Below are 224,751 nucleotides of genomic sequence, written 5' to 3' on the forward strand. Positions count from 1 at the left end.
TCGCGAATCTCGCCGACGTGCTCGAGCGCGGTCACAATGAGATTTTCGTCGATGCGTCGTTAGGCGAGCGCGCGCGCTTGCCGATCGACCGCATGCTCGCGTTCGCGGCCGAGCATAAGCGCCGCGTGCAGGCGAGCGGCGACCTCGCGCGCGATACCGCGCTGTTCTCGCAGGTAGGGGCCGCGTAATGACCAATTTGAAGGAAGGCGCGCGCGAATTGCGCGCAGCGGACGCCGTCGCGCCCGTGCTCGACGAAGTCCGTGCGCAGTACGGCGCGGTGTTCGACGCCGCGATCGCGCGCAATGTGGCGGATGCGCTCGAAGAAGACGTCGGACCGGGCGACCAGACGGGCCGTCTCGTGCCCGCGGACGAAGTGCGCGATGCGCGCATCATCGTGCGCGAGGACGCGGTGCTGTGCGGCGTGCTGTGGTTCGACGGCGTGGTGAAGCGCGTCGATCCGCGCATCGAGGTGCGCTGGCACTATCGCGAGGGCGAGCGCATGACGGCGGACAGCATCGTCTGCTCGTTGCGCGGCCCGGCGCGCTCGCTGCTCACGGCGGAGCGCAACGCGATGAACTTCCTGCAACTGCTCTCGGGCGTGGCGAGCGTGACGCGCCGCTACGTCGACATGATCGCGCACACGCAAACGCGCATTCTCGATACGCGCAAGACGCTGCCTGGCCTGCGCCTCGCGCAGAAGTACGCGGTGCGCGTGGGCGGTGGCGCGAACCAGCGCCTCGCGCTTTACGACGGCATCCTGATCAAGGAAAACCATATCGCGGCGGCCGGTGGTGTCGGCGCCGCGATGGACGCGGCGATCGCCCTCAATGCCGGCGTGCCGATCCAGATCGAAGTCGAGACGCTCGAACAGCTCGATGCGGCGCTCGCGCATGGCGCGAAGTCGGTGCTGCTCGACAACTTCTCGTTCGAAATGATGCGCGAGGCGGTCAAGCGCACGGCGGGGCGCGCGGTGCTCGAAGTCTCGGGCGGCGTGAACTTCGATACCGTGCGCACGATCGCGGAAACGGGCGTGGATCGCGTCTCGATTGGCGCACTGACCAAAGACGTGCGGGCCACGGACTATTCGATGCGGATTGTCTGAGCGCGCTGCGTTTCACAGGAGCCGAACGAAAAAGGCCGCCTCGCGAGAGGCGGCCTTTTTGCTGGACCGAAGGCTCGGCCGAGCCTTCGCTGCTTTACGACACCGTGCGATTGCGCACGCGCTCAGGCGAGAGCACGGTCGGCAGCGCCTTGGGCAGCGTGCCCGGCCAGTCGCGGCTGTAGTGCAGGCCGCGGCTCTCGCGGCGAGAGCGCGCGCTTTCGACGATCAGCGACGCCACGTCGACCAGGTTGCGCAGCTCCAGCAGATCGCGCGTCACGCGGAAGTTCGCGTAGTACTCGAGAATCTCGTCGCGCAGCAGCGCGATGCGGTGCTGCGCGCGCTCGAGGCGCTTGTCGGTGCGCACGATACCCACATAGTTCCACATGAGGCGGCGCAGCTCGTCCCAGTTGTGGGCGACTACGACTTCCTCGTCGGAATCGGAGACCCGGCTTTCGTCCCAGTCGGGCAGCGGGGCGTGCGCGCCCGCGCTGAAGCCTTCGGCCTCGATCGCCTCGGCAGCCGAGCGGCCGATCACCAGGCATTCGAGCAGCGAGTTGCTGGCGAGCCGGTTGGCGCCGTGCAGACCCGTGTACGACGTCTCTCCTACCGCGTAGAGTCCCGCGAGATCGGTGCGGCCGGCCAGGTCGGTCACGACGCCGCCGCAGGTGTAGTGCGCCGCGGGCACGACGGGGATGGGCTCTTTCGCAATGTCGATGCCGAACTCGCGGCAGCGCGCGAGGATTGTCGGAAAATGCTCTTCGAGGAAGGCCAGCGGCTGATGGCTGATATCCAGGTGCACACAGTCGATGCCGTGCTTCTTGATCTCGAAGTCGATCGCGCGCGCGACGATGTCGCGCGGCGCGAGTTCCGCGCGCGCGTCGTGCGCGGGCATGAAGCGCGTACCGTCGGGCAGGCGCAGCACGCCGCCTTCGCCGCGCACGGCCTCGGAAATCAGGAAGGACTTGGCGTGCGGGTGGAACAGGCAAGTGGGGTGGAACTGGATGAACTCCATGTTCGCGACCCTGCAACCCGCGCGCCAGGCCATGGCGATGCCGTCTCCGGTGGCCGTATCGGGGTTGGTGGTGTAGAGGTAGACCTTGCCCGCGCCGCCCGTGGCCAGCACCGTGTGCGGCGCCTGGATCGTCACCGTGCGGTCGTTCTTCAGATCGAGCGCGTAGAGTCCGTGGCAGCGGCGGCCCGGCAGGCCGAGGCGGTCGGACGTGATGACGTCGATCGCCTGGTGATCTTCGAGGATCGTGATGTTCGGGTGCTGGCGGGCGCGCTCGAGCAGCGTTTGCACGACGGCATGGCCGGTGGCGTCGGCGGCATGGATGATGCGCCGGTGGCTATGGCCGCCTTCGCGCGTGAGATGGAAGCCGAGTTCGGCGGCGGCGTCCTTCGTGAACGGCACTTCCTGGCCGATCAGCCACTCGATGGCCTCGCGGCCATGCTCGACGATATAGCGCGTGGCGGCTTCCTCGCACAGGCCGCCTCCGGCGACGAGCGTGTCGTCCACGTGGTTTTCCACACTGTCGGCCGAATCGAGCACCGCGGCGATGCCGCCCTGCGCGCGGTCGCTTGCGCCCTCGGTCATGGCGCGCTTGGCGATCAGCACCACGCGGCGCGAATCCGCGAGGTTCAGCGCAACGCTAAGTCCCGCCAGTCCGCTGCCGACGATCGCTACATCGAAATTCATGGTCCTGCCTCTCCGTCTCTCTTGTCCTGCTCTGTCTGGTGCCGCCTGAAGCTGCGCGGGAGCCGACTTTTGAAGATGGCGCGCCCGCGGGCGGCCGGTAAAGCGGGAAGCATACTCCGAGAGGGGAGCGGACGAAAAGCCGCACTTGTGGCGCAAAAAGAAAAACCCCGCAGATGAGCGGGGTTTTTCTGTCTTCGTCAGGCTCGAAACCCGATCAATTACTTGATCTTGGTTTCCTTGTACTCGACGTGCTTGCGAACAACCGGGTCGAACTTCTTGATCGACATTTTTTCCGGCATGTTGCGCTTGTTCTTCGTGGTCGTGTAGAAGTGACCCGTACCTGCGGTCGATTCGAGCTTGATCTTGTCGCGGATGCCCTTGGCCATGATTTACTCCTTACAGTTCGCCGCGTGCGCGCAGGTCTGCGAGCACGGAGTCGATGCCGTTCTTGTCGATCAGGCGCAGGCCTGCGTTAGAGATGCGCAGACGCACCCAACGGTTTTCGCTTTCAACCCAGAAACGGCGGTTTTGCAGGTTCGGGAGGAAACGGCGCTTGGTTTTGTTGTTTGCGTGGGAAACGTTGTTGCCGCTCATCGGCGCTTTCCCAGTGACTTGGCATACACGTGCCATGAGTGCACTCCTACGGAAATTCTGAGTTCGAGAGCCGCTTAAGTTTCCCAGGCGAGAAATGGCCGGAATAAGAGCGCGCTCACGTATGGATGAGAGACAACCTCGAACCCAGGCCGTATTTCCCCTGGAATGCCGCGACGGGCTTCGGAACAGGGTTGGAAATAGGCAAACCAGAATTCTAGCAGGAAAACGCCTGGAAAATCAAACATGATTTGCGAATGGGGCGGTGCCGCCGCGCAACACCCGGCAGCGGAAAGCTGCCTGGGATGTCGCCGGGGCGTCGCGGGGTAGTCGCGGGGTCAATCGAGGCCGTGCTGGGCAAACGAAAACGTCTCCTGCGTGCCGATAATCAGATGGTCCACGAGCTGCACTTCCACGAGCGCGAGGGTTTCGCGCAGCACCCGCGTGAGGCGCCGGTCGCTCGCGCTCGGCTGCACCGCGCCCGACGGGTGATTATGCGCGACGATCAGGCTCGCCGCATTGAGCATCAAGGCGCGCCGCACGATTTCGCGCGGGTACACCGCCATGCGCGTGAGCGAGCCGCGCGTGCTTTCTTCGGTGCGGATCAGCCGGTGCCGCACGTCGAGAAACAGGCACACGAACACTTCGTAGCCGCGTCCGCCGATCAGCAGGCGCAAATAGTCTTCGACCGCACCAGGTGAATCGATCAACGGCTTGTCTTCCAGTTGCTCGGCGAGCGCGCGGCGGGCGAGTTCGAGCACCGCCACGAGCTTGGAGGCCTTGGCCGGCCCGATGCCGCGCAAACCTTCGAATTCCTCGCGCTGCGCGTCGAGCATGGCGCGCAGCGATCCGAAATGAGCGAGCAGCGATCCGGCCACGTCGAACACGTTGTGGCCTTGCAGCCCCGAGCCCAGCACGAGCACGACCAGTTCGAGGTCCGAAAGCGCGGCCGGGCCTGATTCGCGCAGGCGCTCGCGCGGCATTGCGCGGCGCTGCGCTGCAGTGTGCTCGCTGCCCGTGATCAAAGCGGCCGGCGGCGTTCGCACCGCGTCGCGCACAAGCGCGGGCGGCGCGCCGCCCGCGCCGGAAGCGGTGCTATCGCGCCAAAGCGGCTTGTTGCAGGCGATTTCGAACATAGGATCTCCTCGCGCCGGGTGGGGTTTGCGGCCGCCGTCCGGCAACCATGTGGCTTACAATACGAGTTTTCCGACCGCAGGAAGGCGGCCGGACCGGCCCTTCGAGGGCGCCTTCCGCGCGCACGCGTTGCGCTCGCGACCAGACGAAAATGAGTACCGCATGAGCATCATCGACATCTCCGAGGTGAAACCCGGTTCCCACGTCACGCTGAACTACCGGCTTTCGCTTGCCGATGGCACCGAGATCGTCAATACGTTTGCCGACCGCCCCGCCACGCTGCTGCTGGGCGTCGGGCAGCTTTCGCCGCCGCTGGAGAACATTCTGATCGGTCTGAAAGTGGGGCACCACTCCACCTTTCAGCTAGAACCCGGCGTCGCTTTCGGCCAGCGCAACCCCGATCTGATCCAGCGAATCTCGCTCAAGACGCTGCGCGACAACGCGATGATCGGCGAGTCGTTCAACCCCGGCGACCTCATCGAGTTCAATGCCCCCGACGGCGGCCGCTACGCTGGCGTGCTCAAGGAGGTGAACGACAGCTCCGCGCTGTTCGATTTCAACCATCCGCTCGCTGGCCAGGCGGTTGCGTTCGAAGTGCAAATCATCGGAATCCTGTAAAGCCCATGACCACGGACACGTCCCAACTCGCCGACGCAGAAATCCTGCTCGCCCAGCCGCGCGGGTTTTGCGCCGGTGTCGACCGCGCCATCGAGATCGTCGAGCGGGCCATTCAACTGCACGGCGCGCCCATCTATGTGCGCCACGAGATCGTTCATAACGCTTACGTGGTGGAAGACCTGCGCAAGAAGGGGGCGATCTTCATCGAGCAGCTCGACGAAGTGCCGCCGGGCAACACGGTCATCTTCAGCGCTCACGGCGTGTCCAAGGCCGTGCGCGCCGACGCCGAGGCGCGCGGCCTGCGCGTCTACGACGCCACTTGCCCGCTCGTGACCAAGGTGCACGTCGAAGTGGCGAAGATGCGCGACGAAGGCCTCGACATCGTGATGATCGGCCACAAGGGGCATCCGGAAGTCGAAGGCACCATGGGGCAGGCGCACGAGGGCATGTATCTGGTCGAGGATATCGCCGACGTGGACGCGCTCACGCTGCGCGATCCGCAGCGCGTGGCGTTCGTCACGCAGACCACGCTCTCCGTGGACGATGCTGCCGATATCATCGCCGCGCTCAAGCGGCGCTTTCCCGATATTCGCGAGCCCAAGAAGCAGGACATCTGCTACGCAACCCAGAACCGCCAGGATGCGGTCAAGTTCATGGCGCCGCAGTGCGATGTGGTGATCGTGGTGGGTAGCCCGAACAGCTCCAATTCGAACCGTCTGCGCGAAGTAGCGGAAAAGCGCGGCATCCCCGCCTATATGGTGGATGCGCCGGACCAGATCGATCCGCGCTGGCTCGAGGGCAAGCGTCGCATCGGCTTGACCGCGGGCGCGTCGGCGCCCGAGGCGCTCGCGCAGCAGATCATCGAGCGGTTGCGCGAACTGGGCGTGCGCAATGTGCGCGCGCTCGAGGGTATTGAAGAAAGCATTGCATTTCCGCTGCCGCGCGGTCTTGGGCAGTCGACCTGATATCCGAGCCTCGCCCCCGGCTTCAGAAAAAGCGCACCGACGGTGCGCTTTTTTTTTGTGGTCGCTTAAAGTATTAAATAGGGATCTATCAAAAAAAATGTGAGGTAAACCTCGTTGTTTCGGCTTGGTCGTATTAGTGTTTTCGCTAGAGGACAGGCCGAAATCCATGGTATGACCCCGATTTATGGGCGATTGGGACGGTCTGAACCCTCTATGCACCAATCCGATGCCAATTATCAATATCCACTTAAATCCAGTCGGCCATTCAGGCAATGCCCACCTGGTAAGGCCTCGCGCGAGGTCACAACAACACTTGATGCATACGGGGCAGGTTTTTGGTGCAACTGATGCACTGGAATATGGCGCAACCATAGGTGCAACCATAAACGCCTTCTTCTTTCAAAAAGAGGTTGCAATGCAGGAAAACCCTGTCGGTTCAACAATATTGCCCGTCGCATAATTGGCGTTACAATGCGCGCGTTCTGGGGGACGAATGTCCTTGTGATGCCCTCCAGACAAGCATTTCGGAAGGCGCAGGAGACCTGATTAATGCAAGTCGAGTTTGCTTTTGCCGCGCCTTCGGCGGCTGCGGTTGCAACGCACCAGACGTGGTTCGTCCGCAGTGTCGAAGCGGGCACGAGCGCAATTTCGATCATTGCGGCGAAGCAGGGAGTCATGACGTACGACGCACGCAAGGCTGACCGCAAGGTCCGCGGCGCGAGCGTTGCTGCGAATGTGACAGGCAGTTGTTGAACCCGACGGCACCGAAACATCCGACGGTGCCGTTTTTGCATCCGCTTCCGGCGAGCCTGCCGCTGCAACACAGCAGCAAAGCGAACCGGGCGTGGCCAACCTTTACCGGTCTTTTACTTCAGTACCCGAGAGTGTCGTTGCGGTTCCGTAAAACATCGCCCACCGGCCGATGACGAGCGCGAATCCGGTCGCACAGGCAAAGGAGCATTAAATGGATATTTTCATCCAGCAGATCCTGAACGGGCTGGTGCTTGGCAGCATCTACGCCATCATCGCGCTGGGCTATACGATGGTGTACGGGATTCTGGGCATCATCAACTTCGCGCACGGCGACGTGCTCATGGTCGGCGCCATGGTCGCGCTTTCCGCGATCAACGTGCTGCAGAACCACTTCCCGGGCCTCGGGCACATTCCCACGCTGATCATCGCGCTCGCAGTTGCCGCGGTGGTCTGCTCGTTCGTCGGGTACACCATCGAAAAAGTCGCGTACCGGCCGCTGCGCCGCGCGCCACGTCTCGCCCCGCTGATCACCGCGATCGGCGTGTCGATTCTGCTGCAGACGCTCGCAATGATCATCTGGGGCCGCAATCCGCTCGCGTTCCCCCAGCTCATCTCGACCGATCCCATCAATGTCATCAAGCCGACTGAAACCGGTGTCGGCGCCGTGATCTCGCCCACCGAGATCGTGATCATCGTGGTGGCGTTCCTCGTGATGGCGGGCCTCCTGCTGCTCGTGCACAAGACCAAGCTCGGCCGCGCAATGCGCGCCATCGCCGAGAACCCCGGCGTCGCGAGCCTGATGGGCGTGAATCCGAACTTCGTGATTTCGGCCACCTTCATGATCGGCTCGGCGCTTGCCGCGCTGGCCGGCGTGATGATCGCGTCCGAATACGGCAACGCCCACTTCTACATGGGCTTCATCCCGGGCATGAAGGCGTTCACGGCGGCGGTGCTGGGCGGCATCGGCAACCTGGGCGGCGCGATGGTGGGCGGCGTGCTGCTCGGCCTCATCGAGCAGCTTGGCGCCGGCTACATCGGCAGCCTCACGGGCGGCGTGTTCGGCAGTAACTATCAGGACGTGTTCGCGTTCGTCGTGCTGATCGTCGTGCTCGTGTTCCGTCCGTCGGGGCTGTTGGGCGAACGGGTCGCGGACCGCGCATAAAGAGGGGGAACACAACATGACATCCATTCAACCGATCGAGCCGTCGACGACGCTCATCCCTGAAAAGAACACCGCGAAAACGCTCACGGTGGGCATCGTGACCGCCATCGTCGTGGCCTCGCTGCCCTTCGTGGTCGGCGCCACGGGCGGTAACTACTGGGTCCGCGTGCTCGACTTCGCGATGCTCTATGTGATGCTCGCGCTGGGCCTGAACGTGGTGGTCGGCTTCGCCGGCCTGCTGGACTTGGGCTATATCGCGTTCTATGCGGTGGGCGCCTACACCGCCGCGTTGCTGACTTCACCGCACCTCGCCACGCAATTCGCCTGGATCGCCAACATGTTCCCGGGCGGGATGCACACGCCGTACTGGATCGTGGTGCCGGCGGCGATGGGGCTCGCCGCGCTCGCGGGCGTCCTGCTCGGCGCGCCGACACTGCGTCTGCGCGGCGATTACCTCGCGATCGTGACCCTCGGCTTCGGGGAAATCGTCCGCATCTTCATGAACAACCTCGACCGTCCGGTGAACATCACCAACGGGCCGCAGGGCATTACCGGGGTCGCGCCGCTGCACGTTGCGGGCATGGATCTCTCGCAGCCGCACACGCTGTTCGGTTTCACGTTTACGGCGGTGTACTGCTACTACTACGTGTTCGTGCTCTGCGCATTGATCGTGATCTGGGTGTGTACGCGTTTGCAGCACTCGCGTATCGGCCGCGCATGGGCCGCGATCCGCGAAGACGAAATCGCCGCGAAGGCCATGGGCATCAACACCCGTAACGTGAAGCTGCTCGCGTTCGCGATGGGCGCGTCGTTCGGCGGCCTCTCGGGCGCGATGTTCGGCGCGTTCCAGGGCTTCGTCTCGCCGGAATCGTTCACGTTCTGGGAGTCGGTCGTGGTGCTCGCATGCGTGGTGCTGGGCGGCATGGGCCATATTCCTGGCGTGATTCTCGGCGCGGTGCTGCTCGCCATCTTCCCCGAGTTCCTGCGCTCGACCATGGGCCCGCTGCAGCACATGCTGTTCGGCCATGAAATCGTCGATACCGAAGTCATTCGCCAGCTGCTCTACGGCCTCGCGATGGTCATCATCATGCTCTACCGCTCGGAAGGCTTGTGGCCTGCCGCGAAGCACGAAGACAAGATCGCGAAGATCGCGAAGCGCACGAGCAAGAAGCCGGTGCGCGCATAAACGACCGGACGGAGAACAGACTATGAGCGACAAACCAATCCGCCTGTCGGTGAAGGGCGTGAACAAACGCTTCGGCGGCCTGCAGGCACTCTCCGATGTGGGCCTGCAGATCGAGGCAGGCACCATCTACGGCCTGATCGGCCCGAACGGCGCTGGCAAGACCACGTTCTTCAACGTGATCACGGGCCTCTATACGCCGGACTCGGGCGAGTTCCGGCTCGACGGCGACACCTATACGCCGACCGCCGTGTATCAGGTGGCGAAGGCGGGCATCGCGCGCACCTTCCAGAACATTCGCCTGTTCGGCGGCATGACCGCGCTGGAAAACGTGATGGTGGGCCGCCACGTGCGCACGAAGCATGGCCTGCTGGGCGCGGTGTTCCAGACGCCGGCCGAGCGCAAGGAAGAGCGCGAGATCAAGGAGCGTGCGCTGGAACTGCTCGAATACGTGGGCATTGCGCAGTACGCCGACTACACCTCGCGCAATCTCTCGTACGGTCACCAGCGGCGTCTGGAAATCGCGCGCGCGCTCGCGACCGATCCGAAGCTGCTTGCGCTCGACGAGCCGGCGGCCGGCATGAACGCGACCGAGAAGGTCGAACTCACGCGCCTGCTCGACAAGATCCGCGCCGATGGCAAGACCATCCTGCTGATCGAGCACGACGTGAAACTGGTGATGGGCCTGTGCAACCGCATGACAGTGCTCGACTATGGGAAGGTGATTGCCGAGGGTCTGCCGCAGGACGTGCAGAAGAACCCGAAGGTGATCGAGGCATATCTGGGCGCGGGAGTTCACTGATGGCTACACCGGTTCTGAAAATCAAGGGCCTGCAGGTCAATTACGGCGGCATTCAGGCTGTGAAGGGCGTGGACATGGAGGTCCAGCAGGGCGAACTCGTCACGCTGATCGGCGCGAACGGCGCCGGCAAGACCACCACCATGAAGGCGATCACGGGCCTCAAGCCCTATTCGGCGGGCGACATCGAGTACATGGGCCAGTCGATCAAGGGCGTGCCGGCGCACGAGCTGCTCAAGCGCGGCCTCGCGATGGTGCCCGAAGGGCGCGGCATCTTCGCGCGCATGTCGATCGTCGAGAACATGCAGATGGGCGCGTACCTGCGCAACGACAAGGACGGCATCCAGAAGGACGTCGACCGCATGTTCGGCTTCTTCCCGCGCCTGAAGGAGCGCGCGTCGCAGCTCGCAGGCACGCTCTCGGGCGGGGAGCAGCAGATGCTGGCGATGGCGCGCGCGATCATCAGCAAGCCGAAGCTTTTGTTGCTCGACGAGCCATCGATGGGTCTCTCGCCGATCATGGTCGAGAAGATCTTCGAAGTGGTGCGCACGATCTCGGGCGAGGGCATCACGGTGCTGCTGGTGGAGCAGAACGCGCGTCTCGCGCTGCAGGCGGCGAATCGCGGCTACGTGATGGACTCGGGCCTCGTGACGATGGAAGGCGAGGCGAAGCAGATGCTCGACGATCCGAAGGTGCGCGCGGCTTACCTCGGCGAATGAGTGAAGCATGGCGGTCGACGTGACCGCCAAACGCACAAAAGCCGCATGGACGCGAAGTCCATGCGGCTTTTTTCATGATGCGGCGAATCGAGCGCCGCGGCGTTACGCGCTTACAGCGAATCGAGCACCGTGCGCAGCATCGCCATCATCTGGTCGATCTCTTCGTTCGTCACGTTGAGTGCAGGCATGAAGCGCAGCAGGTTCGGGCGCGCCGCGTTGAGCAGCAGGCCGTCGGGCTGCATGAGGCGAGCCTTCTCGACGATTTCCGGACCGATGTCCTTGCCGAGCAGCAGCGAGCGCAGCAGACCTTCGCCGCGCTCGCCCTGGAAGCCGCGCTCCGCCGACAGTTCGAGCAGTTTCTCGCGCAGATACTGGCCGCGCGCACGCACGCCTTCGAGAAAGCCCGGCGCAACCAGTTGCGAGATCACCGAATAGCCCACGGCCGTCATCAGCGGATTGCCGTTGTACGTGCCGCCCTGGTCGCCGGCTTCGAACACGGTGACTTCCTTCTTCGCAAGCAGCGCCGCGAGCGGCACGCCGCCGCCGATGCCCTTGCCGAGCGTCATGATGTCCGGCTCGATGCCCGAAAGCTCGTAGGCGAACAGGGTGCCCGCGCGGCCGCAGCCGCTCTGCACTTCGTCGACGATCAGCAGAATGCCGTGCTTCTTCGTGAGCGCGCGCAGTTCCTGCATGAATTCGCGTGTGGCCGGAATCACGCCGCCTTCGCCCTGGATCGGCTCGAGCATCACGGCGACGGTCTTGCCCGTGATGAGCTTTTCGACCGAGGCGATGTCGTTGAGATCGGCCTTCGGGAAGCCAGGTACCTGCGGTGCGTAGATCGTGTCCCAGCCCGGCTTGCCGCTTGCCGACATCGTCGCGAGCGTGCGGCCGTGGAAGCTATGGTCGAAGGTGATGATCTCGTAGGCGCCGTCGCGATGCTTCCTGCCCCACTTGCGCGCGAGCTTGATCGCGCCTTCGTTGGCTTCCGCGCCGCTGTTGGCGAAGAACACCTTGTCGAAGCAGCTGTGCTCGGTGAGGAGGCCCGCGAGCTTCGCCATCGGCTCGTTGTAGAACGCCGGCGAAGGGTTGATGAGCAGGCGAGCCTGCTTCTCCATGGCCTCGATCATGCCCTCGTTGCAGTGCCCGAGGCTGTTCACGGCCCAGCCCTGGATGAAGTCCAGATATCGCTTGCCTTCGTTGTCGTACAGCCACGACCCCTTGCCATGCGTGAAAACGATTTCGGGCCGGTTGGTGATGTACATCAGCGACTCGATCGGGTACTCGGAAAAATTCATGGCAACGGGCTCCGCGCTGGGACTGCATTGAGGGTTGGAAAGAAGCCGTCAAAACCGGCAGGCAAACAAAAAGCCACGGACTGGCCGTGGCTTTCGTGATTCGAACTACCTGTGCGTTGGGGTTCAACCCGGGGGTAACCCATGTACAACGCGCGTCCTCGAACTAAGCCAGGCCCTGGGAGAGGGGCGAGCGGCGACGTCGAAGGGCGGACAGGATGCAGTTCATGGGCGCAAGAATACGACAAGGGCGGCGGCGCTGTAAACCGTCAATGTGGCGAATGGCCTTGAATAGTTTCCGCCGGCCGAAGAAATTCTTGTGACGGCCGGCCAGCCCATTCGCCAGGGGCGCTGCTCAGACGGGGTTCGCCAGGTCCGCGGCGCTCGTGAACGAGTCCGCATAGAACTCGTCTTCGGGCAGACCGTGGTGTTGCGAGAAGTCGCGCTGCGCGGACTCCACCATCACCGGCGCGCCGCATGCGTAGACCTGGTAGCCGGAGAGATCGGGCAGGTCCTCGATCACGGCGCGGTGCACGAAGCCCGTGCGGCCGGTCCAGTTGTCGTCGGCGGCGGGCTCGGAGAGCACCGGCACGAAGCGGAAGTTCGGGATGTCCTTCGCCCACTGCTCGGCGAGGTCCATCAGGTACAGGTCCTTCTTCTGGCGCGCGCCCCAATAGAGCGTCATCGGGCGGTCCAGGTTCTGGTGAACCGCATGCTCGACGATCGCCTTGAGCGGCGCGAAGCCGGTGCCCGAAGCGAGCAGCACGATGGGCTTGTCCGAATCCTCGCGCAGGAAGAAAGTGCCGAGCGGCGCCTCGAAGCGCAGGATATCGCGCTCCTTCATCTGCGTGAAGACGTGGTCGGTGAACTTGCCGCCCGGCATGTGGCGGATGTGCAGCTCGAGCGGGCCTTCCTCGTGCGGCGCGGTGGCCATCGAGTAGCTGCGGCGCGTGCCGTCCTTGAGGATGAACTCCAGGTACTGGCCCGCGAGGTACTGCAGGCGCTCGTTGGCGGGCAGTTGCAGCTTCAGGACGATGACGTCGTCGGCCTTGCGCTCGATTCCGGCAATGCGCGTGGGCAGCTTGCGCACCTGCATGTCGCCCACGCCCGCCACCTCGCGGACGTCGATTTCGAGGTCGGTCTGCGCCGTCGCGCAGCAGAAGAGGGCCATGCCGCGCGTCTTCTCGTCGTTCGAGAGCGCCGAAGCAGCATGGGCGCGCTGCTCGACTTCGCCGCTGCAGACGGTGCCCTTGCACGAGCCGCACGCACCGTTCTTGCAGCCGTACGGCAGGCCGATGCCCTGGCGCAGGGCCGCATTGAGGATGGGTTCGTCGGGTTCGACCTGGAACTGCCGGCCACTTTGCTTGAGCGTTACGTTGAAGACCATATTCGAAAAAGCGTGAGTCTGAAATCCGAGGGATCGAGCCGGGTTGTGTCTCGTCTGGCCGATGGTTTGTCCGATACAGGGCCCTGCCTGGGCCGTCGCGGGCGGCTAAAATGGGTCCACCATGCTTGCTACACGAACCTTGCGCCGCGCGCGCATCCTTATTGTCGGCTGCGGCGACGTCGGCCTGCGTTGTGTCGCCCAGTTGCAGGCGCGGCGCGGCCGACCGCGCATCTTTGCACTCACGCGCCGCCCGGAGCAGGCCGGGACGCTGCGCGCCGCGGGCGCGGTGCCGGTCGCAGGCGACCTCGACGTGCGTGCGTGTCTCGCACGCCTCGCCGGGCTCGCGAGCATCGTGCTGCACCTCGCGCCGCCCTCGAGAGACTGCGACGACGACTTGCGCACACGCAGGCTGATTGCGGCGCTCAAGGCGCGTCGGCGTTCCGTGGCGCGATCGGCCCAAAGCGGGGCGTCGGGCCGCGTGGCCGCAAGCGCGCGCGCCTGTGCGCCAAGACCCGCGTTTCAGCCGGCATCGACGCATACCGCGCGTGCGAAAGCACCCTCCATTGTACCCGAGCGTACCCGCCTCGCCGCTCGCGTCCACCCGGCTGATCCGGCGCGTCCGACGCTTGTCTACGCGAGCACCACGGGTGTCTATGGGGACTGCGGCGGTGCGCGCATCGACGAAACCCGCCCCGTGCGGCCCGCCAACGCGCGCGCGATACGGCGCGTGGCGGCAGAGCGGCAACTGCGGCGCGCGACGGCGCGCGGCGCGCTCAAGGCGAGCATCGCGCGGATTCCCGGCATCTACGCTGCGAACCGCTTGCCGCTCGCGCGGCTGGAAAAGGGCACGCCGGCGCTGGCCGAGCCGAACGACGTGTACACGAGCCACATCCACGCCGACGACCTCGCCGCCATTTTGCTGCGGCTGACCACGCACGGGCGCCCGGCGCGCGTCATTCACGCCAGCGACGACAGCGAGTTGAAGATGGGAGCCTGGTTCGATCGCGTGGCGGATGCGTTCGGTCTCGCGCGCCCACCGCGCATCGAGCGCGCGCAGGCCGAGCGGGAACTCGATCCGACGTTGCTTTCGTTCATGCGGGAATCGCGCCGGCTCGCAAATGCGCGGCTCAAGCGCGAACTACGCGTGCGCCTGCGCTATCCCGACGTGGATGCCTTTTTGCGCACGCTGCCGCCGCACCCGTGAGCCCGGGCCGGCGGCACGGCGCAAGCGTGCCGTTCACGTGATTGCCGGCAGCGCTTCGAGCAAGAGGAAGCAGAACAGGGCTCCGATGAGCGCCCCGATCAGATTGGGGTGGTATTGATGCCGGAAATGCATCGACGCCAGCAAGCCGCCGATCAGAATCGCCCCCAGCGCCATGAAAGCCATCAACACGAATGAGATTTCGAATGTCCCGTTGATGATCATGATGCCCCTCCTTGCAACTTGTAATCGTTGTCAAGTCGAGTATAGGGCGGAACATCGGGAACGGCATGCTGCGACGCGGCATAAACAGGGTCAATTGGGCGCGTCCTGGGTGGGCGAGCGCACACAGAGCTGGCCATGTGTGCGCTCGCAGTGGACTACCCCGTGTTACGCAGCGCGTCGAGCGCGGCGTCGTCGAGCCATTTCCATGCGCCCGGGGCGAGATCCGCGGGCAACGTCAAGCCGCCGATGCGCTCGCGATGCAGCGCCTCCACGCGGTTGCCCGCGGCGGCAACCATGCGCTTGACCTGGTGGTATTTGCCTTCGAGCACGCTCAGTTCGAGCTCGTGCTCGCCGCGCGCGTGCGCGGCCACGGCGGCGCTGGGCTCGCGCTCGCCGTGCAGCAGAACGCCTTCGCGCAGCGAGTGCAACTGTGCTTCGTCGAGCGCATGGCGCGTGGTGGCCAGGTAGACCTTGGGGACCTTGCGCTTGGGCGAAGTGAAGGCGTGCACGAACTGGCCGTCGTCGGAGAGCAGCAGCAGGCCGGTCGTGTCCTGATCGAGACGGCCCACGCATTGCACGTTGCGCGCGGCGAACTGCGGCGGCAGCAGATGAAACACGCTCAGATGGTGCTGCGGATCGCGCGAGCACTCATAGCCCGCGGGTTTGTTCAGCGCGAGGTAGGCGCGGGCGTGAAACGGCCATGGCGTCCCGTCGACGCTGAACACAAGGCCTTCCGTATCGAAGGTTGCGTGCGGATCCGTGCAGGGCGCACCCGCGACGGCCACCCGCGCTTCGAGGATCAAGCCGCGGCACTGGCGGCGCGTGCCGAAGCCTTGGGAGAAGAGAATGCTTTCGAGATTCATGGCGGAACGCCGACGGCTATACATCGCAACATTTTAGCGAACGCTGGCGTGCCGCCTGTGTGTACGCCCGGCGTCAACGCGTCGTTCGCGGTTGGTCGCTGCGATGCCGGATGACTGATCGTGCCCCTGAATGCGTCCGTGTTGCGGTACTTCACGGCGCGTCTGGTGGGGATGGCGTAACGTAATGCGATTCACCGGCGCGCTGCGTGCATCGCGCGCAGTGCCTGGCCACTATCCAAGGCAAGGAGAACAGCATGGCGAAGACGATCGCGGACTTTCTGGCCAAGACGCTCGAAGCGGTGGGCGTCGAGCGTATCTGGGGCGTGACCGGCGACAGTCTGAACGGACTCTCCGCGAGCTTGCGCAAGCTCGGCACGATCCGCTGGATGCATACGCGGCACGAGGAAGTTGCTGCGTTCGCGGCGGGCGCCGAAGCCGCTGCAACGGGCCGGCTCGCCGTATGCGCGGGCAGTTGCGGCCCCGGCAATTTGCATCTCATCAACGGCCTGTACGACTGCCATCGAAATCACGCGCCGGTGCTGGCCATCGCCGCGCACATTCCATCGACGGAGATCGGCCTCGGCTACTTTCAGGAAACTCACCCAACCGAGATCTTTCGCGAGTGCGCCCATTACGTTGAGCTCGTGACCAATGCCGCTCAGTTTCCGCGCGTTCTCGCTACGGCGCTGCGCACCGCCATCGACCAGAAGGGCGTGGCCGTGATCGTCCTGCCAGGCGACGTGGCGCTGCTCGACGGACCGGAGGAAGAGCCCGTCTGGGCGCAGCACGCGCGGCCCGCGACGTTGCCGGCTTCGGCCGACATCGACCGGCTGGCGGACCTGCTCAACCGCTCGGAGGCCGTCACGCTGCTGTGCGGCAGCGGCTGCAAGGGCGCGCACGACGAAGTAGTGGCGCTTGCCGACGCCCTTGGTGCACCGACCGTGCATGCGCTGCGGGGCAAGCAATATGTCGAATGGGATAACCCGTACGACGTGGGCATGACGGGGCTGATCGGCTTTAGCTCGGGCTATCACGCCATGATGTCGTGCGACACGCTCGTGATGCTCGGCACCGATTTTCCGTATCGCAACTTCTACCCCGAGCGCGCGAACATCGTTCAGATCGACCGCAACGCGGCGGCGCTGGGCAAGCGCGCGCCACTCACGCTCGGGCTGATCGGCGACGTGCGCGAGACCTTGCGCGCGCTTACGCCGCGGCTCACGCGCAAGACCGAACGCCAGTTCATCAAACGCGCGCGCGAGCACTACGCGGATGCGCGCAAGGGGCTGGACGACCTTGCGCGCCCGGCGGCCGCAGGCAAGCCGCTGCATCCGCAATACGTGACCTCGCGCATCGACGCGCTGGCGGCCGACGACGCCATTTTCGCGGTCGACGTAGGCACGCCCACGCTCTGGGCCGCGCGCTATCTGACGATGAATGGGCGCCGCCGCCTGCACGGCTCATTCAACCACGGCTCGATGGCGAACGCGATGCCGCAGGCACTTGGCGCTCAGGCCGCGCATGTTGGGCGTCAGGTGATTTCGCTATCCGGCGATGGCGGTCTTTCGATGCTGCTCGGCGACATACTCACGGCGCGCCAGCTCGATCTGCCGATCAAGATCGTCGTCCTGAATAATGGGTCGCTGGGTTTTGTCGCGATGGAGATGAAGGCGGGTGGCTATGTCGAAACAGGCACCGATCTCGTGGCGACCAATTTCGCCGATATTGCGAAAGGCGCCGGCCTCTTCAGCGTGCGCGTGGAGACGTCGGAAGCGCTCGACGATGCGTTGCGCGAAGCGTTCGCTCATGACGGCCCGGCGCTCGTCGATGTGGTGACGACCAAGCATGAGTTGGCCATGCCGCCGAGACTCCAGTGGGCGCAGGCGAAGGGGTTCAGCCTTTATATGCTGCGCGCGGTGTTGAGCGGGCGAGGCGACGAAGTGGTGGAACTCGCGCAGACGAATTTGCGCTGATGGTGCGCGCTGATTGTATGGATTGGCGGATCCAGGGCGCTTGAAGCAAAAAACCCCGCAGGACACGGTCCTTTGCGGGGTTTCTCTGGGCGTCGCCTGGCGACACCTGGAATGGGGGTGGTGCCTCGGGCCGGAATCGAACCGGCACTCCTTTCGGAACCGGATTTTGAGTCCGGCGCGTCTACCAATTTCACCACCGAGGCAGTTTCGCGGTCTGCTTTTGTAGCAAACACTCGAAGTAGCCGGAGATTATGGCGTAAATTCCGGGCTGCGGCAACTATTGGTGCCAATGGGCCGTGCGGGCCACCTGCGAGCAGCGGCAGTTGCATTCAGACCGTACGAGAAAAGCGCTCGATCTTTTGGGCCCCGAGGTACCTGTCGAACACCATCGCAATATTGCGCACGAACATGCGCCCAGCGGGCAGCACTTCGATCCGGTCGGAACGGCACGTCACGAGCCCGTCGGCTTCGAAGGCGCGCAGGCGCTCCAGCTCGGGCGCGAATTCTGCCGGCAAGCGCACGCCATAGGCAGCTTCGAATTCATCGAAGCGCAGCTCCAGATTGCACATCAGCTCTGTGATGATGTCGCGGCGCAGGCGGTCGTCGGCGGTGAGACGCACGCCGCGCGTCACGGCGAGTTGCCCGGAGTCGATGGCCGCGCCGTAGCTTGCAAGGTCCTTGGCGTTCTGCGCGTAGACATCGCCGACCTTGCCGATCGACGAGGCGCCGAAGCCGATCAGATCGCACTCGGCGCGCGTGCTGTACCCCTGGAAGTTGCGATGCAGCGTGCGCTGCGCCTGGGCGCGCGCAAGCTCGTCGGTGGGCAGCGCGAAGTGATCCATGCCGATATACACGTAGCCGGCCTCGGTGAGCTGCTCGACCACGAGTTGCAACAGCGCGAGCCGCGTGGCCGGCGAGGGCAGCGTGGCTGGGTCCATCTGCCGCTGCATTTTGAAGAGTTGCGGCATGTGCGCGTAGCCGAACACCGAAATGCGCTCGGGGGCGAGCAGCAGAATCGTGTAGAGCGTGCGCTGAAAGCTGCTGACGCTCTGGTGCGGCAAACCGTAGATCAGATCGACGCTGATCGACTCGAAGCCGTTCGCACGCGCCGTATTCATGACGTCGACCGTGAGTTCGAGCGGCTGGATGCGGTTGATCGCGCGCTGCACGACGGGGTCGAAGTCCTGCACGCCGAGGCTCAGCCGGTTGAAGCCGAGAGTGCGCAGGTGTGCGATGGTTTCCGCCGACGCCTCGCGCGGGTCGATCTCGATCGAGTATTCGCCTTCGCTGTCGGGACGCAGCGCGAAGTGCTCGCGCGTGGCGGCCATCAGCGTGGTCATTTCCTCCAGCGAGAGAAAGGTGGGTGTGCCGCCGCCCCAATGCAACTGCGAGACTGGCCGCGTCGTATCGAAAAGCGCCGCCTGCAGTTCGATTTCGCGCACGAGTTGTTGCACATACGGCTTCGAGCGCTTGCGGTTTTTTGTCGCGACCTTGTTGCAGCCGCAATAAAAGCAGACGGTGTCGCAGAAGGGAATGTGGAAGTACAGCGAAAGGTCGGTTTCCGCCGCGCCGGGGTCGGATGCGGCTCGCCGATAGTGATCGAGATCGAAATCTTCGCGGAACTGCAGCGCGGTGGGATAAGACGTATAGCGTGGGCCGTTCGTGCCGTATTTGGCAAGCAGATCGGGGCGAAAGAGTAAGTCGGTGTCGCTCATGCGGGCTCTCAGGTGGGCGGCGCGGCACCCGCGATGCGTACGTGGCATTCAGAGCGGGGCGTCTCGGGGCGCCAGACCAACTGAGTGTAAGAGTCGATTAACCGAGGCGTTTGTGTAAAAAGGTCGCAGCGTGCGATGGCACAATGCGAACAGTCTTTTGCCGAGACCGCATTTGGGCCGGTTTGGCGACGTGTTTTTCGAATCCGTAACAGTCTTGTTTCAGGAAGTCGTTGTGAGTGCAGGTTTCCTTCTTTCCGCGTCTGGCCACGCATGCCGCCCCGGCTGCGGTGCGTGCTGTATTGCGCCGTCCATTTCGAGTCCGATTCCTGGCATGCCGAACGGCAAACCCGCCGGCGTGCGCTGCGTGCAGCTCGACGAGGACTTGCAGTGCAAAATATTCGGCTCGCCGTTGCGCCCAGCATGTTGCTCGGGTCTCCAGCCGCAGGTCGAAATGTGCGGCGACTCGCGCGAGCAGGCGCTCGTCTGGATCGAGCGCCTCGAAGCCGCCACCAGGCCGTAGGCGCTCGTTGGAACCCGTGGTATTTCGCAAACGCTGTTGTCCCGCCGTTGTTCATTAAGGAGATTTCGCATGATCCGACGCGCGCCGCGCGCCTTTTCCCCTTCGCGCAACCCGGGCACGCCTCGCGTCACCCGAAGGGCTTTCGTGCTCTCCGCCTGTGCGGCGGCCTGCGCGGCCATGTCGCTTGGCGCATGTGCGTCCGGCATCTTTCCTTTTATCCCCGATCACTACACGTTTTCGCAGCAGCAGGTGCAGGACGCGGTGCAGCGCAAGTTCCCGTACCACCGCTCGGTGCAGCAGCTTTTCGACGTCGCGCTCACAAACCCGGTCGTTACCTTGCTCCCGGACCGCAATCGCGTGGCGGTGCGCGTCGACGCGCATCTCGAAAGTCCACTGATGCAGGAACCGGTGAGCGGCGCGTTTACGCTCTCGAGCGAGCTTGCCTACGATGCTCCGAGCCGCTCGGTCATTCTGAAGTCGCCCACGGTGGACCGCGTCGATATGGCGGGCAACGCAGCCGTCTACGCACAGCAGGTGAACGCCGTTGCCGCGATGGCAGCTACCCAGTTGCTGGCCAACTATCCCATTTACACGTTCAAGCCGGATCAGCTCCAATTTGCCGGGGTGAATTACGAACCCGGTACAATCAGCATCCTTACAAACGGCATACGCGTGCAGATCGTCGAGAAATAAGCGACGGGAAGCTCGCCGCGTGCAGCCGTCGGCGGGCGTGCATGCGAGCGGCGCACGGGCCCTCCGGCGCATATTTTCCGCAAGGGAGTGGGGATGGACTGGATTGTGGCGTGCAAGGCCCTGGTTCTGGGCATTGTCGAGGGGTTGACGGAATTTCTGCCGATTTCGAGCACTGGGCACTTGATCGTGGCGGGTAGCCTGCTCGGTTTCGACGGCGAGTTCGAAAAAACCTTTGACGTGGTGATCCAGCTGGGCGCCATCCTTGCCGTGTGCTGGGAGTTCCGCCGCAAGATTGGCACGGTGGTGATGGGGCTACCCACGCGGCCCGAGGCGCGGCGCTTCGCGCTCAATATCGTCATTGCGACGATTCCTGCCGTGGTGCTGGGGCTGCTGTTCGAGAAGGCGATCAAGTCAGTGTTGTTCTCGCCGGTTCCGGTTGCGTTCGCGCTTGTTGCCGGCGGCCTGATCATCTTGTGGGTGGAAGGACGCCGGCGCGCCGGCCGGGGGCCGGGGGCCGACAAGGCGCCGCCGCCTGCGCGCGTGAATTCGCTCGACGACATCTCGCTGCTCGACGCCTTCAAGGTGGGCCTCGCGCAGTGCTGCGCGCTGATTCCCGGCATGTCGCGTTCGGGTTCGACCATCATCGGCGCGATGCTGTTCGGCGTCGAACGGCGCGTCGCCACCGAGTTTTCGTTCTTCCTCGCGATTCCGATCATCTTCGGCGCGACGGTCTATGAAATGCACAAAGCCTGGCAGACGCTCTCGGTCGATTGGCTCGGGCTGTTCGGCGTGGGCTTCGTTGCTGCGTTCGTCAGCGCATTTGCCTGCGTGCGCTGGCTGTTGCGCTATATCGCCTCGCACGATTTCACGGCATTTGCGTGGTATCGCATCGCGTTCGGCCTCGTGATCCTGCTGTTCGGCTATGGCGACTGGCTCGACTGGCAGTGAAGCCGTGAAGTGGCTCGCATCGCCGCCGGAGCCGGCGGCGTCGGAATGCAAAACGGGCGCTGCAGTTCACAGCGCCCGTTCGTCTTTGCTGGTGACGCGTTAGCCCGCGCGGCGTTTGAACACCAGATCCCACACGCCGTGACCGAGCCGCAGACCGCGGCGCTCGAATTTGGTCACCGGGCGATAGGCGGGACGCGGCGCGTAGTCGGCGGCCGTGTTCTCGAGCGCGGGCTCGGCGCCCAGCACCTCGAGCATTTGTTCCGCGTAGTTCTGCCAGTCGGTTGCACAGTGCAGGTAGGCGCCCGGCTTCATGCGCGAGACGAGCAACTGCACGAACTTCGGCTGGATCAGCCGGCGCTTGTGGTGACGCGCCTTGTGCCACGGATCGGGAAAGAAGATGTGCACGCCGTCCAGGCTCGCGGGCGCGATCATCTGCTCTAGCACTTCGACTGCGTCGTGCTGAATGATGCGGATGTTCGTGAGGTTCTGCTCGCTGATCAGCTTGAGTAGCGCGCCCACGCCAGGCTCATGGACCTCGACGCCGAGAAAGTCGTCGTCGGAGCGCAGTGCGGCGATCTCCGCGGTGCTCGCGCCCATGCCGAAGCCGATCTCCAGCACGCGCGGCGCATGCCGGCCGAACACGGCATCCCAGTTGGCGTCCTCGGGTGCATAAGGCACCACGAAGCGCGGGCCGAGTTCGTCGAGCGCGCGGCGCTGGCCGGTCGAGACGCGCCCGGCGCGCGTCACGAAGCTGCGGATGCGGCGGTGGTGCAGGGCTTCATCGGTGTTTGCCTGCGCGGCTTCGGCCGAGGGTGCTGCCGTTTCCTGCGATGGGTTCGCGGCGGGATTGTCCGTTGCGGCGGACGGCGTGCAGTCGGTACGGGCTGCGTCGTTCGGATCGTGGTTCATCTTCGATGATGGGAAGTGAGGGCAGCGGGCTTCGCGGCACTATCTACAGGGCGTAGCCGTGTCGCCGGCGTTCGGGGCTTCCGTGTTGCGTCGGGGGAAGGTCCGCGCATGAACGCTGCCAGGTGCATTACCGCAGATCGCAGCCGCTCGAAGCGGGCCGGCTGGAGAGATGTCGCTGCGCCTTGCATGAATGCGCGAGACAGTGAGGCGAATTCGTGGAGCGGGCGATGGGAATCGAACCCACGTCTCCAGCTTGGGAAGCTGGGGTAATGGCCATTATACGACGCCCGCAGAACGCGCTATTTTACGCGAATTTCACCGGCTTGCGCAATCGCGCCGCGCCCCTCAGGACGCGGACACGCGCAGAATCAAATTCCAAACAGCGTCAGTGAGACCGCGGCGCGCGTGACCACCATCAGCAGTACCTGAACCACCACGAACAGCAAAATGGGCGAGAGGTCGAGCCCGCCGAAGTTCGGCAGAATGCGCCGGATGGGATTCAGAAACGGCGCCGTAAGCTGAAGCAGCACGGGCATCGCCGCCGAGTGCGGGTTCAGCCAGGAGAGCAGCGCCATCAGGATCGTCAGCCAGAGGAGCAGATTGAGCGCCCATTTCACGACCGTCAGTACCGCGACGATCAAAAGGGTGGGCAGGAAACCGAGCGGGTCGACGCCTGCGAGCCATACCATCAGCAGCACGTAAGCGACGGCGGCGATTACCGCCGCCACGACGCTCGCAAGGTCGATGCCGCGCAGGCCCGGAATCACGCGGCGCAGCGGCAGCACGAGCCAGTTGGTCGCCTGCTGGATGGCATGCGTCACCGGGTTGTACGGCGGAACGCGGACGAACTGCAGCCAGACGCGCAGCAGCAGGGCGGCGCCGAACAACGTGAAGAGCGTGTTGAGCAGAAAGCGGGCGATATCGCCGAACATCGGAGTTGTTTCCTTCTTGTAGTGAGTGACGGTGCGTGGCGGCGGGTTTCGGGCGTGCGTCCTGTTATCGGATCAACGGCGGATCAAACGGTGCATCAAACCGACACCTTGATCTCGCTGACCAGGATCGTGCCATTACCGCCGTCGGTGTAGTTGGGAATATCGTCGACGAGTGTCTTCTGATGCGGCTTGAACACAGTGTAAAAGTCATCCAGCGTGTCGAACAGGAAATGCCCCGCCGCGACGTACGGCGGCGGCGTGCCCGGCGGCCCCGCGTTGATGCCGATATCGATCGACCAGCCCTTGAGCTTGTCGCCGAAAAGCTTCGCGGCGAGCGGCATATGCCGCGTGGCGTAGTACTCGGTGTCGAATCGACCGTTTTCGCGGTAAGGATAAAGGATGCTGATCTTGATCATTGGCCGTTCCTGTTGACGAATCCCGATGCGCGAGCGCACTGCCGGCGTGCGCCGATGCCACATTACCACGGCTTACGCCTCGCCAGTGATGGCGCGAAACGTCGGATGCCGAGCGCGCGCGTAGGGTATTTCTGTCGCTTTTCGGGCAAACGGCTAAAGTGAGTCAAAGCGCTCGTGCAAGCTCCCACGCCGCGAAATGTTCGCTGTCGTACCGATGCGATCGGCAAGCTCAAATTAAAAAGGACGCAAGGAGCGGCGACGATGATGCGTGTGCGCCCGTTCGCCTTCGCGCAGCACGGGGGGCGCGTGACTAACAGGTCCCGGGTGATCTGTCACGCATCTGCGGCTATCTAGCAACACTGCGTTTGTCCGTTCGCAAACTTGCGCACAATGATTCCATGGCTCCGGTTTCGTTGTTGCTGTGTGCAATTGGGCTGTTTCCTGTCGGTGGTCCGATTTGGGAGGTCACGATGAGCATCTTCGCTTACCGAAAGCATCTGCGGTTTCTCACGCCTCATCAGCGTCGCCGCTGGTGGGATCAGAAGAAGCGTCTCACGCCGCGCGTGCGGATTAGCGTCGCTTATGTTCCACCCAGCGTGACGCGCGAGTTCACCTACGTGAAGGTCGGATAGCGCCACCGCTCAGGCTGCGCCATTCAATTTCGACGATGCCCGGTCCGTGAACCGGGCATCGTCGTTTCAGGCCGGCCAAAGCGTCTCGCGTGGGTCAATTTGTAATGAAACATTACCTGCTCGTTTGGCGGTGGCCTTAAAATTTCCGGCAAAAATGACCGAGCGGGCGGCGAAGGGCGTTTGCAAGGCGCGATACGTCGAGGTTTGGGCCTCGCGTCGTCAGATGTTTGTGACATCGGCTTGATTCAACGTCAGGAAGCCCGCACCTGCGATTGCAATTTGCAACAAATGGCTACCTTTGACGGCCTGCGTTTTCGATAGAGTGCATGTGTGGGCTTTGCCCGTCATGTGGAGCGACGCTGTCGTCGGCCGCCAGGAGAAGAGAAGTGAAAAAGACCGTTTCGTTTATCGTTGCCGCTGCGCTGGGTGTGGGGCTCGTTAGCGCAGCCGAGGCGCACGTTTCGGTGGGTATCGGTATTGGCATTCCTGTTGCACCGGCGTATCCGGTCTACGCTGCGCCGGTCTACGCGCCGCCGCCTGTCGTCTATGCCCCGCCGCCGCCGGTGGTCTATGCACCGCCGCCCGCAGTCGTCGTGGGTGGTTATGGCGGCTATGGCTACTATGGCCGTCCGTACTGGCATCATGGCTACTATCGCGGCTACCGTGGTTACCATGGTGGCTGGGACCGCCACTAAGCTCGACCGATGATGCCGGGTGGCATGGCGCCACTCGCCTGAAGTTTTCCGCAACGGCGCAACGCCGGCTCATGCCGCGTTGCGCCGTTTGCTTTTCAGACTCCCATACAGAGGTACTTCAGCTCGACATATTCGTCGATGCCGTATTTCGAGCCTTCGCGCCCGAGCCCAGACTGCTTGACGCCGCCAAACGGCGCAACCTCGTTCGAAATGAGCCCGGTGTTGATGCCGACCATACCGTACTCGAGCGCCTCGGCCACGCGCCAAACGCGGCCGATGTCGCGGCTATAGAAATAGGAGGCGAGGCCAAACTCGGTGTCGTTCGCGAGGCCGATGGCCTCGGCTTCGTCGCGGAAGCGGAACACGGCGGCAACCGGCCCGAAGGTCTCCTCGCGCGCGATCAGCATCTCGCGCGTGACTTCGGCGAGCACGGTGGGCTCGACATAGCGGCCTTCCAGCACCTGGCCGCCGGTGACGAGCTTCGCGCCCTTCGACGTCGCGTCGCCGATGTGCTGCGTCACCTTGGCAACCGCCGCGTCGTCGATCAGCGGTCCCTGGTTGATGCCGGCCTCGAAGCCGTTGCCGACCTTGATCTTGCGCGAGGCGGCGGTGAGCTTTTCGACGAACGCGTCGTAGACCTTGTCATGCACGTAGAAGCGGTTGGTGCACACACAAGTTTGGCCCGCGTTGCGGTATTTCGAGATCACGGCGCCTTCCACGGCGGCATCGATATCGGCATCGTCGAACACGATGAAGGGCGCGTGGCCGCCCAGTTCCAGCGCGATTTTCTTGACCGTCGGCGCGCATTGCTGCATGAGAATGCGGCCCACCGGCGTCGATCCCGTGAACGAAAGGTGGCGCACGATATCGCTTTCGCAGAGGGCCTTGCCCACTTCGATCGAATTGGCCGAGTCGGCGGTGATGACGTTGAATACGCCCTTGGGCACGCCAGCGCGCTGTGCGAGTTCGGCGAGCGCGAGTGCGCACAGCGGCGTCTGTTCGGCGGGCTTCACGACGATCGTGCAACCCGCTGCGATGGCGGGCGCGACCTTGCGGGTGATCATCGCGATCGGGAAGTTCCAGGGCGTGATCGATGCGCAGACACCAATCGGCTGCTTGATCACGACGAGCTTGCGGTCGCTCGCGGGGCTCGCGAGCACGTCGCCGTTCACGCGCTTCGCCTCTTCGGCAAACCATTCCAGGAACGAGGCGCCATAGACCACTTCGCCGCGCGCCTCGGCGAGCGGTTTGCCTTGCTCGGCGGTCATGATTGCCGCGAGGTCGTCGGCGTGTTCGATCACGAGGTCGTACCAGCGGCGCAGTATGACCGCGCGCTCCTTGCCGGTCTTCGCGCGCCAGGCGGGCAGCGCCGCATGCGCGGCGGCAATGGCGCGGTGCGCCTCGGCGGCGCCGAAATCGGGCACGCGGGCGATTTCTGTATTGTCGGCGGGGTCGAGCACGGCGAAGGTCGCGGCGCCGCCGCTCCACTCGCCGTCGATCCAGGCGCGCGTCTTGAAGAGGGCGGGGTCCTGCAACTGCGTCAGGCGTTCCGATGTGGACAAGCTCATCTTCGTGTCTCCTCGATGCGTGTGCGGCGCGGCCCGAAGCGGGCCGTATCGCGGTGAGCGAACGCGGCGTCGCGAAGGCGTCGCGGGTGTGCAACGAATATGCAGCGAATATGCAGCGTCCGGGCTATGGCTCGGCGTTCAGGCTGCAGGCCAGCACCCACAGCCCTCAGGCGCGCCCGAGCCCGAGTTCCTCGTAAAGGCGGTCGACGCGCGCCTTCACGTCCTGCGTCATCTCGATGGCGCGACCCCATTCGCGGTCCGTTTCGCCGGGCCACTTGTTGGTGGCGTCAAGGCCCATCTTCGAGCCGAGGCCCGCAACCGGAGACGCAAAATCGAGATAGTCGATCGGCGTATGTTCGACGAGCACGGTATCGCGTGCGGGATCGATACGCGTGGTGATCGCCCAGATCACTTCTTTCCAGTCGCGAATATTCACATCATCGTCGACCACGACGATGAACTTCGTATACATGAACTGCCGCAGGAAGCTCCAGACGCCAAACATGACGCGTTTTGCGTGCCCGGGGTAGCTCTTCTTCATCTGCACGATGGCCATGCGGTAGCTGCAGCCTTCGGGCGGCAGATAGAAGTCGGTGATTTCCGGGAATTGCTTCTGCAGGAGCGGCACGAACACTTCGTTCAGCGCGACGCCGAGCACGGCCGGCTCATCGGGCGGCTTGCCTGTATACGTAGAGTGATAGATCGCATCGCGCCGCATGGTAATGCGCTCGACCGTGAAGACGGGGAACCACTCCTGCTCGTTGTAATAGCCGGTGTGGTCGCCATAGGGCCCCTCGAGCGCGTGCTCGTATGCGGCGCTCGCGCCTTTCGAGGGGCGAGGCGGTGCGCCGGCCGGCGCGGGAGGCTGGCCGCCGCCGTTTGCATGGTCATTGGGATAGATGAATCCTTCAAGCACGATTTCCGCGCGTGCGGGTACCTGAAGTGTGTCGACGCCGGGCGTGAGGCACTTCGCTAGTTCGGTGCGACCGCCGCGCAGGAGGCCAGCGAACTGGTATTCGGACAGCGTGTCGGGCACCGGCGTGACGGCGCCGAGGATGGTGGCCGGGTCGGCGCCGAGCACGACCGCCACCGGGTAAGGTTTGCCAGGGTTCTGCAACGCGAATTCGCGGAAATCGAGCGCGCCGCCGCGGTGCGCGAGCCAGCGCATGATGAGTTTGTTGCGTCCGATGAGCTGCTGGCGGTAGATGCCAAGATTCTGGCGCGTCTTGTTGGGCCCTCGCGTAACCGTGAGGCCCCAGGTGATGAGCGGACCGGCGTCGCCGGGCCAGCAGGTTTGGATGGGCAGTTTCGCGAGATCGACGTCGTTGCCTTCCCAGACGATCTCCTGGCAGGGTGGCGCGCTCACGGTCTTTGGCGCCATGTCCCAGACGGCCTTGGCGAGCGTGAGCAGCTTGCCGGCGTCCTTCAGACCGCGCGGCGGCTCGGGCTCCTTCAGCGCAGAGAGTAGTCGCCCCACGTCGCGCAGCGACTCGAGCGCGGCACCGTCGCCGGCGCTTTCTGGCGCATCGATGCCCATGCCGAGCGCGACGCGCCGCGGCGTGCCGAAGAGGTTGCCCAGCACCGGGAACGCATGAGTCGCGCGGCTCTCGAATAGCAGGGCGGGACCGGCGGCGCGCAATACGCGGTCGCAGAGTTCGGTCATTTCCAGCACCGGAGAGACGGCTTGTGGAACGCGGCGCAATTCGCCGAGCGTCTCCAGGCGACCGACGAAGTCGCGCAAGTCTTTGTATTTCATCAGGATAGGAGCGGAGCCGCAGCGCGCGGCGAGGGCAGAGGCGAAACGATTGTCGATTTTACCTGTGTTACTTGACGCACGCTGTCATCCATATTGGGTAATCGGCCGCAGACGCTCGCAGTACGGGGGCTTGCCCGGATTGAACACTGTTCATAATTACAAATAGTTATAAATTTGACATTCTATAGTGTTGACCATCTATTAGAGCCTGCTAGAATCCGTCCACACTGGTTGCAGGGCTTGCAATTTCTAACCACCATCCCGGTCCTTCTGACGCAACGCGTCACCGTTTAGCCGACTCCCTGCACGGCTCTTCACGGTCTAGATTGGTTGTCTTCGCCGGCGCCTCTTTGCGCCGGCTATTTGCGTGAGAACCCCTCGTGCGCGCCCAAGGCGTGCCTGGTAGTCAGGAAGGGGTTCCACTTACGGCGTTCCTGCCGTTTTCCCGACACCGTTGCTGCACCAGCCAGGGCGCACGATGTCTTGATCCAGCGATTGGCATTTGGCCTCGTGTCAGCTTCGGTCGCCGGATCATGCAACATGGGAGATCCGTTAGATGAATACCTGGTTATCGTGGTGGCGCGCCGATGAGCGTTTCGCTTCGGGGCTGCGTGCGCTACTGCGACGTGGCACACGTTTGAGCCACCATCTGTTCAGCATTGTGGGCGGCTGCGCTGTCCTGGTTGCGCTCGCTATCTGGTTGCTGCCCTCGTGGCGCGGCACGGTTGCCGCGCGCATGATGCCCTTTGTTTCCGCTGCCGTGCAGGCGGGTCCTGCGCGTCTGCTGCAAGGCAATCCGCTGCCTGCGGTTCTCCCGCCGCCCAGCGTGATGGCGAACGAAGACAGCAAGGCCGGCGCTGTGGCATTTCTTCCCGATGCAGCTGCGGCGAAGGTGACGCCCGCCGGTTCCAACGGCGTGGTGGATCGCGTCGCGACCAGCGTCTCCAAAGGCGGCATGGCTACGCTCGACGCGGTCACGCTCAATGGTCTCGATCCGCGTTCGCTGCCGAGCGTCGGCACGCTGGCGCGCATGATTCCGGCACAGCGCATCACGCCCGATGCCCGCGACGACCGCGTGCTGGTTTCGGCGCGCGAACAGGCGCTCGTTGCGACCTACATCGCGCGCCGCTATCGCGTGGCGCAGGAGCCCGTCGGCGAACTCGTGAGGGCCGCCTTCGACACCGGCCGTGAAGTGGGGCTCGATCCGTTGCTGCTGCTCGCGGTCATGGCGATCGAATCGGGCTTCAACCCGTACGCGGAGAGTGGCGTGGGCGCGCAAGGTCTCATGCAGGTCATGTCGAAGGTCCACTCGGACAAGTTCCAGTACTTCGGCGGCCAGAGGGCGGCGCTAGATCCGCTCGCGAACATCAAGGTCGGTGCGCTGGTCCTGAAGGACTGTATCGCGCGCGGCGGCTCGCTGCCGGGCGGTCTGCGCCTGTACGTGGGCTCGACCTCGCCTGACGACGGCGGCTACGGCGCCAAGGTCATGGCCGAGCGCGGGCGTCTGCGCGATGTGGCCCGCGGCCGCAACGTGCCGGTCAACGCGCCTCAGGCGCCTGTGACGACCACGGCCAGCACGTCGCCGGTGCAGAAAGTGGCGAGCATCAGCGGCGAGAAGCGTGTGCACGTAACGCTCGACAACGCACATGCGCTGGTGGAGAAGCCCTCGGCCGAGAAGGCCGCGCCCGAACAGGACGACGCCAACAATGGCGCCAGCACGGCGGCCCAGAAGCACAGCCAGTCTGAGTTCGGCGCGTAATGATGTAATGACCACGATCCGATCGCGATCGCTCCGGCCAGCAGGACATGCCGGAGAATACGAAAAAGGCACCCGAGGGTGCCTTTTTTCATGTCCGCCGGTTTGGCGGCAGCAACGGGATCGCTGGGGTCAACGATTGAACAAGGTCCGCAGCCGCCCGACCGCCTCTTCGAGCCGCTCGTAGGCCGTGGCATACGAGAGCCGCACATATTGGCGCGGCGCGGCCGTGCCGAAGTCCATGCCCGGAACCATCACTGTGCCCGCATCGTGCAGCATGGCGCGCGTGAGTGCGTCGCTGTCGCCAGCCGCCGGGTGATTGACGTTCGTGCAGTCCGCGTAGACGTAGAACGCGCCGTCCGGCATCACCGGCACGGTGAAGCCGAGTGACTCGAGCGCGGGCGCGATGAAGTCGCGGCGGCGCTTGAACTCCAGCCGGCGTGCTTCGTAGATGTCCAGCGTCTGCGGCTCGAAACAGGCGAGCGCGGCATGTTGCGCGAGCGCCGACGCGCAGATGAACAGGTTCTGCGCGAGCTTTTCGAACGCGCCGACCAGCGCGGGCGGCACCACGAGCCAGCCCAGCCGCCAACCGGTCATGTTGAAGTACTTCGAGAAGCTGTTGACGGTCACCACGTCGTCGCCGAAGGAGAGGGCGGAGACGGGGCGCGCGTCGTAGCTCAAGCCCTGATAGATCTCGTCGACGATCGTGAAGCCGCCGCGTGTGCGCACGGCCTTCACGATGCGTGCGAGCTCGTCGGGCTCGATCGACGTGCCGGTCGGGTTCGACGGCGAGGCGAGCAGCACGCCGCGCGTGCGCTCGGTCCACAGGCGCTCGACGTCGCTGGCGGTGAGCTGAAAGCGCGCTTCGGGGCCGCTCGGCACGAGCACCGGCTTGCCTTCCGCGGCGGCCACGAAGTGCCGGTTGCACGGATAGCACGGGTCGGGCATGAGCACTTCGTCGTCGCGGTCGACGAGCGCCGTGCAGGCGAGCAGCAGCGCCGCCGAGGCGCCGGCCGTCACGACGATGCGCGCCGGATCGACTTTCAGGCCGTAGGCGTGCTCGTAGTGCGCCGCGATCGCCTCGCGCAGCGTGTGGAGGCCGAGCGCATTCGTGTATTGGGTGACGCCACGGCGCAGCGCTGCGGCGGCGGCCTCGACGACGGGCTCGGGCGCCGTGAAGTCCGGCTCGCCGATGCCCATATGGATGATGTCGCGACCGGCGCGTTCGAGCTTCGCGGCCTCCTTCGCCAGTTCCATGACGTAGAAAGGCTGGATCTCGTCGACGCGCGCGGCAAGCCGCAGCAGCGGTTCGGCAACGGTGTTCATGCGGGTGTTTCCAGTGCTTGCGGGCGATGCGGCGCGTGGGACGCCGGGGCCTGACGGCCTGGCTCCACGCGCCGTATTGCGGTTACGACCTGCGGGCGGCTTGGGCTTCGGTGGCGCGCAGTTGCGCCGCGAGCTTGTCGAGCACGCCGTTCACGTACTTGTAGCCGTCCGAGCCGCCGAAGGTTTTCGTGAGCTCGACCGCCTCGTTGATGACGACGCGATACGGAATGTCGACGTGGTGCTTGAACTCGTAGGTCGCCACGAGCAGCACTGCGCGCTCGACAGGCGAGAGCTGCTCGATCGGACGGTCGAGGCACGGCACGATGGCGGCGGAGAGTTCCTCCGATTCGCGGATCACGCCGTGCAGGAGGGCGTCCAGGTGCTCGTGGTCGGCTTTGTCGTAGCCTTGCGAACCGCGCAGCTGCGCGTCGATCTCGCCGGCGGGCACACCCGACAGCAGCCACTGATACAAGCCCTGCGTGGCCAGTTCGCGGGAGCGGCGGCGCGCACTCTTCATTGCTGTTCCTCTTCGTCTTCCTCGTCTTCGTCGTCGCCACCGTCGAGCTGCTCCAGCGCGACCGTGAGATTCGCCATTTCGACGGCGACGCGCGCGGCGTCACGACCCTTTTCGGTCATGCGCGCGACGGCCTGCTCGTCGTTCTCGGTCGTGAGGACCGCGTTCGCGACCGGCACGCCGAAGTCGAGGGCGATGCGCGAGATGCCCGCGCCGCTTTCGTTCGAGACGAGCTCGAAGTGGTACGTTTCGCCGCGCACGACCGCGCCGAGCGCGATCAGGGCGTCGAACTGGCCGCTTTCGGCGAGCTTTTGCAGTGCGAGCGGAATTTCCAGCGCGCCCGGCACGGTGACGAGCAGCACGTCTTCGCCGGTCACGCCGAGGCGTTCGAGCTCTTCGATGCAGGCATCGACGAGGCCGTTGCAGACGGGTTCATTAAAGCGCGACTGGACGATGCCGATGCGCAGTCCGTCGCCGTCGAGATTCGGTTGGTATTGTCCGATTTCCATTTGATATCCGTAGGTTCGGTTGAGCGTGGTGACGCGTGAAGGGGGCCTGCGGTTTAATGTGCCGGGCGGTCGGCGGCTTCCGGCGGGCAGGGCGCTTCGGCGTCGCTGCCCGGCATCGGCACGAAGCCGGTGACTTCGAGACCGTAGCCCGACATGCTGCCGAGGCGGCGCGGCTTGGAGAGCACCTGCATGCGGCCCACGCCGAGTTCGCGCAGGATCTGCGCGCCGATGCCGTAGGTCTTGAAGTCCACGGGGCGGCGCGCGAGCGCCTCTGCGCGCTCCTTCTGGTCGAACGCCTGGAAGACGTCGATCAGATGTTCCTTGGTGTCGCCGCAGTTGAGCATAACGATCACGCCGAGATCGCGCTCGGCGATTTCGCGCATGGCGGCGTCGAGCGTCCACGAGTGCGTGGAGGAGCCGGTTTCCAGCAGATCCAGCACCGAAAGCGGCTCATGCACGCGCACCGGCGTGTCCTCGCCGGGCTTGGGCGTGCCGCGCACGAGCGCGATGTGCGGCGTGCGGGTGGGCTGGTCGACGTACATGACCGCGCGGAACGTGCCGTGGGCGGTGTGCATGGTGCGCTCGGCCACGCGCTCGACGATCGACTCGGTGCGGCTGCGGTAGTGGATCAGGTCGGCGATGGTGCCGATCTTGATGTTGTGCTCCTTGGCGAACTCGATCAGATCGGGCAGGCGCGCCATCGTGCCATCGTCCTTGATGATCTCGCAGATCACCGCCGCCGGCGTAAGGCCCGCGAGCGCCGTGAAGTCGCAACCGGCCTCGGTGTGGCCTGCGCGTACGAGCACGCCGCCGGGCTGCGCCATGATCGGGAACACGTGGCCCGGCTGCACGATGTGCTCGGGGCGCGCGTCATGCGCCACGGCGGTCTGGATCGTGCGCGCGCGGTCGGCGGCGGAGATGCCGGTGGTGACGCCTTCGGCCGCCTCGATGCTGACCGTGAACGCCGTGCCGTACTGCGTGCCGTTGCGGTAAGTCATGAGCGGCAGGTTGAGCAGCTTGCAGCGCTCCTGCGTGAGCGTGAGGCAGACCAGGCCGCGGCCGTACTTCGCCATGAAGTTGATGGCTTCGGGGGTGACGAACTCCGCTGCGATGACGAGGTCGCCCTCGTTTTCCCGGTCTTCTTCGTCGACGAGGATCACCATCTTGCCGGCTTTGAGCTCGGCGATGATTTCAAGGGTGGAGGCGAGCGTCATGGTGGAATTTTGGCTGGAAAGCGCACATTTTACGCCACGCGGGCGGGCGCGTCGCCCAGAACGGAGCTTCGGCGGAGAGTTTTGGGGCTGGCGCGCGCCCAGCCGGGCTCGCGGGCGCCGGTCGTTTGCCTGGCCGGGCGAGCATCGGGCGCGCACGAGGGTTGGCCGAACGGCGAGCAGGCTCCCGAGTGGCGCTTTCGCCACAATGCTGCTTTTCACACCCTGTTCAGTCGCTGCTCAGCGCAGCACGACGTCGTCGGCGAGTCCCTTCGTGAGCTCCAGCGCCTGGCGCTCGAACAGGCGCCGGTACAACCCGTTCTCGCGGCGCACGAGTTCGTCGTGCGTGCCTTCCTCCGCGACGCGCCCGCGCTCGAGCACCAGCAGGCGGTCGAGCGCGCGCACGGTCGAAAGCCGGTGCGCGACCACGACCGTCGTGCGACCCTCCATCAGCCGCTCCATCGCCTGCTGGATCAGCACCTCGCTTTCGCTGTCGAGGCTGGAGGTCGCTTCGTCGAAGATCAGGATCGGCGCGTTTGCAAGGAACGCGCGTGCGATCGCCACGCGCTGGCGCTCGCCGCCCGAGAGCTTCACGCCGCGCTCGCCCACGAGCGTGTCATAGCCTTTGGGCAGCGCCATGATGAAGTCGTGCGCGCTCGCGAGCTTCGCGGCGCGCACGATCTCGTCGTGGGTTGCGCCGGGCCGCGCATAGGCAATGTTCTCGGCAAGCGAGCGGTGAAACAGCACCGGCTCCTGCTGCACGATGGCGATCTGCGAGCGCAGCGACGCCTGCTGCACCCGCGCGATGTCCTGGTCGTCGATCGTGATGCGGCCGTCGGTGACGTCGTAGAGGCGCTGGATCAGCTTGATGAGCGTGGTCTTGCCGGAACCCGAATGGCCGACCAGACCCACGCGCTCGCCCGGCGCGATGCGCAGCGAAAGATTCGCGTAGAGCGGCCGCTCGTGCGCACCGTAACGGAACGTCATGTTCTCGAAGCGGATGTCGCCACGGTCGATCACGATGGGCGGCGCACCCGCCTTATCTTCGATGCCGAGCGGCTGGGCTTCGAGCATCACGAGCTCTTCCATGTCGTTGACCGAGCGTTGCAGGTTGCGCACGTGCATGCCCACGTCGCGCAGATAACCCTTGAGCAGGAAAAACAGCGTGAGCGCGAAGGTGATGTCGCCCACGCTCGCGAGCCCGCGCGCCCACAGCAGGAGCGCCGCGCCGAGTATGGCGGCCTGCATCGCAACCAGCAGCGCGCCCTGCACGCCGCCGTTGACGGTGCCGCGCCGCCAGGTGCGGCGCGTGCGGCTGTCCCATTTGTCGATCACGCGCGCGAGCCGCGCCTCTTCGCGCGTTTCCGCGCCGAAGGCCTTGACGACGGCGTTGCACGAAATGGCGTCGGCGAGCGCGCCGCCCATCTTCGTGTCCCACTGGTTCGCGAGACGCGCCGATGGCGCAACGTAGAGCAGCGACAGCGACACGGTGACGGCGAGATAAAACAGCGAGCCGATCCCGACCACGAGGCCCATGACATGCCACTGCAGCGCGAGCAGGGCGGTCGAGCCGACCAGCATCACGAGCGATGGAAAGAGCGCGACGAGCAGCGTGTCGTTGAGCAGATCGAGCGCCCACATTCCGCGCGTGATCTTGCGCACGGTCGAGCCGGCGAAGCTGTTCGCGTGCCAGTCGGTGGACAAGCGCTGCACGCGGTGAAACGCGTGCGTGGCAATTTCGCTCATCATCCTGAGCGTGAGCACGATGATGTTCTGGAACGCAGCCTGGCGCATCAGCGTGCCGGCGAGCCCGAGCGCCGTCAGCGCCCAGAACGCCGTGACGGCGGCGTGCCAGGCGGCGGCATTGCCGCTCGCGGCGTCGTGCGCGAGCGCGTCGACGAGCTGGCCCGCGTAGTGCGGCGTTAGCACGTCGGCGAGCGCGCCCAGTAGCGCGGCGAGGGCCACCGCGCCAGTGCGGCGCGGCTGGCGCGACCACTGCCGGAACGTGAAGCCGAGAACATTGCGGAACGTTTGTCCGCCGGAAGCGGGTTGTTTGTCTTGGTCTGCCATGGACAGATGCTTCAAGCCAAAGGCCTGAAGACTCTTCAGGAATGCGATGAGCGGAAAATGGGGCTCGCGCGTTCAGGCACCTGATGCCGAACGTCAATCCTCGAAATCGCTGGAAAGCGGCGCGGCGGCCAGATCGCCGCCAGAGACGCGCCGCGCGGTGCGGTGGACGCAGTCAGCGTGCCGGAAGCAGGGCGTGCGTGAAGTGTGGCATCACCCGAACCGGCGGCATGACGGCGGCCTTCTTGACTACTGTCATCTTTGCCTCCTTCATGGTGTTCGGGTGGGGGCGCGCCGCGCGTCAAAAGACGGGCGCGAGGGAATTCGGACGGATTTTATCAGTGATGCTGAAGTTGCGCTTGCACGGTGTTCGGAGGCACGGGGGCAAATCCAGGCCGGCGACCGAACACCGACGTTATCCAACGCCTGACTTTCTCGTCATAAACGTGCAATGCCAGCGTCGCCAGTGCGCAGGACGGTGGATTTTCGAAAACCGGATTATTTCAACGGTTGATGGTTTTCCTGAGACGCGCTGAGCATCCGCTCCACATAGCGCGCAATCAAATCGATCTCCAGATTCACCTTCGCGCCGGCCACGAGGTGCTTGAGCGTGGTCACTTCAACGGTGTGCGGAATCAGGTTGATCGAGAATTCGCAGCCGTCCGCGCGGTCGTCCACCGAGTTCACGGTCAGGCTCACGCCGTTGACCGTGACCGAGCCCTTGTAGGCGAGATAGCGGCCAATCTCCGCCGGCGCGAGCACGCGCAACTCGTGCGACTCGCCCACGGGCGCAAAGCGCGTGACCGTGCCAAGGCCGTCTACGTGGCCCGAGACGATATGACCGCCCAGGCGATCGTGCGCGCGCAGTGCTTTTTCCAGGTTCACTTCGCCGGTGTCGGCGAGGCCCACGGTGCGATTCAGGCTTTCGCGCGAGACGTCCACGTCGAAGCGGGTCGCAGTTTTTTCGATGACGGTCATGCACGCGCCCTGAATGGCGATGCTGTCGCCGAGCTGCACGTCCCCGAGGTCGAGGCCGCCCGCGTCGACGGTAAGGCGCACGCCCGCGTCGGCGTCGCTGCCGAGCGGCTTGATCGATTCGATGCGGCCTACCGCCGCGACGATTCCGGTAAACATCTGGCTGTCCTTTGTGTTCAGTGCGTTCAGTTCGTCAGAAACAATCATGTTGCGTCTCCTTGCGCGGGCGCGTCCGCGTCCGCATTGAGATTCGCATTCGAGTCATCAGGCACGAGGCGCGCGAGGACGCGCAGATCCTCCGCGACGCGCTCGACCGAGTGGAACACGAGGCGCGTGCGCGCATCGAGCTTCGCGGGCGCGGCAAGATTGAACATGCCGAGCGCGTCCGTGCCGAGCAGCGAGGGCGCGAGATAGACGAGCAACTCGTCCACGCAGCCTTCGCGCAGCAGCGATCCATTGAGCTTGTAGCCGGCTTCCACGTGCAGCTCGTTCACGCCGCGCGCGGCCAGTTCCGTGAGCACGGCGGGCAGGTCCACCTTGCCGCTCGCGTTGCCGAGCGCGACGATTTCCGCGCCGCGCGCGCGCAACGCATCGGCGCGCTCGGCGTTGCTGGCGTCGAGCGCGGCGCAAAACACCAGCGTGGGCGCGCCCACGAAGATCTGCGCGAGCGGCGAGGCGTCGAGGCGGCTGTCGATGAGAATGCGCTTGGGCTGGCGCGGCGTGTCGATTGCGCGCACGGTCATGCGCGGGTCGTCTTCCTTCACGGTGCCGATGCCCGTGAGGATGGCCGAGGCGCGTGCGCGCCAGGCATGGCCGTCGGCGCGCGCGGCTTCGCCCGTGATCCACTGGCTTTCGCCCGAAGGCAGGCCGGTGCGGCCGTCGAGCGAGGCCGCCACCTTCATGCGCACCCACGGGCGCTTTCTGGTCATGCGCGAGACGAAGCCGATATTGAGTTCGCGCGCTTCGCTGGCGAGCAGGCCGCAGCGCACTTCGATGCCCGCGTCGCGCAGGATCGCGAGGCCGCGCCCCGAAACGAGCGGGTTCGGATCTTCCATTGCCGCGATCACGCGTGCGACCTTCGCTTCGATCAGCGCATTCGCGCAGGGCGGCGTGCGGCCGAAATGGCTGCACGGTTCGAGCGTCACATAGGCGGTGGCGCCGCGCACTTCGTGGCCGCGTGCGCGCGCGTCCTTCATTGCCTGGATTTCGGCGTGATCGTGGCCGGCGGGCTGCGTGAAACCCTCGCCGATCACCACGCCGTCCTTCACCAGCACGCAGCCGACGCGCGGGTTCGGATCGGTCGTGTACAGACCGCGTACCGCAAGGGCGAGCGCGCGCTCCATGTAGGTGAAATCGGCTTGCGAAAACATGTCGTGCGGGCTCCGGGGCGTTTCGGGTGAGGGGGCGGGACGTGGGCCCCGCGTTCGGCCGGCGGTCGGCACGGCTTGTTGCGCGCCTTACTGTGTGCCTTGCGGTGTGTCTTACTGCGCGGCGGGTTCGGCGAACGCGCGGCGCGCGGCGGCGATCGTTTCGTCGATGAGCGCGTCGTCGTGCGCGCTCGACACGAAGCCCGCCTCGTAGGCCGACGGCGCGAAGTACACGCCGGCGTCCAGCATCTGATGGAAGAAGCGGTTAAAGCGCGTCACGTCGCTCTTCGTGACTTCCGCGAAGCTGCCCGGCACCTTGTCGGCGAAATAGAGGCCGAACATGCCACCCACCGAATCCGCGACGAACGGCACGCTCGCTTCGCGCGCGGCCTGCGAGAGGCCTTGCGCGAGACGCGCGGTCTGCGCCGTGAGCCTCTCGTAGAAGCCCGGCGCCTGGATGAGCTGCAGCGTCTTCAGGCCCGCGGCCACGGCGATCGGGTTGCCAGAGAGCGTGCCTGCCTGATACACGCCGCCGTTGGGGGCGAGATGATCCATGATCTCCCGGCGGCCGCCGAACGCCGCCGCCGGCATGCCGCCGCCGATCACCTTGCCCAGACACACGAGATCGGCCTGCACGCCGTACAGCGCCTGCGCGCCGCGCAGGCCGACGCGGAAGCCGCACATCACTTCGTCGAAGATCAGCACGCTGCCGTGCTTTGCGGTGAGGCTGCGCAGCGCGCCGATGAACTCGGGCGTGGCCTTCACGAGATTCATGTTGCCGGCGACCGGCTCGACGATCACGGCGGCGATTTCGTCGCCGAACGCCTTGAACGCTTCTTCGAGCGCCGCGACGTTGTTGTACTCGAGCACCGTGGTGTGCTTCGCGATGTCCACCGGCACACCCGCCGAAGTGGGGTTGCCGAACGTGAGCAGGCCCGAGCCGGCCTTCACGAGCAGGCTGTCGGCGTGGCCGTGGTAGCAGCCTTCGAACTTCACGATGCGGTCGCGCTTCGTGTAGCCGCGTGCGAGCCGCAGCGCGCTCATGGTGGCTTCGGTGCCGCTCGACACCATGCGCACCTGCTCCATCGACGGCACGATCTTGCAGATTTCCTCGGCGATTTCGATTTCGGCTTCGGTGGGTGCGCCGAACGAGAAGCCGTTGACGAGCACGCGCTGCACGGCTTCGAGCACTTCGGGGTGGACGTGGCCGACGATCATCGGGCCCCACGAGCCGATGTAGTCGATATAGCGCTTGCCTTCGGCGTCCCAGAAGTACGCACCTTGCGCGCGCTCGATGAAGCGCGGCGTGCCGCCGACCGAACGAAACGCGCGCACGGGCGAATTGACGCCGCCCGGAATGGTGCGCTGGGCGCGTTCGAAAAGGGCCTGGTTCGTGGACGAGGTGTTGGACATGGATGCTGGACCTGCGAGAGTGGTTGGTGCGATGGCTGCAGTGGCTTGATCAAGCGCGGCAGGCGGGGCTCTGGCGCGCCGGCGCTCGGGACCCATGCGGCTCGGGGCCGGCCAGGTAAGCTGCCGGGCCGGGCGCCAGCGATGGGGCGGCAATGCCGAAATTGTACCGGACTCGCGCCGGATAGGCCGGGGGCCACTACGGACGGCGCGTGGCCCGCTATGGACGGCGCGCAGCCCGCTCAGCCGCGTCGAGCGCTGCAACCGCCGCCACTGCGGCGGCCGGCATGGGCCGCCTGCCGGTCAGCTCGGCCCAGCGCTTCTCCAGCGCGCCCTCGGCGATCGGCTTGATGATCGTGCCCGAGCTTTGCGCATCCCATGTCTGCACGGAAAATGGATGGACGCGCAGCGCGTCGCGCGCGATGACGACGTTGTCGCTGGCATCGACGAGCCAGTCGTAGACGAAGTCGATGCACAGCCGGTAGCCGCGCTTGTAGTCGGGATCGGGCACCTCGTAGGGCGCGCGCGTCACGTAGCCGGAGCCGAACAGGCCGCGCGGTTCGGTCGCCACGCGATGCAGGAACACGCGGTCGCCGGGCAGGATGCCGCGCGCGAAGCCGCAGCCCCAGGTATCGGCGACAGCCGCGCCTTCCTGCACGCGGCGCGCGCAGTCGGACAGTTCAGGCCAGGGCCATTTCCTGGGGCTCCAGATCAGCAGGTAGGCGCTCATGAACGAAGCTCGCGCCATGCGGCGCATTGAAGAACGGGGAAGGGCGCAGCTTAACGCAAAGCGCGGGCGCAGCCTGGCTTGGCCTCGCTTCGTGTCGCTTGGTGTGGCTTGATCATGCGTGATGCCGAAAGCGGAATTTAAGCGTCGGGTACAATGCTTCCGCTATGTAGCCGCTTTTCGCGTCACTCGCGTCGCACTTGCATCGCAAATGCGACGCGGCTGAGACCCCACCGGTTCATGCCGAAGCGGCCCAGAACACCGGGACCGCGCCCTCGGCGACGGTCCGCTCCTGGTCGATCCCATGCCCCATTCCCCGCGACGCCGGCCAGATGGCCGGCTGATCCTGTTGCTAGGCGCGCTCGCCGCCTGCGGCCCGCTCGCCACCGACATGTACCTGCCGAGCCTGCCTGCCATTGCCCAGTCGTTCGGCGTGAGCGCGGCTGCGGCCGCGAGGACGCTCACGAGTTTCATGGCGGGCTTCTCGATCGGCATGCTGCTCTACGGCCCGCTCTCCGATGCCTACGGCCGCCGCCCCGTGCTGCTCGGCGGCATCGCGCTCTTCACGCTCGCGAGCATCGCCTGCTGGTTCTCGTACTCGGTGGGCGAGCTTACCGTCGTGCGCTTTTTGCAGGCGCTTGGCGCGGGCGCGGCCTCGGTGCTCGCGCGGGCGATCGCGCGCGACGCGCACGAGCCGTCCGACGCCGCCAAGGTGCTGTCGATGGTCGCCATCGTCACCTCGATCGGCCCGCTGCTCGCACCGCTCATCGGCGGGCAGTTGCTGCTGCTCGGCGGCTGGCGCGTGGTGTTTGTCGCGCTCACGCTGTTCGGTCTCGCGTGCGCCGCGGCCGCCTGGCTGCGCGTTCCCGAAACCTGGCCCGCCGAGAAGCGTGAGAGCGGCGCCGTGCTGCGCTCGTTCATGGCGTACGAGCGGCTGCTGCGCGACCCGCTCGTCTGGGGCCATATGCTGTGCGGCGGCATGGCGTTCGCGGCCATGTTCACCTATATCTCAGCCACCCCGTTCGTCTATATCGAGTACTTCCACGTCTCGCCCCAGCACTATGGGCTGTTCTTCGGCGCGAACGTGTTCGGCATCATGCTCGGCAATTTTCTCAACACGCGCTTCATCGGCCGCATGGGCACGCTGCGCATGGTGTCGATGGCCTCCACGGTGAGCATCGCCGCGTCGTTCTTCGTTGCGCTCGTGTGCGTGACGGGGTGGGGCGGCCTGTGGTCGATCGTGGCGGGGCTGTTCTTCGTGGTGGGCGTGGTGGGGCTGCTGAGCGCGAACTGCGCGACCGATCTGATGTACCGCTACCCGAAGAACGCCGGCGCGGCGGCGGCTGTGTTCGGCGCGACGCAGCTCGCGCTGGGCGCGTTCGCGAGCGTCGTGGTCGGCTGGTTCCCGGGCGTCTCGCCGGTCGGCATGGGCTGCACGATCGGCGCATGCGGCGCGCTCACCTGGGTCGGCCGCCGCATCGTCGTGAAGTGGCATGGCCGGCCCGCGCCGGGCGTGAGCCAGACGGTGCCGGACGCGTAAGCGCAGCGCTCGCGCACCATGAACAACGGGACGCCTCGGCGTCCCGTTGTTCATTTCATCGCACGTTCGTGGCGCATGTGTGCGTCACGCGTTTGCATCGCGCATAGGCATCAATCACTCGCGCGCGCCGACGATGACGCGCCGTGGCTCAACCAGTCGAGCACGGCGGAGGCGTCGTCGTCGGCCTGCTCGCGGGCCTTTTCGACGGCGTTGCTCATGTCGCCTTCGGGCGACGCGCGGCGAATCGCGACGCCCACCGCGAGGATGTCGATCATCAGCAAATGCAGGATGCGTGAGATCATCGAAAGCTGCGATTCGCGCATCTCGATGTGATCGGTTTCGAGCGCCACGGTCGCGCGCTTGGCGAGCGGCGTGTTGCTGGACGTGATCGCGATCACCTTCGCGCCGGCCTGCATCGCCACGTCGAGCACGCGCAAGAGTTCGGGCGCGCGGCCCGACTTCGACACCGCCACAATCACATCGCCCTTGCCGAGCAGCGCCGCGGACGCCGCCTGCATGTACAGGTCGCCGTAAGCGATAGTCGGGATGCCGAAGCGAAAGAACTTGTAGTGCGCGTCCTGCGCGACGATATGCGAGTTGCCGAGCCCGTAGAACTCGATGCGCCGCGCGCCGTTGAGCAGCGTGATGGCCTGTTCGACCTGCTCGAAGTTCAGGTGATCGCGCAGTTGCAGGATGGCCGAAACCGTGTTGTCGAGCACCTTCGCGCCGAAGTCGGTCGCGGCGTCGCCCAGATGCACCTGGCTGTGGCTCACGGGAATCGTGCCGGTCAAGCCCGTGGCGAGCTTGAGCTTGAAGTCGGAAAGCCCCTGGCAGCCGAGCGAGCGGCAAAAGCGGATCACCGTGGGCTGGCTCACGTCGGCCTTGCGCGCGATATCGACGATGGGGTCGTTGATGATCGAGCGCGGATGGTTGAGCGCGAGATCGGCCACGCGGCGCTCGGCGGGCGTGAGCGCATCGCGCATCTGGCGGATGCGCTCGAACACCGCCGACGATCCGCCGCCCGCGCGGTTCGAGAGCTGCTCCGCGAGGATGGCCGAGACGCCGAGAAACGCCGGATATTCGGCGGTAATGACGTAGGTGGGCACATTCGCGAGATAGGCGTCGAAACGGCCCTTGGCCTCGAAGCGCTGGCGAAACGAAGAGCGCATGAACAGCTCGCCCAGACGCGGCACCACGCCGCCGCCGATATAGATGCCGCCGAGCGAGCCGAGCGTCATCGCGATGTTGCCCGCGAAGCTGCCGAGAATGCCGCAGAAGCATTCGATGGTTTCCGCCGCGAGCGCGTCGCCGTCGTGCGCGCGCTTGACGATCTCGGCCGTGTTGATGTCCGCGCCCACCTTCTTCTTGTCGCGCGCGGCCAGCGCGCCGTAGATCAGCTCGATGCCGGGGCCTGCGCAGACGCGCTCGAACGACACGTGCGGCCACTTCTTGCGCACGTGCTGCAGCACGAGATCTTCGCGCTCGTCCTGAGGCGCGAAGCTGGCGTGCCCGCCTTCGCTGCCGAGCGCGATCCAGCGGTCGTCGGCGGGAATCAGGCCCGAGACGCCGAGGCCCGTGCCCGGCCCAAGCAGGCCGATCACGCTGTTCTGGCGGCGCTGGCCGCCGCCCACCTGGGTGCGCTGTGCGTCGGTCAAGCCCGGCAAGGCCATGGCGAGCGCGGTGAAGTCGTTCACGACCAGCAGCGTGTCGAAGCCGAGCGCGCGGCGCGTGGCTTCGATCGAGAAGGTCCAGTCGTGATTGGTCATGCGCACCTGGTCGCCGTCGACCGGGTTCGCAATGGCGATGGCGGCGTGGTTCACGCGACCGATCTTCGTGTCCTTCAGATACTGCTGGATGACATCGGCGACGCCCGGATAGTCGGCGCACGGATAGACGCGCACCTGGCCGATCTCGCCCGGGCCCGTCTCCAGCGCGAAGCGCGCGTTGGTGCCGCCGATGTCGGCGAGCAGCCTCGGTCCGTCGGCGTGCTGGGCCGCGCCAGGGGCGGATTTGTTAGGCGCACCAGTAGACATCGAGTCTCACTCCCTTGTCGTTCGCCAGCTTCGAGATGGCGTTGTTCTGTTCCGCGGCAGCGGCTTGTTGCAGCACGTCGAGCTTGCGCTGGCCCGCGATCAGCAGGAACAGGCGATCGACCTGGCGCAGCGCCTGCATTGACCACGAGATACGCGCGTGCGGCGCGGCCTGCGGATGCACGGCCACGAACGGGCGCGCCGTGGTGATGGCCTCGTGCCATTCGGGGGCGTCGGCGAAGATCGACGCCGTATGGCCGTCTTCTCCCATGCCGAGCACTGCGACGTTGGGCAAGCGGCGCTGCGGGTCGGCGTTGAGCGCGGCCACATGCGCATCCAGTTCCTGCGTGACGTCGACGAGCGGCAGAAAGCGCGCCTGCGCCGCCTCGTTCTTCAGCAGGGTCTCGTGCGCGAGGCGTGCGTTGCTGGCCGGATCCGTCTCGGGCACCCAGCGGTCGTCCACCAGCGTGATGTCGGTGTGCGCCCAGTCGAAGCGGTGCGTCGACAGGGTTTCGAGAAACGGACGCGGGCTCGCGCCGCCGGAAACCGCGAGCGTTGCACGGCGCGCGCCGGTGCCAGGCGCGGCAGCAAGAGCGGCGAGCGACGCATGTAGCGCGTCGCCCACGGCTCGCGCCAGCGCGTCGGATTGGACGCGCGGGTCGTCGAATACGTGAAGCTCGATCACTTCTCCTCCAGGCTGCTTTTTTGTCGGTCCCCGGGGATGTTCGCGGGGGTATTCATCGGTCCGTTCAATTCTCTTCTTCGAGCCAGCAGGTGCCGTGCTGCGCCAGCATCGCGCTCGACGCTGCCGGTCCCCACGTGCCCGCCGCGTAAGGCTTGGGCGGACGGGGCGAAACGGCCCATTCGTTGAGGATGGGCTCGACCCACTTCCATGCGGCTTCCTGCTCGTCGCGGCGCACGAAGAGCGCCAGACGCCCGTGAATCACGTCGAGCAACAGACGCTGATACGCCTCCATCTGGCCTTCGCGGAAGAACTGGTCGAACGCGAGGTCGAGGTGAACGCTCGACAGATTCATGCCTTCGCCGGGCTGCTTGGCGAGGCAGTACAAGCGGATATTTTCGTTCGGCTGCAGGCGGATGACCAGACGGTTGGAGCCCGCGCGCAGCGCCGTGGGCCCCAGCGCCGAATGCGGCACGGGGCGGAAGTTCACCACGATTTCCGCGACGCGGTCGGCCAGACGCTTGCCGGTGCGCAGGAAGAAAGGCACGCCGGCCCAGCGCCAGTTCTCGATCTCGACGTTTAGCGCGACGAAGGTTTCGGTGCGGCTATCGGGCTTCACGCCGTGCTCGGTCGCGTAGCCCGGCACCTGCTGCCCGCGGATCACGCCCGCATGGTATTGGCCGCGCACGGCGACCTTGCTGATATCGGCGGGATTGATGGGCTTGAGCGCGCGCAGCACGCGCAGCTTCTCGTCGCGCACCGAGTCCGAATCCATCGAATGCGGCGGCTCCATGGCGACGATCGAGAGCAACTGGAGCAAGTGGTTCTGCACCATGTCGCGCAGCGCGCCGGTGTTGTCGTAGAAGTCGCCGCGCGCTTCCACGCCGAGTTCTTCCGCAATCGTGATCTGGATGCTTTCGACCCATTCACGGCGCCACAGCGGCTCGAATAGCGCATTGCCGAAACGCAGCGCGAGCAGGTTCTGCACCGGCTCTTTGCCGAGATAGTGGTCGATCCGGTAGATCTGCTCTTCGGCGAAGATCTCGCCGACGGCGTCGTTGATCGCATTGGACGACTTGAGGTCATAGCCGAGCGGCTTTTCCAGCACGATGCGCGCGTTCTGATTCAGGCCAACCGAGGCGAGCGCGCGGCAGATCGGCACGAACAGCGACGGGCCCGTAGCCAGGTAGAACACGCGGATACCGGGCAGCGCCTCGATGCCGTCGCGCAGCGTGGTGAAGTCCTCGGCGCGCGAGAGGTCGAGCTTCACATAGACGATGCGCTCGAGAAAGCTCGCCCAGGCCGTTTCGTCGAGACCGTTCTTCGAGACGTGCGGTTTGACGTGCTCGTTGACCCACTCGAGATATTGGTCGCGGGTGTCCTCGTGGCGCGCGACGCCCACGATTTTCCCCGACGCCGCGAGCATGCCCGAGCGGTGCGCCTCGAACAGGGCAGGCAGGATCTTGCGCATCGACAGGTCGCCGGTGGCGCCGAAGAGCACGAACGTGAAACCTGATTCGTTAGGGCTTTGCATAGTCTCCGTCACAGTCCAGAAATGCCGCGGGAACAAGTTCCGGCGGGGCTCCGGCGGTATGCCGATCGCGCTCCGCCTGGGCGGCCGTAGTCCGATAAAATTTTTTTTGACACTGAATTGTAGTTTAACTACAATCCAAATCAAGAGGTAACGTTCATTCGATGAAAAAAGCGTGGGCAAGCGCGGCGCAGTGTGGGTTTGCGGCAATCGCGCACGGTTTTTTGCGCGCTTTTTTGCGCAGTTTTTCGGGTGGACGGAACGTCCCACATGTTAACGGACAATGGATCCGTTCATGTGCCAGCCGGACGCCGGAAGTGAGGATGTTCGGCCGCTGCGCTGCTTGAGCGTGCATGAGCACGGCGCGCGGCGCCTCGACTGGCCACGCATCGCAACTGCGAGCGCGGCCGGCGAAAATCAAAAGAGGAGACAGTCTTTGTATTCCGAACCACTCATCTCTTGAGCGTCCAGCGGCCGGACCCCGGCACGCGGCCCGCGCACATCGAATCGCCCTGCGCGCGCGGCATTCCGGCGCCCGACCGTCCATTGTTTTGCCTGTTTTGTGCCTGTATTAACCACACCGCACCCTGCGTACATCAGGGGACAACTCGTTTTTACTGATCAGGTGTCTGGAGGAGATAAGCAATGAAATTCCGAGCGATCATGGGCGCCCTGTGCGCCGCAGGTCTCATGGCCGGCGTCGCGACTGCGCAAGCAGCCGAGTCCCTCGAAGTGCTGCACTGGTGGACTTCGGGCGGCGAATCCAAGGCGGTCGGCGTGCTCAAGGACGACATGCAGAAGCAGGGCTATGTGTGGAAGGACTTCGCGGTCGCCGGTGGCGCGGGCGCGGCGGCCATGACCGCACTGAAGACCCAGGTGATCTCGGGTAACGCACCCACGGCAGCGCAGATCAAGGGTCCGCTGATCCAGGAATGGGCGCAGCAGGGCGTGCTGGTGCCGATCGATTCGGCCGCCGGCGACTGGAAGGCGAACTTGCCGCCGCAAATCGACAAGATCATGCGCGCGGACGGTCATTACGTCGGCGCGCCGTTCTCGGTGCACCGCGTGAACTGGCTGTGGATCAACAAGGCAGCGCTCGACAAGGTGGGCGGCAAGGCGCCGACCACGTGGCCGGAGTTCTTCGCGCTCGCCGACAAGCTCAAGGCTGCGGGCTACCAGCCGGTTGCCGCGGGCGGCCAGCCGTGGCAGGACCTGACGTTGTGGGAAGACGTGGTGCTCTCGCAGGGCGCGGACTTCTACAAGAAGGCGATTGTCGATCTCGACCAGAAGACCCTGACTTCGCAGCAGATGGTCGGCGTGTTCGACACAGTTCGCAAGATTCAGTCGTATATGGATAACGCCCGCACGGGCCGAGACTGGAACCTCGCCACGGCCATGGTCATCAACGGCAAGGCCGGCATGCAGTTCATGGGCGACTGGGCCAAGGGCGAGTTCGAGAACGCCAAGAAGGAGCCGGGCAAGGACTACGTCTGCGCGCCGGTGCCGGGCACCTCGAAGGCCTACACGTTCAACGTCGACTCGTTCGTGTTCTTCGAGCAGAAGGGCCAGAAGACGGCCACGCCGGGTCAGATCGCGCTGGCGAAGACGATCATGAGCCCGGCTTTCCAGGAGCAGTTCAGCCTGTACAAGGGCTCGATCCCGGTGCGTCTCGGCGTGGACATGAGCAAGTTCGATGCGTGCGGCAAGCAGTCGTACGCGGATGAGCAAGCCGCGATCAAGGCGGGCGGCTATGTGCCGTCGCTCGCGCACGGCATGGCTCAGGCGGACGCCACGGCCGGTGCGATCACCGACGTCGTCACGAAGTTCATGAATTCGAACCAGGATTCGAAGAGCGCGGTGGAAGCGCTCGCGAAGGCCGCCAAGACCAAGTAAGCGAAGCGGTCTTTTGAAGTCGTTGCAATGAAACAAGCGGAGTGCGCCGTGCGCGGCGCACTCCGGGCATGACGGGTCAAACCTAACCCCATTATCGTGCGGAGTCCGTAATGTTCCGCAACGTACCAGGAGTTGCGCAGTGACTGCTTCTCTTAGCGGCAACGGCAAGGCGGCCACGCCAGCCACAGGCCGCGCGTCGCCCATGGCGGCGCTCGCAGACCGCTGGATTCCGAAGCTGGTGCTTTCGCCCAGCATTCTGATCAGCCTCGTGTTTGTCTACGGCTTCATCATCATCACCGGCTACCTGTCGCTGTCGAATTCGCGACTGATGCCGCGCTACGAGTTCGCGGGCTTCGACCGCTATAGCGAGCTCTTCAGCAACGATGTCTGGTGGACCTCGGCGCAGAATCTCGCGTGGTTCGGCATTCCGTTCATCGCCGTCTGCGTGGCGCTCGGGCTGTTCCTCGCGATCCTGCTCGACCAGCAGATTCGCCAGGAAGGCGCGTTGCGCGCGGTGTTTCTCTATCCGATGGCGCTCTCGTACATCGTCACGGGCACGGCGTGGCAGTGGATCTTCAACCCCAATCTCGGCATTCAGCAGGTGCTGCACGACTGGGGCTGGACGAGCTTCCAGCTTGACTGGCTCAACGACCCGGACAAGGCGATTTTCTGTATCGTGGTCGCCGCCGTCTGGCAGTCCACGGGCTTTTGCATGGCGCTGTTCCTCGCGGGCCTGCGCGGCGTCGACAGCGAAATCTTCAAGGCCGCCCAGGTGGACGGCGCGACGCTGCCCACGATCTACCGCAAGATCGTGATTCCGAGTATGCGTCCGGTGTTTTTCTCCGTGCTGCTGATCCTGTGCCACATCACGATCAAGACCTTCGACCTCGTCGTCGCGCTCACCGCAGGTGGCCCCGGCACGTCGTCGTCGCTGCCGGCCATCTTCATGTACACGTTTTCGTTCAACCGCGGGCAGCTTGGTGTCGGCGCAGCTTCGTCGATGATGATGCTTGCGACGGTGGTGGCCGTGCTCGTGCCGCTCATGTACCTGGAATCGAGGAGCACGCGCAATGCAGCCTAAGATGAAGGTGAGCCGCGTGTTCGTCTATGCGGCGCTGATCCTGTTTGCCCTGTACTTCCTGTTCCCGCTCTACGTGATGCTGTCGACGTCGTTCAAGACGCTCGACGAGCTTCACACGGGCAACATGCTCACGCTGCCCGCGAGCCCGAGCTTCGAGCCCTGGGTGAAAGCGTGGGCGCATGCCTGCACCGGCGTGCGCTGCGACGGCATGCAGCCGTTCTTCATGAATTCGGTGAAGATGGTGATCCCGGCCGTGCTGATCTCGTCGATCATCGGCGCGTTCAATGGCTACGTGCTCACGCACTGGCGCTTTCGCGGCGCCGATGCGCTGTTCACGATGCTGCTGGTGGGCTGCTTCATCCCGTTCCAGGCGATCCTCTTGCCGATGGCGCGTCTCGAAGGCTTCTTCGGCCTCTCGAACACGATCGGCGGGCTGGTGCTGGTGCACGTGGTGTACGGCATCGCGTTCACGACGATGTTCTTCCGCAACTTCTACGTGAGCGTGCCGGCGGAACTCGTGAAGGCCGCGCGCATCGACGGCGCCGGTTTCTTCATGATCTTCACGCGCATCATGCTGCCGATCTCGCTGCCGATTTTCATGGTGTGCCTGATCTGGCAATTCACGCAGATCTGGAATGACTTCCTGTTCGGTATCGTGTTCTCGGGCGTCGATTCGATGCCGATCACGGTGGCGCTGAACAATCTCGTGAACACCTCCACGGGCGTGAAGGAATACAACGTCGACATGGCCGGCGCGATCATCGCCGCGCTGCCCACGCTGCTCGTCTACGTGATCGCCGGCCGCTACTTCGTGCGCGGTCTCACGGCGGGCGCGGTGAAGGGCTAACAAGCTCTATTCGATTAAAGGAATTCATAGCATGGCAAGCCTTTCCATTCGCGACGTATACAAGACCTACCCGAACGGGGTGCCGGTCCTCAAGGGCGTGAACATCGACATCGAAGACGGCCAGTTCCTGATTCTGGTCGGCGGCTCGGGCTGCGGGAAGTCGACGCTGCTCAACATGATCGCGGGTCTCGAAACCGTGACCAAGGGCGAGATCATGATGGACGGCAAGGTGGTGAACAACCTCTCGCCGAAGGATCGCGACATCGCGATGGTGTTCCAGTCGTACGCGCTCTATCCGTCGATGACGGTGCGCGAGAACATCTCGTTCGGCCTGAACATCCGCAAGGTTCCGAAGGCCGAGCAGACGCAGATCGTCGACCGCGTGTCGAGCATGCTGCAGATCCAGCATCTGCTCGACCGCAAGCCCGGCCAGCTTTCGGGCGGCCAGCGCCAGCGCGTCGCGATGGGCCGCGCGCTCGCACGCGACCCGATCATGTTCCTGTTCGACGAACCGCTCTCGAACCTCGACGCGAAGCTGCGCATCGAGATGCGTTCGGAAATCAAGCTGCTGCACCAGCGCGTGGGCAAGACGATTGTCTACGTGACGCACGACCAGATCGAGGCGATGACGCTCGGCGACCGCATCGCCGTGATGAAGGACGGCATCGTGCAGCAGTTCGGCGCGCCGCAGGAGATTTACGATTCGCCGTCGAATCTCTTCGTGGCGGGCTTCATTGGCGCGCCGCCGATGAACTTCATCAATGGCAAGCTGGTGGAGCAGGGCTCGGGCATCGGTATCGAGCTCGACACGGGCGTCGCGCGCAACGTGCTGAACCTGCCGTTCGAGGCCAACAAGCTGCGCGGCCGCGTCGGCCAGGAAGTGGTACTGGGCCTGCGCCCGGAGCGCATCACCGACGCGCGCAGCTCGCACGACGGCCACGGCCACGAACTGCAACGCCACACGGTGAAGGTCGACGTGATCGAGCCGACCGGCCCGGACACGCTCGTGTTCGCGCAGGTCAACGGCAAGCGTATCGTGAGCCGCGTGCACCCGGGCGCGAACCCGCAGCCGCTCAATAACATGGAGCTGCTGTTCGACGTATCGAAGGCGGTGCTGTTCGATCCGAAGACGGAAGAGCGCATCGCTTGAGTGTGGCGTGCCAGGCTTTCCTGGTGCGTCAAGCGATAAAAACCCCGCCGCTGCGTGAAGCAGCGACGGGGTTTTTTACTGAAGGCCTCGCTCAGCGTGCGTGGTGCGAGTAATGCTGTCCATGCCCGTGCGCATGCGGCTGCAACAGCACGAGCACCGCGCCCGCGCCGCCGTCATGCGGGCGCGCCTGGCAAAATGCGATCACTTCTTCCTTCTGCACGAGCCACGCGCGCACTTTGCCCTTGAGCACGGGCTCCTTGCCCACGGAGCCGAGCCCCTTGCCGTGAATCACGCGTACGCAGCGCAGCCCGCGCTTGCCGGCCTCGCGGATGAAGGTTTGCAGCGCCTCGCGCGCTTCCTCGCGGCGCATGCCGTGCAAGTCGAGCTGCGCCTGCACGATCCACGCGCCGCGCCGCAGCTTCTTGACGACTTCCTCGCTCACGCCGGGGCGGTGGTAATAGAGCGAGTCGTCGGTGTCGAGCAGGGCTTCGGGGTCGAAGTCGTCGGAGATCGCTTCGTGCAGGACCGCCTGCTCGTCGAGCCGGGTTTGCAGCGGCAGCGGCACGGGGGCTTCACGGCGCGGCTGGGCGCGCGGCAGTTGCTTGAGCGGCGCGACCTGGCCGATTTCGCGGCGGAACAGGTCGCTGTCGGCAGCGGCTTCCACGCGCGCCGCTTTGGCGGCCGCGCGTTCGCTCTCACGCTGGCGCGTTTGCGTCTTGAGCGCTTCGCGCAGGCTGCCGAGGCCGGCGAAGCCCGTGACGGTCTTGCCGGGTTCGGGGGCGGGCCCGGGCGCGACGCTCGGCGCGGCAGGGCGCGCGGGGGCAGGGCGTTTGGGCTCGCCCGGATGGGGCACGTTCTTGGGCATGGCTAAAGACGCTGGATAAATCTCGGTGGTGTGCGGTCAGCGCGGCACGCGAAAAACGCTGCAAAAAGAAAGCAAAAAAACGCTGTGAAAGCAAAAGGGCCGCCGGCTGGCTGGCCGCGGCCCTCTTTCAGTGCGCCGTCTGGTTCGCAGGCGCTATCTTAACGGCTCGCGCGGGTCGATCAGCGCTCGGCTTCGGCGCTCATCACGTGCGCCCCGATCTCGCTGACAGTTTCCAGATAGCGCTGCGCGTCGAGCGCGGCCATGCAGCCCGTGCCGGCGCTCGTGATGGCCTGACGATAGACGTGATCCTGCACGTCGCCGGCCGCGAACACGCCTGGCACGCTCGTGCCCGTGGCGTTGCCGTTCAGGCCGCCGTTCGTGATGATGTAGCCGTTCTTCATCTCCAGCTGGCCTTCGAAGATGTCGGTGTTCGGCTTGTGGCCGATCGCCACGAACACGCCCTGGAGGTCGAGGTCGGTGGTAACGCCCGTCTTCGTGTTCTTGATGCGCAGGCCGTTCACGCCGCCCTCGTTGCCCTTGACTTCGTCGAGCACGTGATCCCACTTGATCTCGACCACGCCTTCCTTCTCCTTCTCCAGCAGGCGGTCGATCAGGATCGGCTCGGCGCGGAATTTGTCGCGGCGGTGGATGACCGTGACCTTCTTCGCGATGCCGGCGAGATAGAGCGCTTCCTCGACCGCCGTGTTGCCGCCGCCGATCACGGCGACGTGCTGGTTGCGGTAGAAGAAGCCGTCGCAGGTCGCGCAGGCGGAGACGCCGCGGCCCATGAAGAGCTCTTCGCTCGGCAGGCCGAGGTATTGCGCCGACGCGCCGGTCGCGATGATCAGCGAATCGCAGGTGTACTCGCCCGAGTCGCCGATCAGGCGGATGGGCTTTTCATCGAGCTTGGCCGTGTGAATGTGATCGAACACGATTTCCGTGTTGAAGCGCTCGGCATGCTCGAGAAAACGCTGCATCAGTTCCGGGCCTTGCACGCCGTTCGGATCGGCTGGCCAGTTTTCCACGTCGGTCGTGGTCATGAGCTGGCCGCCCTGGGCAAGGCCGGTGACGAGCAGCGGCGAAAGGTTCGCGCGCGCCGCATAGACGGCTGCCGTGTAGCCGGCGGGGCCGGAACCGAGAATCAGGACTTTGGCGTGTTTGGTTGCGGACATGATCGAATTCCGTAGAAGGCGCTGCGTGGCGCGGGTTCCTGAGCCGGTGGTCTGGCTCAGTCATCTGAATCCCAGGCGGCCGCCGGCAAGTGCGGCGGGGCACACGCAGGTAGTTGGGCATCAGCCCGCAATTATAAAGGCCGGGGGCGTTCGCCGCTCCATCGGGGTTTTTCATCGGCGCTATAGCCTGCGTGCGGCCCCGGCGGCGCCGTTGCCAGTTACCCTCATTTACAGCGTTGAGGCAGCCGGGGTCTAAACAACGCGTTTACAATAGGCCCGATCAGACGTCGGCGGCCGCGCCGGTCTGCCGGAGCCCCCGGCAGTGCGCCCGGACCGCGCAAGCATCAAGAATCACCAGGATTCAATGGCCAAAGCTCCCTTTTCCGCGCAGGCGCAGGCATTGCCTAACCGCATGTCGCGTCTTTTCACCGAAATCCGCTGGATCCTGCAGGTCGCGCTCGGCGTATTCCTGCTGATGGCGCTCATCAGCTACAGCCGCCGCGACCCGAGCTGGACCCACGCCGCCCAAGTCGACCACATTTCGAACTGGGCGGGGCGCGTCGGCGCATGGACCTCGGACATCCTGCTGCTGCTGTTCGGCCTGTCCGCCTATTGGTGGGTCGTGCTGCTCGCGCGCCACATCTCGAAGAATTACCAGCGCATCACGCGCCATGAAGCGCTCCCCGAAGACGACGAAGAAAAGCCGCGCGACCATGGCTGGATCGCTGAAGGCTTCGCGTTTGTGCTCGTGGTGCTCGCTTGCGATGGCATCGAGGCGCTGCGCATGTGGTCGCTCAAGGTGCAGTTGCCGCGCGCGCCGGGCGGCGTGGTGGGCGAGGCCGTGGCGCGCGGCGTGTCGAGCGCGCTGGGCTTCACGGGCGGCACGCTCGCGCTGCTGTTGGCGCTCGCGATTGGTTTGTCGCTGTATTTCCGTTTTTCGTGGCTAAGCGTGTCCGAGCGGGTGGGCGAGTCGATCATCAACGCGGTGACCATGGCGCGACTGCGCCGCGAAGCGGGCCGCGACCGCAAGCTAGGCGAGGCCGCCGCGGTCAAGCGCGAAGGCAAGGTCGAGCGCGGCCGCGTGAAGATCGAGGAGCACGAGCCGGTGACGATCGTGCCGCCGGTGGTCACGCCGCAGCGCTCCGAGCGCGTGGAGAAGGAGCGTCAGGTGCCGCTCTTCACCGATCTGCCGGGCGACTCCACCTTGCCGCCGATCTCGCTGCTCGACCCCGCGCCCAAGACCCAGGAAACGATTTCCGACGATACGCTCGAGTTCACCTCGCGCCTGATCGAGAAGAAGCTCAAGGACTTCGGCGTGGACGTGGCCGTGGTGGCCGCGTATCCGGGGCCGGTTGTCACGCGCTACGAGATCGAGCCCGCCACCGGCGTGAAGGGCAGCCAGATCGTGGGCCTCGCGAAGGACCTCGCGCGCTCGCTCTCGCTGGTTTCGATCCGCGTGGTGGAGACGATTCCGGGCAAGAACTACATGGCGCTCGAGTTGCCGAACCAGCGCCGCCAGACCGTGCGTCTGTCCGAAATTCTCGGCTCTGCCGTTTATGCGGACGCGCCTTCGGCGCTCACGATGGGCCTCGGCAAGGACATCAGCGGCAAGCCGGTTTGCGCCGACCTCGCGAAGATGCCGCACCTGCTCGTGGCCGGCACGACCGGCTCGGGCAAGTCGGTGGGCATCAATGCGATGATCCTCTCGCTGCTCTACAAGGCGAGCGCCGAGCAGGTGCGCATGATCCTGATCGACCCGAAGATGCTCGAAATGAGCGTCTACGAGGGCATTCCGCATCTGCTGTGTCCAGTCGTGACCGACATGCGCCAGGCCGGCAACGCGCTGAACTGGACCGTCGCCGAAATGGAGCGCCGCTACAAGCTCATGAGCAAGCTCGGCGTGCGCAATCTGGCGGGCTACAACAACAAGATCGAAGAGGCGAACAAGCGCGAGGAAAAGATTCCGAATCCGTTCAGCCTCACGCCCGATGATCCGGAGCCGCTGCAAAAGCTGCCGCACATCGTCGTGGTGATCGACGAACTGGCCGACCTCATGATGGTGGTCGGCAAGAAGGTCGAAGAGCTGATCGCGCGTATCGCGCAAAAGGCGCGCGCCGCCGGCATCCACCTGATTCTCGCGACGCAGCGGCCTTCGGTGGACGTGATCACCGGCCTCATCAAGGCCAACGTGCCCACGCGCATCGCGTTCCAGGTGTCGTCGAAGATCGACTCGCGCACGATTCTCGACCAGATGGGCGCCGAGTCGCTGCTCGGCATGGGCGACATGCTCTATCTGCCGCCCGGCACGGGGCTGCCCGTGCGCGTGCACGGCGCGTTCGTGGCCGACGACGAAGTGCACCGCGTCGTCGACAAGCTCAAGGAGCAGGGCGAGCCGAACTATATCGAAGGCATTCTCGAAGGCGGCACGGCGGGCGACGGCGACGAAGGCTCGGCTAGCGCTTCCGGCACCGGCGACGAATCCGATCCGCTCTACGACCAGGCCGTCGAAGTGGTCATCAAGAACCGGCGCGCGTCGATCTCGCTCGTGCAGCGGCATCTGCGCATCGGCTATAACCGCGCGGCGCGCCTGCTCGAACAGATGGAGCAATCGGGGCTCGTTTCGGCGATGTCTTCGAGCGGCAACCGCGAGATTCTCGCGCCCACGCGCGAGGTCGATTGAGTCTGCGCCGGACTCCGGCGCGGGCACACATGGTGTTTTTGGAGAACGACAGATGCAGTTTCCGGTTGGACAACAGACCCGTTTGACGCTGGGCCGCGCGGGCCGCGCAATCCTTGTCGCGCTTGGCGCGTCGCTCGTGATGGCGTCGCACGCCTGGGCGAGCGGCACCGATCAACTGAAGCAGTTCGTCTCGCAGGTGCACGCCGCGCGCGGCAACTTCGTGCAGCGCGAACTCAAGACGCCCACCAACGCCAAGAACGCGAGCGACGCCATCGCCACGGCCACGGCGAACGCCAAGACGTCGAGCGGCACGTTCGTGTTCTCGCGTCCCGGCAAGTTCATCTGGACCTACGAGAAGCCGTATCAGCAACTGCTGCAATCCGATGGCGACAATCTCTATGTCTACGACAAGGACCTGAACCAGGTCACCGAGCGCAAGCTCGGCGGCGCGCTCGGCGCGAGCCCGGCGGCCATCCTTTTCGGCAGCAACGATCTGGAGAAGAACTTCACGCTCTCCGACGCGGGCGTGAAGAACGGCATCGATTGGCTGCAACTGGTACCGAAATCAAAGGACACGCAGTTCAAGAGCGTGGGCATTGGCTTTCGCGACGGCAACCTCGAAGCAATGGAGCTGCACGATGTGTTCGGCAACGTGACACTGCTCACGTTCTCCAACATCGAGAAGAATCCGTCGCTGCCGGCATCGGCTTTCAAGTTCGTGCGGCCCAAGGGCGCAGACTTGATCACGGGCGGCGGGAACTGATGCTAGCGGCGCGATATGACGTGATCTGATGTGGCAAAGAAGAGGGGGCGGCTCGATTGAGCCGCCCCCTTTTGTTATCGGCTGGACGCAATCAGGCCGATGCGATCAAACCGAGAAGCGCACCACGCCTTTCTCGTCGATCGTGCGCTTGAGCTTGCCCGCGAACCACAGCAGATGCAGATGCGCGAGCGCTTCGCCCATCGCGAACGTCAGCTGATGCATGTCGAGCGCGCGCTTGAACATGAGCGGCACGATGTCGGCGGCGCTTTGCGGCGTGTGCGCGCAGGCTTCCATGACTTCGGCGAGCCGCGCGTCGTGGTGCGCGCGCAATTGGCCGATGCGCGTGCGCACGCCGCGAAACGGCTTGCCGTGCGAGGGCAGCACGAGCGTGTCCTCGGCCATGGCTTCGTAGCGCCCGAGCGATTCGAGGTAGAGGCCAAGCGGGTCGCCTTCCGGCTCCATGTCGAACACCGATACGTTGGTCGAGATGCGCGGCAGCACCATGTCGCCCGAGATCAGTACGCCGAGCGATTCACACAGCAGCGCGCAATGTTCGGGCGAGTGGCCGTAACCCGTGACGACGCGCCAGTCGCGGCCGCCGATCGCGACCGTGTCGGCCTCGCGCAGGCGGCGGTATTGCCCCGGTAGCGCGGGCACGAGGTTGGAGTAGTAATTGCGGCGGTTGCGCAGTTGCTCGAGCGAGGCTTCGTCGCTGACGCCGTGACGCGCGAAGTGGCGCGCCGCGCCTTCGCCGCCCGCGTTCGAGCCGTTGCCCGAGGCCAGCACGCACGCGCTCATGTATTCGCCGAGCGTCGTCCACAGGCGCACGTCCCAGCGCTTCTTCTCGCCGCCCGCGCAGATCCAGTGCGCAAGGCCGATATGGTCCGGATGGCAGTGCGTGACGAGCACGCGCAGCACCGGCAGGCCTTCTAGCTGGGTTTCGAACACCTGCTCCCAGCGCGCCTTGATCGTATCGTCGGTGATGCCGCAGTCCACCACGGTCCAGCCTTGCTGGCCGTCGATCTCGTCGCGCAGCAGCCAGAGGTTGATGTGATCGAGCACGAAGGGCAGCGGCATGCGCAGCCATTTCACGCCGGGCGCGACTTCGAAGGCGAGGCCGGGCTCGGGCAAGGTGTCGGCGAAAGGATAGTCGAGCTGGTGTTCGAGGGCGTTCATTGGGGGAGTCGTCTCGCGTCGTTATGTGGGCTGTGGGCGGCTGGCGCCGCCGCTTGGCCTCATTGTCGCTGCATTGCGCTATTCCTGCAGGGGAGCCGGGAGAGTGTTCCGATATGCGGAACAAGCCGACGGTTGCGCAACCCTTGAGTTGACGATAACGTAAACGTCGATTCCAACGATAGCCCCTTCGGCTGGCCGAACCCGGCCCGCGCGACGCAAGCTTTTCCCACATGACCCAGTACACGATTACCGAGCTCGCCCGCGAATTCGACGTGACGCCACGAGCGATCCGTTTCTACGAGGATCAGGGCCTGCTCGCGCCGAGCCGCGAAGGCGCGAGCGGACTCAAGCGCGTGTTTTCGGGGCGCGACCGTACGCGGCTGAAGCTCACGCTGCGCGGCAAGCGCCTTGGCTTCACGCTCAACGAGATCCGCGCGCTGCTCGATCTTTACGACTCGCCCACCGATACGCAGCCGCAGCTCCAGGCGTTCCTCGACACCGTCGTGCGCCACCGCGAGATCCTGGAGCGCCAGCGCGCCGACCTCGACGCCACGCTCGAAGACCTCGCGCAGTACGAGTCGCAGGCGCGCGCGCTGCTCGCGAAGAACGGGGCCGGCGAGCGGGTCGCGCCGCTCACGTTCGACGACGATCAGTAGCCGGCGCCGGCTCTTCTTCCTCCGTCCCTGCATTGCGCCGCCGAGCCGAGGTGACTGCGTCATGAGACATTTCCCGAAACTGCTTTCGTCGCAGATCGGCTTCGACGTTGCGCAGACGATGCTCGAAGGCTTCGACCATCATTACCGCAACTTCTGCGCGGTGGCCGCGCGGGCGCGCGAATGCTTCGAGGCGCGCGACTGGCGCGGCCTGCAGCAACTCGCGCGCGAGCGCATTGCCTCTTATGACGAGCGCGTGCGCGAGTGCGTGCTGGCGCTCGAAGACGAATACGACGCCGAAAGCATCGACGACGAGGTCTGGGAGCAGATCAAGCTCCACTACATCGGCCTGCTGACGACGCACCGACAGCCCGAGTGCGCCGAGACCTTCTTCAACTCGGTGTGTTGCAAGATCCTGCATCGCTCGTACTTCAACAACGATTTTATTTTTGTGCGGCCCGCGATCTCGACCGAATACATCGAGAACGACGAGCCCGCGGCCAAGCCCACTTATCGCGCGTATTACCCGGCCAAGGACGGGCTGGCGGCCACGCTCGCGCGCATCGTCACGAATTTTCAGCTCGAAACGCCGTTCGAAGATCTCGCGCGCGACGTGGACTGCGTGATGCGCGCGATGCTCGACACCTTCGGTGTGGTCGAGCCCAAGCCCAACTTCCAGATTCATACGCTCGCTTCGCTGTTCTTTCGCAACAAGTCGGCGTATATCGTCGGGCGCATCATCAACGGCGATCTGTTGGCGCCGTTCGTGGTGCCGATCCGTCACACGCCAGGCGGCGAGCTCGTGCTCGACACCGTGCTGCTGCGCACCGATCAGCTGTTGATCATGTTCAGCTTCTCGCACTCGTATTTCCTCGTGGACATGGAAGTGCCGTCCGCCTACGTGGAGTTCCTGCGCACGATCATGCCGCGCAAGGCGAAGGGCGAGATCTACACGTCGCTCGGGCTGCAGAAGCAGGGCAAGAATTTGTTCTATCGCGATCTGCTGCATCACCTCAAGCATTCGAGCGATCAGTTCGTGGCCGCGCCGGGCATTCGCGGCATGGTGATGATCGTGTTCACGCTGCCGTCGTTTCCGTACGTGTTCAAGGTGATCAAGGACAGTTTTCCCGCACCGAAGGAGACCACGCGCGAGCAAGTGGAGGCGAAGTATCAGCTCGTGAAGCGCCACGACCGCCTCGGGCGTCTGGCCGATACGCTCGAATATTCGAGCGTCGCGCTGCCCGTTGCGCGCCTTTCCGAGGCGCTGGTACGCGAACTCGAAACGCTTGCGCCTTCGATGATCGAGTACGAGGGCGACAATCTCGTGATTCGCCACCTCTACATCGAGCGCCGCATGGTGCCGCTCAACATCTGGCTGCAAAACGGCAGCGACGAAGAGGTCGAGCACGGTATCCGCGAATACGGCAACGCGGTGAAGGACCTGATGCGCGCGAATATCTTTCCGGGCGACATGCTCTACAAGAATTTCGGCGTGACGCGCCACGGCCGCGTGGTGTTCTACGACTACGATGAAATCGAATATCTGACCGAGTGCAACGTGCGCGCGGTGCCCGCGCCAGTTCATGAGGAAGACGAACTATCGAGCGAGCCGTGGTACGGAGTCGGTCCGCGCGATATTTTTCCAGAGACGTACCGCACCTTCCTGCTTGGCGATACGCGCGTGCGGCGCTATTTTCTCGAGCATCACGCGGACTTCTTCGACCCCGCGCTATGGCAGCAGAGCCAGGCGCGCCTGCTGGCGGGCGAGGTGCCCGACTGCCTGCCGTATGACGCGGCGGTGCGCTTTCGTGCGCGCTACCCCGAGCGCTTCGCGCCGCGTGAACAACGCACAGACTCGAATTTCGCATCGTCGATTGATTGAAAAAGGAGAGAGAACATGAGTGAGACGCAGATGGATCCGGTGGTGATCGTGGCAGCGGCGCGCACGCCGATGGCGGGCTTTCAGGGCGACTTCGCCGCATTGACCGCGCCGCAACTGGGCGCGGCGGCGATCGCGGCCGCGCTCGAACGCTCGGGCCTGAAGCCCGAGCAGATCGACGAGGTGGTGATGGGCTGCGTGCTGCCCGCGGGCCAGGGCCAGGCGCCCGCGCGCCAGGCGGCGCTTGGTGCGGGCCTGCCGCTCGCGGCCGGCGCGACCACGGTGAACAAGATGTGCGGCTCGGGCATGCGCGCGGCGATGTTCGCGCATGACATGCTGCTGGCGGGTTCGGCGGAGGTGATCGTCGCGGGCGGTATGGAGAGCATGTCGAACGCGCCGTATCTGCTGCCCAAGGCGCGCGCGGGCATGCGCATGGGGCATGGCCAGGTGCTCGACCACATGTTCCTCGACGGACTCGAAGACGCCTACGACAAGGGCCGCCTCATGGGCACCTTCGCGGAGGAGTGCGCGGGCGAATTCGCCTTCTCGCGCGAGAGCCAGGACGCCTTTGCAATCGAGTCGCTCAAGCGCGCGAAGCGCGCCAACGAGGACGGCTCGTTCGCCTGGGAGATCGCGCCGGTCAAGGTGGCCACGCGTGCGGGCGAGGCCACGATCGAGCGCGACGAGCAGCCGTTCAAGGCCAACCTCGACAAGATCCCGACGCTCAAGCCCGCCTTCAGCAAGACCGGCACGGTGACGGCGGCGAATTCCTCGTCGATCTCGGACGGCGCGGCGGCGCTCGTGATGATGCGCGAGTCCACGGCGAAGCGCCTCGGCGCCCAGCCGCTCGCGCGCGTGACGGGCCATTCGACGTTCGCGCAGCAGCCCGCGAAGTTCACGACCGCGCCGGTGGGGGCAATCGCGAAGCTCTTTGAGAAGACCGGCTGGAAGGCGGCCGACGTCGATCTCTACGAGATCAACGAGGCGTTCGCCGTGGTCACCATGGCCGCGATGAAGGAGCACGATCTGCCGCACGAGAAGGTCAACGTGAACGGTGGCGCTTGCGCGCTGGGCCATCCGATCGGCGCATCGGGCGCGCGCATTCTCGTCACCTTGATCGGCGCGCTGCGCGCACGCGGTCTGAAGCGCGGCGTGGCGACCCTGTGCATAGGCGGTGGCGAGGCGACCGCAATGGGCGTCGAACTCATGTAGGCTTGTGAGTGACAGGCGCCGCACGGGAGCGGCGCTTCCCATCACTGGCACGCGGCGCTGCAGGGCCGCGGCACCCAGAAAAGGTGGCGACATGAAAACAGCGTTGATTGTGGGCGCGTCGCGAGGCCTCGGCCTCGAGTTCGCGCGCCAGTACGCGAAGGCCGGCTGGCGCGTGCTGGCCACGGCGCGCTCCGAGGAAGCGCGCGCGGCGCTCAACGCGCTGGGCGCGCAGGCGTTCGCGCTCGACATCGCGCGGCCCGAGGACATTGCCGCGCTTGGCGCGAAGCTCGAGGGCGAGCGGCTTAATGTGGCGCTCATCGTTTCCGGTGTCTACGGCCCGCGCACCGAGGGCGTCGAAGCCATCAGCGCAGAAGACTTCGAGTACGTGATGAACACCAACGTGCGCGGCCCGATGCAGCTTATTCCGATTCTGCTGCCGCTTGTCGACGCGGCGTTCGGCGTGCTCGGCGTGCTGTCGAGCCGCATGGGCAGCATCACGCAGACAACCGGCACGACAGGCTGGCTCTATCGCGCAAGCAAGGCCGCGTTGAACGACGTCATCAAGATCGCCTCGCTCGAGACGCGCCGCGCGACCTGCATCGCGCTGCATCCGGGCTGGGTGCGTACCGAGATGGGCGGTGCGCACGCGGCCATCGACGTGGCAGCGAGCGTTGCCGGCATGCGCGAAGTGGTGGCCGAAGCCGCTGCGGCTCGCGAGGTCTTCAACGGGCGCTTTTTCCAGTACGACGGGACCGAGCTCGACTGGTGAGCGTCCGATTCACGCAGCATTCGCGCAATAATCGCGCAGCCATTGCATGCAGGGGCCGCAACGCTGGCGCGAGCGGCCCTTGTTAATTTGTTCTGCTGAAAGCGCACGAAGTGCGCGAGAGGAATCGATACTTGATGTCTGCTGAATCCACACGCGCGAAGCGCCCGCTCGAATGTCCCTGCGGCGGCGCTGCGCCCAATCTGAAATCGGGCGCCAAACCGCCGCGCTTCGCCGATTGCTGCGGCCGCTTTATCGACGGCGGCGCGCTGCCCGCCACGGCGCTCGAACTGATGCGCTCACGCTACACGGCTTATGTGCTCGGCGAAGCCGGCTACCTGCGCGCGACCTGGGCCGCCGAGACCTGTCCTGCCGATCTCGACGTCGATCCCGACACACCCGGCGCGCCGCGCTGGCTCGGACTTGCCGTCAAGCGCCACGAGCCCATTGACGAAACGCATGCGCGGGTCGAGTTCGTCGCGCGCCACAAGAGCGGCGGGCGCGCCTTTCGTCTGCACGAACTGAGCCGCTTCACGCGCGGCGACGACGGCCGCTGGCGCTACGTCGACGGCGACATCCTCGAAGGCTGAGGGCGGGTCCCTGCGCCGCTGCTGCGACGGCTAAAACAACGCCTTTGCAAACAAGCACTTAATACAGAAAAACGGGGCCGTTAGCGTCATGCGACATATCGCACCGCGAATAATCATTATCTCGCCACGACCCACGACCGCCCCGAAATCCCGCTATGCGCCGTGCGTCAAGGTATACGCGGAACGGGTCCTTCGTTGGCACGCCTTATGCCGGGTTACCCCTGAATTGCGCAACAAATAATTGTCGTGCGACGATGCAATCACGGTGCTCGTCACGCCACGTAAGCAGGTGTTGAAAAGACATTGCTCGCGGCGATCACAAGACGGGTGCTGGCGGCGGATCTGAAAGTTTGCAGATCGGCGCCGCACAGGTGTTCCGATCCGTGTTCTCCCCCGCAGCATTGGTTGCGACCACGCCAGGCCCCCGGCCAGGCGCGCCGTGTGCTGTTGTGCCCGCTGAGGGCTGGGGACGTCCGCGCAGTGGTTCGCGCAGTAGTTCGGTACGCAGATTGACAGCGGTTTTTTCGCAGGCGAGTGTTGCGCATGGCGTTCAGGAAGCTTCTTACCGGATGGGCGATGGTCGGCACGGCGTGCGTGCTGTCGGTTGCTCATGCTGCGTCGCTTTCCGACCCGGCTGTAACGGCTGGCGTCCAGGCCGCATCCATCTCGACTTCATCCGCCGCGCATTCGAACGCCCATCGCGATGCCTCGCAAAATGCGGCCGCGCCGTTCGCCAACGGCCCGCTCGGCAGCGCGAACGTGCCGCGCATCGCGTTCGGTGACACGTATCTGCCCGTCGTGCGCGCCGACATGAATCAGCAGATCATTCGCATTCCCGTGGCCGGCGACCCGAGCGTTACGCTCGAAACCACGGTCTACCGTCCCGATGGTCCTGGCCCGTTTCCGATGGTTGTGTTCAACCACGGCAAGATTCAGGGCGACCCGCGCATGCAGCCGCGCAGCGACCCGATGTCGTTCGCGCGCGAATTCGTGCGCCGCGGCTACGTGGTCGTCGCGCCGAATCGCCGGGGCTTCGCCGGCTCGGGCGGCGACTATCAGCAAGACGGCTGCGACGTCGCGAGCAACGGCATGGGCCAGGCTGCCGACGTGGCCACCACGGTCGACTACATGACGAAGCAGCCTTACGTGGACGCGAGCCATATCGTCGTCGCCGGCACTTCGCATGGTGGCCTCGCGACCATGGCCTACGGCACCGAAGCCGCGCACGGCGTGCGCGCGCTCATCAACTTCTCGGGCGGCCTGCGCCAGGATGCCTGCACGGGCTGGCAGAACAACCTGACCGAAGCCTTCGGCGATTACGGCGCGAAGGCCCGCGTGGCCTCGCTCTGGCTCTACGGCGACAACGATTCGGTATGGACGTCCGATCTCGTCACGCGGATGTTCGCGGCGTTTCGCACCGCGCAACTGGGTGAGGCGCATCCGGGTGCTGGCGCGCAGCTCGTCGATTTCGGTTCGTACAAGAATGATGCACATCGTCTCGTGGGCGACCGCGACGGCGTGCAGGTCTGGTGGCCCAAGGTCGAGGCGTTCCTGGCGAACCAGGGCATGCCCACGGCTGTGGAATATCGCGTAGCGACGCAAACCGCGCCGCGCGCCACGGGCTACGCATCGATCGATTCAGTGAGCGCCGTGCCGTTCCTCGATCAGGCGGGCCGTGACGGCTATCGCAACTTCCTCAAGCAGTACCCGAGCCGTGCCTTTGCGGTGTCCGATTCGGGTGCCTGGTCGTGGGCCGAGGGCGGCGACAATCCGATGGCGGTCGCCATTGCGAACTGCCAGAAGCACAGCTCGGATCCGTGCCGCCTCTACGCGGTCAACAGCAATGTCGTGTGGTCTAACGCTACGGCCACGGCAGAAAACGACAATACCGACGACGGCAATGCCGTTGCCGCCGACGCGGATACCGCACACGCGCTCGCGAGCCGTTAAGCGCGCCTGATTCACTGCTGGCGCGCGCATTCGCGCTGTCACTTTTCCATCTTTTCCCTTCGTTTCTCCGCCGCTGCTGCGCTCCTGCCTTCGTGTTCGAGCTTGGCGGTAGCGCACGCGCTCGTCTTTTCGTCGGGCAGCCCAGATTTTTTTGCACAAGCGCGCTTCACTTTGACGTCGTCATCTACGGGCATTTCGGGTCTTCGCAAAAGAACTGTGCGCAGCTGCGCCGAACCGCGCCGAACCTCACGCGGGCCGGCCTTTCAGGGCCATTTCGGGGGTAGTGCATTGCGCAATTGAACGCGTTAATCTCGGGCCCGTTGCCTGGCAGGACACAAACAGGACACACCAGCAGGAGCCGATTTGAACTCGCATTCCTACCCCGCCAATGACGCCTGGATCGCGCGCAGTCTGCGCGCCGTCTGGCATCCTTGCACCCAGATGAAGCACCACGAGCGCTTGCCGCTCGTCGCCGTCGCACGTGGCGAAGGGCCCTGGCTTTACGATCATGAAGGCCGGCGCTATCTCGACGCCATCAGCTCGTGGTGGGTCAATCTGTTTGGCCACGCCAATCCTGTGATCAATGCTGCGCTCAAGGCGCAGCTCGACACGCTCGAGCACGTGATGCTCGCGGGCTGCACGCACGAGCCCGCTGTCGAGCTCGCCGAGCGCTTGAGCGCGCTCACCGGCGGCACGCTCGGCCATGCATTTTTTGCCTCCGATGGTGCCTCGGCGGTCGAGATCGCGCTGAAGATGAGTTTTCACGCGTGGCGCAATCAGGGTGCGAGCGACAAACGCGAGTTCGTGTGCCTGGCCAACAGCTATCACGGCGAGACCATCGGTGCGCTCGGCGTGACGGATGTGAAGCTCTTCAGGGATGCTTACGATCCGCTTTTGACTCACGCGCACGTGGTCGCGTCGCCTGACGCGCGCGCGGCGCGCGCAGGCGAGGGCGCCGCCGACGTGGCGCGCCGCGCGCTTGCCGACGTCGAGCGCGTGTTCGCTGAGCGCGAAGGGCGCATCGCGGCGCTGATCGTCGAGCCGCTCGTGCAGTGCGCGGCGGGCATGGCGATGCACGATCCCGCGTATCTCCAGGGCTTGCGCGCGCTGTGCGACCGCTATCAGGTGCATCTGATAGCCGACGAAATCGCCGTGGGCTGCGGGCGCACGGGCACCTTTTTCGCATGCGAGCAGGCCGGCATCTGGCCTGATCTGCTCACGCTCTCGAAGGGCATCAGCGGCGGCTATCTGCCGCTTTCGATCGTGCTTTCGCGCGACGAAATCTACGCGGCCTTCTACGACGACGACACCGCGCGCGGCTTCCTCCATTCGCATTCGTACACGGGCAATCCGCTCGCCTGCCGCGCGGCGCTCGCAACGCTCGATCTCTTCGAGCGCGACGGCGTGCTGGCCGCGAACGCCCAAAAATCGAAACAACTGCGCGAGGCATTCGCACCGCTCGAACAGCATCCGCTCGTGCGCGATCTGCGCCAGTGCGGCACGATCCTCGCGTTCGACGTGGCGATCGAAGACGCAGGGCGTGCGCGCACATTCGCGCGCCGGTTCTTCGAAAACGCGCTGCAGCGCGAACTGCTGCTGCGCCCGATCGGCACGACGGTCTACGTGATGCCGCCATACATTCTCGACGCCGGAACGCAAGCGCACCTCGCCGCGCGCACGCGCGAGACATTCGACGCGACCGTCGCGGAGGACCTCTGATGCACTTGCTGCACACACTCGAACACAACCTGCGCGAACTCGACGCGCAAGGCTTGCGCCGCCGCCGCCGCACCATCGATTCGCCGTGCAGCGCGCATATGGTCGTCGATGGCTGCGAGAGCATCGGCTTCGCGAGCAACGATTACCTCGGGCTGGCCGCACATCCGCAACTCGTCGCGGCGTTGGCCGAGGGCGCGCAGCGCTACGGCGCGGGCAGCGGCGGCTCGCATCTGCTGGGCGGCCATTCGCGCGCCCACGCGCAACTCGAGGACGATCTCGCGGCGTTCGCGGGCACCTTCGTGGATGCGCCGCGCGCGCTGTACTTCAGCACCGGCTACATGGCGAATCTGGCCGTGCTCACCGCGCTTGCGGGCCGTGGCGCGACGATCTTTTCGGATGCGCTCAACCATGCCTCACTGATCGACGGCGCGCGGCTCTCGCGTGCCGATATCCAGATCTATCCGCACGCGGACATGGACGCCTTGAGCACGATGCTCGAAGCGTCGGACGCGCACACGAAGGTGATCGTGAGCGACACGGTGTTCAGCATGGACGGCGACGTCGCGCCGCTCGCGCGTCTGGTCGAACTTGCGGAAAAGCACGGCGCCTGGCTCGTGGTCGACGACGCACACGGGCTTGGCGTGCTCGGCCCGCAAGGGCGCGGCGCGCTGGCCGCAGCCGCGCTGCGCTCGCCCAACCTCGTGATGGTAGGCACGCTCGGCAAGGCGGCGGGCGTTTCGGGCGCGTTCATCTGCGCTCACGAAACTGTGATCGAGTGGCACGTGCAGCGCGCCCGTCCGTACATCTTCACGACGGCTTCTTCGCCAGCGGTTGCGCACGCGGTATCCGCGAGCCTGAAGCTGATCGCGGGCGAGGAGGGTGACGCGCGGCGCGTTCATCTGAATCATCTGATCGGGCGCACGCGCTCGATGCTCAAGGAAACCTGCTGGCAGCCCGTCGATTCGCACACTGCCGTGCAGCCGCTCGTGATCGGCGCCAACGAGGCCACGCTCGCGCTGCAAGCCGCGCTCGAACGCGATGGCTTGTGGGTGCCGGCGATTCGTCCGCCGACTGTGCCCGCTGGCACTTCGCGGCTGCGCATTTCGCTCTCGGCCGCGCACTCGGACGCCGACCTCGACCGTCTGAACGCGGCGCTGCAACGCGCGAGCCTGGAAGCGCAACAGCAGACGCAACAACAGGCGCAAGAGGGTGTGCGATGAGCACTGCAACGTATTCGCTTTTCGTCACCGGGACCGATACCGAAATCGGCAAGACCTTCGTGAGCGCCGCGCTCTTGCGCGGCCTTGCGCGAGCGGGTCTGCGCGCGGCGGCGATGAAGCCTGTCGCTGCGGGGGCATACGAGCGCGACGGCGTGTGGCACAACGAAGATGCCGATCAGCTCGACGCTGCCGCGAGCGTGCTGCTTCCTTCGGCAATGCGCACGCCGTTTCTGCTCAAGGAGCCGGCCGCGCCGCACATTGCCGCTACGCTAGAAGGTGTGACGCTCGACATGGCGCGCATCGTGCAATGCCACGGCGAGGCCTGCGAGCGCGCGGACGCCGTGGTGGTGGAGGGCGTGGGCGGCTTTCGCGTGCCGCTCACGGCGACGCAGGACACTGCGGATCTCGCGGTTGCGCTGAATCTGCCGGTGGTGCTCGTCGTGGGCATGCGGCTGGGCTGCATCAGCCATGCGCTTCTCACTGCCGAGGCGATCGCCGCGCGCGGCCTCACGATCGCGGGCTGGGTCGCGAACCGCATCGACCCGGCCATGACCTTCGCGCAAGAAAACATCGACACGCTGCGGGAGCACCTGGCCGCGCAGTTCGGCGCGCCGCTCATCGGCGTCGTGCCGCATATGTCGGGAGCGCAAGCGGCCGCTTTGGCCGAACTCGCGGCAGAACACCTGAATATCGACGCGTTGCTCGCGCGGCTTGATGCCCTCGCGCCTGCATTCGAACCCCTATCGTCTCTGTAAAGAAGAAGGACCCTCACGCCATGACCGAAGCCCACATCGACATCACCGCGCTCAAGAAAAGCACGCCGCAGGCACAAGCACAGGACGAAGCCGCCGCGCGCTGGCGCGTGGCCGATGTCGCCGCGCTCTACGAACTGCCGTTCAACGACCTGATGTTTCGCGCGCAGCAGGTGCATCGCGAGCATTTCGACGCGAACGCGGTGCAGCTTTCGACGCTCCTGTCGATCAAGACCGGCGGCTGCGAGGAGGATTGCGCGTACTGCCCGCAGTCGTCGCATCACGATACGGGGCTCGACGCGAGCAAGCTCATGGACGTGGACGCGGTGCTCGACGCCGCGCGCGTCGCGAAGGCCAACGGCGCCACGCGCTTTTGCATGGGCGCGGCGTGGCGCAATCCGAAGGACCGTCACCTCGAGCCGATCAAGGACATGATTCGCGGCGTGAAGTCGATGGGCCTCGAAACCTGCGTCACGCTCGGCATGCTCGAAGCGCACCAGGCGAAGGCGCTCGCCGACGCGGGCCTCGACTACTACAACCACAACCTCGACACCTCGCCCGAGTTCTACGGCCAGATCATCTCGACGCGCACTTACGAGGACCGCCTCGAAACGCTCGAGCGCGTGCGGGACGCGGGCATCAACGTGTGCTGCGGCGGCATCGTGGGCATGGGCGAGTCGCGCCGCGAGCGCGCGGGCCTGATCGCGCAGCTCGCGAACATGGAGCCGTATCCGGAATCGGTGCCCATCAACAATCTCGTGCAGGTGAGCGGCACGCCGCTCGAAGGCACGGAGCCGCTCGATCCGTTCGAGTTCGTGCGCACGATCGCGGTGGCGCGCATCACAATGCCCAAGGCGATGGTGCGTCTCTCGGCGGGCCGCGAGCAGATGGACGACGCGCTTCAGGCGCTGTGCTTCATGGCGGGCGCGAATTCGATTTTCTATGGCGACCAGTTGCTCACGACGGGCAACCCGCAAGCCGAAGCCGACCGCAAGCTGTTGCAGCGTCTGGGCATCGGCGCGCAGACGGCGCAGGCGTTGCCTGCTGAAGACCACGCACACCATGCGCATCACGCACACAGCGGCTGCGGACACTGCGAGTAAGCACGTCGCGGCTCGCGGCAAGTTGTAGCGCGCCGCTGAATAGACCAACGCCACGCTATGAAGCGTGGCGTTGTCGTTTGCAGCGAGTGCTACCGATGCAGGTGCGGTTTAAGCGTAAGCCGCGCGCCTGCGCCCCGCGAGCACGACATAGCACAGCGCGCCGGTCACGAGCGCGGGCAGCGTCGCGCCGAGATTCGGCAGCCACTGGTTGAGCGCCTGATACGCGCCGAAACCGATGCCCCACGCGATAAACGCGGTCACGTGCCAGCCGCCCGAGTAACCGTAGATGCCGCTCAGATCGGCCAGCGCGTGCGCATCGATGCGCCGGCGGCGCACGATGAAGTGATCGGCGAGCACGACGCCGAAAAGCGGCGCAAACACCGAGCCGATGAAGAGCAGGAAGTTCTCGTAGCGCGCCATCGGCACGACGAGGCCGATCAGCGTGCACAGCGCGCCGAACGCCGCCGAGAGCCACGGCACGCTGCCGCGCGTCCAGAACGTGCCGGTAGAAACCGCGGCCGAGTGGATATCGGCGAAGGCGTTGTCGATTTCGTCGATCAGGACCAGCAACAGCGCGAGGCCGCCACCGGCCTTTGCGAGCGCCGTGGTGAGGAGCGCGTCGCCGCCGCCCGCCGAGAGTCCGTAGATCGCGCCGAGCGCATAGAACCACAAGTTCGCGATGCCATAGCCGAACAGCGTGCCGCGAAACGTCTCGCCCGCGCGGCGGCCAAAGCGCGTGTAGTCGGCGATCAGCGGCAGCCACGACAGCGGCATCGCCACCACGAGGTCGATCGCGCTGCCGAACGGCATTTCGCCGGTGCCGGGGCGGCGCATGAGCGCGCCGATGTCGTGCTGTGCGATCAGGCTCCACGTGAGCCATGCGGCGCCCGCGAGCAGGAGCCAGATGCCCCAGGTGCGCAGGAAGCGGCGCACGAACGAGAGCGGGCCGCTCACGGCGAGCAGCGTGGCCAGCAGGCCGAAGATCACGGTCCACACGAGCGGCATCGAGAGGCCGAAGGCTTGTTTGGCGAGCGCATCGGCGGAATCGCGCATCACGATGATCTCGAACGAGCCCCAGCCCGCGAGCTGCACCATGTTGATGACAGCCGGCACCGATGCGCCGCGAATGCCGAGCGTCGGGCGCAGCGACGACATGGCGGCAAGCCCGGTGTCGGTGCCGATCACGCCCGCGAGCGCGAGCAGCACGACGCCGATCGCGCTGCCGATGCCGATCGCGGCCAGCGCGTGGGGCAGCGAAAGTCCCGGCACCAGCAGGGCGCCTGCCTGGGCGACCAGCAGGCCGATGCCGAGCGAGAACCAGAGCGCGAAGGCGTCGCCGGTGCGGAACTGGCGGCGCGCGTCGGGCACGGGGACGTTGGGCGCGTAGGTCGAGCCAGCGTCGCCGGCCGCGCCTGATGACGGGTCTTGAGTCATAGGTAAAACGGTCCTCTGCGTCGTTGTTTTATCTGATGTTTGGTGGCGCCGGCCATGCGGGGCCGGCCATCCGGGAGGGCAACCGGCGGCGGGCATCAAACGCACATCGGCAGCAGCCGGGCGCCGCGTCTCGCGCAAGCGCCCAGGCTGTCATAATGCACGACTGCATCCGGCATGGCAGGCCGTTTTCGGGGGCGCGAACAGCGCCTCGGCAACGTCCCGGCCCCGGCAAAGCCGACATTATCGCGAAAACGTCATGTTTGAAGAAACCCGTGCCAACGTTCCGCTCGCCGAGCGGCTGCGCCCGCGCTCGATCGACGAAGTCATCGGCCAGAAGCATCTGCTCGGGGCCAACAAGCCGCTGCGCGTCGCCTTCGAGTCGGGCGAAGCGCATTCGATGATTCTCTGGGGACCGCCCGGCGTCGGCAAGACCACGCTCGCGCGCCTCATGGCCGACGCGTTCCACGCGCAGTTCATCGCGCTCTCCGCGGTGCTCTCGGGCGTGAAGGATATCCGCGAAGCCGTCGAGACGGCGCAGATGCATCGCGCGCACGGCCATCAGACGCTCGTGTTCGTCGACGAAGTCCATCGCTTCAACAAGAGCCAGCAAGACGCCTTCCTGCCTCACGTGGAGTCGGGCCTGTTCGTGTTCATCGGCGCGACGACCGAGAATCCGTCGTTCGAGGTGAACAGCGCGCTGCTGTCGCGTGCGGCGGTCTACGTGCTCAAGAGCCTGGACGAAGAGGAGCAGGGCGAGCTGCTGGCGCGCGCGAGCGCGGAGCTGGGCGGCCTCAGCTTCACGGAGGAAGCGCAAAAGGCGCTGATCGGCTCGGCCGACGGCGATGGGCGCAAGCTGCTGAACAACCTCGAAATCGTCGCGCGCGCGGCCGCGCAGCAGAAGAAGCGCGAGATCGACGGCGAGCTGCTCGGCAGCGCGCTCGCCGAAAACCTGCGCCGCTTCGACAAGGGCGGCGACGCGTTCTACGACCAGATCAGCGCGCTGCACAAGTCGGTGCGCGGCAGCAACCCGGACGGCGCGCTCTACTGGTTCTGCCGCATGCTCGACGGCGGCGCCGACCCGCGCTATCTCGCGCGGCGCATCGTGCGCATGGCGTGGGAGGACATCGGCCTCGCCGACCCGCGCGCGGCGCGCATCACGCTCGACGCCTCGGAGACCTACGAGCGCCTCGGCTCGCCCGAAGGCGAACTGGCGCTCGCGCAAGCCGTCATCTACCTCGCGGTCGCGCCGAAATCGAACGCGGGCTACATGGCGTACAACGAGGCGCGGCGCTTCGTGGGCAAGGACCAGTCGCGCGCGGTGCCGGTCCACTTGCGCAACGCGCCCACCAAGCTCATGAAGGAGCTGGGCTACGGCCACGAGTACCGCTACGCGCACGACGAACCCGACGCCTACGCGGCCGGCGAGACCTATCTGCCCGACGGCATGCGCGAGCCGCGCTGGTATCAGCCCACGCCGCGCGGGCTCGAAGGCAAGATCGGCGAGAAGCTCGCGCGCCTCGCAGACCTCGACGCGCAATGGCGCGACGCGAATCGGGAAAACTCGCGGGATGAAATCCGCGAGCGCAAGCGTAAGGGCTAGCCCTCGCCGGTGCGTTAAAATCGACGCTTCACACAACGACACTGCGTCTCACAATCCCATGCTCGACATCCAGCTGCTGCGCAAAGACCTCGACGGCGTCGCGAAGCGCCTCGCCGACCGCGGCTATACCCTCGACGTCGCGGCGTTTTCCGCGCTCGAAGCGGAACGCCGCGCCATCCAGACCCGCACCGAAGAACTGCAGGCGCGCCGCAACAGCCTGTCGAAGCAGATTGGCGCGATGAAGGGCCGTGGCGAGGACACCTCGGCAGTGATGGCCGAAGTGGGCGGCATCGGCGACGAAATGAAGGCCTCGGCTGCGAAGCTCGACGAAATCCAGACGAAGCTCTCCGACCTGCTGCTCGGCGTGCCGAACCTGCCGCACGAGAGCGTGCCCGCGGGCAAGGACGAGAGCGACAACGTGGAAGTGCGCCGCTGGGGCACGCCGCGCCAGTTCAGCTTCGAAGTGAAGGATCACGTCGACGTGGGCGGGCCGCTGGGTCTCGACTTCGAGACCGGCGCGAAGCTCTCGGGCGCGCGCTTCACGCTGCTGCGCGGCCAGATCGCGCGCCTGCATCGCGCGCTCGCGCAGTTCATGGTCGACACGCACACGATGCAGCACGGCTATACGGAAACGTACACGCCCTACATCGTGAACCCGGAAATCCTGTATGGCACTGGCCAGCTGCCCAAGTTCGCCGAGGACATGTTCCGCGTCGAGAAGGGCGGTGCCGAGAACACGGTCACGCAGTACCTGATTTCCACCTCGGAAATCTCGCTCACGAACACGGTGCGCGAGAGCATCATCGAAGGCAATGCGCTGCCCATCAAGCTCACCGCGCATTCGCCGTGCTTCCGTTCGGAGGCCGGTTCGTATGGCCGCGACACGCGCGGCATGATTCGCCAGCATCAGTTCGACAAGGTCGAGATGGTGCAGATCGTGGCGCCGGAAACGTCGTACGACGCGCTGGAGCAAATGGTTGTGCATGCGGAGACCATTCTGCAAAAGCTCGGCCTGCCGTACCGCGTGATCACGCTATGCACGGGCGACATGGGTTTCTCGGCCACCAAGACTTACGACCTCGAAGTCTGGCTGCCCGCGCAGAACACGTATCGCGAAATTTCGAGCTGCTCGAACACCGAAGCGTTCCAGGCTCGCCGCATGCAGGCGCGCTACCGCAATGCCCAAGGCAAGCCGGAACTCGTGCATACGCTCAATGGCTCGGGTCTTGCGGTGGGCCGCACGCTCGTCGCCGTGCTCGAGAATTATCAGGAAGCGGACGGTTCGGTCACCGTGCCGGAGGTGCTGCGCCCGTACATGGGCGGCGTTGCCCGGCTTGAAGTGCAGGCCTGAGTATCGCCTTCGAGATTTTTCTCAAAGAGCGCTTGCAAAAGCCAAAATTTGTTCTATAATCTTCGCTTCTCTGGTCGCCGACCAAGGCCGGAGAAGCAGTAAAGCAATACTGGCAGTACCCCGGAGAGGTGGCAGAGTGGTCGAATGTACCTGACTCGAAATCAGGCGTACGGTTTCCCCGTACCGTGGGTTCGAATCCCACCCTCTCCGCCAAATTCAAAAAACCCCCGCATGCTTAACGGCTGCGGGGGTTTTTGCTTTGCGTCCGTTTTTGCGTCCTCTTATTTCGTTGTATGCCCGCGCTGCTCCAGCGAGCGCAGGAAGGTGCCCGAGATCGCCGAGCCGCCGTGGTGCACGATCTTCTCGTCGATGAGCGCCCAAACCGACATCCCGGCGGTGCGAACGCGCTGGCAGAACGACAGGTCTTCCGAGAGATAGACGTCCTTTTCGCCGACCGTGTCGAAGAACGCGTAGAAGCGACCATCGGGCAGGTAGGGCGCGTATTGCGCGGGCGGACGGTAAAGCTGAGTGAGCGGCGCGAGCGCAACGAGCGCATCGCGGCGGATGAGGAAGATGCCCGTTCCGATGTGGTTGACCTCGACCCAGCCGTTGCTGACTGTGCTGCTGCCGTGTGCGTCGGTGCGAATCGCCGTGTTGTATTCCACGGTCTTTTCCTGCCATTCGCGCAGCGAGAGACCCACGTCGTCGCTCGTGATCTTCTTTTCCACGTCGAAAAACCGGTACGGGCACGCGATGCCCGCTACCGGCTTGTTGCCGGCGAGGAGGCGCGGAACCGCTTCGCGCGAGAAGTCCATGTCTGTGTCGAGGAACAGGACGTGCGTGAATTCGGGGTGGTTCAGGAAATAGCTCGCGAAGAAATTGCGCGCGCGGATGATGTGCGACGAAGCCGTGTGGATGTACTCGAAGCGCACGCCGCGCTCCTTGAAGGTTTCCATCAGGCGGGCCAGCGCGATCGCAAAGTCGAAATGCACCGAATTGTCGTAGGTGGGCAGTGCGATCAGCACGTTGAGCGCGGCGGCCGATTGTGCGCCGGGCGTGGCGCTTGTGGCGGCGCTTGTTGTGGGAGCGGAGTCAGGCTGGGTCATGGTCGGGCATTCGGCTCATGTCGTTGTAAGATATTTCTTATTTTTAAGGGCGGTTTGTGCGCGGACAATCGGACGTCTCCGAATCGGCGCCAGCCAGAGAGGACTGACGCCCAGGTACAATGGAGCTTTCCGCGCGGCTGCCCCGAATTGGCTGCGAGGCGCTTTGCGCTGCCGCGCTCACTCCCCGTTCATAGCGTTCACAGATGGCCATCACTTACAAATCTGCCGACGACGTCGCGCGTCTGCGCATTGCCGGCCGGCTCGCCGCCGACGTGCTCGCCATGATTGGCGAACACGTCAAGCCCGGCGTCTCCACCGACGACCTCGACGCGATCTGCAACGACTATATCGTCAACACGCTCAAGGCGGTGCCGGCCAACGTCGGCTATCTCGGCTTTCCGAAGACGATCTGCACCTCGGTCAACGCGGTGGTCTGCCACGGCATTCCGAACCGCAACGAGGTTCTCAAGGACGGCGACATCATCAATATCGACGTGGCCGTGATCAAGGACGGCTATTTCGGCGACACGAGCCGCATGTACACCGTGGGCACGCCGAGCACGGTCGGGCGTCAGCTCATCGACACGACTTATGAGGCGATGCTCGCGGGCATCCGCCAGGTCAAGCCCGGCGCGACGCTCGGCGATGTGGGCCACGCGATTCAGCGCCGCGCCCAGGCCGACGGCTTTTCGATCGTGCGCGAATACTGCGGCCACGGCATCGGCAAGGTGTATCACGAAGAGCCGCAAGTGCTGCACTACGGCCAGCCGGGCCAGGGCGTGCGCCTGAAGCCGGGCATGGTCTTCACGATCGAGCCGATGGTCAACGCGGGCCGCGCGGGCACGGCTGTCCAGCGCGACGGCTGGACGGTGGTGACGAAGGACCGCTCGCTCTCCGCGCAATGGGAGCACATGGTGGCGGTGACCGAAGAGGGCTACGAACTCCTCACGCCCTGGCCGGACGGCACGGGCGCGTACGAAGCCCCCTGAGGGCCGCGATGCGCGTGCCTGTGGGGCCCCTGGGCCGGTCTGTCAAGTTCTGCGTGGGCAGTGTGCGCGGGGCAAATTTGTTAAATAAGGATTTGACTCGCCGCCCAGTTCGGTTAAAGCTACGCGTTAGTGCTTTATTGGGGTTTACGACTGCATGAGTCCGTCACTGACCGTTCGCCGTATTGCTGCCGATCAGGGTGCCGTGCTCCGCGAGCTTCGAACTGCTTCGCTGCGCGACGCGCCTTATGCGTTCGGCGACTCGCTTGAAGACGCGCTATCCGCCGATGTCGCCGTTTTCGACGCCGCGGCTGCCCGTCATGCGGACTCGCATACCGCCACATCGTTCATCCTCTATACCGAGGGGCATCCGGCCGGCCTGATCGGCGCGAATTTCGAAAGTGCGCCGGCTCGGCGCGCGTTCGTGTTCGCGTTGTGGGTGGCGCCGGCCGTGCGGCATTTGCGCGGCGGCGAGCTGCTCGTCAACGCCGCCATCGATTGGCTCTTGAGCGAAGGCGCCACGCAAGTGTTTGCCTGGGTAACCGATAACAACATTACCGCCATGCGCTTCTACGAGCGGCTCGGCTTCGTCGCCACGGGCGACCACGCTCGCAGCACGCAAACACCCGAGCAGTGGGAGACGCTTCTCGTGCGCGACGTCGCGCTCGCGCAGAAGAGCATGTCGGCCCAGTAACGGAGTGTCTGCCCAGCAGCTGTTCCCTTGTTTTTAGCCATGGCGTGCGTCCGGCACGTCATGCGCCGATTTCTCCCGCCGTTGTGCATTGTTCCCTGTGTCGCAGCATTTTGAGCCATTAAAAATAATGGCCGTGCGCGTCGACGCCTGTAAAATACGCAAAAATTTTCGCCGAACGCTATGTCGTCCAGGAAATCGCCCTATTTTGAACTGAAGAGCGGCTCAGTCGATACGCTTCTATTTGTCGTCAAAACGACTGAACTCGATGCGATGCGCGCCGAACTGACCCGGCGCTTCGAGGCGACGCCGGAATTCTTCGCCAACGATACGGTCGCCATCGACTTGCGGCGCCTCGCCCAGGGCGAGCAAGTCGCGCTTTCCGACATCGCGAGCCTGCTCGAAAGTGTGCGCATGCGCCCCGTGGGCGTGGTCGCTTCGCCCGCGCAGCATGGCTGGGCCGCACAGGCTGGCCTGCCGTTCCTCGAAGCGCGCGACAAGCGCGTCGCCGGCAGCGCAGCCGGCCTGGCCGCAGACGTGCCCGCCCATCAGGGCACGGCCGTTGTGCAGGCCGCCGGCGCTGAAGTTGGCGCAGCAGTCGCAACCGGTGCTGCGAACGGCGCGCCGGCACAGTCCGCCGATGCTGGCGCCGGCGCTCCAGCCGTGTCCGCCGTGCAACCGGAACTCTTCTCTCCGGAGGCTTCCGAGGCGGGTGCAGGACCCGAAGCAGGCGTTGCCGTGGCGCGCTCGACGAGCGCGGAGCCGACGCTCGTGATCGACCGTCCGCTGCGCTCGGGCCAGCGCATTTACGCGAAGGGCGACCTGGTCGTGCTCGGCATGGTGTCGAACGGGGCGGAAGTGATCGCCGAAGGCAACATCCACATTTACGCGCCGTTGCGCGGCCGGGCACTCGCGGGCGTGCACGGCAACCACGACGCACGTATTTTCTGCACGAGCCTCGAGGCGGAACTCATTTCGATCGCGGGTATCTACCGTACCGCTGAAGTTCCGCTTGCCGCCGAGGTGAAGGGCAAGCCCGCGCAAATCCGGCTCGACGAAGAACGGCTCTTGATCGAGCCGTTGCGGCTCTCCTGAGTCGCCGATCGGGCGCGGGCGCGAGCGGCGCGAAACCGCGACGAGACCAAATTGGGAAACTGACGAACGCAAGGTAAGGGAATGGCAAAAATCATTGTGGTGACTTCGGGCAAGGGTGGCGTTGGCAAAACGACCACGAGCGCGAGTTTCGCATCGGGCCTCGCGTTGCGTGGCCACAAAACCGCGGTCATCGATTTCGACGTCGGCCTGCGTAATCTCGACCTCATCATGGGGTGCGAGCGCCGCGTCGTGTACGACCTGATCAACGTGATCCAGGGTGAGGCGAACCTCAATCAGGCGCTCATCAAGGACAAGAAGTGCGAGAACCTCTTCATCCTGCCGGCCTCGCAAACGCGTGACAAGGACGCGCTCACGAAGGAAGGCGTGGAGAAGGTGATCGAAGATCTGCGCAAGATGGACTTCGAGTACATCATCTGCGATTCGCCGGCCGGCATTGAATCGGGCGCGTTGCTCGCGATGCACTTCGCCGACGAAGCGCTCATCGTGACGAACCCGGAAGTGTCGTCCGTGCGCGACTCGGACCGCATCCTCGGTATGCTGTCGTCGAAGACCAAGCGCGCGATCGAAGGCAAGGATCCGATCAAGGAGCACTTGCTGATCACGCGCTACAACCCCAAGCGCGTGAGCGAAGGCGAAATGCTCTCGCTTTCGGATATTTCGGAGATCCTGCGCATCGAGCTGATCGGCGTGATTCCGGAATCGGAAGCGGTGCTGCACGCATCGAACCAGGGCCTGCCCGCAGTCCATCTCGACGGCACCGATGTCGCGGAGTCGTACAAGGACGTGGTATCGCGCTTTCTCGGCGAAGACAAGACGCTTCGTTTCACCGATTACCAGAAGCCGGGGCTCTTGCAGCGCCTCTTCGGCAGCAAGTAAGGGAGGCGCACGTCATGTCGTTTCTTTCGTTTTTTCTCGGCGAGAAGAAGAAGTCCGCCTCGGTAGCGAAGGAACGCCTGCAGCTCATCATCGCTCACGAGCGTGCAGGCGGTCATCCGCCCGCCGATTATCTGCCGGCCCTGCAACGCGAGCTGGTCGCGGTGATCTCGAAGTACGTGAAGATCTCCAACGACGACATTCGCGTGAGCCTCGAACGTCAGGACGATCTCGAAGTGCTCGAGGTCAAGATCGAGATTCCGCAGGCCTGATGCACCCGATGCGCGCGGAGCGGCTGTGCGCCGCGCGCATTTCAACGCTTTCAATATTGCCGCCGCCGTAAGGCCGGCACTTTTCGCGCATGCGCGTGGGCTTGCGTTTGCGCCTTCCTTGCGTGCCTTCCGCGTGCGCATTTCATCGCTGCCTTTCTTGCCGAAATATTCGGTTTCACTTCACCCCTCGCGGTAACACCGCCGTTGTCAGCGCAGCCGCGTGCTCGCGCATTGATCGGGTAACGCCACTTTCGGCGTACACCTCGTAGGGGAGTTTTACATGAACCACTCCATCCGCTTGCTCGTTGCCAAGGCTGCAATTGTTGTCGCGGGCGCTTGCGCCGTTGCGGCTCCTGCGCTCGCCGAAGAAATTGTCGTCATCGCGCCGAGCGCGCCGCCGCCCACGCGCGTCGAAGTCGTGCCCGCGCCGCGTGTCGGCTATGTGTGGGACAAGGGTCACTGGCGCTGGGATCGCGGCCACTACGTGTGGATCGCGGGCCACTGGCAGGCCGAGCGTATCGGCTATCACTGGGTGCCGGGCCACTGGGTCGCGCACGGCCCGAACTGGCGCTGGATCGAAGGTCGCTGGGTCGCTTGAGAGGCATCAATAAAGCGCTAACCCTGATCGACAGATAAAGCACATGAGAAAAAGACTGCTTGCCGCTGCGGCGCTTACGATCATGCTGGCCGGTTGCATCGTCGTTCCGGCCCGGCCCATGTACGTGCGGCCCGCGCCCGTCGTGATCTACTGACGCCACGTGCCATGCAATGGCAAGGCAAGCACGGCGCACCTCAGCGGGTGGTGGTTTCGTCCGCTGCGGTGTGGCCGGGTTTGTCGCCGGGTTTGTCGCTTTCTGGCACGGCTTTCAGTACAGGCAACCCCATCGCCGGCCGCGTGTAGCGCAGCGAGAGCGTTTCGTAGAGCGGCGGCGCAAAGATGCGCGAGACGCGGCTCGCGATCAGCGCGGTGGCCATCAGCGAGATCACGAGCGCGTGGCCGTCGATCATCTCCATGACGATCACGAACGAAGTGATGGGCGACTGCGTGACCGCCGCGAGATAGCCGACCATGGCGAGTGCGATGAGCATCGGCAACTGCATGTCGTTGAAGATCATGTGCAGCACGTTGCCGAAGCCCGCGCCGATCGACAGCGAAGGGGCGAAGATGCCGCCCGGAATCCCCGGCAGGTAGGAGCCGACCATCGAGGCCATTTTGAGGAACGGATAGGCGATCGAAAGATGCTCGCGGCCGTCGAGCAGGCCGCGCGCTTCGGCGTAGCCGCTGCCGAACGTCGTGCCGCCCGAGACGAGCCCGATCACCGCGATGACGAACCCGCAGAGCGCCGCGAATGCGATGGGGCGTTCGGCATGCAGCTTGCGCAGCGGCGCGGGAATCCAGCGCTGCGTGTTGAGCAGCAGCCAGCAGAAGATGCCGCCCGCGATGCCGGTGACGAGCGCGGTGATGAGCACGGCCACGGCGAGCAGGCTGGGAAAGTGCGCGCCAATCTGGATCCTGCCGAAATACGTGTAGTTGCCGTTCAGGCCGAGCGCGATCACGCCGGCGATGATGATCGACGTGATGACCACGCCGCTTGCGCGCGCCTCGAAGCTGCGCGTGAGCTCTTCGATGGCGAACACGATGCCCGCAAGCGGCGTGTTGAACGCCGCGGATAAACCCGCAGCCGCGCCCGCGAGCACGAGCTTGCGCTCGATGACCGCGTTCGAGCGCGGGTAGAAGCGGCGCATGTTGAACATCAGCGCCGCGCCCACCTGCACCGTGGGCCCTTCGCGGCCAATCGTGAAGCCGCCGAGAATCGCGAGGAACGAGATCAGAATCTTGCCCGCGAGAATGCGCAGCGTGAGCAGGCGGGTCCCCGTTTCGCCCGTCTTCGTGTGCAGCGTGGCGATCACCTGTGGAATTCCGCTGCCTTCGGCGCCGCGAAAGAACATGCGGGTGAGCCATACGGCGACAGCCGCCACGGAGGGCGTGACGACGAGCGGCAGCCAGACGTGGTCATGCTGCACGCGCAGGAAGGCGTTGTAGCCCCAATCGATCAGGCGCGCGTAGAACACCGCGACGAGACCGACCGCGATCGCGCCGAGCCAGAGCACGCCGTACTGCCGCCACAGACGCCGCGCGCGTCGCACGAGCTGCGCAAGAAGGTTCGGGTTCAGGGGGCGCATGGTTTTTATTCGAGACGCAAAGCACTGATTGTAACGGCGTGAAGTCGGGCGCTGGGTTCGTTTGCGCGTCTGCGCAACGGGGCGGGCTTCGTTGGCTTGGTCCAGGGCGCCGGAATGCATGAAAGAAGGGTCCGATGAATTTCAGGCGCACTCGCAGATTTGTCCGCTGGGCGCGGTCCCGCTCCGTTAAAATCTCGGGAAAAATTCAGGCAAATCATGGAAATCGGACCTCGCAGGTTCGCAGCACAATGAAACGAGTCTTGATTGTCAAAGTGACTTCACTCGGCGATATCGTCGAGGCGCTTCCGGTCGTGGCCGATGTGCAACGCGCATTCCCCGGCGTGAAGGTCGACTGGGCCTCCGACGAGGCATTCGCCGATATCGTGCGCTGGAACGCCGGCGTCGACCGCGTGTTCTGCGCCCCGCTGCGCCGCTTCAAGAAATCGCGCCGATGGAGCGATTTGAAGGCGATCTGGGAATCGATCGCCGAGTTGCGTGCCGAGCGCTACGACGCAATCATCGATATTCACGGTGTCTACAAGAGCGCGATCATTTCGTTTATTGCGCGCGGTCGGCGTCGCTTCGGCTATCTCGCCCAGGATCTCGGCGAGCGCGGCGCGGCCTTCGCCTATAACGGCCGCTTCGGTCCGCGCCCGAAGTGCGACGCGTGGCTGGGCATGCGCATCAGTACGGGCGAGGCGCTGGGCTACAAAATCGATACGCCGCCCGATTTCCAGATGCGGATCCCACGCGACGGCACGGCGCTTCCCGCACCCGATGCACCCACAGCGCTGATCTTCCACGCCACTTCGAAGGAAGAGAAGAAGTGGCCCGTCGAGCATTGGGGTGAGCTGTGCCGCGCACTGATTGCGCGTGGTCTGCGCATCGAATTGCCATGGGGTTCGGATGCCGAGCATGCCACCGCGCGCGAGATCGCGGCGCTCGTGCCGGGCGCCACGGTGCTGCCGCGCCTCACGGTTTCGCAGGTCGCGCAGCGCATCGAAGACTGCTCGCTCGTGGTCGGCACCGACACGGGTTTCGTGCATCTCGGTCACGCGCTGCTCAAGCCAACCGTCATGATCTTCGTTGCGACTGACGCCGAGCATCTTGGCGTGCGTGCGCCCAACCGTTCGATCTCGGTCGGCGACGGACATCACGTGCCGCCTGTCGCGGTTGCGCTCGATGCTGTCGATCGCGTTTATCCTGCGCGCAATGGCGGCGATGCATCGAAAGGGCCGCTCGCAACCGCGGCCTGAATAGCATGCGCGGCACCGCGTTCTGCGGTGCCGCTTCTCCGCTGTTTTCTCATTACATAGTTGTTAAAAGTGTCGCCGTTGCCTGCCGTGCGCGGCGCTGACGGCGCGTGCGTCCGCGAGACATTGCACGGGCTGTAACACAGGCCACACCGGTTCTTACAAATTGCAACGCCTCAGGCGTTCGCCGTCGTGTTCAATCGAAAACGTCCGCAGCCCACAAGGGCCGGCCATGCAGGACAACAGACATTGACTCGATGGGAGAACGAAGTGAAACGATTGACGCGTACCCTGATTGCAGGTGCATTGCTCGCGGCGGCGCTGGGCGGGTGCGTCGTGGTGCCGGCGGGTGGCTATTACGGCGGCGGCTACCACCACGGCTATTACTATCGATGAGACTCGCGTCGAGCGTGGCGGTGCGTTCAGGCAAGCAGCAACTCGACTGCAACCACTGCCGCGATCGCCGCGGCGTTGGCAACCAGCGCTTCCAGCACGACTGAACGCCAGGTCGCCGTGCGCAGCCGGAAGGCCAGGACGAGTGAGATACCTAGCGCGAGAGCGATCATCAGCACGATATCGGCGTTGCTCAGATGCAGGTTCATGGTTGAACTCCCCCCCGCAGACGGACGCGGACCTCGTTTAATCGAGTATAGGCACGCAGTGTCGCTGGCGAATAAAAAAAGCGGAATCCGCGTTTGCGCGGACTCCGCTTTTTTTGTTGCCGGTGCGCTGTGATTCGGAGCAGTGGATCAGGGCTGCGAATCAGCACCGTGAATCAAGTCAGCGACGTATGACGCGTTTCGCGCATGCACAACACGCCGAAGAGGCTCACGCATGCCGCGATCGAGACATACGCGCCAACCCATGAGAGGCCGCCGCGCGCGGCGAGCACCTGCGCGATATACGGCGCCACCGACGCGCCCAGGATGCCGCCCAGGTTGTACGCGACGCCCGCGCCCGTGTAGCGCACGCTGGTAGGGAAGAGTTCCGGCAGGAGAGCGCCCATCGGTGCGAAGGTGGCGCCCATCAGGAACAGCTCGATCACGAGGAAGAGCAGCACGAGCGGCAGCGAGCCGCTGCCGAGCAGCGGCTGCATCGTGAAGCCCGAAAGGATCGCGGCGATGCAGCCGACGATCAGCACCGGCTTGCGGCCAAAGCGGTCGGACAGCCAGGCCGAGATCGGCGTGGCGATGCCCATGAACACCACCGCGATGCACAGCATGCCGAGGAAAGTTGGGCGCGGGATATGCAGGGCGCTCACGCCATGCGAGAGCGAGAACACCGTGGCGTTGTAGAACAGCGTGTAGCAGACCACCATCGCGAGCGCGCCGAGCAGCGTCGGCCACCAGTGCTTCGAAAGCAGCGTGGCGACCGGCACGCGCACGCGCTCCTCGCGCTCGATGGCGGCCTTGAATGCCGGCGTTTCGGCAATCTTGAGGCGCACATAGAGCCCCAGCGCAACGAGCACCGCCGAGACGATGAACGGCACGCGCCAGCCCCAGTCGCGGAATTGCTGGTCGGAGAGCGTGGAGGCGAGACCGAAGAACAAACCGTTCGATGCCAGAAAGCCCACCGAGGGCCCGAGCTGCGGAAACATGCCGAACCAGCCGCGCTTGCCCTCCGGTGCGTATTCGGTCGCGAGCAGCGCCGCGCCGCCCCATTCGCCGCCGAGGCCGATGCCCTGGCCGAAGCGCAGCACGCACAGCAGGATCGGCGCAAGGCTGCCGATCGAGTCGTAGCCGGGCACGAAGCCGATCAGCGTGGTGGACAGGCCCATCACGAGCAGCGAAGCGACGAGCGTCGATTTGCGGCCGATACGGTCGCCGAAGTGGCCGAAGATGAACGAGCCGATCGGCCGCGCGATGAACGCGATGCCGAATGTCACGAACGCGGAAAGCGCCTGGGCCGTGGCCGAGCCATGCGGGAAGAACACCGGGCCGATCACTAGTGCGGCGGCCGTTGCGTACACATAGAAATCGTAGAACTCGATCGCGGTGCCGATGAAGCTCGCGAAGATCACTCGCGCGGCGCTTTGCTGCTTCGCTGCGTCTGCCTGATCGGCGCGCGCGGGCGAAATGGGAGAAGTGGACATCGATGGGTCTCCGGTCGTTGTACTGTCTGTGTGAAGCGCGCCTTGCGCGTTCCGGCGCGCGACGGGCCAGGCGCGGCGCAGGCGTCTTTTGTTCAGGGTTCGAAGCTGGCAGGCTGGCGGCGTGGCTGAGTGGTCTCAAGACAGCGGCGTCGCGCTCCATTGGCGGAGGCGTTGGCGCCATCCTTGCGCAGGCAACGATCTAGCAGTATGCCTCGTGCGAGAGCGGGTGTGTACACGAAGCGGGAACCGGCCGGGCGCGCTCGGATAAGCGCAAGGCGGACATCAGACGTAGCCGCGCGACGGTCGGGACGCGCATTGGGGCGTGGCGGGGGTGGCGCCGCGCCAATGCGCATGGCCGGGCAAATGCCGGCAGGGGATAACGAAAAATTATAACGACCGTTCGCAACGCGCAGCAAGGTGCCCGCAAGGTGTAGCGACACCTGCGGGATTCAGTTGAAGTTCTGTGCCTGCGGTGAAGCGAGCGAGCGCAACTGGAATTTGCCGTCGTCGTTGAAGAGCCAGTCTTCGAACAATTCGATCTGGCCGATAGAGTTGAGCAGGTGCGGCGGCGGCGGCGGCAGCGGTGCCGAGTGGCGCAGCGTGACGAGCGCGGTGGCTTCTGAATCGTAGTCGCCGTTGGTGCGGTAGACCGACGACTTCACGATCTGTCCGTCGCGATTGACCGTGAACGACACGACCACGAGCGAGCGCAGCATCGCCTGAGGCGTGCCGTGCAGCACATGGGACGGGTTGCGTTCGACGATGCGTTTCGCCACGGCGGCGCGATACTCGTCGAGCGCCACGCTGTTGATCGCCTGGGGCGGAATTACCAGTGCCGGGCGAGTCGCGGGTGTGATCGTGCAGGCGCTCGCGAGCGCGAGCAGCAAGGACGAGCCGAGATAACGCAGCAGGCAGTTGCAGGTGGGCCTGTGGCTAATGGCGCTCACGGCTGCAAGGCCGCTGCGCGGGCGAACGCGGATGAGCATGGCGAGCAGGCTCGGATGCGAAACCAGATTCGAGCTTAGTCGAAACGAGCGGGGTTTCAATCCGCAGTCACCCGCGTGGCTTATCCGGGTGTGCGTTCGAGGCCGCCTGGGCCGCCTTGAGCAAGGCGGCGAGAGTCAAACTGCGGGAAAGACGTGTCGAACGCTTATTCGATGGGGAACTGTGCGCACGGATCGCCGGAAACGGTGGCGCAGGCGTACGAGTACTCGCCGCTCTTCAGGAAGAGCTCCTTGCCGACTTCGAGGTTGGCGCGCAGATCCGGCGAGCTTTCCCAAGCGATGTAGCTCGAGCAGATCACGGCAAACAGGACAACGATCGAAAATGCGAATTTTTCAAGCAGTTGGAAACGGTGCGGCATGGTTGATCCTCTTAATGAGCAGGATTGTACAGCACCATAGGGTTTTCACCTAGATATCTGCCGTATAGGTGGCATGGTATATGGCGGCGATATACGCATGCGACCCTTAAGTTTAATCACATCGCTCCCGGCTGCAGGCGTGAAGTATCGCCAAGACGTGCTTGTGGCATGGGCCGAGGGGCCATGGGGGCAATTGAGGGGGGGGACAGACGAGTAGGGGAGCAGCTGGCGGAGGCGGTGTCTTTCTTTGATCCTTACTGGATAAGGCTTTAAGGCCGATGCGGGAAGAAAGTACCCGAAGAAGTACCCGGATTTGGTCGGCGCTACGGCGAGCGCTGGCGGGCCGTGTGCTGCCTCCCGGCGAGCAAAAACGCTTGGAGACGTGGAGACAATATGTGTCTAGCCTATAGAGCCCATATTCTATAAGGCTTTTGCCCGTCTCCAGGTTGTCTCCAAAGTGTCTCCAATGATATGGCACTTTGGAGGCAAGGGCAGCGGCCAATCACGGCGGCCGGTGGCAAAGTACCCGCCTCTGGAACGCTCCGCGCAAAGGAGTCTCCGCACCGCCGCCTACCACGGCGCGCGGGGAGTCGGAAACTGAGTTTTCCTGTGATGAGGTCCGGGTTAGGAAAAGAGCAAGCGAGGTAGGTCGTCGGCGGGGCTTAGGCTGTTCGTTCCATAAACGCAGATTCAATTTGGAGAATTCAATGGATCGAGATCAGCCTAAATTCGACGAGCCGACGCATGAGCACCTGAAGCGCGTCCGGGCGAGTTTGACTGGAAGGGTCGAGGCAGTGCGCATATGCGGCCCGTTGGGGATGCAGTACTGGCAGCCGCATATGAGGCAACATCCGCACGCGGGCTTGTCAGACGCGGAACTGCTGATGTTGTATCCGAAACCGAGGTAAAGCGTGTGGGCTGGCGGCGCAATTGCCGCCAGTTTGCCCGCCGCGAAGAAAAGGGCTCCGAGCCTGCTTGTACGGGCATTATCGGTTGATGGCCGGGGTCCATACTGATGCGCGAGCGCAACCACGTTTCTATGGCCTGTCAGATCGATCCATATTGCCGCCCGCCATGCGGCTCTGGGAGGTCTGAGCATTCGGGTGTCTGATGGTGTATCTTTTTCCGCGAGTGGAGCAACCATGCCGCCCCGGCGAAATGGCGAACCCTCTTACCTCGTTGTGGTGCCTATCCTGAGAGAAAAATCAATGACAAAACCGTTTCGAGACCGGCCCCCATCTGTTGATGGAAATCAAAATATCCGAGCGCCGCAGCGAGAGGCGTATGACGCTTTATCCCATTATGCAATCGGAACGATGATACGCGCCTAGCGAGGCCATACGGCGCGCCAAAGTACGCGGCGGCGCGGTGCGAGACGTATGGAACGTTGCGGGATAAAATAAGCAGCGCTAAATGCGCCGATGAGGGTTCCCGCGATGACTGAAAATTCCGGCCTTACAGAGCTTTGCCAGCGAGCGTTGGACGTCGCTGACGTAGCAGGCGTGCGGGCTTCTGCTGAGTCGTTCAGGCGCGCGGTGGTCGGAGATTGCCTGTCGGCGCAGGGCCGTTGGCAGCTCGAAGCCCACCGACAAACACAGGAAATAATCAAGTCGCTGACGGCTAATTCGGCGGCCGAGTCACTGGCGGGCAAGGTGGACTTTACGCACCTATTCCCTTCGTGGAGGGCGCAGGACTGGATCGGTAGCGCAGGCGATCTTTCTGCGCGCCTCGTGGGCCGGGAAAGCGACCGCGTAGTGCGCGATGCGTTGGCGCGCAGTGATGCGAAACACTGGCTGGATTGGTTCTCGCGCTGGCGCAAGCGGCCGGAGATTCAGCGAGTGTTGGCGGCTATGGACCGGCTCGGCTTCACGGTGCTTGCAACCACACAATATGTCGAACAGGTGGCGTCCCTCTCTGACTTGTCCCGCTTGCCTGCTACGGATGGCGTGGCCCTTTCGCTGTTTAAGGCGCAGTGGAGTGACGAAGCGCCAGCGTGGGTGACAACCCGCCTTTTGTGTGAGCTGGTCAACGACCGCCCGTCGTGCCGCGTTGTCGCGCCGAAAAAGCAAACGGAGGCGGCGCGTCAGGTACGGGAAGATGCGAGAGACGCCAAGCTCGCGCGCATCCGGTCCGATCATGAACGCGGGATTCAGATCACCGCCCGCAGCTACGCGGCCGATCTTGCCAAGGAATTCGAGGTGACGCCCGCGTATATCCGCGCACTTCGCAATGAATATCTCCGCTCGAAGTAACGCAACTACTGAGAACAGTACTTGCGTTGTGAGCGCTTGAAGCGCAACTACTGTTTTCGGCCTTTGCAGTCGTTTCGTTTCGGTATCTAGCATTCGCTCCAGCGTCCCGCTTAGTCCATGCGGGCGCATCTGATACAGGAGCGAACATGCCGACACCCAACAAAGCTACACCTGCCGCCCCGCGCCGCATCATCCGTATGCGTGCGCTCTCCCAACGCATCGGTCTGAGCAAGACCGAGATTTACCGGCGCATTCAATCCGGCACGTTCGTCACGCCGCTCAAGCTCGGTGAGCGGTCGATCGGATTCGATGAAGCCGAGGTAGAGGCATGGCTCGCGGCGCTGCCGCGCGTGGAGGGCAAGGAATGACCGCCGCGACGTTTAACGCGCTGGCGGAAGCCAAGGCCCGAATCGCATCGGAGAAGCAAGCGACACGCGCCGCCCAGGCGGCGCTACATGCCGCGAGACTGGACGCGCTCCGCGACCGCTACCGCGATGCCTTCGGGCAGTGTACGGACGGCGAGCGGACAGCCGCCGCGCGTAACCTGTTCGCAGCGGCGGCGATCTTCGAGCGCGACGCACGGCATTTCCCGTCACGCATCAAGAAAGCCATCGCACAAATGGATCTGGCGGTGTTCATGCTGGCGGGAAAGGCGCGGCCGTGAAACCGAGAGCGGCGGCGGCCAATCGGGCGCGGGCGTTGCGGCCCTTCGCTGGAGCAATTCGACGGGCGGTGGCCGAAACCCGGTTTCAGTGCGCGCTGCCGTCGCTTGGGCCGCGTGGCGGGCCGGGGTATACTGGGGACTCGCTGAGACAACAGCGAGCCGGTTTGGCGACCGGAACCCCCAAGGCGGACGAGCCGCCAGCAACGCGGCTATTTTTTCGTCCGTGCGCCTTCGCACGCCTTCAATGGTCGGGCCTTGGTGGGGAGACCTTCGGGTCTGCCGGTTTCCTTGGGGCCGGTTCGCCAACCCTGTCTTGTGCCCGGCCACCCCGTTTGGCGACGGCGGCCGGGTCTCCCACACCTAAGGAGGCCGCGCCATGCGTCCAGTGTTTCCGCACGCCCATATCGGGCAATCGCAATCTCCCCTCGAAATCATCCGTGCTGCGCTCCGCGCCGCCGCACTTGCGCCCAGCGATTCCGCTGCGCTCGATGCGACTGGCGATGCCTTGCGCCGTCTTGCCGAACTGGCCCGCGTGGAGGTGTGCAATGGATAACCGCCAGCACGCCACGCCCGCCGCCGATATCGACACGGCGGTTATACGCCTTGCCGAGCTGGCCGCGCTCACGAACCTGTTTTCCACGGACGAAGTGGCCGCCGCGTTCGGACGCCTCGATGTGCTGGAACGCGTGTCAATCTTCGGCGCGCTCGAAGGCATGGCGAAAGCGGCCCGCGCCGCGCTCGTTCAAGGGCTGGAGGTGTCGCATGGGTAAGCGCGAAGCGTGGGACGAAGCCCCAAGCGTGCGAGAGGCCGCGCTGTACTTCGATGATTGCGCGCGCAAGCTGTACCAGCTCGGCGCACTGTTCGAGGCCGTGTCGTACATGAGCGCCGAATTCACGACCGTTCGAGGGCTGGCGGATGTTGGCGTGCGCCTCTCCGAGGAATGGGCGGCTTCGATGGAAGGCCAGCGCGAGCGGTATAGGTCGGAGGTGCCACATGCGTGAGCTGAACACTCTCAAAAGCGTACTTGATGCAGCCAACAGTACGGCCGGCCGAGCGCTCGAAGGCATGGAGCGAGCCAATACCCTGTTTCTCGCTATCGAGCGGATCGCATCGGCCGACAACGATAGCTTGCTGGCGGAGCTTGCGCGCGAAGGAACCGCAACGCTTGGCGATTACATCGACTCCACCTCATGCGATGCGGGCGATTTTGACGCGGCATGGCGGCGGGCAGTAGCGGAGGAGCTGGCGTGATGAACAACACCACGAACAAGGCCGCCAGCCCCAAGGAAGCCGCTTTCCAAGTTGAACAGACCGCGTATGCCTTGCGGGCGCTGGCGGAGCTTACCGGCGTGCAGCTCGGCGGCGCGGGCGTTGCGGAGTACGGCACGCGGTAGCCGGGGGGGAGCCAAAAGGTTGGCTTGCACCCGGTCAGGACCGCCAGTTCAGTCAGATTTTTATGCGCGCAAGTTTTGGAGGGGGGGAGGGGTCAGAGCTATGGCCGTCTGGCGCCGTTGCCTCTCGCCGTCTGGCGCTTGCTCCTACCTTGTAGCCCGCCAGAGCGATGGCAGCGCGCAAAGACGCCCCGCCGCGCCTCCATTCCGGCGCAGCAGGAAAGCGCCCGCGTGAGGCGCTGGAAATGGGCTTTTAGCGGGGCTTGGCGGCCTTCCTCACTTCGGCCTTGATGTGCTTGGCCCACGCTTCCATCAGCTCGCGCCGCTTGTCGAACAGATCGCCACGGCGGTACGCGCTCTCGGTCTTGTCGCGGATCGCGTGTGCGAGCGCCATCTCCACCACCTCATTGGGAAACGGTGTGCATTCGGCGGCCCAGTCGCGGAACGTCGAGCGGAAGCCGTGAACGGTCAGCTCGCCCCGGCCCATGCGCTCCAGTAGTTGCAGCATCGCCATGTTCGAGAGCGGCCGGCCTTCGCGCCGCCCCTCGAAAATCGGCCCGTCAACGGACGTGGACGGAAGCGCACGCAGCAAGGCGAGCGCCTCAGACGATAGCGGTACGCGGTGCGGCCGCTTCGCCTTCATCCTCTCCGCTGGAACGGTCCAGAGTTGTGCCGACAGGTCGAACTCTCCCGGCCGTGCGCCGATCACTTCGCCTGTCCGCATGGCCGTGAGAATCGCGAACTCCAGCGCCCGCGCCGCCGTCCCCACCATGCGGCGCAGCTCGATTACGAACGCCCCGATATCGGCAAAGGGCAGCGCCGCGTGGTGGTTGGGCTTCTGCACCTTCGACGGGGCCGCCAGCAATTGATCGAGGTGGCCGTTCCAGCGGGCGGGATTCTCGCCTTCGCGCAGGCCGCGCACCTTTGCCCAGTCAAGGATGTTTTCGAGCCGTCCACGCAGGCGCGAGGCGGTCTCATTTTTGGCGAGCCAGATCGGCTCCAGCACGCGCCGTATCAGGTCCGTGTCGATATCGGCGGGCCGCAATGCGCCGATGATCGGGTAAGCGTAGGTGGTCAGCGTGTTCGTCCACTGCTGGGTGTGTTTCGGGTTCACCCATTCGGCGCTGCGCGCGTCAATGTAGGCCGTCGCGCATTGTTTGAACGTCAGCGAGCGGGCCGCGTCGATCTTGCGACGGGCCTTGTCCTGCTTACGCAACACGGACGGATCGTCGCCGCGCGATACCGACGCGCGGTGTTCGTTGCGCGCAGCTCGCGCCGCGTCGAGTGTGAGGCGAGGATACGGGCCGATCTGTATCAGCCCTTCGCGGCCGTCCGGTTTCATGTACCGGAACTGCCAGTACTTCAGACCGTTGGCTTTGATCTGGAGGAACAGGCCGCCGCCATCGCGCAGCCGGTAGGCGCTCGCGCGTGGCTTCGCGTTACGGCATTGCAGGTCGCGTAGAAGGCTTTCGGGCATGGCTGGAAACCCTGAAAAAGTACCCGGAAAAGTACCCGCCAAAAACGGGGATTTTGCGGTATTTTACGGTACTTCTCGGAACTGGGGTTTCGCCGGAAAGCCTTGTGTGTCAAGGGTTGGCGGGGTTTTGTGGGGCTGTCTGAAACGTCGTTCTGGCGGAGGCGGTGAGATTCGAACTCACGGAAGGGTTACCCCTTCGCCGGTTTTCAAGACCGGTGCATTCAACCACTCTGCCACACCTCCGGAGCCGCGCATTGTAACCCGAAATCCGTGCGCGCCGGCAGTCCCCCATTCATCTTGATTTGAGCCTCAGACAGGCTCTTTGAGAAACAGCTCCTGCAGGTCGTTGAGAAACCGCTGACCCAGCTCCGTGGGCACGATCTTCTCGTAGTCGCGCAGGATCAGCCCGCGCTTCTCCGCTTCCTGCAGCGCGGGCTCGATCGTCGTGATCGGCAGGCCGGTGCGTTCCAGGAAGCGATGCACGGGGAAGCCCTCTACGAGCCGCAGCGCATTGAGCATGAACTCGAACGGCAGATCGCGCGCGCTGACTTCGTGCTCTTCCTGGATCGGCTTGCCCGCGCGCGCTTCTTCGATGAACGTAGCCGGGTGCTTGTAGCGCACCTGCCGCACGATGCGGTTCGGGAACGACAGCTTCGAGTGCGCGCCCGCGCCAATGCCCAGGTAATCGCCGAAACGCCAGTAGTTGAGGTTGTGGCGGCTCTGCCGGTTCGGCTGCGCATAGGCCGACACTTCGTACCGGCCATAACCGGCTTCGGCCGTGCGCGCGTGAATCCACTCCTGCATGTCGGCCGACAGATCGTCGTCGGGCACTTCGGGCGGGAACTTCGCGAACAGCGTGTTCGGTTCGAGCGTGAGGTGATAGAGCGACAAATGCGGTGGCGCGAACGAAAGCGCCATATCGATATCGGCCTGGCATTCGGCCAGCGTCTGCTGCGGCAGCGCGAACATCAGGTCCAGATTGAAATTGTCGAACGTGTTTGCCGCAACCTCCACGGCATGCCGCGCCTGCGCGGCGTCGTGAATGCGCCCGAGCGCTTTCAGGTGCGCTTCGTTGAAGCTCTGGATACCCACCGAAAGGCGGTTCACGCCGCTCGCGCGAAATTGCGCGAACTTCGCGGCTTCGAAGGTGCCGGGGTTCGCTTCGAGCGTGATTTCGGCATCGGCGTCGAGCGGCAGCAGCGCGCGCACGTCGGAGAGCAGGCGATCGAGCCCCGCCGCCGAGAGCAAACTGGGCGTGCCCCCGCCGATGAACACCGTGTGCACCTGGCGGCCCCACACGAGCGGCAGCGCGTGTTCGAGGTCGGCGCGCAGCGCGTCGAGGTAGTCGTCTTCGGGAAAGCGCTCGCCTTTCCATTCGTGCGAGTTGAAATCGCAATACGGGCATTTGCGCACGCACCACGGGAAATGCACGTAAAGCGATAGCGGCGGCAGCGAAGTCAGGCGGATGCTGCCAGGCATCGTGAACGACTGGATCACGTCGATGCCGGTGCGATGCTGCTGGCTCACGCTAGCTCCTCCAGCCGCGCGAGCAGTTGCCGCAAGGCGATGGCGCGATGGCTCGATGCGTTCTTCAGCGCGGGATCGAGTTCGGCGGCCGTGGCTTCGAGTCCCGGAAGGTAGAAGTACGGGTCGTAGCCGAAGCCGTTCTCGCCACGCGGCGCGTCGATCACGACGCCGTGCCAGCGGCCTTCGGCGATCAGCGGTTCTGGGTCGTCGGCATGGCGCACGAGCGCAAGCACGCAGTAGTAGTAGGCGCGGTGATCGGCATGCGCCTTGAGGTTTTCGACGAGCAGCGCGTTGTTTGCCGCGTCGCTCTTCTCGCCGCCCGCAAGCTGCGCATAGCGCGCCGAATAGACGCCCGGCGCGCCGCGCAATGCGGGCACGCACAGGCCGGAGTCGTCGGCGAGGGCGGGCAGGCCCGTGAGCTTCGCCGCATGGCGCGCTTTGGCGAGCGCGTTCTCGACGAACGTGATGTGCGGCTCCTCGGCTTCCGGAACATTCAATGCGCCTTGCGGCACGAGTTCGATGCCCGCTGCGCCCAGCAGCGCCGCGAACTCGCGCAGCTTGCCCGCGTTGTTCGAGGCGAGCACGACGCGCGAAAGCGTGGCTACGCCCGGCGTGGCGACGCCCGGCGTAGCCGTATCCGGCGAATTAGCCATGCGCGATCTCCAGCGCGGCCTTCTGCTTTTCGATCAGAGAGACAATGCCGCTTTGCGCGAGATCCAGCAGCGCGTTCAATTCGGTGCGCGAGAATGCTGCGCCCTCGGCGGTGCCTTGTACTTCGACCATTCCGCCGGAGCCGGTCATCACGACGTTCATGTCGGTGTCGCACTGCGAGTCTTCGTCATAGTCGAGGTCGAGCACCGGCACGCCTTCGTACATGCCTACCGAGATCGCCGCCACGTAGTCGGTGATCGGCGAACGCTCGACGCGGCCCGTCGCGAGCAGTTTCGTGACGGCGTCGTGCGCCGCCACGAACGCGCCCGTGATGCTGGCCGTGCGCGTGCCGCCATCGGCTTGCAGCACGTCGCAGTCGAGATTGATGGTGCGCGCGCCGAGCAATTCGAGGTCGAACACGGCGCGCATCGCACGGCCGATCAGGCGCTGGATTTCCTGGGTGCGGCCAGTCTGCTTGCCGCGCGCGGCTTCGCGGTCGCTGCGCGTATGGGTGGCGCGCGGCAGCATGCCGTATTCGGCGGTGAGCCAGCCCTGGCCCTTGTCGCGCAGGAACGGCGGCACGCTTTCGGAGACGCTCGCGGTGCACAGCACCTTGGTGTCGCCGAATTCGACCAGGACCGAACCTTCGGCGTGCTTCGTGTAATGGCGGGTGATGCGGACGTCGCGAAGCTGGTCGGCGGTGCGGCCGGAGGGGCGCTGGATGGATTGGGTCATCGTCGGGCGTGCACGAGGGCACGAAACAGGAAGGGGAAACCGTAATTTTACCGTCTTCGCACGGCAGGCGATGGGCGCGCACCAGGGGCCGGGCGTGGGGCCCGCTGCGCGCGGCGGTGGCGTTGCCAAAAATGGGATAATAGGGGTTCTCCGCCCCGCGCGTTATTGCCAGCACGACAGCCAGCACGAAACCACGCCGGGCGCCTCGATTCCTCTTGTCGTGGCCCGCGCTTTTCACGAAGCGCTCGGCCATGGCTTTATCGCGAGACGAACCATGATTTACAGCATGACCGGCTATGCCAGCGCCACGCGCGAACTCGTCGCGGCATCGGGCACGGGCGGCGCCAGTGTTTCCGTCGAACTGCGCACCGTGAATTCGCGTTTTCTCGACCTGAACTTCCGCATGCCCGAAGACGTGCGCGTGTGCGAGCCCACGCTGCGCGAAATGCTGATGACAAAGCTCTCGCGCGGCAAGGTCGATATCCGCATCAACATCCAGCGCAGCGAACAGGCTGCCAGCGCGGGCGCGCTCAACCGCGATGCGCTCGAACAGCTCGCGACGCTCGAGCGCGCCGTGCTCGAAGCGTTTCCCGAGTCGGGCCGTCTGCGCACCGGCGAGATTTTGCGCTGGCCGGGCGTGCTTGCGGAAAGCGGCGTGGCGCCCGAAGTGCTGCGCGACGCGGTGCTCGGCTGCGGCAAGCAGGCCATCGCCGACCTGATCGACGTGCGTGCGCGCGAAGGCGCGCAACTCGCGAACATGCTGCTCGCGAACGTCACGGAAATGGAGTCGATCGTCGCGAAGATCACGCCGCTCGTGCCGGACTTGATCGTCAAGCATCAGCAGAAGATCGTCGAGCGCTTGCAGGAAGCGCTCGGCATTGCCGCGCCGGAAAGCGCGAACGGCAACGGCACGATCGGCAATGTTACGCGCGAGGAAATTTCCGAGCGCATCCGCCAGGAAGTGACGATGTACGGCATCCGCATCGACATCGCTGAAGAACTCTCGCGCCTCACCGCGCATCTGGGCGAAACGCGTCATGTGATCGAGAAGGGCGGCCGCGTGGGCAAGCGTCTGGACTTCATGATGCAAGAGCTCAATCGCGAAGCGAATACGCTCGGCTCGAAGGCGGCCGCGAAGGAACTCGCCGATGCCTCGATGACGCTCAAGCTCCTCATCGAGCAGATGCGCGAGCAGGTGCAGAACCTCGAATAAACATGGCGTGCCGCGCGTTTATGGAAACTCAGGGCAACGCGGCAAAGGTAGCAACTCAACAGCCATTCAGGAAGCAACGAATATGATCGACCAATCCAGCAGCCAGAGCAGCCATAGCGGCGGCAAGGCAGAAACGAAACCGCGCAATCCGTACGCGGGCGTCTATCCGGGCAATCTTTTCATGGTGGTGGCACCGTCGGGCGCGGGCAAGTCCACGCTCGTGAACGCGCTGCTCGCCGAAGACAGCGCGATCCGTTTGTCGATTTCGTACACCACGCGCGCACCGCGCTCGAAGGAGCGTGACGGCGAGCACTATCACTTCACGAGCGTCGACGATTTTCTCTCGCGTCATGCCGACGACGAGTTTCTCGAAAGCGCGGAAGTGCATGGCAACTACTACGCCACGTCGCGCGTGTGGATCGAAGAGCAGATGAAAATCGGCCATGACGTGCTGCTCGAAATCGACTGGCAGGGTGCGCAACAGGTGAAGAAGCGGTTTCGCAATGCCGTGGAAATTTTCATCCTGCCGCCGTCGCTCGATGCGCTTGCCGAGCGCCTGAAAAAGCGCGGCGAAGACGAGCCCAATGTCATCACGCGACGCCTGCTTGCAGCGGGTAGCGAGATGGCGCACGCGAGCGAAGCGGAGTATGTCGTGATCAACGAGAACTTCGATCGTGCGCTGCAGGAATTGCGCAATATCGTGAGCGCAACGCGTCTGCGCTTTGCGTCGCAATACGCGCGGCACACCGAGCTATTCGTGCAGCTCGGTATCCACCAGCCGCAGCCCGGCGCATCGGGCACATAAGGTAGAATAAGAACCTGCTGAAATGGGAAGGAACCCGACATGGCCCGCATCACCGTCGAAGACTGTCTGAAACAAATTCCGAATCGCTTCGAACTGGCGCTCGCTGCAACGTATCGCGCACGCCAGCTCGCCCAAGGCCACACGCCGAAGATCGAAAGCCGCGACAAGCCTACTGTCGTCGCGCTGCGCGAGATCGCGGCTGGCCAGGTCGGTCTGGAAATGCTGAAAAAGGTGCCCGTCTAACGGTGCGCCGCACAGTTGCACGTGGGACAACGCAGTACACTGTAGTACCCATTCGTCATGTAATTCGCGCCGGGCATCGCGCACCGCGCGCAAACCGTCAACGCCAGACCTGATACGGAGGGGAACATGAGCACCACGCCCTCGCCGGCCACCGAGGTGGACCAGGAAGCCGAGACTGCCAGCCCTGCGCGCAATTACATCGACGCGGTCCTCGAACAGTCGTTTCGTCATCTGTTCGGGCCGACCGCCACACCGGAGCAGCCTCGCAAGCACGGTGTCGTTTCCATCGCCAATCTGACCGCAGCGCTTTCCGGCTACCTCACGCCCGAGGAAATCAAGGAAGTCAAAGCGGCGTTTCACTTCAGCGATGAAGCCCACCTCGGGCAATATCGTCAGAGTGGCGAACCCTATATCACCCATCCCGTTGCCGTCGCGGAAATCTGCGCCGGCTGGAAGCTCGACGCCCAGTCGATCCAGGCAGCGCTGCTGCACGACGTGATGGAAGACCAGGGCGTGACCAAGACCGAGCTCGCCGAGCGTTTCGGTCCGAAGGTCGCGGAACTGGTCGACGGCCTGTCGAAACTCGACAAGATGGAGTTTCGCAATCGCGAAGAAGCGCAGGCGGAAAACTTCCGCAAGATGCTGCTCGCGATGGCGCGCGACGTGCGCGTGATTCTCGTGAAGCTCGCCGACCGCCTGCACAATATGCGCACGCTTGGCGCGGTTCCGCCCGAGAAGCGCCGCCGCGTGGCGCGCGAGACCATCGACATCTACGCGCCCATCGCGCATCGCCTTGGCCTGAACAATACCTATCGCGAGCTGCAGGACCTGAGCTTCGCGAACTTCAATCCGAATCGCTACGCCACGCTCGAAAAAGCGGTGAAGGCCGCGCGCGGCAATCGCCGCGAGGTGGTGAGCAAGATTCTGGAATCAGTGCAGCGCGCGATCGCCGACGCGAAGATCGACGCGGAGGTCACCGGCCGCGAGAAAACCATCTTCAGCATCTACAAGAAGATGCGCGACAAGCAATTGTCGTTCTCGCAGGTGCTCGACGTGTACGGTTTTCGCGTGGTGGTGGACTCGCCGCTCGAGTGCTACACCTGCATCGGCGCGCTGCATGCGCTCTACAAGCCCGTGCCGGGCAAGTTCAAGGACTACATCGCCATTCCGAAAGTGAACGGCTATCAGTCCCTGCACACCACGCTGGTGGGTCCGTTCGGCGCGCCCATCGAGTTCCAGGTGCGCACGCGCAAGATGCACGAAGTCGCCGAAGCAGGCGTGGCGGCGCACTGGCTCTACAAGAACGGCAGCGCCGATCTCAACGACGTCCAGAAGCGCGCGCACCAGTGGCTCAAGTCGCTGCTCGATATCCAGAGCGAGGTGGGCGACTCCAGCGAGTTCCTCGAACACGTCAAGATCGACCTGTTCCCTGATGCCGTCTATGTGTTCACGCCGAAGTCGAAGATCATGGCGCTGCCGCGCGGCGCCACGGCGCTCGACTTCGCGTATTCGATCCACAGCGACTTGGGCAACCAGTGCGTCGCCGTGAAGATCAACAACGAACTGCTGCCGCTGCGCACGGAATTGAAGAGCGGCGACATCGTCGAGGTGATCACCGCGCCGTATTCGAAGCCGAATCCCGCATGGCTCGGTTTCGTGCGCACCGGCAAGGCGCGCTCGGCCATTCGTCACTATCTGAAGACGATGCGGCTCACGGAGTCGGTGCAGCTTGGCGAGCGTCTCGTCGACCAGGCGCTCAAGGGCTATGGCTACCAGCTTGCGGATGTCACGCCGGAAGTGTGGGAAAAGCTGGTCCTGTGGACCGGCAACAAGAATCGCCAGGAGATCTTCGCGGACATCGGCCTCGGCCGGCGCGTGGCGGCGGTCATGGCCAAGCGCATCGAAGTGCTGATCAGCGGCCAGGACGCCGACGATGACGATCACCAGCATCCGCAGCGCGACGCGAGCGCGCCGCATGCGCCGCCCGTGGTCATCACCGGCACCGAGGGCATGTCGGTGCAGCTTTCGGCCTGCTGCCGCCCGATTCCGGGCGACGACATCATGGGCTATATCGGCATCGGCCTCGGCATGGCGATTCACACCACCGACTGCCGTGTCGCTCAGCGTATTCACCGGCGCGATCCGGGCCGCTGGATCGACGTGGCGTGGGCGCCGCAACCGGGGCGTCTTTTCGACGTTGCCGTTAAGGTGCTCGTGAAGAACACGAAGGGCGTATTCGCCCGCGTGGCCGCCGACATTACGTCCGCAGACGCCAACATCGTGCATATCGCCATGGACGACGACCTCGCGCAGGAATCCAACTTCCTGCGCTTCGTAATCCAGGTGAGCGACCGTGTGCACCTCGCGAACGTCATGCGTCGCGTGCGCACGAATCCGGACGTCATGCGTATCACGCGCGAGCGTCCCAGCGACGAAGGGCACCATCGCCACGAGGGTGGCATGCGCATCGAGCGCGAGCGCGCCGATTATTGACGGCGCTGGCAGCCTCTGAGTGGGCGCTGCCTGCACACACCTCGTGCCTGACGCGGCCCGCGCCGTGCTCTGTTTCAACCGGAAACGAGGCAAAGCAATGAACGTAGCTGACTTGACCGGCCTCGCGCTCGATTACTGGGTGGCGCGCAGCCTGCCGGACTTCGTGCGGGAGATCTATTTCACGGATAGCGGCGAGACCGTCGCGGTGCGCGGCAGCGACCGCGGCCGGCCGTGGGACGGGCGCTTCGAGCCATCCACGTCGTGGGAGGCCGCTGGCGTGGTGCTCGATCGCGCCCGGTGTTTCGAGCTAAGCGATTCGCACGAACCGCAGACCGATGAACCGGCGCGCTGCGTGGCACAGTTCGAGGGCAGTCCCCGCAAAGGCAAAGTCGAAGCGCGCGGTGCCACGACGCGTGAGGCCCTGCTGCGCGCGTTCGTTAAGAGCCGTTTTGGCGACACGGTGGAGGAGGTGCTGCGACGGCCACAGGCCGTGCTGGGCACGACTATGGCGCCAGTGGGAGCGCCGAGTGCGATTGGCGACGTGGATGACCTGCCGCGCCCGGATGCACAGATCGGCGATATTGGCGCGGCCCCGCGCTGAACGAACGCCCGTAAAAGCAATGAGCAAGGCACAAAAACAAAGGGCCTTCCTGATTCAGGAAGGCCCTTCGAGAGGTGGCGCGGCTGGCAGGATTCGAACCCACGACCCCTTGGTTCGTAGCCAAGTACTCTATCCAACTGAGCTACAGCCGCACGCTAAAAACGATACTACTTACTGCAGTGTACTGCTTGAGGTTTGCACCGGTCAGGCTTGGGCAAAACTCGCAAAAAGGTGGCGCGGCTGGCAGGATTCGAACCCACGACCCCTTGGTTCGTAGCCAAGTACTCTATCCAACTGAGCTACAGCCGCACGCAGAAGTGAGATTATAGCAACCTTTTTAAAAAAGGGAAGACCCTTATCGCGATTTGTTGGCGGGCGCGCTTCGTGTAACCTGAGAGGAAGGGCGCAGGTCCGAAGTGGGGCCCCTCGTTAGAGTCCGCAGTTGGGCCCGAAGCTGCTGCAAGCAACGTGTAGTGAACCGAACCATCATGAACAAGGCATTTGTCAAAGAATCGACTGACAACGACGACGACGATCTCGAAGCCGGTCATCCCGAAATTCCTGCGGGTACCAAGAACTACATCACGCCCGCCGGCTATGAACGCATGCGCAGCGAACTGCTGCATCTGATCGACGAGGCGCGGCCCGAGGTGGTCAAGCTCGTGTCGTGGGCCGCTTCGAACGGCGACCGCTCGGAGAACGGCGATTACATCTACGGCAAGCGCAGACTGCGCGAAATCGACCGGCGCATTCGCTTTTTGACCAAGCGGCTCGATCTGGCCGAGGTGGTGGACAGCAGCCGCCAGGAAAGCGTGGATCAGGTGTTCTTCGGCGCGACCGTCGATTACGGCACCGAGGATGGCGAATCTCATACGGTCACGATAGTGGGTATCGACGAGGTTGATCTCGACCAGGGCCACGTGAGCTGGGTATCGCCGATTGCGCGCGCGCTCCTGAAGGCACGAATCGGCGACCAGGTAACGCTGCACACGCCTGCCGGGCCTGAGCCGGTCGACGTGCTGGACGTGCGATATCCCGCGCCGGGAGCGTAAAGCCTCGCGCAGAAATGAAAAAAGGCGCCGCAAGCGGCGCCTTTTAGCTGCACAGCAGGCCCGTGAGGCCTGCGCGGTGCTGCTTAGAAGCGGTGACGCATACCAACCGTCACAGCGACCTGGTCTTGACGGGTCGAAGCCGAGCCCAGACCGTTCAGGTAAGCGCCGATACCTTCCTGGTTCGACGACACGTGTTGCCAGTCGCCTTGCAGGTAGATGTCCGTGCGCTTCGACAGTGCGTAGTCCGACTGCAGTGCGACCGTGTTGTAGTTCGGGTTCACGCCGCCGCCGAAGTTCGCACGGGTGTACGTGTACGCGCCAGCCAGGCTCAGTGCCGGGGTCAGAGCGTAACGGACGTTGCCTTCGAAGTTCTGGAAGCGTGCGCTGTTGCCGCCCATCCCGATGCCGTTCTTCGTACCCGACTGCGTGGGCGAAATGCCAATCGCGTTGCCCAGTTGCGTCTGCGTGTAGACGAAGCCAGCCGTTGCCGGGCCGAACGTGTAGTTCACGCCGCCACCGAACGTGCTTTGACGGCCTGCTGCGAACGTGTATTCACCCGTTTGCGCGCCCGAGTTGCCAACGCCCAGTGCCAGGTTGTTGATGTCGTTGTTCATGTGCAGGTAGCCGGCTGCAACGTTCAGGCCACCCCAGTTGTACGACGCACCAACGCTGTATGCGCGGTTGTTTGCGAATTCGCTGCTGTTCGAGAACGAGTACGTGCCGCCGAACTTGAAGCCAGCGTAGTTCACGCTCGAGTACTTGATCGTGTTGTTCAGACGAACCGAGTTGTTCAGGTTGTCGTTGTCATACGGGTGCGCTGCGATCGTGCCGCCGTATTGCGTGCCGGTGTTCGACAGCGGAGCAAGGTAGTCGACCACGGAGTCGTACTGACGACCGAGGGTGACCGCGCCGAACTGGTCGCTTGCCAGACCGACGAACGCTTGACGACCGAACATGCGGCCCGACTGACTAGCCGTGCCGTTCATGATGTTGAAGCCGTTTTCCAACGTGAAGATTGCCTTCAGGCCGCCGCCGAGGTCTTCAGCACCGCGCAGGCCCCAACGGCTGCCGTTGACCGTGCCGCTCGATGCCTTAAACAGGCTGTGGCCACCGGAGTTGTTTGCGTAGGTGATGCCGGCGTCGATCAGGCCGTACAGCGTCACGCTGCTTTGCGCATGCGCAGCCGTTGCAAAAACGCCCGTGAGGGCAGCGACCATGAGAGTCTTTTTCATCTTTGTAAACTCCGAGAACAGAGATGGGTTTCGTTGAACCCTGTTTGGGAAACCGTCCACGCGATGAGCAGCGAGAGGCAATACTCGCGTGGCGCGTTAATCCGTCGATGTCGGTTTCCAGACAGGCAGAGTGTAGAGAGGCTGTTCGGAAAGATGGCGTTCCGATTCACGCAATAAAGTATTGCGAAATCTGAAATGATGCGGAGATTCGCGTTAAGCCTTGCCGGTTGGGGCTTTCAGCGGGGATTGAGATTGGCGGGGGTGGAGTGTCAACCGAACGGCGTTGTGCGATCGCTACACCAATTGCTGGTGAAAAACAACGCAAATTCGGTCGGTCGCGATTATTGCCGCCCGCGTAACAGATGATTGTGTGCGGCAGCGTTAATGGATCCGCAGCGGAGTGGCTATACTTCAATAGCTGCTTTTCGAAGTGGCCTTTTTCGTTGACGAAAAAGATCTCCAAACCTTTGTCGGCGCGGCTACTTGCCGCGCTCTTTTTTTGCGCCAGTCTCCCGGCGTCATTCTCCATGTGGCCCCGCTGAACCCCTATCTGCTGGGCTCTTCGGGCGGCTCCGACTGCAAGCTCCAGTCTTCCATTACATAGTGCCGGGCGTCCATAGGGGAACACAGCAGGTTGTGCCAATGGTCGCCGTGCCACGAACCGTACGCCTCGAACTCGCCAGCCGCTCCGCTTTCCGGACCGGCGCCGTCGATCTGTACGAGCCAATGAAACCACCGTCGCAATACCGTCAGCATGGTCGCCTCCCATTGCACGCTAACGACACACATCATGAATTGAATGTATTACTCGAACAACCGGTAAAAACACTTACGTTTGAGACGAATTGTTACATCTGAGGTAGCTTTTCCCGATTCGGCGCCGGCCTTCCATAAGAAGTAAAAAAAGTCATGTTCAAGGTAATTCATTTCTTATGCATATATATTTGCATGCTTTTTGATGCCCGCTGGTTTATCACTGAAATGGGATTGCTGTTATAAAAAATTCGCTTGACGGTCGATTGACGTTCCCCGTATAACGACCATTCTGAATTTCCTTTCAGCTTCAAATCCATTGTGGAGTGCAGAGAGGCGAGTCAGTTGGCGTTCGGCGCGTGGATATTGTCCGCGTCATTTTATTTTTAGGGAAACTGAAAGATGGAAACCGGTATTGTCAAATGGTTCAATGATGCGAAGGGCTTTGGCTTCATCACGTCCGACGCCGGCGGCGACGACCTGTTCGCACACTTCTCGGAGATCCGTGCGGACGGCTTCAAGTCGCTGAAGGAGAACCAGCGCGTCTCGTTCGAAGTCAAGGTCGGCCCGAAGGGCAAGCAGGCGGCAAACATTCAGCCCCTGTAAGCACGGCACGCGAGCGGGACTGCGCGCCTGCTCCCCGCGACAGACAGCCCTGGTGCCCCCAGGGCTTTTTTGTTTCGGCGTGCAAAGAGCGCGTAATAATATTGCGCGCCTTTATGAAGTCCATGCATTTGGCGGGAAAACCCCAATTCAAAAGATTCGCCAAAAATGCAATTAAATCGCACCGCCATGAAAGCCGCCGCGGCGTAAACACCCTGCGCGCCTCGCCCAAACGGTGCATACTTAGCCGATTTTCCCACTTCGTCTTACTGCTTCACCATGTCCGACACCATTTTGAGCGCCGAATTGCCGTCCGGCGACGTTCCGCTGGTTTTCGTGGATCTTGAAACGACAGGTGGTTCGGTGGGCGAACACCGCATCACCGAAGTCGGGGTCGTCGAGGTGAAGGATGGGCAGGCCACGCGGTGGAGTTCGCTGGTCGATCCCCAGCAAGCAATCCCCCCCTTTATTCAGCAGCTCACTGGCATCACAGACGCTATGGTCCGCGGAGCGCCGACGTTTGCCGAAATTGCGCCCGCGCTGTTCGAGCGGCTCTCGGGCCGGCTTTTCGTCGCGCACAACGCGAGTTTCGATCGTGGTTTTCTGCGTGCGGAGTTCGAGCGCGCGGGCTTTACGTTCAATCCCGATGTACTGTGCACGGTACGCCTGTCGCGTGCGCTATTTCCGGCCGAGAAGCGTCACGGTCTCGATGCGCTGGTGGAGCGTCACGCGCTCGTGCCGGCCGACCGCCATCGCGCGCTCGCCGACGCCGATCTGCTCTGGCAATTCTGGCAGCGCCTGCCGGGGCTCGTGCCCGAGGAGATGCTCGCTGCACAGGTGGAGCGGCTGACGCGCCGGCATCGTCTCGCGGGCGATATCACCGACGATCTCATCGATACTGCCCCGGCGGGTCATGGCGTCTACGCATTTTTCGGCGAAAGCGACGTGCCGCTTTATGTCGGCCGCAGTGTTCGCGTGCGGCAGCGCGTACGTTCGCATTTGTCGGGCGAACGGCGATCGTCACGCGAGCAGCGCATGGCGCAGCAGATCCGGCGCGTGGAATGGCAGGCGACCGGCGGGGAACTCGGTGCGCTCTTCGTCGAAGCGCGATGGATCGCGCAATTGCGGCCGTCGTTCAACCGCATGCCGCGTGTCTCGAAGCAAGATCCAGCGGGAGCGCCCTGGCCGTTCGACGGCGCCGTGCTGGTAGAGGAGCACGATGCCACGCAGGGCCAGCCCGTCTTGCACGTTATTGATCGCTGGTGCTATCTCGGCGCGGTGGCGAGCGCGGCGCAGGCGGCGGGTCTCGTGGCGGCGTCGGCCGCTGCCGATGCGCCGTTCGAACTTTCGACGTGGCGCATTTTGCAGAGCCGCCTCGAAAAGGGCTTGCGCGTGTTGCCTTTGCAGGACCGGGTTGCCGACGGGCTGACGAACGCAGTCTGAGTGGCTTGAGCTTTGAGCGCGGACGTCGGAGCGCTTAAGCCATGCCGCCTACGCCGCCGCCCTCGCAGACATGGCCGAGCGCCCGTATCATCGCCTCGGCGCGCGTCGAGTCGTAACGCGTCAATTCCTTCCAGTTTGCGACTGCGCGCGCCACGCGCGCAGGGCAGTCGTCTGCGGCGCGCGTGGGCTGTACGCGCGCGAGTGCGCCGATGAGCCGCGCCGTAAGGCGATCGAGTTGCGGACGTGTGACCGTCGCGAGATCCGGCGCCGGACCGGCGGGCGCTTGCGACGATTGCCAGCTTTTGAAAAGCGCTTGCTGCACTTGCGTGCTTGCATCGATCTGGTCGCGGAAGAAGGTGCGGGCGAACGCCGGATCGACGCCGGCGGCCGCAGCGCGTTTCTGCACGTCGGCGAGCAGTGCGTTTTCACGCGGCGTATCCGTAATCGGCTTATGGTTGAGCCATTTCCAGTGTGCAACGGGCTCGGCCAGCGAGAGGCGCTGCGAGACGAGCGCAACGAGGTTGGTGAGCGCCGTATCGTCGCCGTCGGCGCGTGCCGAGGCAGCCGGCAACATGACGAGAAGTGCGGCGGCGCAGGACGCGAATGCACGAAAAGCGGATTTCATTGCGAAAGGGTGGCCGGCTGGCCGAAGAGGAAAAAGCGAAGGATAGCCGGTTATGAGGCGCTTGCTGGCCGCAGTTGCCGCAAACGTTTTCAATGCCGCAGAAAATAATCCGGGTTGTCGGTGCGATAGCGCACAAACGGCGCACAAGATGAACCGCGCACGTGCGTTGCGTCCAACGCGCGTGCGTCAGGCGAGTCGAGACTCTCCGTTTCGCGCACAACCAAATACGTGCATCATCATTTCGATAGTGCGTTCGAAAGCGCGCAGGGACCCCCGGCAATGCCTGCACGGGGTCGCCGTCTGCCTTGCACGTCTAGCGCGAGTGCGAGTGCGCTGCTCCGTCACTTCTGTTCGTGTGCCTTGCGTTGCTCGTCGAGAAATGCGCGCACGTGTGCGGGCAATTCATCGCCGAGAAACTCGACGGCCACCGGTTCCGGATCCGGGCTGAATACTTGGTCCGGGGTCGGAATCCTTGGCGGTTTGGCGTCCATGATCTTTCTCCTATGTAAGGCAATTATCTGGCTCCGCCCTTCAATCGCGCTAGTGCCGGCCAACGCAAAGGAGCTTTTCCGGCGTGCCTGTTGCTTTATTTGCACATCGGGACAACTTATTAACTGCTCGGGAATATAATTATTCGGCTGCACTCCATCGACGTTCGAGTGCCGCCTGAATTCGCGGCTCACGACCGTGCCGGTCCAGTCGTTGCGCTCGCGGCGCGCGGCTTCGTCCCTGACTATCCCTGATTGCCCTGGCCCCCGGCCGCACTGGCGCGGCGGCGTTCTGGGAGCGCGGCAAGCATCGGTGTGCGTTGCTTGCCGCCTTACGTCCGCGTCTCCGGTCAAGTCCGCTACCTGTCTATATCGGCCGATTATCGGGCGACCTTGATCGCCGAAACTTAAGCAGAATTAAAACGGTGTAAGCGTTCGTTTCTGGCGAATGCATCCGCTCCCATGTGTATTTTTGCGGCGGATTATTGTCAAAACTCGCCCTCATCATGATCGACGGTGTGCGGTCAGGATTGCACCGGCGCCGGAACCTGCTGCACATGAGCATGGTTCGCCGGTAAGGCGCGCACATTCACCTGGCCGTGAATGCGAGCCTGATGACCGTCGGCGAACATGTAATAAGGGAACGGGCGTGCCGGCTCGGACGCCGCATCGAGGCGCGCGACGAGTTCGGGTGCGAGCGTGAAGCCGAGCGCGCCAAGCGATTCCTCGAGCTGCGCGGTCTTCGTCGCCCCGACGATGATGCTGGTCACGCCTCGCTTCTGATAAAGCCAGTTCAAGGCCACCTGGGCCATCGGCCGGCCGGCTTCAAGTGCAACACGCTCCAGTTCGCCGACTATGGCGAAGTTGCGTGGGGAAAGCTTGTCGAAGCCGGGCGGCGGTTTCGGGCCCACGGTCTGCAGTCGGCCCGCGCCCGCTGCGGCGACGAGGCCCGACGTGGCGTCCGTGCCCGATTGCGAAGGCCGGTATTTACCTGATAGCACGCCCATGCCGAGCGGACTCCAGGGCACGAGCCCCATGCCAAGCTGCGTTGCCAGATCGGCGAACTCGTTCTCTGCATTGCGTTCGATTAGCGAGTATTCGAGCTGCATCGCCGCGACCGGCTCGAAGCCGCGCCAGTCTGCGAGCGTCTGCGTGCGGCCCGCGTACCAGGCCGGCACGTCGGAGAGCCCCACGTAGCGGATCTTGCCGGCGCGCACGGCGTCGTCCATGGCGCGCATGACTTCGTCGGCGGGCGTCATGCGGTCCCACGTGTGCAGGTAATAGAGATCGATATAGTCGGTGCCGAGGCGTTTGAGCGAGCCATCGAGCGCGCGCAGCAGGTTCTTGCGATGATTGCCGCCCGCATTGGGATTTCCCGTTTGCGCGTTGTACGAATACTTGGTGGCGATCACGAGCTGGTCGCGCAGACCGCGTGCGGCGGTGAAGCGTCCGACCCAGGTTTCGCTCGTGCCCTCGGTATAGAGGTCGGCGGTATCGATGAAGTTGCCGCCGACGTCGACATAGAGGTCGAAGAGGCGGCGCGCGGTGGCTTCGTCCGCGCCCCAGCCCCATTCGGTACCGAAGGTCATCGTGCCGAGAGCGATCGGGCTGACGCGCAGGCCCGAGCGGCCGAGCAGGGTGTAGGTGTCGAGTTTCATGGCGAGTGTCCAGTTTCGCGGGTTTCGCGCAAAAGCGCGCGGGTGAGGGAAGTACAGAGTCATCTTGCGCCCGATGATTTTGTGGAAAAATCGGGTTCATCTGAAATGACTGTGAAGCCACGCTTCACAATATTCGTCATGGAGGCGAGATGGATCCGATGATTCCCGTCACGCCAGGCACATCCGCTCTCGCCGCGCGCCTGCCTGCGTTGCTGGCGGTCGCGGCTGTTGCGCGTCACGGCAGCTTCACGCGTGCGGCCCTCGCTTGCGGGTTGTCGACATCGGCGCTTTCGCAAAGCGTGCGCGCGCTCGAGGCGCAACTCGGCGTGCGGCTCTTCAACCGCACGACGCGTCGCGTGGCGCTGACCGAAGCGGGGGCGCAGTTTGTTGCGCGCGTGCAGCCCGCACTCACGCAGATCGAGTCGGCATTCGATGCGCTCGACGCTTCGCGCGATCAACCCGCCGGCACGTTGCGCATCAATCTACCGCGGGTCGCGAACGAGTTGCTCGTGCTCCCGCATCTCGCGGAATTCATGGAGCGGCATCCGCAGATCCGGCTCGAACTCGCGCTCGACGACGCTTTTGCGGATCTGGTGGGCGAGGGTTTCGATGCGGGCATCCGGCTCGGTGAATCGCTCGCGCCGGGCATGGTGGCGGTGCCGATCGGCGGGCCGATTCGCATCGTCGTGGTCGGTGCGCCAGCCTATTTCAGGCGCCACGCGCCTCCAGCCACCCCTGACGATCTCGCCGCTCACGACTGCCTGCACTATCGTTTCGCGACGGGTGGCGTCTACCGGTGGGAGTTCGCTCGGCCCGATGAGCCGCAGCGCGTGTTCGACACACTCACACAAGGGCGTTTCGTGACCAACGATCTACGGACAATGGTTCGTGCCGCTGAGGAGGGTGTGGGCTTGCTGCATGTGATCGAGGACTACGTGCGTGCGCCATTGGACAGCGGACGCCTCGTGCCCGTGCTTCGGGAGTCCTTGTCTAGTATGGCGTGGATGGTGGTTCATAGTTGTGTATGCCCCCAAACGTGCCCCCAATTTTCATTGATGCCCCCCGATCTATTAGTGGCTTATGGCCATGTTGCGAAATGGCAACAATGACGGAGTTCCGCTCTATGTCTTTTGACGCGCTTACTGTGTGATCGCGAGGCTGTGTTTTTATACAGTATAATTGTCGCGTTTCTGATAGCAGCGGGGATGCTTGATGATGACCACGTCGTTGATCGAAATCCGCACGTTTGACAGCCCCGAAGAGATTCGGGAGCTTCCGAACTTTCTCGAAGATAACCCCATCACCGTAGCCAGCTACAAGCGGCTGATCGGTGACTACAACTTCGGAGAGGAAGTAAGTTGCTGCTTCGAAAAGGACAACGGAAACCTTTGTCGAGAGGGGCATAAGCGAGGATGGGTCGCCGAATTGCTCGATGGATCAGTGACCATTATTGGCAACCACTGCGCAGAGACAAGATTTGGCGCTGACTCGCGTCTAATCGCAGATGGTAATCGATACCTCACTGAAAAGCGCCGCCGCGCTCGGCTGGCAGGAATACTTAGCCAGATTGCGGAAAAGGTGCAGCGTCTTGGCCGATTGGGTCGATTGCGCGCAGACTTGAAGAGTCTCGAAGAGCGCATTCAGACTTTTACCGGGGAGTTGAGCCCAACGATCTTGCGACGCATGACGGATATGGCTCGGACAGGACAAACCGTGGTGACCTTTACGGCAGTGAAGGTCCGAGAATACCGCGACGAGGACGGTAAGCTAAAACATGAGCGGAGCCCCTTTCAGCAGTCATTGGGTGCACTTAATGCACTAGAGCTTATCCGGCGGCCATCGTTCTTCACAATCTACGATGCAATCAAGGACGTTGAGCGGGCTCATGAAGAGGCTGAGCAGCTTGGCCCCAAGCCTAAGATTTCGGAAGTCGACACACTGGCCAACCGCTTGAACGATTACGACCGCATCCTCAAGGATGGGAGCCGTTTGCTTGATCTTGAGCAGGTCTTCTTTTCAAACAATTTCTTGCTGCTTTGTTTTCTTGAAGCCGACAAAACTGAGCGGTTTAAGGCCGCAAGAATCGCCATGCGTCGCTCCGGGATTGCGGGCGGCAAGGACGAGGCCAAAGCATGGCTCGCAGACCAGGAAAAAGAGATCAAGCGGCAACTCGGTATTGATGCGATTGAAATACGATAAAAGCATGTGAGCGGAGACGTGCGCGGTCTTGTCGAATGATGTTTATTGCCGACCGCGCATCGCGCCGGTAGTCGTTTTGATGGGCCTTTTGCCCGCGCCAGGTATCGCTTTCTGCACGTTCGCGATGAACGTTTTCACGTCTGTCACCGCGTAGATTGGGCGATAGTCGCCGAACGTAAGACGGTTCTCTTTTCCGTTGAACCGATATTTGAGCCGCCACTTCTTCGAGCCGCTCGGCATCAATTCCAGATAGAGACCCCCGCCGTCGAACAGCTTGTTGTTGCCGTCCGGATTGTGTTTGGTCTGCTTGCACTTCGCGTCAGTCAGCGCGGTCGTCTTCGCCATGCCTGCTCCCCGTTCGTTCCTAGCGCCGTGCCCCCATGATTTTTGGGTGTGCCCCCGGCATTGCCCCCAATTCTATGAGATGGGGTGAGGAAGAAAGGGATCGAATGAAACAAAAAACCCGCGCAATCCGAAGACTGGCGCGGGTTTTTAGACTGCGTGATACTGCTTGAGAATTCTTTTGGTGCCGGAAAGAGGAATCGAACCCCCGACCTTCGCATTACGAATGCGCTGCTCTACCGTCTGAGCTATTCCGGCCGCACATCAGAGAAGGAAAATTATAGGAAATATTGCTGGGCTATGCAAGCCCTTTTTTCCAATCTTTTTATTTCTTCGCTTCCTGATGGTATCGGGTCACACGCTCGACCTCGTTTTTCGAGCCGAGGAACACGGCCACGCGCTCGTGCAGGCTCTTCGGCTGGATGTCGAGGATGCGCTGCTCGCCGTTGGTCGCCATGCCGCCCGCCTGCTCGACGATGAACGACATCGGGTTCGCTTCGTACATCAGACGCAGCTTGCCGGGCTTCGACGGATCGCGGCGGTCGGCCGGGTACATGAAGATGCCGCCGCGGCTCAGGATACGGTGCACGTCGGCGACCATCGAGGCAATCCAGCGCATGTTGAAGTTCTCGCCGCGCGGGCCGTCCTTGCCCGCGTTCAGCTCGCCAACATACTGCTGCACCGGCTCGTACCAGTGGCGCGCGTTCGATGCGTTGATCGCGTATTCGCGCGTGTCCTCCGGAATGCGCATGTTGCTCTGCGTGAGCACCCACGAGCCGAGCTCGCGGTCGAGCGTGAAGCAGTTCACGCCGTTGCCGGTCGTGAGCACGAGCACGGTTTGCGGGCCGTAGACCGCGTAGCCCGCCGCGACTTGCTGCACCCCGGGCTGCAGGAACGAGGCTTCGGTGGCCTGCTGGCCGTCCGGGCAGCGCAGTACCGAGAAGATCGTGCCGATCGAGACGTTCACGTCGATGTTCGACGAGCCGTCGAGCGGGTCGAACACGAGCAGATATTCGCCCTTCGGATAATTGGCCGGGATCGGGAAAAAGGTTTCCATTTCCTCGGACGCCATGGCCGCGAGGTTGCCGCCCCATTCGTTGGCGTCGAGCAGGATTTCGTTCGACAGAATGTCGAGGTTCTTCTGCACTTCGCCCTGGACGTTTTCGCTGCCGGCGGTGCCGAGCGCGTCACCGAGGGCGCCCTTGCTGACGTTGTAGCTGATCGCCTTGCACGCGCGCGCGACAACTTCGATCAGCAGACGCAGATCGGCGGGCAGGTTGCGGTGCTCGCGCTGCTGCTCGATCAGGTATTTCGTGAGTGTGGTACGACGGTGCAAAGCCATTTCAGTACTCCAGATGCGCTTGGGAATAGCGCAATTCTACCTGTTGGACGGGGCGCGGCCCGCCTGGTCAATCCGGAAAATAAGCGAGATCGGCTCGGGACATGCGTCGGGCGGAAATTCGGCCGGGGAATCGACGGGGGAATCGTGCGGAAAAATAATGCAGAAAAAATGCGCACAAAAATGCCGGCCGCGAGGGCCGGCAGCGTGCATGAAGCGTGTTCGAATGAGGCAGGGCGCGGCGCTGTGCAACGGCGCCGCGAGCGAGGCTTAGGCCAGCGCTTTTTCCACGATCTCGCGGACGTCGCGCGATTTCGCCTGCGCGGCGACCTGTTCGAGCGCGGCGCGCATCGCGTCGCGCAGCGCCGGGGTGAAGCGGCGCCACAGTTCGAGATTGCGCGCGAGGCGCGCGGCAACCTGCGGGTTGATGGCGTCGAGCGCGAGGACCTGTTCGGCCCAGAATGCGTAGCCCGAGCCGTCCGCGGCGTGGAACTGCGCGGGATTCGCCGCGCAGAAGCTGAAGATCAGCGAGCGTGCGCGGTTCGGATTCTTCAGATTAAAGGCCGGGTGGCGCATCAGCGTGCGCACGGTCTCGATCGTCGGTCGCTGGGCCGTGCCGCGCTGCGTGGCCTGCAAGGAGAACCACTTGTCGATGACGAGCGGCTCCTTCTCGAAGCGCACATAGAAGTCCTCGAGCGCTTGCTTCGCCTGCTCGCCGCCCGTGCCTGCCGCCGCGTTCATTAGCGCGGAAAGCGCGGCTGCGCGGTCGGTCATGTTGTTCGCGGCGTTGTATTGCGCGGTGGCGAGTCGTACGGCCTCGGCGGGGTCGTCGAGTTCCGAGAGGTAGGAGAGCGCGAGATTCTTCAGGCCCCGGTGGCCGGCGGCTTCCGGCGTGGGCTCGTAGGCGCCCGGCGTGAGGTTGGCGTCGTAGGCCGCGAGCCATTCGTTCTTGAGCGCCGCGGCCAGGCCCTTGCGCACGAACTGGCGCGCGGCGTGCACGGCGGCGGGATTCGACTCCGCCATTTGCTCCGCGAGATAGGTTTCCGAGGGCAGCATCAGCGCGAGTTCGCGGAACGACGGCGACAGCGAAGCGTCGTTGAGCACGCGGCCAAACGCTTCTGTGAGCGCATCATTCATCGCGAGCGGCTGGCGCGTGGCAGCGCGTGCTGCCAGCGCGAGCAGTTCGCGTGTGGCAAGGCGCTGGCCCGCTTCCCAGCGGTTGAACGGATCGCTGTCGTGCGCGAGCAGGAACGCGAGTTCGTCGTTGCCGTAGTCGTATTCCACGATCACCGGCGCAGAGAAGTTGCGCAGCAGCGAGGGCAGGGGCTTGTGGGCGACGTCGACGAAGGTGAAGGTCTGCTGCGCGTCGGTCAGCTCGAGCACGCGCGTCGTGCTTGCAGTCGCGTTGGAACTGGATTCGCCTTCGAGCTTGAGCGGCAGATCCGCGCCATCGGGGCCGATCAGGCCGATCGCGAACGGGATCAGGAGCGGTCCCTTCTGCGTGTCGCGCGCAGCCGGCGAACCGTTCGCATAGCCCTGCGCGAGCGTCACGCTATAGCGCTTCGCGGCTGCGTCGTATTGGGTGGTGACCGTGACGCGCGGCGTGCCCGCCTGGCTATACCAGCGCTCGAATTGCGCGAGGTCGCGGCCATTGGCGTCGGCCATGGCGCGGCGGAAGTCGTCGCAAGTCACCGCCTGGCCGTCGTGGCGCTGGAAGTAGAGGTCCATGCCCTTGCGAAAGCCGTCGCGGCCGAACAGCGTCTGATACATCCGCACGACTTCCGCGCCTTTTTCGTAGACGGTCATCGTGTAGAAGTTGTTGATCTCGACGTAGCTTTCGGGGCGCACCGGATGCGCCATCGGGCCAGCGTCCTCTGCGAACTGCATCTGGCGCAGCACGCGCACGTCCTCGATGCGCTTGGTCGCGCGCGCGGCCTCGTTCTCGTCGCCGCCCGACATCGCCGCCGAGAACTCCTGGTCGCGGAACACCGTGAGACCTTCCTTGAGGCTCAGCTGGAACCAGTCGCGGCAGGTCACGCGGTTGCCGGTCCAGTTATGGAAGTATTCGTGGCCGACCACGGCCTCGATGTTGGCGAAGTCGACGTCGGTGGCCGTTTCCGGATTCGCCAGCACGTACTTCGTATTGAAAATGTTGAGCCCCTTGTTCTCCATCGCGCCCATGTTGAAGTCGCTCACGGCGACGATCATGAAGCGGTCGAGATCGAGTTCGAGGCCGAAGCGCCGCTCGTCCCAGCGGATCGAGTGGATCAGCGAGTCCATGGCGTGGCGCGTCTTGTCGAGGTCGTGCGGCTCGACCCACACCTGCAGCAGCTTTTCCTTGCCCGAACTGGTGGTGATGCGTTCTTCGAGCGCCACGAGCTTGCCCGCCACCAGCGCGAACAGATAGCTCGGCTTGCGGAACGGGTCTTCCCACTTCGCATAATGGCGGCCGTCGGGCAGATCGCCGGCTTCGATGAGGTTGCCGTTCGAGAGCAGCACCGGGCACGCGGTCTTGTCGGCGCGCAGCGTGACGGTGTAGGTCGACATGACGTCGGGACGGTCGAGGAACCAGGTGATGCGGCGAAAGCCTTCGGCTTCGCACTGCGTGAAGAAGTTGCCGCTCGATACGTAGAGCCCCGAGAGCGTCGTATTGGCTTCCGGATTGCAGGCGCCCGTGAGCGTGAGCGTGAACGCGTCGGCCACGTTCTCGATCGTCAGGCCGTGTTCGTGCGCACGCACATTTTCGCAGGCGTTGCCGTCGATTTGCGCGCCGATGAATTCGAGCTGTTCGCCCATCAATTCGAGGTGCGGTGCCGGCCCGGCGGCGGGATTGCGGCGCACGCGCAGCGTGCTCTTGACGACGGTGCGCTCGGGCGCGAGGTCGAATTCAAGGTCGACGGTGTCGATCAGGAAAGCGGGCGGCGCGTAGTCTTCGCGGCGGATCACGGTGGGCGTGGCGGTATCGGACATGGTCTTGTGCGGGGAAGCTTCGGGGCGGATAGCGGTATGGGGAGGCCGCGCCTTGTGTACGTTTTGTACGATAGCGCGGCCGCTCGCCCCATTGTACAAAGGCTCGCCCTGCTTGTCCGATGTGTCCCGCAGGCGTTGCGCCGCGCCGCTGGCCCGAACTTTCACGCCGGGGCGCGAGTCAGTATGATCGGGGCCTGCGGTGCCGATCACTGCGAGCTTGCCGCGCGGCGACGACCTGTCGCCACTGCCACACTGCAACGAGAAGACCATGATGCCCGACCGATGGACCCGCCGCGCCCTGCTGTTGCTGGCGGCGCTTGCCGTGACGCTGTCCGGCTGCACGACCTATGTGACGAGCCAGGTGACCGCGTTCTCCGCTTGGGGAGGCGGCAGCGACGCCACGCGCACTTACGCTTTCGCGCGCAATCCCGACCAGCAGCACAGCATCGAGCAATCGACCTACGAGAGCCTCGTCGCAGACGGGCTTTCCTCGTACGCCTTCCGCCAGGTGCCAGAGCGGCAGGCGCGCTATTTCGTGGCCCTCGCGTACGGCAGCCGCATGGACACGGTCACGGTCGCGCAACCCGTGTTCTATAACCCGTGGCCTGGCCCGTACTGGGGGCCGTACAATCCGTGGGGGCCTTGGGGTCCTTGGGGCCCGGCCTACGTGAACCAGAGCTACCCGGTGTACTCGCATGCGCTCGGCATCCGCATCACGGAGCAGGAGGGCGGGAAGGAAGTCTATAACGTCACCGCGCGCACCTCGGGCGACGATCCCTCGCTCGTGCACGTTATGCCGTTTCTCGTGCGCAGCGCACTGTCGAACTTCCCGCTGCAGAACGGCTCGGTGCAGCAGGTGAGACTGCCTGTTGACAAGAACACGGGGGCGCCGGCCGAGGTCCCGGCGGCGGCGTCAGGAGCCGCGCCGGCCGCGGCCGCTCCAGCAAAGTAGATGGTGCAAGCGTCAGTGGCGGCTCAATCGCCACTGGCGTTCAAACGCCCACACCCATGATGGCGAGCACGCCAAGCACCACGAACAGCACGGCGGCGATGCCGTGCACGAGGCCCGTCGGCAACTTATGGGCGAAGCGGTCGCCCAGCAAGATCGCGGGCACATTGGCAATCATCATGCCGAGCGTCGTGCCGGCCACCACCCCGAAGAAGTCGTGAAAGCGCGCGGCGAGCGCGACCGTTGCAATCTGTGTCTTGTCGCCCATTTCGGCAAGGAAAAAAGTGACGACGGTGGCGCCGAACACGCCGAGGCGCGTGCGATTGACGTTGGCTTCGCCTTCGTCGAGCTTGTCGGGCACGAGTATCCACAAACCCATGGCGACGAAGGAAGCGGCGAGCGCCCAGCGCATCACCGAAGGCGTGACAAGCGAGCCGAGCCACGCGCCGAGCGCGCCCGCGCCCGAGTGATTGACGAGCGTGGCAACCAGCACGCCGAGAATGATCGGCATGGGCCTTCGATAGCGCGCTGCGAGCACGAGCGAAAGCAGTTGCGTCTTGTCGCCGATTTCGGCGAGCGCGACCGCGCCGGTCGAGACGAGAAAGGCGTGATTCACGTTTTGGCGATCCTCGGGCCGGGATGAGTGCGAACGACGACTCATGGCCCGCTGGGCCCTGTTGCAGCGGGCATGAGTCATCGGTCTCGCCAGGCCTGAGCGACAAAGGCAGGTAAAGCAGATAAAGGCTGCGTCCGCCATGGCCGCACGGGCCAAGTCTGTTGACGGATGCCCCCGCTGCGCGTGCGCGGCGCGCAGCAAACCCGAAGGCTGGCCGGGCGGCACGGCGCGGGGCGGCTACTCCCCAATGAACGGCGAATTATAGCATCGGGGTTTTCCGACGCCCGGCTTCGCCAGGGCTGTCGGCCCCGGGGTTGGCGGCGAGTTTTAGCGCTTTGCCGTGTCGCGGCTGTGCACGCGCGCACCGGCTGCGTAGGTCTCGAACACGGCGCGGTCGTCCCCGAGCAGCGCGAACGCGAACAACAGTTCTTCGAGCGATTCGGCGCGCGCGGTGCGGCGCTTGAGCAGCGGCGTGGCCTGCGGGTCGAGCACGACGAAGTCGGCTTCGCTTTGCGGCGCGAGCGTACCGATCTTGTCGGCGAGATCGAGCGCGGCGGCCGCGCCCGCCGTGGCGAGCCAGAACATGCGCGTGGCCGTCAGGTGATGGCCGCCCATGCGCGCGACCTTGTGCGCTTCGTTCATGGTTTGCAGCATCGAGAACGAGGTGCCGCCGCCCACGTCGGTCGCGAGCGTGACGGGCATCTCCGTAGCCTGGGCCTTGTCAAAGTCGAACAGGCCGCTGCCGAGGAACAGGTTCGAGGTCGGGCAGTGCGCCGCGACCGTGCCGGTTTGCGCCATGCGGCGACGGTCTTCGTCGTCGAGCCAGATGCAGTGGCCATACACGGCGCGGCGGCGCAGGAGCCCGTAATGATCGTAGATGTCGAGATAGCTGCGTTGGCGCGGGAACAGTTCCTTCACCCACTTCACTTCGTCGAGATTCTCGGCAACGTGGCTCTGGATGAAGATGTCGCCATGCGCCTTCGCGAGCGCTTCGCACGCTTCGAGCTGCGCTTCGGTCGAGGTGGGCGCGAAGCGCGGCGTGAGCGCGTACATCTGGCGGCCATTGTTGTGCCAGCGCGAGATGAGTTCGGCGCTATCGTCGTAGCCGGTCTGGGGCGTGTCGCGCAGGAACTCGGGGCAATTGCGGTCCATCAGCACCTTGCCCGCGATCATGCGCATGTTCTTCGACTCGCTCGCCGTGAAAAGCGCATCGGCGGATTGCTTGTGCACCGAGCAGTAGACGAGCGCCGTGGTCGTGCCGCACGAGAGCAGTTCGTCGACGAAAAAGCGCGCGGTCTCGAACGCCACGTTTTCATTGGCGAAGCCGCGCTCGGTCGGGAACGTGTACGTTTCGAGCCACGGCAGCAGGCCCGGCGCCGGCGAGGCGATCATGTCGGTCTGCGGGTAGTGGATGTGCGTGTCGATGAAGCCCGGCACGATCAGCTTGTCGCGCAGGTTGTGCACCGTCGCGCCTTCGGCCACGCGAGCGCTGAGCTCGGACCATGCGCCCGATGCGACCACGCGGCCGTTCTCGACGATCACCACGCCGTCTTCGTGGAAGACGGCAGCGTCGGGCGACTGCGCGGGGTCGCCGGTGAACGTCAACAGTTTTGCGCGATAAGCCGATTGAGTCATGGGAACTTCGTCTCCGAAAAATTCAGGTGTTCATAGGCCGTATGGATGCGCACCGCTCCTGAAAACGCGGCGCGCAAAAGCCCTGGGGCCGGCGCTGGCGCGCCGGTCCTCATCAAGGGTGAAGCCTTAAGCTGGGGGAGACGGCGCGGGATCAGGCCACGGCGCCGCTCCAGTACCGGTCGAGCTGCGCGATCAGCGCGGCGCGTTCCTCGGGCGTCACGAAGGACGCCTCGAAGCTGTTGCGCAGGATCGTGTACACCTCTTGGTCGTCGAGCTGCAGCGCCGCGATGATGGCGCTGAAGTTCTCGTTCACGTAGCCGCCGAAGTAGGCGGGATCGTCGGAATTGACGGTCACCGCGACGCCTTCGTCGAGCAGTTTCTTGAGCGTGTGCTTCGTCATGTCGTCGAACACGCAGAGCTTCAGGTTCGAGAGCGGACAGACGGTGAGCGCGACGCGCGTGTCGGCGAGGCGCGTGACGAGCGCCTTGTCTTCGATGCTGCGCACGCCGTGATCGACGCGGTCGACCTTGAGCAGATCGAGCGCCTCGTAGATATAGGCGGGCGGGCCTTCCTCGCCCGCGTGCGCGACGAGCTTCAGCCCTTGCGCGCGAGCCTTCGCGAACACGCGCTCGAATTTCGAGGGCGGATGGCCGCGCTCCGACGAATCGAGGCCCACGCCGATCATGCGCGGATAGCGCGCGAACAGCGGCAGCGCGGCGTCGAAGGTGGCGAGCGCGTCGGCTTCGCTCAGATGGCGCAGGAAGCAGAGGATCAGCTTGCTCGTGAGGCCGCGTTTTTCAGCGTCGGCGAGTGCGCGGTCGATGCCCGCCACCACCGTTTCGATCGGCACGCCGCGTTCGGTGTGCGTTTGCGGATCGAAGAATATTTCGGTGTGCACGACGTTGTCCGCGAGCGCGCGCTCGCAGTAGGCCATCGTCATGTCGTAGAAGTCCTGCTCGGTGAGCAGCACGCTCGCGCCCGCGTAATAGATGTCGAGGAACGACTGCAGGTCGGTGAACGCGTACGCCGCGCGCAGCGCTTCGATCGACTCGTAGGCGAGCGCGACGTGGTTGCGCTGCGCGAGCGCGAAGATCAGCTCGGGTTCGAGCGAGCCTTCGATATGGATGTGCAGTTCGGCCTTCGGCGCGCGCGCGGCTTTTTGCACGAGCGAGTTGACAGTGGGCGTGATGGTCATGGTTGGTTCGATCGGTTGCGTTCAGTGGTTGACATCACGCGGAATGGACCGTTCCGGTAGCCGACGTGCCGGTATTGGACGTGCCGGGAGCGTTGGTGCCAACAGCAGCATGCCCAGGCGCGCCGATGCCCGCCGCCGCCGCTTCGATCGCCTGCAGCAATTGCGCGGCGGCCGAGATCGCGATGACTTCGGGCGACTTGTCGACGATGCCGTCCACGCCGAGCGGGCAGCGCATGCGCGCGATCTGCAGCGGGTCGATGCCGCGCGCGGCGAGCCGGTGCTCGAACTGCTTGCGCTTCGTGTGCGAGCCGATCATGCCGAAGAACAGGAAATCGCCACGGCGCAGAATGCGCTCGGCAAGATCGAGGTCGCGCGAATGATCGTGCGTCATCACGATGAAGCTCGTGCCGGGCGGGGCGGCGTCGATGGCTTCGTCGGGTGCGTCGTTGGCGTCGATCGTGACGTTGGGCGCATTGAGCGCCGCGAACGCTTCCGGCGAGGGAAAGGCGGCGTCGCGCTCGTCCACCCAGCGCACCCGGCAGGGCAGCGTGCCGAGTACGCGCACGAGCGCCGCGCCCACATGGCCCGCGCCGAACAGCACGACGGGCCGCTCGTTGGGCGCGATCGTCTCGGTGAGCAGCATCGTGCCATCGTCATGATCTGGCGTGCCCGTGTCCCACAGCAGGCAATCGGGCGATTCCACGCCGGGTTCGGGCTCCGAAAGCAAAACCGTGTCGGCCGCCGCAGCATCGGTCACGCCGGCTTCGGCACCGGAGGGCGCTCCATTCCGCGAGGAGCGGAATGATACGCTACGAACGGTCGAGGCGCCCGCCGCGAGCCGGCGCGCGAGCGTGGCGAGCCAGCCGAGGTCGGAAACGTCGAGCCGCTCGAACGCAAGTACGACTGCGCCGCCGCAGCACTGGCCGAGGCTCGGCCCGAGCGCGAATCGCTCGAGGCGGCGCGCATGCGGCGTGCGCATGCCGTCGCGCAACACCTGGCGCGCGGTCTCAATGGCCTTCCATTCGAGATGGCCGCCGCCAATCGTATGGCGGGCCGCTTCGCGTGTAACGATCATCTTCGTGCCGGCTTCGCGCGGCACCGAGCCTTCGGCGCGCGCGACGGTCACGAGCACGGCGGCATCGCCGTGCGCGAGCAGGTGTTGAAGATCGGTAACCCAGGCTTGCATCGGGCGGTTCTCCTACTTGACTACATCTTCTGTTGGGGCGGCGGCCGGCGCGCTTGCCGCACGTGCGCGCAGGGCGTCGAGCGCGTCGAGGATCGCCTCGGGCGTGGCGGGCGCGTTGAGCGGCGCGGCTTCGCGGGCCTCGGGCACGGCCGCGCCGATCGCCTCGCGGATCGCGAGCAGCACCGAGAACGGCAGCAGCAAGGGCGGTTCGCCCACGGCCTTCGAACGGAACACGGTGGGCTCGGCGTTCTCGTTGCGGTAGAGCTGGACGTGAAATGCCGCGGGCGTATCGCTGATCGCCGGAATCTTGTAGGTGGAGGGCGCGTGCGTCATGAGCTTGCCATCGCGGTTCCACCAGAGCTCTTCGCTCGTGAGCCAGCCCATGCCCTGGATGAAGCCGCCTTCCACCTGGCCGATGTCGATGGCCGGGTTGATCGACTGGCCCGCGTCGTGCAACACATCGGCGCGCACGAGCTTCCATTCGCCCGTGAGCGTGTCGACGACCACCTCCGACACCGCCGCGCCATAGGCGAAGTAATAGAACGGATGGCCGGTGAGCGTGCGCGCGTCCCAATGCACCTTGGGCGTTGCGTAAAAGCCGTCGGACCACAGTTGCACGCGCTTCAGATAGGCGCTTTCGACGAAGTCGGCGAAGGCGATCGCGTTGCCTTTCACCCGCACCATGCCACCTTCGAATGCGACGTCTGCGGGCGCACAGCCATACTCCGCGGCGGCCAGCGCGGCGAGGCGCGCGCGGATTGCGAGCGCCGCGTCTTCGGCGGCCTTGCCGTTGAGATCGCTGCCGGTCGAGGCGGCGGTGGCGGACGTGTTCGCCACTTTCGACGTGTCGGTAGCGCTCACGCGCACGTGCGCGAGCGGCAATCCGAATACGCCCGCGACCACCTGCGCGACCTTCGTGTTGAGCCCCTGGCCCATTTCGGTGCCGCCGTGGTTCACGAGCACGGAGCCATCGCGATAGACGTGCACGAGCGCGCCCGCCTGGTTCAGGTGCGGAACGTTGAACGAGATGCCGAACTTCACGGGCGTGAGGGCGATGCCGCGCTTGAGCACGGGGCTCGTACGGTTGAATGCGGCGAGCGCGGCGCGGCGCGCGGCGTACTGGCTCGACGCGAGCAACTGCCCGGTGAGCGGCGCGAGCACGTTGTCTTCGACGCGCTGCCCATAAGGCGTGACGTCCCGCTCGCCGATGCCGTAGTAGTTAGCGCGGCGCACATCGAGCGGATCGCGCCCGAGCGCTTTCGCAATGCTATCGAGCATCACCTCCATCACGAGCGCGCCCTGCGGTCCGCCGAAACCGCGGAACGCTGTGTTCGACTGCGTGTTGGTCTTGCAGCAGAGCGCGACGATTTCGACGTCCGAAAGATAGTAGGCGTTGTCGAAATGGCAGACCGCGCGCGTGGCGACCGCGCCCGAGAGATCGGCGGAATAGCCCGCGCGCAACGCAATTTCCACGCGTGCGCCGACGAGGCGTCCTGCGTCGTCGTAGCCGGCTTCGTATTCGTAGAGCGCGTCGTGGCGCTTGCCGGTGATGAGGAAATCGTCGTCGCGATCAGCGCGCAGCTTGATGGGGCGGCGCAGCTTGTGCGCGGCCAGCGCGGCCACGCAGGCGAACAGGGCCGACTGCGATTCCTTGCCGCCGAAGCCGCCGCCCATGCGCCGGCATTCGCACATCACGCGATGCGTGGGCCAGCCGAGCAGATGCGCGATCAACTGCTGCATCTCGCTCGGGTGCTGCGTCGAACTGTAGACGAGCATGCCGTCCTGTTCCTCGGGCAGCGCGTAGGCGACCTGGCCTTCGAGATAGAACTGCTCCTGGCCGCCCACGGCAAACGTGCCGGCGATGCGGTGGGGCGCGGCCGCGATGCGCGCCGCCGGCTCGCCGCGCGTGAGGTGCAGCGGCGGCAGGACATACTGCTGGCGCGCTTTTGCTTCGGCGATGTCGAGCACCGCTTCGAGCGGCTCGTAGCGCACCACGTCGTCGCTGGCGGCGAGCGCGGCCGCATGGCGGGCGAGTTGATGGCTCGTCGCGATCACCGCGAATACGGGCTGGCCGAGATACTCCACTTCATCTCGCGCCAGCACCGGGTCGTCGTGCAGGACCGGGCCGCAGTTGTTTTCGCCGGGAATATCGGCGGCGGTCAGGACCGCGACGACGCCGGGCATGGTGCGCACGCGCGCAAGATCGAGCGCCACAATGCGCGCATGCGCATGGCGCGAGAGGCCGAGCGCGGCGTGGAGCGTGCCGTGCAGTTCGGGGATGTCGTCGGTGTAGCGCGCCTCGCCGCTCACGTGCAGGTCTGCGGACTCGTGTGGCAATGGTGCGCCGAGCGCCGCTTGCGTCGACTGTGCTGTGGTTTGTGCGATGGTTTGCGCGGAGGTTTGTACGATAAGCGGATCGGACTGGCGGTTCATGATGCATCTCCCGCAAGCGTTGCGCCTGTGCCCACGCCGGTTTCGTCGACGACTTCCGCCTCGGAGGCAAACACGAAGGCGTTCACCTCGCACAGCGCAAGCGGCGCGTCGTCGCGCGTTTCGAGCCAGCAGCGCCAGAGCAGATTGCGCGCGACCTTGAGGCGATACGCGGCGCTTGCGCGCATGTCGGTGAGCGGCTGATAGTCGGTGTCGAGCACGGCCATGGCGCGCTGCGCGGCCGCTTCGTTCCACTGTGCGCCCGCGAGCGCTGCTTCGGCGTGCGCGGCGCGCTGCGGTATCGCGGCCATGCCGCCATACGCGATGCGTGCGTTCGCGATCGTGCCGTCCTCGCCGATCTCGAGCGCAAACGCTGCGCAAACCGCCGAGATGTCCTGGTCGTAGCGCTTCGACACCTTGTAGGTGCGAAACCGCAGCGTCGGCGCGGGGCGCGGCACGCGGATCGCTTCCACGAACTCGCCCGCTTCGAGCACGTTCTTCTGATAGCCGGTGTAGAACGCCGCGAGCGGCAGCGTGCGCACGCGCGCAGCGCGGCGCAGGATAACTTCGGCGTCGAGCGCGAGCAGCGCCGGCATCGAGTCGCCGATGGGCGAGCCGTTCGCCACATTGCCGCCCAGCGTGCCCGCGTTGCGGATGGGCAGCGAGGCAAAGCGCGCCCACAGTTCCGCGAGTTCCGGGTAGTCGGCGGCGAGCGCCGCGTAGGCCTCTTCGAGCGGGACAGCCGCGCCGATCGTGAGCGTCTGGGCGTCGCGCTCGACGCGCTTCAGCTCGGCGACCTGCCCGGTGTAGAGCACATCGCCCAGATCGCGCAACTGCTTGGTGACCCACAGGCCGACGTCGGTGCCGCCCGCGAGCACGCGCGCCTGTGGATGCCCGGCGCGCAGCGTGGCGAATGCTTCGAGCGTGCGCGGCGCGAAAAACGTGGCGTGGCCGTGCGCGGCGCCGCGGGCGTCGGGGCCGCGATAGTCGAAGGTGTCGCTGCGCGCGATCGAGCGCAGCGCCGCTTCGAGCGGCTCGCGCGCGAGCGCGACGCGCGCATAGCTCGCCGTGTCGAACATGCGCTGCGCCGCGTCGATGATCGGCCGGTAGCCGGTGCAGCGGCACAGATTACCGGAGAGCGCCTGATCGATTTCGTCGCGCGTGGGCAGGCCGGCGTCGGCGCCCTGGCGCTCGTAGAGCGCCCACATCGACATGACGAAGCCGGGCGTGCAGAAACCGCACTGTGAGCCGTGGCAGTCGACCATCGCTTGCTGGACGGGGTGCAGCGCGCCGTCGGGCGCGCGCAGGTCTTCGACCGTGAAGAGCGCGCGGCCGTCGAGTGTGGGGAGAAACTGAATGCAGGCGTTGACGGCCTTGAGCGCGAGACGGCCTTCGTCGTCGAGTTCGCCGAGCACCACGGTGCAGGCGCCGCAATCGCCTTCTGCGCAGCCTTCCTTGGTGCCGCAGGCATGCAGGTCCTCGCGCAGGTGCTGCAGCACGGTGCGCGTGATGGGCGCGTCATGCACTTCGTGCACGGCGCCACGATGGACGAAGCGGATGGTTTGCGTTGTCATCTGAAAAACCCGGGAGACATTGCGGATCAGGCGCGCGTTACGCAGGGAACCGGGGCGCCTTGACTGTCAGTCCGGCCTCGCGCACGTAGATCGCCATCCAATCCCGAATTTAGCACCGACAGGGGCCGGAAAGTATCCTTTCTGGAAGATGGGGGTTATGTGACAGCGCCAATGAGCAAGGCGTGTGCGATCCGACCCTTCGTGGGGCGTTCAGGCGGAGACGGGGACCGCCGCCGGGCCAGCGGCGGCGAGGAGGGAGAGGGCGCCGCTGGCGCCCTTGGTCACGCAGCCAGGTGCGGTGCGCGAGGAGATTCGTTGCTCAGGTTTAACGGCGGATGCCGGGCCACGCCACCTGGCGGCGGCGGTTGCGCCACAGGCTTACGACCACAGCCAGGAACATGACGGCAAATGCAAGCACAGACCAGAGCGGCAACGTGAGGCCGAGGATGGGCGGGTAAGTGGTTTCGCACAGGCCCTGGACCTTGAACACGCCCGGCAGCCAGTGCGCGGGTGGCAGGGCGTCGACGATGGGCTGGAGCGTGTCGAAGCCGCAACTGAAGTTCGGGACCGCCTGCACCCAGGCGAGTCGCGCGGAGGCGACGATGCCGCCTGCCGCCGAAAGCGCGACGAGCGCTTCGAGGGTGCGCACGGCGCGCCAACTGGTGAAGCGCGCGCCGAAGAACGCGAAGATCGCAATCAGGATGAAGAAGTAGCGCGTGAGGATGCACAGCGGGCACGGGTCCTGGTGCTCGGCGTACTGGAAATACAGTGCGCCGCCCAGCAGCGCGAGACAGATCAGGCCGAGGAGGACCAGCAGGCCGCGCTCGCGGCGCAGCAGCGCGTTATCGTCGTTCATGTAGCTCGTTTATTCGGCACGTTTATTCAGGTTGGATAGCGCAGCCGGCATTAAGCAAATGCTGAAGGGTGCGGCTGCAACGGCGTCTCGGGATTCTAGCGCGAAGGGGGTGCAGCGCGAGCGAGCGCTTTTGACCACACGCAGGCGGCGGCCGCTTGCCTGCAGAACTGCCGCCGAACCACCGTCGAACTGCCGCCGCGCCCCATTTTCGTTATCGCAGCGGTGCGAGCACCGCTTCCACGCCGCGGCCAATGGCGAGGATCGCGTCGTCGGCATAGGGCGCGCCGGCCAGCATCAGCCCCACCGGCGCTTCATCGGGATGGTGGATCGGCAGCGAGAGCGCGCAGGCGTCGAGGAAGTTGAAGGCGCTCGGGTTGCGCAGGACGAGCGCATTGGTGCGCGTGAACGCCTCGTCGTCGGCGACGAGCGGGGCCAGTGCGGGCGGCGCGATCGGCACGGTCGGGGCGATCACGGCGTCGAAGCGCGACCAGAGCGTCGCTTGCGCCTCGTCCATCATGGCGGCGCGCGCGGCGATCAGATCGAGATAATCGGCGGCGCTCGCGGGTTCGCCCTTGAGGATGCGCACGAGCACGCGCGGGTCGTACTGGTCGCGGTGTTGGGCGAGCAGCGGGCGGTGCCAGGCGTAAGCCTCGATCGGCGAGAAACCGAAGCGGTTGATTTCGGCCATGCGCTCGAACGCCGAAAAACGCACTTCGTTCACGATCGCGCCCGCTGCGTCGAGATGCTTGAGCGCCGTGTCGAGCGCCTGCGCCACGTGGGGCTCGATGCCGTCCGTCACATAGTTCGTGAGCACGCCGATGCGCACGCCATCGAGGTGACGCGCCGCGCTCACGTGCGGCGGCAGTCCGGCGAGGATGCGGTCGACAAGCGCGCAGCACGCCACCGTATTGCCGATCGGGCCGAACGAGTCGAGCGTGGGCGAGAGCGGCAGGCCGCCCGCTTTCGGGATGCGCGCGGCCGTCGGCTTGAAGCCGGTGAGGCCGCAGAACGCCGCCGGAATGCGGATCGAGCCGCCCGTATCGGTGCCGAGCGCGACGGCGGCCATGCCATCGGCGACCGAGGCGGCTGCGCCTGACGAGGAGCCGCCCGCGACGCGCTCGTCGCCGGCCACGCCGCGCCGGTAAGGCGAGAGCGGCGTGCCGTAGTGCGGGTTCAGGCCCAACCCCGAGAACGCGAATTCGCTCATGTTGGTGCGGCCGACGAGCACCGCGCCCGCGTGGCGCAGGCGCGCGACCGCAACGGCATCGGCGCTCGCGGGCGCCGCATTCGCGAGCACCGTGGAGCCGGCGCGCGTGACTTCGCCTTGCACGTCGAACAAATCCTTTACCGAGACGGGAATGCCGGCGAGCGGCGACAGCACGGTGCCCGACGCGCGCAGCCGATCGTGCGCATCGGCGGCGGCGCGCACGCGTTCTGCGTCGACGTGCGTGAACACGGTGGCGCCCTGGCCGTCCGGCGCGGCGATGCGTTCGAGCGCGGCTTCGGCAAGCGCGCGGCTCGTGGTGCGGCCTGCGGCGAGGTCGGCGGCCAGTTGGGCGAGCGGCGGGAACGGCGCGAAGGGGGATCGGGTGGAAGTCATGGCGGCGGGGAGCATCGATGGCAACACATTGGACAGAGGCGCCGCGGACGGATGGCGCTGAACATCGCGGCCATGCGCTGCGGCAAGGGACACATCATTGTAGAACGTGAATTTTTCCTGGGCGCGATTTGGCGCGTCGCGCTCATCGGGTAACATGCACTTTTTCCGACAGGTTTTTGTAAGGATATTCGGCGCATGCACCAGGGAATCGGCTTCATTCAGGATCTGGCAGTCGTGATGGCGATCGCGGGGATCGTCACCGTGCTGTTTCATCGCCTGAAGCAGCCGGTGGTGCTCGGCTATATCGCGGCGGGCGTGATCATCGGGCCGTACACGCCGCCGTTCCAGCTGATTCACGACGAGCAGACCATCCAGACGATGGGCGAGCTCGGCGTAGTGTTCCTGATGTTTTCGCTCGGCCTCGAATTCAGCCTGCGCAAGCTGTTCCAGGTGGGCGCGACCGCGATCGTCGCGGCGCTCTCCGAAATCGTGGTGATGCTGTGGATCGGCTACGAGATCGGCCGCGCGTTCGGCTGGGCGCCGATGGATTCGCTGTTTCTCGGCGCGATCCTCGCGATTTCGTCGACCACCATCATCGTCAAGGCGCTCGCCGATCTCGGCGTGAAGCGCGAGCGCTTCGCGCAGCTCGTGTTCGGCATCCTGATCGTCGAGGATATTCTCGGCATCGCCATGCTCGTGCTGCTCGGCGGCATTGCGCAGACGGGCGAGCTCTCGCCCGGCATCGCGTTCGTCACGCTCGGCAAGCTGCTGCTGTTCATGACGGTTTCGCTGCTCGCGGGCATCCTTGTCGTGCCGCGCGTGCTCGGCTATGTTGCGCGCGTGGGCAGCGACGAGATGCTGCTCGTCTCGGTGCTCGGCTTTTGCTTCGGTTTTTGCCTGCTGGTCGTGAAGCTCGATTACTCGATCGCGCTCGGGGCGTTCCTGATCGGCGCGATCATGGCCGAGTCGCGCCATCTGCCGCGTATCGAGCATCTGGTCGCGCCGCTGCGCGATGCGTTCTCGGCCATCTTCTTCGTGACGATCGGCCTGATGCTCAATCCGCTCGTGCTGGTCGATTACGCCTGGCCGATCGCGGTGATCTCGTTCGCGGTGGTGTTCGGCAAGCTCGTCTCGTGCGGGCTCGGCACCTTCCTCGCCGGCCACGACGGCCGCACGGCGATGCGCGTCGGCATGACCGTCTCGCAGATCGGCGAGTTCTCGTTCATCATCGCCTCGCTCGGCCTCACGCTGAAGGTGACGAGCGGTTTTCTCTATCCGATCGCCGTGACCGTCTCGGCAATCACGACGCTCACCACCCCGTATCTGATCCGTTTCGCCGACCCGCTCTCGCAGCGGCTCGCGCGCGCGATGCCGCCCGCGGTGTCGAATGTCTTCGGCATGTATAGCCAATGGCTGCGCTGCCTGATGCCGCGCCCGACGGGAGCGCAAGGTCCGACGCTGTTCTCGCTCACGAAGCGCATCGTCGTGCAGGTTGCGGTGAATCTCGCGCTGGTGTCGGCAATTTTCATCGGCGCCTCGTATGGCGCGCGCTACGTGCTGCCGCTGCTCGCGAACTGGGTGCCGGACGAGCGCATCCAGCGCGTGGTGCTGTGGAGCGCCGCGCTGCTGCTCGCGATTCCGTTTCTGGTGGCGGTGTGGCGCAAGACCAAGACGCTGGCGCTCTTGCTGGCCGAAGTGAGCGTGCAGCCCGAAAAGGCAGGGCGCTTCACGCGGGCGTTGCGGCATGCGATTGCAGAACTCGTGCCGGCGGTTTCGATGATCGGCGTGTTTGTGCTGGTCGCCGCGCTGTCAGGGACGATTCTGCCGCCCACGGGCTTTTTGATTGGCGTGCTGGTGTGCGCGGCGGCGCTCACGATGCTGCTGTGGCGCTGGTGCGTGAAGATTCACGCGAGCATGCAGATCGCGCTTCGCGAAACTTTCGACGAGCAGCCGGATCCGTAAGGTTGGGGCGCGTCCAATCTCAACCAATCGCAACGGATTGCAACAGAGTGCGAGCGATTGTGCACGGAGGTGGCGGCAACAGGCCGTGCGACGCATAATCGGAACCCTGTTCATTCGTTCGCGCGTCCGGCGCGCCTGACCCTACGTCATGAGCGAAAACAAATCCGACCACTCCGAGGTTCCCGACGGCGCTGACCGTCCTGCCAATGCCAACGCGCCCGCCGCTCCAGGCTCCTCCGGCGCTTCCGTTCCTTCTGGTGCAACACCGTCTGGCGAGGCCGCGCAGCGCGCGTCGACCGACTCGCCCGCGAGCGCATCGGCGGTAACGCCCGAAGCAGCCGGCGCGCCGCGCATTCCGATCGAGGTGGTGGGCGAAGCGGGTAAAGAGGCGCCCGCGCCCACTGCGACCGCCGCTAAGGACCCCGCGCCGCGGGCCACCGGCCAGCCCGCGCCACAGCAGGCCGCGGCCAGCCCGCGGCCGGGCGCCGCGCCAGCGGGATTCGGCCAGGCGCCCGACTTCAGCGCGCAGAACCCGCCGCCGCCGGGCTCCATTCCGACCGATCCGCCACGCTATTTGCGGCCGAGCGATTCGGCGTGGTCGGTGTTCGGCCGCATCGTCGCCGCGCGCGCACGGCAACTGTTCGACCGCGCCGGTCAGCGCATCACCCAGCGGACGTTGCGCATCGGCGTGTCGGCCCGCATCTTTCACCCTGAGCCTGGCGCTCTGGGCCTGCGCGGCAAGACGCTGCAATATCTCGAAGAGTCGATCGCGCATTGGGTCATGTCGCGCGACGTGATCGTCTTCATGATTCCGACAGTCGGTCATCAGGGCATGCTGCACCCGAGCAACATCCGACTGCGAGACTATGCGAAGCATCTCGACGGCCTGTTGCTGCAAGGCGGCGCCGACGTCTCGCCGCAAACCTATGCGGAGACCGCGCCGCGTCCCGAATGGCCCGGCGACCGCGTGCGGGACATGTACGAACTGGAGCTGCTGCACGAATTCATCGAGTCGGGCAAGCCGGTGCTGGGCGTATGCCGCGGTTGTCAGCTTATCAACGTCGCGTTTGGCGGCTCGCTCTATCAGGATATCGCCATGGACGTTCCCACGGCGGGCGTGCACGTGAGCGAGCATTACGATCAGCACCGTCACGCGATCACCTTTCCCGAGGGCTCGTCGCTGGCCAGCATGTTCCCGGGCAGGCGCGAGGCCATCGTCAACTCGATCCACCATCAGGCGGTCAAGAGCCTCGGCCGCGATCTGACGGTCGAGGCCGTTTCATCGGGAGACGGCCTGATCGAAGCGGTGCGCTACCGGCGCTCGCCGTTCGTCGTCGGCGTGCAATGGCACCCGGAGTTTCACCGCGCGGGTGGCCCGGAACTGCTCGATTGCACCCCGCTGCTCGACACGTTTCTTCGGGCCGCGCGCGAGACGCGCTTCTGACAGAAAGGGGTGGCGGAACGAGGAAGAGAAGGGAGGCGAGAGCCTCCCTTCTGATTTTTACCGGCACCGCATATGCGCGTCCAATATTCCGATGGAAAAGTAGGTGATTTCGGACAAGTAATTGGTCGTTCCGTCGGTTATCCGAAATTAATCGACGTTTATGAGATTTTCTGGCGGCGATAATAAGCGGTTACTCGGAATCCTGAACGGACAGGCAGTCATGAAGCAATCAACCCCGCTGCGTCGCGCCTTGCTGGGCGCCGCGGTTTTTACGCTCTTGCAGCACGGCGCAGCCGCGTGGGCCGGCGCACCCGCCAGCGAAGTCGCTCCGGTAGCGGGCAACCGGCCGTCGCTCGGTAGCTTGACGCCGCAGCCGGCGAACACGCCGCCGCTCGCGGGCATCGTAGACGATCAGGCGACCGCGGGGGCCACGCAGGGCGATGTCGGCACGCTCATGCAGCTCATCCACGATTCGCAGCTCGTCGAGTTGCGCACGACGTACAACGCCAGTTATGGCGCGAGTCTGTTCTTCTATCCGCCTGAAATGACCTACTACGTCGTGTTATTCCAGGACAAGCATTTCTGGCGGGTGATTCGCTCGCAGGAAGATGCGCGCGCGGAAGCCGTCTACGCGAATTTCGTGCAGCAGACCCAGCGTCTCGCCGAGGTCGAGATCCGCCGGACCCAGATCGAGGCGCAGAAGGCGTTCATCGATCGCGTAATCGCGCTCAACGAAGACCGCGCACGCCGGCTGCAGGCGGACCTCGACGTCGCGCGCACGCAACAGGCTCGCGTCGACGACTACCAGCGCCAGATGCAGGGCAATATGCGGGCGCTCAATGCCGAGAAGATCCAGGCGCAGACCCAGTTGCGCGATCTCCAGAATCAGGTGGACCAATTGCAGCGCGCGACGGAGGCGGGCTTGCCCGGCTCCCGGCGCCAGGATTCGGTCAGGAACTAGCCGGGATCGGGTCGTGCCGTTGCAGTGCGGCGGTACGGCCTGCCAGGACTGGCAGGGAAGTGGAACATGCAGGAACATGCGGAACATGCGGCAACACAGCAAAACGCCCGGCTCGAAACCGGGCTTTTTGCTGTGTTGCTGTGTCTGCTTCGGGACTGACTTCGAAGTCTACTTCGCGAAGTGGTCGGGCACCTCGGTCACGCGGCGTTGCGAAACGTGGTTCACCCAATCCGTGTTGTCGACGTTCACGGTTGCGCTGCTTGTCGGACGCGATGCCGTGCGCGTGCCTGCGTAAGTCGAGAGAGACGAGTAGTCGCTGCCTGACATGCCGCCTGGCGGAATCGGCGAGTAGTCGGAGGCCTCCGAATATGCGCCCTGGGTGCGCTGGGTGGTCACGAGCGGCGCATTGCGATGCGGCGTGAAGTCGTGTGCCGGATGGCGACGGCTTTCAGCCTGTGCGGAGCGCGTTCCGGTTTCGACGGCCCGGCGGCTCTTTGTGGCGTTGGCTGTCGCACCGTTCGTGCGCGTGGTCCTGGAGGTCAGTGCGCCGCGCAGCGGTGCGTTTGGGTTCGTGCGCGCCGCGAAATCCGGCCGCTCGGCCTTTGCAGTACCAGCGGCCGTGGAAGTTGCAGGGCCATGGGCAACTGCCGGCGCAGGCGCAGTACCGGGCGTGACGATGATGGGCGCCGATGCCGCGCTTTGACGCCGCGTGGCGTTGGCCGCTGCCGTTTGCATGGCCGTGCTTCCTGCAGCCGTGGCGGGTGCGCTCGCCGGTGCGTCCTGATTGGCACGAGGGGCAGCGGACGTGGCGAGGTCGTGTCGCGCACGTATGTCAGAAAGGCGTGCCGATGTGCTTTCGGCGTTGTTCGCAGCGGGGTTTGCTGGCGTGTGCGCAACCGCTTTGTCCTTGCCGTCGCGCAATTGCGTATGGCTTGCCACGATCCAGGCGAGCAGCACTGCGCCGCCAATGGCAACCGCGCTGGCTGCCAGCTTGTGTGAGGGCGGCGCAATGCGCTCGACGCGCCGGGCAGGCCGTGCGCCGGCCGCAGTGCGCTGCAAGGTCTCGGCGGCGGCTCGCTGGGCTTGCGCGGCGTTGAGCGGGCTGCCCACGGGCGCCGCAGCGGGCCGCGGCGGTTCAGGCGTGAAGCGGCGCTGCAGGTCCCAGCGACAGACTTTGCGAAACGCTTCCGCGCTCAGGCACACCGTGCGCAGGATGGCCGCATAAAGCGCCTGAAGTTCGGTGCGCAGGCTGAAGTGTGGGGGCATGAGCGCCCATTCGCGACCAAACGGCGGCGGGACGCGGTTGAGTGGGCGCATGCGCGGCATCGCGAGTGCGCCTTCCACCTGAACTAACGGATAAGTTGACATGGATTTCTCGCTGCCTTGGCGGGATGGGCACCAGAACACGGTGGAACCCGAAAGACGCGCGGTTTACCAGCGCTGTCGTGCTTTGTACGTCTGTACGGGTCAATCGTTTGGATTTGAATGATGCAAGCGAGGCCTTGGGCAATCTATCGGAAACGTCTGAAAACTGGACGAAAACTGTCGTCGATACGTGTTCCCGACCGTGCCAATCCGCTGTCTTATTTTTTGTTATGCGGCGTCGAGCCGATATACGTAACGCAGCGCGGTAATGTCGATGCCGCCCATTTGGTCGGGCTCGGACCCTGAGTATTGCCAGCCTTGCCGCTCATAGAATTCGATGGCGGGCGCATTACCTTCGAGCACGTAGAGATAGAGCCGCGATTCGCCTTGAGCGCGCGCCCAGGCCTGGGCGGCCTGCATGAGCCGCTTGCCCACGCCGATACCCTGATGCCCCGGCAGGGTGTGCAGATTGTCCAGCAACGCGCCCCAGGGCGAGCCGGGCTGGCGCTCGGCGCAGACGAACCCGACCGGCGTGCGCTTTTCCGTCGACTCTCCCAACTCGGCGATCAGCACGAGGCGGCGGTCCTCTCCGGGCGCCTCCATGCGCGCTCGCCAGTATTCGGCGCGTTCGGTATCGACTTCCTGCTCGAGGAATGCGGCGGGCAGCAGATCGCGATAGGTGGCCTGCCAGCTCGCGGCATGCATGGCGGCAAGCAGCGGGGCGTCGGCAGTCGTGGCCGGGCGGAGTGTAAGGACAGGGGCGGTGGCCATGCGGGGTCTCGGGTAACCGCTGTTGGGCGTCAGGCTTCGCGCAGCCCAGCGGCGACGCGTGCGACCACCTCGTCCCATGCGCCGGGCCGCGGCTGACGCACGAGGCGCGCGCGCGGATACCAGGGGCTCGCGTCGGTGCCGGTGAACCAGCGCCAGTCGGCGGCGAACGGCAGCATCAGCCAGAGCTTCGCCCCCAGCGCGCCCGCCAGGTGGGCGATGGACGTGTCGATGGAGACCACGGCGTCGAGGCGCTCGATGACGGCCGCGGTGTCCGCGAAATTCTCCAGCCTGCCATCCAGCCGGTGAATGGTGCGCGCACGCGGATGCGCATCGAGCGCCGCGTGCTCCGCCTCGCTCAGGTTCGGCTGGAGCACGATCCAGTCGATGCCTTCGAGCGCGAACAGCGGCTCGAGCGCGGCGAGCGGCAGCGAGCGGTTTTCGTGCTTCATGATGCGGCCCGACCAGGCGAGGCCGATTTTGCGCTTCGCTTGCCCGCCGAGCGAGCCGCGCCATTTGCGCCGATAGGCCGGTGGGGCCGCGAGGTAGGGCATGGGCGCGGGCACCGTTTCGTATGTCGTGCCGAGCGCAAGCGGCAGCGAGAGCAGGGGGCAGTGCAGGTCGACTGGCGGGCGGGGCGCGCCTTGTTCGATCAGCGTAATGCGTGCGACGTGGGCAGCCGGCGCGATGAGCGGCACGAGCGGCGCCTGGACTTCGAGCACGATGCGCGCGCCGCTGTGCGCGAGCGCCACCACATTGGGCACGAAACGCACGAACTGGAGCGTGTCGCCGAAGCCTTGCTCGGCATGGATAAGCAGCGTGCGGCCGGCAAGCGGCTCGCCGCGCCAGCGCGGCACGGCGGCGAGCGCGGCTGCGGCAGCGGCGGCGTCGCGATTCGCGGGCGGCGCGGCGGCCATCATGATGTCGCCGGCGTGGGCGCCGTTCGCGACACCCGCGACACCACCGGCGCTGTCGCGCGCGGCCGGGTCGAGCCGCCACTCGTAGGCGGCAAGGCCGCGCTGAAAATCGCCGAGCGTCAGCAATATAAGGGCGCGGTTCAGATGCGCGGCCGCGAGATCGGGCCGCACGCGCAGTGCCTCGTCGAATGCGCGCAGTGCGGCGGCGTGGCGCCCGAGCGCGTGCTGCGCCGAGCCGAGCGCGAGCCACGCGAGCGCGAACTTCGGATCGAGGCCGATCGCGCGCTCGTACGGGCCGAGCGCCTCTTCGTGCTGCCCGAGCGCCGCCAGCGCATTGCCGAGCCCGAACAGCGCCGGTGGGAATTGCGGTTGCAGCGCGAGTGCGGTTTCGTAGCCCGCGACGGCTTGCGCGTGATAGCCGGTGGCGTCGAGCGTGTTGGCGAGGTTGAAATGCGCGGCGACGAAACGCGGCTGGAAGCGCAGCGCCTTCTGGAACTGTTCGACGGCGCCCGCGCAATCGCCGAGCGCGTTGAGCGCCATGCCGAGATTATTGTGCGCGCCGGCGTGGCCCGGACGGATCTTGAGCGCGCGCCGGAACGCTTCGGCGGCTTCGGCATGGCGGCCGAGCGCGTGCAGGGCGTTGCCGAGGTTGTTGTGCGATGAGGCGTCGCCGGGCTGCAGGCGCACCGCGTGGCCGAACGCGTACATCGCGTCCTCGTGGCGGCCGACCGCCGCGTAGGCGTTGCCGAGGTTGTAGTGCGCGAGCGCGAACGCAGGCGCGAGCGTGAGCGCATTGCGAAAGCGCTCGATCGCGCCCTCGAGTTCGCCAAGCGCCTTCAGCGCGTTGCCGAGATTCAGCTGGAGCGCTGCATCGTCGGGCCGCAGTGTGACCGCGCGGAGCACGAGGTCCGCGGCTTCGGCGTGCTGGCCCTGCTGATGCCGCAGCACGCCGAGCATGTGCAGCGCATCGACGTGCACGGGATCGGCGGCGAGCGTCGCGCGGTAGCCGCGCTCGGCGTCGTCCAGCCGGCCGTCGCGATGAGCGGCGTACGCGCGGACAAAAACCTGTTCCATGACTGAAAGGCAAATACGGGGGGATGGCGAAGGCGGCATTTTCCCACACTCGGGTGGGTGCTCCCCGAACCTCGCGTGCGCGGCCTTCCAACGCCGCTTGACCTGTTGCCGTACCGCAACTAACATTTGAACAACTGTTCATATGTTTGGATCGTCGCCATGTTGCCGTATCCTGAGGACGAGCGCGTCGCCCCGCTCGCCGACCTGTTTCGCCTGCTCGGCGATCCCACGCGCCTGCGCATCGTGCTGGCCTGCGTGCAGAGCCGTCGCGCGGTGGGCGCGATTGCCGATGCGCTGGGTTTGTCGTCGTCGCTCGTGAGCCACCATCTGCGCCTGTTGCGCGCCGCGCGCGTCGTGCGAGCCGAGCGCGAAGGCAAGCAAGTGTTTTACGCCGCCGCGGACGCGCATATCAGCGCGATGCTCGCGGGAATGCTGGAACACGTGGCCGAGCCGGTTTCCACCTGGCAGGAGCTCACGTGACGCGTGCGGATTCCGGGCGCGCAGGCGAGGGCGCCGCGCCACTTCATGCGCATGGCGGTCATGACCACGACCACGACCACGACCACGGCGCGCATGGCCACCACCATACTCACCATCACGCGCCGGCCACGGGCCATGGCCGCGCGTTCGCGCTGGCCGTCGCGCTGAACATCGTGATCGTGGTGGCGCAGACGGTTTATGGCGTGATCGCGCATTCCACCGCGCTGCTCGCCGACGCCGGCCACAACTTCTCCGACGTTCTCGGCCTGCTGCTCGCCTGGGGTGCCGCGTGGCTCGCTACGCGGCGGCCTTCGGCTCGCTATACGTTCGGCTTCGGCAGTTCGTCCATCCTGGCTTCGCTCGCGAACGCGGCGCTGCTGCTCGTCGCCTGCGGCGCGATTCTCGCCGAAGCGATCGGGCGCCTGGTTCATCCCGCGCCCGTGGCCGGCCTCGACGTTTTCATCGTCGCCACGCTCGGCCTCGTGGTCAACGGCTTCTCGGCGTGGCTCTTCATGCGCGGCCAGAAGGACGATCTCAACATTCGCGGCGCCTTCCTGCACATGGCCGCCGACGCGGGCGTCTCAGCGGCGGTCGCCGTGAGCGGTCTCGTGATCCTGGCGACGGGCTGGAGCTGGGTCGATCCGGCGATGAGCATCGTCGTCGTGCTCGTGATCGTGCGCGGCACGTGGGGGCTGTTGCGCGAGTCGGTGAGGCTTGCGCTCGCGGCGGTGCCCGAAGGCGTCGATATCGAGCGCATCCGCGGCTTTCTCGAACAGCAGCAGGGCGTGACCGATGTGCACGATCTGCACGTCTGGGCGCTCTCCACCACGGGCAACGCGCTTTCCGCGCATCTCGTGATGCCGGCCGGCCATCCCGGCGATGCGGTGCTCGACGCCATCGTGAGCACGCTCGGCGCACGCTTTCGCATCAGGCATGTGACGTTGCAGGTGGATCTGGGCACCAGCGCGCATCGCTGCTCGCTCGACGGTGCGCCGCATCTTCATCCCTGAGCGCACTGGCGTGAACAGGCATTGCCCATAGCCGCATCGGGGCGCTCAACGGGGCCAGGAGCGGGCGTACACTACGTCTCATGTCGATCGCATGGAGGTCTGCATGACCGTGGCTTCTTCCCAGCCGTCCGTGCTCATCGTCGGCGCGGGGCCGACTGGTCTCGCCGCCGCCCTGAGTCTTGCCCGTGCGCGCATTCCGGTCCGCCTGATCGATCGCGCGCGAGAGCCCGGGCGTCACACGCGCGCGATCGGCATTCAGGCGCGCACGCTCGAACTCTTCGAGCAGCATCGGATTGTCGAGCCTTTTCTCGAGCGCGGTCATCGCGCGCACGTCGCCAATCTCTATTCGAACGGCCAGCGCCGCGCGCGTCTCGACTTCGATCCGCTATTCACGCGCTATCCGTATTTGCTGTTCATCGATCAAAGCGAAACCGAGCGCATTCTCGCGGCGCAGCTCGCGACGCTTGGCGTGGAGGTCGAGCGCGGCGTCGAGCTGATCGAGTTCATTCAAGGCTCCGCGAGCGTGAGCGCCGATGTGCGTCTTGCCAACGGACGCACCGAAGCGTTGCGCTGCGCCTGGATGATCGCCGCCGACGGCGCGCACAGCACGGTGCGCCACCACCTGGGCATGAAGTTCGAGGGCGAGTCGAGCGAGCAATCGTTTCTGCTCGCCGATATCGCCGCTAGCACGCCGTGGCCCGAGGACGAGTTTCACGTGTTCGCATCGGGCGACGGACTTGCCGCGATCTTTCCGTATGGGCGCGGGCGCTATCGCCTGATGGCCGATCACAAGGCGATGCTGCCGGCCCCGCCCGAAGGCGCGCCCCCGGTGCCGACGCTCGAAGAATGCCGGTCGATCGTCGAGCGCCGCATCCACCATCCCGTCTCGGTCGCCGACGTGACCTGGGCGTCGTACTTTCACGTGAATAGCCGCATGGTGCGCTTTCTGCGCGCGGAGCGCGTCTTTCTCGCGGGAGATGCCGCGCACGTGCACAGCCCCGCGGGCGCGCAGGGCATGAACACGGGCATTCAGGAGGCGTTCAATCTGGGCTGGAAGCTCGCGCGCGCATTGGGCGGCGCGCCCGACCGGCTGCTCGATACTTACCACGCCGAGCGTTATCCGATCGAGCGCATCGTGTTGCGGCAGACGAGCTTCATGACGCAGCTGGTCGAAGCCGATCACGGACCGCTCAAGCTATTGCGCGAGCGCGTGATGCCGGCGCTCGTCGCGCTCGGTCCGCTGCGCGATGCGGCGCGCGAGGCGTTGAGCGAATTGTCGATCCAGTACCGGCGTAGCGCGCTCACGCTCGAGCGCGTGCTCGACGGCGGGCCGCGCGCGGGCGAGCGCGCGCCCGACGCCCTCGTGCGCGTGGTCGACGGACCGCTTGGCAGGGCGCCAGGCAAGGGCCGCATCTTCGATCTGCACGATCCGGCGAGCTTCTCGCTGTTTCTGCTGGTGGACGACGACGCGGTGCGCGCCGTGGAAGCCGCCGAACATGCGCTGCCGGATGGCCCGGCGAGCGTCGCGAGCGTGCTCGGCGCGGCCGGCGCCGCAAGCGCGGTTGCCGCGCTCAGACCGTTTGCCGAGGCGGTCGAGCAGGTGTTGCCGCAGGCGGTGAGGGTCTGGTGGGTGGCGGATCTGCCGGACAGCGAAGCGCCGCTCGCGGGCGAGGGCGCGCCCTCGCTCAGTGACGCCTACGGACGCACGCGGCCCGCGTTCTATTTCGTGAGACCGGATGGCTATATCTGCGCGCGCGGCCGAACCGGATCGGACCTGCATGGTTTGCTGCGACATTGCGAGACGTGGTTCACGCCTGCGCCCGCGCCCCGGCCTGCGGCGCAGTAGGTCGATTGCGTTGAGCCAAGACGGTATTCGTGAGAGGGGGGCGAAGGCGCACGGCGTGCGCGCTTCGCCCCCGCTTCACACGATATGCGGCGATCAAGGCGCCGCTGCGGGCGTGAGCGAGTCGCGATGCCGCTTGAGCGCGGCGGCCACGATTTCGGTAAAGCCCGCCTGCTCGGCGCCAGCATCGGCGCCCGCGCCGTCGAGCGCCGCCAGCAGCGTGCGGCGCATGCGCGGCTCCCAGAACTTGCGGATGTGTTCGGCGATGCCCGTGAGCGCCTCTTCGCGATCGGGCAGCGAGTCGAAGAAGCTGCCGATCTGGTTCGCCATTTCGATCAGGTGGTCTGCTTTCATCGCCTTATTTCCCTGAAGTGGTCAGCGGTTCGCGCTTGCTCAGCAGTTCGAGCTGGGTCGTGTTGAAGCGCGAGTACTCGCGCTGCCATTCCGACGGCTGCTGCACGTGGCTCACCTGAACGGCGGTCACCTTGTACTCCGGACAGTTCGTGGCCCAGTCCGAGGCGTCCGTGGTGATCACGTTCGCGCCCGATTCGGGGAAGTGGAACGTCGTGTAGACCACGCCGGGCTGCATGCGCGTGCTCACCTTCGCGCGCAGCACGGTATGCCCCGCGCGCGATTCGATGCCCACCCAGTCGCCGTCGCGAATGCCGCGATCGTCCGCATCGACAGGATGAATCTCCAGCCGGTCCTCCTCGTGCCAGCGCGAGTTCTCGGTGCGGCGCGTTTGTGCGCCCACGTTGTACTGCGAGAGGATGCGGCCCGTCGTGAGCAGGAGCGGGAAGCGGCGCGTGACCTTTTCCGGCGAGGCGATGAACTTCGTGATCACAAACTTGCCCTTGCCGCGCACGAACTCGTCGATGTGCATGATCGGCGTGCCTTCAGGCGCCGCTTCATTGCACGGCCACTGGATGCTGCCCATCTCGTCGAGCTTCTTGTACGAGACGCCGTGGAAGGTGGGCGTAAGACGCGCGATCTCGTCCATGATCTGCGACGGGTGCGTGTAGTCCATCTCGTAGCCGAGCGCGCGGGAGAGCAGGATCGTCACTTCCCAGTCAGCGTAGCCGGCGACCGGCGGCATCACCTTGCGCACGCGCGAGATGCGGCGCTCGGCGTTGGTGAAGGTGCCGTCCTTTTCGAGGAACGACGAGCCCGGCAGCAGCACGTGCGCGTATTTCGCCGTTTCGTTCAGGAAGATGTCCTGCACGACGATGCATTCCATCGACGACAGCGCCGCCGCCACGTGTTGCGTGTTCGGGTCCGACTGGACGATGTCCTCGCCCTGGCAGTAGAGGCCCATGAAGGTGCCGTCCATTGCCGCGTCGAACATGTTCGGGATGCGCAGGCCCGGCTCGCTTTGCAGCGCGACGTTCCAGGCGCTCTCGAACTCGTTGCGCACAATGGTGTCGCTCACGTGGCGGTAGCCCGGCAGCTCGTGCGGGAACGAGCCCATGTCGCACGAGCCCTGCACGTTGTTCTGGCCGCGCAGCGGATTCACGCCCACGCCTTCGCGGCCGATGTTGCCCGTGGCCATCGCGAGGTTCGCGATGCCCATCACCATGGTCGAGCCCTGCGCGTGTTCCGTCACGCCGAGGCCGTAGTAGATCGCCGAGTTGCCCTTGCGTGCGTAGAGGCGCGCAGCGGCGCGCACTTGCTCTGCAGGCACACCCGTCACTTCGGCCATGGCCTCGGGCGAGTTCTCGGGCAGCGCGACAAAATCGCGCCATTGCTCGAACGCGCGCGTCTCGCAGCGCTCGGCCACGAACGCCTCGTCCACGAGTCCTTCGGTGACGATCACGTGCGCGAGCGCATTGACCATCGCGACATTGGTGCCCGGGCGCAGTTGCAGATGATGCTCGGCCTTCACGTGCGCGGTATCGACGATGTCGATCTGGCGCGGGTCGACGACGATCAGCTTCGCGCCTTGGCGCACGCGGCGCTTCAGGCGCGAGCCGAACACCGGGTGGCCGTCGGTCGGGTTCGCGCCGATCACCATGATCACGTCCGAGTAATCGACCGAGGAGAAGGTCTGCGTGCCCGCCGACTCGCCAAGCGTGGTCTTCAGGCCGTAGCCGGTGGGCGAGTGGCACACGCGCGCGCAGGTGTCGACGTTGTTGTTGCCGAACGCGGCGCGCACGAGCTTCTGCACGAGATAGGTTTCTTCATTCGTGCAGCGCGAGGACGTGATGCCGCCGATCGAATCGCGCCCGTACTTGTCCTGGATGCGGCGGAATTCGCTAGCGGCGTATTTGATCGCTTCGTCCCAGCTCACTTCGCGCCACGGATCGGTGATCTTCGCGCGAATCATCGGTTTCTTGATGCGGTCCTTGTGGGTGGCGTAGCCCCACGCGAAGCGGCCTTTCACGCAAGCGTGGCCTTCGTTTGCCTGGCCGTTCTTGTGCGGCACCATGCGCACCACTTCGTTACCCTTCATTTCGGCCTTGAACGAGCAGCCAACGCCGCAATACGCGCAGGTCGTCACGACCGAGTGCTCGGCCTGGCCGAGCATGACGACCGACTTCTCCTGCAGCGTCGCGGTCGGGCAGGCGGCCACGCAGGCGCCGCACGATACGCACTCCGAATCCATGAACGATTCGCTCGCACCCGCGGCGACGCGCGATTCGAAGCCGCGCCCGGAAATGGTCAGCGCAAAGGTGCCCTGGGTTTCCTCGCACGCGCGCACGCAGCGATTGCAGACGATGCACTTGGACGGATCGTAGGTGAAGTACGGATTCGATTCGTCCTTCTTGTCCTTGAGGTGGTTCGCGCCGTCAAAGCCATAGCGCACTTCGCGCAGGCCCGTGACGCCCGCCATGTCCTGCAGTTCGCAGTTGCCGTTGGCGGGGCAGGTGAGGCAGTCGAGCGGGTGATCGGAGATGTAAAGCTCCATCACGTTGCGGCGCAGCTTTTGCAACGGGTCGCTTTGCGTGCGCACCTTCATGCCGGCTTCGACCGGCGTCGTGCACGAAGCAGGGTAGCCGCGCCGGCCTTCGATCTCGACGAGGCACAGGCGGCACGAGCCGAACGGTTCGAGCGAATCGGTGGCGCACAGCTTGGGCACGTTGATGCCCGCTTCGACTGCGGCGCGCATGACGGAGGTGCCTGCGGGCACCGTCACGGACTGGCCGTCGATTTCGAGCGTGACGTCCACATCGGCGTGGCGCAGCGGCGTGCCGAAATCGGTGTCGTCGAAGGGCGAGCGTTGCTTCATCGCTGCCGATTTGCAGGCGCAGTTGCCGGAGCCGCAGCCGCCGGCTTGGGGCATGAGCGTGTCGGACATGGTGGTGGCTCCTCGTTCAGGCGGCCGCCGCGCTGGCGGCTGGCTGGACAGGTTCAAGACCGAAATCTTCGGGGAAAAAGTTGAGCGCGGAAATCACGGGGTAGGGCGTCATGCCGCCCATCGCGCAAAGCGAGCCGGACACCATCGTGTCGCACAGATCGCGCAGCAGCGTGACCTGCTTTTCGGAGGTGTCGCCGTTGCGGATCTTCGCGATCACCTCGACGCCGCGCGTCGAGCCGATGCGGCACGGCGTGCACTTGCCGCACGATTCGAGCGTGCAGAACTCCATCGCATATTGGGCGAGGTCGGCGAGGTTCGCGGTGTCGTCGTGCACGACGAGCCCGCCGTGGCCGACCACTGCGCCCACTGCCGCATACGCTTCGTAGTCCATGGGAATGTCCCATTGGCTCTCGGGCAGATAGGTGCCTAGCGGGCCGCCCACCTGCACGGCGCGCGCGGGGCGGCCGCTGGCGGTGCCTCCGCCGTAGTCAACCATCAGCTCGCGCAGCGTCACGCCGAAGGCGAGTTCCACGAGCCCGCCGCGCGCGATGTTGCCCGCGAGCTGGAACGGCAGCGTGCCGCGCGAGCGGCCCATGCCGAAATCTTTGTAGTACGCCGCGCCCTTCGCGAAGATGATCGGCACGGTCGCAAGCGTGATGACGTTGTTGATGACCGTCGGCTTGCCGTAGAGTCCGGCGAGCGCGGGCAGCGGCGGCTTCGCGCGCACGATGCCGCGCTTGCCTTCGAGCGATTCGAGCAACGCGGTTTCTTCGCCGCACACGTAGGCGCCCGCGCCCTTCGCGACGAACAGGTCGAAGCGCTTGCCGCTGCCGAGCACGTCGTCGCCGAGCCAGCCTTTGGCGCGCGCGCGGGTAATCGCTTCTTCGAGCGCGGCGATCGAATGCGGATACTCGCTGCGCACGTAGATATGGCCGACCGTGGCGCCCACCGTGATCCCGGCGATCGTCATGCCTTCGATCAGCACGTACGGGTCGCTTTCCATCACGAGGCGGTCGGAGAACGTGCCCGAATCACCTTCGTCGGCATTGCAGACGATGTACTTCTGGTCCGCCTGAGCCTGGGCGACGGTGCGCCACTTGATGCCGGCGGGGAAGGCCGCGCCGCCGCGGCCGCGCAGACCCGATTCGATCAGCGCGGCGCAGGCGTCGGCGCCGCTCATCGTGAGCGCCTGGCGCAGGCCTTCGAGTCCGCCATGCGCGACGTAATCGTCGGTCGAGAGCGGATCCGTGATGCCGATGCGGGCGAACGTGAGGCGCTGCTGCTTGCGCAGATACGGAATCTGTTCGACGAGGCCGACCGAGCGCGCATGTTGCGCGCCTTGCAGGAAGCCCGCGTCGAAGAGGCTGGCGACGTCGTCTTCTTCGACGTTCGCATAGCCGACGCGCCCGTCGGGCGTTTCGACCTCGACGAGCGGTTCGAGATACAGCAAACCGCGCGAACCGTTGCGCACGAGCTCGATGGCCGCGCCGCGTGCAGCAGCTTCGCGCTGGATGGCGGCGGCGATATCATCGGCGCCGAGCGCGAGGGCCGACGAATCGCGGGGAACATAAATGCGCGTCATACGGCCTCCTCGGCATGGGCGACGGCGGCCACCGCTTTTGCCAGCAACGCGTCGAACTTCTGCGGGGTCACGCGTGCGTGCAGCGTGCCGTTGATCATCATGGCGGGCGACAGCGCGCACTGGCCGAGGCAATAGACCGACTCCAGCTCGACTTCGCCCGTGTGCGTGTGCTCGTGCGTGTGTTCGCCGTCGTGGCCGTGCTGCTTGAAGCGGCAGCCAGTGTGCGACTCGGCGTGCTGCGCGAGCGCTTCGCTGCCCATGCTGCGGCATGCCTCGGCACGACACAGTTGCACAACCACGGGCGCGGGCGGCGCCGTGCGGAAGTGGTGGTAATAGGTGATGACGCCGTGCACCTCGGCGCGCGAGAGGTTCAGCGCTTTCGCGAGCGGGGCGACCGTGGCGGACGGCACGAAGCCGGCTTCGTCCTGGATCGCATGGAGGATTGCAAGCAGGGTGCGGCCCGGTTGGGCGTGGCGCTGCACGAGGGCGTCGGGCACGCTTGCGTTTGTCTCGTCCACTGTAGAGCTCCTGTGGAGGCATATATGCGCTTGCTATTCATAAAGTGCGCATCTATGCTGGGGTGGTTTTCTTGTATGGACGAACAATAGGCCTGTAAGAAAGGCGGCGCAATAGGAAACGAGATTTCATAATGATCAAGGTCGAATGTCAGGCGCAACTGATGGTGCGCGACGTGCAGGGCCGGGAGGCCAGTCTGACGGACGTGGTGCCGCTTCTCGCGCTCGTCGCGGAAGAAGGCAGCATTGCGCAGGCCGCGCAACGTAAGGGTTTGTCCTATCGTCACGCGTGGGGGCTGTTGCGCGATCTGGAAGAGCGCCTGGGCGGCGCGCTGATCGCCAAGGCGCGCGGGCGCGGCTCCGTGCTCTCGGAGCTGGGCGAAGCGGTGCTGCGCTCGCAGCGCCTGTGCACGGAGCGCCTGTCCGGCAACCTTCAGGCACTCGCGAGCGAAGTGGCGAGCGATCTGAACCGCTGGCTCGCGCCCGACGCGCAGAACCTGCGCATCCACGCCTCGCATGGCTACGCGGTGGCCGCACTGGTCACGGCGCTCGTGGCCGACCAGGTGCCCGTGGAGATCAAATACCGCGACAGCGCCGACGCCATCACGGCGCTCGCGCGCGGCGAGTGCGATCTGGCCGGCTTTCATCTTCCGCGCAGCGATTTTCGCGAAGCCTGCGCGGACGCCTATCGCAACTGGCTAGATCCGCAGCGCCACGTGTTGATTCACCTCACGCGCCGCAAGCAGGGTCTCTTCGTCGGTCGCGGCAACCCGCGCGGGATCGCCGGTCTCGCCGACTTGTCACGCGGCGACATCCGCTTCGTGAACCGGCAGCCGGGCTCTGGCACGCGTCTGTTGATCGATCTGCTGCTCACGCGCGTGGGCGTCGATCCGGAGCGGGTGAACGGTTATGCGTCATCGGAACTCACGCACTCGGCGATCGCGGCGTTCGTCGCGAGCGGCATGGCCGACGTGGGCTTCGGCGTGGAGCCGGCGGCGCACCACTTCGGCCTCGATTTTATCCCGATCGCCGATGAAGACTATTATTTCGCGTGCGAACGCGCGCAGTTGGAGCGCGAGCCGCTCGCCAGCGTGTTGCAATTGTTGCGCGGAGCACCGTTTCGTCAGTCTGTGGCGCAGCTGGAGGGCTACGATCCGGGGGAATGCGGCTCGGTCGTGCCGCTTGGCGTGGGCTGGTCGGGGCGCGTTTTGTAATACGAAGCAACATGGTTAGCGATTAGCGCTGCAGAGTCCGCCGCTTTTTGTGATACTTTGGGCCGCTATTGGCATCATCATTTTTAATGCGCTGTTTTCGATGCGCCTCGTTCGCACTGATCGACCATGAAATTCCTGCTTAATGTTTGTGTAGCTGCCGCAACCGCGGGGGCGCTATTTGCAACCGTCGATATTGCCTTCGCGCAGAATTCGCCGGGCGTGCCGGGCGGTATCCTCTCCGACGGATTCAAGCTCAACGAGCATCCGCAAATGCCGTTCGCGGCATCGGCGCCTTCGGACAAATACCAGCACGGCAAGCCGTCTGCGGCGCGCAGAAAGGGCGATATGGGTGACCCGAGCGGCTGTAATCTGCAGTGCCCGCAGGATAATTAAGCAGCGGAATGGCTGGCGGCACGAAGGCGCCGCGAATGCACCGGGCCGTTGCGGCGCGGTTCAATCAGGCGCTGAAAAACAAAACTCGCGAAGCTTTCGGGCTGTCGCGAGTTTTTGTTTGATATCTGGTGGAGCCGGCGGGAATCGAACCCGCGTCCAGAAGCAGTCCATAACCAGTTCTACATGCGTAGTTCTGTCATTTGATTTAACCGCAGCGACGCGGACGAACACGCTGCGCTACGGCGATTCACTAGATTTTCGACTCTGGCGTCGTGACGCCGACAGAGCTTAACTGACGTATATGACCTCTGGCGGTATTGCTACCGGTCTTGCGACACTAGCCCGTCAGTGAGCCAGGCAGAGGACGGCGGCCCTTAGGCTGCCAGTGCGAACGTATCGTCGTTTGCAGTTACGTTTTTCCCATTGATTAACGAGGTGACGGGTCCTCGGCATGCCCTGATTACTTCATAACCCCTGTCGAAACCAGGTCGGCCCCGGGGAATGACAATTATCACATAGTTCGGGAGATGAGGCTAACCGCCCCTGAATCAAGGGCGAGCGCGTCAATCTTTTTACCCCCGGCCCACGTTCTGAAGCAGTGAGAAGAGCGTTGCGGCGGTGTCGGCGAGGTAATCGGCATTCCATTGCGCCGGTGGTTCGACGTTGCCGCAGTAGCCATAGGCCGCCGCGATCGTCGCCATGCCGGCCGCGTGGCCAGCCTGCACGTCACGCAGGTCGTCACCCACGTAGACCACGCGTCGGGCGTCGATGCCGAGTGCCTGTGCCGCATGCAGCAGCGGGGCGGGGTGGGGCTTCGAGTAGGGCGTGGTGTCGCCGCTTACGACGCAGGCCGCGCGCGTGTCGAGATGCATCAGTTTGACGAGCGGGTCGGTGAGCCGTGCGACCTTGTTGGTGACGATGCCCCAGCGCACGCTGCGCGCGTCGAGGTCGTCGAGCACCGCGTCGATGCCGGCAAAGAGCGCCGTCTCCACGCGCAGATTGGCGGCGTAGTTGGCGAGGAACTCTTCGCGCATGGCCGCGAACTCGCGGTCGTCGGGGCCGATGCCGAACGCCCCCCCAATCAGGCCGCGCGCGCCCGCCGAGGCGAGCGGCCGCAGCTTCTCGTAGGGCGCGCTTGCCAGGCCGCGCGCGTGGCGCATCTGGTTGACCGCAGCGGCGAGATCGGGCGCCGTGTCGGCGAGCGTGCCGTCGAAGTCGAACAGCACGGCGTCGCAGGTGTCCAGCGTTGCACGGGAGTCCGGTGCAGGCGTACTTTCAAGCTGAGTCTGAGTCATGTCGGAAGAGGCGCGGGCGCTTCAGGCGTCGCGCCGGCAGGCAATCATGTAGTTGACGCTCGAGTCGTTCGACAGCGCGAAGTGGCGCGTGAGCGGGTTGTAGGTGATGCCCTTGATCTCGGCCGGGCGCAGGCCGGCTTCGCGCGCGAAGCCCGCGAGTTCCGAAGGGCGGATGAAGCGCGCGTAATCGTGCGTGCCCTTGGGCAGCATCTGCGCGATGTATTCCGCGCCGATCACGGCAAGCAGATACGACTTCACATTGCGGTTGAGCGTAGAGAAGAACACCCAGCCGCCCGGCTTCACGAGCGTCGCGCAGGCCTTGACTACGCTCAGGGGCTCCGGCACGTGCTCGAGCATCTCCATGCAGGTGACCACGTCGAACGAAGCGGGCTCGCGCGCCGCGATCGCTTCGGCTGCGATTTCCTCGTATTCCACGGTGATGCCGCTTTCCAGGCTGTGCAGGTCCGCCACGCCCAGCGCTTCGCTGGAGAGGTCGATGCCCTTTACATTTGCGCCGAGACCCGCCATCGACTCTGACAGGATGCCGCCGCCGCAGCCGATATCGAGCACACGCTTGGCGGACAGATGCGCATGGCTGTCGATCCAGCCAAGGCGGACGGGGTTTAGTTCGTGCAGCGGCTTGAATTCCGCGTTCGGGTCCCACCAGCGATGAGCAAGATCGCTGAATTTCTGCAACTCGTGGGGATCGGCATTGGTCATGTCGGAGAGGCCGCTGGCACACCAGGGCGGGGGAGAATAAGTAAGCCCTGAGTATATAGGCGGGGGCCTGCAGCGGCAAAATGGGCTGCCGTGCCTCGGCCACTCATATCCGGGAAAAGCCGATGAAATAAAAAAGCCCCGCCGAAGCGGGGCTTTGAGGCTTGCTGTCGCAGCTCGCAAATTACTGTTGCGGTTGCTTCTGCGTGCCGACAACTTCGACTTCCACGCGGCGATCCGGTGCGAGGCAGGCGACGAGTTGCTTGTGGTTCTTCTGGTTGCAACCAGTCGTAACCGGGTTGCGCTTGCCCTTGCCTTCCGTGTAGATGCGGTCGGCCGGAACGCCCTTGCTGACCAGGTACGACTTGACGGCTTGCGCACGGCGCAGCGACAGACGGTCGTTGTAGGCAGCCGAGCCGATGCGGTCGGTGTAACCCGTTGCAACGATGACTTCGAGGTTCAGCGCCTGGGTCTTGCTTGCCAGATCGTCCAGCTTTTCCTTGCCAGCCGGCTTCAGGATAGCCTTGTCGAAGTCGAACAGGGCGTCAGCTTGATACGTGATCTTCTGGCTCGTGATGGCCGGCGGCGGAGCGACCGGCGGTTGCGGTGCCTGGGCGACCAGTGCGCCATCGCACTTTGCGTTGGCGGTGGCCGGCGTCCAGAATGCATCGCGCCAGCAAAGCTCGTTCGTGCCGTTCATCCACACGTATTCGCCGGTACCATTCACCCAGTTGTCATTGACGGCTTGTCGCGACGCCGGCACCGATTGTGCTTGGGCGGATGCAGCCATAACTGCGGTAGCTGCAATGAACGCGAGCTTTGAAAGTTTATTCATATTTCTCCTCTCGAAATTGAGATTACCGCAGGTTTACTGCGAGCCATATGACGAAGACTAGTCATACATTGCTCGAAGTATAACATTGGCGAGTTGTGAGACACGTCTTGTGTAGACTTCGAGCGGTGTCTAACTTTATGCGTTGGCATTTTGCCATATCGTTCCCGTCCGACGATAAAAAAAATCCGCCCCCTTCATCAGGGCTTGTCGAATGTGGTACACCCGCAACAAAAAGTTCCCGCTCGATCTCCTGGTAGTGTGCCTGGTTGGTGGAGGAGTGCAAGGCGTCCGGTTCTGGGCGCTGCGCTTTGTCACACGAACTGGGTGCGAATGTCGTTCGCGCATGATATTTGCCAGCGCCAGGCAGCGCGTTTGAATCGCTGTGCGCCGTTTTGAGCCGCTCGAGCTCGCCCCACTAATAGGTATACGTAGATAGTCCCCGGACGGCGGGCAGGGGGCTCGCGCATGATAGAATCATAAGATTGCGCTGCGTCTGCGGCGTCCATGCGACAGCAGGGCGCGTTGCGCGGTTTGTCCGGCTGGCAGGCTTGCCGGCGGCCCCGTGCGCCCGATAACGACATCGATAATGGATCAATTCGCCAAAGAGACTCTGCCAATCTCCCTCGAGGAGGAAATGCGCCGCTCGTATCTCGACTACGCGATGAGCGTGATCGTCGGGCGGGCGCTGCCGGATGTGCGTGATGGCCTCAAGCCCGTGCACCGGCGCGTGCTGTACGCGATGCACGAGTTGAACAACGACTGGAACCGCGCTTACAAGAAGTCGGCGCGTATCGTCGGCGACGTAATCGGTAAGTACCACCCGCACGGCGACACGGCTGTATACGACACCATCGTCCGGATGGCGCAGGACTTCTCGCTGCGCTACATGCTGGTCGACGGCCAGGGCAACTTCGGCTCGATCGACGGCGACAACGCCGCGGCCATGCGTTACACCGAAATCCGCATGGCGAAGATCGGGCACGAGTTGCTCGCCGACATCGACAAGGAAACCGTCGATTTCGGGCCGAACTACGACGGCAGCGAAAGCGAGCCGCAGATCCTGCCTGCGCGCATCCCGAACCTGCTCATCAACGGTTCGTCGGGCATCGCGGTCGGTATGGCCACGAATATTCCGCCGCACAATCTCAACGAAGTGGTCGATGCTTGCCAGCATCTGCTGAAGAATCCGCAGACCACGATCGACGAGTTGATCGAAATCATTCCGGCGCCCGATTTCCCGACCGCCGGCATCATCTATGGCGTCGCCGGCGTGCGCGACGGCTATCGGACCGGGCGCGGGCGCGTCGTGATGCGCGCGGCCACGCACTTCGAGGAGATCGACCGCGGCCAGCGCATGGCGATCATCGTCGACGAGCTGCCGTATCAGGTGAACAAGCGTTCGCTGCTCGAGCGCATTGCCGAGCTCGTCAACGAGAAAAAGCTCGAAGGCATTTCCGATATCCGCGACGAGTCGGACAAGAGCGGCATGCGCGTCGTGATCGAACTCAAGCGCGGCGAAGTGCCCGAGGTCATCCTCAACAATCTCTATAAGGCGACCCAGCTTCAGGACACGTTCGGCATGAACATGGTCGCGCTGGTGGACAACCAGCCGAAGCTGCTGAACCTGAAGGAAATGCTCGAGCATTTCCTGTCGCACCGCCGCGAAGTGCTCACGCGGCGCACGGTATACGAACTGCGCAAGGCGCGCGAGCGCGGCCACGTGCTCGAAGGCCTCGCAGTTGCGCTTGCGAACATCGACGAATTCATCGCCATCATCAAGGCCGCGCCCACGCCGCCGATCGCGAAGCAGGAGTTGATGAACCGTCCGTGGGACTCGTCGCTCGTGCGCGAGATGCTCACGCGCGCGGAGCAGGAGAACGCCTCGGCGGGCGGCCGGGAAGCCTATCGTCCGGAAGGGCTGAACCCGCAGTACGGCATGCAGGCCGATGGCCTCTATCGCCTGTCCGATACGCAGGCGCAGGAAATCCTGCAAATGCGTCTGCAGCGCCTCACGGGTCTGGAGCAGGACAAGATCATTGGCGAGTACCGCGAAGTGATGGCGCAAATCGCCGATCTGCTCGACATCCTCGCGCGTCCCGAGCGCGTAACGGTCATGATCTCCGACGAACTCACCGCGATCAAGAGCGAATTCGGCGATGCTCGCCGCTCGAAGATCGAGATGAACGCGACCGAGCTGAACACCGAAGATCTGATCACGCCGCAGGACATGGTGGTGACCATGTCGCACTCGGGTTACGTGAAATCGCAGCCGTTGTCCGAATATCGCGCCCAGAAGCGCGGAGGTCGCGGCAAGCAGGCCACGTCGATGAAGGAAGACGACTGGATCGACACGCTCTTCATCGCCAATACGCACGACCACATCCTGTGCTTCTCGAATCGGGGTCGCGTGTACTGGGTCAAGGTTTATGAAGTGCCGCAGGGCTCGCGCAACTCGCGCGGCCGTCCGATTGTCAATATGTTCCCGCTTCAGGACGGCGAGAAAATCACGGTCGTGCTGCCGGTGAAGGAGTTCTCGGCGGACAAATTCGTGTTTATGGCGACCGCACTCGGTACGGTCAAGAAGACGCCGCTCGAGGCGTTCAGCCGTCCGCTGCGCAAGGGTATTATTGCGGTCGGTCTGGATGAGGGCGATTACCTGATCGGCGCGGCCATCACCGATGGCGCGCATGACGTGATGCTGTTCTCGGACGCCGGCAAGGCCGTGCGCTTCGACGAAAACGACGTGCGCCCGATGGGCCGTGAAGCGCGCGGCGTGCGCGGCATGCAACTCGAGGAGTCCCAGCAGGTCATCGCGCTCCTCGTGGCGGGCGACGAGCAGCAGTCGGTGCTCACCGCCACCGAGAACGGCTACGGCAAGCGCACGCCGATCACCGAATACACGCGCCACGGCCGCGGCACGAAGGGCATGATCGCGATCCAGACGTCGGAGCGTAACGGCAAGGTGGTGGCGGCCACGCTCGTGGACCCGGAAGCCGAGATCATGCTGATCACGACCACAGGTGTGTTGATCCGCACGCGGGTCTCGGAGATCCGTGAAATGGGCCGTGCGACGCAAGGTGTTACACTCATCAGCCTTGATGAAGGCACGAAGCTTTCCGGCCTGCAGCAGATCGCGGAGGCCGATGCCGAAGGCGAGGACGAAAGCGAAGAGTAAGTTTTGCGTGCAGGTTGATGTGGCCAGGCGGCCCGCGTGAGCGGGCCGCTTCGTATCAGGATGCCGTGGGTGTTTTGAGTGGCCAACGGTGCTGAATGGTGCCGGGTGGATCGCAGGATCGGCGGCGGGTGCGCAAAGCGCGCCCGGGAGCGCCCCGCGGTTTGCGCGGCAGGCAGTTCGATTATTTTCTCAGAGGGAGTAATGATGCAAAAACGATTCAAGCAGGTAATGTTGCTGGCCGCTCTCGTGCCGACGTTCGCCATGGCGCAAGCGCTTCAGAACCAGGCGCCCGCTCCGGCGGCGCCGGCTGCTGCCGCAGCACCGATCGATCCGGCCAAGCAAGCCGCGATCAAGGACCTGCTGGACGCGATCGATGCGCAGAAGCTCGTCGGCGCAATCGGCAACAGCGCGCAAATGCAGGCGAAGCAGCTCGTCCCGGCGATCCTGTCGGACGCGCTGTCGGAAAACAAGACGATGACGGACAAGCAGAAGCAAGCTTCCGTCCCGACGCTGCAGAAGAACGCAGTGCCGAAGCTGGTTGACTCGGCAGGCCAGGTCTTCGCCACGGACTCGTTCAAGCAGGACGCCATGCAAGCTCAGTACGACGCTTATGCCAAGTACTACAGCACGTCGGAAATCAAGGACCTGACCACGTTCTACCGCAGCCCGACCGGCCGCAAGTTCATCCAGGTTCAAGACCAGGTGGGCCGCGACGTCGTCAACGGCCTGATGCAGAAGTACATGCCGCAGTCGATCAAGGCTACGCGCGACCAGGCCGACAAGGAAGTCGCTTCGGTCAAGCCGGCCAAGTAAGCGTCGCCTGTCGCACTTGCCCGGGAGGCCCGCGTTGGCGGGTTCCCGGCGACAATGCGATAATGGCCGTTTGTGCGATAAGCACAAGCGGCCATTATTTTTTTCGGCGCACCGGCTTGGGGCCGTGGCGCCTGCCTCGGGGATCCCCTTACGATGCGCGTCTTCAACTTCTCCGCCGGACCGGCTGCATTGCCCGAAGAGGTGCTCCGCCAGGCCGCCGACGAAATGCTCGATTGGCACGGTAGCGGCATGAGCGTGATGGAAATGAGCCATCGCGGTCCGGAATTCATGCAGATCCACAGCGAGGCGCTGCTCGATCTGCGCGAACTGATGCAGGTGCCGGCGAGCCATCAGATCCTGTTTCTGCAGGGCGGCGGCATCGGCGAGAACGCGATCGTTCCGCTGAACCTGTTCGGTGCGAAGCCGCGCGCCGACTTCGTGATCACGGGCTCGTGGTCGCAGAAGTCGCAGAAGGAAGCGCTCAAGTATGGCGCGGCGCACATCGCCGCGACGGGCCGCACCGAAGCGGGTTTCACGCACGCGCCGGCCAAGGGCGAGTGGAAGCTCTCCGACGATCCCGCCTACGTGCATCTGTGCACGAACGAGACGATCGACGGCGTGGAGACTTTCGAGATTCCCGATCTGGGCGACATTCCGCTCGTGGCCGACGCTTCGTCGCATATCCTCTCGCGCCCGATGGACCTCGCCAAATACGGCGTGCTCTACGGCGGTGCGCAGAAGAACATCGGCATGGCAGGTGTGACGGTCGTGATCGTGCGCGAAGACCTGCTCGACCGCGCGATGCCCATTTGCCCGTCGGCGTTCGAGTGGAAAACCGTTGCCGCGAACAACTCCATGTTCAACACGCCCCCCACATACGCGATTTACATCGCGGGCCTCGTGTTCAAGTGGCTCAAGCGCCAGGGTGGCCTCACGGCCATCGAGGCGCGCAATATCGAAAAAGCGCAGCTGCTCTACGACACGATCGATGCGAGCAGCTTCTATATCAACAAGGTGGAGCGTCGCGCGCGCTCGCGGATGAACGTCCCGTTCTTCCTCGCCGATGAAACACGTAACGATGATTTCCTGGCCGGCGCGAAGGCGCGCGGGCTTCTGCAGCTGAAGGGCCACAAGTCCGTCGGCGGCATGCGGGCGTCGATTTACAACGCGGTGCCGCTCGAAGCAGTGAAGGCACTGGTCGAGTACATGAAGGAATTCGAGGCGAAGCACGCCTGACGGGGTTTGACGCCCCGCAGGAGCGCGCTGCGCGCATCTCCTTTCAGATTGCCGGTTTCACGCATGGACGACGAACTCAACACACAACTCAAGCCGCTGCGCGAGCGCATCGACGCGATCGATGCCCAGCTCATCGCGCTCCTGAACCAGCGCGCGGCGGTGGCGCTCGAAGTGGGCGAGGTCAAGAAGCACTTCAATGCGCCCGTATTCCGCCCGGAGCGCGAGCTCCAGGTGATCGAGCGCCTGCAGAACATGAGCGAAGGTCCGCTCGGCAACGATCACATCAGCGCGATCTGGCGCGAGATCATGGCCGCGAGCCGCTCGCTCGAAAAGACCATCTCGGTGGCGTATCTCGGCCCGGTCGGCACCTATTCCGAGCAGGCGACGTTCGCGTACTTCGGTCAGTCGATCGAAGGCATGCCGTGTCCGTCCATCGATGAGGTGTTTCGCTCGGTCGAGTCGGGCGCCGCGGAATTCGGCGTCGCGCCGGTCGAGAATTCGACCGAGGGTGCGGTGTCGCGCACGCTCGATCTGCTCCTGCAGACGCAGCTCGTGATCGGCGGCGAAATCGCGCTGCCGATCCAGCACAACCTGATGACGCAAAGCGGCACGCTCGATGGCGTGACGCGCGTGTGCGCGCACCCGCAGGCGCTCGCGCAGTGCCAGCGCTGGCTCACGGTCAACGCGCCGCAACTGGAGCGCCAGGCCGTATCGAGCAACGCAGAGGCCGCGCGCCTCGCGGCGCAGGATCCGACCATCGCGGCCATCGCCGGTGAACGCGCGGCCACGCACTATGGCCTCTCGATCGCCAATGCGCTGATCCAGGACGACCCGCATAACCGCACGCGCTTCGTGATGATCGGCAAGCAGCCGGCGGGCGTGTCGGGCCACGACCAGACCTCGATGATCGTCTCGGTGAAGAACGAGCCGGGCGCCGTCTACAAGCTGCTCGAACCGCTCGCGCGCCACGGCGTGTCGATGACGCGCTTCGAGTCGCGCCCGGCGCGCGTCGGTACGTGGGAGTACTACTTCTACATCGACTTCGAAGGTCATCGCGACGAGCCGGCTGTGGCTGCCGCGCTCGAAGAGCTGGGCAAGAAAGCCGCATTCCTGAAGATTCTCGGCTCGTATCCGCGTTCGCGTTAAGTTCGCTTTTGCCCCGGTTTCTCTGCCGTTGCGCCTTCGAGGCGCGGCGGGTGAACCCGGCAGCGGTCCTGCACGGGGCAAAGCCACGGCTTCGCACGAACCTTCGCCGATACTGGAGAAACACGCATGACCACGCAATTCGGCCCTTCGTATGTGCGCGCGATCGCGCCGTATGTCGCCGGCAAGCCGATTTCCGAAGTTGCCCGCGAGTTCGGCCTCGACGAGGCGCGCATTGTGAAGCTCGCGTCGAACGAGAATCCGCTCGGCGTGCCAGAGTCGGCGCAGCGCGCGATTGCGCAGGCTGCGAGCGAGTTGGGCCGGTATCCGGATTCGAACGCCTTCGAACTGAAGGCCGCGCTTGCCGCGCGCTACGACGTGCCGCCCGAGTGGATCACGCTGGGCAACGGCAGCAACGACATCCTCGAAATGGCCGCGCATGCGTTCGTCGAGCGCGGCCAGTCGATCGTCTATTCGCAGTATTCCTTCGCGGTCTACGCGCTCGCGACGCAGGGGCTCGGCGCGCGCCATCTCGTAACGCCGGCCGTGCGGTACGGCCACGATCTCGATGCGATGCTCGCGGCCGTTGCCGACGACACGCGTCTGATTTTTGTGGCGAACCCGAACAATCCGACGGGCACGTTCATCGACGGCGCCACGCTCGAAGCGTTCATCGCCAGGGTGCCGCGCCACATTGCCGTGGTGCTCGACGAGGCCTACACCGAGTATCTCGCGGCGGACAAGCGCTACGATTCGATCGCGTGGGCGCGCCGCTACCCGAACCTGCTGGTTTCGCGGACGTTCTCGAAGGCTTACGGGCTTGCTGGCCTGCGCATCGGCTTCGCGATTGCGCAGCCGGAGCTGACCGATCTGCTCAACCGGCTGCGCCAGCCGTTCAACGTGAACACGCTCGCGCAGGCCGCGGCGATTGCCGCGCTCGGCGACACGGATTTCCTGGAAAAGAGCGCCGCGTTGAATGCTGAAGGCTATTGCACGCTGACCGCGGCGTTCGAGCGCATGGGTCTCGAGTATGTGCCATCGGACGGCAACTTCGTGCTCGTGCGCGTGGGCGCCGACGATCAGGCCGGCGATCGCGTCAATCTCGCGCTGCTCAAGCAGGGCGTGATCGTGCGACCGGTGGGCGGTTATGGCCTGCCGCAATGGCTGCGCGTGACCATCGGTCTGCCCGGGGAGAATGCGGCATTCCTCGCGGCACTCGAGCGTGCGCTCGCATGAGCATGAGCGCGCAATTTTTCTTTATTCCGGTGATGGCGTGAGTGCGTTTTCCTTTAAAAAGCTGGTGATTTTCGGCGTCGGACTGATCGGCGGCTCGCTCGCGCGCGCCTTGCGCGAGCGCGGCGGCGCCACGGGCCAGGTGATCGGCGTGGGCCGCCGCGCCCATTCGGTCGCGCGCGCCCTCGAACTGGGCGTGATCGACGCGGCCGCGACGCTCGACGACGAACCGGCGCTGGCCGCCGCGCTCGACGGCGCGGACCTCGTGCTGATCGCGGCGCCCGTCGCGCAGACGCAGGCGTTGCTCGAACGCATCGCGCCGCATCTGCAGCCGCATACCATCGTCACCGACGCCGGCAGCACCAAGGGCGACGTGATCGCCGCCGCACGCGCGGCGCTCGGCGAGCGCATCGGCCAGTTCGTGCCGGGGCATCCGATTGCGGGCCGCGAATCGAGCGGCGTCGAAGCGGCGTTGCCGGACCTGTATGTGGGCCGCAACGTCGTGCTGTGCCCGCTCGAGGAAAACGCGCCCGAGGCGGTCGAGCGCATTGCCGCGATGTGGCGCGCCACGGGCGCGGTCATCGGCCAGATGCCGGCTGCGCAGCACGACCGCGTATTCGCGTCGGTGAGCCATCTGCCGCACGTGCTCTCGTTCGCGCTCGTCGACCAGATTCTGGCCACGCCCGACGCCGAACTGAAATTCTCGTTCGCCGCGGGCGGTTTCCGCGACTTCACGCGCATTGCCGCGTCGAGCCCCGAAATGTGGCGCGACGTCTGCCTCGCGAACCGCACGGCGCTGCTCGCGGAACTCGACGCCTACACTGATGTGCTGGCGAAGCTGCGCGCGGCCATCGACGCGGGCGACGGCGCGGCGCTCGAAACCGTGTTCGCGCGTTCGCGCGCGGCGCGCGAGGCATGGCAGGAACGCGGCGGCAAGCGCGCGAGTAGCGAAAGCGGTGCGGTGGCGGGAAGCTCCCAGGCAGCGTCTGGTGCCGCCGACGCGCCACCCGGCAAATAAGCAACAGTCATGCGGCGCGGCGCATCATTTTGAAGCCGGCCGTTATCGCACTATCAGGACACGTTCATGGAACACCTCGATCTCGGACCGTTCACCCGTGCATCCGGCACGGTTCGCCTGCCTGGCTCGAAGAGCATTTCGAACCGCGTGCTGCTGCTCGCGGCGCTCGCCGAAGGCGAAACGACGATCACGAACCTCCTCGACTCCGACGACACCCGCGTGATGCTCGACGCGCTCGCGAAGCTCGGCGTGAAGCTCACGCGCGAAGGCGACACCTGTGTGGTGCAGGGCGCGCGCGGCGCGTTCACGGCGAAGCAGGCGGACCTGTTCCTCGGCAACGCGGGCACTGCGGTGCGTCCGCTCACGGCGGCGCTCGCGGTGAACGGCGGCGACTATCGCATCCACGGCGTGCCGCGCATGCACGAGCGGCCGATCGGCGATCTCGTCGACGGCCTGCGCCAGATCGGCGCAAAGATCGATTACGAACAGAACGACGGTTACCCGCCGCTGCGCATTCGTCCGGCGCAAATTAGCGTCGATGCGCCCATCCGCGTACGCGGCGACGTGTCGAGCCAGTTCCTCACCGCGCTGCTCATGACGCTGCCGCTCGTGCGCGCCGCGGGCGGCGTGACGGTCGTGGAAGTGGACGGCGAGCTGATCTCGAAGCCCTACATCGACATCACCATCAAGCTGATGGAGCGCTTCGGCGTGAAGGTCGTGCGTCACGGCTGGCAGCGCTTCGAGGTGCCGGCGGGCGTGCGCTATCAGTCGCCGGGCAAGATCATGGTCGAGGGCGACGCTTCGTCGGCGTCGTACTTCCTCGCGGCAGGCGCCATCGGCGGCGGTCCGCTGCGCGTGGAGGGCGTGGGCCGCGCGAGCATTCAGGGCGACGTCGACTTTGCCGCCGCGCTCATGCGCATGGGCGCGAACGTGACGGTGGCCGACGACTGGATCGAAGTGCGCGGCATCGGCAACGATCACGGCAAGCTCGACCCCATCGACATGGACTTCAACCTGATTCCCGACGCGGCAATGACCATCGCCGTGGCCGCGCTCTTTGCCGATGGCGCGACCACGCTGCGCAATATCGCGAGCTGGCGCGTGAAGGAAACCGACCGCATCGCGGCGATGGCCACCGAACTGCGCAAGGTCGGCGCCGAAGTGGAAGAGGGCCCCGACTACCTCATCGTGCGTCCGCCCGAAAAGCTCGTGCCGAACGCCGCGATCGACACCTACGACGATCACCGCATGGCCATGTGTTTCTCGCTCGTGAGCCTCGGCGGCGTGCCGGTGCGCATCAACGACCCGAAGTGCGTCGGCAAGACGTTCCCTGATTATTTCGAGCGCTTCCTGGCGCTCGCGCAACCTTGATTCCACCGCAGCCGAGTCCCTTCGCCGCATGAAACAAACCCGTCCCTTTTATCCGACGCCGCTGATCGCGATCGACGGCCCGACTGCCTCCGGAAAGGGCACGGTGGCCACGCTGGTTGCCGCGCATCTCGGCTTTCACCTGCTCGACAGCGGCGCGCTGTACCGGCTCGCCGCGCTCGCGAGCATGCGCTACGCGATTGCGGCCGATGATGCCGACGGGCTTGCAAAGCTGATCGACGATCTCCACATCACGTTCCGCGAAGGGCTCGCGCAACTCGACGGCGTTGACGTTTCGAACGAAATCCGCGCTGAGGAAGTCGGCAACCGCGCCTCCGTGATTGCCGCGCATCCGTCCGTGCGCGCCGCGCTGGTGGCCCGCCAGCGGGCGTTCCGCAAGCTTCCGGGCCTCGTTGCCGATGGGCGCGACATGGGCACGGTGATCTTCCCGGACGCCGACCTGAAGGTGTTCTTGACGGCCAGCGTGGAGGCCCGCGCGGCCCGCCGGCATAAGCAATTGATCCAAAAAGGTTTTTCTGCTAATATGGATAACTTGCTTCGGGATTTGCGTGAACGCGACGCGCGCGACAGCAATCGCGCGGCCGCGCCGCTCAAGCCCGCAGCGGATGCGAAGCTGCTGGATACCTCGGCGCTGTCCATCGACCAGGCGGTCGAACAGGTGGTGCAGTGGTACCAGGAGTCGAGCTTGCGATCCGGCCGCCATTCCGATGGTCACGGCAAATCGCAGAGTAAAGAGCAGTCGTAGTAAGTAGTGGTGCCCTGCTGGCAATGATGGCAAGCGGGGCGTTTGTTAAACCCTTTAACCCCGTATGGCTTTTGCGTCCGTGCCGCGAACGTAAGCGCTCCGGCCTCAACGCCCGACCGGCCAAAACTGGCTGGCGTGCAGCGAAAACCATGCAAATCCAGATTTTTATGTCCGACCTGCAAACCTCCACCCCCAATACTGAATCCTTTGCGGCTCTGTTCGAAGAGTCGCTGACCCGCCAGGACATGCGCGCCGGCGAAGTCATCTCCGCTGAAGTCGTGCGCGTCGACCACAACTTCGTGGTCGTCAACGCTGGCCTGAAGTCCGAGGCATACATTCCCATCGAGGAATTCCTGAACGACCAGGGCGAAGTGGAGGTTCAGGCGGGTGATTTCGTTTCCGTCGCGATCGACGCGCTGGAAAACGGCTACGGCGACACCATCCTGTCGCGCGACAAGGCAAAGCGTCTCGCTTCGTGGCTCTCGCTGGAAAAGGCCCTCGACAACAACGAACTCGTGACCGGCACGATCACGGGCAAGGTCAAGGGCGGCATGACCGTCATGGTCAACGGCATCCGCGCGTTCCTGCCGGGTTCGCTCGTCGACACGCGTCCGGTCAAGGACACGACGCCGTACGAAGGCAAGACGCTCGAATTCCGCGTCATCAAGCTCGACCGCAAGCGTAACAACGTCGTGCTGTCGCGCCGCGCAGTGATCGAAGCCACGCAAGGCGAAGAGCGCGCAAAGCTGCTCGAGACGCTCAAGGAAGGCGCGATCGTCAACGGCGTGGTCAAGAACATCACCGACTACGGCGCGTTCGTGGACCTCGGCGGCATCGACGGCCTGCTGCACATCACCGACATCGCATGGCGTCGCGTGCGTCACCCGAGCGAAGTTCTCTCGGTTGGCCAGGAAGTCACCGCGAAGATCCTCAAGTTCGACCAGGAAAAGAACCGCGTTTCGCTCGGTATCAAGCAACTGGGCGACGATCCGTGGGAAGGCATCTCGCGCCGTTACCCGTCGGGCACGCGCCTGTTCGGCAAGGTCACGAACATCACCGACTACGGCGCGTTCGTCGAAGTCGAATCGGGCATCGAAGGCCTGGTTCACGTGTCGGAAATGGACTGGACCAACAAGAACGTTGCTCCGTCGAAGGTTGTCCAGCTGGGTGACGAAGTCGAAGTCATGGTCCTCGAGATCGACGAAGACCGCCGCCGTATCAGCCTCGGCATGAAGCAGTGCAAGGCCAACCCGTGGGATGACTTCAGCCGCAACTTCAAGAAGGGCGACAAGCTGCAAGGCGCGATCAAGTCGATCACCGACTTCGGCGTGTTCATCGGCCTGCCCGGCGGCATCGACGGTCTGGTTCACCTCTCCGACCTGTCGTGGAGCGAAACCGGCGAAGAAGCTGTCCGCAAGTACAAGAAGGGCGACGAAGTCGAGGCCGTGGTTCTGGGCATCGACGTCGAGAAGGAGCGTATCTCCCTCGGCATCAAGCAGCTCGAAGGCGACCCGTTCAGCAACTTCGTTGCTGTCAACGACAAGGGCTCGATCGTCGACGGCGTGGTCAAGTCGGTCGACGCCAAGGGTGCAGTGGTTGCGCTGAACGCCGACGTCGAAGGCTACCTGCGTGCTTCGGAAATCGCGCAAGACCGCGTGGAAGATGCTCGCAACGTGCTGAAGGAAGGCGACAAGGTCAACGCGATGATCATCAACATCGATCGCAAGTCGCGTGGCATCAACCTGTCGATCAAGGCGAAGGATTCGGCCGAGACGCAGGAAGCACTGCGCAGCATGTCGGCTGATTCGGGTCAGGCCGCCACCGGCACGACCAACCTCGGCGCGCTGCTCAAGGCCAAGCTCGACGGCCAGAACCAGTAAGCCTCAAACGGGGGCAAGCTGAAGTATGACCAAATCTGAATTGGTCGCGCAGCTGGCTACGCGATTTCCGCAACTTGTTCTCAAGGATGCGGATTTCGCGGTCAAGACGATGCTCGATGCGATGTCCGAGGCGCTTGCCAAGGGCCATCGCATCGAAATTCGTGGCTTTGGCAGTTTCGGCCTGAATCGCCGGCCATCGCGCGTCGGACGCAATCCCAAGTCGGGTGAGAAGGTGCTGGTGCCTGAGAAGTTCGTGCCGCATTTCAAGCCTGGCAAGGAGTTGCGCGAGCGCGTCGACCGTCATTCGGGCGAGCCGCTTAAGGCAGACGAGCCGGACGACGATCTGTAAGCGCCGCAGGGTATTCGCAGCGGTTGCAGCCGTTGGCGGTCAATGCCAGATGGCCAGTGCATGGACCGAAAAAAGCGCAGGGTTTTTCGAAACCCGGCGCTTTTTTTTCGCCCGCGTTTTTGGGGGGGCGGCTTGCGGCTAAGTGCACGTGCCGGCTCACGAGCGGTTCCATTACAATACGGGACACTTCGGCGCGGCCGATGCTGCGACGCAGCAGAGGAGCTGCGACGGCGCATTCCCGCAACTGCCAAGAGAATCCTTCATGAGATTTATCGCCTGGGTGATCCGTGTACTGGTGTTCGTGTTATTGCTCGTGCTCGCACTGGAGAACACGGATCCTGCGACGCTGCACGTCCTGGCCGGCTATTCGTGGCAGGCTCCGCTGATTCTGATCGGGCTGGCGTTCTTCGTTGTGGGGCTGCTGGCCGGCCTGCTTTCGGCGCTGCCCGCGATGTTCCGGCTGCGCATGGAGAACGGGCGTCTGAAGCGCGACCTGCGCACCGCGAAGGAAGCGCCCGCGACGCCTGTAGAACCGCCGCTGCCGCCGCTTATCTGATTTTGAATTGCCGTGCCGCGCGCCGTCGATGCCCCATAGGTGCTTTATAGGCGCTTGAAGGGTATCCGCAGCGCGCGGCCTGATTACCGTTTCTACCATCGCTCGCATGGATCTCGATTTTTGGTGGCTGCTCGTCATTCCCGTCGCGTTCGCGCTCGGCTGGATGGCGTCGCGCTACGACCTGAAGGCGCTGCTGTCCGAAAGCGCCAATCTGCCGCGTTCGTATTTCCGCGGCCTGAATTTCCTGCTCAACGAGCAGCCCGACAAGGCCATCGACGCGTTCATCGAGGTTGCCAAGCTCGATCCCGAAACGGTCGAACTGCACTTCGCGCTCGGCAACCTGTTTCGCCGCCGCGGCGAAACCGATCGTGCGATCCGCGTGCACCAGAATCTGCTGTCGCGCGCGGATCTGCCCGTGAATGAGCGCGATCACGCGCTCTATGAGCTCGGCCAGGACTTCCTGAAAGCTGGCATGCTCGATCGCGCCGAAGAAACGTTCAGCATGCTCAAGTCGGGCGACTACGCGCAGGGCGCGCAGCGCGCGCTGCTCACGATCTACGAGATCGAAAAGGACTGGAACCGCTCAATCGAGACGGCGCGTTTGCTCGAAACCATGGGAGCGGCGCCGCTCGGCCTCGAAATCGCCCAGTTCCACTGTGAGCTTTCGCAGGAGGCGCTGCAGCGCAAAAGCCCGGACGAGGCGCGGCGCCAGCTTGCGCTCGCGCTCAAGGCCAACGAGCAGAGCGTGCGCGCGACGATACTCGGCGGCGACGTGGACGCCGCGAGCGGCGACTGGCAGGCCGCGCTCGCGCAGTGGCAGCGCGTCGAGGCCCAGAATCCCGCCTATCTGCCGCTGGTGGCCGAGAAGGTCATGAAGGGCTACGAGGCGCTTGGCCGCGCGCAAGAGGGGGCGCAACTGCTCACCGAATGGGTCGATCGCTATTCATCGAGCGATCTGCTCGATGTCGCCTACAAATACGTGGCCGAGCTGAGCGGCACCGACGCGGCCCATGCGCTCGCCCGCACGCAAATGCAGAAGTCGCCGAATCTCGCCGGCATGACGCGCCTGCTCGAAGCGCAGCAGGCCAACGCCGAAGAGCCGCGGCGCGGCGAACTCGAACTCATGAGCAAGCTGATCCAGCAGCGCACCAAGAATCTGCCGCGTTACACATGCCAGAATTGTGGCTTCCGGGCGCGCCTTTTCTACTGGCAATGCCCCGGTTGCAGCGGCTGGGAAACCTATGCGCCGCGCCGCGTCGAGCCCATCCCCGCATCGGGTTGATGCGCGCATCGGCGCCTGAGCCACATCCATTCCCGAATTTGTCACCGGAGCGCGTATGAAAATCACCATTATCGGTACCGGCTATGTCGGCCTCGTCACTGGGGCGTGCCTTGCCGAAATCGGTCACGACGTGTTCTGCCTCGACGTCGATCCGCGCAAGATCGACATCCTGAACGGCGGCGGCGTGCCGATCCATGAGCCGGGTCTGCTCGAGCTCATCGAGCGCAACCGCAAGGCCCGCCGCATCACGTTTTCCACCGACGTTGCCGCGAGCGTCGCGCACGGCGAGGTCCAGTTCATTGCCGTGGGCACGCCGCCCGACGAAGACGGCTCGGCGGACCTGCAATACGTGCTCGAAGCCGCGCGCAGCATCGGCCGCTACATGAACGGCTTCAAGGTGATCGTCGACAAGTCGACGGTGCCGGTGGGCACCGCCCAGCGCGTGCAGGCCGTGCTCGCCGAAGAGCTTTCGAAGCGCGGTCTCGACGGCAGCAGCCAGCACCGCTTCTCGGTGGTCTCGAACCCGGAGTTCCTGAAGGAGGGCGCAGCGGTCGACGACTTCATGCGGCCGGACCGCATCATCGTCGGCATCGACGACGATGCGAACGGCGAGGTCGCACGCGAGAAGATCAAGCGCCTTTATGCACCGTTTAACCGCAACCACGAACGCACGATCTACATGGACGTGCGCTCGGCCGAGTTCACGAAGTACGCGGCCAACGCCATGCTCGCCACGCGCATCTCGTTCATGAACGAGATGGCGAATCTCGCCGACCGCGTGGGCGCCGACATCGAGTCGGTGCGGCGCGGCATCGGCTCCGATCCGCGCATCGGCTATCACTTCCTCTACGCGGGCTGCGGCTATGGCGGCTCGTGCTTCCCGAAGGACGTGCAGGCGCTGATTCGCACCGCTGCCGAGTCGGGTCAGAATCTGCGCATCCTGGAAGCGGTCGAGAACGTGAACGATGAGCAGAAGGACGTGCTCGTGCAGAAGATCGTCAAGACGCTTGGCGAGGACCTGACGGGCAGGCGCTTCGCGGTCTGGGGTCTCGCGTTCAAGCCGAACACCGACGACATGCGCGAGGCGCCGAGTCGCCGCCTGATCGCCGAGTTGCTCACGCGCGGCGCGACGGTTTCGGCCTACGATCCGGTCGCGACCGAAGAGGCGCGGCGCGTGTTCGCGCTCGATCTCGCCGGCGCGCCGGATCAGCACGCGCGCCTTACGTTCGCTGCGAGCCAGGACGAGACGCTCAAGGGCGCCGATGCGCTCGTGATCGTCACCGAATGGACGGCGTTCAAGGCACCCGATTTCGAGTATCTGAAAGAGACGCTGAAGGCGCCGCGCGTTTTCGACGGGCGCAACCTCTATGAGCCCGACGCGATGGCGGAACTCGGTTTTGACTACCACTCGATTGGACGGCCTCATGTCAAGTACGCAAGCGATGCAGCAGCCCCAGCAGCCTGAGAACGCGGCGCTCGCGCCCGAGGTCACGGTCGTGCCGCGCGAGAAGTTCGCGGCGTCGCGCGTGCTGGTGGTGGGCGACGTGATGCTCGACCGTTACTGGTTCGGCGACGTCAACCGCATCTCGCCGGAAGCACCGGTGCCGGTGGTCCACGTGCAGCGCCAGGAGGACCGCCTCGGCGGCGCGGCCAACGTTGCGCGCAACGCGGCGGCGCTCGGCGCGAGGGCGGGTCTTTTGTGCGTGGTGGGGCACGATGAGCCCGGCGAGCGTATCGTCGAGCTGCTTGGCGAGAGCCACGTGACCGCCCATCTCGAGCGCGATCCCGCGCTGCCCACCACGATCAAGCTGCGCGTGCTGTCGCGTCAGCAGCAGCTGTTGCGCGTGGACTTCGAAAAATCGCCCGCGCATGAGGCGCTGCTCGCGGGCCTCGCACGCTTCGATGCGCTGCTGCCTTCGCACGACGTGATCCTCATGTCCGACTACGCGAAGGGCGGCCTCACGCACGTCACGCAGATGATCGCGAAGGCGCGCGCCGCGGGCAAATCCGTGCTGGTCGATCCGAAGGGCGACGACTGGGAGCGCTATCGCGGCGCGAGCGTCATCACGCCGAACCGCGCGGAATTGCGCGAGGTGGTGGGTTCGTGGAAGTCTGAAGCGGATCTGCTCGCGCGCGTGACGAAGCTGCGCCAGGAACTGCAGTTCGACGCGCTGCTGCTCACGCGTTCGGAAGAGGGTATGACGCTCTTTTCCGATGCCGGCGTGTTGCACGCGCCGGCTGTCGCACGCGAAGTGTATGATGTCTCGGGTGCGGGCGACACCGTGATCGCGACGGTCGCGGCCTCGCTGGGCGCGGGCCTATCGCTCGTCGAGGCCGTCGCGCTCGCGAACCGCGCGGCCGGCATCGTGGTCGGCAAGCTCGGTACCGCCACCGTCGACTACGACGAACTCTTTCAATGACGTTCCGCGGGCGGCCCGCTTGTAACAGAGTGAGCGCGGCTGCTCGACGGGCGCGGTGAGGCCAAGGATTTCCGGAGAGTTTTCCCGGCCTCGCGTGAACCTCTTCACCGCAGAACTACCATGACCCTCATTGTGACCGGCGCGGCCGGCTTCATCGGCAGCAACATCGTCAAGGCGCTGAACGAACGCGGCGAAGACCGCATCATCGCCGTCGACAATCTCACTCGCGCGGACAAGTTCAAGAATCTCGTTGACTGCGAGATCGACGATTACCTCGACAAAACCGAGTTCGTCGAGCGCTTCGCGCGCGGCGACTTCGGCAAGGTGCGCGCGGTGTTTCATGAAGGCGCCTGTTCGGACACCATGGAAACCGACGGTCGCTACATGATGGACAACAACTTCCGCTATAGCCGCGCGGTGCTCGACACTTGCCTCGCTCACGGTACGCAGTTCTTGTATGCGTCGTCGGCGGCCATCTATGGCGGGTCGAGCCGCTTTGTCGAAGATCGCGAAGTGGAAGCGCCGCTGAACGTCTATGGCTATTCTAAGTTCCTGTTCGACCAGGTGATCCGCCGCGTGCTGCCCACCGCGCAAAGCCAGATCGCAGGCTTTCGCTATTTCAACGTGTATGGGCCGCGCGAAACGCACAAGAGCCGCATGGCCTCGGTGGCGTTCCACAACTTCAACCAGTTCCGCGCCGAAGGCAAAGTGAAGCTGTTCGGCGAATACAACGGCTACGCGCAGGGCGAGCAGACGCGCGACTTCGTGTCCGTCGAAGACGTCGTGAAGGTCAACCTGTTCTTCTTCGATCATCCCGAGAAAAGCGGCATCTTCAATCTCGGCAGCGGCCGTGCGCAACCGTTCAACGACATCGCGAGCACGGTGGTCAACACGCTGCGCGTCATGGACGGCAAGAGCGCGCTTACGCTCGAAGAGCAGGTGCAGCAAGGCCTCATCGAATACATTGCGTTCCCTGACGCGCTGCGCGGCAAGTACCAGTGCTTCACGCAGGCCGATCTCGCGAAGCTGCGCGCAGCGGGCTACGACGCTCCGTTCCTGACGGTGCAAGAGGGCGTCGATCGCTACGTGCGCTGGCTGTCCGGCCAGGTGTAAGCGAAGGCCGCGTCTGCCTAAACTGGACTCTCCTCGCCGGCGATGGTCGCCGGCGTTGGCATCGAAGGAGATCCAGCATGATCAAGAAATTGCTCGCCGCGGCAGCGCTCGTTGCCGCATTCGGCCAGGTGTTCGCGGCCGTGGACGTCAACACGGCCAACGAAGATGCGCTGCGCGGCATCAAGGGTATCGGGCCCGCGCGCGCCAAGGCCATTCTCGACGAGCGCAGCGCGCACGGTCCGTTCAAGGATGCATCCGATCTCGGCAAGCGCGTGAAGGGCCTCGGTGGTCATACCGTCGAACGTCTGCAGTCCGAAGGGTTGGCGGTCGGGCCTGCGAATGCGCAGGCCGCGCAAGGCACGCAGACCGCGCAGGCGGGTGCGAAGGCTACCACCGCGAAGACCACGGCCGTGCAACCGCAAGCCGCAACGGTGGCCGTCAAGAAGTAGCTTTTTCGGCTTCTTGTTCAGGATGCCTATCTGTAACTCGCGGCGCTCGTCTCCTTCAGGCGTTGCTCCGGCGAGCCCGACCCGCGGCCCGTGTCGCGGGTTTTTTGCGCCTTCCCGACACTTCTTACACCCCTTGCGCCTGCAGGGCTCCCGCAGCGCGGGGTAGCCGCGTGGTTTAGAATCGAAAAATCCCATCACGCCAGACCGGCGCCCGACCGCCATTACCTATGCCATACAAGACCATTGAAGACACGATTGGCAACACGCCGCTCGTGCAACTCGTCCGTGTGCTCGACGACGAGATTCGCGCCCGCAACAACATCGTGCTGGCCAAGCTGGAAGGCAATAACCCGGCGGGCTCGGTGAAGGACCGGCCGGCGCTGTCGATGATCCGCAAGGCCGAGGAACGCGGCCGCATCAAGCCGGGCGACACGCTCATCGAAGCCACCAGCGGCAACACCGGTATCGCGCTGGCCATGGCCGCCGCCATTCGCGGCTACAAGATGGTGCTGATCATGCCCGAGGACCTGTCCATCGAGCGTCGCCAGAGCATGGCCGCCTACGGCGCCGAGATCATGCTAACGCCCGTGAAGGGCGGCATGGAATATGCCCGCGACCTCGCCGAGCAGATGCAGCGCGACGGCAAGGGCATCATCCTCGACCAGTTCGCCAATCCCGACAATCCGCTTGCGCACTACGAGGGCACCGGCCCGGAAATCTGGCGCGAGACCGAAGGGCGCATCACGCACTTTGTTTCGTCGATGGGCACGACGGGCACGATCATGGGCACGTCGCATTACCTCAAGGAGCAGAATCCGGCGATCGAGATCGTCGGTGCGCAGCCCGAAGAGGGATCACGCATTCCCGGCATTCGCAAGTGGCCGGAAGCTTACATGCCGAAGATCTTCGACCGCAGCCGCGTGGACCGCACCGAAAGCGTGAGCCAGGCCGCCGCCGAAGCGATGGCGCGCCGCCTTGCCTCGGTGGAGGGCATTTTTGCGGGGATTTCGTCGGGTGGCGCGTGCGAGGTGGCCTTGCGCATCGCGCGCCAGGTCGAGAATGCGACGATCGTGTTCATCGTCTGCGACCGCGGAGACCGCTATCTGTCGACCGGGGTGTTTCCGGCCTGATGTCGCCGTGGCGCGCTAAAACGCGCGAATCCTGCGATTGAATGGAAAACGGGCAGGTTGTCTCTCGAGAGACAACCTGCCCGTTGTGCTATCCGGCGCTTACGGATTCTTACTTGCGCTGCGCCGATTGTGCATCGGCGGTCGCGAGCATCTGCGCCTTCACGCGTTGGCCCAGTTGATAGACCGCGAGCGCGTAAAAGAAGCTGCGGTTATAGCGCGTGAGCACATAGAAGTTTTTCAGCCCGAGCATGTATTCGGTGGCGCGGCCCGGCGTGGGCAGGTCGATGACCGTGACCGGCGTGTTGCCCTCGGCGGCGATGTCCACGCCCGGCTCGTTCAGGGCGAGGCCTGAGCGCATCAATTGCGCGAGCGGCATGCGCGGCTCGGGCTTGCCGTCGGCGGCGGCCTGCGCGATGCCCAGGCTGCCAGTGTCGTTCACGATCTTCCATACCACGGGGCGGCCCGGTTCCCAGCCGTTCTGCTTCAGATAGTTTGCGACGCTGCCGATCGCATCGGCGGGGCTATTGCGCAGGTCGATGTGGTGATCGCCCTCGTAATCGACGGCGTATTGCATGATGCTGCTCGGCAGGAATTGCGGAATGCCGATCGCGCCCGTATACGAGCCGAGCACCGAACTCGGATCGAGCTGCTGGTCGCGCGTCCAGACGAGATAGTCTTCGAGATTCTTGCGGAACGTCGCCATGCGGTCGGTACGATTGGGCGTGTCCGGATAGTCGAAGGCGAGCGTGGTGAGCGCGTCGAGCACGCGGAAATTGCCCATGTAGCGACCGTAGATCGTCTCTACGCCGATGATGCCGACGATCACCTCGGGCGGCACGCCGAACTCGTCGGCTGCGCGCTGCAGCGTGGCCTGGTTCGCGCGCCAGAAGCGCACGCCCGCGTTGATGCGCACCGTGTCGAGGAAACGCGCCTGATACGCGCGCCAGTTCTTCGCGCTCGGCGTGGGCGAGGGCGTGACGAGCTTCACCGCCGTGGCCGAATAACTCACGGTCGAAAAGAGCGCGTGCAGCGCGTCCGAATTGAAGTCGTGGCGCGCGACCATGTCGTTGATGAAGGTGTCGACATTGGCATTGTTCGCATAGCGCTGCGGGACGATTTCCTCTTCGAACGTCTGGCCGTTTTGCGTGGTGCCTTGCTGCGGCGTCTGGAGGGGTGCCGGGGGCTTCTGGTTCGCACCTGGTGCGGCCTGTCCCACGGATTGCGCCGGTTGCGTTGCCTTCGCGGGTTTAGTGGCCTGCCCGGCGCATGCCGACAGTGCCGCCACGGCGCAAAGCGCGACGGCGAAAGACTTGAAGCGCGGTTGGCTGAGGGCGGATGAAGCGGGCGGGTGCGCGGGCTTTTGCGTCATGGGAGGCGGGCGGGTTTGAACGAGAGGACGTGACCCGGCGAAGTATACCCGAGCCCTTGGCGCAGAAAGCGCCTGGACGTGCGCTGGTGCGGGCTCGCCGTTGATGTGCGGGGGCGCTGTGGTAACGTGGCAGCTGTTCGCGCTCGAACGCGGCCCGTGCGACTGTTGCAAATGCCTGCGCGGCAAACCCGACGAAAGACCTGATGGAGACCCGCAGCGTGCCCGAGTGCAGACTCGCATGCACGGTGCGGCCAGTACGAGACATGACGACCGGCTTTTTCTCGCATCCCGACTGCCTGCTGCATGAAATGGGCGAATGGCATCCCGAATGCCCCGCACGCCTGCAGGCGATCGAAGACCAACTCATTGCGAGCCGCATCGACGCGCTGATCGAGCGCGACGACTCGGCGCCGCTTGCCGAAGAAGCCGCGCTTCTGCGCGTGCACACCCAGGCGCATATCGACTATTTGCGCGCGCTCGCGCCGCTGGAAGGCTATGCGGCGATCGACCCCGACACGTCGATGAACCCGCACACGCTGCAGGCCGCGTTGCGCGCGGCGGGCGCGGCCGTCGCGGCGACCGATGCGGTGATCGCGGGCCGCTACGAAAACGCATTTTGCAGCGTGCGACCGCCCGGCCATCACGCCGAGCCCGCGCGCGCCATGGGCTTTTGCTTTTTCAACAACGTCGCGGTTGCGGCGCGCCATGCGCTCGATGTGCACGGTCTGTCGCGCGTCGCGATCGTCGACTTTGATGTGCATCATGGAAACGGCACGGAGGCCGCATTCGCGGGCGATTCGCGCGTGCTCATGTGCAGCATCTTCCAGCACCCGTTCTATCCGTTCTCGGGCGCGGACAATCAGGCGCCGAACATGGTCAACGTGCCAATGCCGGCACGCAGCAAGGGTATGGACGTGCGCGAGGCAATCGACATCATGTGGCTGCCGCGACTGCACGAGTTCAAGCCGGAGATGGTGTTCGTCTCCGCAGGGTTCGATGCGCACCGCGAGGACGATCTCGGCAACATGGGCCTCGTCGAGGACGACTACGCGTGGATCACCGAGCAGATCCGCGAGGTCGCGAAGCGTCACGCGAAGGGGCGCATCGTGAGTTGCCTCGAAGGCGGCTACAACCTGTCGGCGCTGGGGCGCAGCGTGGTGGCGCATCTGCGCGCACTGGCCGATATCTGATCGAGACGGCCGCTGCCGTTTCCCGATTCCCGCGCGGCCGCACCGGGCGCGCCGTTAGAAGGAGCCGTGCATCATGAGTACCGCAGACGTTCCGCTTTCATCCGCTACATCGGCCGATGCCGCGCCGCTCGTCGAGGTCGAGCACGACGCGTACGGCGTGTGCGGCGTCGTGCGTCTCACGCTGAACCGGCCCGATGCGTTCAACGCGCTTTCCGAAGCGCTCCTCGACGCGTTGCAGGCGCAATTGGCCGCCGTTGCAAAGTCGGATGCGCGTGTCGTGGTGATTGCGGCGGCGGGCCGCGCGTTCTGCGCCGGTCACGATCTACGGGAAATGCGCGCGGCGCCGTCGCTCGATTATTACAAGCGGCTCTTCGCGCGCTGCTCGAAGATGATGCTCGCGATCCAGGCGATGCCGCAGCCCGTGATCGCGCGCGTGCAGGGCGTGGCGACGGCAGCGGGCTGCCAGCTCGTCGCGATGTGCGATCTCGCCGTGGCCGCCGAGTCGGCGCGTTTCGCGGTGTCGGGGATCAACCTCGGATTGTTCTGCTCGACGCCGGCGGTGCCGCTCACGCGCAACGTTTCGCGTAAGGCTGCGTTCGAGATGCTGATGACGGGCGAATTCATCGACGCACAAAAGGCCCTGCGCGAAGGGCTCGTGAACCGCGTGGTCGCGGCCGAAGAACTCGATGCCGCCGTGACCGCGCTTGCCGCGAGCATTTGTGCGAAGCCGCGCGAGGCGGTGGCGGCGGGCAAGGGTCTGTTCTACCGGCAACTGGAGATGGGCGTCGAAGCCGCGTATCAACTGGCCGGGCAAACCATGGCCTGCAACATGATGACCGATCCGGCGCTCGACGGCGTGCAGGCGTTCATCGAGAAGCGCCCGGCCAAATAGGCGTGGGCGCGGTCACGCGTTCTCGCGTGACCGTCAGCAGTGGCGGTCGATCCAATCCATCATTGAACCGATCACGCGCTCGCGGTCGAGATCGTTGAGCGTCTCGTGATAACTGCCTTCGTAGAGCGCGAGGGTCCGGTCGGGCGACCCCACCTGCGCACCGAACGTGCGGCTGCCTTCGGGCTCGGTGAGCTTGTCCTCGGTGCCATGCCAGATCAGCACCGGCATGCGCAAACGTGCGCGGCCCGCTTCGATGCGCTTCATCGCTTCGAGCAACTCGGCGCCCGTGCGTGCGGGAATCGCGCCGTGGTGAACCAGCGGATCGGCGCGGTTTGCCGCGACCACGGCAGCGTCGCGCGCGAGCAGGGCGGCGTCGATCTTCATGGCGGGAAAGCGCGGCCAGACCGCGCTCATCACGCGGCTCGCGGCGATCATCCAGTTCGGCACGTCGCGGCCGGGCGCGAGCGCGGCGCTCGAAAGCAGCAGGCCCGCGAACGTGACATCCGTGCGAGGGGCGCGCTCGATCGCATAGAGCGCGGCAATCGCGCCGCCCATGCTGTGCCCCATCAGGAAGAGCGGCGTCTTGTGCGCGCGGCATTGGGTGGCTGCGTGCTCGACTAGCGCTTGCGCGTCGTCGAGATAATCGTCGAAGCGGGTGACCCAGGCGCGGCGTCCGCCCGCCTGCCCATGTCCACGCAGATCGATCGCATAAACGTCGATGCCGGCCGCGTTCAGGCGCGCCGCGAGCGCCGCGTAGCGGCCCGCATGCTCGGCGAGGCCGTGCACGAGCGCAATGGCCGCGCGGGGCTCGGCGGCACGGGCGGACCAGGCATAGAGCGGCAACTCGGTGCCGTCGCGGGAGCGCAGCGTCTTGCGCTGCGGCGGGGCACTGGCCGTCGATACCGCTGCCGTGCGTGCCGCATCCCTGGGTTGAGTCGTCTCCATCGTCGATGCTCTCCGACTATTTATTGATTTCGCGCTGAACGCTCGGCTGAGGGTAGCACCCGTTTCCGGGCATGGACGCCGCGACCCTCCTCTAATGCTCCAGGGTTATTAAAGTATCGGAAATGATTATTAATAGGAATTTGCCGGCCAGGGTAAAATGGCAAGTCAATTCCAGTCCATCAAGCGGCGGCTGTCTGCCGGCGCGACGCGTCTTGTGATCTTGTGCGATCGAATGATCGCGACACAAGCAACGCGGCGCGCGGCACATCCGCCGTTTCGTTTTTTTCATGATCGAAATTCGAAACGTTTCCCAGCGCTTCGCCGGCCCACAAGGCTGGATCGAGGCGTTGCACAACGTCAATCTGACGATTCCCCCGGGGGAAGTGTTCGGCATCATCGGGCGCAGCGGGGCGGGCAAGAGCACGCTCGTGCGCACCATCAATCTGCTCACGCGGCCCACCGAAGGCGACATCGTCGTCAATGGGCGTACGCTCACGTCGCTCTCCAGCGCCGACTTGCGCGAGGCGCGCCGCGAGATCGGCATGATCTTCCAGCATTTCAATCTGCTCTCGTCGCGCACCGTGTTCGACAACGTCGCGCTGCCGCTCGAACTCGCGGGCATGAAGCGTCCGCAGATCGAGGAGGCGGTGCTGCCGCTGCTCGAACTCGTCGGCCTTTCCGCGCAGAAGGACCGCTATCCGTCGCAGATCAGCGGCGGCCAGAAGCAGCGCGTGGGCATCGCGCGCGCGCTCGCGAGCAAGCCCAAGGTGCTGCTCTCCGACGAAGCAACCTCCGCGCTCGACCCGGAAACCACGCGGGCAATTCTAGACCTGCTGCGCAAGATCAATCGCGAGCTGAATCTGACCATCGTGATGATCACGCACCAGATGGAAGTGATCAAACAGGTCTGCGATCGCGTGGCCGTGCTCGACGCGGGCCGCGTCGTGGAAGCCGGCCCCGTGATCGACGTGTTCCTGCAGCCGCGCCATGAAGTCACGCGCGCGCTGCTTGGCGACGTGATCGCGCAGGAGCTGCCGCCCGCGCTCAAGGCGCGCGTGGCCGAGCGTCTCGCGAAGGGCAGCGGGCATCTGCTGCGCCTGGCCTTCACGGGCACGGGCGTCGATCAGCCGGTGCTCTCGGAGACGATCCGCCGCTTCGAGCTCGATTTCAACATTCTGCATGGCCAGATCGACGAGATCCAGGGCCAGGCGTTCGGCTCGCTCGCGGTGCTCGCGGGTGGCGATCCGGTGAAGGTTGCGCAAGCCATTGCCTGGCTGCGCGAGCAGGGCGTGGTGGTGGAGGAGCTGTCTCATGTGGACTGAAATGTTCGATATGTTCGTCCAGTCGTTCTGGGAGACGCTCATCATGGTGGGCATTTCCGGCGTGGTGGGGGCGGCCATCGGCCTGCCGCTCGGCGTGCTGCTCTATCTGACCGATCGCGACGGCGTGCTGCAGAACCTCGCCGTCAATCGCGTGATGGGCGGGGTCGTCAACGCCGTGCGCTCGACGCCGTTCATCATCCTGCTGGTTGCCGTGATTCCGTTTACGCGCGTCGTGGTGGGCTCGTCGATCGGCACTGCGGCCGCCATCGTGCCGCTCACGATTTCCGCCGCGCCGTTCATCGCGCGTCTCGTGGAAACCGCGCTGCGCGAAGTCGACCGCGGCCTCATCGAAGCCGCGCAGGCCATGGGTGCGAGCACGCGCCAGATCGTCTTCAAGGTGCTGCTGCCCGAATCGCTGCCGGGCGTGGTGGCCGGCTTGACCATCACGTTCATTTCGCTCGTCGGCTATTCAGCGATGGCGGGCGCGATCGGCGGCGGCGGTCTCGGCGACCTGGGCATCCGTTACGGCTATCAGCGCTTCGAGCCCGAAGTCATGCTGATCGTCGTCGTGATCCTGATCGTGTTCGTGCAGCTCGTGCAGTCGTTCGGCGACTGGCTCGTGCGGCGCCTGAGCCACAAATAAGCCGTCCTTCGATAACTTCACTCAAGACGAGGATTGGGTATGCAACGTCGTTTCATGATCCGGCTGGCGGCTGCACTCGGTGCGGCTTCGATCGCCGCGCCGCTGTTTGCGCCGCTCACCGCGCACGCCGACGAGACCATCAAGGTGGGCGTGACGGGCGGCCCGCACGAGCAGGTGATGGAAGTGGTGAAGCAGGTTGCGGCGAAGAACGGCCTCACGATCAAGATCGTCGAGTTTTCCGACTACGTGCAGCCGAACGCGGCGCTCGCGAGCGGCGACCTCGACGCGAACAGCTATCAGCACGAGCCGTATCTCGACGCGCAGGTGAAGGATCGCGGCTATAAGCTCATCAAGCTAACCGACACGGTCACGTTCCCGATGGGCATCTACTCGAAGAAGATCAAGACGCTCGCCGAACTCAGATCCGGTGCACGCATCGCGGTCCCTAACGATCCGACCAATGGCGGCCGCGCATTGCTGTTGCTGCAGAAGCAGGGCCTCATCAAGCTGCGCGCCGACGCCGGGTTGAAGGCTACGCCGCGTGATATCGTGGACAACCCCCGGAAGCTGAAGATCGTCGAACTCGACGCCGCGCAGATTCCGCGCTCGCTCGACGACGTGGACGCCGCCGCGATCAACACGAACTTCGCGATGGAAGCGGGGCTCAAGCCGAAGCAGGACGCAATCGCCATCGAGGATCCAAAAGGGCCTTATGTGAATATCGTCGCGATCCGCGCGGTGGATCGCGACAAGCCGTGGGCCGCCAAGCTGGTGGCGGCGTACCACTCGCCGGAAGTCAAGCAGTACGTCGAGCAGAAGTTCGGCGGCGCAGTGGTTGCGGCCTGGTAAGGCCCGCATGTTCGGCCTTGGTTTGCGCTGCGGAATTGGGTCCAAAAAGGTGTCGAACCAGGTAGAGAATTCGGTCGGAGAAACCCGGGCTTGAGCCCGGGTTTTTTCCGACATAAAATCGCACGATCGTTCGCAATGAGTGGCTCGTCGGACCAGAAATGGGTAAGCGGGGTCAGAAGCGGGCTGTGCGGGAAATGTGCTGGCGGGTGGGTGCGAGCGGGAATGCTATCGCTATAATGTCCGCCAGGTTGACGTATTCGTAACTTCGGAGCATGTGAATGAAAGTCCTTGTGCCAGTCAAGCGCGTAGTCGATTACAACGTCAAAGTTCGTGTGAAGTCGGATGGCACGGGCGTCGACATCGCGAACGTGAAAATGTCGATGAACCCGTTCGACGAAATCGCTGTTGAAGAAGCGGTTCGTCTGAAGGAGGCGGGTGTCGCGACGGAAGTGATCGCCGTGTCCGCTGGTGTCGCGCAAGCGCAGGAAACGCTGCGCACGGCGCTCGCCATTGGCGCGGACCGCGCGATCCTCATCGAATCGAATGAAGACCTGCAGCCGCTGGCTGTCGCGAAGCTGCTCAAGGCGCTGGTCGACAAGGAACAGCCGCAACTGGTGATCCTCGGCAAGCAGGCCATCGACGACGACTCGAACCAGACCGGCCAGATGCTCGCCGCGCTGGCGAACCTGCCGCAAGCGACGTTTGCTTCGAAGCTCACGGTTGCCGACGGCAAGGCCACGGTCGCGCGTGAAGTCGATGGCGGCGCGGAAACGCTGTCGCTGAAGCTGCCCGCCGTGGTCACGACGGACCTGCGCCTGAACGAGCCGCGCTACGTCACGCTGCCGAACATCATGAAGGCGAAGAAGAAGCCGCTGGAGACGCTCAAGCCTGAAGACCTCGGTGTCGATGTCACGCCGCGTCTGAAGACCCTGAAGGTTGCCGAGCCGCCCAAGCGTTCCGCGGGCGTGAAGGTTGCCGACGTGAAGACGCTGGTCGAGAAGCTGAAGACCGAAGCCAAGGTGCTGTAAGGGAGCGAGATAGAAATGACGAATCTGGTTATTGCCGAACACGACAACGCAACCATCAAGGCTGCGACGCTGAATACCGTGGCTGCCGCGCAGAAGATTGGCGGCGACGTGCACGTGCTGGTCGCGGGCCACAATGCTCAAGCTGCTGCGGACGCAGCGGCGAAAATCGCGGGCGTTTCGAAGGTGCTGCTGGCCGACGCGCCGCAACTCGAAGCAGGTCTCGCTGAAAACGTCGAAGCGACGGTTCTGAGCATCGCGAAGAACTACTCGCACATCCTCGCGCCGGCGACGGCAGCGGGCAAGAACGTGACGCCGCGCATTGCCGCGAAGCTCGACGTCGCACAAATCTCGGACATCACGGCAGTCGATTCGCCGGACACGTTCGAGCGCCCGATCTACGCGGGCAACGCGATTGCAACGGTGCAATCGGCTGATCCGGTCAAGGTCATCACGGTCCGCACGACCGCGTTCGATGCAGTCGCGGCCGAAGGCGGCAGCGCGGCGGTCGAAAAGCTCGAAGCGGCAGCGGACAGCGGCCTTACGCAATTCGTTGGCCGTGAAGTCACGAAGCTCGACCGTCCGGAACTCACGAGCGCGAAGATCATCGTCTCGGGTGGCCGCGGTCTGGGCAGCGGCGAAAACTACACGAAGGTGCTGGAGCCGCTCGCCGACAAGCTCAACGCGGCGCTCGGCGCATCGCGCGCGGCAGTGGATGCGGGCTATGTGCCCAACGACTACCAGGTCGGCCAGACCGGCAAGATCGTCGCGCCGCAGCTGTACGTCGCGGTCGGCATCTCGGGCGCGATTCAGCACCTGGCTGGCATGAAGGACTCGAAGGTGATCGTGGCGATCAACAAGGACGAAGAAGCGCCGATCTTCAGCGTGGCCGACTACGGTCTCGTCGGCGACTTGTTCACCGTTGTGCCGGAACTCGTCAAAGAGCTCGGCTAAGCACGGCAACAAAAAGGGGCGCTTCGAGCGCCCCCTGGATTGCCGACAAAGCCCAGGCTTCGCGCCTGGGCTTTTTTATTACGCGTATGCCGGGCGATGCGCGCCGCCCGTCTCCCCGAGGTAGCGATAGACCGAGAGATCGTCGGCGCGGATCGCGGGCTGCTTGCCCGAGATGAGGTCGGCGAGCAACTGGCCCGAGCCGCACGACATGGTCCAGCCAAGCGTGCCATGCCCCGTGTTCAGGAACAGGTTCGAGAACGGTGTGCGGCCCACCACCGGCGTGCCGTCCGGCGTCATCGGACGCAGGCCGGTCCAGAAGGTGGCCTGCGAGGTGTCGCCGCCGCCCGGGAACAGGTCGTTCACGCACATTTCGAGCGTCTCGCGGCGCGCCTGCTTGAGCGTCTTGTCGTAGCCCACGATTTCGGCCATGCCGCCTACGCGGATACGGTCGTCGAAACGCGTGATTGCAATCTTGTAGGTCTCGTCGAGCACGGTGGAAACTGGCGCGGCGCCCGCGTTCACAATAGGCGCCGTGATCGAGTAGCCCTTGAGCGGATAGACCGGGATCTTCACGAGGCCGGCCAGCATCGTTGTGGAGAACGAGCCGAGCGCGACCACAAACGAGTCCGCGCGCACGAGTTCGCCACCGCACTGCACGCCCGCGATGCGCTCGCCTTGCACGGCGAGGCCGTCGATCGGCGTGTTGTAACGGAACTTGACGCCCAGTTCCTCGGCCATTTTGGCGAGGCGCGTGGTGAAGAGCTGGCAGTCGCCGGTTTCGTCGCCGGGCAGGCGCAGGCCGCCGGTGAGCTTGTGCGAGACCGCGGTGAGCGCGGGCTCAGCGCGGCCGAGTTCAGCCGCGCTGAGCAGCTCGTACGGAACGTTCGCTTCCTTCAGCACGGCGATGTCCTTCGCCGCGCCGTCGAACTGCTGCTGCGTGCGGAACACTTGCAGCGTGCCGCCCGTGCGGCCTTCGTACTGGATGCCGGTTTCGGCGCGCAGCGCCTGCAGGCAATCGCGGCTGTATTCGGCGAGGCGCACCATGCGGCCCTTGTTGAGTGCGTAGCGCTCGGGCGTGCAGTTCTGCAGCATCTGCCACATCCACTGCAACTGGAATTTCGTGCCGTCGAGACGGATGGCGAGCGGCGCGTGCTTCTGGAACATCCATTTGATCGCCTTGAGCGGCACGCCCGGCGCGGCCCACGGCGCGGCGTAGCCGGGCGAGATCTGGCCGGCGTTCGCAAAGCTGGTTTCGAGAGCGGGACCGGACTCGCGGTCGATCACCGTCACCTCGTGGCCGGCGCGGGCAAGATACCAGGCGCTGGCGACCCCGACAACACCGCTGCCCAACACGACGACTCGCATAGTCTGCTCCATGTAGATTCGTTGGGGCTACGCCGCGCTGCCGGGAGGCTTGCCGCACCCGTCTCGGGGGTGTTCAGCGCCTAAGGCATAAAAAATCGGGTGTAGCCAGTAATATCGACTATGCTATTGTTCAGCGACTAGGTTTTGTTATCGTATTTGTCGAATTTTCAGGAAAAAAGCATGAGAACGCAGCGTCAGCCGGTCCGCGCGCTGGACCGGCTCGATCACCGCATCCTTAAGCTGCTCCAGGAGGACGGCCGCATGGCCATGAAGGACCTCGCGGAGCAGGTCGGGCTTTCCGTCACGCCGTGCATCGAACGGGTCAAGCGCATGGAGCGCGACGGCGTCATCACGGGCTACTACGCGCGGGTGAATCCGAACGTGCTGGGCGCGGCGCTGCTGGTGTTCGTGGAGATCACGCTCGACCACAAGAGCGGCAACATGTTCGACCAGTTCCGCCGCGAGGTGAAGAAGATCCCCGAAGTGCTCGAATGCCACCTGGTTTCCGGCGACTTCGATTACCTGATCAAGGCGCGTATTGGCGAAATGGCCGACTACCGCAAGCTGCTCGGCGACATCCTGCTGCAACTGCCGGGGGCCGTGCAGTCGAAGAGCTATGTGGTGATGGAGGAAATCAAGGAGACACTGACGATCGCGGTGGGCGACTAGCCGCGCTCGAAAGCGCCCCGTTTTTCCCGCTCGACAAGGCGTCTCGATACTGTATATTTATACAGTATCGAGACGCCTTGCTGCTTTGTGCCGTGAAAGAACTGGACCCTGACCATCCCGCCGAGACCTGGTACCCCGTCGCTCCGCCTGCGCCGCGCAAGGGGCGCGGCGCCGTCACGAATCTGCAGGGGCGCTACGAGGTCGATCAGCGCGAAGTCTTCGACGACGGCTGGCAGCACGCGCAGCCGGGCGAGGGCGCAGGCGAATCTGCCGCCGAAGAAGCGCCCATCTTGCGCACCGAGGTCTTCGAAGAGCGCGCGAAGAGCATTCTCACGCGCAACCAGTCGCCTGATATTCCGTTCAATGTCTCGCTCAATCCGTATCGCGGCTGCGAGCACGGCTGCATTTACTGCTTCGCGCGGCCCACCCACAGCTATCTGGGGCTCTCACCGGGACTCGACTTCGAGAGCCGCATTTACGCAAAGATCAACGCGCCCGAGTTGCTCGCGCGCGAAATTGCGAAGCCCGCTTACGAGCCGGAGCCCATCGCGCTGGGCGTGAACACCGACGCCTGGCAGCCGGTCGAGCGCGATCTGCGCATTACGCGTCGCGTGATTGAGGTGCTGAGCGAGCGCCAGCATCCGTTCGCGGCTATCACGAAGTCTTCGCTTATCGAGCGCGATCTCGATCTGCTCGCGCCCATGGCGCAGCGCCAGCAATTCATGGCGGCCATCACGATCACCACGCTCGACGCCGATCTCGCGCGCACGCTGGAGCCGCGCGCGGCCACGCCGGCGCGGCGGCTGCGCACGATCCGCACGCTGGCGCAGGCGGGCATTCCGGTGGGGGTGAGCATCGCACCTGTGATTCCGTTCGTGACCGAGCCGGACATGGAGCGCGTGCTGGAGGCTTGCGCCGAAGCGGGCGCGACCAGCGCGAGCTATATCGTGCTGCGTCTGCCGTGGGAGGTAGCGCCGCTATTCGAAGGCTGGCTCGAAGCGCATTTTCCGCAACGCGCGGCGCGCGTGATGAGCCGCGTGCGCGACATGCGCGGCGGCAAGGATTACGACTCGGCGTTCTCCCAGCGCATGAAGGGCACCGGGCTTTGGGCCGACCTGCTCAAGCAGCGCTTTCACCAGGCCGTGAAGCGGATCGGCTTGAACGAGCGGCGTCACGGCATTCTGGATATGTCGGCGTTCGTGCGCGCGAAGACGGTGCGCGAGAAGCCGCAGCTCGATCTGTTCTAGCGCCGCGCGGCAGGCGTCGCTATTGAGAAATGGCCTTGGCTGCTTCGACCTGCGATTCGAAATACGTCTGGAAGGTCAGGGCGAGGCCCGTCATCAGCAAGAACGCGCCGATCAGCAGCGAGAAGATCACCACGAAGATCACGGTCCAGCCCGAGCGGCTTGCGCGGCTGCCCGCGAAGGCTGCGTTGAACTGCGCGTCCCATTTGGCGTCCGGGCGCAGCCCGTAGACGATGGCGGTCAGAAACGCCGAGAGCACGGACATGGCGCCGATCACGGCGAGCGCCCAGCCGGGTATCGACTCGCGCTGGGTTGCCACGAGCAGCAGCACGCCGGGAATGCCGAGCAGCGTGCCGGCGATATGCGCCCAGCCCCATACGTCGCGCATTCCATAGAGATAAAAGCGGTGCGCCCCGAGGCTGCCGAACAGGAAGGCGAGGGCGGCGGTGAGTGTCTTGGAGCGAAAGCGTGCGGGATTTTTTTGATTGGACATGGGCAGACGGATTGGATGACTGCGCGCTGATTGTGCGATGGCAGCGCAACAACTGTGTGTGCAACAACTGCGCGGACGCGGGCCGCTGGCCATTGTACGTGGCGCGCGCCTGCGCCAGCAGGTGTTGCCGCTTATGCCGGGAAATGGCTGAAAGCGGGTGGCGGCCAGCGCAAGCCCGTTATGAATGTGAACGGACCCTAGGGCTTCGCGTAGGTCACGCGATAAATCGCGCCCGCGTAGTCGTCGCTGATGAGCAGCGAACCGTCGGGCAGCGGCTGCACGTCGGCGGGGCGGCCCCACACGGTTTCATCGGCATTGAGCCAGCCCTGTGCGAATACCTCCTGATGGGCGTTCGTGCCGTCGGCGTTCGCCGTCACGCGCACCACGCGATAGCCGACCTTGCCGCTGCGATTCCACGAACCGTGCTCGGCGATGAAGATACTGTCGCGATACCCGGCCGGGAACATCGTCCCTGTATAAAAGCGCATGCCGAGGGCCGCGACATGCGCGCCCAGCCCCATGACGGGCGGGGTGAAGCCACTGCACGGATGGCCCCCGCCAAATTCCGGATCCGCCACATTGCCGCCATGACAGTACGGAAAGCCGAAATCGAGGCCCACGCGTGCAAGCCGGTTGAGCTTGTCGTCGGGGGTGTCGTCGCCCATCAAGTCGCGGCCGTTGTCGGTAAACCATAGTTCGTGCGTTCGCGGATGCCACGCGAAGCCCACCGTATTGCGCACGCCGCGCGCGATCGTCTCGTAGTGCGAGCCGTCCGGATTCATCCTGCCGATCGTCGCGTAATGGTCGCGTTGCCGGTCGCTCGCGGGCAGGCAGACATTGCAGGGCGCGCCTTGAGGAACATAGAGCTTGCCGTCCGGGCCGAAGGCGATGAACTTCCAGCCGTGGTGGCGTTCGGCGGGCAGCGCGTCAGTGACGATGGCGGGTTTGGGCGGATCGTCGAGATGCGTGTCGATGGCGTCCAGCCTTACGATCTTCGAGATTGCCGAGATATAGAGCGCGCCGCTGTGCCAGGCGACGCCCACCGGCATCGTGAGCCCGGATGCCACCACGCGGTGCTTGACGACCTTGGTGTCGCGCAGTTCGAGCGCATGGACGCGGCCTTCCATGCTGCCCACGTAAAGCGTGCCGGCAGGCGAGAGCGTCATTTCACGCGCGCCTGGGATGTCGTCGGCGAGCACTTCGATGTGGAAGCCGTGGGGCAGGCGGATGCGCTCGATGGGCGGTGCGGCCCGCGCGAGCGGTGCGCCCAGCGCCAGGATAGCGGCGAGTGCGAACAGTGGGCGGCAAGGCCGTAAAATGCGAGGCGCTGGGCGCGTAAGCGGCGCCGGCGATTGAGGATGGCCGCCAGGTCGATGAGGGGAGCGATCAGCGGCGCGTACGTGTGAATGTGCGTTGTCGTGCCGCCACAAGCGCGCGAGGCGCGTGATGCCCAGCGTGACACCCAAAGCGAGCGGCGTTTCGGTGTGGGCCGCTTTAGCGCAAATCCACGCCCGCCGCCGCTTCGACGCTGGCGCGAAGCGCTCCCCGCGATGTCCGTCAGACGCCGATCGATCGCTGTTCATCGCCGTTTCCTCACGATTGTCGCGCCGTTTCCACGCGGTTTCCGTCCGGATTCCCGTTAAGTGTTTGTTATGCCATTGGTTTCGGGCTATAATCGCATGTTTCAGTAGTCCCGAACCCCCGGTTTTCAAGGATTCTAGTAATGGTCATCATCCGTCTGGCACGCGGCGGCTCGAAGAAGCGCCCGTTCTACAACATCGTCGCAACCGATTCGCGCAACCGTCGCGACGGCCGTTTCATCGAGCGCGTGGGCTTCTACAACCCGGTCGCCACCAAGGGTGAAACCCTCCGTATCGCGCAAGATCGCGTGACGTACTGGAAGGAAAACGGCGCGCAAATGTCGCCGGCCGTCGAGCGTCTCGTGAAGGAAGCGCAAAAGGCTGCTGCCGCTCAACCGGCTGCTTAAGTCTTGTTCATGTTTTACACCCGTGCGCGCAGCGTGAGCCGCGTGTGCGAGTTCAAGCTGGCTGCGAGGTTTGCCCATGCCCGTGCATGACGATGTAAAAGCGGACAAGGGCGCTGCCGCAGCGGGCGAAGCAGCACGCAAAGCGCCGTCGTTCGGCGCGTTTGTGCGCAAGCCCGTAGAGCGCCGGCAGGCGCGCGAAGGCGCGGCTGAGGCGCATGGCGCAGCTGAAGGCCTGCGCGCCGAAACGCCGGCGAGCTGGCCTGCCGACGCAGTCGAAGTGGGCGCCGTGCTCGACGCCTATGGGCTGAAGGGCGGGCTGAAGATCGCCCCGCACGCGCAGGGCGGCAAGGCGCTCATCGCAGCGAAGCGCTGGTGGCTCCTGAAGGGCCGCGAGCACCCGGAGCGTCATTCCGCGGTGCGCGTGAGCGCCAAGGTGCACGGCGACAGCGTGGTCGGGCAACTGGCCGGTGTCGCCGATCGCGAGGCCGCGCTGCGCTTGCGCGGTGCGCGCATCTACGTGAGCCGCGCGGATTTCCCCGCGACCGAAGCCGACGAGTATTACTGGGTCGACCTGATGGGTCTCGATGTCGCCAACGAGGCGGGCGTTGAGCTCGGCAAGGTCGCCGACCTGATCGACAACGGCGCGCAGTCGGTGTTGCGCGTCGAGTACCCCTCGACGGACAAGAACGGCAAGCCCATTGCCGGCGAGCGGCTGATCCCGTTCGTCGGCGTGTTTGTCAAGACGGTGGACCTGGCGGCGAAGCGCATCATCGTCGACTGGGAAGCCGATTACTGAACCTGCTGTGCTGATTCGCTGAACGGAGAGAGCGATGCAGTTTGATGTCGTGACGCTCTTTCCCGAGATGTTCGGCGCGCTCACCGACTGGGGCATCACCAGCCGGGCGGCCAAGCAGCAGCGTTATACGTTGCGCACGTGGAATCCGCGCGATTTCACGACCGACAACTACCGCACCATCGACGATCGGCCTTACGGCGGCGGCCCCGGCATGGTCATGCTGGCCAAGCCGCTCGAAGCGGCGATCGGCGCGGCGAAGGCTGCGCAGGCGGAGCAGGGCGTCGCGAGTCCGCGCGTGCTGCTGATGTCGCCGCAAGGCAAGCCGCTTACGCACGAGCGCGTCGTGCAGTTCGCGCAGGAGCCCGGTTTCGTGCTGCTGTGCGGGCGCTACGAAGCGATCGACCAGCGTCTGGTCGACCGTTGCGTGGACGAGGAAGTCAGCCTCGGCGACTTCGTGCTGTCGGGCGGCGAATTGCCGGCGATGGCGCTGATGGATGCCGTGGTGCGGCTGCTGCCAGGCGTGCTCAACGATGCGCAATCGGCGGTGCAGGATAGTTTCGTGGACGGTCTGCTCGACTGCCCGCATTACACGCGGCCCGAGGAATACGACGGCGTGCGTGTGCCCGATGTGCTGCTCGGCGGCCATCATGCGGAAATCGAGCAATGGCGCCGCCGCGAAGCGTTGCGCAACACGTTGCAAAAGCGGCCCGATCTGATCGCGCGGGCCAGGAAGAACAAAACGTTGAGCCGTGCCGACGAGGCATGGCTCGCCAGTCTCGCGAAGGGCTCGAACGAAGCGTAAGGCTTCGGGCGGGCGCGACAAGGGGCGCAAAAGGCGGTGCCGCTTCATGCGTGAACGGCGCCAGTTGTGAATCCATCCTCTATCGGGGCCGTAGTTGCAGAGGGCATCCTGCACAGGTACGAACGCCGACAAGATGGCTTACGGAGTCAGTCATGAATCTGATTGAAAAACTCGAGCAGGAAGAAATCCAGCGCGTGCTGGGCGAGAAGACCATCCCCGAATTCGCTCCCGGCGATACGGTGATCGTCAACGTGAACGTGGTCGAAGGCAACCGCAAGCGCGTTCAGGCATACGAAGGCGTCGTGATCGCAAAGCGTAACCGCGGTCTGAACTCGTCGTTCATCGTTCGCAAGATCTCGTCGGGCGAAGGCGTCGAGCGTACGTTCCAGACGTACTCGCCGCTGCTGGCAAGCATCGTGGTGAAGCGTCGCGGCGACGTGCGTCGCGCGAAGCTGTACTACCTGCGCAACCTGTCGGGCAAGAAGGCTCGCATCAAGGAAAAGCTGGTGTCGAAAGACCGCGCAGCTGCTCCGGCCGAGCAGGCGTAAAAGCTGTAAGAAAAAGCACCCCTCGGGGTGCTTTTTTGTTTTTGGCAGCAAAATATCAAAATGTGCCTGAATTCAGAGTCAGCCGTTGATCCGTCCAGTATTTGAACCCGAAAGCCTGCCGATCGAATCGACGGGCATCGACCTGCCTCATGTCGCCGCCGGCCGCCTAACGCCCGACGGCCTGCGCGCGCGTTTCGAGCAACGCTTGCCGTGGGAGCCGGAGCTCCAGGAGGCGCGCGTGACCGAGATTCGCGATCCGCGCGAAGCCGCCGTGCTGATGCCAATCGCGATACGGCCCGGCGGCCTCACCGTGCTGCTCACGCAGCGCGCCGACAACCTCAGCAACCACGCCGGCCAGGTGAGCTTTCCCGGCGGCAGCCGCGAGCCCGCCGACGCCACGCCCGTCGCCGCCGCGCTGCGCGAGGCGCACGAGGAGGTGGATCTCGATCCCGCGCGCGTCGAAGTGCTGGGCGCGCTGCCCGATTACCTCACGGGCACGGGTTTCAAGGTGACGCCCGTCGTGGGCCTCGTGCATGAGCCGTTCACGGTGATCGCCGATTCGCTCGAAGTGGCGAGCATCTTCGAAGTGCCGCTCGAGTTTCTGATGAACCCCGCGCATCACCAGGTGCGCGTGCTGCGCTGGGAGGGTGGCGAGCGCCGCTTCTTCGCCATGCCGTATCCGCAGACGGTTGCGGGTGTGAGTGGCACACACTTCATCTGGGGCGCGACGGCGGGCATGCTGCGCAACTTTTATCGCTTCCTGCTTGCCTGACGCAGGGCGTTTTTGCGGTGCGGCGGGCGCCGCTGTTGTGTCTTTGCAGCCACTTGCTCAGGCACATCTGGCCCTGTGATATCGTTGCAACAATTTCTGAAAACCCCTTTTGCAATCCCACTTGCACGGCGCGTGGCATGACTTTCTTCTCCGTATTGCTGGCTCTCGTCATCGAACAGGTGCGGGCGCTTTCGCCCAATAATCCGGTGACGGCGCTCCTGCGCCTCAATGCGGACTGGGCCGCGCATGGCTTCGATGCGGGCAAGAAAAAGCACGGCCTGATTGCCTGGCTCGTGGTCGTGGTGCCCTGGACGGTGGCCACCGCGCTGATCTACTACGTGCTTTATCGCATCAGCTTCGTGCTGGCGTTTCTCTGGAACGTGGTGGTGGTGTACTTCACGCTGGGCTTCCGGCAGTTCAGCCACTATTTCACCGACATTCACCTCGCGCTGAACAACGACGACGTGCCGCGCGCCCGCGAGATCCTCACCGAATGGACCGGCATCGACGCCGTGGACATGCCCGTGAGCGAGATCGTGCGCCATACGCTCATTCACGCCGTGGTGGCCTCGCACCGCCACGTGTTCGGCGTGTTCTTCTGGTTTCTTGTGCCGATCGGGCCGGCGGGCGCCGTGCTGTACCGGATCGCCGAATATCTGGCGCGCGCCTGGTCGCGTCCCGTCGACGACCGCACCGAGGCCTTCTCGGACTTCGCGCAGCATGTGTTCTTCGTGATCGATTGGGTGCCGGCGCGGCTGACGTCGCTGGGCTTTTCGATCGTCGGCAATTTCGAGGATGCGATCTACTCGTGGCGCAACCATACGAACCAGTGGCCCGACACCAACGAAGGCGTGCTGCTCGCGACCGGCAGCGGCGCGCTGGGCGCGCGTCTTTCCGGGCCGCTCGCGGAGCAGTCGAGCGTCGACGCACTGGCCCAGCCCGGCGAGGGCGATCCGTACACAGTGGGCGACGACTGCACGCCGCGCACGCTGCAATCGGCCGTGGGCCTCGTGTGGCGTGCGGTGATCCTGTGGATGATCCTGCTGCTCATGCTGACCATCGCCGTCTGGATCTGAACGATCCTGGCGCACAAGGTACAACGGCTCGCGATCAGCGAGCCGTTTTTGTTTTCACGCGCCAGAGACGTTTCATTCGTCGCGCGGATCACGCTCGCGGCCGCATTGCCAGCACACCGTGAATTGCGCTTCCAGCGTCTCGCCGCACTGCGGGCAGCGCCACGATGGCGCGCCCGGGGGCGGGCCGTTCGTGGCATCGGCGATCAGCTTGCGCGCAAGGGTTTCGTCGCGTTCGTCGGTTATCCAGATTTCCGGCGCGCACTGATCGGCGGGAATCTCGCCCATCGCCCCGCTCAGATAGCGGTTGTGCAGCTCGCACGGCACGCCGGCGGCCGCGAGGATATTCATCCAGTGCTGGGCAATGAGCACGTTCGGTGCGCGCGCGAGCTTGAGCATGGTGGTATTGGGGCAGGGCGTCAGCGCACGATCTGGCTGATCTCGTGCACGAGCTGCGCATAGAGCGCGTGGCGCTCCGGCGCGACGCGGCCGTCTTCCACCGCTTCGAGCACTGCGCAGCCCGGCTCGTGCAGATGATGGCAGTTATAGAAGCGGCAATGCGCGAGCAGCGGGCGGAACTCGGGGAAGGCGCGCTCGAGCGTGCCTTCGGTGAGGTGGTAGAGCCCGAACTCCTGGAAGCCCGGCGAATCGATCAGCGCGCCGCCCTCCGGGAGTTTGTAGAGACGCGTGAACGTCGTGGTGTGGCGGCCGCTATTGAGCGCCGTGGAGATCTCGCGCGTAGCGGCCTCGGCGTCGGGAATCAGCAGGTTCACGAGCGTCGACTTGCCCATGCCCGATTGGCCGAGCAGGATCGTCTGGTGGCCGTGCAGATGCTCGAGGAGAATCGCGTGCGCCTCCTCGGGATGCTTCTTCTCCGATACTTCCAGCACCGTGTAGCCCAGCGCCCGGTAGCGCTCGAGCCGCTGGCGCGCGAGCGGCAGCGCGTCTTCCAGATCGATCTTGTTGAGCAGGATGATCGGCTTCAGATCGTTGGCAACGGCTGCCACGAGCGCGCGGCCGAGCAGGTCTTCGCTGAAATGCGGCTCGGTGGCGAGCACGATCAGCAACTGGTCGAGGTTGGCCGCGAACAGCTTCGACTTGAACTGGTCCGAGCGGTACAGCAGGTTGCGCCGCTCGCCGATCGCGACGATCACGCCCTGGTCCGCCGAAGTCGACTGGTATTCGACGCGGTCGCCCACCGCGACCTCGCTCTTCTTGCCGCGCGGGAAGCATTGCAACGCCGCGCCGCCGCCGTCGGGCGCGACCAGGTAATGGCGGCCGTGCGCCGCGATCACGACGCCGTGCAGCGTCGCCCCCGTGCCTGCCTGTGCGCCGCCGGCGGCTTTCGTCGCGCGCCGGTTCATGCGTGCGAGAGCAGTCGGTCGATCCGCTGCGAAGCCGGCGGATGCGAGTAGTAGAACGCGGTGTAGAGCGGGTCCGGCGTGAGCGTGGACGCGTTGTCCTCGTAGAGCTTCACGAGCGCGTTGACGAGGTTTTGCGCATCGGTTTGCGTGGCGGCGAAGGCATCGGCCTCGAACTCGTGCTTGCGCGAACTCAGGCTGCTTAACGGCGTGACGAAGAACAGGAACACCGGCACGGCGAGGAAGAACAGCACGAGCGCGAGCCCGTCGTTGCCGCCGAGCAGCGACGGCCGCACGCCTAGACCCTCGTAGAACCACACGCGCTGGGTGAGCCAGCCGAGCACGCCGAGCAGCACGAGGCTGATCGCGAACGTGACGACCATGCGCTTGATGACGTGGCGGCGCTTGAAGTGGCCGAGCTCGTGCGCGAGCACGGCTTCGATCTCGCTGCCCGAAAGGCGCGCAAGCAAGGTGTCGAAAAAGACGATGCGCTTGGCCGCGCCGAAGCCCGTGAAATAGGCGTTGCCGTGCGCGGACCGGCGGCTGCCGTCCATCACGAAGAGGCCCTTGGCCGCGAACCCGCAGCGCTGCATGAGCGCCTCGATGCGCGAACGCAGCGCCTCGTCGCGCAGCGGCTCGAACTTGTTGAAGAGCGGCGCGATGAAGGTAGGGTAGAGCACCAGCACGAGCATCTGGAACGCGACCCAGACGACCCAGGTCCAGAGCCACCAGAGGCTGCCCGCCTGCTTCATGAGCCACAGCACGACGAAGAGCAGCGGAATGCCGAACAGCGCGCCGATCAGCAGGCCCTTGATGCGATCGGCGAAGAAGATGCGCCGCGACATGCGGTTAAAGCCGAAGCGCTCCTCGATCACGAACTGGCGGTAGTAATCGAGCGGCAATTCGACGATGCCGCTCACCGCGAGCACGGCGGCGACCAGCGCGATCTGGCCGACGTAGTCGCGCCCGATCAGGTCAGAAATGCCGAGGTCGATCGCCTGCACGCCGCCGAGCAGCGTGAGCGCGATCAGCACGACCGCGGAAAGCACGATTTCGATCATGCCGAGGCGCGTGCGCGCGACGGTGTAGTCGGCGGCGCGCTGATGCGCGGCGAGCGCAATGGTGGCCGCGAACTGGGTGGGCACCGCGCCGCGATGCGCGGCCACAAAGCGGACCTGGCGCGAGGCGAGCCAGAGCTTGGTCGCCACCATGGCCAGCACGGCGATCACGAAAATCACGCTGAAAGTCAGCGCGGGGGACAACGCAGTTGAGGAGGTCGACATCCGGGGAGTCCGTGGTATCTATGCGACAATTATATGTTCTCGGCGGCCCGGCCATGGCATCCGCGCAAGGCGCTTGCTTGCAGCGTGCGGGCCGTGCCTCTATGGCGCGTCCGCGCCGCCTCTCAACCGTTTCAGGCTGCTTCACATGACTGATATCACTTCTGCCGATCCGGCGGGCCAGGCGACTCCGGCGATGGAGCGCACCGACATGAACTTGATCTGGCTCGACATGGAAATGACGGGGCTCGATCCCGACAACGACCGGATCATCGAAATCGCCGTGGTAGTGACCAATTCCACGCTCGACAAGATCGTCGAGGGGCCCGTGCTGGCGATCCACCAGCCCGAAGCCGTGCTCGACCGCATGGACGAATGGAACCGCAATACGCACGGCCGCTCGGGCCTGACCGAGCGCGTGCGCGCTTCCACCGTGACCGAGGAAAGCGCAACGGAGCAGATTCTCGCGTTTCTCTCGCAGTACGTGCCGCCGGGCAAGTCGCCGATGTGCGGCAACTCGATCTGTCAGGACCGGCGATTCATGGCGCGCTGGATGCCCACGCTAGAGCGCTTTTTCCACTACCGCAATCTGGACGTGAGCACGCTCAAGGAGCTGTGCCGGCGCTGGCAGCCGACGATCTACAAGGGCTTCCAGAAGCGCGCGATGCATACGGCGCTGGCCGACATCCACGAGTCCATCGACGAGCTCAAGTACTACCGCGAGCATTTCCTGATTCCGTCTGCGGGCACGGCGAGCGCAGACGCCCCGGCGGGCGGAGCGGCCCAGTAACGCCGAGGCGCCCACAGGCGCGGGCGCCGCACAACAAGCAGGCCGCAAGGCGGCAGGCAGATTACGCGCGCGGCGCTCGCTGCGCGCTCTTGGGCCGGAACGCCGCAACGACGTTCGGATCGGTTTCGATATACGGCCCGCCAATCAAATCGATGCAGTACGGCACCGCCGCGAAGATGCCCGGCACCTTCGTCGCGCCATGCTCGTCGCGCAGGCCTTCCAGCGTTTCCTTGATCGATTTCGGCTGACCCGGCAGGTTGATGATGAGAGCAGCGTGGTCGTCAGTTTCGCGGATCACGGCTACCTGGCGCGAAAGAATTGCCGTGGGCACGAAATTCAGGCTGATCTGGCGCATCTGCTCGCCGAAGCCGGGCATTTCCTTCGTGGCGACCGCGAGCGTCGCCTCGGGCGTCACGTCGCGGCGCGCGGGGCCGGTGCCGCCCGTGGTCAGCACGAGGTCGCAGCCGAGGCCGTCCACCAGCGCCGTGAGCGTGGCCGATATCGTGGCTGCGTCGTCGTGGATCAGGCGCGTTTCGGCGCGCCACGGCGACTTCAGCGCGTGGCCGAGCCACTCCATCAGCGCCGGAATGCCTTTGTCCTCGTAGACGCCGCTGGTGGCGCGGTCGCTGACCGATACCAGGCCGATCACCAGTTCATCTGGGTGGCTGCGCTCAGGCTTCGTCATCTTCGCGGTCCTCTTCATCGCGCGCGTGCTCATCGGCGTCGTCGGCGCCCTGGGCGCTCACGTCCTTGATCCACTGGAACAGTTCGCGGAAGTACTTCGGCGGGCGCGCCTGCTCCTGCTCGCGACGCGCGTTGCGAATCAGCGTGCGGCCTTCCTGCGGATCGGCGGCAGGATGCTGGCGGATGAATTCGGTGAGGGCATCGTCGCTCGCGAGCAGCTTCTCGCGCGTGCGCTCGATCCAGTGCAGGCGCGCCGTGGCGGCCTTGTTCACGCCGCGATACTCGTCGAACGCGGTGCGCAGCGCGGCGACTTCGTCCTCGCGCAGGCCGCGCATCATGCGCCCCACATACTGGAGCTGGCGGCGCTTGCCTTCGTGGTCGGTGATGCGGCGCGCCTCGTGGACGGCGTCGGCGAGGTCTTCCGTCATGGGCATGCGCTTGAGCGCGTCCTTGGGCAGCTCGACGAGCGCCGTGCCCAGCTCCTGGAGCGCGGTCATCTCGCGCTTGAGCTGCGACTTGCTCGGGCGATCGTAGCCGTTGTCGTCGACTTCGGCGGCAACGTCGTTCATGGGTTGAATGCGGGTTTTGCGTTTCATGACGCGTATTGTAGCGTGCGCGCGCTGTCGGATCGGCGCATGTCGGGCAGTCGCCGGCCATGCGGCTGCGGTACGCGTTCGCATACCTTGCTATGATCGCGAAACGCGCTTCTTAGCAGAGTTTTGGCGAAGCGCATGATCCGACACACCCGACACACGACAAGCGGGCCGCTCCGGCCCGAAACCGGACCGTAACGACAATGGCTGCAGACATCGAAGCCCGGCAACGATTTTTCCCGCACACCCAGGACGAACTCAAGGAGATCGCGTCGGATATTCTCCGTCACGCGAATGCGCTCGGCGCGAGCGACGCCGCGACGGAAATCTCCGAAGGCGATGGCCTGTCGGTTTCCGTGCGGCGCGGCGAAGTCGAGACCATCGAGCACAACCGCGACAAGTCGGTCGGCGTGACCGTCTACATTGGCAACAAGCGCGGCAACGCGAGCACCTCGGACTTTTCCGCGCAGGCGCTCAAGGACACCGTGGCGGCGGCCTACAACATCGCGCGTTTCACCGCGGACGACGACTGCGCCGGCCTCGCCGAGCCCGACCTGCTGGAAACCGCGCCGCGCGACCTTGATCTCTATCACCCGTGGAGCCTCACCGCCGACGAGGCCGTCGAGATCGCGCGCCGCGCCGAGGACGCCGCATTCGCCACCGACCGCCGCGTGACCAACTCGGAAGGCGCGAGCGTTTCGGCGCAGCATTCGCAGTTCGTGCTCGCCACCTCGGGCGGCTTCATGCACGGCTACCCGTATTCGCGCCATTACATCGCGTGCGCGCCCATCGCGGGCACGGGCCGCAGCATGCAGCGCGACGACTGGTACACCTCGCGGCGCAACGCGAGCGAGCTGGCCTCGCCGGAGGCGGTGGGCCGCTATGCCGCCGAGCGCGCGCTGTCGCGCCTGAACGCGCGCGGTCTCGACACGCGCAAGGTGCCGGTGCTGTTCGAGGCGCCGATCGCGGCGGGCCTGCTCGGCGCGTTCGTGCAGGCCACGAGCGGCGGCGCGCTCTATCGCAAGACCTCGTTTCTGGTCGACAGCCTCGGCAAGCCGGTATTCGCGCCGCATATCCAGGTGGTGGAGGACCCGCACGTGGCGCGCGCCGCGGGCAGCGCGCCGTTCGACGAGGAAGGCGTGCGCACGCAACGGCGCGAAGTCGTGAAGGACGGCGTGGTGCAGGGCTATTTCCTGTCGTCGTATTCGGCGCGCAAGCTCGGCATGCAGACGACCGGCAACGCGGGCGGCTCGCACAACCTGCGGCTGGAAAGTTCGCTCACGAACCCCGAAGACGACTTCGAGGCCATGCTCAAGAAACTCGGCACGGGCCTCCTGCTCACCGAACTGATGGGGCAGGGCGTGAACTTCGTGACGGGCGACTATTCGCGCGGCGCATCGGGTTTCTGGGTCGAGAACGGCAAGATCCAGTATCCGGTCGAGGAGATCACGGTGGCGTCGACGATGCAGGAGATGTTCCGCCACATCGTCGCCGTGGGTGCCGATACGCTCGCGCGCGGCACGCGCCAGACCGGTTCCGTGCTGATCGAGCGCATGACGGTGGCGGGCCAGTAAGCGCGCGCTAGCCACCTTCCTTCGTTTCAATGCACAACGGCACGCCTTGGCGTGCCGTTGGTGTTTTTGCGCGTGTTTTCGACGCCCGGTTCTACCCTCAGTCGCGCCGCTCGTAAGTGACGAACGCGAAATCGAAGTTGTTGGGCGCATTCGCGTGCAGCGTCTCGCGCGCCGTTTCGCGCCAATGCGCGGGGTCGGGCGCGGGGAAGGTGGCATCGCCTTCGAAGTCGGTGGCGATCTCCGTGATGATCAGCTTGTGCGCGAGCGCGATGCCCTCGGCATAAAGCTGCGCGCCGCCGATCAGGAACGCTTCGGGCGCCTGGTCCTCGGCTGCGAGCGCGAGCGCGGCGTCGAGGCTCGTGACCGTGTCGCAGCCGGGAAAGCGCCGGGTGGCGTCGCGCGTGACGACGATGTTGCGGCGGCCAGGCAGTGCGCGGCCAATCGATTCATGCGTCTTGCGGCCCATCACGATGGGCGCGCCCATGGTGGTGCGCTTGAAGAAGGCAAGGTCCTCGGGCAGCCGCCAGGGCAGCTCGTTGTCGCGGCCGATCACGCCGTTGCGGGCGCGAGCGACGATCAGGGTGAGCGTCGTCATCGAGTCAGTCGAAGTGCGTTGGAATGGAAAAGCCAGTTGCACCGATTCTACCCGACGGCCTTATCGCCGCTCCTGGCGTCAAGCCTGCGGCTCGATCGGCAGGTCCGGCTGGTTCTCCGCCTCGCCGTCGAAGATCGTCTTCTCGTCGCGCAGGCCGTGTGCGCCCATGAGCCGGTAGAGCGTCACGCGCGAGATGCCGAGGTCGGCGGCCGCTTCGGTCAGGCGATGGCGATGGCGCAGCAGCGCCGCCTCGATCGCGCGTTTTTCCGCGGACTCGCGAGCCTCGGCGAGCGTCACCGTCTGCTGAGCGGTGAACTGGTCGAGATCGAGATCCCCGGCCGAGATCAGCTTGCATTCCGCCATCACGATCGCGCGCCGCACGCGGTTGATGAGCTCGCGCACGTTGCCGGGCCAGTTGTAGTTGTACATCGCCTCGATGGCGTCGGGCGTGAAGCCGCGGATCCTGCGCGCGCTGTCCTGCTTGAACTTGTGCAGCACGTGGTGCGCGAGAATTTCGATGTCCTTGCCGCGCGCGCGCAGCGGCGGCTCGTCCACGCGCAGCACGCACAGCCGGTGAAAGAGGTCGGCCCTGAAGCGCGAGTCGCGCATTGCCGCTTCGAGATCGACGTGGGTGGCCGAAATGATGCGCACGTCCACGGGAATCTGCTCGTGGCCGCCCAGGCGCTCGATCTTGCCCTCCTGGAGAAAGCGCAGCAGGCTCGCCTGGCTTTCCATCGGCAGGTCGCCGATTTCGTCGAGAAAGAGCGTGCCGCCGTTGGCTGCCTCCACACGTCCGATCTTGCGCTGATGCGCGCCCGTGAACGCGCCGCGCTCGTAGCCAAATAATTCGGATTGCAGAAGATGATGCGGAATCGCGCCGCAATTGATCGGCACGAATGGCGCTTTGCGCCGCGCCGAACGCTCGTGGATCGCGAGCGCGGTGAGCTCCTTGCCGGTGCCCGATTCACCCGAGATGAACACCGTTGCGTCGGTGTTCGCCACCTTGCGGATGGTGCGAAAGAGCTGCTGCATCGCCTCGCAGGTGCCCACCATTTCGTCTTCGTCCGCGCTTGCGGCCGACGCCGGCGCACGGTCGAGATCGCAGAGCGTGACCATGCCGAACGCGTGGCTCACGAGATAGTCGAGCGTCGCCGGCGCGACTGGCAGATGCACGTAGTCGAAGCAGTAGTGGCGGATCAGGCGGCGCACTTCGGGGTCGGTTAGACGCTTGGGGTCGGTGAGCGCAATCCAGCCCACCTGTTGCAGCCGCAGCACGGCTTCGAGCGCGGCGAGGTCGCGCGCGGTGAAGCTGGTCAGATCGACGATGCCCGCGCAGGTCGGCTCCGCTTTCACGAGCCGCGCGGCCTCGGCCGCGGTTCTCGCCGTCGCGACGTCCCAGCCGCGGCTCTTCAGATACGCGCCGAGCTGTGTGTCCGGCACGCGGGCGACGTACAGCAGCATGCGGTCGATGTCGGCAAGCGACCCGCCATCGGGGCCGCAGGCGGGCGTGCATTCCGCTGTGCGCGCAGCGGCGTCGGGTTCGCGCGTCCCGGTTGCCGTCGCGTTTTCGGCCGTTGCTGCGGGTGCGGGGTGCGGCGGCGCGCCCGGCATGGCGAGCCTCTGGCCCGCCCCGGCTAAAGGTGTCACGGTGGCGCCCAGATGGGAAGAATCGCGCACGATCGGCCTCGTCTTCATTAGAAGGTGTAGGGGAACCGCAAGCCGACGACGAAGTTCGGCGCATCGGGCGTGAGGCCGACCGACACCACGCCGTTGATCGTCAGGTGCTTGTTGACCACGTGATTCAGGCCGAAGTTGAGCACCGACGCCGTGGTCTCGCTGCCCGGCACGCCGGTCCAGCTGCCTCCGGGCGCCTTGGTCTTCGACTGCGGCTCGATGGCCATGGTGTAGGAGATGCTGGCCGAATCCTTGTCGGAGAAGGCGAGCGCCACGCCGCCGCCGAACTGGATGATGTCGCCGAGCTTCACCTCGGCCGGCTGCGTCTGCCCGACGACCGACGAGATATCGGCGAACGAGCGTGCGATGTTGTACGTGTACGAGAAGCTGCCGAACAGCACCACCGGATCGTAGGTCTTCAGCACCGAGACGCCGGCCGTGACGTTCCAGAAGCCCGTGCCCGTGGGCAGCTTGCTCGGCGCGACGAGGTTGGTGTTGTCGGGCGTGAGCTGCACCACCTTGATGCCGAACGGCGAGGTGCCGGTGTCCGTCTTCACGCGCAGGCTGCCGACCACGTCGGGCAGGCTGTTGGTCTCCTTCAGGAACTGGTAGTAGATCCCGAAGTTCACGTCGCCGATCGCGTGCGAGCTCACGGACGCATCGGAGAGCGTGTTCGCCGCGCCGCCAGCGCCGCCCACGATGAAGCTGCTGTGGCGGTAAATGTACGGGACGTCGACGTCGATGCTCATGCGGTCGGTGATGCCGTACCGCGTGTCGAGATCGGCCATGAGCTGGTGCGACTTCGTCTGGCCGAGGTTGATGTTGCCGAGGAAGATTGCATCGAGCGCGAGGAAGCCCGAGAGCTGCAGCTGGCGCCGGTCGTAATAGGTGTCGCTGATGCCCCAGTCCAGCGTGAGCTTGTGGTCGAAGAGCGGTGCGTGTTCGCGCTGCACGACCGCTTGCTCGGCCTCGGTGCGGGTGGGCGCGGCGTTCTTTTGCGTCTCGCCCACGGTCGGGTTCGCGCCTGCATTGGCGCCCGCGTTGACGCCGACGGGCGCGCCTTGCTGCGGCCCGCTCGCGGCGGACGAACCGGTGGCGCCGGTGGCCGGGCCGCTGTCGGGCGAGGGCGGATTCACCGGCACGCCAGTGGCGGTGCCGGTGAGGGAGCCAGGCGCGGTGGCGCCGGGCAGCGCTTGCGCGAGCGGCGGCAGCGGCACGGGCAGCCCGTCCGCGCCGGGCTGGTCGGCGACGCTCGCGCCGTCGCTGGCGGCCGGCGCACCGGCGCCCGGCATGCCGCGTCCGCGCTGCGCCATTTCGAGGTTCGTGACCTGGCGCTCGAGAGACTGGATTTGTCGCTGCTGCTCGTCCACCACGCGCATCAGCGTGTTGAGACGTTCTTCGACAGACTGGCTTTGCAGCGCCTGCGCATGTGCGGTTTGCGCGAGCGCGAAAAGCAGGACTGCTGCTGGAATGGCGGCGAGCGTTAAACGCGGCGCTGCCGTCGGGTACGACGTGATCATTCTTTTTCCCCCGGATCGAAAGTCGATGCACGACAGAACCCCCAGGTTCCGCGCACGCATCGTCGATACGCTTGCTCGGTGTTGCTTCACGCGTTCTGGCGGTTCGCGTGCTGACCTCCTTCAGGTGTCTCCTTGTGGCGGCCGTCGATGGCGGTCGGCGGCATCTTGTTGCTGTAACCAGGCGGCGTTTTTTTAGCGGGTGTTGCGTAGAGCCTGTAATACGCCGGCCTGCCGGATCATTTGTGCGTTCAACTGCTGCGTCTGCAAGCTGAGTTGCAACTGGTTTGCGACTTGCTGGTTGTTGCCCGCGACCTGGAGCAACTGGGCAATGGCGCCCGCCTGCTGCGCGCTGCCGGGCACGATGTTCTGCGTCGCCATGCCGGCGGGCGTTTGCAGCGTGACGTTGATGCCGTTGCCGCCGAATGCGATGCCGGCCTTGATGGTGCCGTTCGCGTTCGAAGCCGCTGCGCTCGTCTGATTGGCGCCCGCCATGCCGGCGATCTGCAGCGCATTGCTGTAATCGATGGTCGCGGCGTTGGAGCCGACGTTGCCATTGCCGGCCACCTGGGTGATCTGCGATACGCCGTTGACCGACACGTTCTGGCCGCCCGAGGCCGAGGTGTTCGGCATGGCGCCGCTATTGCCGATGTTGGTGCCGCCCGCCATCGGGTCGGTGACGTGCGCACTGGTCTGCACGCTCGCGCTCAGCTTGTTGGCCGTGTTCTGCGAGACGGCGAGCGCGCCTTGCGCGACGGCGCTGGCGCCATTGGGCAATTGCCATTGCGACAGTACGCTGAGCACGAAGCCGGAAATCATGTCGCTGCCGGCGTACTTGCCGGTTTGATGCGCGAGCACGTCGTCGTCGACTAACTCGCAGCGCACGGGCTGTGCGTCGGGTCCGCCCGCCGAGAGAAATGCAGGCAAGGCCGCCTGGGTGGCGGCGAGGCTTTCTGCTGCGCACGCATTGCCCGAACAAGCGCAGGCGAGCGCGCAGACACCTGCCGCGATGCCACACTGTGAGAGGTTGCGTTTCATGGCTATTCAGGACTTCAGAACATCAAGGCCTTGTCGAGGCCGTATTCGAAGAAAGGTGTCGGCGCCGTACCGTTGAGCAGGGCGTTTTCGCGCAGCTTCAGCGCGATCGACTCGTTGTTCTGCAACAGCGGAGAATCCTCCAGAAACGGTTTGCCGAGCACGGCGAAGACGAGCCCGTTCCACGTCTTCGCAAAATCATCCTCGGCAACGATGCGATTGCCGAGCGCGGGGTCCGCAATGAAGACGCGGTTGTTCTCGGCATGCTTGACGATCACGAAGTGCTCGTAGCCTTCGATGTTCATGAGGACGAGCACGGGAATCTGCAGGTGATAAAGCGCGTCGGTATTGACGCGAAAGCCCCGGCCGCGCAGGCCGATCGTTTCGACGAACTTCTTCATGTCGAGCATGGAGAAGCCGTTCTTCACGACCACCTCGGGGGTGGAGAACACCATCATGCGCCGGATCAGTTCCGGTTCGGGAATGTCGATGCCGTAGCCGTACTTGAGCAGCGTCGCGAGCGCGGCCGCGCCGCAGCTGTAGTCGTATTGCTGTGTGACGACGCTGTTGTAGCGGATCTCGCGCATCGAGCGGACCGGCAACTTGATCGGCACGCCGATCAGGTGGGTCGCGTCGATGGTCGACTGCGCCTGGCAAGGTATCCACGCCGCGGTGGCGGCGAGCGCCAGCGCGATGGCACATGTTCTTGACGCCGGGGACGAAACGGACCCGGACATGGTGGTCTCCTGCATCTGGTTTGCGCGCCAGCCGCTATGTGATAGCAGCCGGCGCGCCGGGGTGCAGCATGGAATTACATCGACTATCGAGTTGATTAGTGATGCTTAGTGGCCGTTACTCATTGCGGCGATGGCCATGCCGTTGTGCTGCAGATTGCCGATGCCGCCGGCAATGTTCACGCCGATGTTGCCGCTTGCGCCGGTGAGGGTGTTGGCGCCGAGGCTAGCCGTGCCCTGGAACTGGCCCGTTGCCGTCATGCCTGCGTTCTGCACGTTTTTGTCGGTCGCGACCATCGCCGTCGTTTGGGCGGAGCCAGCGTTCTTGGCCGTCGTTACGGAGCCGGCGAGGCTGTTGTTCTGCGCGTTGCCGATACCCGAAGCGACGTTCACACCGACATTGCCCGAGACGCTGGCGAGCGAGCCGTCACCCACCGATGCGTTCAGATTGAAGTTTTTCACATTGGCTTTGCCAGCGGACGCCTGATTGTTAAAGATCTGAGCGTTACCGAACACATTGCCCACATCGACCGAAGCGAGCGCGACGTCGTTGCTTTGCGCGTTGTTGATGCCTTCGGCGATGTTCACGCCCAGGTTGCCCGTCACGCCGGTTGCCGCGCCGTTGCCCGTGTTGGCGTCGAGCGTGGCGGCCTTGCGAGTGTCGGTGTGAACTGTCAACGAGCCGGTCGTCTTTTCGTCGACGGTCTTCAACGAGTCGCTCACGCTATAGCCCCACGTGTTCCTGGCTTCCGTGGACCTCGAGGACGAATGCGAGTCCTGCGACTTGCTGGTGCTCGATTCGCTGTACGAATGGGCGTACGTGTTTTTTGAATTGCTCATCCGGTCGCCGGAGCCGCTTTCCTTGGTCGTGACCGAGGCGTTCAACGAGGCATCCGCGTAGCCCGTGTTGGCCGTGCTCGTGCTCTTGTCGGAATTAAACGTGTTATTGAACGACCAGGTCTTCGCGTCCTTCGCCGTGTTGTTATTGTCGTGGGAGCTGTTCTTCGTTTGCGACGTGCTTTCCGAGCCGCTCAACGTCAGGCTGGCGGAGCCGTTTCTTCTGTTGCCCGTATGCGTCCACTTGGCGCTTAGCGACAGGTCGCCCTTGGCGCTCTGCGAATTCATCGAGCTGTTCGAGCCGACGTTGCTGGACGTATCGCTGAAGCTGGAGCCGCCGGTATCACTGACCTTGTTGGAAACCTTTGTGTCGCTCGTGGATCCGCTGTCGGTCTTGACGTGGACGGCCGCGTCGATGCTCGCGCTGCGGTTCTTGTCGTAGCTGTAGCTGCTCGACGAGCTCTTCGTGGTCGAGGCATTCACATCATGCGTTCTGGACGACGACCTGGAAGACATTGACCCGTCCTGTTCGCTGTACGACGTGGTCGCGTAGGCGGAGTTCGTGCCCGTGCCGTTCACGCTCCAGTTCCTGTCGTTATAGGTGGTCGTGACGTTGCCGAACTGGTAGCTCTGCGCCTGCGGAAGCAGCGTGCCGCCGCCCGTGGTCTGCGTGTTGTTGATGACCGCGCCGGCCGTGCTCGAGACGTGGACGCGTCCAGACATCCTGACAGAGCCGTCCATGTCCACCACGTCCGTCACGCCGGTGAGGTTGAAGAGGATAGCGGTCTTGGGGCCTGCGAAAGCGGAACTAGCCGCCGTCGCGAGTACTGCTGCTGCGATGAGGGTGCGCTTCATGTTTCGCTCCGATACTAGTGGTCAGTTAAAAAAGAGTGCCCGCCGGGGGACGGAGCACAAAACTGTTTGCCGTAGCGTTACCGGCGCCGGCTGTCTGGTTCACCTGTACGAGGCCCGTTGCATTCCTGAAGGCCGCACCGTCGATGCGTACCTCACGAATGCCGCGTGTCTCGCCAATCTGGTTGCCCGTACGGCCGTTCGTCGCGCTGGCCGAGGACAGTTCTCCGTCCGATACCAACGCGACTCCGAGCGCCCCAGTGCCGATCTGCGCACTGTTGCGCTGGATGTTGCCCACGCCCGCCGACTGATTCACCATCATGGCGCCGGACGTGTTGGAGAAAGCGCCCGAGCCGATCAGCGCGCTGGCGTTGCCGAGCCGCGCGCGCGTCGTGGCGCCTTGTTCGTCGAGATTCACATTGGCGACTGAGCCGCCGCTCGTGATGGTCAGCTGGTTGGCCTGGACGTTGTCGAGCCCGGCCGCTTCGTTTACGGCGAGCGCGCCGGTGGTCGAGGTCGCGGCATTCGGCGCGATCACGGCGGTTGCGCCTACGTTGACCTGGGCTTGCGCGGTCGTTGCGAGCGTCGCCAACGAGGCGCCGAGGGCGACGGCTGCCAATGCGCGCGAAATGGCCCGGACGTGCGTGCGGCGGCTCATTTCATGCTCCCGATGGCGCCCAGCGCGCTCGTGATCGGCGCGATGGCGCCGGTGACCGTAGACGAGATCGTGCCGCCCAGTCCGCCGACGGCCTGGGCGCTGCCGCCCGCGCCGAGCGCCGAACTGGTTGCCGCCGGATTGCCCACGAGAACGCGGGTGACGGCCTGTACGCCCGCGGCCTCGCCGGCGAGTGCGCCAGTTGTGTTCACGCCGGAATTGCCGTGCGCATTGGTGAGGTCGGTGTCGTTCACGAGCGTCGCCATCGTCGGGTCGAAGGTGTTCTTCGGGAACGTGGTGGCCCGCACGAGCACCGGGTCCTGGCTCTTCGGCACGGCGGCGAAGGCGCTGCGCGGGGTGATGTCGCGCTCGACGATGATGTCGCCGGGATTGATCACCTGCTGTGCGCCGACGTCCGCCGCCAGCACCGCCGCGAACGCGGCGCTCAGAACGGCCGCGAGTCGGGCGGAGCACCGGCGCTCAGCGGGCGTCTTGAAGCGAACGATCATGTCTGTCTCCATCTCTGTTTCCGGCGCGGCGCGCATTGGGCGCCGCCTCTGCGCCGCGCTGAGCCCGGCACGGGGCCGGTTTCGGCACTAACCGCGTTGTTTGCCGCGTTCTTTTCCAGTTATTTCCGGACGTAGCTGGCGAGGTTGCCCTGCGCCGCCTGGCCTGCGTCCACCGGGATCGGCAGCGGCGTGGGCGGGCCGATCTCGTCCCACAGCGTTACGCCGTTGCCGCGCATGAGTTGCGGCGTGGCAGCGATCATCACCATGCCCACGGCGCCGCCGCGCTGGCGCGCGAGCGTCTGGTCGTCGATGGCGCCCACGCCCGCGAGCACCGTGTCGTCCCCAGCGGGGCCGGGATCGGCGGCGAGCGCGTCGGTACCCGTGGCGGCGCTCAAGTTCTTGCCGCTGGTGCCGTAATAGGAGGAATCAGGGGCCATGCCTGTATTGAGCGTCACGCTCGCCATGGCCGCGTCTGTTGCAGGAACGACATCCGGGTTCGCCGCGACGACACTCGCACTTGCCACATCCCCAGCGGTTTGTGCGCGCGCCGACGGCGCGAGGGCGAAGAGCACGGCGGGAATCAGCACGGCGGCAAGCATGCCGCACGGGCCGGTTACACTGCGCCTGATGTTCGAAAAAATGAGTCGCATGGCGTATCTCCTGGTGCGAGACATTTAGCGAAACGTGTGCCATGCCACGCAATCCGTTGATACGTCGCGGGTTGGAATATTTTCTACGGATTTTGAATAGCGGATTTTCGCAAAAACGTTTCAGCGCTGAAACGCCGGGCTGTTTTAACCCCCCGAAATTGGTCGAAAAGTTTCAGGGGAAACGTTTGCGCGATTTTTGTTCTACGCAGTCCGGCGTGTCTGGAAAACAGTGCGGGAGCCAACAGAATGGAAACATCCGCAATTCATTTTCCTCTTACAATTCAGTGGTCATGTAATGGAAACCTTTCCATCGCGCCCTTATCGATTCGCGCCGCATATTTTCTATCCAACATCCCGATCCATATAGTAAGCTTTAGAAAAACGCGTAATAGCCATAACAAAGGCCCAAAGAGGGCCAAATTGACCACACGCCGCAGTTCGGGGATTCACTGTCCGCAAAAGCCCCTATGTTCGCCCGCGTTTAATTGCGCCTGGCGAATGGTTTGTTTTGCGGCGTGTCTGTACATCAGGTGCGTGCCGTCATTTCGCAACGATGTGTTGGCAAGAGGATCTGAATAATGGAATCCGCAATGCGGCAATTGGTTTACGTGACGCGCAAGCCGAACGAAGCGCTGAACGAGCGGTTCCACGAGCGGGGCTGGCAGGTGGAGATCGTGGGCAACGCGCGGGACGCGCGGCGGGCGTTGCGCGCAGGTTCGCCTGCGGGCGGGCTGCTCGACTTGACCAGCGAGTTCCATCTCCATGAGATCGGCGCCTTCGAGCCGTGTCTGACGTTGCCTAACGTGGGCTGGGTGGCCGCGACCACCACTGGTCAGTTGCAGGACGCCAATTTGCGCCGTCTCGTGCGCGATTACTGTTTCGATTACGTAACGGTGCCGTGGAGCGGCGAACGCATCGTCGATTCCGTGGGCCATGCCTATGGCATGGTCACGCTTTGCGAGCGTGCCTCGAACGACCATTCGGGCGGCGCGGAAGGCGAAATGGTGGGCTCGTGCGAGGCCATGCTGGCGCTCTTCCGCTCGATCCGCAAGGTCGCGATGACCGACGCGCCGGTGTTCATTTCAGGCGAGTCGGGCACCGGCAAGGAACTCACCGCGGTTGCCATTCACGAACGTTCGTCCCGGCGCAATGCGCCGTTCGTGCCCATCAATTGCGGGGCCATTCCGCCGCATCTGCTGCAGTCGGAGCTATTCGGCTACGAGCGCGGCGCATTCACAGGTGCGAGCCAGCGCAAGACCGGGCGCGTCGAAGCGGCCAACGGCGGCACGCTTTTTCTCGATGAAATTGGCGATCTGCCGATGGAAAGCCAGGCGAGCCTGTTGCGCTTTCTCCAGGAAGGCAAGATCGAGCGGCTGGGCGGCCATCAGTCGATGCCGGTGGATGTTCGCATCATCTCCGCCACGCACGTGGACATGCGCGCGGCGATGGTCGAAGGGCGCTTCCGCCAGGATTTGTATCACCGCCTGTGCGTGCTGCAGATCGACGAGCCGCCGCTGCGCGCGCGCGGCAAGGACATCGAACTGCTCGCGCGGCACATGCTCGAGCGCTTCAAGAAAGACGGCGGGCGGCGCCTGCGCGGCTTTTCGCCTGACGCCATTGCGGCGCTGCATAACTATAGCTGGCCGGGCAACGTGCGCGAACTCATCAACCGCGTGCGGCGAGCGATCGTCATGTCGGAAGGGCGCGCGATCACGGCGCGCGACCTCGAACTCGGCGATTACGTCGAGGTGGTGCCGGTCTCGCTCGCGCAGGCGCGCGAGGCCGCCGAGCGCCAGGCCATCGAACTCGCGTTGCTGCGCCATCGCGGGCGGCTTGGCGACGCCGCGCAGGAGTTGGGTATTTCGCGTGTGACGCTGTACCGGTTGTTGTGCGCGCACGGTATGCGGCATATGGAGAGCGATCCGCTCGCGCCGCATTCGGGCGGGCTGATTTCGGGGGGCGGGGCCTGAGGGTGACCCGTGGGCGACCTGAAGGTGATCGAAAGACGGCCTCGCTGAGGGGACCATAAAACGGCTGCGCAAAACAGCCGGACAAGCGCTGAAGAAGCAGGCGACGAAGAGCCGGATACGGCCATGAGGGTGCTGGAAGGTACGGAAGGTGCAGGGGTGCAAGGCGGGTCCGTGCGGGGGCGCGGGTTCGTGCGGCAGGCGGCTCGCGTGTGTGAGCCGCCTTGTCCGCTTGGCTTGCGACAGCATCCGCTGATTCATGCGGTCCGGGTTTGCCGATGGCGATATTGCGAATTATTCACAATCATTTGTGCACGGATTTGCCACGCGGCCGTCACATTATTCTGTGCGTCGATTTTCTCCGTTTGCTTTTGACATATAACCTCCGTGCGGCGTATTAATTATTTTGCATTTCACTTTGCCGAGATAATGCGTATTGCATAACCATGTCGGGTCGATACGCCGTTGTGTCGTTTGCGCCTTCCTGCTCGTTCCCCGCTGGTTCCGCGCTGCCAGTCCCTCCGCTAACCCCGCTGCTAGCCCATCGAGCCGGATCTGCCGTTTGCCCGCTTGCTATAGAATCTCGCTTTTGAATCCGCATCGGGCGCGCTCGCGCGCCCGCTCAGGGAAGCGCGCATGAAACAGTACCTCGAGCTCGTCCGCTCGATTCTCGACACCGGCACCTGGCAGGAAAACCGCACCGGCATCCGCACGATCAGCATGCCGGGCGCGATGTTGCGCTTCGACCTGCAACAGGGCTTCCCCGCTGTCACGACGAAAAAGCTCGCGTTCAAGTCGGCGGTGGGCGAGCTGATCGGCTTCTTGCGCGCCTCGCGCAGCGCAGCGGATTTCCGCGCGCTCGGCTGCAAGGTCTGGGACGCCAATGCGAATGAGAACGCACAGTGGCTGGCCAATCCGTACCGCCGCGGCACCGACGATCTGGGCGATGTCTACGGGGTGCAGTGGCGCCAGTGGCCCGCCTACAAGGTGCTCGACGCCGGCGCGAGTGCGCAGCTTGCCGACGCGCAGGCGCGCGGCTTTGCGCGCGTGAGCGAGTTCAGCGAGGACGGCCGCCCGAAGGTGCTGCTCTACAAGGCGGTCGACCAACTGCGCCAGTGCCTCGACACGATCATGAACAATCCCGCCGACCGCCGGATTCTGTTTCACGGCTGGAACCCGGCGGTGCTCGACGAGATCGCGCTGCCCGCGTGCCATTTGCTCTACCAATTCCTGCCGAACGTCGCAAAGCGCGAGATCTCGCTGTGCCTGTACATCCGCAGCAACGACGTCGGGCTCGGCACGCCGTTCAATCTGACCGAAGGCGCGGTGCTGCTGCATCTCGTCGGCCACCTGACCGGCTACACGCCGCGCTGGTTCACGTACTTCATCGGCGACGCGCACATCTACGAAAACCAGCTCGGGATGCTCAACGAGCAGCTGCGCCGCGAACCCTACGAGAGCCCGCGCCTCGAGATCGCCTCGCGCGTGCCCGAGTACGCGAAAACCGGCCTCTACGAGCCCGAATGGCTCGAAAAAGTCGAGCCGTCGGACTTCTCGCTATCAGGCTACCGGCATCACGATCCGCTTACCGCGCCGATGGCGGTCTAGCGTGCCGCTGTAGTGCCGTGGCGCCTGGAGCGACGCACGATAAACAAAGCCCGCGAACGGTGACGTTCGCGGGCTTTTGCGTTGATGGCGCGTGCTTTTCGGCGCGCGCCGGGGCAGGTGGGCTTAGCCGTGATGGCGATCGTCGTGGCCGCCACCGCCCGCTTGCGGATGCGGTTGGGGCTGAGGCTTCGGCTGCGGACGGGGCTCTGGGCGCGGCTGCGGTTGGGGCTGTGGCTGCGGGTGGAACTCGGCACGCGGTTGCGGTTGGGGCTGCGGCTGCGGGTGAAACTCGGCGCGCGGTTGCGGTTGGGGCTGCGGTTGCGGGTGGAATTCCGGACGCGGTTGGGGCTGCGGTTGCTGATGGAATTCCGCGCGCGGCTGAGGTTGCGGGCGCGGCGCTTCGCGTGGCTGCGGTTGGGGCTGCGGCTGCGGATGGAACTCGGCCCGCGGCTGGGGTTGAGGCTGCGGGCGCGGTTGCTCGCGCGGCTGTGGTTGCGGTTGCGGATGAAAATCGCCGCGTTGCTCCGGCTGCGCCTGGGGCTGCGGGCGCGGTTGCTCGCCCGGTTGCGGTGCGCGCGGTGCTTCGCCCGCGGAGGGTTGCGGTATGCGGGCAGGCGCGCCGTCACGCGGCTGCTGCATTGCTGCGAAGGCTTGCTGGCGGTTCTCCTGACGCGGCGCTGCGCCGCCGGGCTGCTCACGCTGGGCAATCGGTGCGTGCGGCTGCATCCACGACGGCTGATGCGGCGCGCCCGGCGCGCCTGACGTCGCGCGACCATTCATGTTGCCGGCAGTGCCCGGCGTGCCGGGTGCGTGCGGTTGGCCGCCGGGCAGGCTGCCCTGCGGTTGCGCACCTTCCGGCCGGCCGGCGAACTGGGGCGGACGCGGTACGCCATGCGCTTCGTTCGGCTGTCCGGCGGATGGGCCGTGGCCGTTCGCCATTGCGGGCGGCATGCCGGGCTGGCCGGCTTGCTGCGCGCGCATGGGCATGGGCGCGGACGCGTTCGGGCCGTGCGGGCCGCCTTGGGCGAATGCGCCCGGACGCGGCGGCTGACCCTGCGTTTGATTCGGAATTTGCCCCGGCATCTGAGCCGGCGTTTGACCGCGCATCTGACCGGACGCCTGACTGGGCGCGCCGTCGGGTCGCCCCGGCCGCCCCGGTTGGCCGGGTTGGCCGGGTTGGCCGGGTTGGCCGGGTTGGCCGATGGGTTGGCCACCGAGTTGGCCGTTGGGCCGGCCCGTAGCGCTAATCACCGGCGAGTGCGGTGGCACGACGCGCACGTTCTGCTGCGGCCATCCTCCGCGCGAGGCGGGCGAGAAGGGCGAGTTGGACGCGTTGGGGGAGAGCGGGGCGTGTGCCGGCGCGGAGACGCGCACGACGGGCGCGCCCGCGCCCGGCACGGCGCCGCCGCCACGGGCGAAGCGCTGCGCGAGGTTGTCGTGGAACGCGGGCGGCGCAACCGGCGCGCGCGTCGCCACCACTTGCCGCTGATTGAGCGACGCCGGCGGCCGGTAATCGGCGCGGCGCAGGTTCGGGCCGAAGCTGCCCTTGACCGGCGCGATGCCCGGCGTGCCCGACTGGATGCGCGCGTTCTGCCACTGGCGCGGGTCGACGCGCTGAGCGAAGCGCGAGGTCGGCTGGCCGTGTACGAAGGCCGTGGCGGGCACGGCGGTCACGGCGCCCGGCACGCGGTAGTTCACGAACGTGTTGTTGTGCACATTGACGTTCGTGATATTCGTGATGTTCACGTCGTGGCGGTAGTTATTGACGATCACGGTCTGATTCACGCGGTCGTAGTAGCGCGGGCTCCAGTCGCCCCAGTGCGGATGCCACGGTTCGCCCGGCCCGAGCGCGAACCACGCGACGCCCGCCGCTGCCGCGCCGCCAATGGCGAGATTCACGCCCCAGTCGGGGCCGCCGCGGCCACCGCCCACGAACGCGACAAGCGCGGGCGCGTAGACCGGCGGCGCGGTCTCGACAATCGGGCCTGGCACCCAGGCCCACGAATCGTCGACGTAGGCCCAGCGCCCGTAGTGATAAGGCGCGAAGCCCCACGGGGCGTCGTCCACCCACGTCCAGCCCCATGGCGCTTGCCACACCCAGTGGCCGTCGTGATACGGCGCCCAGCCCGAGGGCACGTCGTTCGGCGTCCAGACCTCGCCGTACTGCGGACTTTTATGCCACGAACCGTTGGCGTCCAGGTCCTGATAGCCGGGTATGTCGCGCGAGACATAGCGCGCCGAAACCGAGCGGTCCTCGGCCGCGTCGCGTGCGAGCGCCCACTGGTCGAAGGCGTCGGGTGGCGGCGCGGGCTCGCTCGCCACCTGCTGCAGATCGGTGCCGGCAAAGCGGATCTGCTGGCCCGCCGAAATCGGCATCTGGCCGTTCTCGCCGTATACCGTCACATTGCCGCTGCGCACCGTAACGGTCGTGGCGCCGCCGTCGGGCGCGACGTCCACGCGATAGTCGCCGGGGCTGGTCACGCCGAGCGCGAGATTGGGCGTGTCGATTTCGTATGCGCTGCCGGGCGGCAGCGCGCGCACGCGCGTCGAGAGTGTGCCTTGCGCGACTTTGAGCTGGGTGTTCGAGTCGTCGAGATTGAGCACGTCGACGCTCGTTTGCGGGCCCATGCGCACCGCCGTCGAACCGATGTGCATCTGCGAGCGCGCATTGGCGTCGTTCCAGAGCTGGTCGCCGGTCGTGAGCGGGCGGTTCAGCTGCGCATAGGACCAGTCGGTGGCGCCGGCTGGTTCAGTGGTCACGTCGCCCGCCATGTAGTCGAGGCGCGCGACGCGTCCCGGCGGGTCGCCTGCGGCGGGCGCGCCCTGTGCCCACGCGTTGGCGCCGCTCAGGCTGAGTGCGAACGCGGCGAGCACGGCGCCGGCGATCAGCGTGCGGCCTGGCGGGCGGCCAAGCGGGCGGTGTGCGGCGTGCGAATTCGGGGCTTCGTGCGTGGTGAGCGATGGGGTGCGCGTTGTCATGTTGGTTCTCCAGCCCCTGGAGCGAATTTCAGGAAGCTATGTGGGGAACTCTATCCGCCGTGCCTGTTTCCATGCGCGCTCAATTGTTAGGGCTTATGCACCAGATGTAACAGAACGTGTGCCTGTCGCCAGGAAGGCCGCTTTTCGATGCGCGTTAAGTGACGTTGTTGGGTATTTGTCAGCTTGATGGGTGCGCTCAGGTCGTCACGAAAGTTTCTAATTCGCGCTGGCCGAGCGGCGTGATGCGCAGCACGCGCGGGCGGCTGGCGCGCTCGACCCAGCCGTTCGAGGTAAAGCGCTCGAGCAGCGCCGCGCCGAGCGCGCCGCCCAGGTGCGGGCGCCGCTCGCTCCAGTCGAGACACGTGCAGGCGAAACGCCGCCGGCGTGCGTGCAGCGCCTCCAGGTCGACGCCCCAGTTCGACAGCCGCGCGACGCCTTGCTCCGTCACTTCGAGGTCGTCCTCATTGCGCACGAGCCATCCGCCCTCGACGAGCCGGTCGAACACGCGCACGGCGACCTCGCCGGCCATGTGGTCATAGCAGGTGCGCGCGTGACGCATCTCCATGGGCACCGTGCGAGCGGGGCGCGTCACGGGCTGCGCGGGCGCGGCGGCATGCGCGACGTTCATCAGCGCTTCGATGGCGGCGGCGACTTCTGCGGTGGCGATGCGGTAGTAGCGGTGCCGCCCGCGCACGTCGGGCTTGAGCAGGCCGCCTTCGGCGAGGCGGGCGAGATGCGCGCTCGCGGCGGACGGCGAGAGGCCCGCGATCATCGTGAGCTCGCCCGCCGGGCGCGCGCTGCCGTCCATGAGCGCCCATAGCATGGCGGCGCGGCCGGGGTCGGCGAGCAGCGCCGCGACGCGCGCGAGACCGGGGAAGTGGCGGGTTTCGTCGGTTGGGGGAAGAGGCATGATTGCTCCCGTGCGTAACTGACGGTTCGAACGGCGCGGCTTGCGCCGGCAGTTCTCTCATGTGCTTGCTGATGTGCTTACTCTAACGAAATCCACGATTCGACGTTTCAGGCTGCCGTGAAATATGGCGCGCAGATTTGGCCTGCACAAAGGCGCGCAAGTGAGCGAGTGAGGCGCGGTGTTGCCGGCTTGCCGGGGAGGCCCGGCTGCGGCGCGCTAGAATGGATTTCTTTCGGGAAGCAAACAGTCAGTCATGAAACGGATTCTTGTTCTTACAGCGATTGCACTGCTCTGTACGGCCTGCGCCGGCGGAACCACGCCGTCGAGCAGCACCGCAAGCGGCATCACGATGTACGGCACGATCGACCAGGGCATCACGATTCACAACTAACCGGTCGGAAGCGGCGATCTGGGGCGCTAGCACGCTTGGCAGAAATTGACGCAAGATCGACGTGTCTGCCAACGTCGCGCGTGCGATGATGGTCGCTTCGAATCCTCATCGCCCTTTGCATGCCTATGTCCGCGTCTCCCTGCGTGCGCCATGTGGTTTTCGCGGTCGCGCCCGATCTCGTGCTGCTCGATGCCTGCGGACCGGTCGAGGCTTTCTGGCGGGCCGAACTGGCGATGCGCGCCGCAGCAACGCCTGCTCGGGCCGCGCTGGCTGACTCTACGCATGCCGCCGATCCTTGCGCTTATCGCGTCACGCTCGCGTCTACGGCGGGCGGCGTGCTGCCCACGTTCGCGGGCACGCCGGTCGTGACCGAGCGGCTCGACTCGATCGACATCGCCACCATCGACACGCTGATCGTTCCGGGCGTCCCCATCGACGATTCAACCGTGCTCCAGCCCGAACTCGTCGCATGGATCGCCGCCGCGGCGCCGCATGCGCGGCGCGTCGCCTCGGTCTGCACCGGCGCGTTCTACCTTGCCGCCGCGGGCCTGCTCGATGGCCGCCGCGCCACCACGCACTGGCGCAACGCGGCGCAGCTTGCGCGCCGTTTCCCGCGGGTGAATGTCGACCCCGAGCCGATCTTCGTGCGCGACGAGCGCGACGGCCGCGTGGTCTGGACCTCGGCGGGCGTGACGGCCGGCATCGATCTCGCGCTCGCGCTGATCGAGGAAGACTGCGGCCACGCGGTCGCCATGCATGCCGCGCGGCGGCTCGTGGTGTTCATGAAGCGCCCGGGCGGCCAGGCGCAGTTCAGCGAGGCGCTGGAGGCGCAAAGCGCGGCGGGCGGCGCGTTCGACGCGCTGCACGGCTGGATGGCCGCGAACCTGCACAGGGAATTGAGCGTCGAGCGTCTCGCCGAAGCGGCGCGCATGAGCCCGCGCACCTTCGCGCGGCGCTATGTCGAGTCGGTGGGGCGCACGCCTGCGCGCACGGTGTCGGCCATGCGCGTGGAAGCCGCCGCCCACGCGCTCGCGCAGTCGCGCCTTCCCGTCAAGCGCATTGCCGCGGACTGCGGCTTCGGCACCGAGCAGAACCTGCGGCGCGCGTTCGAGCGGCGCTATGGCGTGCTGCCGCTCGACTACCGGGCGCGGTTTTCGTCGGCCTGAGCGCGCGGGGCGCCGGCGGATGACACGTCGGCGGATGACCGGGTGACAGGATGACACACGGCGCTCGTATAATCGACGCCATCCTATAACGACGCCTTGTACGACGCCTTGTCAGCAAGGCGCAATCCCCACGAGCGGAGCCCCCATGAGTACGCCTTCCCAGCCGCTGGACCGTTCGGAAACGACGTTCCGCTTTCTTGCCGAGCCGACCTCGGTGAACTTCGGCGGCAAAGTTCACGGCGGCGCCCTGATGAAATGGATCGACGAAACCGCTTACGCGTGCGCCGCCGTCTGGTCGGGCCGCTACTGCGTGACGGTGAGCGTCGGCAACATCCGCTTTCGCCGGCCGATTCTGGTCGGCAACATGGTCGAGCTGCGCGCGCGCGTGGTGGCCACGGGCCGCACCTCGATGCACATCCACATCACCGTGCACGCGGGCGACCCGAAGAGCGGCCAGTTGCGCCTCACGACCGATTGCCTGATCGTGTTCGTGGCCGTCGACGAAAACGGCAACCCGATTCCCGTGCCGACCTTCGTGCCGGAAACGGACGAGCAAAAGCGTCTCGCGAAATATGCGCTCGACGTGAAGGAAGCGCTCGACGCGATCGTGGACCTGAAACCCGAGGAAGTGGCGAAAGGCCGGGTTTGATCTTCCGATCGGCCGGGCTTATTTCTTCAGTGTGCCCACCATATCGGCGGGCTTGACCCATTCGTCGAACCGCTCGCTGCTCACGTGGCCGAGCGCGAGCGCGGCGGCCTTGAGCGTCGTGCCTTCCTTGTGCGCCTTCTTGGCGATCTGCGCGGCCTTGTCGTAGCCAATGTGCGGATTGAGCGCCGTCACCAGCATCAGCGACTCGTTGAGCAGCGTGTCGATACGCGCGCGGTTGGGCTCGATGCCCACCGCGCAGTGATCGTTGAAGGAGAGCGCGCCGTCGGCGAGCAGCCGGATCGACTGCAGCACGTTGTGCGCGATCATCGGGCGAAACACATTCAGTTCGAAGTTGCCGCTCGCGCCGCCCACATTCACGGCCACGTCGTTGCCGAACACCTGGCAGCACAGCATCGTGACTGCTTCGGATTGCGTAGGATTTACTTTGCCCGGCATGATCGAGCTGCCCGGCTCGTTCTCGGGGATCGAGAGTTCGCCGAGTCCGCAGCGCGGGCCGCTCGCGAGCCAGCGGATGTCATTGGCGATCTTCATGAGGCTCGCCGCCACGGTCTTGAGCGCACCGTGCGCGAACACGAGTGCGTCGGCGGCGGCCATCACTTCGAACTTGTTGGGCGCGGTGACGAAGGGCACGCCCGTGAGCTTCGCGATGGTCTCGGCCACTTTTTGCGCGAATTGCGGATGCGCATTCAAACCCGTGCCCACGGCGGTGCCGCCTTGCGCGAGCTCGTACAGATGGGGCAGCGTCGACTCCACGTGGCGGATGCCCTGGTCGAGCTGCGCGACGTAGCCCGAGAACTCCTGGCCGAGCGTGAGCGGCGTGGCGTCCTGCAGGTGCGTTCGGCCGATCTTCACGATGTCGGCGAACTGCTTCGATTTTGCGTCGAGCGTGTCGCGCAGCGTCTTCAGCGCGGGCAGCAGATGCTTGGCGATGCCGTATGCGGCGGCCACGTGCATCGCGGTGGGGAACACGTCGTTCGACGACTGGCCGCGATTGACGTCGTCGTTCGGATGCACCTTGCGCGCCTCGCCGCGCTCGCCGCCCAGAATCTCGCTCGCGCGGTTCGCGATCACCTCGTTGAGGTTCATGTTGGTTTGCGTGCCGGAGCCCGTTTGCCAGACCGCGAGCGGGAATTCGCCGGAGTGCTTGCCTTCGATGATTTCGTCGGCGGCCGCGATGATCGCGCGCGCTTTGGTCTCGTCGAGCATGCCGAGCGAGAGATTCACTTCGGCGGCGGCGCGCTTGATCGTGGCGAGCGCGGTAATGAGCTCGGGCGACTGCTTCTCGCTCGAGATGCGGAAGTTCTGCAAGGAGCGCTGCGTCTGCGCGCCCCAGAGCTGCGCGGCGGGCACGGCGATCTCGCCGAACGTGTCGCGTTCCATTCTGACGTTCCCGGTCATGGTGACACTCCAAGGTGAATGCGGCGTGCGCGGGAAGCCAGAACGGGATCTCAAAGCTGGCTGTCGACCGGCAACAGCAAGAATAGTCCGGTTAGCACATTCCTGTAGAAACCCGCACCGGGGTCGAGGTTGTAGGTGTGGATCATGCCGTCCTCCTCGTCGGTCCACACGAGCGGCGAGGAAATCGCGCTGCCGCGCAGCGACGCGAGCTGCGCCGGCGTCGCGAGCGAGACGCGATAGCTCACTTTCGGGGAGGTCGCGAACTGGAAGAGCTGGGCCACCTCGTGCGCGAGCTTTGGGCTTTCGACGGCGAGCGCGAGCTCCGTATTCAGGTTGGCCGAGCGCGGGTCGAGATTGAGCGAGCCGATCACGAGCGTGCTCTCGTCGATCACATAGGCTTTCGCGTGCAGGCTCGCGCGCGAGCGCGAACCGATCATGGGCAGGCGCCGTGCCCGCTCGGGCTTGGGCTGTACGGACTTGAACTCGTAGAGTTCGGCGTTGGCTTCGAGCAGCGGCACGCGATAGGGGCTGTAGCCCGCTTGCACGGCGATGGCGTCGGTGGCCGCCAGCGAATTGGTGAGGATCGCCACGCGCACGCCGCGCGCGGTGAGCGCGCGGATGGCCTGCACGCCGGCGTCGTGCGGCACGAAATACGGCGAGATGATCAGCACGCTGCTGTGCGCCTGATTGAAGCGATCGAGCAGGGAGCGCATCGCGTCGCCCATCTGGCCGCGCTCGGCGCCCGAGATTTTTTCCGGCGCGTCGGCCACGAATTCCCACTTCGCCCACGTGAGCCCGAGCTCGTCGCGCGCGATCTGCTGCGCGAGCGGCGTGGCGTTGAGCGGCTTCGCGTTGTAGGGGTCGGCGTTCTCGCGCCAGTGCGCGCGCAGCTCGTCGCGCGCAGCGTCGAGATCCTTCGGCTCGAACTTCTGATGGCGGAGCACGTTCAAGGGGTACGACACGCTGCTGTTCCAGTAGTCGTCGAAGCTCGCCGAGACGCTGGCCGCCACGGGGCCGGCGGTGAGCATGTCCAGATCGCGGAATTGGAGCGTCTCGCTCGCGCTGAAGTACTCGTCGCCGAGATTGCGCCCGCCCACGATCGCGAGTTCGTTATCGACGATCGTCGCCTTGTTGTGCATGCGGCGCGTGAACTGGTCGACGTTCGTGAAGAAGTTGCGCGTGCGCCTGAACATGCTCTCGTTCGGGCTGCCGTACGGATTGAACACGCGGATCTGGATGTTCGGATGGCTGTTGAGCGCCGCCATCAGACGGCCGACGTCGCGGAAGTTCAGGTCGTCGACGAGCATGCGCACATGCACGCCGTGGTCGGCCGCGTACAGCGCCGAGCCCAGCAGCAGCTTGCCGGTGGTGTCCTCGTTGGCGATGTAGTACTGCATGTCGAGCGTTTTCGTCGCCGCATGCGCGAGCGCGATGCGCATCTGCAGCGAGTCGGTGCCAGTGGCGAGCAGGCGGAAGCCCGACTCGTCGGGATGGGACGCCACGGGCGCGGCGAGCGCTTTGCCCAGCGGCGTCGCGCGCGCCTCCGCGGCGGGCAGCGCCGCCGAGCTGGCGCGCTGGAACGCCGTGGCGGGCGGGCGCGTCGCGCAGGCCGCGAGCAGCGTAACGCCGAGGAGCGCAACTAGCCGGAACGAAGCGAACGAAGCGAACGGCGCGAGCACGCGGGGCCGGGCGCGGCGCTGCGGCGCTGACGGCGCTGGGGGTGGGATATCGGCTGCGAAGCTCTGAACGGTATGCGCGGACAAGCGGATTCTCCTCTCCTGGCGACCGGAGTTGGCGCAAAGCGCCTGACTCCGGCGGCGTGCGAATTTGTTGGCGCTGCGTGTTGGCGCTGCGGCGTCTCCACTGGTGTTCGCTTACGTCGCGCGCCTTTTGCCCCTTTTGCCTCTTTTGCCGCCGATTTTATCGGGAAGCCGTGTCGCACGGCGTCCCGGGCGCGGGCGACGCCGCGTTCAGCCGCGCCGGCTGGCCGATGCGCCGGCGCTCGCCCTGAGCGCTTCGTCGGCGTCGCGTTCGCTGCCGCGCGCCGGCTCGCCGGCCCAGTAGCCCGCGAGCAGCGACCCGGAGAGGTTGTGCCACACCGAAAACAGCGCGCCGGGCAGGGCGGCGAGCGGCGAGAAGTAGAGCTTGCCGAGCGTCGCGGCGAGGCCGGAGTTCTGCATGCCCACTTCGATTGCGAGCGTGCGGCACACCGATTCGTCGAAGCCGAGCAGACGCCCGCCCCAGTAACCGCCGAGCAGACCAATGCCGTTGTGCAGCACCACGCCGAGCGCCACGAGCGGGCCCACCGTGGCGATGCTCGCGTGCGTGCTGCCCACCACGGCCGCGATGATCGCGAGGATCGAGACCATCGAGACGAGCGGCAGAATGGGCTCCACGCGCCGCACGAGGCCGCCCGCGAGACGGTTCACGACGAGGCCGACGGCAATCGGCAGCGCCACGATCTGCAGGATGCTCATGAGCATGCCGTGCACGTCCACGACGATCGAGGCGTCGACATAAAAGCGCGTGAGCAGCGGCGTCGCGAACACGCCCACGAGCGTCGAGAGCGCGCTGATCGTCACCGAAAGCGCGACGTCGCCGCGCGCGAGATAGATCATCACGTTCGAGGCCGTACCGCTCGCGACGCTGCCCACCAGCACCATGCCCGCGGTGAGGTCGGGCGGCATGTGCAGTGCGTGGGCGATGACCCATGCGGCCAGCGGCATCACCAGATAGTGCAGGAGGATGCCGGCGAGCACGGGCGCGGGCCGCGTGAAGACGCGCTGGAAGTCGGCGAACGAGAGCGTCACGCCCATGGCGAGCATGATGATCGTCAGGAGCGTCGTGACGTGCGGCGTGACTGGCGCGACGACACCCGGGTTGAAGTAGGCGAACAGCGAGACGAGGACGGCCCAGAGCGGGAATAGTCGGGTAATCGGGGCAAGCATGAGCGGGTCCGTGAGCGGGCTGGTTATGGGGCTGGTTATGGGGCTGCGCGGGGCCCGCTATTTTAACCATGCGTTTAATGAACCGCTCGGGTGGCTCTTTGGGACGCTTCGGCGGCGCGTTGGCAACCCGCCTGAGCGAGCGCGCGCGGCCTCAGCCCGCGCGCGCCGCCGCCTCGATTTGCGCGCGCCGGCTCATGCGATGAAAGCGCCACGTCATGAGCGCGGCCACGCTCGCGAGCCCGGCCGCGAGCCCCCACCAGAGCCCGAGCGCGCCCATCCCGAAGTGGAACGCGAGCACATAGCCGACCGGAAAGCCGATGCCCCAATAGCCGAGCGTCGCGGCGACCATCGGAATGCGGGTGTCCTTCAGGCCGCGCAGGCAGCCGGAGCCCACGGTCTGCATACCGTCGACGATCTGGAACAGCGCGGCCACGCCGAGCAGCGACGCCGCGAGCGCGACGGTCTGCGCGTTGGCCGGATCGTCGAGGTGCAGATAGAGCCCGACGATCCAGTGCGGCGCGAGCACCATCACGAGCGCCGACATCGACATGAAGCCCACCCCCAGCGCCAGCGCGACGAAGCCCGCATGGCGCGCCGCGCGCGGCACGCCCGCGCCGATCCAGTAGCCCACGCGCACATTGGCCGCCTGGCCGATCGAGAGCGGCACCATGAACATCACCGAAGCCACGTTCAGCGCGATCTGGTGCGCGGCGAGCGGCGTCGCGCCGAGCAGGCCGGCCAGCAGGCCAGTGGCGAGAAAGAGCATCGATTCAACGGCGTAGGTGATCGCCACGGGCCAGCCGATGGCGAAAAGCTCGCCCATCAGCGGCGCGGTGGGCCGCCGCGCGACCACGAAGTGCTGATGCGAGGGCCGCAGGTGCAGCAGCGCCATCAGCACGAGCGTGGTGAGCCAGACGGTGATCGCGGTAGCGACCGCCGAGCCGAGAAAACCGAGGCGCGGCAGGCCCCACGCGCCGTGAATCAGCCCGTAGTTCAGGAAGCCATTGAAGAACACGCTGACGATCGAGATCCACAGCAGGCGCCTGGCCGCGCCGATGGCGGGCAGGAACGAGCGCATCAGCCCCACGCCGATCAGGCTGGCGGGCGCGCCCCAGCGCAGCACGGCCGCGTACTCGCCCACCTGGTGCGCGAGCACGGGCGGCTCGCCGAGCGCAACCAGCAGGGGCCCCGCGAACGACAGCAGCGCGAACGCCGGCACGGACAGCAGCAAGGACAGCGCGAAGCCGGTCCAGTAGATGTGCGGCACGCGGTGCAGATCGTCGGCGCCGCGCGCCTGCGCAACGCTCACGCTCACCGAGGTCAGCACGCCTTGCAGCACCGTCACCACCACGAAGAACAGGTTTGCGCCGAGCCCGCCCGCCGCGAGCGCGCCCGCGCCCAGCGACCCGAGCAGCACGGTGTCGGTCACGCTCATGGCCATTTGCGAAAGCTGGGCGATGGCGAGCGGCGCGGCAAGGCGTGCGGTGTCGGCGGCGTGGCGTTTGAGCGAGGGCGGGGCGATGGCGCGGCTCGCCTGATCGGCGGGCGCGGAGGTAGTCGGTCGGGTCATGAAAAGCAAGCGCGGCGCGATAAATCGCGCCGCGCGTTCAGAAAGTGCGTTCGTGTCGAGTTGAGAAGCTCAGTGCGAGATTACGCTTCTTTCGGACAAAAAGCACCCGGATGGTGCATTCGCTTTCGAATCTATTTCATTTTTGGTCTGGCTGGCGCCTGCCTTACCCGGCTTCGCGCACCGCAATGCGCGTGTCGCCGAGCAGCACCGACTGGCCCGCGCGGATCTTGCACGTCTTGCGCAGTTCGACCTCGCCATCCACCTTCACGGCACCGGAGGCGACGATCTGCTTGGCCGAGCCGCCGCTGTCGGCGAGACCGGTGATCTTCAGGAGGTTGTGGAGTTCGACGTAGTCGCCGGTGAGAGTGAAATCGAGATTGGGCATGGTGGAAACGGAAATCAGGGGGTGCGCCGAGCGGGCACGCCGGGCAGGGCGCGCCGATGCTTGCGGACGAGAGGTGTATGAATATACAGTATGCGTCGCCGTGTCGATGCCGGACACGGCACGCGACTTCATATTTTCACCGGATATCGCCGCGCCTGCCTTGTCTACCATCTCCGCTGCCTCTCTCGCCGATTCTCCCTGCACGAGCGATATCGCGCCCGAGGCGGCGTCGTATCTCGCGAAGCTCAACGACGCCCAGCGCGCCGCCGTCGAGCACGGCGGGTTGCAAGCGTTCGCGCCGGGCGCGGCGCTTCCTGCGCCGCTGCTGGTGATCGCCGGCGCGGGCTCGGGCAAGACCAACACGTTGGCGCACCGCGTCGCGCATCTGGTTGCGAACGGCGCCGATCCGCACCGCATCCTGCTGCTGACCTTCTCGCGCCGCGCGGCGCAGGAGATGACGCGGCGCGTCGCGCGCATCGCGGCCGGGGTCTCGGGCGCGGCGGCGGTCCTGGCTCAGGGGCTCAACTGGGCAGGCACATTCCACGGCATCGGCGCGCGCCTGCTGCGCGAATACGCCGAGCAGATCAGCCTCGCGCCGGCGTTCACGATCAACGACCGCGAGGACTCCGCCGATCTCATGAACCTCGTGCGCCACGAGCTGGGGTTATCGGCGAAGGACAAGCGCTTTCCCGCGAAGTCGACGTGCCTCGCGATCTACTCGCGCGTCGTCAATACCGGCGACTCGCTCGCGAACGTGCTCGCGCGCTCGTTCTCGTGGTGCCTCGAATGGGAGCCGCAACTGCGCGCGCTGTTCGCGGCCTACGTGGACGCCAAGCAGAAGCAGAACGTGCTCGACTACGACGACTTGCTGCTCTACTGGGCGCACATGGCGGCGGAGCCGGCCATCGCGGCCGATCTGGCGGGGCGCTTCGACCATATCCTCGTTGACGAGTATCAGGACACCAACCGCCTGCAGGCGTCGATCCTGCTCGCGCTGAAGCCCGATGGGCGCGGCCTCACCGTGGTCGGCGACGACGCTCAGGCGATCTATTCGTTTCGCGGCGCGACGGTGCGCAACATCCTCGATTTCCCGGCGCAGTTCGATCCGCCTGCGCGCCAGGTCACGCTCGAGCGCAACTACCGCTCGACCGAGCCGATCCTCGCCGCCTCGAACGCGGTGATGGACGCCGCCGCCGAGCGCTTCACCAAGAACCTGTGGACCGATCGCGCGTCGCAGCAGCGTCCGCGCCTCGTGACGGTCGCCGACGAAGCCACCCAGGCGCGCTACGTCGTCGAGCAAATTCTGGAGGCGCGCGAGGGCGGCATGACGCTCAAGCAGCAGGCGGTCCTGTTTCGCGCCGCGCACCACAGCGCGACGCTCGAAATCGAACTCGCGCGCCGCAATATTCCGTTCGTGAAATTCGGCGGCCTGCGCTTTCTCGACGCCGTGCACGTGAAGGACGTGCTCGCCGTGCTGCGCTGGGCCGAGAATCCGCTCGATCGCGTGGCGGGTTTTCGCGTGACGCAATTGCTGCCCGGCGTCGGACCCGCGACGGCGGCGCGCCTGCTCGATCAGGTCGCGGCCTGCACGGGCGCGTACCGTGCCGCGCAGGCGCTCGCCGCATTCGCGCCGCCGCCGCGCGCGGCCGAGGACTGGCCCGCGTTCGCGGCGCTCGTCGATCAGCTCGGTATGCGTGCCACGCCGTGGCCCGCCGAGTTCGAGCGCGTGCGGCGCTGGTACGAGCCGCATCTGGAGCGTAACCACGAAGATGCTCAGGTGCGTCTCGCCGATCTGCTGCAGATGGAAAGCATCGCGAGCACCTACGCGTCGCGCGAGCGCTTTCTCACCGAACTCACGCTGGATCCGCCCGACGCGACGAGCGCCGAGTCGGCCGATCCGCTGCTCGACGAGGACTACCTGATTCTTTCGACGATCCATTCGGCCAAAGGCCAGGAGTGGCGCAACGTGTTCGTGCTCAACGGTGTGGACGGCTGCATCCCGTCCGATCTGGGCGCGGGCAGCGACGAGGAACTCGAAGAGGAGCGGCGCCTGCTCTACGTGGCGATGACGCGCGCGAAAGAAGATCTGCACATTGTCGTGCCGCAGCGCTTTTATGTGCACAACCAGGCCGCGAGCGGTGACCGTCACGTGTGGGCGTCGCGCACGCGCTTCATCGCCGCCGGGATGCTGCCGTTGTTCGAGTCGCGCGCCTGGCCGCCCGCGCCGGTGGTGAGCGCGCCGAGCGCGGCGGGACTGGCCGCCGCCGCGCGCGCGAAAGTCGAGATCGGCGCGAAGCTGCGCAAGATGTGGGAGTAGGGGCTAGCCGCGCGGCTGGTTCTTCGGCGGCGGCACGAAGAAGTTGCGCAGCCAGGCGGCCAGGCGCGTGAACACGTCGTCGGGTTCCTCGACGAAAATTTCCGGCTTCAAAAGACGCAGATATTCCATGATCTGCTGCGCTTCCTGCTTCTGGAACGTGCCGTGCGCGATGGCGAGGCGCAAGAGGCCGCGCAGCTCGCCCAGACGCTCTCGCGCGAGACTGCCGCTCGCCTGCTCGCAGCCGATCTTCGCTTCATAGACGCGCTGGCGCACCGACTCCGCAAGCCGCCACGCAGGCGTCTGCATCGACTCTTCGAGCATCTGGATATCCTGCACGCCGGACTGGATCTGTGCGGCGAGCGGGTCGATCAGCGTCTGCCCGGCGTCTGCTTCGCGGACGATTGCGGCGGCCCACTCGCGGCACTGCTTCGCGCGCTCGTCGGGTGTCCATTCGGGCCTCGACGCAAAGCCAAAGCCGAATTCGCCCGCCTGGCGCAGCAGGATCGACACGACCTCGGGGAACTCCTTGTCGAGGGTGCGCTTGGCCCATGCGTACTGCCCGCCCTGCAAAAGCCGCTGCACGGCCTGCTCGGTGAGCGGCGTCATGTTGTCGAGCAGCTTCGCGCGCAGGAAGTCCTCGAACGATGGCGTGAGGAACTGCGGGTCGAGCTTGAGCGAGACGCGCAGGAACGCATCGAAATCCTTGCGCAGCGACGCAAGCGTTTCGTCCTTGAGAGTGAGAGTGATCTGCCCCATGGTGTTGCCCCGTGTATTCCTCGCGGTGCCTGTCTGTCGCGCCAATGCAGGCCTCGACGGTTTATCGGCGCAGCGGGGCGAAACTTGAGGCGGGGCGGACCGGTGCCGACAGGGCAGGCAACCTCAGCGCAGCACGACGCCCTGCCAGAGGAAGAACACGCCCAGCCCCACAGCAATCGTGAGGAGCGGCCGTTTGGTGAGCGCGCTCACGGCGATAGCCGCGAGCGCACCGACGAGCTGCGGGTTGCGCCACGTGAGCTCGGCGTGCTGGCCGTGCGGCGACACGGCCATCGGCACGATGATCGCGGTGAGCACCGTGACGGGCACGAAGCCGAGCGCGGTGCGCACAATCGGCGGGAACACGAGCCGATCGCCGAGCACGAAGACGGCGGTGCGCACCGTCACGGTAATGACGGCCATGCCGAGAATCAGGACGACGTAGTTCATGGGCGGCCTCCGGCGGTGTGTGCGTCCGTGGTTGTTGCGCTCGTGCGCGGCTTGCGCGGCAGCGAGAGCGCGACGCCCACGGCCACGCCCGCGAACACGGCGCCGAGCAGGCCGAGCTTGTACGGCCAGCCTTGCCAGAAGAAGGCGAGCGTGCCTGCCGTGGCAGCGGCGGCCAGGTAGCGCACGGCCACGAGTTGCGGCACGACGATGGCGATGAAAGTGGCGACCATCGCGAAGTCGAGCCCGAGCGACTGCAGTCCCGGGAACGCCGCGCCGAACAGCAGGCCTGCCGCAGTCCACAATTGCCAGTTCAGGTACATCGAAAGGCCCGAGCCGAGGAAATGCCACGGCGAGACATCACCAGGCGCATGGCGGCGGAAATACGCCCAGGATACGGCGAACACCTCGTCGGTGAGCAGGGCGCCGAGCACGAGACGCCAGCGCATCGGCAGATGCGAGACATAGGGCGCGAGCGTCGCGCTGTAGAGCACGTGACGCAGATTCACGATGAGCGTGGTGGCCCAGATCACGGCAAAGCTCGCGTGCGAGGCGATCAGCCCTAGCGCGATGAATTGCGCGGAGCCCGCGAACACGGCGAGCGACATCAACTGGCCGTGCCAGAGCGAGAGCGGGCCCGAGGTGACGAGCGTGCCGAAAATGACGCCGAAGGGCGCGGAGCCGATCATCATGGGGATCGTGTCGCGCGCGCCGGCGACGAATTCCTTGAAGCGATGGGGGTGACGGGGCAAGCGAGTCTCCAGATTGGGAGCCCAGCATAGCGGGAAGCGGCGCGCGCGGCTTGTACGTTCTTGCGGCGCGCTCGCTTTCGGCCGCTTCCACCCGCTCGCTCTATTGTCGGCGGGCGGCCTCTTGCGCCAGGGGTTGGGGGGCTAGTTGGCCTGCCAGCGGCCGGGCGGCACGCCGAACATGCGGCGGAAATGCCGCGTGAAATGACTCTGGTCCGTGAAGCCGCTCGCGGCGGCGACCTCGGCAACCGGGGCCCCCGCGCGCAACGGCCCGAGCGCGCGCTGCAGCCGTAACTGAGTGCGCCACGCATGCGGGGGCAGACCTGTGGCCCGGGTGAACAGGCGCGTCGCGTGAAACGGCGAGAGACCGACCGCCTGCGCGAGATCGGCCACGCGCAGCGGTTCGGTGAGATTGGCGGCCAGCAGCGCCTTCATGATTTCGACGCGCGGCTCGTTCGCGGCGGACCCGAACCGCGCCTCGCGCGTGCGCGCGTGGCGGGTCAGGAGCGTGGAAAGCGCGTCGAGCAATGCGCCCTCAACGGCAAGGAGGTCGGGCTGCGGAGCCTTCGGTGCGCCGAGTGCGCCTGGTGTATCGGACACCAGCGCGAGCGCGGTACGGCGGCGATCGGCATCTGCCTCCAGCAACTGGTGCGCGCGCGAGAGCCGGCGTGCGAGATCGGTGTCGCGGATTACCTCGGGGTCGAACCACGGCAGCGGCTGCGCGCGGCCCGCAATTTCTCCCGCGAGCGTGTGCAGATAGTCGACCGGCACATACATGACGCGATAACGCCAGCCTTCGTCCACAGCGCGCGAGCCCGTGTGAACCTCGCCCGGATTGATGACCGGCACGCTGCCCGCTTCCGCGACATGCTGCGCACCGCGGTAGTGGTAGCACTCGGCGCCGTCCTCGATTACCGGGATCGTGTAGGCCTCGTGCCAGTGCGGCGTGAAGGTGTGATCGTGATATTCGGCCGTGAGCAGATCCGCGCCGGGCAAAAGCGGCGTGCGCCAATAACGGGCGGAATCGCGAAAACGGGCGAGCGTCATGGGAAGGGTCCGGCCAGACCCTTAGTCTAGCGCACGGGAATGGTCGTGCCTGCCGGCATTGGCACGGCGGTGACGCTGTTCTTCGCACTGCCGCTCACCACGCGGTCGCTGTACGTCAGGTAGACGAGCGCATTGCGCTTGGTATCGACCACGCGGACCACGTGCAGCGTCTTGAAAACCAGCGACATGCGCTCGCTGAAAACATCGGCCTGCTGCTTGAGCGGGGCCGCGAAGCTGATCGGGCCGACCTGGCGGCAGGCGATCGACGCTTCGGTCGGGTCTTCTGCGATTCCGAGCGTGCCTTTGACGCCGCCAGTGCGCGCGCGGGAGACGTAGCACGTGACGCCGCTCACGGCGGGATCGTCGTAGGCCTCGACGACCACTTTGTCGGAGCCGGTCACGCGGAAATTGGTGTTCACGCTGCCGATCTGCTCGGAATGGGCGGCGCCCAGCGCGAGCGCGCCGGCGCAGAAGGCGAGCGCCGGACGCAGTCGGGCGGCGAAGCGAGTCGGTTTCATGCGAAGTTCCGAAAATGGCAAAGCGACATTATCGGGCAGGGCGGGGTGGGGAGAGGCAGGTGGAGCGCCTAATAGTCGAACTCACGTTGATGCCGAAAAGCCAGCAGGTAGACAGTGTCGTGGCCCGGATCATGGAGATACATTGCGATATAGCCGGAATCGTCGAATGGAATCACGAGTTCGCGCAAGTCGGGCGACTCAGGCAATGGACGTCCGATTGCCGGCGTGATTTCCAAGGAGAGGAACTGCAGGGAGATGATTTGTGCGGCTTCAGGTGATTTGGACCTATCCGGCATTTTGTGGGCGAGGCATATCACGAGAGGTAGAAATTATGGATATGCCAATGAAGAAGAAACGCACGGTAGCC

210 protein-coding genes, 7 tRNA genes, 1 other RNA gene, 1 pseudogene and 1 riboswitch (2 of these 220 cut by a window edge) are annotated in these 224,751 nt (G+C 65.1%); of the genes and pseudogenes, 113 read left to right on the plus strand and 106 right to left on the minus strand.

Annotated features, from left to right (window positions below):
* Together nadA and nadC are read left to right on the plus strand one after the other, a co-directional pair.
* Positions 1 to 188, plus strand: the end of a protein-coding gene (nadA, locus tag NH14_RS13785) for a quinolinate synthase NadA (RefSeq protein ID WP_035522171.1). 943 nt of this gene lie to the left of the window's left edge; the window shows 188 of its 1,131 coding nt (coding positions 944-1,131); its start codon lies beyond the left edge, outside the window; the stop codon is at positions 186 to 188.
* Entirely contained in the window at positions 188 to 1,102 is a 915-nt protein-coding gene (gene nadC, locus NH14_RS13790; protein ID WP_052147820.1) for a carboxylating nicotinate-nucleotide diphosphorylase, read from the plus strand. The genes nadA and nadC overlap by 1 nt, the downstream gene beginning before the upstream one ends.
* Before the next feature lie 94 nt (positions 1,103 to 1,196).
* On the opposite strand, the gene nadB is transcribed toward nadC, so the two are convergent.
* From nadB to radC, 4 genes are all read right to left on the minus strand, one after another.
* Entirely contained in the window at positions 1,197 to 2,798 is a 1,602-nt protein-coding gene (gene nadB / locus NH14_RS13795; RefSeq protein ID WP_035522174.1) for an L-aspartate oxidase, read from the minus strand.
* A gap of 218 nt (positions 2,799 to 3,016) precedes the next feature.
* A complete protein-coding gene (gene rpmG / locus NH14_RS13800) occupies positions 3,017 to 3,184 on the minus strand; it encodes a 50S ribosomal protein L33 (protein WP_027817504.1) in 168 nt (55 codons plus the stop codon).
* Positions 3,185 to 3,194: 10 nt separating this feature from the next.
* Positions 3,195 to 3,428: a 50S ribosomal protein L28 gene (rpmB, locus tag NH14_RS13805; protein WP_027794135.1), complete on the minus strand. Its 234-nt coding sequence runs from the start codon at positions 3,426 to 3,428 to the stop codon at positions 3,195 to 3,197.
* Between the two features lie 299 nt (positions 3,429 to 3,727).
* Complete coding sequence (gene radC, locus NH14_RS13810) at positions 3,728 to 4,525, minus strand: RadC family protein (RefSeq protein WP_084225081.1); 798 nt, start codon at positions 4,523 to 4,525, stop codon at positions 3,728 to 3,730.
* 160 nt (positions 4,526 to 4,685) lie between these two features.
* Here radC and NH14_RS13815 point away from each other — a divergent pair, with 160 nt between their 5' ends.
* From NH14_RS13815 to NH14_RS13850, 8 genes are all read left to right on the plus strand, one after another.
* On the plus strand, positions 4,686 to 5,141 hold the full coding sequence (locus NH14_RS13815) for an FKBP-type peptidyl-prolyl cis-trans isomerase (RefSeq protein ID WP_035522176.1): 456 nt from the start codon (positions 4,686 to 4,688) through the stop codon (positions 5,139 to 5,141).
* Positions 5,142 to 5,146: 5 nt separating this feature from the next.
* Positions 5,147 to 6,106 carry a 4-hydroxy-3-methylbut-2-enyl diphosphate reductase gene (ispH, locus tag NH14_RS13820; protein ID WP_035522179.1) on the plus strand — a complete coding sequence of 320 codons (960 nt, stop codon included), beginning with the start codon at positions 5,147 to 5,149 and terminating at the stop codon, positions 6,104 to 6,106.
* Positions 6,107 to 6,290: 184 nt separating this feature from the next.
* The gene (locus NH14_RS13825; RefSeq protein WP_152617070.1) at positions 6,291 to 6,566 is read left to right on the plus strand and encodes a hypothetical protein; all 276 of its coding nucleotides are present in this window, start codon (positions 6,291 to 6,293) and stop codon (positions 6,564 to 6,566) included.
* Between the two features lie 89 nt (positions 6,567 to 6,655).
* A complete protein-coding gene (locus NH14_RS13830) occupies positions 6,656 to 6,859 on the plus strand; it encodes a hypothetical protein (RefSeq protein ID WP_035522181.1) in 204 nt (67 codons plus the stop codon).
* A 211-nt stretch (positions 6,860 to 7,070) separates the two neighbouring features.
* Positions 7,071 to 8,021 (plus strand): branched-chain amino acid ABC transporter permease, encoded by a 951-nt coding sequence (locus NH14_RS13835; protein WP_035522183.1) that lies wholly within the window; start codon positions 7,071 to 7,073, stop codon positions 8,019 to 8,021.
* 16 nt (positions 8,022 to 8,037) lie between these two features.
* Positions 8,038 to 9,207, plus strand: coding sequence for an ABC transporter permease subunit (locus tag NH14_RS13840; RefSeq protein WP_035522186.1), 1,170 nt, complete (start codon positions 8,038 to 8,040; stop codon positions 9,205 to 9,207).
* Between the two features lie 22 nt (positions 9,208 to 9,229).
* The gene (locus tag NH14_RS13845) at positions 9,230 to 10,006 is read left to right on the plus strand and encodes an ABC transporter ATP-binding protein (RefSeq protein WP_035522189.1); all 777 of its coding nucleotides are present in this window, start codon (positions 9,230 to 9,232) and stop codon (positions 10,004 to 10,006) included.
* Positions 10,006 to 10,722 (plus strand): ABC transporter ATP-binding protein, encoded by a 717-nt coding sequence (locus tag NH14_RS13850; protein WP_035522191.1) that lies wholly within the window; start codon positions 10,006 to 10,008, stop codon positions 10,720 to 10,722. The genes NH14_RS13845 and NH14_RS13850 overlap by 1 nt, the downstream gene beginning before the upstream one ends.
* A 110-nt stretch (positions 10,723 to 10,832) precedes the next feature.
* On the opposite strand, the gene NH14_RS13855 is transcribed toward NH14_RS13850, so the two are convergent.
* Together NH14_RS13855 and NH14_RS13860 are read right to left on the minus strand one after the other, a co-directional pair.
* On the minus strand, positions 10,833 to 12,017 hold the full coding sequence (locus NH14_RS13855) for an acetylornithine transaminase (protein ID WP_035522193.1): 1,185 nt from the start codon (positions 12,015 to 12,017) through the stop codon (positions 10,833 to 10,835).
* A gap of 352 nt (positions 12,018 to 12,369) precedes the next feature.
* Positions 12,370 to 13,401, minus strand: a complete 1,032-nt coding sequence (locus NH14_RS13860; RefSeq protein ID WP_035522196.1) for a CDP-6-deoxy-delta-3,4-glucoseen reductase — start codon at positions 13,399 to 13,401, stop codon at positions 12,370 to 12,372.
* A gap of 121 nt (positions 13,402 to 13,522) precedes the next feature.
* On the opposite strand from NH14_RS13860, the gene NH14_RS13865 reads away from it, so the two are divergent.
* Positions 13,523 to 14,605 carry an NAD-dependent epimerase/dehydratase family protein gene (locus tag NH14_RS13865; protein WP_035522199.1) on the plus strand — a complete coding sequence of 361 codons (1,083 nt, stop codon included), beginning with the start codon at positions 13,523 to 13,525 and terminating at the stop codon, positions 14,603 to 14,605.
* 33 nt (positions 14,606 to 14,638) lie between these two features.
* On the opposite strand, the gene NH14_RS13870 is transcribed toward NH14_RS13865, so the two are convergent.
* Positions 14,639 to 14,827 (minus strand): hypothetical protein, encoded by a 189-nt coding sequence (locus tag NH14_RS13870; protein WP_035522202.1) that lies wholly within the window; start codon positions 14,825 to 14,827, stop codon positions 14,639 to 14,641.
* A gap of 155 nt (positions 14,828 to 14,982) precedes the next feature.
* Complete coding sequence (locus tag NH14_RS13875; RefSeq protein ID WP_035522205.1) at positions 14,983 to 15,690, minus strand: pseudouridine synthase; 708 nt, start codon at positions 15,688 to 15,690, stop codon at positions 14,983 to 14,985.
* Between the two features lie 254 nt (positions 15,691 to 15,944).
* Between NH14_RS13875 and poxB the strand changes: the two genes are divergently transcribed.
* Positions 15,945 to 17,663, plus strand: a complete 1,719-nt coding sequence (poxB, locus tag NH14_RS13880) for a ubiquinone-dependent pyruvate dehydrogenase (protein ID WP_035522208.1) — start codon at positions 15,945 to 15,947, stop codon at positions 17,661 to 17,663.
* Positions 17,664 to 17,781: 118 nt separating this feature from the next.
* On the opposite strand, the gene NH14_RS13885 is transcribed toward poxB, so the two are convergent.
* A tRNA-Leu gene (locus NH14_RS13885) sits at positions 17,782 to 17,866 on the minus strand.
* Positions 17,867 to 17,992: 126 nt separating this feature from the next.
* Positions 17,993 to 19,378 (minus strand): oxygen-independent coproporphyrinogen III oxidase, encoded by a 1,386-nt coding sequence (gene hemN, locus NH14_RS13890; protein ID WP_035522210.1) that lies wholly within the window; start codon positions 19,376 to 19,378, stop codon positions 17,993 to 17,995.
* 214 nt (positions 19,379 to 19,592) lie between these two features.
* On the opposite strand from hemN, the gene NH14_RS13895 reads away from it, so the two are divergent.
* From NH14_RS13895 to NH14_RS13905, 3 genes are all read left to right on the plus strand, one after another.
* Positions 19,593 to 19,898, plus strand: coding sequence for a YkgJ family cysteine cluster protein (locus tag NH14_RS13895; protein ID WP_084225140.1), 306 nt, complete (start codon positions 19,593 to 19,595; stop codon positions 19,896 to 19,898).
* Between the two features lie 69 nt (positions 19,899 to 19,967).
* Positions 19,968 to 20,591 carry a DUF1439 domain-containing protein gene (locus tag NH14_RS13900; protein ID WP_084225083.1) on the plus strand — a complete coding sequence of 208 codons (624 nt, stop codon included), beginning with the start codon at positions 19,968 to 19,970 and terminating at the stop codon, positions 20,589 to 20,591.
* Between the two features lie 93 nt (positions 20,592 to 20,684).
* Positions 20,685 to 21,539, plus strand: a complete 855-nt coding sequence (locus NH14_RS13905) for an undecaprenyl-diphosphate phosphatase (RefSeq protein WP_035522213.1) — start codon at positions 20,685 to 20,687, stop codon at positions 21,537 to 21,539.
* A 99-nt stretch (positions 21,540 to 21,638) separates the two neighbouring features.
* Here the strand turns inward: NH14_RS13905 and trmB are convergent, their stop codons facing one another.
* From trmB to NH14_RS13925, 4 genes are all read right to left on the minus strand, one after another.
* Positions 21,639 to 22,448: a tRNA (guanosine(46)-N7)-methyltransferase TrmB gene (gene trmB / locus NH14_RS13910; protein WP_035522216.1), complete on the minus strand. Its 810-nt coding sequence runs from the start codon at positions 22,446 to 22,448 to the stop codon at positions 21,639 to 21,641.
* A 216-nt stretch (positions 22,449 to 22,664) separates the two neighbouring features.
* Positions 22,665 to 22,739: transfer RNA gene (locus NH14_RS13915), tRNA-Gly, on the minus strand.
* Between the two features lie 77 nt (positions 22,740 to 22,816).
* Positions 22,817 to 23,380: a YggT family protein gene (locus tag NH14_RS13920; RefSeq protein ID WP_035522219.1), complete on the minus strand. Its 564-nt coding sequence runs from the start codon at positions 23,378 to 23,380 to the stop codon at positions 22,817 to 22,819.
* Positions 23,381 to 23,475: 95 nt separating this feature from the next.
* On the minus strand, positions 23,476 to 23,796 hold the full coding sequence (locus tag NH14_RS13925; protein WP_035522223.1) for an EthD family reductase: 321 nt from the start codon (positions 23,794 to 23,796) through the stop codon (positions 23,476 to 23,478).
* A gap of 470 nt (positions 23,797 to 24,266) precedes the next feature.
* Here NH14_RS13925 and NH14_RS13930 point away from each other — a divergent pair, with 470 nt between their 5' ends.
* Both NH14_RS13930 and NH14_RS13935 read left to right on the plus strand, forming a co-directional pair.
* A complete protein-coding gene (locus NH14_RS13930) occupies positions 24,267 to 24,428 on the plus strand; it encodes a hypothetical protein (protein ID WP_167556477.1) in 162 nt (53 codons plus the stop codon).
* 386 nt (positions 24,429 to 24,814) lie between these two features.
* Entirely contained in the window at positions 24,815 to 25,123 is a 309-nt protein-coding gene (locus NH14_RS13935; RefSeq protein ID WP_035522229.1) for a hypothetical protein, read from the plus strand.
* Positions 25,124 to 25,218: 95 nt separating this feature from the next.
* Here the strand turns inward: NH14_RS13935 and NH14_RS13940 are convergent, their stop codons facing one another.
* Entirely contained in the window at positions 25,219 to 26,691 is a 1,473-nt protein-coding gene (locus NH14_RS13940) for an NAD-dependent succinate-semialdehyde dehydrogenase (protein WP_035522232.1), read from the minus strand.
* A gap of 166 nt (positions 26,692 to 26,857) precedes the next feature.
* The gene (locus NH14_RS13945; RefSeq protein ID WP_035522235.1) at positions 26,858 to 28,447 is read right to left on the minus strand and encodes a UbiD family decarboxylase; all 1,590 of its coding nucleotides are present in this window, start codon (positions 28,445 to 28,447) and stop codon (positions 26,858 to 26,860) included.
* Between the two features lie 556 nt (positions 28,448 to 29,003).
* On the opposite strand from NH14_RS13945, the gene NH14_RS13950 reads away from it, so the two are divergent.
* Complete coding sequence (locus NH14_RS13950; protein WP_035522237.1) at positions 29,004 to 30,206, plus strand: transglycosylase SLT domain-containing protein; 1,203 nt, start codon at positions 29,004 to 29,006, stop codon at positions 30,204 to 30,206.
* A gap of 129 nt (positions 30,207 to 30,335) precedes the next feature.
* On the opposite strand, the gene NH14_RS13955 is transcribed toward NH14_RS13950, so the two are convergent.
* The 9 genes from NH14_RS13955 to NH14_RS13995 all read right to left on the minus strand — a co-directional run bounded on the left by NH14_RS13955 (position 30,336) and on the right by NH14_RS13995 (position 40,312).
* Entirely contained in the window at positions 30,336 to 31,529 is a 1,194-nt protein-coding gene (locus tag NH14_RS13955) for a pyridoxal phosphate-dependent aminotransferase (protein ID WP_035522239.1), read from the minus strand.
* An 82-nt stretch (positions 31,530 to 31,611) separates the two neighbouring features.
* A complete protein-coding gene (gene nusB, locus NH14_RS13960) occupies positions 31,612 to 32,046 on the minus strand; it encodes a transcription antitermination factor NusB (protein ID WP_035522241.1) in 435 nt (144 codons plus the stop codon).
* Positions 32,043 to 32,552 (minus strand): 6,7-dimethyl-8-ribityllumazine synthase, encoded by a 510-nt coding sequence (gene ribH / locus NH14_RS13965; protein ID WP_035522244.1) that lies wholly within the window; start codon positions 32,550 to 32,552, stop codon positions 32,043 to 32,045. Before ribH ends, nusB begins: the two co-directional genes overlap by 4 nt.
* 53 nt (positions 32,553 to 32,605) lie before the next feature.
* Complete coding sequence (gene ribBA, locus NH14_RS13970) at positions 32,606 to 33,766, minus strand: bifunctional 3,4-dihydroxy-2-butanone-4-phosphate synthase/GTP cyclohydrolase II (RefSeq protein ID WP_035522246.1); 1,161 nt, start codon at positions 33,764 to 33,766, stop codon at positions 32,606 to 32,608.
* A 237-nt stretch (positions 33,767 to 34,003) separates the two neighbouring features.
* Complete coding sequence (locus NH14_RS13975) at positions 34,004 to 35,833, minus strand: ABC transporter ATP-binding protein (RefSeq protein WP_035522952.1); 1,830 nt, start codon at positions 35,831 to 35,833, stop codon at positions 34,004 to 34,006.
* Positions 35,834 to 36,328: 495 nt separating this feature from the next.
* Entirely contained in the window at positions 36,329 to 36,964 is a 636-nt protein-coding gene (locus NH14_RS13980) for a riboflavin synthase (RefSeq protein WP_035522956.1), read from the minus strand.
* A 44-nt stretch (positions 36,965 to 37,008) separates the two neighbouring features.
* The gene (ribD, locus tag NH14_RS13985) at positions 37,009 to 38,175 is read right to left on the minus strand and encodes a bifunctional diaminohydroxyphosphoribosylaminopyrimidine deaminase/5-amino-6-(5-phosphoribosylamino)uracil reductase RibD (RefSeq protein ID WP_035522249.1); all 1,167 of its coding nucleotides are present in this window, start codon (positions 38,173 to 38,175) and stop codon (positions 37,009 to 37,011) included.
* Between the two features lie 111 nt (positions 38,176 to 38,286).
* Entirely contained in the window at positions 38,287 to 39,585 is a 1,299-nt protein-coding gene (gene hemL / locus NH14_RS13990; protein WP_035522251.1) for a glutamate-1-semialdehyde 2,1-aminomutase, read from the minus strand.
* A 217-nt stretch (positions 39,586 to 39,802) separates the two neighbouring features.
* Entirely contained in the window at positions 39,803 to 40,312 is a 510-nt protein-coding gene (locus tag NH14_RS13995; protein ID WP_035522959.1) for a hypothetical protein, read from the minus strand.
* A 301-nt stretch (positions 40,313 to 40,613) separates the two neighbouring features.
* Between NH14_RS13995 and NH14_RS14000 the strand changes: the two genes are divergently transcribed.
* Complete coding sequence (locus NH14_RS14000) at positions 40,614 to 41,849, plus strand: Bcr/CflA family multidrug efflux MFS transporter (RefSeq protein ID WP_035522252.1); 1,236 nt, start codon at positions 40,614 to 40,616, stop codon at positions 41,847 to 41,849.
* A 110-nt stretch (positions 41,850 to 41,959) separates the two neighbouring features.
* Here NH14_RS14000 and NH14_RS14005 read toward each other — a convergent pair whose 3' ends face one another.
* The 3 genes from NH14_RS14005 to zwf all read right to left on the minus strand — a co-directional run bounded on the left by NH14_RS14005 (position 41,960) and on the right by zwf (position 46,095).
* Positions 41,960 to 43,882, minus strand: coding sequence for a bifunctional transcriptional regulator/glucokinase (locus NH14_RS14005; RefSeq protein ID WP_035522254.1), 1,923 nt, complete (start codon positions 43,880 to 43,882; stop codon positions 41,960 to 41,962).
* The gene (gene pgl / locus NH14_RS14010; RefSeq protein ID WP_035522255.1) at positions 43,863 to 44,564 is read right to left on the minus strand and encodes a 6-phosphogluconolactonase; all 702 of its coding nucleotides are present in this window, start codon (positions 44,562 to 44,564) and stop codon (positions 43,863 to 43,865) included. Before pgl ends, NH14_RS14005 begins: the two co-directional genes overlap by 20 nt.
* 64 nt (positions 44,565 to 44,628) lie before the next feature.
* Positions 44,629 to 46,095, minus strand: coding sequence for a glucose-6-phosphate dehydrogenase (gene zwf / locus NH14_RS14015; RefSeq protein ID WP_035522257.1), 1,467 nt, complete (start codon positions 46,093 to 46,095; stop codon positions 44,629 to 44,631).
* A 642-nt stretch (positions 46,096 to 46,737) separates the two neighbouring features.
* Between zwf and NH14_RS14020 the strand changes: the two genes are divergently transcribed.
* The 4 genes from NH14_RS14020 to NH14_RS14035 all read left to right on the plus strand — a co-directional run bounded on the left by NH14_RS14020 (position 46,738) and on the right by NH14_RS14035 (position 51,063).
* Positions 46,738 to 47,985, plus strand: coding sequence for an ABC transporter substrate-binding protein (locus NH14_RS14020; protein ID WP_035522260.1), 1,248 nt, complete (start codon positions 46,738 to 46,740; stop codon positions 47,983 to 47,985).
* Positions 47,986 to 48,124: 139 nt separating this feature from the next.
* Positions 48,125 to 49,066: a carbohydrate ABC transporter permease gene (locus NH14_RS14025; RefSeq protein ID WP_035522263.1), complete on the plus strand. Its 942-nt coding sequence runs from the start codon at positions 48,125 to 48,127 to the stop codon at positions 49,064 to 49,066.
* Positions 49,056 to 49,913, plus strand: coding sequence for a carbohydrate ABC transporter permease (locus NH14_RS14030; protein ID WP_035522266.1), 858 nt, complete (start codon positions 49,056 to 49,058; stop codon positions 49,911 to 49,913). The genes NH14_RS14025 and NH14_RS14030 overlap by 11 nt, the downstream gene beginning before the upstream one ends.
* Before the next feature lie 31 nt (positions 49,914 to 49,944).
* Positions 49,945 to 51,063 carry an ABC transporter ATP-binding protein gene (locus NH14_RS14035; RefSeq protein ID WP_035522268.1) on the plus strand — a complete coding sequence of 373 codons (1,119 nt, stop codon included), beginning with the start codon at positions 49,945 to 49,947 and terminating at the stop codon, positions 51,061 to 51,063.
* A gap of 91 nt (positions 51,064 to 51,154) precedes the next feature.
* Here the strand turns inward: NH14_RS14035 and NH14_RS14040 are convergent, their stop codons facing one another.
* Together NH14_RS14040 and trxB are read right to left on the minus strand one after the other, a co-directional pair.
* The gene (locus NH14_RS14040; protein WP_035522271.1) at positions 51,155 to 51,928 is read right to left on the minus strand and encodes a Smr/MutS family protein; all 774 of its coding nucleotides are present in this window, start codon (positions 51,926 to 51,928) and stop codon (positions 51,155 to 51,157) included.
* Between the two features lie 179 nt (positions 51,929 to 52,107).
* On the minus strand, positions 52,108 to 53,100 hold the full coding sequence (gene trxB / locus NH14_RS14045; protein ID WP_035522274.1) for a thioredoxin-disulfide reductase: 993 nt from the start codon (positions 53,098 to 53,100) through the stop codon (positions 52,108 to 52,110).
* 364 nt (positions 53,101 to 53,464) lie between these two features.
* Here trxB and NH14_RS14050 point away from each other — a divergent pair, with 364 nt between their 5' ends.
* Both NH14_RS14050 and lolA read left to right on the plus strand, forming a co-directional pair.
* Entirely contained in the window at positions 53,465 to 55,780 is a 2,316-nt protein-coding gene (locus NH14_RS14050; protein ID WP_035522962.1) for a DNA translocase FtsK, read from the plus strand.
* 52 nt (positions 55,781 to 55,832) lie between these two features.
* On the plus strand, positions 55,833 to 56,543 hold the full coding sequence (gene lolA / locus NH14_RS14055; RefSeq protein ID WP_035522278.1) for an outer membrane lipoprotein chaperone LolA: 711 nt from the start codon (positions 55,833 to 55,835) through the stop codon (positions 56,541 to 56,543).
* A 105-nt stretch (positions 56,544 to 56,648) separates the two neighbouring features.
* On the opposite strand, the gene NH14_RS14060 is transcribed toward lolA, so the two are convergent.
* Positions 56,649 to 57,719 carry an MBL fold metallo-hydrolase gene (locus NH14_RS14060; RefSeq protein ID WP_035522280.1) on the minus strand — a complete coding sequence of 357 codons (1,071 nt, stop codon included), beginning with the start codon at positions 57,717 to 57,719 and terminating at the stop codon, positions 56,649 to 56,651.
* A gap of 230 nt (positions 57,720 to 57,949) precedes the next feature.
* On the opposite strand from NH14_RS14060, the gene NH14_RS14065 reads away from it, so the two are divergent.
* The 10 genes from NH14_RS14065 (at position 57,950) to bioB (ending at position 69,563) form a co-directional block, all read left to right on the plus strand.
* Positions 57,950 to 58,375, plus strand: a complete 426-nt coding sequence (locus NH14_RS14065; RefSeq protein WP_035522283.1) for a MerR family transcriptional regulator — start codon at positions 57,950 to 57,952, stop codon at positions 58,373 to 58,375.
* A gap of 61 nt (positions 58,376 to 58,436) precedes the next feature.
* On the plus strand, positions 58,437 to 60,254 hold the full coding sequence (gene aceK, locus NH14_RS14070) for a bifunctional isocitrate dehydrogenase kinase/phosphatase (RefSeq protein WP_035522286.1): 1,818 nt from the start codon (positions 58,437 to 58,439) through the stop codon (positions 60,252 to 60,254).
* Between the two features lie 15 nt (positions 60,255 to 60,269).
* Positions 60,270 to 61,463: an acetyl-CoA C-acetyltransferase gene (locus NH14_RS14075; RefSeq protein WP_035522290.1), complete on the plus strand. Its 1,194-nt coding sequence runs from the start codon at positions 60,270 to 60,272 to the stop codon at positions 61,461 to 61,463.
* A gap of 91 nt (positions 61,464 to 61,554) precedes the next feature.
* On the plus strand, positions 61,555 to 62,232 hold the full coding sequence (locus tag NH14_RS14080) for an SDR family oxidoreductase (RefSeq protein ID WP_035522292.1): 678 nt from the start codon (positions 61,555 to 61,557) through the stop codon (positions 62,230 to 62,232).
* 134 nt (positions 62,233 to 62,366) lie between these two features.
* Positions 62,367 to 62,819: a YchJ family protein gene (locus NH14_RS14085; RefSeq protein ID WP_035522295.1), complete on the plus strand. Its 453-nt coding sequence runs from the start codon at positions 62,367 to 62,369 to the stop codon at positions 62,817 to 62,819.
* Positions 62,820 to 63,362: 543 nt separating this feature from the next.
* Entirely contained in the window at positions 63,363 to 64,769 is a 1,407-nt protein-coding gene (locus NH14_RS14090) for a dienelactone hydrolase family protein (RefSeq protein ID WP_035522298.1), read from the plus strand.
* 363 nt (positions 64,770 to 65,132) lie between these two features.
* Entirely contained in the window at positions 65,133 to 66,488 is a 1,356-nt protein-coding gene (gene bioA, locus NH14_RS14095; protein WP_035522302.1) for an adenosylmethionine--8-amino-7-oxononanoate transaminase, read from the plus strand.
* Positions 66,488 to 67,708, plus strand: coding sequence for an 8-amino-7-oxononanoate synthase (bioF, locus tag NH14_RS14100; protein WP_052147821.1), 1,221 nt, complete (start codon positions 66,488 to 66,490; stop codon positions 67,706 to 67,708). Before bioA ends, bioF begins: the two co-directional genes overlap by 1 nt.
* Positions 67,705 to 68,463, plus strand: a complete 759-nt coding sequence (gene bioD, locus NH14_RS14105; protein WP_035522304.1) for a dethiobiotin synthase — start codon at positions 67,705 to 67,707, stop codon at positions 68,461 to 68,463. The genes bioF and bioD overlap by 4 nt, the downstream gene beginning before the upstream one ends.
* Before the next feature lie 20 nt (positions 68,464 to 68,483).
* The gene (bioB, locus tag NH14_RS14110; protein WP_052147822.1) at positions 68,484 to 69,563 is read left to right on the plus strand and encodes a biotin synthase BioB; all 1,080 of its coding nucleotides are present in this window, start codon (positions 68,484 to 68,486) and stop codon (positions 69,561 to 69,563) included.
* A 108-nt stretch (positions 69,564 to 69,671) separates the two neighbouring features.
* On the opposite strand, the gene cytX is transcribed toward bioB, so the two are convergent.
* Complete coding sequence (gene cytX / locus NH14_RS14115) at positions 69,672 to 70,997, minus strand: putative hydroxymethylpyrimidine transporter CytX (protein ID WP_035522306.1); 1,326 nt, start codon at positions 70,995 to 70,997, stop codon at positions 69,672 to 69,674.
* Positions 70,998 to 71,253: 256 nt separating this feature from the next.
* Between cytX and NH14_RS14120 the strand changes: the two genes are divergently transcribed.
* From NH14_RS14120 to NH14_RS14130, 3 genes are all read left to right on the plus strand, one after another.
* On the plus strand, positions 71,254 to 72,597 hold the full coding sequence (locus tag NH14_RS14120) for a replication-associated recombination protein A (RefSeq protein ID WP_052147823.1): 1,344 nt from the start codon (positions 71,254 to 71,256) through the stop codon (positions 72,595 to 72,597).
* Positions 72,598 to 72,655: 58 nt separating this feature from the next.
* Positions 72,656 to 73,948 (plus strand): serine--tRNA ligase, encoded by a 1,293-nt coding sequence (gene serS, locus NH14_RS14125; RefSeq protein WP_035522308.1) that lies wholly within the window; start codon positions 72,656 to 72,658, stop codon positions 73,946 to 73,948.
* A gap of 122 nt (positions 73,949 to 74,070) precedes the next feature.
* Positions 74,071 to 74,161 (plus strand) — tRNA-Ser (locus tag NH14_RS14130).
* A gap of 68 nt (positions 74,162 to 74,229) precedes the next feature.
* Here the strand turns inward: NH14_RS14130 and NH14_RS14135 are convergent.
* A complete protein-coding gene (locus NH14_RS14135; RefSeq protein WP_035522310.1) occupies positions 74,230 to 75,054 on the minus strand; it encodes a glycosyltransferase family 2 protein in 825 nt (274 codons plus the stop codon).
* A gap of 203 nt (positions 75,055 to 75,257) precedes the next feature.
* Here NH14_RS14135 and map point away from each other — a divergent pair, with 203 nt between their 5' ends.
* From map to NH14_RS14165, 6 genes are all read left to right on the plus strand, one after another.
* Positions 75,258 to 76,043, plus strand: coding sequence for a type I methionyl aminopeptidase (gene map, locus NH14_RS14140; protein ID WP_035522313.1), 786 nt, complete (start codon positions 75,258 to 75,260; stop codon positions 76,041 to 76,043).
* 154 nt (positions 76,044 to 76,197) lie between these two features.
* Complete coding sequence (locus NH14_RS14145; RefSeq protein WP_035522315.1) at positions 76,198 to 76,734, plus strand: GNAT family N-acetyltransferase; 537 nt, start codon at positions 76,198 to 76,200, stop codon at positions 76,732 to 76,734.
* A gap of 180 nt (positions 76,735 to 76,914) precedes the next feature.
* A complete protein-coding gene (gene minC, locus NH14_RS14150) occupies positions 76,915 to 77,826 on the plus strand; it encodes a septum site-determining protein MinC (protein ID WP_035522318.1) in 912 nt (303 codons plus the stop codon).
* An 81-nt stretch (positions 77,827 to 77,907) separates the two neighbouring features.
* Positions 77,908 to 78,723 carry a septum site-determining protein MinD gene (gene minD / locus NH14_RS14155; RefSeq protein WP_035522321.1) on the plus strand — a complete coding sequence of 272 codons (816 nt, stop codon included), beginning with the start codon at positions 77,908 to 77,910 and terminating at the stop codon, positions 78,721 to 78,723.
* 14 nt (positions 78,724 to 78,737) lie between these two features.
* Positions 78,738 to 78,992 carry a cell division topological specificity factor MinE gene (gene minE / locus NH14_RS14160; RefSeq protein ID WP_035522323.1) on the plus strand — a complete coding sequence of 85 codons (255 nt, stop codon included), beginning with the start codon at positions 78,738 to 78,740 and terminating at the stop codon, positions 78,990 to 78,992.
* Positions 78,993 to 79,272: 280 nt separating this feature from the next.
* Positions 79,273 to 79,590: a YXWGXW repeat-containing protein gene (locus NH14_RS14165; protein WP_035522325.1), complete on the plus strand. Its 318-nt coding sequence runs from the start codon at positions 79,273 to 79,275 to the stop codon at positions 79,588 to 79,590.
* 194 nt (positions 79,591 to 79,784) lie between these two features.
* On the opposite strand, the gene NH14_RS14170 is transcribed toward NH14_RS14165, so the two are convergent.
* Positions 79,785 to 81,176, minus strand: a complete 1,392-nt coding sequence (locus tag NH14_RS14170; RefSeq protein ID WP_035522327.1) for a chloride channel protein — start codon at positions 81,174 to 81,176, stop codon at positions 79,785 to 79,787.
* 248 nt (positions 81,177 to 81,424) lie between these two features.
* Between NH14_RS14170 and waaC the strand changes: the two genes are divergently transcribed.
* Positions 81,425 to 82,432, plus strand: coding sequence for a lipopolysaccharide heptosyltransferase I (gene waaC, locus NH14_RS14175; RefSeq protein ID WP_052147824.1), 1,008 nt, complete (start codon positions 81,425 to 81,427; stop codon positions 82,430 to 82,432).
* 267 nt (positions 82,433 to 82,699) lie between these two features.
* Positions 82,700 to 82,825, plus strand: coding sequence for a hypothetical protein (locus tag NH14_RS33860; protein WP_269151836.1), 126 nt, complete (start codon positions 82,700 to 82,702; stop codon positions 82,823 to 82,825).
* A gap of 26 nt (positions 82,826 to 82,851) precedes the next feature.
* On the opposite strand, the gene NH14_RS14180 is transcribed toward NH14_RS33860, so the two are convergent.
* From NH14_RS14180 to NH14_RS14195, 4 genes are all read right to left on the minus strand, one after another.
* Positions 82,852 to 83,031, minus strand: coding sequence for a hypothetical protein (locus tag NH14_RS14180; protein ID WP_035522328.1), 180 nt, complete (start codon positions 83,029 to 83,031; stop codon positions 82,852 to 82,854).
* Between the two features lie 173 nt (positions 83,032 to 83,204).
* Entirely contained in the window at positions 83,205 to 84,521 is a 1,317-nt protein-coding gene (locus tag NH14_RS14185; protein ID WP_035522329.1) for an MFS transporter, read from the minus strand.
* Positions 84,522 to 84,970: 449 nt separating this feature from the next.
* Entirely contained in the window at positions 84,971 to 85,507 is a 537-nt protein-coding gene (locus NH14_RS14190; RefSeq protein WP_035522330.1) for a TonB C-terminal domain-containing protein, read from the minus strand.
* A gap of 164 nt (positions 85,508 to 85,671) precedes the next feature.
* Positions 85,672 to 85,884 carry a hypothetical protein gene (locus NH14_RS14195; protein ID WP_035522333.1) on the minus strand — a complete coding sequence of 71 codons (213 nt, stop codon included), beginning with the start codon at positions 85,882 to 85,884 and terminating at the stop codon, positions 85,672 to 85,674.
* A gap of 1,436 nt (positions 85,885 to 87,320) precedes the next feature.
* Here NH14_RS14195 and NH14_RS14200 point away from each other — a divergent pair.
* The 7 genes from NH14_RS14200 to NH14_RS14230 all read left to right on the plus strand — a co-directional run bounded on the left by NH14_RS14200 (position 87,321) and on the right by NH14_RS14230 (position 90,195).
* Positions 87,321 to 88,136 carry a hypothetical protein gene (locus NH14_RS14200; protein ID WP_152617071.1) on the plus strand — a complete coding sequence of 272 codons (816 nt, stop codon included), beginning with the start codon at positions 87,321 to 87,323 and terminating at the stop codon, positions 88,134 to 88,136.
* 146 nt (positions 88,137 to 88,282) lie between these two features.
* Complete coding sequence (locus NH14_RS14205) at positions 88,283 to 88,504, plus strand: helix-turn-helix transcriptional regulator (RefSeq protein WP_035522342.1); 222 nt, start codon at positions 88,283 to 88,285, stop codon at positions 88,502 to 88,504.
* A complete protein-coding gene (locus NH14_RS14210) occupies positions 88,501 to 88,800 on the plus strand; it encodes a hypothetical protein (RefSeq protein ID WP_052147825.1) in 300 nt (99 codons plus the stop codon). Before NH14_RS14205 ends, NH14_RS14210 begins: the two co-directional genes overlap by 4 nt.
* Positions 88,801 to 89,345: 545 nt before the next feature.
* Positions 89,346 to 89,570, plus strand: coding sequence for a hypothetical protein (locus NH14_RS14215; RefSeq protein WP_035522346.1), 225 nt, complete (start codon positions 89,346 to 89,348; stop codon positions 89,568 to 89,570).
* Positions 89,563 to 89,802: a hypothetical protein gene (locus NH14_RS14220; RefSeq protein WP_035522348.1), complete on the plus strand. Its 240-nt coding sequence runs from the start codon at positions 89,563 to 89,565 to the stop codon at positions 89,800 to 89,802. Before NH14_RS14215 ends, NH14_RS14220 begins: the two co-directional genes overlap by 8 nt.
* A complete protein-coding gene (locus tag NH14_RS14225; RefSeq protein ID WP_035522351.1) occupies positions 89,795 to 90,052 on the plus strand; it encodes a hypothetical protein in 258 nt (85 codons plus the stop codon). The genes NH14_RS14220 and NH14_RS14225 overlap by 8 nt, the downstream gene beginning before the upstream one ends.
* A complete protein-coding gene (locus NH14_RS14230) occupies positions 90,052 to 90,195 on the plus strand; it encodes a hypothetical protein (protein ID WP_161790828.1) in 144 nt (47 codons plus the stop codon). Before NH14_RS14225 ends, NH14_RS14230 begins: the two co-directional genes overlap by 1 nt.
* A gap of 250 nt (positions 90,196 to 90,445) precedes the next feature.
* On the opposite strand, the gene NH14_RS14235 is transcribed toward NH14_RS14230, so the two are convergent.
* The 5 genes from NH14_RS14235 to rph form a co-directional block, all read right to left on the minus strand.
* Positions 90,446 to 91,711: a tyrosine-type recombinase/integrase gene (locus tag NH14_RS14235; protein WP_237179627.1), complete on the minus strand. Its 1,266-nt coding sequence runs from the start codon at positions 91,709 to 91,711 to the stop codon at positions 90,446 to 90,448.
* Positions 91,712 to 91,822: 111 nt separating this feature from the next.
* Positions 91,823 to 91,912 (minus strand) — tRNA-Ser (locus NH14_RS14240).
* Between the two features lie 66 nt (positions 91,913 to 91,978).
* Positions 91,979 to 93,148: a radical SAM family heme chaperone HemW gene (hemW, locus tag NH14_RS14245; protein WP_202031671.1), complete on the minus strand. Its 1,170-nt coding sequence runs from the start codon at positions 93,146 to 93,148 to the stop codon at positions 91,979 to 91,981.
* A 44-nt stretch (positions 93,149 to 93,192) separates the two neighbouring features.
* Positions 93,193 to 93,849 carry an RdgB/HAM1 family non-canonical purine NTP pyrophosphatase gene (gene rdgB, locus NH14_RS14250; RefSeq protein ID WP_035522360.1) on the minus strand — a complete coding sequence of 219 codons (657 nt, stop codon included), beginning with the start codon at positions 93,847 to 93,849 and terminating at the stop codon, positions 93,193 to 93,195.
* Entirely contained in the window at positions 93,842 to 94,582 is a 741-nt protein-coding gene (rph, locus tag NH14_RS14255; RefSeq protein ID WP_035522362.1) for a ribonuclease PH, read from the minus strand. The genes rdgB and rph overlap by 8 nt, the downstream gene beginning before the upstream one ends.
* A gap of 274 nt (positions 94,583 to 94,856) precedes the next feature.
* Here rph and NH14_RS14260 point away from each other — a divergent pair, with 274 nt between their 5' ends.
* The 5 genes from NH14_RS14260 (at position 94,857) to NH14_RS14280 (ending at position 99,937) form a co-directional block, all read left to right on the plus strand.
* A complete protein-coding gene (locus NH14_RS14260) occupies positions 94,857 to 95,795 on the plus strand; it encodes a YicC/YloC family endoribonuclease (protein WP_035522364.1) in 939 nt (312 codons plus the stop codon).
* An 82-nt stretch (positions 95,796 to 95,877) separates the two neighbouring features.
* Positions 95,878 to 96,600 carry a guanylate kinase gene (gene gmk / locus NH14_RS14265; protein ID WP_035522367.1) on the plus strand — a complete coding sequence of 241 codons (723 nt, stop codon included), beginning with the start codon at positions 95,878 to 95,880 and terminating at the stop codon, positions 96,598 to 96,600.
* Between the two features lie 39 nt (positions 96,601 to 96,639).
* On the plus strand, positions 96,640 to 96,843 hold the full coding sequence (rpoZ, locus tag NH14_RS14270) for a DNA-directed RNA polymerase subunit omega (RefSeq protein ID WP_006400783.1): 204 nt from the start codon (positions 96,640 to 96,642) through the stop codon (positions 96,841 to 96,843).
* 126 nt (positions 96,844 to 96,969) lie between these two features.
* Positions 96,970 to 99,336, plus strand: a complete 2,367-nt coding sequence (locus NH14_RS14275; RefSeq protein ID WP_035522370.1) for a RelA/SpoT family protein — start codon at positions 96,970 to 96,972, stop codon at positions 99,334 to 99,336.
* 97 nt (positions 99,337 to 99,433) lie between these two features.
* Complete coding sequence (locus tag NH14_RS14280) at positions 99,434 to 99,937, plus strand: phage protein NinX family protein (RefSeq protein ID WP_035522373.1); 504 nt, start codon at positions 99,434 to 99,436, stop codon at positions 99,935 to 99,937.
* A 75-nt stretch (positions 99,938 to 100,012) separates the two neighbouring features.
* Here the strand turns inward: NH14_RS14280 and NH14_RS14285 are convergent.
* Positions 100,013 to 100,089, minus strand: a tRNA-Arg gene (locus tag NH14_RS14285).
* An 80-nt stretch (positions 100,090 to 100,169) separates the two neighbouring features.
* Positions 100,170 to 100,246, minus strand: a tRNA-Arg gene (locus NH14_RS14290).
* A gap of 179 nt (positions 100,247 to 100,425) precedes the next feature.
* Between NH14_RS14290 and greB the strand changes: the two genes are divergently transcribed.
* Positions 100,426 to 100,989 (plus strand): transcription elongation factor GreB, encoded by a 564-nt coding sequence (gene greB, locus NH14_RS14295; protein WP_035522376.1) that lies wholly within the window; start codon positions 100,426 to 100,428, stop codon positions 100,987 to 100,989.
* Positions 100,990 to 101,072: 83 nt separating this feature from the next.
* Here the strand turns inward: greB and NH14_RS14300 are convergent, their stop codons facing one another.
* From NH14_RS14300 to NH14_RS33490, 3 genes are all read right to left on the minus strand, one after another.
* Entirely contained in the window at positions 101,073 to 102,221 is a 1,149-nt protein-coding gene (locus NH14_RS14300) for a porin (RefSeq protein ID WP_035522380.1), read from the minus strand.
* A gap of 166 nt (positions 102,222 to 102,387) precedes the next feature.
* Positions 102,388 to 102,750 (minus strand): hypothetical protein, encoded by a 363-nt coding sequence (locus NH14_RS14305; RefSeq protein ID WP_152617072.1) that lies wholly within the window; start codon positions 102,748 to 102,750, stop codon positions 102,388 to 102,390.
* Between the two features lie 17 nt (positions 102,751 to 102,767).
* The gene (locus tag NH14_RS33490) at positions 102,768 to 102,977 is read right to left on the minus strand and encodes a hypothetical protein (RefSeq protein WP_052147852.1); all 210 of its coding nucleotides are present in this window, start codon (positions 102,975 to 102,977) and stop codon (positions 102,768 to 102,770) included.
* Positions 102,978 to 103,376: 399 nt separating this feature from the next.
* On the opposite strand from NH14_RS33490, the gene NH14_RS14315 reads away from it, so the two are divergent.
* Both NH14_RS14315 and NH14_RS14320 read left to right on the plus strand, forming a co-directional pair.
* A complete protein-coding gene (locus tag NH14_RS14315; RefSeq protein ID WP_035522383.1) occupies positions 103,377 to 103,580 on the plus strand; it encodes a cold-shock protein in 204 nt (67 codons plus the stop codon).
* Between the two features lie 276 nt (positions 103,581 to 103,856).
* Positions 103,857 to 105,020, plus strand: a complete 1,164-nt coding sequence (locus NH14_RS14320) for an exonuclease domain-containing protein (protein ID WP_035522386.1) — start codon at positions 103,857 to 103,859, stop codon at positions 105,018 to 105,020.
* A gap of 34 nt (positions 105,021 to 105,054) precedes the next feature.
* Here NH14_RS14320 and NH14_RS14325 read toward each other — a convergent pair whose 3' ends face one another.
* From NH14_RS14325 to NH14_RS14335, 3 genes are all read right to left on the minus strand, one after another.
* Positions 105,055 to 105,645 carry a chorismate mutase gene (locus tag NH14_RS14325; RefSeq protein ID WP_035522388.1) on the minus strand — a complete coding sequence of 197 codons (591 nt, stop codon included), beginning with the start codon at positions 105,643 to 105,645 and terminating at the stop codon, positions 105,055 to 105,057.
* 341 nt (positions 105,646 to 105,986) lie between these two features.
* A complete protein-coding gene (locus NH14_RS14330; RefSeq protein WP_027795377.1) occupies positions 105,987 to 106,136 on the minus strand; it encodes a hypothetical protein in 150 nt (49 codons plus the stop codon).
* Between the two features lie 521 nt (positions 106,137 to 106,657).
* Complete coding sequence (locus NH14_RS14335) at positions 106,658 to 107,791, minus strand: aldo/keto reductase (protein WP_035522389.1); 1,134 nt, start codon at positions 107,789 to 107,791, stop codon at positions 106,658 to 106,660.
* 149 nt (positions 107,792 to 107,940) lie between these two features.
* Here NH14_RS14335 and NH14_RS14340 point away from each other — a divergent pair, with 149 nt between their 5' ends.
* On the plus strand, positions 107,941 to 108,900 hold the full coding sequence (locus NH14_RS14340) for a LysR family transcriptional regulator (RefSeq protein WP_052147826.1): 960 nt from the start codon (positions 107,941 to 107,943) through the stop codon (positions 108,898 to 108,900).
* Positions 108,901 to 109,003: 103 nt separating this feature from the next.
* Positions 109,004 to 109,990 (plus strand): hypothetical protein, encoded by a 987-nt coding sequence (locus tag NH14_RS14345; protein WP_084225089.1) that lies wholly within the window; start codon positions 109,004 to 109,006, stop codon positions 109,988 to 109,990.
* A gap of 42 nt (positions 109,991 to 110,032) precedes the next feature.
* On the opposite strand, the gene NH14_RS14350 is transcribed toward NH14_RS14345, so the two are convergent.
* The 4 genes from NH14_RS14350 to pepN form a co-directional block, all read right to left on the minus strand.
* The gene (locus NH14_RS14350) at positions 110,033 to 110,335 is read right to left on the minus strand and encodes an Arm DNA-binding domain-containing protein (protein WP_052147828.1); all 303 of its coding nucleotides are present in this window, start codon (positions 110,333 to 110,335) and stop codon (positions 110,033 to 110,035) included.
* A 179-nt stretch (positions 110,336 to 110,514) separates the two neighbouring features.
* Positions 110,515 to 110,590 (minus strand) — tRNA-Thr (locus NH14_RS14355).
* 67 nt (positions 110,591 to 110,657) lie between these two features.
* Positions 110,658 to 111,674 (minus strand): class 1 fructose-bisphosphatase, encoded by a 1,017-nt coding sequence (locus NH14_RS14360; protein ID WP_035522391.1) that lies wholly within the window; start codon positions 111,672 to 111,674, stop codon positions 110,658 to 110,660.
* Between the two features lie 267 nt (positions 111,675 to 111,941).
* A complete protein-coding gene (pepN, locus tag NH14_RS14365; RefSeq protein WP_035522394.1) occupies positions 111,942 to 114,641 on the minus strand; it encodes an aminopeptidase N in 2,700 nt (899 codons plus the stop codon).
* A 268-nt stretch (positions 114,642 to 114,909) separates the two neighbouring features.
* On the opposite strand from pepN, the gene NH14_RS14370 reads away from it, so the two are divergent.
* Positions 114,910 to 115,593, plus strand: coding sequence for a DUF4136 domain-containing protein (locus NH14_RS14370; protein ID WP_035522986.1), 684 nt, complete (start codon positions 114,910 to 114,912; stop codon positions 115,591 to 115,593).
* Between the two features lie 40 nt (positions 115,594 to 115,633).
* On the opposite strand, the gene NH14_RS14375 is transcribed toward NH14_RS14370, so the two are convergent.
* The 8 genes from NH14_RS14375 to NH14_RS14410 form a co-directional block, all read right to left on the minus strand.
* Positions 115,634 to 116,206, minus strand: a complete 573-nt coding sequence (locus NH14_RS14375) for a TMEM165/GDT1 family protein (RefSeq protein ID WP_035522395.1) — start codon at positions 116,204 to 116,206, stop codon at positions 115,634 to 115,636.
* Positions 116,207 to 116,260: 54 nt separating this feature from the next.
* Positions 116,261 to 116,464: riboswitch (yybP-ykoY riboswitch) on the minus strand.
* A 69-nt stretch (positions 116,465 to 116,533) separates the two neighbouring features.
* Positions 116,534 to 117,841, minus strand: coding sequence for a guanine deaminase (gene guaD / locus NH14_RS14380; protein ID WP_035522399.1), 1,308 nt, complete (start codon positions 117,839 to 117,841; stop codon positions 116,534 to 116,536).
* 151 nt (positions 117,842 to 117,992) lie between these two features.
* Positions 117,993 to 119,036, minus strand: a complete 1,044-nt coding sequence (locus tag NH14_RS14385; RefSeq protein WP_035522403.1) for an adenosine deaminase — start codon at positions 119,034 to 119,036, stop codon at positions 117,993 to 117,995.
* Between the two features lie 34 nt (positions 119,037 to 119,070).
* Positions 119,071 to 120,222: a xanthine dehydrogenase accessory protein XdhC gene (gene xdhC / locus NH14_RS14390; RefSeq protein WP_084225093.1), complete on the minus strand. Its 1,152-nt coding sequence runs from the start codon at positions 120,220 to 120,222 to the stop codon at positions 119,071 to 119,073.
* A gap of 12 nt (positions 120,223 to 120,234) precedes the next feature.
* A complete protein-coding gene (gene xdhB / locus NH14_RS14395; RefSeq protein WP_035522405.1) occupies positions 120,235 to 122,655 on the minus strand; it encodes a xanthine dehydrogenase molybdopterin binding subunit in 2,421 nt (806 codons plus the stop codon).
* Complete coding sequence (gene xdhA, locus NH14_RS14400) at positions 122,652 to 124,226, minus strand: xanthine dehydrogenase small subunit (protein WP_052147830.1); 1,575 nt, start codon at positions 124,224 to 124,226, stop codon at positions 122,652 to 122,654. The genes xdhB and xdhA overlap by 4 nt, the downstream gene beginning before the upstream one ends.
* 325 nt (positions 124,227 to 124,551) lie before the next feature.
* Positions 124,552 to 125,082, minus strand: a complete 531-nt coding sequence (locus NH14_RS14405) for a disulfide bond formation protein B (RefSeq protein WP_035522408.1) — start codon at positions 125,080 to 125,082, stop codon at positions 124,552 to 124,554.
* A gap of 211 nt (positions 125,083 to 125,293) precedes the next feature.
* Positions 125,294 to 126,682 (minus strand): amidase, encoded by a 1,389-nt coding sequence (locus NH14_RS14410; protein ID WP_035522411.1) that lies wholly within the window; start codon positions 126,680 to 126,682, stop codon positions 125,294 to 125,296.
* Positions 126,683 to 126,877: 195 nt separating this feature from the next.
* Between NH14_RS14410 and NH14_RS14415 the strand changes: the two genes are divergently transcribed.
* The 3 genes from NH14_RS14415 (at position 126,878) to NH14_RS14425 (ending at position 131,049) form a co-directional block, all read left to right on the plus strand.
* Positions 126,878 to 128,644, plus strand: a complete 1,767-nt coding sequence (locus NH14_RS14415; RefSeq protein WP_035522415.1) for a cation:proton antiporter — start codon at positions 126,878 to 126,880, stop codon at positions 128,642 to 128,644.
* 148 nt (positions 128,645 to 128,792) lie between these two features.
* Positions 128,793 to 130,088 (plus strand): gamma-glutamyl-gamma-aminobutyrate hydrolase family protein, encoded by a 1,296-nt coding sequence (locus NH14_RS14420; protein WP_035522417.1) that lies wholly within the window; start codon positions 128,793 to 128,795, stop codon positions 130,086 to 130,088.
* A gap of 220 nt (positions 130,089 to 130,308) precedes the next feature.
* Entirely contained in the window at positions 130,309 to 131,049 is a 741-nt protein-coding gene (locus NH14_RS14425; protein WP_035522420.1) for a DUF2968 domain-containing protein, read from the plus strand.
* Between the two features lie 168 nt (positions 131,050 to 131,217).
* On the opposite strand, the gene NH14_RS14430 is transcribed toward NH14_RS14425, so the two are convergent.
* The 3 genes from NH14_RS14430 to NH14_RS14440 form a co-directional block, all read right to left on the minus strand.
* Positions 131,218 to 132,417, minus strand: a complete 1,200-nt coding sequence (locus NH14_RS14430) for a hypothetical protein (protein WP_084225095.1) — start codon at positions 132,415 to 132,417, stop codon at positions 131,218 to 131,220.
* A 225-nt stretch (positions 132,418 to 132,642) separates the two neighbouring features.
* Positions 132,643 to 133,185, minus strand: coding sequence for a GNAT family N-acetyltransferase (locus NH14_RS14435; protein ID WP_035522425.1), 543 nt, complete (start codon positions 133,183 to 133,185; stop codon positions 132,643 to 132,645).
* A gap of 29 nt (positions 133,186 to 133,214) precedes the next feature.
* Positions 133,215 to 135,173, minus strand: a complete 1,959-nt coding sequence (locus NH14_RS14440; protein WP_035522428.1) for a tetratricopeptide repeat protein — start codon at positions 135,171 to 135,173, stop codon at positions 133,215 to 133,217.
* 159 nt (positions 135,174 to 135,332) lie between these two features.
* Here NH14_RS14440 and NH14_RS14445 point away from each other — a divergent pair, with 159 nt between their 5' ends.
* The 3 genes from NH14_RS14445 (at position 135,333) to NH14_RS14455 (ending at position 138,509) form a co-directional block, all read left to right on the plus strand.
* Complete coding sequence (locus tag NH14_RS14445) at positions 135,333 to 135,653, plus strand: ArsR/SmtB family transcription factor (protein WP_035522430.1); 321 nt, start codon at positions 135,333 to 135,335, stop codon at positions 135,651 to 135,653.
* Positions 135,650 to 136,663 (plus strand): cation diffusion facilitator family transporter, encoded by a 1,014-nt coding sequence (locus tag NH14_RS14450; RefSeq protein ID WP_244143462.1) that lies wholly within the window; start codon positions 135,650 to 135,652, stop codon positions 136,661 to 136,663. Before NH14_RS14445 ends, NH14_RS14450 begins: the two co-directional genes overlap by 4 nt.
* 103 nt (positions 136,664 to 136,766) lie before the next feature.
* On the plus strand, positions 136,767 to 138,509 hold the full coding sequence (locus tag NH14_RS14455) for an FAD-dependent monooxygenase (RefSeq protein WP_035522995.1): 1,743 nt from the start codon (positions 136,767 to 136,769) through the stop codon (positions 138,507 to 138,509).
* 93 nt (positions 138,510 to 138,602) lie between these two features.
* Here the strand turns inward: NH14_RS14455 and NH14_RS14460 are convergent, their stop codons facing one another.
* From NH14_RS14460 to NH14_RS14475, 4 genes are read right to left on the minus strand one after another with little or no spacing between them, the layout of a single operon-like run.
* The gene (locus NH14_RS14460; protein WP_035522435.1) at positions 138,603 to 138,860 is read right to left on the minus strand and encodes a formate dehydrogenase subunit delta; all 258 of its coding nucleotides are present in this window, start codon (positions 138,858 to 138,860) and stop codon (positions 138,603 to 138,605) included.
* A gap of 4 nt (positions 138,861 to 138,864) precedes the next feature.
* Entirely contained in the window at positions 138,865 to 141,801 is a 2,937-nt protein-coding gene (gene fdhF, locus NH14_RS14465; RefSeq protein WP_035522437.1) for a formate dehydrogenase subunit alpha, read from the minus strand.
* 16 nt (positions 141,802 to 141,817) lie between these two features.
* Positions 141,818 to 143,383 (minus strand): formate dehydrogenase beta subunit, encoded by a 1,566-nt coding sequence (locus NH14_RS14470; RefSeq protein WP_035522439.1) that lies wholly within the window; start codon positions 143,381 to 143,383, stop codon positions 141,818 to 141,820.
* Positions 143,380 to 143,901 (minus strand): NAD(P)H-dependent oxidoreductase subunit E, encoded by a 522-nt coding sequence (locus tag NH14_RS14475; RefSeq protein WP_035522441.1) that lies wholly within the window; start codon positions 143,899 to 143,901, stop codon positions 143,380 to 143,382. The genes NH14_RS14470 and NH14_RS14475 overlap by 4 nt, the downstream gene beginning before the upstream one ends.
* A gap of 131 nt (positions 143,902 to 144,032) precedes the next feature.
* Between NH14_RS14475 and NH14_RS14480 the strand changes: the two genes are divergently transcribed.
* Both NH14_RS14480 and NH14_RS14485 read left to right on the plus strand, forming a co-directional pair.
* Positions 144,033 to 145,112, plus strand: coding sequence for a substrate-binding domain-containing protein (locus tag NH14_RS14480; protein WP_035522444.1), 1,080 nt, complete (start codon positions 144,033 to 144,035; stop codon positions 145,110 to 145,112).
* A gap of 126 nt (positions 145,113 to 145,238) precedes the next feature.
* Positions 145,239 to 145,505 carry a hypothetical protein gene (locus NH14_RS14485; protein ID WP_035522446.1) on the plus strand — a complete coding sequence of 89 codons (267 nt, stop codon included), beginning with the start codon at positions 145,239 to 145,241 and terminating at the stop codon, positions 145,503 to 145,505.
* Between the two features lie 126 nt (positions 145,506 to 145,631).
* Here NH14_RS14485 and ssrA read toward each other — a convergent pair.
* From ssrA to ompA, 4 genes are all read right to left on the minus strand, one after another.
* Positions 145,632 to 146,001: a transfer-messenger RNA gene (gene ssrA, locus NH14_RS14490) on the minus strand.
* 76 nt (positions 146,002 to 146,077) lie between these two features.
* Positions 146,078 to 146,800 (minus strand): HAD-IA family hydrolase, encoded by a 723-nt coding sequence (locus tag NH14_RS14495; protein ID WP_035522448.1) that lies wholly within the window; start codon positions 146,798 to 146,800, stop codon positions 146,078 to 146,080.
* Between the two features lie 21 nt (positions 146,801 to 146,821).
* A complete protein-coding gene (gene ubiG / locus NH14_RS14500; RefSeq protein ID WP_035522450.1) occupies positions 146,822 to 147,520 on the minus strand; it encodes a bifunctional 2-polyprenyl-6-hydroxyphenol methylase/3-demethylubiquinol 3-O-methyltransferase UbiG in 699 nt (232 codons plus the stop codon).
* 181 nt (positions 147,521 to 147,701) lie between these two features.
* Positions 147,702 to 148,352 carry an outer membrane protein OmpA gene (ompA, locus tag NH14_RS14505; RefSeq protein ID WP_035522452.1) on the minus strand — a complete coding sequence of 217 codons (651 nt, stop codon included), beginning with the start codon at positions 148,350 to 148,352 and terminating at the stop codon, positions 147,702 to 147,704.
* Between the two features lie 586 nt (positions 148,353 to 148,938).
* Between ompA and gyrA the strand changes: the two genes are divergently transcribed.
* From gyrA to cysM, 17 genes are all read left to right on the plus strand, one after another.
* Positions 148,939 to 151,527, plus strand: coding sequence for a DNA gyrase subunit A (gene gyrA, locus NH14_RS14510; RefSeq protein ID WP_084225097.1), 2,589 nt, complete (start codon positions 148,939 to 148,941; stop codon positions 151,525 to 151,527).
* A gap of 204 nt (positions 151,528 to 151,731) precedes the next feature.
* On the plus strand, positions 151,732 to 152,340 hold the full coding sequence (locus tag NH14_RS14515; protein WP_035522998.1) for a DUF2059 domain-containing protein: 609 nt from the start codon (positions 151,732 to 151,734) through the stop codon (positions 152,338 to 152,340).
* A 153-nt stretch (positions 152,341 to 152,493) separates the two neighbouring features.
* Positions 152,494 to 153,576, plus strand: a complete 1,083-nt coding sequence (gene serC / locus NH14_RS14520) for a 3-phosphoserine/phosphohydroxythreonine transaminase (RefSeq protein ID WP_035522456.1) — start codon at positions 152,494 to 152,496, stop codon at positions 153,574 to 153,576.
* Between the two features lie 63 nt (positions 153,577 to 153,639).
* Complete coding sequence (gene pheA, locus NH14_RS14525) at positions 153,640 to 154,722, plus strand: prephenate dehydratase (RefSeq protein WP_035522458.1); 1,083 nt, start codon at positions 153,640 to 153,642, stop codon at positions 154,720 to 154,722.
* Positions 154,723 to 154,848: 126 nt separating this feature from the next.
* Positions 154,849 to 155,955: a histidinol-phosphate transaminase gene (gene hisC, locus NH14_RS14530; RefSeq protein ID WP_035522461.1), complete on the plus strand. Its 1,107-nt coding sequence runs from the start codon at positions 154,849 to 154,851 to the stop codon at positions 155,953 to 155,955.
* Between the two features lie 37 nt (positions 155,956 to 155,992).
* A complete protein-coding gene (locus NH14_RS14535) occupies positions 155,993 to 156,970 on the plus strand; it encodes a prephenate dehydrogenase (protein WP_052147853.1) in 978 nt (325 codons plus the stop codon).
* Positions 156,971 to 157,036: 66 nt separating this feature from the next.
* A complete protein-coding gene (gene aroA, locus NH14_RS14540) occupies positions 157,037 to 158,341 on the plus strand; it encodes a 3-phosphoshikimate 1-carboxyvinyltransferase (protein WP_035522464.1) in 1,305 nt (434 codons plus the stop codon).
* Between the two features lie 28 nt (positions 158,342 to 158,369).
* The gene (gene cmk / locus NH14_RS14545) at positions 158,370 to 159,104 is read left to right on the plus strand and encodes a (d)CMP kinase (RefSeq protein WP_035522467.1); all 735 of its coding nucleotides are present in this window, start codon (positions 158,370 to 158,372) and stop codon (positions 159,102 to 159,104) included.
* A gap of 149 nt (positions 159,105 to 159,253) precedes the next feature.
* A complete protein-coding gene (gene rpsA / locus NH14_RS14550) occupies positions 159,254 to 160,984 on the plus strand; it encodes a 30S ribosomal protein S1 (RefSeq protein ID WP_035522474.1) in 1,731 nt (576 codons plus the stop codon).
* A gap of 25 nt (positions 160,985 to 161,009) precedes the next feature.
* Positions 161,010 to 161,333: an integration host factor subunit beta gene (locus tag NH14_RS14555; protein WP_035522478.1), complete on the plus strand. Its 324-nt coding sequence runs from the start codon at positions 161,010 to 161,012 to the stop codon at positions 161,331 to 161,333.
* Positions 161,334 to 161,595: 262 nt separating this feature from the next.
* Positions 161,596 to 161,889: a lipopolysaccharide assembly protein LapA domain-containing protein gene (locus NH14_RS14560; protein ID WP_035522481.1), complete on the plus strand. Its 294-nt coding sequence runs from the start codon at positions 161,596 to 161,598 to the stop codon at positions 161,887 to 161,889.
* A 106-nt stretch (positions 161,890 to 161,995) separates the two neighbouring features.
* Positions 161,996 to 163,171, plus strand: a complete 1,176-nt coding sequence (lapB, locus tag NH14_RS14565) for a lipopolysaccharide assembly protein LapB (RefSeq protein WP_035522484.1) — start codon at positions 161,996 to 161,998, stop codon at positions 163,169 to 163,171.
* Positions 163,172 to 163,226: 55 nt separating this feature from the next.
* Positions 163,227 to 164,636, plus strand: a complete 1,410-nt coding sequence (locus tag NH14_RS14570) for a UDP-glucose dehydrogenase family protein (protein WP_035522487.1) — start codon at positions 163,227 to 163,229, stop codon at positions 164,634 to 164,636.
* Positions 164,596 to 165,591, plus strand: coding sequence for a D-glycero-beta-D-manno-heptose-7-phosphate kinase (gene rfaE1, locus NH14_RS14575; RefSeq protein WP_084225101.1), 996 nt, complete (start codon positions 164,596 to 164,598; stop codon positions 165,589 to 165,591). The genes NH14_RS14570 and rfaE1 overlap by 41 nt, the downstream gene beginning before the upstream one ends.
* A 120-nt stretch (positions 165,592 to 165,711) precedes the next feature.
* Complete coding sequence (gene rfaD, locus NH14_RS14580) at positions 165,712 to 166,704, plus strand: ADP-glyceromanno-heptose 6-epimerase (protein ID WP_035522491.1); 993 nt, start codon at positions 165,712 to 165,714, stop codon at positions 166,702 to 166,704.
* Between the two features lie 77 nt (positions 166,705 to 166,781).
* On the plus strand, positions 166,782 to 167,153 hold the full coding sequence (locus NH14_RS14585; RefSeq protein WP_035522493.1) for a ComEA family DNA-binding protein: 372 nt from the start codon (positions 166,782 to 166,784) through the stop codon (positions 167,151 to 167,153).
* Positions 167,154 to 167,380: 227 nt separating this feature from the next.
* A complete protein-coding gene (gene cysM, locus NH14_RS14590) occupies positions 167,381 to 168,283 on the plus strand; it encodes a cysteine synthase CysM (RefSeq protein ID WP_035522495.1) in 903 nt (300 codons plus the stop codon).
* A 109-nt stretch (positions 168,284 to 168,392) separates the two neighbouring features.
* On the opposite strand, the gene mltB is transcribed toward cysM, so the two are convergent.
* Positions 168,393 to 169,652: a lytic murein transglycosylase B gene (gene mltB / locus NH14_RS14595; RefSeq protein WP_035522497.1), complete on the minus strand. Its 1,260-nt coding sequence runs from the start codon at positions 169,650 to 169,652 to the stop codon at positions 168,393 to 168,395.
* A gap of 263 nt (positions 169,653 to 169,915) precedes the next feature.
* On the opposite strand from mltB, the gene NH14_RS14600 reads away from it, so the two are divergent.
* The gene (locus tag NH14_RS14600) at positions 169,916 to 170,842 is read left to right on the plus strand and encodes a histone deacetylase family protein (protein ID WP_035522499.1); all 927 of its coding nucleotides are present in this window, start codon (positions 169,916 to 169,918) and stop codon (positions 170,840 to 170,842) included.
* Positions 170,843 to 170,915: 73 nt separating this feature from the next.
* Complete coding sequence (locus NH14_RS14605; protein ID WP_035522500.1) at positions 170,916 to 171,734, plus strand: enoyl-CoA hydratase; 819 nt, start codon at positions 170,916 to 170,918, stop codon at positions 171,732 to 171,734.
* A 33-nt stretch (positions 171,735 to 171,767) separates the two neighbouring features.
* On the opposite strand, the gene NH14_RS14610 is transcribed toward NH14_RS14605, so the two are convergent.
* Positions 171,768 to 172,601 (minus strand): alpha/beta hydrolase, encoded by an 834-nt coding sequence (locus NH14_RS14610; RefSeq protein ID WP_035523007.1) that lies wholly within the window; start codon positions 172,599 to 172,601, stop codon positions 171,768 to 171,770.
* Between the two features lie 365 nt (positions 172,602 to 172,966).
* Here NH14_RS14610 and NH14_RS14615 point away from each other — a divergent pair, with 365 nt between their 5' ends.
* The 5 genes from NH14_RS14615 (at position 172,967) to NH14_RS14635 (ending at position 177,472) form a co-directional block, all read left to right on the plus strand.
* A complete protein-coding gene (locus NH14_RS14615) occupies positions 172,967 to 174,001 on the plus strand; it encodes a methionine ABC transporter ATP-binding protein (RefSeq protein ID WP_035522501.1) in 1,035 nt (344 codons plus the stop codon).
* Entirely contained in the window at positions 173,991 to 174,644 is a 654-nt protein-coding gene (locus NH14_RS14620; RefSeq protein WP_035522502.1) for a methionine ABC transporter permease, read from the plus strand. The genes NH14_RS14615 and NH14_RS14620 overlap by 11 nt, the downstream gene beginning before the upstream one ends.
* 39 nt (positions 174,645 to 174,683) lie before the next feature.
* The gene (locus tag NH14_RS14625) at positions 174,684 to 175,493 is read left to right on the plus strand and encodes a MetQ/NlpA family ABC transporter substrate-binding protein (protein WP_035522505.1); all 810 of its coding nucleotides are present in this window, start codon (positions 174,684 to 174,686) and stop codon (positions 175,491 to 175,493) included.
* Between the two features lie 278 nt (positions 175,494 to 175,771).
* A complete protein-coding gene (locus NH14_RS14630; RefSeq protein ID WP_035522512.1) occupies positions 175,772 to 176,521 on the plus strand; it encodes an electron transfer flavoprotein subunit beta/FixA family protein in 750 nt (249 codons plus the stop codon).
* A 15-nt stretch (positions 176,522 to 176,536) separates the two neighbouring features.
* On the plus strand, positions 176,537 to 177,472 hold the full coding sequence (locus NH14_RS14635; RefSeq protein ID WP_035522513.1) for an electron transfer flavoprotein subunit alpha/FixB family protein: 936 nt from the start codon (positions 176,537 to 176,539) through the stop codon (positions 177,470 to 177,472).
* Between the two features lie 78 nt (positions 177,473 to 177,550).
* Here the strand turns inward: NH14_RS14635 and NH14_RS14640 are convergent, their stop codons facing one another.
* Entirely contained in the window at positions 177,551 to 178,837 is a 1,287-nt protein-coding gene (locus NH14_RS14640) for a D-amino acid dehydrogenase (protein WP_035522514.1), read from the minus strand.
* A 180-nt stretch (positions 178,838 to 179,017) separates the two neighbouring features.
* Here NH14_RS14640 and NH14_RS14645 point away from each other — a divergent pair, with 180 nt between their 5' ends.
* The gene (locus tag NH14_RS14645) at positions 179,018 to 179,506 is read left to right on the plus strand and encodes an Lrp/AsnC ligand binding domain-containing protein (protein WP_035522517.1); all 489 of its coding nucleotides are present in this window, start codon (positions 179,018 to 179,020) and stop codon (positions 179,504 to 179,506) included.
* Between the two features lie 101 nt (positions 179,507 to 179,607).
* On the plus strand, positions 179,608 to 180,753 hold the full coding sequence (locus NH14_RS14650; protein ID WP_035523009.1) for a PA0069 family radical SAM protein: 1,146 nt from the start codon (positions 179,608 to 179,610) through the stop codon (positions 180,751 to 180,753).
* Between the two features lie 19 nt (positions 180,754 to 180,772).
* On the opposite strand, the gene NH14_RS14655 is transcribed toward NH14_RS14650, so the two are convergent.
* Both NH14_RS14655 and NH14_RS14660 read right to left on the minus strand, forming a co-directional pair.
* Positions 180,773 to 181,243, minus strand: coding sequence for an NINE protein (locus tag NH14_RS14655; protein ID WP_035522520.1), 471 nt, complete (start codon positions 181,241 to 181,243; stop codon positions 180,773 to 180,775).
* A gap of 197 nt (positions 181,244 to 181,440) precedes the next feature.
* Entirely contained in the window at positions 181,441 to 182,826 is a 1,386-nt protein-coding gene (locus NH14_RS14660; RefSeq protein WP_084225105.1) for a PQQ-dependent sugar dehydrogenase, read from the minus strand.
* 140 nt (positions 182,827 to 182,966) lie between these two features.
* On the opposite strand from NH14_RS14660, the gene rpsP reads away from it, so the two are divergent.
* The 6 genes from rpsP (at position 182,967) to NH14_RS14690 (ending at position 187,224) form a co-directional block, all read left to right on the plus strand.
* Positions 182,967 to 183,230 carry a 30S ribosomal protein S16 gene (rpsP, locus tag NH14_RS14665; RefSeq protein ID WP_035522523.1) on the plus strand — a complete coding sequence of 88 codons (264 nt, stop codon included), beginning with the start codon at positions 182,967 to 182,969 and terminating at the stop codon, positions 183,228 to 183,230.
* 76 nt (positions 183,231 to 183,306) lie between these two features.
* Entirely contained in the window at positions 183,307 to 184,026 is a 720-nt protein-coding gene (rimM, locus tag NH14_RS14670) for a ribosome maturation factor RimM (RefSeq protein WP_035522525.1), read from the plus strand.
* A 34-nt stretch (positions 184,027 to 184,060) separates the two neighbouring features.
* Positions 184,061 to 184,828, plus strand: a complete 768-nt coding sequence (trmD, locus tag NH14_RS14675) for a tRNA (guanosine(37)-N1)-methyltransferase TrmD (RefSeq protein WP_035522527.1) — start codon at positions 184,061 to 184,063, stop codon at positions 184,826 to 184,828.
* Positions 184,829 to 184,980: 152 nt separating this feature from the next.
* Complete coding sequence (gene rplS / locus NH14_RS14680) at positions 184,981 to 185,376, plus strand: 50S ribosomal protein L19 (protein ID WP_035522529.1); 396 nt, start codon at positions 184,981 to 184,983, stop codon at positions 185,374 to 185,376.
* 85 nt (positions 185,377 to 185,461) lie between these two features.
* Complete coding sequence (locus tag NH14_RS14685) at positions 185,462 to 186,148, plus strand: CoA pyrophosphatase (RefSeq protein ID WP_035522530.1); 687 nt, start codon at positions 185,462 to 185,464, stop codon at positions 186,146 to 186,148.
* A gap of 137 nt (positions 186,149 to 186,285) precedes the next feature.
* Complete coding sequence (locus NH14_RS14690; protein ID WP_035522534.1) at positions 186,286 to 187,224, plus strand: CobD/CbiB family protein; 939 nt, start codon at positions 186,286 to 186,288, stop codon at positions 187,222 to 187,224.
* A gap of 72 nt (positions 187,225 to 187,296) precedes the next feature.
* Here the strand turns inward: NH14_RS14690 and NH14_RS14695 are convergent, their stop codons facing one another.
* The 3 genes from NH14_RS14695 to NH14_RS14705 are packed head-to-tail and all read right to left on the minus strand — an operon-like array spanning position 187,297 to position 189,865.
* The gene (locus NH14_RS14695; RefSeq protein WP_035522535.1) at positions 187,297 to 187,620 is read right to left on the minus strand and encodes a putative signal transducing protein; all 324 of its coding nucleotides are present in this window, start codon (positions 187,618 to 187,620) and stop codon (positions 187,297 to 187,299) included.
* Positions 187,621 to 187,640: 20 nt separating this feature from the next.
* Positions 187,641 to 188,585 (minus strand): ribosome small subunit-dependent GTPase A, encoded by a 945-nt coding sequence (gene rsgA, locus NH14_RS14700; protein ID WP_035522537.1) that lies wholly within the window; start codon positions 188,583 to 188,585, stop codon positions 187,641 to 187,643.
* Positions 188,582 to 189,865, minus strand: coding sequence for a M48 family metallopeptidase (locus NH14_RS14705; RefSeq protein WP_035522540.1), 1,284 nt, complete (start codon positions 189,863 to 189,865; stop codon positions 188,582 to 188,584). The genes rsgA and NH14_RS14705 overlap by 4 nt, the downstream gene beginning before the upstream one ends.
* Before the next feature lie 145 nt (positions 189,866 to 190,010).
* Here NH14_RS14705 and orn point away from each other — a divergent pair, with 145 nt between their 5' ends.
* On the plus strand, positions 190,011 to 190,652 hold the full coding sequence (gene orn / locus NH14_RS14710; RefSeq protein ID WP_035522546.1) for an oligoribonuclease: 642 nt from the start codon (positions 190,011 to 190,013) through the stop codon (positions 190,650 to 190,652).
* A gap of 61 nt (positions 190,653 to 190,713) precedes the next feature.
* On the opposite strand, the gene mog is transcribed toward orn, so the two are convergent.
* Both mog and yjgA read right to left on the minus strand, forming a co-directional pair.
* Positions 190,714 to 191,337, minus strand: a complete 624-nt coding sequence (gene mog / locus NH14_RS14715) for a molybdopterin adenylyltransferase (RefSeq protein ID WP_035523015.1) — start codon at positions 191,335 to 191,337, stop codon at positions 190,714 to 190,716.
* Positions 191,324 to 191,932, minus strand: a complete 609-nt coding sequence (gene yjgA / locus NH14_RS14720; protein WP_035522549.1) for a ribosome biogenesis factor YjgA — start codon at positions 191,930 to 191,932, stop codon at positions 191,324 to 191,326. The genes mog and yjgA overlap by 14 nt, the downstream gene beginning before the upstream one ends.
* Before the next feature lie 200 nt (positions 191,933 to 192,132).
* Between yjgA and pmbA the strand changes: the two genes are divergently transcribed.
* Positions 192,133 to 193,503: a metalloprotease PmbA gene (gene pmbA / locus NH14_RS14725; protein WP_035522551.1), complete on the plus strand. Its 1,371-nt coding sequence runs from the start codon at positions 192,133 to 192,135 to the stop codon at positions 193,501 to 193,503.
* A gap of 97 nt (positions 193,504 to 193,600) precedes the next feature.
* Here pmbA and NH14_RS14730 read toward each other — a convergent pair whose 3' ends face one another.
* The 9 genes from NH14_RS14730 to NH14_RS14770 form a co-directional block, all read right to left on the minus strand.
* Positions 193,601 to 194,098: a dihydrofolate reductase gene (locus NH14_RS14730; RefSeq protein WP_035522554.1), complete on the minus strand. Its 498-nt coding sequence runs from the start codon at positions 194,096 to 194,098 to the stop codon at positions 193,601 to 193,603.
* Positions 194,099 to 194,176: 78 nt separating this feature from the next.
* Positions 194,177 to 195,559 carry a sigma-54 dependent transcriptional regulator gene (locus tag NH14_RS14735; RefSeq protein WP_152617083.1) on the minus strand — a complete coding sequence of 461 codons (1,383 nt, stop codon included), beginning with the start codon at positions 195,557 to 195,559 and terminating at the stop codon, positions 194,177 to 194,179.
* A gap of 233 nt (positions 195,560 to 195,792) precedes the next feature.
* Positions 195,793 to 197,292, minus strand: coding sequence for a hypothetical protein (locus NH14_RS14740; protein WP_035522557.1), 1,500 nt, complete (start codon positions 197,290 to 197,292; stop codon positions 195,793 to 195,795).
* Positions 197,293 to 197,484: 192 nt separating this feature from the next.
* Positions 197,485 to 198,327, minus strand: a complete 843-nt coding sequence (locus NH14_RS14745) for a hypothetical protein (RefSeq protein ID WP_035522559.1) — start codon at positions 198,325 to 198,327, stop codon at positions 197,485 to 197,487.
* Positions 198,328 to 198,341: 14 nt separating this feature from the next.
* Positions 198,342 to 199,061: a C39 family peptidase gene (locus NH14_RS14750; RefSeq protein ID WP_035522562.1), complete on the minus strand. Its 720-nt coding sequence runs from the start codon at positions 199,059 to 199,061 to the stop codon at positions 198,342 to 198,344.
* 105 nt (positions 199,062 to 199,166) lie between these two features.
* Positions 199,167 to 200,750: a FapB/FapC family functional amyloid domain-containing protein gene (locus NH14_RS14755; RefSeq protein ID WP_035522565.1), complete on the minus strand. Its 1,584-nt coding sequence runs from the start codon at positions 200,748 to 200,750 to the stop codon at positions 199,167 to 199,169.
* Positions 200,751 to 200,775: 25 nt separating this feature from the next.
* Positions 200,776 to 201,405 carry a FapB/FapC family functional amyloid domain-containing protein gene (locus NH14_RS14760; protein WP_035522572.1) on the minus strand — a complete coding sequence of 210 codons (630 nt, stop codon included), beginning with the start codon at positions 201,403 to 201,405 and terminating at the stop codon, positions 200,776 to 200,778.
* On the minus strand, positions 201,402 to 201,911 hold the full coding sequence (locus tag NH14_RS14765; protein ID WP_052147832.1) for a FapA family amyloid fibril periplasmic chaperone: 510 nt from the start codon (positions 201,909 to 201,911) through the stop codon (positions 201,402 to 201,404). Before NH14_RS14765 ends, NH14_RS14760 begins: the two co-directional genes overlap by 4 nt.
* Positions 201,912 to 202,030: 119 nt before the next feature.
* On the minus strand, positions 202,031 to 202,561 hold the full coding sequence (locus NH14_RS14770; RefSeq protein ID WP_084225107.1) for a hypothetical protein: 531 nt from the start codon (positions 202,559 to 202,561) through the stop codon (positions 202,031 to 202,033).
* A gap of 578 nt (positions 202,562 to 203,139) precedes the next feature.
* On the opposite strand from NH14_RS14770, the gene NH14_RS14775 reads away from it, so the two are divergent.
* On the plus strand, positions 203,140 to 204,531 hold the full coding sequence (locus tag NH14_RS14775) for a sigma-54 dependent transcriptional regulator (RefSeq protein WP_035522573.1): 1,392 nt from the start codon (positions 203,140 to 203,142) through the stop codon (positions 204,529 to 204,531).
* Positions 204,532 to 205,164: 633 nt separating this feature from the next.
* On the plus strand, positions 205,165 to 206,136 hold the full coding sequence (locus NH14_RS14780) for a thymidylate synthase (protein ID WP_035522574.1): 972 nt from the start codon (positions 205,165 to 205,167) through the stop codon (positions 206,134 to 206,136).
* Between the two features lie 123 nt (positions 206,137 to 206,259).
* Here the strand turns inward: NH14_RS14780 and NH14_RS14785 are convergent, their stop codons facing one another.
* Both NH14_RS14785 and NH14_RS14790 read right to left on the minus strand, forming a co-directional pair.
* Positions 206,260 to 209,115 carry a DUF6600 domain-containing protein gene (locus NH14_RS14785; RefSeq protein WP_035522587.1) on the minus strand — a complete coding sequence of 952 codons (2,856 nt, stop codon included), beginning with the start codon at positions 209,113 to 209,115 and terminating at the stop codon, positions 206,260 to 206,262.
* Between the two features lie 196 nt (positions 209,116 to 209,311).
* Complete coding sequence (locus NH14_RS14790) at positions 209,312 to 210,025, minus strand: ArsR/SmtB family transcription factor (RefSeq protein ID WP_035522589.1); 714 nt, start codon at positions 210,023 to 210,025, stop codon at positions 209,312 to 209,314.
* A 253-nt stretch (positions 210,026 to 210,278) separates the two neighbouring features.
* Between NH14_RS14790 and NH14_RS14795 the strand changes: the two genes are divergently transcribed.
* The 3 genes from NH14_RS14795 to NH14_RS14805 all read left to right on the plus strand — a co-directional run bounded on the left by NH14_RS14795 (position 210,279) and on the right by NH14_RS14805 (position 212,231).
* Positions 210,279 to 210,416: a hypothetical protein gene (locus NH14_RS14795; protein ID WP_167556479.1), complete on the plus strand. Its 138-nt coding sequence runs from the start codon at positions 210,279 to 210,281 to the stop codon at positions 210,414 to 210,416.
* A 125-nt stretch (positions 210,417 to 210,541) separates the two neighbouring features.
* Positions 210,542 to 211,582, plus strand: a complete 1,041-nt coding sequence (locus NH14_RS14800) for a GlxA family transcriptional regulator (protein WP_152617074.1) — start codon at positions 210,542 to 210,544, stop codon at positions 211,580 to 211,582.
* A 145-nt stretch (positions 211,583 to 211,727) separates the two neighbouring features.
* Entirely contained in the window at positions 211,728 to 212,231 is a 504-nt protein-coding gene (locus NH14_RS14805; RefSeq protein ID WP_035522593.1) for an acyl-CoA thioesterase, read from the plus strand.
* Between the two features lie 18 nt (positions 212,232 to 212,249).
* On the opposite strand, the gene fumC is transcribed toward NH14_RS14805, so the two are convergent.
* From fumC to NH14_RS14830, 5 genes are all read right to left on the minus strand, one after another.
* Positions 212,250 to 213,650 carry a class II fumarate hydratase gene (gene fumC, locus NH14_RS14810; protein WP_084225109.1) on the minus strand — a complete coding sequence of 467 codons (1,401 nt, stop codon included), beginning with the start codon at positions 213,648 to 213,650 and terminating at the stop codon, positions 212,250 to 212,252.
* Between the two features lie 50 nt (positions 213,651 to 213,700).
* Positions 213,701 to 215,377, minus strand: a complete 1,677-nt coding sequence (locus tag NH14_RS14815) for a phospholipase D family protein (RefSeq protein ID WP_152617085.1) — start codon at positions 215,375 to 215,377, stop codon at positions 213,701 to 213,703.
* A 243-nt stretch (positions 215,378 to 215,620) separates the two neighbouring features.
* A complete protein-coding gene (gene panS / locus NH14_RS14820; RefSeq protein ID WP_035522599.1) occupies positions 215,621 to 216,598 on the minus strand; it encodes a ketopantoate/pantoate/pantothenate transporter PanS in 978 nt (325 codons plus the stop codon).
* 151 nt (positions 216,599 to 216,749) lie between these two features.
* A complete protein-coding gene (locus NH14_RS14825) occupies positions 216,750 to 218,168 on the minus strand; it encodes an MATE family efflux transporter (RefSeq protein WP_035522601.1) in 1,419 nt (472 codons plus the stop codon).
* A gap of 163 nt (positions 218,169 to 218,331) precedes the next feature.
* Positions 218,332 to 218,553: an RNA-binding S4 domain-containing protein gene (locus NH14_RS14830; protein ID WP_035522603.1), complete on the minus strand. Its 222-nt coding sequence runs from the start codon at positions 218,551 to 218,553 to the stop codon at positions 218,332 to 218,334.
* A gap of 106 nt (positions 218,554 to 218,659) precedes the next feature.
* On the opposite strand from NH14_RS14830, the gene NH14_RS14835 reads away from it, so the two are divergent.
* The gene (locus NH14_RS14835) at positions 218,660 to 220,870 is read left to right on the plus strand and encodes an ATP-dependent helicase (RefSeq protein ID WP_084225113.1); all 2,211 of its coding nucleotides are present in this window, start codon (positions 218,660 to 218,662) and stop codon (positions 220,868 to 220,870) included.
* A gap of 3 nt (positions 220,871 to 220,873) precedes the next feature.
* Here NH14_RS14835 and NH14_RS14840 read toward each other — a convergent pair whose 3' ends face one another.
* From NH14_RS14840 to NH14_RS14865, 6 genes are all read right to left on the minus strand, one after another.
* Positions 220,874 to 221,626: a DUF4088 family protein gene (locus tag NH14_RS14840; protein WP_035522605.1), complete on the minus strand. Its 753-nt coding sequence runs from the start codon at positions 221,624 to 221,626 to the stop codon at positions 220,874 to 220,876.
* 123 nt (positions 221,627 to 221,749) lie between these two features.
* Complete coding sequence (locus NH14_RS14845) at positions 221,750 to 222,073, minus strand: AzlD domain-containing protein (RefSeq protein WP_035522606.1); 324 nt, start codon at positions 222,071 to 222,073, stop codon at positions 221,750 to 221,752.
* The gene (locus NH14_RS14850; RefSeq protein WP_084225142.1) at positions 222,070 to 222,762 is read right to left on the minus strand and encodes an AzlC family ABC transporter permease; all 693 of its coding nucleotides are present in this window, start codon (positions 222,760 to 222,762) and stop codon (positions 222,070 to 222,072) included. The genes NH14_RS14845 and NH14_RS14850 overlap by 4 nt, the downstream gene beginning before the upstream one ends.
* Positions 222,763 to 222,963: 201 nt before the next feature.
* Entirely contained in the window at positions 222,964 to 223,866 is a 903-nt protein-coding gene (locus NH14_RS14855) for a helix-turn-helix transcriptional regulator (RefSeq protein ID WP_035522609.1), read from the minus strand.
* Positions 223,867 to 223,892: 26 nt separating this feature from the next.
* On the minus strand, positions 223,893 to 224,384 hold the full coding sequence (locus tag NH14_RS14860) for a CreA family protein (RefSeq protein WP_035522612.1): 492 nt from the start codon (positions 224,382 to 224,384) through the stop codon (positions 223,893 to 223,895).
* Between the two features lie 68 nt (positions 224,385 to 224,452).
* Complete coding sequence (locus NH14_RS14865; RefSeq protein WP_084225144.1) at positions 224,453 to 224,680, minus strand: type II toxin-antitoxin system RelE/ParE family toxin; 228 nt, start codon at positions 224,678 to 224,680, stop codon at positions 224,453 to 224,455.
* 35 nt (positions 224,681 to 224,715) lie between these two features.
* Here NH14_RS14865 and NH14_RS14870 point away from each other — a divergent pair.
* Positions 224,716 to 224,751, plus strand: a pseudogene (locus NH14_RS14870) (IS256 family transposase) (its annotated part continues 159 nt past the right edge of the window); the annotation flags it as partial.

It is taken from the genome of Paraburkholderia sacchari, from assembly GCF_000785435.2.
GTDB lineage: Bacteria > Pseudomonadota > Gammaproteobacteria > Burkholderiales > Burkholderiaceae > Paraburkholderia > Paraburkholderia sacchari.

Bases quoted from the DNA above. Each gene is read 5' to 3' on its own strand.
- NH14_RS14075 (WP_035522290.1), top strand. From the start codon at position 60,270: ATGAGTGAGACGCAGATGGATCCGGTGGTGATCGTGGCAGCGGCGCGC.
- NH14_RS14050 (WP_035522962.1), top strand. From the start codon at position 53,465: ATGGCCAAAGCTCCCTTTTCCGCGCAGGCGCAGGCATTGCCTAACCGC.
- NH14_RS33490 (WP_052147852.1), bottom strand. From the start codon at position 102,977: ATGCTGACGGTATTGCGACGGTGGTTTCATTGGCTCGTACAGATCGAC.
- NH14_RS14760 (WP_035522572.1), bottom strand. From the start codon at position 201,405: ATGAGCCGCCGCACGCACGTCCGGGCCATTTCGCGCGCATTGGCAGCC.
- hisC (WP_035522461.1), top strand. From the start codon at position 154,849: ATGACCACGCAATTCGGCCCTTCGTATGTGCGCGCGATCGCGCCGTAT.
- NH14_RS14865 (WP_084225144.1), bottom strand. From the start codon at position 224,680: ATGCCGGATAGGTCCAAATCACCTGAAGCCGCACAAATCATCTCCCTG.
- NH14_RS14120 (WP_052147823.1), top strand. From the start codon at position 71,254: ATGTTTGAAGAAACCCGTGCCAACGTTCCGCTCGCCGAGCGGCTGCGC.
- NH14_RS14840 (WP_035522605.1), bottom strand. From the start codon at position 221,626: ATGGGGCAGATCACTCTCACTCTCAAGGACGAAACGCTTGCGTCGCTG.
- map (WP_035522313.1), top strand. From the start codon at position 75,258: ATGGCCATCACTTACAAATCTGCCGACGACGTCGCGCGTCTGCGCATT.
- NH14_RS14455 (WP_035522995.1), top strand. From the start codon at position 136,767: ATGACCGTGGCTTCTTCCCAGCCGTCCGTGCTCATCGTCGGCGCGGGG.
- NH14_RS13940 (WP_035522232.1), bottom strand. From the start codon at position 26,691: ATGAGCTTGTCCACATCGGAACGCCTGACGCAGTTGCAGGACCCCGCC.
- gyrA (WP_084225097.1), top strand. From the start codon at position 148,939: ATGGATCAATTCGCCAAAGAGACTCTGCCAATCTCCCTCGAGGAGGAA.
- NH14_RS14845 (WP_035522606.1), bottom strand. From the start codon at position 222,073: ATGAACTACGTCGTCCTGATTCTCGGCATGGCCGTCATTACCGTGACG.
- NH14_RS14280 (WP_035522373.1), top strand. From the start codon at position 99,434: ATGAACGTAGCTGACTTGACCGGCCTCGCGCTCGATTACTGGGTGGCG.
- NH14_RS14605 (WP_035522500.1), top strand. From the start codon at position 170,916: ATGAGTACCGCAGACGTTCCGCTTTCATCCGCTACATCGGCCGATGCC.
- nusB (WP_035522241.1), bottom strand. From the start codon at position 32,046: ATGAAGAGTGCGCGCCGCCGCTCCCGCGAACTGGCCACGCAGGGCTTG.
- NH14_RS14425 (WP_035522420.1), top strand. From the start codon at position 130,309: ATGAAGCAATCAACCCCGCTGCGTCGCGCCTTGCTGGGCGCCGCGGTT.
- NH14_RS14135 (WP_035522310.1), bottom strand. From the start codon at position 75,054: ATGACCCAGCCTGACTCCGCTCCCACAACAAGCGCCGCCACAAGCGCC.
- NH14_RS13945 (WP_035522235.1), bottom strand. From the start codon at position 28,447: ATGAAATACAAAGACTTGCGCGACTTCGTCGGTCGCCTGGAGACGCTC.
- NH14_RS14405 (WP_035522408.1), bottom strand. From the start codon at position 125,082: ATGAACGACGATAACGCGCTGCTGCGCCGCGAGCGCGGCCTGCTGGTC.
- NH14_RS14780 (WP_035522574.1), top strand. From the start codon at position 205,165: ATGAAACAGTACCTCGAGCTCGTCCGCTCGATTCTCGACACCGGCACC.
- serS (WP_035522308.1), top strand. From the start codon at position 72,656: ATGCTCGACATCCAGCTGCTGCGCAAAGACCTCGACGGCGTCGCGAAG.
- NH14_RS14555 (WP_035522478.1), top strand. From the start codon at position 161,010: ATGACCAAATCTGAATTGGTCGCGCAGCTGGCTACGCGATTTCCGCAA.
- trmB (WP_035522216.1), bottom strand. From the start codon at position 22,448: ATGAACCACGATCCGAACGACGCAGCCCGTACCGACTGCACGCCGTCC.
- NH14_RS14560 (WP_035522481.1), top strand. From the start codon at position 161,596: ATGAGATTTATCGCCTGGGTGATCCGTGTACTGGTGTTCGTGTTATTG.
- fumC (WP_084225109.1), bottom strand. From the start codon at position 213,650: ATGACCGGGAACGTCAGAATGGAACGCGACACGTTCGGCGAGATCGCC.
- NH14_RS13920 (WP_035522219.1), bottom strand. From the start codon at position 23,380: ATGTTCGGCGATATCGCCCGCTTTCTGCTCAACACGCTCTTCACGTTG.
- rpsA (WP_035522474.1), top strand. From the start codon at position 159,254: ATGCAAATCCAGATTTTTATGTCCGACCTGCAAACCTCCACCCCCAAT.
- rpoZ (WP_006400783.1), top strand. From the start codon at position 96,640: ATGGCCCGCATCACCGTCGAAGACTGTCTGAAACAAATTCCGAATCGC.
- rpmB (WP_027794135.1), bottom strand. From the start codon at position 3,428: ATGGCACGTGTATGCCAAGTCACTGGGAAAGCGCCGATGAGCGGCAAC.
- NH14_RS14735 (WP_152617083.1), bottom strand. From the start codon at position 195,559: ATGCTGCTGTACGTCGCCCGCGTGCCGGACACACAGCTCGGCGCGTAT.
- panS (WP_035522599.1), bottom strand. From the start codon at position 216,598: ATGCTTGCCCCGATTACCCGACTATTCCCGCTCTGGGCCGTCCTCGTC.
- lolA (WP_035522278.1), top strand. From the start codon at position 55,833: ATGCAGTTTCCGGTTGGACAACAGACCCGTTTGACGCTGGGCCGCGCG.
- NH14_RS14030 (WP_035522266.1), top strand. From the start codon at position 49,056: ATGCAGCCTAAGATGAAGGTGAGCCGCGTGTTCGTCTATGCGGCGCTG.
- ribH (WP_035522244.1), bottom strand. From the start codon at position 32,552: ATGGAAATCGGACAATACCAACCGAATCTCGACGGCGACGGACTGCGC.
- yjgA (WP_035522549.1), bottom strand. From the start codon at position 191,932: ATGAAACGCAAAACCCGCATTCAACCCATGAACGACGTTGCCGCCGAA.
- NH14_RS13950 (WP_035522237.1), top strand. From the start codon at position 29,004: ATGAATACCTGGTTATCGTGGTGGCGCGCCGATGAGCGTTTCGCTTCG.
- NH14_RS14180 (WP_035522328.1), bottom strand. From the start codon at position 83,031: ATGAACCTGCATCTGAGCAACGCCGATATCGTGCTGATGATCGCTCTC.
- greB (WP_035522376.1), top strand. From the start codon at position 100,426: ATGAACAAGGCATTTGTCAAAGAATCGACTGACAACGACGACGACGAT.
- NH14_RS14770 (WP_084225107.1), bottom strand. From the start codon at position 202,561: ATGCGACTCATTTTTTCGAACATCAGGCGCAGTGTAACCGGCCCGTGC.
- NH14_RS14655 (WP_035522520.1), bottom strand. From the start codon at position 181,243: ATGTCCAATCAAAAAAATCCCGCACGCTTTCGCTCCAAGACACTCACC.
- NH14_RS14000 (WP_035522252.1), top strand. From the start codon at position 40,614: ATGCCCCATTCCCCGCGACGCCGGCCAGATGGCCGGCTGATCCTGTTG.
- NH14_RS14325 (WP_035522388.1), bottom strand. From the start codon at position 105,645: ATGAAATCCGCTTTTCGTGCATTCGCGTCCTGCGCCGCCGCACTTCTC.
- nadC (WP_052147820.1), top strand. From the start codon at position 188: ATGACCAATTTGAAGGAAGGCGCGCGCGAATTGCGCGCAGCGGACGCC.
- NH14_RS14460 (WP_035522435.1), bottom strand. From the start codon at position 138,860: ATGAAAGCAGACCACCTGATCGAAATGGCGAACCAGATCGGCAGCTTC.
- mltB (WP_035522497.1), bottom strand. From the start codon at position 169,652: ATGACGCAAAAGCCCGCGCACCCGCCCGCTTCATCCGCCCTCAGCCAA.
- NH14_RS14385 (WP_035522403.1), bottom strand. From the start codon at position 119,036: ATGACCATCACGCCCACTGTCAACTCGCTCGTGCAAAAAGCCGCGCGC.
- NH14_RS14740 (WP_035522557.1), bottom strand. From the start codon at position 197,292: ATGATCACGTCGTACCCGACGGCAGCGCCGCGTTTAACGCTCGCCGCC.
- lapB (WP_035522484.1), top strand. From the start codon at position 161,996: ATGGATCTCGATTTTTGGTGGCTGCTCGTCATTCCCGTCGCGTTCGCG.
- trxB (WP_035522274.1), bottom strand. From the start codon at position 53,100: ATGTCCGCAACCAAACACGCCAAAGTCCTGATTCTCGGTTCCGGCCCC.
- NH14_RS14195 (WP_035522333.1), bottom strand. From the start codon at position 85,884: ATGCCGCACCGTTTCCAACTGCTTGAAAAATTCGCATTTTCGATCGTT.
- NH14_RS14855 (WP_035522609.1), bottom strand. From the start codon at position 223,866: ATGACGCTCGCCCGTTTTCGCGATTCCGCCCGTTATTGGCGCACGCCG.
- hemN (WP_035522210.1), bottom strand. From the start codon at position 19,378: ATGAGCGACACCGACTTACTCTTTCGCCCCGATCTGCTTGCCAAATAC.
- NH14_RS14300 (WP_035522380.1), bottom strand. From the start codon at position 102,221: ATGAAAAAGACTCTCATGGTCGCTGCCCTCACGGGCGTTTTTGCAACG.
- NH14_RS14435 (WP_035522425.1), bottom strand. From the start codon at position 133,185: ATGGCCACCGCCCCTGTCCTTACACTCCGCCCGGCCACGACTGCCGAC.
- NH14_RS14185 (WP_035522329.1), bottom strand. From the start codon at position 84,521: ATGTCCACTTCTCCCATTTCGCCCGCGCGCGCCGATCAGGCAGACGCA.
- NH14_RS14785 (WP_035522587.1), bottom strand. From the start codon at position 209,115: ATGACAACGCGCACCCCATCGCTCACCACGCACGAAGCCCCGAATTCG.
- minC (WP_035522318.1), top strand. From the start codon at position 76,915: ATGTCGTCCAGGAAATCGCCCTATTTTGAACTGAAGAGCGGCTCAGTC.
- NH14_RS14220 (WP_035522348.1), top strand. From the start codon at position 89,563: ATGGGTAAGCGCGAAGCGTGGGACGAAGCCCCAAGCGTGCGAGAGGCC.
- NH14_RS14340 (WP_052147826.1), top strand. From the start codon at position 107,941: ATGGATCCGATGATTCCCGTCACGCCAGGCACATCCGCTCTCGCCGCG.
- NH14_RS14570 (WP_035522487.1), top strand. From the start codon at position 163,227: ATGAAAATCACCATTATCGGTACCGGCTATGTCGGCCTCGTCACTGGG.
- rdgB (WP_035522360.1), bottom strand. From the start codon at position 93,849: ATGGCTAATTCGCCGGATACGGCTACGCCGGGCGTCGCCACGCCGGGC.
- NH14_RS13900 (WP_084225083.1), top strand. From the start codon at position 19,968: ATGATCCGACGCGCGCCGCGCGCCTTTTCCCCTTCGCGCAACCCGGGC.
- radC (WP_084225081.1), bottom strand. From the start codon at position 4,525: ATGTTCGAAATCGCCTGCAACAAGCCGCTTTGGCGCGATAGCACCGCT.
- NH14_RS14200 (WP_152617071.1), top strand. From the start codon at position 87,321: ATGACTGAAAATTCCGGCCTTACAGAGCTTTGCCAGCGAGCGTTGGAC.
- NH14_RS13930 (WP_167556477.1), top strand. From the start codon at position 24,267: ATGAGCATCTTCGCTTACCGAAAGCATCTGCGGTTTCTCACGCCTCAT.
- serC (WP_035522456.1), top strand. From the start codon at position 152,494: ATGCGCGTCTTCAACTTCTCCGCCGGACCGGCTGCATTGCCCGAAGAG.
- NH14_RS14830 (WP_035522603.1), bottom strand. From the start codon at position 218,553: ATGCCCAATCTCGATTTCACTCTCACCGGCGACTACGTCGAACTCCAC.
- rph (WP_035522362.1), bottom strand. From the start codon at position 94,582: ATGACCCAATCCATCCAGCGCCCCTCCGGCCGCACCGCCGACCAGCTT.
- NH14_RS14035 (WP_035522268.1), top strand. From the start codon at position 49,945: ATGGCAAGCCTTTCCATTCGCGACGTATACAAGACCTACCCGAACGGG.
- NH14_RS13905 (WP_035522213.1), top strand. From the start codon at position 20,685: ATGGACTGGATTGTGGCGTGCAAGGCCCTGGTTCTGGGCATTGTCGAG.
- NH14_RS13845 (WP_035522189.1), top strand. From the start codon at position 9,230: ATGAGCGACAAACCAATCCGCCTGTCGGTGAAGGGCGTGAACAAACGC.
- rimM (WP_035522525.1), top strand. From the start codon at position 183,307: ATGCCCGTGCATGACGATGTAAAAGCGGACAAGGGCGCTGCCGCAGCG.
- NH14_RS13840 (WP_035522186.1), top strand. From the start codon at position 8,038: ATGACATCCATTCAACCGATCGAGCCGTCGACGACGCTCATCCCTGAA.
- rplS (WP_035522529.1), top strand. From the start codon at position 184,981: ATGAATCTGATTGAAAAACTCGAGCAGGAAGAAATCCAGCGCGTGCTG.
- NH14_RS14225 (WP_035522351.1), top strand. From the start codon at position 89,795: ATGCGTGAGCTGAACACTCTCAAAAGCGTACTTGATGCAGCCAACAGT.
- NH14_RS14440 (WP_035522428.1), bottom strand. From the start codon at position 135,173: ATGGAACAGGTTTTTGTCCGCGCGTACGCCGCTCATCGCGACGGCCGG.
- hemL (WP_035522251.1), bottom strand. From the start codon at position 39,585: ATGTCCAACACCTCGTCCACGAACCAGGCCCTTTTCGAACGCGCCCAG.
- NH14_RS14040 (WP_035522271.1), bottom strand. From the start codon at position 51,928: ATGCCCAAGAACGTGCCCCATCCGGGCGAGCCCAAACGCCCTGCCCCC.
- pmbA (WP_035522551.1), top strand. From the start codon at position 192,133: ATGGCTGCAGACATCGAAGCCCGGCAACGATTTTTCCCGCACACCCAG.
- NH14_RS14445 (WP_035522430.1), top strand. From the start codon at position 135,333: ATGTTGCCGTATCCTGAGGACGAGCGCGTCGCCCCGCTCGCCGACCTG.
- NH14_RS14625 (WP_035522505.1), top strand. From the start codon at position 174,684: ATGCAACGTCGTTTCATGATCCGGCTGGCGGCTGCACTCGGTGCGGCT.
- NH14_RS14850 (WP_084225142.1), bottom strand. From the start codon at position 222,762: ATGATGATCGGCTCCGCGCCCTTCGGCGTCATTTTCGGCACGCTCGTC.
- NH14_RS14085 (WP_035522295.1), top strand. From the start codon at position 62,367: ATGTCTGCTGAATCCACACGCGCGAAGCGCCCGCTCGAATGTCCCTGC.
- gmk (WP_035522367.1), top strand. From the start codon at position 95,878: ATGATCGACCAATCCAGCAGCCAGAGCAGCCATAGCGGCGGCAAGGCA.
- minE (WP_035522323.1), top strand. From the start codon at position 78,738: ATGTCGTTTCTTTCGTTTTTTCTCGGCGAGAAGAAGAAGTCCGCCTCG.
- NH14_RS14335 (WP_035522389.1), bottom strand. From the start codon at position 107,791: ATGAAACTCGACACCTACACCCTGCTCGGCCGCTCGGGCCTGCGCGTC.
- ribD (WP_035522249.1), bottom strand. From the start codon at position 38,175: ATGTTTTCGCAAGCCGATTTCACCTACATGGAGCGCGCGCTCGCCCTT.
- nadB (WP_035522174.1), bottom strand. From the start codon at position 2,798: ATGAATTTCGATGTAGCGATCGTCGGCAGCGGACTGGCGGGACTTAGC.
- NH14_RS14350 (WP_052147828.1), bottom strand. From the start codon at position 110,335: ATGGCGAAGACGACCGCGCTGACTGACGCGAAGTGCAAGCAGACCAAA.
- bioB (WP_052147822.1), top strand. From the start codon at position 68,484: ATGACCGAAGCCCACATCGACATCACCGCGCTCAAGAAAAGCACGCCG.
- NH14_RS13855 (WP_035522193.1), bottom strand. From the start codon at position 12,017: ATGAATTTTTCCGAGTACCCGATCGAGTCGCTGATGTACATCACCAAC.
- mog (WP_035523015.1), bottom strand. From the start codon at position 191,337: ATGACGAAGCCTGAGCGCAGCCACCCAGATGAACTGGTGATCGGCCTG.
- ubiG (WP_035522450.1), bottom strand. From the start codon at position 147,520: ATGACCAATGCCGATCCCCACGAGTTGCAGAAATTCAGCGATCTTGCT.
- NH14_RS13850 (WP_035522191.1), top strand. From the start codon at position 10,006: ATGGCTACACCGGTTCTGAAAATCAAGGGCCTGCAGGTCAATTACGGC.
- pheA (WP_035522458.1), top strand. From the start codon at position 153,640: ATGGACGACGAACTCAACACACAACTCAAGCCGCTGCGCGAGCGCATC.
- NH14_RS14205 (WP_035522342.1), top strand. From the start codon at position 88,283: ATGCCGACACCCAACAAAGCTACACCTGCCGCCCCGCGCCGCATCATC.
- cysM (WP_035522495.1), top strand. From the start codon at position 167,381: ATGCCATACAAGACCATTGAAGACACGATTGGCAACACGCCGCTCGTG.
- NH14_RS14230 (WP_161790828.1), top strand. From the start codon at position 90,052: ATGAACAACACCACGAACAAGGCCGCCAGCCCCAAGGAAGCCGCTTTC.
- NH14_RS14690 (WP_035522534.1), top strand. From the start codon at position 186,286: ATGACTTTCTTCTCCGTATTGCTGGCTCTCGTCATCGAACAGGTGCGG.
- NH14_RS14790 (WP_035522589.1), bottom strand. From the start codon at position 210,025: ATGCCTCTTCCCCCAACCGACGAAACCCGCCACTTCCCCGGTCTCGCG.
- NH14_RS14835 (WP_084225113.1), top strand. From the start codon at position 218,660: ATGCCGGACACGGCACGCGACTTCATATTTTCACCGGATATCGCCGCG.
- NH14_RS14640 (WP_035522514.1), bottom strand. From the start codon at position 178,837: ATGCGAGTCGTCGTGTTGGGCAGCGGTGTTGTCGGGGTCGCCAGCGCC.
- NH14_RS14170 (WP_035522327.1), bottom strand. From the start codon at position 81,176: ATGCGCCCCCTGAACCCGAACCTTCTTGCGCAGCTCGTGCGACGCGCG.
- cmk (WP_035522467.1), top strand. From the start codon at position 158,370: ATGAAACAAACCCGTCCCTTTTATCCGACGCCGCTGATCGCGATCGAC.
- poxB (WP_035522208.1), top strand. From the start codon at position 15,945: ATGGCGAAGACGATCGCGGACTTTCTGGCCAAGACGCTCGAAGCGGTG.
- NH14_RS14020 (WP_035522260.1), top strand. From the start codon at position 46,738: ATGAAATTCCGAGCGATCATGGGCGCCCTGTGCGCCGCAGGTCTCATG.
- NH14_RS14730 (WP_035522554.1), bottom strand. From the start codon at position 194,098: ATGACGACGCTCACCCTGATCGTCGCTCGCGCCCGCAACGGCGTGATC.
- NH14_RS14635 (WP_035522513.1), top strand. From the start codon at position 176,537: ATGACGAATCTGGTTATTGCCGAACACGACAACGCAACCATCAAGGCT.
- NH14_RS14410 (WP_035522411.1), bottom strand. From the start codon at position 126,682: ATGACTTCCACCCGATCCCCCTTCGCGCCGTTCCCGCCGCTCGCCCAA.
- NH14_RS13870 (WP_035522202.1), bottom strand. From the start codon at position 14,827: ATGATCATCAACGGGACATTCGAAATCTCATTCGTGTTGATGGCTTTC.
- NH14_RS14315 (WP_035522383.1), top strand. From the start codon at position 103,377: ATGGAAACCGGTATTGTCAAATGGTTCAATGATGCGAAGGGCTTTGGC.
- NH14_RS14750 (WP_035522562.1), bottom strand. From the start codon at position 199,061: ATGTCCGGGTCCGTTTCGTCCCCGGCGTCAAGAACATGTGCCATCGCG.
- NH14_RS13815 (WP_035522176.1), top strand. From the start codon at position 4,686: ATGAGCATCATCGACATCTCCGAGGTGAAACCCGGTTCCCACGTCACG.
- trmD (WP_035522527.1), top strand. From the start codon at position 184,061: ATGCAGTTTGATGTCGTGACGCTCTTTCCCGAGATGTTCGGCGCGCTC.
- waaC (WP_052147824.1), top strand. From the start codon at position 81,425: ATGAAACGAGTCTTGATTGTCAAAGTGACTTCACTCGGCGATATCGTC.
- NH14_RS14360 (WP_035522391.1), bottom strand. From the start codon at position 111,674: ATGGCTTTGCACCGTCGTACCACACTCACGAAATACCTGATCGAGCAG.
- NH14_RS14765 (WP_052147832.1), bottom strand. From the start codon at position 201,911: ATGATCGTTCGCTTCAAGACGCCCGCTGAGCGCCGGTGCTCCGCCCGA.
- NH14_RS14485 (WP_035522446.1), top strand. From the start codon at position 145,239: ATGAAATTCCTGCTTAATGTTTGTGTAGCTGCCGCAACCGCGGGGGCG.
- NH14_RS14585 (WP_035522493.1), top strand. From the start codon at position 166,782: ATGATCAAGAAATTGCTCGCCGCGGCAGCGCTCGTTGCCGCATTCGGC.
- NH14_RS14630 (WP_035522512.1), top strand. From the start codon at position 175,772: ATGAAAGTCCTTGTGCCAGTCAAGCGCGTAGTCGATTACAACGTCAAA.
- orn (WP_035522546.1), top strand. From the start codon at position 190,011: ATGACTGATATCACTTCTGCCGATCCGGCGGGCCAGGCGACTCCGGCG.
- NH14_RS13865 (WP_035522199.1), top strand. From the start codon at position 13,523: ATGCTTGCTACACGAACCTTGCGCCGCGCGCGCATCCTTATTGTCGGC.
- NH14_RS14345 (WP_084225089.1), top strand. From the start codon at position 109,004: ATGATGACCACGTCGTTGATCGAAATCCGCACGTTTGACAGCCCCGAA.
- minD (WP_035522321.1), top strand. From the start codon at position 77,908: ATGGCAAAAATCATTGTGGTGACTTCGGGCAAGGGTGGCGTTGGCAAA.
- NH14_RS14600 (WP_035522499.1), top strand. From the start codon at position 169,916: ATGACGACCGGCTTTTTCTCGCATCCCGACTGCCTGCTGCATGAAATG.
- xdhC (WP_084225093.1), bottom strand. From the start codon at position 120,222: ATGCAAGCCTGGGTTACCGATCTTCAACACCTGCTCGCGCACGGCGAT.
- bioD (WP_035522304.1), top strand. From the start codon at position 67,705: ATGAGCACTGCAACGTATTCGCTTTTCGTCACCGGGACCGATACCGAA.
- NH14_RS14515 (WP_035522998.1), top strand. From the start codon at position 151,732: ATGCAAAAACGATTCAAGCAGGTAATGTTGCTGGCCGCTCTCGTGCCG.
- xdhB (WP_035522405.1), bottom strand. From the start codon at position 122,655: ATGAACCGCCAGTCCGATCCGCTTATCGTACAAACCTCCGCGCAAACC.
- bioF (WP_052147821.1), top strand. From the start codon at position 66,488: ATGCACTTGCTGCACACACTCGAACACAACCTGCGCGAACTCGACGCG.
- NH14_RS14005 (WP_035522254.1), bottom strand. From the start codon at position 43,882: ATGTCTACTGGTGCGCCTAACAAATCCGCCCCTGGCGCGGCCCAGCAC.
- rfaE1 (WP_084225101.1), top strand. From the start codon at position 164,596: ATGTCAAGTACGCAAGCGATGCAGCAGCCCCAGCAGCCTGAGAACGCG.
- NH14_RS13995 (WP_035522959.1), bottom strand. From the start codon at position 40,312: ATGAGCGCCTACCTGCTGATCTGGAGCCCCAGGAAATGGCCCTGGCCT.
- guaD (WP_035522399.1), bottom strand. From the start codon at position 117,841: ATGACTCAATCGGCTTATCGCGCAAAACTGTTGACGTTCACCGGCGAC.
- rsgA (WP_035522537.1), bottom strand. From the start codon at position 188,585: ATGAACCGGCGCGCGACGAAAGCCGCCGGCGGCGCACAGGCAGGCACG.
- ispH (WP_035522179.1), top strand. From the start codon at position 5,147: ATGACCACGGACACGTCCCAACTCGCCGACGCAGAAATCCTGCTCGCC.
- NH14_RS13955 (WP_035522239.1), bottom strand. From the start codon at position 31,529: ATGAACACCGTTGCCGAACCGCTGCTGCGGCTTGCCGCGCGCGTCGAC.
- NH14_RS13830 (WP_035522181.1), top strand. From the start codon at position 6,656: ATGCAAGTCGAGTTTGCTTTTGCCGCGCCTTCGGCGGCTGCGGTTGCA.
- NH14_RS14330 (WP_027795377.1), bottom strand. From the start codon at position 106,136: ATGGACGCCAAACCGCCAAGGATTCCGACCCCGGACCAAGTATTCAGC.
- NH14_RS14825 (WP_035522601.1), bottom strand. From the start codon at position 218,168: ATGACCCGACCGACTACCTCCGCGCCCGCCGATCAGGCGAGCCGCGCC.
- rfaD (WP_035522491.1), top strand. From the start codon at position 165,712: ATGACCCTCATTGTGACCGGCGCGGCCGGCTTCATCGGCAGCAACATC.
- NH14_RS14215 (WP_035522346.1), top strand. From the start codon at position 89,346: ATGGATAACCGCCAGCACGCCACGCCCGCCGCCGATATCGACACGGCG.
- rpsP (WP_035522523.1), top strand. From the start codon at position 182,967: ATGGTCATCATCCGTCTGGCACGCGGCGGCTCGAAGAAGCGCCCGTTC.
- NH14_RS14645 (WP_035522517.1), top strand. From the start codon at position 179,018: ATGAGAACGCAGCGTCAGCCGGTCCGCGCGCTGGACCGGCTCGATCAC.
- rpmG (WP_027817504.1), bottom strand. From the start codon at position 3,184: ATGGCCAAGGGCATCCGCGACAAGATCAAGCTCGAATCGACCGCAGGT.
- NH14_RS14615 (WP_035522501.1), top strand. From the start codon at position 172,967: ATGATCGAAATTCGAAACGTTTCCCAGCGCTTCGCCGGCCCACAAGGC.
- NH14_RS14430 (WP_084225095.1), bottom strand. From the start codon at position 132,417: ATGTCAACTTATCCGTTAGTTCAGGTGGAAGGCGCACTCGCGATGCCG.
- NH14_RS14090 (WP_035522298.1), top strand. From the start codon at position 63,363: ATGGCGTTCAGGAAGCTTCTTACCGGATGGGCGATGGTCGGCACGGCG.
- NH14_RS13835 (WP_035522183.1), top strand. From the start codon at position 7,071: ATGGATATTTTCATCCAGCAGATCCTGAACGGGCTGGTGCTTGGCAGC.
- NH14_RS14755 (WP_035522565.1), bottom strand. From the start codon at position 200,750: ATGAAGCGCACCCTCATCGCAGCAGCAGTACTCGCGACGGCGGCTAGT.
- NH14_RS14165 (WP_035522325.1), top strand. From the start codon at position 79,273: ATGAACCACTCCATCCGCTTGCTCGTTGCCAAGGCTGCAATTGTTGTC.
- NH14_RS14415 (WP_035522415.1), top strand. From the start codon at position 126,878: ATGCACCAGGGAATCGGCTTCATTCAGGATCTGGCAGTCGTGATGGCG.
- NH14_RS14210 (WP_052147825.1), top strand. From the start codon at position 88,501: ATGACCGCCGCGACGTTTAACGCGCTGGCGGAAGCCAAGGCCCGAATC.
- NH14_RS14470 (WP_035522439.1), bottom strand. From the start codon at position 143,383: ATGACGCGCATTTATGTTCCCCGCGATTCGTCGGCCCTCGCGCTCGGC.
- NH14_RS14480 (WP_035522444.1), top strand. From the start codon at position 144,033: ATGATCAAGGTCGAATGTCAGGCGCAACTGATGGTGCGCGACGTGCAG.
- NH14_RS14080 (WP_035522292.1), top strand. From the start codon at position 61,555: ATGAAAACAGCGTTGATTGTGGGCGCGTCGCGAGGCCTCGGCCTCGAG.
- NH14_RS14620 (WP_035522502.1), top strand. From the start codon at position 173,991: ATGTGGACTGAAATGTTCGATATGTTCGTCCAGTCGTTCTGGGAGACG.
- fdhF (WP_035522437.1), bottom strand. From the start codon at position 141,801: ATGTCCGACACGCTCATGCCCCAAGCCGGCGGCTGCGGCTCCGGCAAC.
- NH14_RS14775 (WP_035522573.1), top strand. From the start codon at position 203,140: ATGGAATCCGCAATGCGGCAATTGGTTTACGTGACGCGCAAGCCGAAC.
- aceK (WP_035522286.1), top strand. From the start codon at position 58,437: ATGAGACATTTCCCGAAACTGCTTTCGTCGCAGATCGGCTTCGACGTT.
- NH14_RS14065 (WP_035522283.1), top strand. From the start codon at position 57,950: ATGACCCAGTACACGATTACCGAGCTCGCCCGCGAATTCGACGTGACG.
- NH14_RS14260 (WP_035522364.1), top strand. From the start codon at position 94,857: ATGATTTACAGCATGACCGGCTATGCCAGCGCCACGCGCGAACTCGTC.
- NH14_RS14145 (WP_035522315.1), top strand. From the start codon at position 76,198: ATGAGTCCGTCACTGACCGTTCGCCGTATTGCTGCCGATCAGGGTGCC.
- ompA (WP_035522452.1), bottom strand. From the start codon at position 148,352: ATGAATAAACTTTCAAAGCTCGCGTTCATTGCAGCTACCGCAGTTATG.
- NH14_RS14420 (WP_035522417.1), top strand. From the start codon at position 128,793: ATGAGCGAAAACAAATCCGACCACTCCGAGGTTCCCGACGGCGCTGAC.
- NH14_RS14275 (WP_035522370.1), top strand. From the start codon at position 96,970: ATGAGCACCACGCCCTCGCCGGCCACCGAGGTGGACCAGGAAGCCGAG.
- NH14_RS13975 (WP_035522952.1), bottom strand. From the start codon at position 35,833: ATGGCAGACCAAGACAAACAACCCGCTTCCGGCGGACAAACGTTCCGC.
- NH14_RS14695 (WP_035522535.1), bottom strand. From the start codon at position 187,620: ATGCTCAAGCTCGCGCGCGCACCGAACGTGCTCATTGCCCAGCACTGG.
- aroA (WP_035522464.1), top strand. From the start codon at position 157,037: ATGGAACACCTCGATCTCGGACCGTTCACCCGTGCATCCGGCACGGTT.
- NH14_RS14660 (WP_084225105.1), bottom strand. From the start codon at position 182,826: ATGAACAGCGATCGATCGGCGTCTGACGGACATCGCGGGGAGCGCTTC.
- NH14_RS14805 (WP_035522593.1), top strand. From the start codon at position 211,728: ATGAGTACGCCTTCCCAGCCGCTGGACCGTTCGGAAACGACGTTCCGC.
- xdhA (WP_052147830.1), bottom strand. From the start codon at position 124,226: ATGACAACGCAAACCATCCGCTTCGTCCATCGTGGCGCCGTGCACGAA.
- NH14_RS13825 (WP_152617070.1), top strand. From the start codon at position 6,291: ATGGGCGATTGGGACGGTCTGAACCCTCTATGCACCAATCCGATGCCA.
- NH14_RS14370 (WP_035522986.1), top strand. From the start codon at position 114,910: ATGATGCCCGACCGATGGACCCGCCGCGCCCTGCTGTTGCTGGCGGCG.
- zwf (WP_035522257.1), bottom strand. From the start codon at position 46,095: ATGCAAAGCCCTAACGAATCAGGTTTCACGTTCGTGCTCTTCGGCGCC.
- NH14_RS14495 (WP_035522448.1), bottom strand. From the start codon at position 146,800: ATGACTCAGACTCAGCTTGAAAGTACGCCTGCACCGGACTCCCGTGCA.
- NH14_RS14745 (WP_035522559.1), bottom strand. From the start codon at position 198,327: ATGAAACGCAACCTCTCACAGTGTGGCATCGCGGCAGGTGTCTGCGCG.
- NH14_RS14795 (WP_167556479.1), top strand. From the start codon at position 210,279: ATGAAACGGATTCTTGTTCTTACAGCGATTGCACTGCTCTGTACGGCC.
- cytX (WP_035522306.1), bottom strand. From the start codon at position 70,997: ATGACTCAAGACCCGTCATCAGGCGCGGCCGGCGACGCTGGCTCGACC.
- pepN (WP_035522394.1), bottom strand. From the start codon at position 114,641: ATGTCCGATACCGCCACGCCCACCGTGATCCGCCGCGAAGACTACGCG.
- NH14_RS14860 (WP_035522612.1), bottom strand. From the start codon at position 224,384: ATGAAACCGACTCGCTTCGCCGCCCGACTGCGTCCGGCGCTCGCCTTC.
- NH14_RS13925 (WP_035522223.1), bottom strand. From the start codon at position 23,796: ATGATCAAGATCAGCATCCTTTATCCTTACCGCGAAAACGGTCGATTC.
- NH14_RS14705 (WP_035522540.1), bottom strand. From the start codon at position 189,865: ATGTCGACCTCCTCAACTGCGTTGTCCCCCGCGCTGACTTTCAGCGTG.
- ribBA (WP_035522246.1), bottom strand. From the start codon at position 33,766: ATGACGCTCGCCTCCACCCTTGAAATCATCGCCGAGCTCAAAGCCGGC.
- NH14_RS13875 (WP_035522205.1), bottom strand. From the start codon at position 15,690: ATGAATCTCGAAAGCATTCTCTTCTCCCAAGGCTTCGGCACGCGCCGC.
- NH14_RS14060 (WP_035522280.1), bottom strand. From the start codon at position 57,719: ATGAACGCCCTCGAACACCAGCTCGACTATCCTTTCGCCGACACCTTG.
- NH14_RS14190 (WP_035522330.1), bottom strand. From the start codon at position 85,507: ATGCTCATCCGCGTTCGCCCGCGCAGCGGCCTTGCAGCCGTGAGCGCC.
- NH14_RS13980 (WP_035522956.1), bottom strand. From the start codon at position 36,964: ATGTTTACCGGAATCGTCGCGGCGGTAGGCCGCATCGAATCGATCAAG.
- NH14_RS13860 (WP_035522196.1), bottom strand. From the start codon at position 13,401: ATGGTCTTCAACGTAACGCTCAAGCAAAGTGGCCGGCAGTTCCAGGTC.
- NH14_RS14800 (WP_152617074.1), top strand. From the start codon at position 210,542: ATGTCCGCGTCTCCCTGCGTGCGCCATGTGGTTTTCGCGGTCGCGCCC.
- NH14_RS14305 (WP_152617072.1), bottom strand. From the start codon at position 102,750: ATGGAGAATGACGCCGGGAGACTGGCGCAAAAAAAGAGCGCGGCAAGT.
- NH14_RS14320 (WP_035522386.1), top strand. From the start codon at position 103,857: ATGTCCGACACCATTTTGAGCGCCGAATTGCCGTCCGGCGACGTTCCG.
- hemW (WP_202031671.1), bottom strand. From the start codon at position 93,148: ATGCCTGGCAGCATCCGCCTGACTTCGCTGCCGCCGCTATCGCTTTAC.